General features: G+C 61.0%; 205 protein-coding genes, 2 tRNA genes and 4 pseudogenes (2 of these 211 running past the window's edge). 100 read left to right on the top strand and 111 right to left on the bottom strand.

All coding sequences use genetic code 11. The features are described 5' to 3' along the window. The 11 genes from hemE to CAG02_RS16380 form a co-directional block, all read right to left on the bottom strand. A protein-coding gene (gene hemE, locus CAG02_RS16435) for a uroporphyrinogen decarboxylase (protein WP_085711063.1) crosses the window boundary here: on the bottom strand, positions 1-23 show its beginning. 1,045 nt of this gene lie to the left of the window's left edge; the window shows 23 of its 1,068 coding nt (coding positions 1-23); it begins with the start codon at positions 21-23; the stop codon falls past the left edge of the window. A gap of 190 nt (positions 24-213) precedes the next feature. After that, a complete protein-coding gene (locus CAG02_RS16430; RefSeq protein ID WP_007909438.1) occupies positions 214-1,632 on the bottom strand; it encodes an FAD-dependent oxidoreductase in 1,419 nt (472 codons plus the stop codon). A 33-nt stretch (positions 1,633-1,665) separates the two neighbouring features. Beyond that, entirely contained in the window at positions 1,666-6,111 is a 4,446-nt protein-coding gene (gltB, locus tag CAG02_RS16425) for a glutamate synthase large subunit (protein ID WP_085711062.1), read from the bottom strand. A gap of 350 nt (positions 6,112-6,461) precedes the next feature. After that, positions 6,462-8,060 (bottom strand): AAA family ATPase, encoded by a 1,599-nt coding sequence (locus CAG02_RS16415; protein WP_085711061.1) that lies wholly within the window; start codon positions 8,058-8,060, stop codon positions 6,462-6,464. Positions 8,061-8,070: 10 nt separating this feature from the next. After that, positions 8,071-9,171: a 3-dehydroquinate synthase gene (gene aroB / locus CAG02_RS16410; protein ID WP_085711060.1), complete on the bottom strand. Its 1,101-nt coding sequence runs from the start codon at positions 9,169-9,171 to the stop codon at positions 8,071-8,073. A gap of 142 nt (positions 9,172-9,313) precedes the next feature. Next, a complete protein-coding gene (gene aroK, locus CAG02_RS16405) occupies positions 9,314-9,832 on the bottom strand; it encodes a shikimate kinase AroK (protein WP_011332081.1) in 519 nt (172 codons plus the stop codon). 4 nt (positions 9,833-9,836) lie between these two features. Then, positions 9,837-11,915, bottom strand: coding sequence for a type IV pilus secretin PilQ (gene pilQ / locus CAG02_RS16400; RefSeq protein WP_085711059.1), 2,079 nt, complete (start codon positions 11,913-11,915; stop codon positions 9,837-9,839). Positions 11,916-11,928: 13 nt separating this feature from the next. Continuing rightward, positions 11,929-12,453 (bottom strand): pilus assembly protein PilP, encoded by a 525-nt coding sequence (locus tag CAG02_RS16395; RefSeq protein WP_085711058.1) that lies wholly within the window; start codon positions 12,451-12,453, stop codon positions 11,929-11,931. Beyond that, a complete protein-coding gene (gene pilO, locus CAG02_RS16390; RefSeq protein WP_085711057.1) occupies positions 12,450-13,073 on the bottom strand; it encodes a type 4a pilus biogenesis protein PilO in 624 nt (207 codons plus the stop codon). The genes CAG02_RS16395 and pilO overlap by 4 nt, the downstream gene beginning before the upstream one ends. Beyond that, positions 13,070-13,636 carry a PilN domain-containing protein gene (locus tag CAG02_RS16385; RefSeq protein WP_085711056.1) on the bottom strand — a complete coding sequence of 189 codons (567 nt, stop codon included), beginning with the start codon at positions 13,634-13,636 and terminating at the stop codon, positions 13,070-13,072. The genes pilO and CAG02_RS16385 overlap by 4 nt, the downstream gene beginning before the upstream one ends. Next, positions 13,636-14,700, bottom strand: coding sequence for a pilus assembly protein PilM (locus CAG02_RS16380; protein WP_085711055.1), 1,065 nt, complete (start codon positions 14,698-14,700; stop codon positions 13,636-13,638). Before CAG02_RS16380 ends, CAG02_RS16385 begins: the two co-directional genes overlap by 1 nt. 219 nt (positions 14,701-14,919) lie before the next feature. On the opposite strand from CAG02_RS16380, the gene CAG02_RS16375 reads away from it, so the two are divergent. After that, positions 14,920-17,364, top strand: coding sequence for a penicillin-binding protein 1A (locus CAG02_RS16375; RefSeq protein ID WP_371856502.1), 2,445 nt, complete (start codon positions 14,920-14,922; stop codon positions 17,362-17,364). 167 nt (positions 17,365-17,531) lie between these two features. On the opposite strand, the gene CAG02_RS16370 is transcribed toward CAG02_RS16375, so the two are convergent. The 3 genes from CAG02_RS16370 to rpmE form a co-directional block, all read right to left on the bottom strand. Continuing rightward, complete coding sequence (locus CAG02_RS16370) at positions 17,532-18,800, bottom strand: malic enzyme-like NAD(P)-binding protein (protein ID WP_085711053.1); 1,269 nt, start codon at positions 18,798-18,800, stop codon at positions 17,532-17,534. A gap of 184 nt (positions 18,801-18,984) precedes the next feature. After that, positions 18,985-19,767, bottom strand: coding sequence for a thermonuclease family protein (locus CAG02_RS16365; RefSeq protein ID WP_085711052.1), 783 nt, complete (start codon positions 19,765-19,767; stop codon positions 18,985-18,987). Between the two features lie 41 nt (positions 19,768-19,808). Beyond that, complete coding sequence (rpmE, locus tag CAG02_RS16360; RefSeq protein ID WP_007952398.1) at positions 19,809-20,027, bottom strand: 50S ribosomal protein L31; 219 nt, start codon at positions 20,025-20,027, stop codon at positions 19,809-19,811. 167 nt (positions 20,028-20,194) lie between these two features. Between rpmE and CAG02_RS16355 the strand changes: the two genes are divergently transcribed. From CAG02_RS16355 to CAG02_RS16310, 10 genes are all read left to right on the top strand, one after another. Then, on the top strand, positions 20,195-22,414 hold the full coding sequence (locus CAG02_RS16355) for a primosomal protein N' (protein WP_085711051.1): 2,220 nt from the start codon (positions 20,195-20,197) through the stop codon (positions 22,412-22,414). Positions 22,415-22,626: 212 nt separating this feature from the next. After that, entirely contained in the window at positions 22,627-24,363 is a 1,737-nt protein-coding gene (argS, locus tag CAG02_RS16350) for an arginine--tRNA ligase (RefSeq protein ID WP_085711292.1), read from the top strand. Between the two features lies 1 nt (position 24,364). After that, entirely contained in the window at positions 24,365-25,081 is a 717-nt protein-coding gene (locus tag CAG02_RS16345; protein WP_085711050.1) for an SPOR domain-containing protein, read from the top strand. A gap of 155 nt (positions 25,082-25,236) precedes the next feature. Beyond that, positions 25,237-25,767: an ATP-dependent protease subunit HslV gene (hslV, locus tag CAG02_RS16340; RefSeq protein ID WP_007968352.1), complete on the top strand. Its 531-nt coding sequence runs from the start codon at positions 25,237-25,239 to the stop codon at positions 25,765-25,767. Between the two features lie 54 nt (positions 25,768-25,821). Next, positions 25,822-27,159 carry an ATP-dependent protease ATPase subunit HslU gene (gene hslU, locus CAG02_RS16335; RefSeq protein ID WP_085711049.1) on the top strand — a complete coding sequence of 446 codons (1,338 nt, stop codon included), beginning with the start codon at positions 25,822-25,824 and terminating at the stop codon, positions 27,157-27,159. Positions 27,160-27,235: 76 nt separating this feature from the next. After that, positions 27,236-27,613 (top strand): gamma-butyrobetaine hydroxylase-like domain-containing protein, encoded by a 378-nt coding sequence (locus CAG02_RS16330; protein ID WP_085711048.1) that lies wholly within the window; start codon positions 27,236-27,238, stop codon positions 27,611-27,613. Positions 27,614-27,870: 257 nt separating this feature from the next. Next, entirely contained in the window at positions 27,871-29,550 is a 1,680-nt protein-coding gene (gene phaC / locus CAG02_RS16325; RefSeq protein ID WP_085711047.1) for a class II poly(R)-hydroxyalkanoic acid synthase, read from the top strand. Between the two features lie 154 nt (positions 29,551-29,704). Beyond that, positions 29,705-30,559, top strand: a complete 855-nt coding sequence (gene phaZ / locus CAG02_RS16320) for a poly(3-hydroxyalkanoate) depolymerase (protein ID WP_065259455.1) — start codon at positions 29,705-29,707, stop codon at positions 30,557-30,559. A gap of 150 nt (positions 30,560-30,709) precedes the next feature. Beyond that, on the top strand, positions 30,710-32,392 hold the full coding sequence (phaC, locus tag CAG02_RS16315; protein WP_085711046.1) for a class II poly(R)-hydroxyalkanoic acid synthase: 1,683 nt from the start codon (positions 30,710-30,712) through the stop codon (positions 32,390-32,392). Positions 32,393-32,422: 30 nt separating this feature from the next. Beyond that, on the top strand, positions 32,423-33,043 hold the full coding sequence (locus CAG02_RS16310; protein WP_085711045.1) for a TetR/AcrR family transcriptional regulator: 621 nt from the start codon (positions 32,423-32,425) through the stop codon (positions 33,041-33,043). Between the two features lie 58 nt (positions 33,044-33,101). On the opposite strand, the gene CAG02_RS16305 is transcribed toward CAG02_RS16310, so the two are convergent. From CAG02_RS16305 to CAG02_RS16295, 3 genes are all read right to left on the bottom strand, one after another. Then, positions 33,102-33,956: a phasin family protein gene (locus tag CAG02_RS16305; RefSeq protein ID WP_085711044.1), complete on the bottom strand. Its 855-nt coding sequence runs from the start codon at positions 33,954-33,956 to the stop codon at positions 33,102-33,104. Between the two features lie 10 nt (positions 33,957-33,966). After that, a complete protein-coding gene (locus tag CAG02_RS16300) occupies positions 33,967-34,389 on the bottom strand; it encodes a phasin family protein (RefSeq protein ID WP_085711043.1) in 423 nt (140 codons plus the stop codon). A 257-nt stretch (positions 34,390-34,646) separates the two neighbouring features. Continuing rightward, entirely contained in the window at positions 34,647-34,922 is a 276-nt protein-coding gene (locus CAG02_RS16295; protein WP_085711042.1) for a polyhydroxyalkanoic acid system family protein, read from the bottom strand. A gap of 165 nt (positions 34,923-35,087) precedes the next feature. On the opposite strand from CAG02_RS16295, the gene ubiE reads away from it, so the two are divergent. From ubiE to CAG02_RS30240, 11 genes and pseudogenes are all read left to right on the top strand, one after another. Then, a complete protein-coding gene (gene ubiE / locus CAG02_RS16290) occupies positions 35,088-35,858 on the top strand; it encodes a bifunctional demethylmenaquinone methyltransferase/2-methoxy-6-polyprenyl-1,4-benzoquinol methylase UbiE (protein ID WP_007952418.1) in 771 nt (256 codons plus the stop codon). After that, positions 35,858-36,481: an SCP2 domain-containing protein gene (locus CAG02_RS16285; protein ID WP_007952419.1), complete on the top strand. Its 624-nt coding sequence runs from the start codon at positions 35,858-35,860 to the stop codon at positions 36,479-36,481. Before ubiE ends, CAG02_RS16285 begins: the two co-directional genes overlap by 1 nt. Beyond that, a complete protein-coding gene (gene ubiB, locus CAG02_RS16280) occupies positions 36,478-38,082 on the top strand; it encodes a ubiquinone biosynthesis regulatory protein kinase UbiB (RefSeq protein WP_085683997.1) in 1,605 nt (534 codons plus the stop codon). The genes CAG02_RS16285 and ubiB overlap by 4 nt, the downstream gene beginning before the upstream one ends. 80 nt (positions 38,083-38,162) lie before the next feature. Continuing rightward, a complete protein-coding gene (gene hisI, locus CAG02_RS16275) occupies positions 38,163-38,564 on the top strand; it encodes a phosphoribosyl-AMP cyclohydrolase (protein WP_025110285.1) in 402 nt (133 codons plus the stop codon). Then, the gene (locus tag CAG02_RS16270) at positions 38,557-38,889 is read left to right on the top strand and encodes a phosphoribosyl-ATP diphosphatase (protein ID WP_007952422.1); all 333 of its coding nucleotides are present in this window, start codon (positions 38,557-38,559) and stop codon (positions 38,887-38,889) included. Before hisI ends, CAG02_RS16270 begins: the two co-directional genes overlap by 8 nt. A 25-nt stretch (positions 38,890-38,914) precedes the next feature. Further along, positions 38,915-39,193 carry a twin-arginine translocase TatA/TatE family subunit gene (locus tag CAG02_RS16265; protein WP_007952423.1) on the top strand — a complete coding sequence of 93 codons (279 nt, stop codon included), beginning with the start codon at positions 38,915-38,917 and terminating at the stop codon, positions 39,191-39,193. Between the two features lie 10 nt (positions 39,194-39,203). Then, the gene (gene tatB, locus CAG02_RS16260) at positions 39,204-39,656 is read left to right on the top strand and encodes a Sec-independent protein translocase protein TatB (RefSeq protein WP_085711041.1); all 453 of its coding nucleotides are present in this window, start codon (positions 39,204-39,206) and stop codon (positions 39,654-39,656) included. Further along, positions 39,653-40,441: a twin-arginine translocase subunit TatC gene (tatC, locus tag CAG02_RS16255; RefSeq protein ID WP_065261773.1), complete on the top strand. Its 789-nt coding sequence runs from the start codon at positions 39,653-39,655 to the stop codon at positions 40,439-40,441. Before tatB ends, tatC begins: the two co-directional genes overlap by 4 nt. Continuing rightward, positions 40,438-41,145 (top strand): 16S rRNA (uracil(1498)-N(3))-methyltransferase, encoded by a 708-nt coding sequence (locus CAG02_RS16250; RefSeq protein WP_085711040.1) that lies wholly within the window; start codon positions 40,438-40,440, stop codon positions 41,143-41,145. Before tatC ends, CAG02_RS16250 begins: the two co-directional genes overlap by 4 nt. A 105-nt stretch (positions 41,146-41,250) precedes the next feature. After that, positions 41,251-42,312: pseudogene (locus CAG02_RS30245) on the top strand (methyl-accepting chemotaxis protein); the annotation flags it as partial. Next, entirely contained in the window at positions 42,295-43,167 is an 873-nt protein-coding gene (locus CAG02_RS30240) for a methyl-accepting chemotaxis protein (protein WP_371856501.1), read from the top strand. The pseudogene CAG02_RS30245 and the gene CAG02_RS30240, both read left to right, overlap by 18 nt. 54 nt (positions 43,168-43,221) lie before the next feature. On the opposite strand, the gene CAG02_RS16240 is transcribed toward CAG02_RS30240, so the two are convergent. From CAG02_RS16240 to hutC, 20 genes are all read right to left on the bottom strand, one after another. Further along, positions 43,222-43,956: an amino acid ABC transporter ATP-binding protein gene (locus tag CAG02_RS16240; RefSeq protein ID WP_085711038.1), complete on the bottom strand. Its 735-nt coding sequence runs from the start codon at positions 43,954-43,956 to the stop codon at positions 43,222-43,224. Beyond that, complete coding sequence (locus CAG02_RS16235) at positions 43,949-44,908, bottom strand: amino acid ABC transporter permease (protein WP_007952431.1); 960 nt, start codon at positions 44,906-44,908, stop codon at positions 43,949-43,951. The genes CAG02_RS16240 and CAG02_RS16235 overlap by 8 nt, the downstream gene beginning before the upstream one ends. Positions 44,909-45,053: 145 nt before the next feature. Further along, the gene (locus CAG02_RS16230) at positions 45,054-45,851 is read right to left on the bottom strand and encodes a transporter substrate-binding domain-containing protein (RefSeq protein WP_085711037.1); all 798 of its coding nucleotides are present in this window, start codon (positions 45,849-45,851) and stop codon (positions 45,054-45,056) included. A 246-nt stretch (positions 45,852-46,097) separates the two neighbouring features. Further along, the gene (gene mdoH, locus CAG02_RS16225; protein WP_085711036.1) at positions 46,098-48,668 is read right to left on the bottom strand and encodes a glucans biosynthesis glucosyltransferase MdoH; all 2,571 of its coding nucleotides are present in this window, start codon (positions 48,666-48,668) and stop codon (positions 46,098-46,100) included. Continuing rightward, positions 48,661-50,475: a glucan biosynthesis protein G gene (locus tag CAG02_RS16220; RefSeq protein ID WP_085711291.1), complete on the bottom strand. Its 1,815-nt coding sequence runs from the start codon at positions 50,473-50,475 to the stop codon at positions 48,661-48,663. The genes mdoH and CAG02_RS16220 overlap by 8 nt, the downstream gene beginning before the upstream one ends. Positions 50,476-50,796: 321 nt before the next feature. Then, complete coding sequence (gene dtd, locus CAG02_RS16215) at positions 50,797-51,234, bottom strand: D-aminoacyl-tRNA deacylase (protein ID WP_085711035.1); 438 nt, start codon at positions 51,232-51,234, stop codon at positions 50,797-50,799. Further along, complete coding sequence (pip, locus tag CAG02_RS16210) at positions 51,231-52,202, bottom strand: prolyl aminopeptidase (RefSeq protein ID WP_007952436.1); 972 nt, start codon at positions 52,200-52,202, stop codon at positions 51,231-51,233. Before pip ends, dtd begins: the two co-directional genes overlap by 4 nt. A 104-nt stretch (positions 52,203-52,306) precedes the next feature. Next, complete coding sequence (locus CAG02_RS16205; protein ID WP_085711034.1) at positions 52,307-53,212, bottom strand: alpha/beta hydrolase; 906 nt, start codon at positions 53,210-53,212, stop codon at positions 52,307-52,309. Next, positions 53,212-54,159 (bottom strand): choline ABC transporter substrate-binding protein, encoded by a 948-nt coding sequence (locus CAG02_RS16200; protein WP_085711033.1) that lies wholly within the window; start codon positions 54,157-54,159, stop codon positions 53,212-53,214. The genes CAG02_RS16205 and CAG02_RS16200 overlap by 1 nt, the downstream gene beginning before the upstream one ends. Before the next feature lie 148 nt (positions 54,160-54,307). Further along, positions 54,308-55,108 (bottom strand): N-formylglutamate deformylase, encoded by an 801-nt coding sequence (hutG, locus tag CAG02_RS16195; protein ID WP_085711032.1) that lies wholly within the window; start codon positions 55,106-55,108, stop codon positions 54,308-54,310. A 10-nt stretch (positions 55,109-55,118) separates the two neighbouring features. Continuing rightward, a complete protein-coding gene (hutI, locus tag CAG02_RS16190; RefSeq protein WP_085711031.1) occupies positions 55,119-56,324 on the bottom strand; it encodes an imidazolonepropionase in 1,206 nt (401 codons plus the stop codon). 100 nt (positions 56,325-56,424) lie between these two features. Continuing rightward, on the bottom strand, positions 56,425-57,957 hold the full coding sequence (gene hutH / locus CAG02_RS16185; protein WP_085711030.1) for a histidine ammonia-lyase: 1,533 nt from the start codon (positions 57,955-57,957) through the stop codon (positions 56,425-56,427). Between the two features lie 117 nt (positions 57,958-58,074). Further along, positions 58,075-59,598 (bottom strand): histidine ammonia-lyase, encoded by a 1,524-nt coding sequence (gene hutH / locus CAG02_RS16180; protein ID WP_085711029.1) that lies wholly within the window; start codon positions 59,596-59,598, stop codon positions 58,075-58,077. Positions 59,599-59,732: 134 nt separating this feature from the next. Next, on the bottom strand, positions 59,733-60,563 hold the full coding sequence (locus tag CAG02_RS16175) for a glycine betaine/L-proline ABC transporter ATP-binding protein (protein ID WP_085711028.1): 831 nt from the start codon (positions 60,561-60,563) through the stop codon (positions 59,733-59,735). Then, entirely contained in the window at positions 60,560-61,411 is an 852-nt protein-coding gene (locus CAG02_RS16170; RefSeq protein WP_085711027.1) for a proline/glycine betaine ABC transporter permease, read from the bottom strand. The genes CAG02_RS16175 and CAG02_RS16170 overlap by 4 nt, the downstream gene beginning before the upstream one ends. An 83-nt stretch (positions 61,412-61,494) precedes the next feature. Beyond that, positions 61,495-62,463 (bottom strand): ABC transporter substrate-binding protein, encoded by a 969-nt coding sequence (locus CAG02_RS16165; RefSeq protein WP_085711026.1) that lies wholly within the window; start codon positions 62,461-62,463, stop codon positions 61,495-61,497. A gap of 71 nt (positions 62,464-62,534) precedes the next feature. Next, entirely contained in the window at positions 62,535-64,007 is a 1,473-nt protein-coding gene (locus CAG02_RS16160; protein WP_085711025.1) for a cytosine permease, read from the bottom strand. An 81-nt stretch (positions 64,008-64,088) separates the two neighbouring features. Further along, positions 64,089-65,771: a urocanate hydratase gene (gene hutU / locus CAG02_RS16155; RefSeq protein WP_085741054.1), complete on the bottom strand. Its 1,683-nt coding sequence runs from the start codon at positions 65,769-65,771 to the stop codon at positions 64,089-64,091. Positions 65,772-66,191: 420 nt separating this feature from the next. Next, on the bottom strand, positions 66,192-66,761 hold the full coding sequence (locus tag CAG02_RS16150) for a HutD family protein (RefSeq protein WP_085712793.1): 570 nt from the start codon (positions 66,759-66,761) through the stop codon (positions 66,192-66,194). Then, entirely contained in the window at positions 66,758-67,468 is a 711-nt protein-coding gene (gene hutC, locus CAG02_RS16145; protein ID WP_162803449.1) for a histidine utilization repressor, read from the bottom strand. Before hutC ends, CAG02_RS16150 begins: the two co-directional genes overlap by 4 nt. A 145-nt stretch (positions 67,469-67,613) precedes the next feature. On the opposite strand from hutC, the gene CAG02_RS16140 reads away from it, so the two are divergent. Beyond that, a complete protein-coding gene (locus CAG02_RS16140) occupies positions 67,614-68,978 on the top strand; it encodes a formimidoylglutamate deiminase (RefSeq protein ID WP_085712792.1) in 1,365 nt (454 codons plus the stop codon). 48 nt (positions 68,979-69,026) lie between these two features. Here the strand turns inward: CAG02_RS16140 and CAG02_RS16135 are convergent, their stop codons facing one another. Both CAG02_RS16135 and CAG02_RS16130 read right to left on the bottom strand, forming a co-directional pair. Next, the gene (locus tag CAG02_RS16135; protein WP_085712791.1) at positions 69,027-69,596 is read right to left on the bottom strand and encodes a lipocalin family protein; all 570 of its coding nucleotides are present in this window, start codon (positions 69,594-69,596) and stop codon (positions 69,027-69,029) included. A 31-nt stretch (positions 69,597-69,627) separates the two neighbouring features. Next, positions 69,628-69,882, bottom strand: coding sequence for a hypothetical protein (locus CAG02_RS16130; RefSeq protein WP_007952486.1), 255 nt, complete (start codon positions 69,880-69,882; stop codon positions 69,628-69,630). Positions 69,883-70,164: 282 nt separating this feature from the next. Here CAG02_RS16130 and CAG02_RS30235 point away from each other — a divergent pair. Both CAG02_RS30235 and CAG02_RS30230 read left to right on the top strand, forming a co-directional pair. Next, positions 70,165-71,199: pseudogene (locus CAG02_RS30235) on the top strand (cache domain-containing protein); the annotation flags it as partial. A gap of 93 nt (positions 71,200-71,292) precedes the next feature. Beyond that, positions 71,293-72,057, top strand: a complete 765-nt coding sequence (locus CAG02_RS30230) for a methyl-accepting chemotaxis protein (RefSeq protein WP_371320915.1) — start codon at positions 71,293-71,295, stop codon at positions 72,055-72,057. Positions 72,058-72,119: 62 nt separating this feature from the next. Here CAG02_RS30230 and CAG02_RS16120 read toward each other — a convergent pair whose 3' ends face one another. The 5 genes from CAG02_RS16120 to CAG02_RS16100 form a co-directional block, all read right to left on the bottom strand. Continuing rightward, positions 72,120-72,722, bottom strand: a complete 603-nt coding sequence (locus tag CAG02_RS16120; RefSeq protein ID WP_085712789.1) for a DUF924 family protein — start codon at positions 72,720-72,722, stop codon at positions 72,120-72,122. 3 nt (positions 72,723-72,725) lie between these two features. Beyond that, positions 72,726-73,736, bottom strand: coding sequence for a class 1 fructose-bisphosphatase (locus CAG02_RS16115; RefSeq protein WP_065261556.1), 1,011 nt, complete (start codon positions 73,734-73,736; stop codon positions 72,726-72,728). A gap of 195 nt (positions 73,737-73,931) precedes the next feature. Next, positions 73,932-75,296 carry a DUF3999 domain-containing protein gene (locus tag CAG02_RS16110; RefSeq protein ID WP_085712788.1) on the bottom strand — a complete coding sequence of 455 codons (1,365 nt, stop codon included), beginning with the start codon at positions 75,294-75,296 and terminating at the stop codon, positions 73,932-73,934. Next, on the bottom strand, positions 75,293-78,886 hold the full coding sequence (locus tag CAG02_RS16105; protein WP_085712787.1) for a DUF2339 domain-containing protein: 3,594 nt from the start codon (positions 78,884-78,886) through the stop codon (positions 75,293-75,295). Before CAG02_RS16105 ends, CAG02_RS16110 begins: the two co-directional genes overlap by 4 nt. Before the next feature lie 102 nt (positions 78,887-78,988). Further along, on the bottom strand, positions 78,989-81,439 hold the full coding sequence (locus CAG02_RS16100) for a glycogen/starch/alpha-glucan phosphorylase (protein ID WP_085712786.1): 2,451 nt from the start codon (positions 81,437-81,439) through the stop codon (positions 78,989-78,991). Positions 81,440-81,697: 258 nt separating this feature from the next. Between CAG02_RS16100 and CAG02_RS16095 the strand changes: the two genes are divergently transcribed. Beyond that, positions 81,698-82,135, top strand: a complete 438-nt coding sequence (locus CAG02_RS16095) for a YkgJ family cysteine cluster protein (RefSeq protein WP_085712785.1) — start codon at positions 81,698-81,700, stop codon at positions 82,133-82,135. 114 nt (positions 82,136-82,249) lie between these two features. Here the strand turns inward: CAG02_RS16095 and typA are convergent, their stop codons facing one another. Continuing rightward, positions 82,250-84,070 carry a translational GTPase TypA gene (gene typA, locus CAG02_RS16090; protein WP_085712784.1) on the bottom strand — a complete coding sequence of 607 codons (1,821 nt, stop codon included), beginning with the start codon at positions 84,068-84,070 and terminating at the stop codon, positions 82,250-82,252. Between the two features lie 139 nt (positions 84,071-84,209). Further along, positions 84,210-85,664, bottom strand: coding sequence for a tRNA uracil 4-sulfurtransferase ThiI (thiI, locus tag CAG02_RS16085; protein ID WP_085712783.1), 1,455 nt, complete (start codon positions 85,662-85,664; stop codon positions 84,210-84,212). Positions 85,665-85,992: 328 nt separating this feature from the next. On the opposite strand from thiI, the gene glnA reads away from it, so the two are divergent. From glnA to ntrC, 5 genes are all read left to right on the top strand, one after another. Next, on the top strand, positions 85,993-87,399 hold the full coding sequence (glnA, locus tag CAG02_RS16075; RefSeq protein WP_085712782.1) for a glutamate--ammonia ligase: 1,407 nt from the start codon (positions 85,993-85,995) through the stop codon (positions 87,397-87,399). 144 nt (positions 87,400-87,543) lie between these two features. After that, a complete protein-coding gene (locus CAG02_RS16070; RefSeq protein ID WP_085712781.1) occupies positions 87,544-88,053 on the top strand; it encodes a DUF4124 domain-containing protein in 510 nt (169 codons plus the stop codon). Continuing rightward, positions 88,050-88,673, top strand: coding sequence for a DUF4124 domain-containing protein (locus CAG02_RS16065; RefSeq protein WP_085712780.1), 624 nt, complete (start codon positions 88,050-88,052; stop codon positions 88,671-88,673). The genes CAG02_RS16070 and CAG02_RS16065 overlap by 4 nt, the downstream gene beginning before the upstream one ends. Positions 88,674-88,904: 231 nt before the next feature. After that, positions 88,905-89,990, top strand: a complete 1,086-nt coding sequence (glnL, locus tag CAG02_RS16060) for a nitrogen regulation protein NR(II) (protein WP_085712779.1) — start codon at positions 88,905-88,907, stop codon at positions 89,988-89,990. Beyond that, positions 89,987-91,423, top strand: a complete 1,437-nt coding sequence (ntrC, locus tag CAG02_RS16055; RefSeq protein ID WP_085712778.1) for a nitrogen regulation protein NR(I) — start codon at positions 89,987-89,989, stop codon at positions 91,421-91,423. Before glnL ends, ntrC begins: the two co-directional genes overlap by 4 nt. A 410-nt stretch (positions 91,424-91,833) precedes the next feature. Here the strand turns inward: ntrC and CAG02_RS16050 are convergent, their stop codons facing one another. Next, complete coding sequence (locus CAG02_RS16050; RefSeq protein ID WP_085712777.1) at positions 91,834-92,274, bottom strand: hypothetical protein; 441 nt, start codon at positions 92,272-92,274, stop codon at positions 91,834-91,836. Between CAG02_RS16050 and CAG02_RS16045 the strand changes: the two genes are divergently transcribed. After that, entirely contained in the window at positions 92,273-92,728 is a 456-nt protein-coding gene (locus CAG02_RS16045) for a tRNA (cytidine(34)-2'-O)-methyltransferase (RefSeq protein WP_083367278.1), read from the top strand. The two genes, CAG02_RS16050 and CAG02_RS16045, sit on opposite strands and share 2 nt — an antisense overlap. 61 nt (positions 92,729-92,789) lie before the next feature. On the opposite strand, the gene secB is transcribed toward CAG02_RS16045, so the two are convergent. The 3 genes from secB to CAG02_RS16030 are packed head-to-tail and all read right to left on the bottom strand — an operon-like array spanning position 92,790 to position 93,998. Continuing rightward, entirely contained in the window at positions 92,790-93,275 is a 486-nt protein-coding gene (gene secB, locus CAG02_RS16040; protein ID WP_085712776.1) for a protein-export chaperone SecB, read from the bottom strand. Positions 93,276-93,328: 53 nt separating this feature from the next. Next, positions 93,329-93,583, bottom strand: coding sequence for a glutaredoxin 3 (grxC, locus tag CAG02_RS16035; protein ID WP_085712775.1), 255 nt, complete (start codon positions 93,581-93,583; stop codon positions 93,329-93,331). Between the two features lies 1 nt (position 93,584). Continuing rightward, positions 93,585-93,998 (bottom strand): rhodanese-like domain-containing protein, encoded by a 414-nt coding sequence (locus CAG02_RS16030; protein ID WP_085712774.1) that lies wholly within the window; start codon positions 93,996-93,998, stop codon positions 93,585-93,587. A gap of 153 nt (positions 93,999-94,151) precedes the next feature. On the opposite strand from CAG02_RS16030, the gene gpmI reads away from it, so the two are divergent. From gpmI to CAG02_RS16005, 5 genes are all read left to right on the top strand, one after another. Continuing rightward, the gene (gene gpmI / locus CAG02_RS16025) at positions 94,152-95,678 is read left to right on the top strand and encodes a 2,3-bisphosphoglycerate-independent phosphoglycerate mutase (RefSeq protein WP_085712773.1); all 1,527 of its coding nucleotides are present in this window, start codon (positions 94,152-94,154) and stop codon (positions 95,676-95,678) included. Between the two features lie 265 nt (positions 95,679-95,943). Beyond that, positions 95,944-97,248: a murein hydrolase activator EnvC gene (locus CAG02_RS16020; RefSeq protein WP_085712772.1), complete on the top strand. Its 1,305-nt coding sequence runs from the start codon at positions 95,944-95,946 to the stop codon at positions 97,246-97,248. Between the two features lie 31 nt (positions 97,249-97,279). Next, positions 97,280-98,599, top strand: coding sequence for a S41 family peptidase (locus CAG02_RS16015; RefSeq protein WP_085712771.1), 1,320 nt, complete (start codon positions 97,280-97,282; stop codon positions 98,597-98,599). Between the two features lie 2 nt (positions 98,600-98,601). Further along, on the top strand, positions 98,602-99,378 hold the full coding sequence (locus CAG02_RS16010; protein ID WP_085712770.1) for a divergent polysaccharide deacetylase family protein: 777 nt from the start codon (positions 98,602-98,604) through the stop codon (positions 99,376-99,378). A gap of 104 nt (positions 99,379-99,482) precedes the next feature. Further along, positions 99,483-100,883, top strand: coding sequence for a Vps62-related protein (locus CAG02_RS16005; protein ID WP_085712769.1), 1,401 nt, complete (start codon positions 99,483-99,485; stop codon positions 100,881-100,883). Here CAG02_RS16005 and CAG02_RS16000 read toward each other — a convergent pair. The 7 genes from CAG02_RS16000 to CAG02_RS15970 all read right to left on the bottom strand — a co-directional run bounded on the left by CAG02_RS16000 (position 100,864) and on the right by CAG02_RS15970 (position 106,699). Further along, positions 100,864-101,619, bottom strand: a complete 756-nt coding sequence (locus CAG02_RS16000; RefSeq protein ID WP_085712768.1) for an ABC transporter substrate-binding protein — start codon at positions 101,617-101,619, stop codon at positions 100,864-100,866. The two genes, CAG02_RS16005 and CAG02_RS16000, sit on opposite strands and share 20 nt — an antisense overlap. A 73-nt stretch (positions 101,620-101,692) precedes the next feature. Further along, positions 101,693-102,463 (bottom strand): imidazole glycerol phosphate synthase subunit HisF, encoded by a 771-nt coding sequence (hisF, locus tag CAG02_RS15995; RefSeq protein ID WP_007909211.1) that lies wholly within the window; start codon positions 102,461-102,463, stop codon positions 101,693-101,695. A gap of 9 nt (positions 102,464-102,472) precedes the next feature. Beyond that, positions 102,473-103,210, bottom strand: coding sequence for a 1-(5-phosphoribosyl)-5-[(5-phosphoribosylamino)methylideneamino]imidazole-4-carboxamide isomerase (gene hisA / locus CAG02_RS15990; protein ID WP_085712767.1), 738 nt, complete (start codon positions 103,208-103,210; stop codon positions 102,473-102,475). A gap of 42 nt (positions 103,211-103,252) precedes the next feature. Next, the gene (locus CAG02_RS15985; RefSeq protein ID WP_085712766.1) at positions 103,253-103,510 is read right to left on the bottom strand and encodes a DUF2164 domain-containing protein; all 258 of its coding nucleotides are present in this window, start codon (positions 103,508-103,510) and stop codon (positions 103,253-103,255) included. After that, on the bottom strand, positions 103,511-104,149 hold the full coding sequence (gene hisH / locus CAG02_RS15980; RefSeq protein WP_085712765.1) for an imidazole glycerol phosphate synthase subunit HisH: 639 nt from the start codon (positions 104,147-104,149) through the stop codon (positions 103,511-103,513). Then, positions 104,149-104,742: an imidazoleglycerol-phosphate dehydratase HisB gene (gene hisB / locus CAG02_RS15975; protein WP_085712764.1), complete on the bottom strand. Its 594-nt coding sequence runs from the start codon at positions 104,740-104,742 to the stop codon at positions 104,149-104,151. The genes hisH and hisB overlap by 1 nt, the downstream gene beginning before the upstream one ends. Before the next feature lie 292 nt (positions 104,743-105,034). Then, positions 105,035-106,699: an OFA family MFS transporter gene (locus CAG02_RS15970; RefSeq protein ID WP_085712763.1), complete on the bottom strand. Its 1,665-nt coding sequence runs from the start codon at positions 106,697-106,699 to the stop codon at positions 105,035-105,037. 354 nt (positions 106,700-107,053) lie between these two features. On the opposite strand from CAG02_RS15970, the gene CAG02_RS15965 reads away from it, so the two are divergent. From CAG02_RS15965 to CAG02_RS15950, 4 genes are all read left to right on the top strand, one after another. Next, positions 107,054-109,285 (top strand): AsmA family protein, encoded by a 2,232-nt coding sequence (locus CAG02_RS15965; protein WP_085712762.1) that lies wholly within the window; start codon positions 107,054-107,056, stop codon positions 109,283-109,285. Next, positions 109,282-110,349, top strand: coding sequence for an A/G-specific adenine glycosylase (mutY, locus tag CAG02_RS15960; protein ID WP_007952550.1), 1,068 nt, complete (start codon positions 109,282-109,284; stop codon positions 110,347-110,349). Before CAG02_RS15965 ends, mutY begins: the two co-directional genes overlap by 4 nt. After that, positions 110,346-110,618, top strand: coding sequence for an oxidative damage protection protein (locus tag CAG02_RS15955; protein WP_085712761.1), 273 nt, complete (start codon positions 110,346-110,348; stop codon positions 110,616-110,618). Before mutY ends, CAG02_RS15955 begins: the two co-directional genes overlap by 4 nt. Positions 110,619-110,721: 103 nt before the next feature. Continuing rightward, positions 110,722-110,797, top strand: a tRNA-Phe gene (locus CAG02_RS15950). A 140-nt stretch (positions 110,798-110,937) separates the two neighbouring features. On the opposite strand, the gene CAG02_RS15945 is transcribed toward CAG02_RS15950, so the two are convergent. From CAG02_RS15945 to CAG02_RS15935, 3 genes and pseudogenes are all read right to left on the bottom strand, one after another. Next, complete coding sequence (locus tag CAG02_RS15945) at positions 110,938-113,388, bottom strand: TonB-dependent receptor (protein WP_085712760.1); 2,451 nt, start codon at positions 113,386-113,388, stop codon at positions 110,938-110,940. Positions 113,389-113,510: 122 nt separating this feature from the next. After that, entirely contained in the window at positions 113,511-114,470 is a 960-nt protein-coding gene (locus CAG02_RS15940) for a FecR family protein (protein ID WP_085712759.1), read from the bottom strand. Next, positions 114,471-114,972 (bottom strand): annotated as a pseudogene (locus CAG02_RS15935) (RNA polymerase sigma factor); the annotation flags it as partial. Positions 114,973-115,140: 168 nt separating this feature from the next. Between CAG02_RS15935 and CAG02_RS15930 the strand changes: the two are divergent. After that, positions 115,141-115,452 carry a hypothetical protein gene (locus CAG02_RS15930; RefSeq protein ID WP_085712757.1) on the top strand — a complete coding sequence of 104 codons (312 nt, stop codon included), beginning with the start codon at positions 115,141-115,143 and terminating at the stop codon, positions 115,450-115,452. A 43-nt stretch (positions 115,453-115,495) separates the two neighbouring features. Here the strand turns inward: CAG02_RS15930 and CAG02_RS15925 are convergent, their stop codons facing one another. Next, entirely contained in the window at positions 115,496-115,945 is a 450-nt protein-coding gene (locus CAG02_RS15925) for a hypothetical protein (protein WP_085712756.1), read from the bottom strand. 261 nt (positions 115,946-116,206) lie between these two features. Between CAG02_RS15925 and CAG02_RS15920 the strand changes: the two genes are divergently transcribed. The 4 genes from CAG02_RS15920 to CAG02_RS15905 all read left to right on the top strand — a co-directional run bounded on the left by CAG02_RS15920 (position 116,207) and on the right by CAG02_RS15905 (position 119,213). Continuing rightward, entirely contained in the window at positions 116,207-117,265 is a 1,059-nt protein-coding gene (locus CAG02_RS15920) for a YhcG family protein (RefSeq protein WP_085712755.1), read from the top strand. Positions 117,266-117,334: 69 nt separating this feature from the next. Continuing rightward, positions 117,335-118,309 (top strand): alpha/beta fold hydrolase, encoded by a 975-nt coding sequence (locus CAG02_RS15915; protein WP_085712754.1) that lies wholly within the window; start codon positions 117,335-117,337, stop codon positions 118,307-118,309. A 31-nt stretch (positions 118,310-118,340) separates the two neighbouring features. Beyond that, a complete protein-coding gene (locus tag CAG02_RS15910; RefSeq protein ID WP_085712753.1) occupies positions 118,341-118,754 on the top strand; it encodes a hypothetical protein in 414 nt (137 codons plus the stop codon). 6 nt (positions 118,755-118,760) lie between these two features. Then, a complete protein-coding gene (locus CAG02_RS15905; protein ID WP_085712752.1) occupies positions 118,761-119,213 on the top strand; it encodes a hypothetical protein in 453 nt (150 codons plus the stop codon). 70 nt (positions 119,214-119,283) lie between these two features. On the opposite strand, the gene gabP is transcribed toward CAG02_RS15905, so the two are convergent. Continuing rightward, positions 119,284-120,675 carry a GABA permease gene (gene gabP, locus CAG02_RS15900; RefSeq protein ID WP_085712751.1) on the bottom strand — a complete coding sequence of 464 codons (1,392 nt, stop codon included), beginning with the start codon at positions 120,673-120,675 and terminating at the stop codon, positions 119,284-119,286. A 551-nt stretch (positions 120,676-121,226) separates the two neighbouring features. Between gabP and CAG02_RS15895 the strand changes: the two genes are divergently transcribed. The 7 genes from CAG02_RS15895 (at position 121,227) to CAG02_RS15865 (ending at position 126,751) form a co-directional block, all read left to right on the top strand. Further along, on the top strand, positions 121,227-122,000 hold the full coding sequence (locus tag CAG02_RS15895; protein WP_007897462.1) for an ABC transporter ATP-binding protein: 774 nt from the start codon (positions 121,227-121,229) through the stop codon (positions 121,998-122,000). 13 nt (positions 122,001-122,013) lie between these two features. Then, the gene (locus CAG02_RS15890) at positions 122,014-122,763 is read left to right on the top strand and encodes an ABC transporter substrate-binding protein (protein WP_085712750.1); all 750 of its coding nucleotides are present in this window, start codon (positions 122,014-122,016) and stop codon (positions 122,761-122,763) included. A 78-nt stretch (positions 122,764-122,841) separates the two neighbouring features. Beyond that, positions 122,842-123,537 carry an ABC transporter permease gene (locus CAG02_RS15885; RefSeq protein WP_085712749.1) on the top strand — a complete coding sequence of 232 codons (696 nt, stop codon included), beginning with the start codon at positions 122,842-122,844 and terminating at the stop codon, positions 123,535-123,537. After that, complete coding sequence (locus tag CAG02_RS15880) at positions 123,534-124,223, top strand: ABC transporter permease (RefSeq protein ID WP_085712748.1); 690 nt, start codon at positions 123,534-123,536, stop codon at positions 124,221-124,223. Before CAG02_RS15885 ends, CAG02_RS15880 begins: the two co-directional genes overlap by 4 nt. Beyond that, positions 124,204-125,439 carry a methyltransferase gene (locus CAG02_RS15875; protein ID WP_085712747.1) on the top strand — a complete coding sequence of 412 codons (1,236 nt, stop codon included), beginning with the start codon at positions 124,204-124,206 and terminating at the stop codon, positions 125,437-125,439. Before CAG02_RS15880 ends, CAG02_RS15875 begins: the two co-directional genes overlap by 20 nt. Positions 125,440-125,783: 344 nt before the next feature. Further along, complete coding sequence (locus CAG02_RS15870; protein WP_085712746.1) at positions 125,784-126,599, top strand: FkbM family methyltransferase; 816 nt, start codon at positions 125,784-125,786, stop codon at positions 126,597-126,599. Between the two features lie 76 nt (positions 126,600-126,675). Beyond that, positions 126,676-126,751: transfer RNA gene (locus CAG02_RS15865), tRNA-Thr, on the top strand. 489 nt (positions 126,752-127,240) lie between these two features. Here CAG02_RS15865 and CAG02_RS15855 read toward each other — a convergent pair. The 4 genes from CAG02_RS15855 to CAG02_RS15840 all read right to left on the bottom strand — a co-directional run bounded on the left by CAG02_RS15855 (position 127,241) and on the right by CAG02_RS15840 (position 129,115). Then, a complete protein-coding gene (locus CAG02_RS15855) occupies positions 127,241-127,951 on the bottom strand; it encodes an SDR family NAD(P)-dependent oxidoreductase (protein ID WP_085712744.1) in 711 nt (236 codons plus the stop codon). A gap of 48 nt (positions 127,952-127,999) precedes the next feature. Continuing rightward, positions 128,000-128,218: a 4-oxalocrotonate tautomerase family protein gene (locus CAG02_RS15850; protein ID WP_085712743.1), complete on the bottom strand. Its 219-nt coding sequence runs from the start codon at positions 128,216-128,218 to the stop codon at positions 128,000-128,002. A 326-nt stretch (positions 128,219-128,544) separates the two neighbouring features. Further along, positions 128,545-128,859 (bottom strand): type II toxin-antitoxin system YafQ family toxin, encoded by a 315-nt coding sequence (locus CAG02_RS15845; protein WP_085712742.1) that lies wholly within the window; start codon positions 128,857-128,859, stop codon positions 128,545-128,547. Continuing rightward, on the bottom strand, positions 128,825-129,115 hold the full coding sequence (locus CAG02_RS15840) for a type II toxin-antitoxin system RelB/DinJ family antitoxin (RefSeq protein WP_085712741.1): 291 nt from the start codon (positions 129,113-129,115) through the stop codon (positions 128,825-128,827). Before CAG02_RS15840 ends, CAG02_RS15845 begins: the two co-directional genes overlap by 35 nt. 459 nt (positions 129,116-129,574) lie before the next feature. Here CAG02_RS15840 and CAG02_RS15835 point away from each other — a divergent pair, with 459 nt between their 5' ends. After that, complete coding sequence (locus CAG02_RS15835) at positions 129,575-130,501, top strand: LysR family transcriptional regulator (protein ID WP_085712740.1); 927 nt, start codon at positions 129,575-129,577, stop codon at positions 130,499-130,501. Here the strand turns inward: CAG02_RS15835 and CAG02_RS15830 are convergent. The 6 genes from CAG02_RS15830 to CAG02_RS15805 all read right to left on the bottom strand — a co-directional run bounded on the left by CAG02_RS15830 (position 130,418) and on the right by CAG02_RS15805 (position 135,115). Next, positions 130,418-130,735, bottom strand: coding sequence for an AzlD domain-containing protein (locus tag CAG02_RS15830; protein ID WP_007952614.1), 318 nt, complete (start codon positions 130,733-130,735; stop codon positions 130,418-130,420). The genes CAG02_RS15835 and CAG02_RS15830 overlap by 84 nt on opposite strands. After that, positions 130,714-131,430: an AzlC family ABC transporter permease gene (locus tag CAG02_RS15825; RefSeq protein WP_085608636.1), complete on the bottom strand. Its 717-nt coding sequence runs from the start codon at positions 131,428-131,430 to the stop codon at positions 130,714-130,716. The genes CAG02_RS15830 and CAG02_RS15825 overlap by 22 nt, the downstream gene beginning before the upstream one ends. Further along, positions 131,427-131,804, bottom strand: coding sequence for a GNAT family N-acetyltransferase (locus CAG02_RS15820; protein ID WP_007952618.1), 378 nt, complete (start codon positions 131,802-131,804; stop codon positions 131,427-131,429). The genes CAG02_RS15825 and CAG02_RS15820 overlap by 4 nt, the downstream gene beginning before the upstream one ends. A gap of 79 nt (positions 131,805-131,883) precedes the next feature. Further along, positions 131,884-132,630 (bottom strand): 2OG-Fe dioxygenase family protein, encoded by a 747-nt coding sequence (locus tag CAG02_RS15815; RefSeq protein WP_085712739.1) that lies wholly within the window; start codon positions 132,628-132,630, stop codon positions 131,884-131,886. Positions 132,631-132,862: 232 nt separating this feature from the next. Continuing rightward, positions 132,863-134,149 (bottom strand): OprD family porin, encoded by a 1,287-nt coding sequence (locus CAG02_RS15810; protein WP_085712738.1) that lies wholly within the window; start codon positions 134,147-134,149, stop codon positions 132,863-132,865. Between the two features lie 297 nt (positions 134,150-134,446). Continuing rightward, entirely contained in the window at positions 134,447-135,115 is a 669-nt protein-coding gene (locus CAG02_RS15805; RefSeq protein WP_085712737.1) for a DsbA family protein, read from the bottom strand. 244 nt (positions 135,116-135,359) lie between these two features. On the opposite strand from CAG02_RS15805, the gene CAG02_RS15800 reads away from it, so the two are divergent. Then, positions 135,360-137,447, top strand: coding sequence for a TonB-dependent siderophore receptor (locus CAG02_RS15800; protein ID WP_085712736.1), 2,088 nt, complete (start codon positions 135,360-135,362; stop codon positions 137,445-137,447). A 64-nt stretch (positions 137,448-137,511) separates the two neighbouring features. Here CAG02_RS15800 and CAG02_RS15795 read toward each other — a convergent pair whose 3' ends face one another. The 3 genes from CAG02_RS15795 to CAG02_RS15785 all read right to left on the bottom strand — a co-directional run bounded on the left by CAG02_RS15795 (position 137,512) and on the right by CAG02_RS15785 (position 142,168). Further along, complete coding sequence (locus CAG02_RS15795; RefSeq protein WP_065257771.1) at positions 137,512-137,724, bottom strand: hypothetical protein; 213 nt, start codon at positions 137,722-137,724, stop codon at positions 137,512-137,514. A gap of 245 nt (positions 137,725-137,969) precedes the next feature. Continuing rightward, positions 137,970-139,076 carry an agmatine deiminase gene (aguA, locus tag CAG02_RS15790; RefSeq protein WP_085712735.1) on the bottom strand — a complete coding sequence of 369 codons (1,107 nt, stop codon included), beginning with the start codon at positions 139,074-139,076 and terminating at the stop codon, positions 137,970-137,972. Between the two features lie 179 nt (positions 139,077-139,255). Continuing rightward, a complete protein-coding gene (locus CAG02_RS15785) occupies positions 139,256-142,168 on the bottom strand; it encodes an aminotransferase (RefSeq protein ID WP_085712734.1) in 2,913 nt (970 codons plus the stop codon). A gap of 179 nt (positions 142,169-142,347) precedes the next feature. On the opposite strand from CAG02_RS15785, the gene rfbC reads away from it, so the two are divergent. The 4 genes from rfbC to CAG02_RS15765 all read left to right on the top strand — a co-directional run bounded on the left by rfbC (position 142,348) and on the right by CAG02_RS15765 (position 146,642). Beyond that, positions 142,348-142,893 (top strand): dTDP-4-dehydrorhamnose 3,5-epimerase, encoded by a 546-nt coding sequence (rfbC, locus tag CAG02_RS15780; protein ID WP_085712733.1) that lies wholly within the window; start codon positions 142,348-142,350, stop codon positions 142,891-142,893. Positions 142,894-142,999: 106 nt separating this feature from the next. After that, the gene (locus tag CAG02_RS15775) at positions 143,000-144,808 is read left to right on the top strand and encodes an ATP-binding protein (protein WP_085712798.1); all 1,809 of its coding nucleotides are present in this window, start codon (positions 143,000-143,002) and stop codon (positions 144,806-144,808) included. Beyond that, positions 144,805-146,190 carry a sigma-54 dependent transcriptional regulator gene (locus CAG02_RS15770; protein WP_085712732.1) on the top strand — a complete coding sequence of 462 codons (1,386 nt, stop codon included), beginning with the start codon at positions 144,805-144,807 and terminating at the stop codon, positions 146,188-146,190. The genes CAG02_RS15775 and CAG02_RS15770 overlap by 4 nt, the downstream gene beginning before the upstream one ends. Next, positions 146,187-146,642 carry a YiiD C-terminal domain-containing protein gene (locus tag CAG02_RS15765; protein ID WP_085712731.1) on the top strand — a complete coding sequence of 152 codons (456 nt, stop codon included), beginning with the start codon at positions 146,187-146,189 and terminating at the stop codon, positions 146,640-146,642. The genes CAG02_RS15770 and CAG02_RS15765 overlap by 4 nt, the downstream gene beginning before the upstream one ends. Positions 146,643-146,657: 15 nt before the next feature. On the opposite strand, the gene cysQ is transcribed toward CAG02_RS15765, so the two are convergent. Next, on the bottom strand, positions 146,658-147,491 hold the full coding sequence (gene cysQ / locus CAG02_RS15760) for a 3'(2'),5'-bisphosphate nucleotidase CysQ (RefSeq protein ID WP_085712730.1): 834 nt from the start codon (positions 147,489-147,491) through the stop codon (positions 146,658-146,660). Positions 147,492-147,496: 5 nt separating this feature from the next. Next, a complete protein-coding gene (gene nudE, locus CAG02_RS15755; protein WP_085712729.1) occupies positions 147,497-148,063 on the bottom strand; it encodes an ADP compounds hydrolase NudE in 567 nt (188 codons plus the stop codon). Positions 148,064-148,151: 88 nt separating this feature from the next. On the opposite strand from nudE, the gene yrfG reads away from it, so the two are divergent. After that, positions 148,152-148,814 carry a GMP/IMP nucleotidase gene (yrfG, locus tag CAG02_RS15750; protein ID WP_085712728.1) on the top strand — a complete coding sequence of 221 codons (663 nt, stop codon included), beginning with the start codon at positions 148,152-148,154 and terminating at the stop codon, positions 148,812-148,814. A gap of 41 nt (positions 148,815-148,855) precedes the next feature. Here yrfG and lysM read toward each other — a convergent pair whose 3' ends face one another. Beyond that, positions 148,856-149,296 carry a peptidoglycan-binding protein LysM gene (gene lysM / locus CAG02_RS15745; protein WP_065257779.1) on the bottom strand — a complete coding sequence of 147 codons (441 nt, stop codon included), beginning with the start codon at positions 149,294-149,296 and terminating at the stop codon, positions 148,856-148,858. 137 nt (positions 149,297-149,433) lie between these two features. Here lysM and CAG02_RS15740 point away from each other — a divergent pair, with 137 nt between their 5' ends. From CAG02_RS15740 to CAG02_RS15725, 4 genes are all read left to right on the top strand, one after another. Then, entirely contained in the window at positions 149,434-150,321 is an 888-nt protein-coding gene (locus CAG02_RS15740; protein ID WP_085712727.1) for a LysR family transcriptional regulator, read from the top strand. Positions 150,322-150,413: 92 nt separating this feature from the next. Further along, positions 150,414-151,253, top strand: a complete 840-nt coding sequence (gene fdhD / locus CAG02_RS15735; protein ID WP_085712726.1) for a formate dehydrogenase accessory sulfurtransferase FdhD — start codon at positions 150,414-150,416, stop codon at positions 151,251-151,253. Continuing rightward, entirely contained in the window at positions 151,250-153,598 is a 2,349-nt protein-coding gene (locus tag CAG02_RS15730) for an FdhF/YdeP family oxidoreductase (protein WP_085712725.1), read from the top strand. The genes fdhD and CAG02_RS15730 overlap by 4 nt, the downstream gene beginning before the upstream one ends. 210 nt (positions 153,599-153,808) lie before the next feature. Continuing rightward, positions 153,809-154,288 (top strand): glycine zipper domain-containing protein, encoded by a 480-nt coding sequence (locus CAG02_RS15725; protein WP_085712724.1) that lies wholly within the window; start codon positions 153,809-153,811, stop codon positions 154,286-154,288. 63 nt (positions 154,289-154,351) lie between these two features. Here CAG02_RS15725 and CAG02_RS15720 read toward each other — a convergent pair whose 3' ends face one another. The 4 genes from CAG02_RS15720 to CAG02_RS15705 all read right to left on the bottom strand — a co-directional run bounded on the left by CAG02_RS15720 (position 154,352) and on the right by CAG02_RS15705 (position 158,966). Then, positions 154,352-154,783 (bottom strand): thioesterase family protein, encoded by a 432-nt coding sequence (locus tag CAG02_RS15720; protein ID WP_085712723.1) that lies wholly within the window; start codon positions 154,781-154,783, stop codon positions 154,352-154,354. A gap of 31 nt (positions 154,784-154,814) precedes the next feature. After that, positions 154,815-156,038 (bottom strand): 3-hydroxyacyl-CoA dehydrogenase, encoded by a 1,224-nt coding sequence (locus tag CAG02_RS15715; protein WP_085712722.1) that lies wholly within the window; start codon positions 156,036-156,038, stop codon positions 154,815-154,817. 109 nt (positions 156,039-156,147) lie between these two features. After that, entirely contained in the window at positions 156,148-158,076 is a 1,929-nt protein-coding gene (locus CAG02_RS15710; RefSeq protein WP_085712721.1) for an ATP-dependent DNA helicase RecQ, read from the bottom strand. A 386-nt stretch (positions 158,077-158,462) separates the two neighbouring features. Next, positions 158,463-158,966 (bottom strand): polysaccharide deacetylase, encoded by a 504-nt coding sequence (locus tag CAG02_RS15705; RefSeq protein WP_085712720.1) that lies wholly within the window; start codon positions 158,964-158,966, stop codon positions 158,463-158,465. Between the two features lie 303 nt (positions 158,967-159,269). On the opposite strand from CAG02_RS15705, the gene CAG02_RS15700 reads away from it, so the two are divergent. The 6 genes and pseudogenes from CAG02_RS15700 to CAG02_RS15675 all read left to right on the top strand — a co-directional run bounded on the left by CAG02_RS15700 (position 159,270) and on the right by CAG02_RS15675 (position 162,862). After that, positions 159,270-159,551 carry a hypothetical protein gene (locus tag CAG02_RS15700; RefSeq protein ID WP_085712719.1) on the top strand — a complete coding sequence of 94 codons (282 nt, stop codon included), beginning with the start codon at positions 159,270-159,272 and terminating at the stop codon, positions 159,549-159,551. 102 nt (positions 159,552-159,653) lie between these two features. Then, positions 159,654-160,781: pseudogene (locus tag CAG02_RS15695) on the top strand (hypothetical protein). Between the two features lie 347 nt (positions 160,782-161,128). Then, positions 161,129-161,428, top strand: coding sequence for a hypothetical protein (locus CAG02_RS15690; RefSeq protein WP_085712718.1), 300 nt, complete (start codon positions 161,129-161,131; stop codon positions 161,426-161,428). Positions 161,429-161,585: 157 nt separating this feature from the next. Further along, a complete protein-coding gene (locus CAG02_RS15685; protein ID WP_085712797.1) occupies positions 161,586-162,029 on the top strand; it encodes a hypothetical protein in 444 nt (147 codons plus the stop codon). After that, positions 162,029-162,301, top strand: a complete 273-nt coding sequence (locus CAG02_RS15680; protein ID WP_085712717.1) for a type II toxin-antitoxin system RelE/ParE family toxin — start codon at positions 162,029-162,031, stop codon at positions 162,299-162,301. The genes CAG02_RS15685 and CAG02_RS15680 overlap by 1 nt, the downstream gene beginning before the upstream one ends. Positions 162,302-162,388: 87 nt before the next feature. Next, positions 162,389-162,862 carry a helix-turn-helix domain-containing protein gene (locus CAG02_RS15675; protein ID WP_085712716.1) on the top strand — a complete coding sequence of 158 codons (474 nt, stop codon included), beginning with the start codon at positions 162,389-162,391 and terminating at the stop codon, positions 162,860-162,862. Positions 162,863-162,940: 78 nt separating this feature from the next. Here the strand turns inward: CAG02_RS15675 and CAG02_RS15670 are convergent, their stop codons facing one another. Together CAG02_RS15670 and hslO are read right to left on the bottom strand one after the other, a co-directional pair. Further along, positions 162,941-164,482, bottom strand: a complete 1,542-nt coding sequence (locus CAG02_RS15670) for a phosphoenolpyruvate carboxykinase (RefSeq protein WP_085712715.1) — start codon at positions 164,480-164,482, stop codon at positions 162,941-162,943. Between the two features lie 181 nt (positions 164,483-164,663). Then, a complete protein-coding gene (gene hslO, locus CAG02_RS15665; RefSeq protein WP_085712714.1) occupies positions 164,664-165,566 on the bottom strand; it encodes an Hsp33 family molecular chaperone HslO in 903 nt (300 codons plus the stop codon). Between the two features lie 104 nt (positions 165,567-165,670). Between hslO and CAG02_RS15660 the strand changes: the two genes are divergently transcribed. Further along, positions 165,671-166,471, top strand: coding sequence for a phosphatase PAP2 family protein (locus CAG02_RS15660; protein ID WP_085712713.1), 801 nt, complete (start codon positions 165,671-165,673; stop codon positions 166,469-166,471). Between the two features lie 68 nt (positions 166,472-166,539). On the opposite strand, the gene CAG02_RS15655 is transcribed toward CAG02_RS15660, so the two are convergent. Further along, entirely contained in the window at positions 166,540-166,947 is a 408-nt protein-coding gene (locus CAG02_RS15655) for an RNA-binding S4 domain-containing protein (RefSeq protein ID WP_085712712.1), read from the bottom strand. A 251-nt stretch (positions 166,948-167,198) separates the two neighbouring features. Between CAG02_RS15655 and CAG02_RS15650 the strand changes: the two genes are divergently transcribed. Together CAG02_RS15650 and rimK are read left to right on the top strand one after the other, a co-directional pair. After that, complete coding sequence (locus tag CAG02_RS15650) at positions 167,199-167,645, top strand: ATP-dependent zinc protease (protein ID WP_169432582.1); 447 nt, start codon at positions 167,199-167,201, stop codon at positions 167,643-167,645. Beyond that, positions 167,642-168,547 carry a 30S ribosomal protein S6--L-glutamate ligase gene (gene rimK, locus CAG02_RS15645; protein WP_007949201.1) on the top strand — a complete coding sequence of 302 codons (906 nt, stop codon included), beginning with the start codon at positions 167,642-167,644 and terminating at the stop codon, positions 168,545-168,547. Before CAG02_RS15650 ends, rimK begins: the two co-directional genes overlap by 4 nt. A 130-nt stretch (positions 168,548-168,677) precedes the next feature. Here the strand turns inward: rimK and CAG02_RS15640 are convergent, their stop codons facing one another. Both CAG02_RS15640 and ompR read right to left on the bottom strand, forming a co-directional pair. Beyond that, positions 168,678-169,991: an ATP-binding protein gene (locus CAG02_RS15640; protein ID WP_085712711.1), complete on the bottom strand. Its 1,314-nt coding sequence runs from the start codon at positions 169,989-169,991 to the stop codon at positions 168,678-168,680. Between the two features lie 114 nt (positions 169,992-170,105). Continuing rightward, complete coding sequence (gene ompR / locus CAG02_RS15635) at positions 170,106-170,846, bottom strand: two-component system response regulator OmpR (protein WP_007952694.1); 741 nt, start codon at positions 170,844-170,846, stop codon at positions 170,106-170,108. A 360-nt stretch (positions 170,847-171,206) separates the two neighbouring features. Between ompR and CAG02_RS15630 the strand changes: the two genes are divergently transcribed. From CAG02_RS15630 to CAG02_RS15590, 9 genes are all read left to right on the top strand, one after another. Beyond that, entirely contained in the window at positions 171,207-173,531 is a 2,325-nt protein-coding gene (locus tag CAG02_RS15630) for a Tex family protein (protein WP_085712710.1), read from the top strand. Continuing rightward, the gene (locus CAG02_RS15625; protein WP_085712709.1) at positions 173,531-173,914 is read left to right on the top strand and encodes a PaaI family thioesterase; all 384 of its coding nucleotides are present in this window, start codon (positions 173,531-173,533) and stop codon (positions 173,912-173,914) included. Before CAG02_RS15630 ends, CAG02_RS15625 begins: the two co-directional genes overlap by 1 nt. Positions 173,915-174,231: 317 nt before the next feature. Beyond that, positions 174,232-175,815: a glutamate--cysteine ligase gene (gene gshA / locus CAG02_RS15620; RefSeq protein WP_085712708.1), complete on the top strand. Its 1,584-nt coding sequence runs from the start codon at positions 174,232-174,234 to the stop codon at positions 175,813-175,815. A 182-nt stretch (positions 175,816-175,997) separates the two neighbouring features. Continuing rightward, a complete protein-coding gene (tauA, locus tag CAG02_RS15615) occupies positions 175,998-176,975 on the top strand; it encodes a taurine ABC transporter substrate-binding protein (protein WP_085712707.1) in 978 nt (325 codons plus the stop codon). Between the two features lie 16 nt (positions 176,976-176,991). Beyond that, positions 176,992-177,786, top strand: a complete 795-nt coding sequence (gene tauB / locus CAG02_RS15610; RefSeq protein WP_085712706.1) for a taurine ABC transporter ATP-binding subunit — start codon at positions 176,992-176,994, stop codon at positions 177,784-177,786. Further along, positions 177,783-178,622: a taurine ABC transporter permease TauC gene (gene tauC, locus CAG02_RS15605; protein WP_085712705.1), complete on the top strand. Its 840-nt coding sequence runs from the start codon at positions 177,783-177,785 to the stop codon at positions 178,620-178,622. The genes tauB and tauC overlap by 4 nt, the downstream gene beginning before the upstream one ends. A gap of 57 nt (positions 178,623-178,679) precedes the next feature. Then, positions 178,680-179,522 carry a taurine dioxygenase gene (tauD, locus tag CAG02_RS15600; RefSeq protein ID WP_085712704.1) on the top strand — a complete coding sequence of 281 codons (843 nt, stop codon included), beginning with the start codon at positions 178,680-178,682 and terminating at the stop codon, positions 179,520-179,522. Positions 179,523-179,656: 134 nt separating this feature from the next. Beyond that, positions 179,657-180,334, top strand: a complete 678-nt coding sequence (locus CAG02_RS15595; RefSeq protein WP_085712703.1) for a hypothetical protein — start codon at positions 179,657-179,659, stop codon at positions 180,332-180,334. 3 nt (positions 180,335-180,337) lie between these two features. Further along, positions 180,338-181,540, top strand: a complete 1,203-nt coding sequence (locus CAG02_RS15590) for an ImmA/IrrE family metallo-endopeptidase (protein ID WP_085712702.1) — start codon at positions 180,338-180,340, stop codon at positions 181,538-181,540. Positions 181,541-181,613: 73 nt separating this feature from the next. Here the strand turns inward: CAG02_RS15590 and mgrA are convergent, their stop codons facing one another. Genes mgrA through CAG02_RS15575 form a run of 3 tightly spaced genes read right to left on the bottom strand, consistent with a single transcriptional unit; the run spans position 181,614 to position 186,237 of the window. Beyond that, the gene (gene mgrA, locus CAG02_RS15585) at positions 181,614-182,651 is read right to left on the bottom strand and encodes an L-glyceraldehyde 3-phosphate reductase (RefSeq protein WP_085712701.1); all 1,038 of its coding nucleotides are present in this window, start codon (positions 182,649-182,651) and stop codon (positions 181,614-181,616) included. Positions 182,652-182,690: 39 nt separating this feature from the next. Next, positions 182,691-184,010, bottom strand: coding sequence for an LLM class flavin-dependent oxidoreductase (locus CAG02_RS15580; RefSeq protein WP_085712700.1), 1,320 nt, complete (start codon positions 184,008-184,010; stop codon positions 182,691-182,693). 1 nt (position 184,011) lies between these two features. Further along, entirely contained in the window at positions 184,012-186,237 is a 2,226-nt protein-coding gene (locus CAG02_RS15575) for a TonB-dependent receptor (protein WP_085712699.1), read from the bottom strand. Between the two features lie 207 nt (positions 186,238-186,444). Between CAG02_RS15575 and CAG02_RS15570 the strand changes: the two genes are divergently transcribed. Further along, the gene (locus CAG02_RS15570; protein ID WP_085712698.1) at positions 186,445-187,482 is read left to right on the top strand and encodes a LacI family DNA-binding transcriptional regulator; all 1,038 of its coding nucleotides are present in this window, start codon (positions 186,445-186,447) and stop codon (positions 187,480-187,482) included. 22 nt (positions 187,483-187,504) lie between these two features. Here CAG02_RS15570 and CAG02_RS15565 read toward each other — a convergent pair whose 3' ends face one another. Then, positions 187,505-187,906 carry a type II toxin-antitoxin system HicB family antitoxin gene (locus CAG02_RS15565; protein WP_085712796.1) on the bottom strand — a complete coding sequence of 134 codons (402 nt, stop codon included), beginning with the start codon at positions 187,904-187,906 and terminating at the stop codon, positions 187,505-187,507. Between the two features lie 59 nt (positions 187,907-187,965). Further along, positions 187,966-188,148: a type II toxin-antitoxin system HicA family toxin gene (locus CAG02_RS15560; protein WP_065261145.1), complete on the bottom strand. Its 183-nt coding sequence runs from the start codon at positions 188,146-188,148 to the stop codon at positions 187,966-187,968. A 269-nt stretch (positions 188,149-188,417) separates the two neighbouring features. Between CAG02_RS15560 and CAG02_RS15555 the strand changes: the two genes are divergently transcribed. Beyond that, positions 188,418-188,678, top strand: coding sequence for a hypothetical protein (locus CAG02_RS15555; protein WP_085712697.1), 261 nt, complete (start codon positions 188,418-188,420; stop codon positions 188,676-188,678). A gap of 24 nt (positions 188,679-188,702) precedes the next feature. Here the strand turns inward: CAG02_RS15555 and betT are convergent, their stop codons facing one another. Together betT and epsC are read right to left on the bottom strand one after the other, a co-directional pair. Further along, positions 188,703-190,664: a choline transporter BetT gene (gene betT / locus CAG02_RS15550; protein WP_170931615.1), complete on the bottom strand. Its 1,962-nt coding sequence runs from the start codon at positions 190,662-190,664 to the stop codon at positions 188,703-188,705. 288 nt (positions 190,665-190,952) lie between these two features. Next, complete coding sequence (gene epsC / locus CAG02_RS15545; RefSeq protein WP_085712695.1) at positions 190,953-191,879, bottom strand: serine O-acetyltransferase EpsC; 927 nt, start codon at positions 191,877-191,879, stop codon at positions 190,953-190,955. 190 nt (positions 191,880-192,069) lie between these two features. Between epsC and CAG02_RS15540 the strand changes: the two genes are divergently transcribed. The 12 genes from CAG02_RS15540 (at position 192,070) to CAG02_RS15485 (ending at position 204,135) form a co-directional block, all read left to right on the top strand. Next, positions 192,070-193,062 (top strand): D-cysteine desulfhydrase, encoded by a 993-nt coding sequence (locus CAG02_RS15540; protein ID WP_085712694.1) that lies wholly within the window; start codon positions 192,070-192,072, stop codon positions 193,060-193,062. A 306-nt stretch (positions 193,063-193,368) separates the two neighbouring features. Continuing rightward, the gene (tcyJ, locus tag CAG02_RS15535; RefSeq protein ID WP_085712693.1) at positions 193,369-194,169 is read left to right on the top strand and encodes a cystine ABC transporter substrate-binding protein; all 801 of its coding nucleotides are present in this window, start codon (positions 193,369-193,371) and stop codon (positions 194,167-194,169) included. Further along, the gene (gene tcyL / locus CAG02_RS15530) at positions 194,169-194,834 is read left to right on the top strand and encodes a cystine ABC transporter permease (protein ID WP_085712692.1); all 666 of its coding nucleotides are present in this window, start codon (positions 194,169-194,171) and stop codon (positions 194,832-194,834) included. The genes tcyJ and tcyL overlap by 1 nt, the downstream gene beginning before the upstream one ends. 4 nt (positions 194,835-194,838) lie before the next feature. Beyond that, positions 194,839-195,588, top strand: a complete 750-nt coding sequence (gene tcyN, locus CAG02_RS15525; RefSeq protein ID WP_085712691.1) for an L-cystine ABC transporter ATP-binding protein TcyN — start codon at positions 194,839-194,841, stop codon at positions 195,586-195,588. 473 nt (positions 195,589-196,061) lie between these two features. Then, the gene (locus CAG02_RS15520; RefSeq protein ID WP_085712690.1) at positions 196,062-196,826 is read left to right on the top strand and encodes a hypothetical protein; all 765 of its coding nucleotides are present in this window, start codon (positions 196,062-196,064) and stop codon (positions 196,824-196,826) included. 209 nt (positions 196,827-197,035) lie between these two features. Continuing rightward, positions 197,036-198,277, top strand: a complete 1,242-nt coding sequence (locus tag CAG02_RS15515) for an SfnB family sulfur acquisition oxidoreductase (protein WP_085712689.1) — start codon at positions 197,036-197,038, stop codon at positions 198,275-198,277. Between the two features lie 38 nt (positions 198,278-198,315). Beyond that, the gene (locus CAG02_RS15510) at positions 198,316-199,509 is read left to right on the top strand and encodes an SfnB family sulfur acquisition oxidoreductase (protein ID WP_085712688.1); all 1,194 of its coding nucleotides are present in this window, start codon (positions 198,316-198,318) and stop codon (positions 199,507-199,509) included. Further along, the gene (locus tag CAG02_RS15505) at positions 199,509-200,873 is read left to right on the top strand and encodes an LLM class flavin-dependent oxidoreductase (protein WP_085712687.1); all 1,365 of its coding nucleotides are present in this window, start codon (positions 199,509-199,511) and stop codon (positions 200,871-200,873) included. Before CAG02_RS15510 ends, CAG02_RS15505 begins: the two co-directional genes overlap by 1 nt. A 13-nt stretch (positions 200,874-200,886) precedes the next feature. Beyond that, a complete protein-coding gene (locus tag CAG02_RS15500) occupies positions 200,887-201,696 on the top strand; it encodes a MetQ/NlpA family ABC transporter substrate-binding protein (protein WP_085712686.1) in 810 nt (269 codons plus the stop codon). Between the two features lie 2 nt (positions 201,697-201,698). After that, positions 201,699-202,823, top strand: coding sequence for a methionine ABC transporter ATP-binding protein (locus CAG02_RS15495; protein WP_085712685.1), 1,125 nt, complete (start codon positions 201,699-201,701; stop codon positions 202,821-202,823). Then, complete coding sequence (locus CAG02_RS15490; protein WP_065261159.1) at positions 202,813-203,457, top strand: methionine ABC transporter permease; 645 nt, start codon at positions 202,813-202,815, stop codon at positions 203,455-203,457. Before CAG02_RS15495 ends, CAG02_RS15490 begins: the two co-directional genes overlap by 11 nt. A gap of 48 nt (positions 203,458-203,505) precedes the next feature. Then, positions 203,506-204,135 (top strand): bifunctional 2-polyprenyl-6-hydroxyphenol methylase/3-demethylubiquinol 3-O-methyltransferase UbiG, encoded by a 630-nt coding sequence (locus CAG02_RS15485; RefSeq protein ID WP_085712684.1) that lies wholly within the window; start codon positions 203,506-203,508, stop codon positions 204,133-204,135. A gap of 97 nt (positions 204,136-204,232) precedes the next feature. Here the strand turns inward: CAG02_RS15485 and CAG02_RS15480 are convergent, their stop codons facing one another. Genes CAG02_RS15480 through CAG02_RS15470 form a run of 3 tightly spaced genes read right to left on the bottom strand, consistent with a single transcriptional unit; the run spans position 204,233 to position 209,447 of the window. Continuing rightward, entirely contained in the window at positions 204,233-207,286 is a 3,054-nt protein-coding gene (locus CAG02_RS15480) for an efflux RND transporter permease subunit (protein WP_085712683.1), read from the bottom strand. Beyond that, positions 207,283-208,347 carry an efflux RND transporter periplasmic adaptor subunit gene (locus tag CAG02_RS15475; protein ID WP_085712682.1) on the bottom strand — a complete coding sequence of 355 codons (1,065 nt, stop codon included), beginning with the start codon at positions 208,345-208,347 and terminating at the stop codon, positions 207,283-207,285. Before CAG02_RS15475 ends, CAG02_RS15480 begins: the two co-directional genes overlap by 4 nt. Continuing rightward, positions 208,344-209,447: an efflux RND transporter periplasmic adaptor subunit gene (locus CAG02_RS15470; RefSeq protein ID WP_085712681.1), complete on the bottom strand. Its 1,104-nt coding sequence runs from the start codon at positions 209,445-209,447 to the stop codon at positions 208,344-208,346. Before CAG02_RS15470 ends, CAG02_RS15475 begins: the two co-directional genes overlap by 4 nt. 144 nt (positions 209,448-209,591) lie before the next feature. Here CAG02_RS15470 and CAG02_RS15465 point away from each other — a divergent pair, with 144 nt between their 5' ends. Then, a complete protein-coding gene (locus CAG02_RS15465; protein WP_085712680.1) occupies positions 209,592-210,752 on the top strand; it encodes an AAA family ATPase in 1,161 nt (386 codons plus the stop codon). Here CAG02_RS15465 and CAG02_RS15460 read toward each other — a convergent pair. From CAG02_RS15460 to CAG02_RS15400, 13 genes are all read right to left on the bottom strand, one after another. Then, complete coding sequence (locus CAG02_RS15460) at positions 210,749-211,627, bottom strand: transporter substrate-binding domain-containing protein (RefSeq protein WP_085712679.1); 879 nt, start codon at positions 211,625-211,627, stop codon at positions 210,749-210,751. The genes CAG02_RS15465 and CAG02_RS15460 overlap by 4 nt on opposite strands. Then, positions 211,624-212,421, bottom strand: coding sequence for an amino acid ABC transporter ATP-binding protein (locus CAG02_RS15455; RefSeq protein ID WP_085712678.1), 798 nt, complete (start codon positions 212,419-212,421; stop codon positions 211,624-211,626). Before CAG02_RS15455 ends, CAG02_RS15460 begins: the two co-directional genes overlap by 4 nt. After that, entirely contained in the window at positions 212,418-213,077 is a 660-nt protein-coding gene (locus CAG02_RS15450; RefSeq protein WP_085712677.1) for an amino acid ABC transporter permease, read from the bottom strand. The genes CAG02_RS15455 and CAG02_RS15450 overlap by 4 nt, the downstream gene beginning before the upstream one ends. After that, positions 213,058-213,723: an amino acid ABC transporter permease gene (locus CAG02_RS15445; protein ID WP_085712676.1), complete on the bottom strand. Its 666-nt coding sequence runs from the start codon at positions 213,721-213,723 to the stop codon at positions 213,058-213,060. The genes CAG02_RS15450 and CAG02_RS15445 overlap by 20 nt, the downstream gene beginning before the upstream one ends. 471 nt (positions 213,724-214,194) lie before the next feature. Then, positions 214,195-214,992, bottom strand: a complete 798-nt coding sequence (locus tag CAG02_RS15440; RefSeq protein ID WP_007952772.1) for a MetQ/NlpA family ABC transporter substrate-binding protein — start codon at positions 214,990-214,992, stop codon at positions 214,195-214,197. A gap of 167 nt (positions 214,993-215,159) precedes the next feature. After that, a complete protein-coding gene (locus CAG02_RS15435; protein ID WP_085712675.1) occupies positions 215,160-216,092 on the bottom strand; it encodes a sigma 54-interacting transcriptional regulator in 933 nt (310 codons plus the stop codon). Between the two features lie 56 nt (positions 216,093-216,148). Further along, on the bottom strand, positions 216,149-216,730 hold the full coding sequence (locus CAG02_RS15430) for an alpha/beta hydrolase (protein ID WP_085712674.1): 582 nt from the start codon (positions 216,728-216,730) through the stop codon (positions 216,149-216,151). 169 nt (positions 216,731-216,899) lie between these two features. Then, positions 216,900-217,301 carry a biopolymer transporter ExbD gene (locus CAG02_RS15425; protein WP_003220570.1) on the bottom strand — a complete coding sequence of 134 codons (402 nt, stop codon included), beginning with the start codon at positions 217,299-217,301 and terminating at the stop codon, positions 216,900-216,902. A gap of 1 nt (position 217,302) precedes the next feature. Continuing rightward, entirely contained in the window at positions 217,303-218,028 is a 726-nt protein-coding gene (locus tag CAG02_RS15420; protein ID WP_085712673.1) for a MotA/TolQ/ExbB proton channel family protein, read from the bottom strand. Positions 218,029-218,073: 45 nt separating this feature from the next. Further along, positions 218,074-218,886, bottom strand: coding sequence for an energy transducer TonB (locus tag CAG02_RS15415; protein ID WP_085712672.1), 813 nt, complete (start codon positions 218,884-218,886; stop codon positions 218,074-218,076). Between the two features lie 381 nt (positions 218,887-219,267). Continuing rightward, positions 219,268-219,594, bottom strand: coding sequence for a hypothetical protein (locus tag CAG02_RS15410; RefSeq protein WP_085712671.1), 327 nt, complete (start codon positions 219,592-219,594; stop codon positions 219,268-219,270). Between the two features lie 183 nt (positions 219,595-219,777). Continuing rightward, positions 219,778-221,121 (bottom strand): aryl-sulfate sulfotransferase, encoded by a 1,344-nt coding sequence (locus tag CAG02_RS15405; protein ID WP_085712670.1) that lies wholly within the window; start codon positions 221,119-221,121, stop codon positions 219,778-219,780. Between the two features lie 23 nt (positions 221,122-221,144). Further along, positions 221,145-223,505 (bottom strand): TonB-dependent receptor, encoded by a 2,361-nt coding sequence (locus CAG02_RS15400; protein WP_085712669.1) that lies wholly within the window; start codon positions 223,503-223,505, stop codon positions 221,145-221,147. A gap of 165 nt (positions 223,506-223,670) precedes the next feature. On the opposite strand from CAG02_RS15400, the gene CAG02_RS15395 reads away from it, so the two are divergent. Together CAG02_RS15395 and CAG02_RS15390 are read left to right on the top strand one after the other, a co-directional pair. Continuing rightward, a complete protein-coding gene (locus CAG02_RS15395) occupies positions 223,671-224,615 on the top strand; it encodes a LysR family transcriptional regulator (protein WP_085712668.1) in 945 nt (314 codons plus the stop codon). Positions 224,616-224,830: 215 nt separating this feature from the next. After that, the gene (locus CAG02_RS15390) at positions 224,831-226,441 is read left to right on the top strand and encodes an alkaline phosphatase family protein (protein WP_085712667.1); all 1,611 of its coding nucleotides are present in this window, start codon (positions 224,831-224,833) and stop codon (positions 226,439-226,441) included. An 87-nt stretch (positions 226,442-226,528) separates the two neighbouring features. On the opposite strand, the gene CAG02_RS15385 is transcribed toward CAG02_RS15390, so the two are convergent. Then, positions 226,529-227,449, bottom strand: a complete 921-nt coding sequence (locus CAG02_RS15385; protein WP_085712666.1) for a TauD/TfdA family dioxygenase — start codon at positions 227,447-227,449, stop codon at positions 226,529-226,531. 180 nt (positions 227,450-227,629) lie between these two features. Between CAG02_RS15385 and CAG02_RS15380 the strand changes: the two genes are divergently transcribed. Beyond that, positions 227,630-228,027: the 5' end (the start) of a LysR family transcriptional regulator gene (locus CAG02_RS15380; RefSeq protein ID WP_085712665.1), read on the top strand. It continues 523 nt past the right edge of the window; only the first 398 of its 921 coding nucleotides appear in the window; it begins with the start codon at positions 227,630-227,632; the stop codon falls past the right edge of the window.

Raw genomic sequence — 228,027 nt, 5'->3', positions numbered from 1 at the left:
CGGTCGTTCTTCAGGGCAGTCATGTCGGCATCCGGAAAAAAAGTGCGGGCATTTTCTCAGAGCGCGACGCAAAAGGCACGGATGCAGGTCAGCCTTTTGTCTATCGGGTCAATTTGTCGCAATGATTTCGCGGATTCCAGCAACACCCTGAAAACAATGTGGGAGCTGGCAAGCCAGCTCCCACAGGTATTGCGGTGCAGTTTCGAACCGGGTTTAGACGCCCAGGTAATCCAGGATCCCTTCAGCCGCATTGCGGCCTTCGAAGATCGCCGTCACCACCAGGTCGGAACCGCGCACCATGTCGCCACCGGCGAAGATTTTCGGGTTGCTGGTCTGGTGCTTGTACTGACCTTGCTCAGGCGCAACAACGCGGCCCTGGCTGTCGGTCTGGATCTCGAACTGTTCGAACCACGGCGCCGGGCTCGGGCGGAAACCGAACGCGATGACCACGGCGTCGGCCGGGATGATCTCTTCGGAGCCCGGGATCGGCTCGGGGCTGCGACGGCCACGGGCGTCCGGCTCGCCGAGACGGGTCTCGACCACTTTCACGCCTTCGACCTTGTCCTCACCAACGATCGCAATCGGCTGACGGTTATAGAGGAATTTCACGCCTTCTTCCTTGGCGTTCTTCACCTCTTTGCGCGAGCCGGGCATGTTCGCTTCGTCACGACGATAGGCACAGGTCACCGACTTGGCGCCCTGGCGGATCGAGGTACGGTTGCAGTCCATCGCCGTGTCGCCGCCGCCCAGCACCACAACCTTCTTGCCTTTCATGTCGACGAAATCTTCCGGCGACTTTTCAAAGCCCAGGTTGCGGTTGACGTTGGCGATCAGGAAGTCCAGCGCGTCATAAACGCCCGGCAGATCCTCACCGGCAAAACCGCCCTTCATGTAGGTGTAGGTGCCCATGCCCATGAACACGGCATCGTATTCGGCGAGCAGTTGCTCCATGGTCACGTCCTTGCCGACCTCGGTGTTGAGGCGGAATTCGATGCCCATGCCGGTGAAGACTTCGCGGCGATTGCTCAGCACGGTCTTCTCGAGCTTGAACTCGGGGATGCCGAAGGTCAGCAGACCGCCGATTTCCGGGTTCTTGTCGAACACCACCGGAGTCACGCCGCCGCGCACCAGCACGTCCGCACAACCGAGGCCCGCCGGGCCTGCACCGATGATCGCGACACGCTTGCCGGTCGGTTTGACCTTGGACATGTCCGGACGCCAGCCCATGGCGAACGCGGTGTCGGTGATGTACTTCTCGACCGAACCGATGGTCACCGCACCGAAGCCGTCGTTAAGGGTGCACGCACCCTCGCACAGACGATCCTGCGGGCACACCCGGCCGCAGACTTCCGGCAGGGTGTTGGTCTGGTGCGACAGCTCGGCGGCCTGGAGGATGTTGCCCTCGGCCACCAGTTTCAGCCAGTTCGGAATGAAGTTGTGCACCGGGCACTTCCATTCGCAATACGGGTTGCCGCAACCCAGGCAGCGATGGGCCTGGTCGGCCGACTGCTGGGGTTTGAACGGTTCGTAGATTTCCACGAACTCTTTCTTGCGTTGACGCAACAGTTTCTTCTTCGGATCTTTGCGCCCGACATCGATGAACTGGAAGTCGTTATTCAGACGTTCAGCCATTGTTAAAACCTCATCAAACTCTTCAGGCGCATATCACTGCGGGTTGGCACGAGTGCTGGAAAGCAACGACTTCAGGTTGGCAGCCTTCGGCTTGACCAGCCAGAAACGACGCAGGTAGTCATCGAGGTTCTCGGCGAGTTCACGACCCCACTCGCTGTCGGTTTCCGCGACGTACTCGTTCAGCACGTTCTGCAGGTGGCTGCGATAGGCTTCCATCGCCTCGCCGCTGATCCGCTGGATTTCCACCAGTTCGTGGTTGACCCGGTCAACGAAGGTGTTGTCCTGGTCGAGCACGTAGGCGAAACCGCCGGTCATGCCAGAGCCGAAGTTGTAACCGGTCTTGCCCAGGACGCAGACGAAACCACCGGTCATGTACTCGCAGCAGTGATCGCCGGTGCCTTCCACAACCGTGTGGGCACCGGAGTTACGCACGGCGAAACGCTCGCCTGCGGTGCCGGCGGCGAACAGCTTGCCGCCAGTGGCGCCGTACAGGCAGGTGTTGCCGATGATGGCGCTGTTCTGAGTCTGATAAACACTGCCCTTCGGCGGCACGATGACCAGTTTGCCGCCGGTCATGCCTTTGCCGACGTAGTCGTTGGCATCGCCTTCCAGGTACAGGTTCAGGCCGCCGGCGTTCCACACGCCGAAACTCTGACCCGCAGTGCCCTTGAAGCGGAAAGTGATCGGCGCCTTGGCCATGCCCTGGTTGCCGTGCTTGCGAGCGATTTCGCCGGAGATCCGCGCGCCGATCGAGCGATCGCAGTTGCAGATGTCCAGATCGAACTCGGCACCGCTGAGGTCGTTGATCGCCGACGTCGCCATCTCGACCATTTTCTCGGCCAGCAGGCCCTGGTCGAACGGCGGGTTGCGCTCGACGCCGCAGAATTGCGGTTTGTCCGCCGGGATGTGATCGCTGCCCAGCAGCGGAGTCAGGTCCAGGTGATGTTGCTTGGCGGTCTGACCTTCGAGGACTTCCAGCAGATCGGTGCGGCCGATCAGCTCTTCGAGGGAGCGCACGCCGAGCTTGGCCAGCCACTCACGGGTTTCTTCGGCGACGTAGGTGAAGAAGTTCACCACCATGTCGACGGTGCCGATGTAGTGATCCTTGCGCAGCTTCTCGTTCTGGGTCGCAACGCCGGTGGCGCAGTTGTTCAGGTGACAGATACGCAGGTATTTGCAGCCCAGGGCGATCATCGGCGCGGTACCGAAGCCGAAGCTTTCGGCGCCGAGGATCGCTGCCTTGATTACGTCGAGGCCGGTTTTCAGGCCGCCGTCGGTCTGCACCCGGACCTTGCCGCGCAGGTCGTTGCCGCGCAGGGTCTGGTGAGTTTCGGCCAGGCCAAGTTCCCATGGAGCGCCAGCGTATTTGATCGAGGTCAGCGGCGAAGCACCGGTGCCACCGTCGTAGCCGGAGATGGTGATCAAGTCCGCATAGGCCTTCGCCACACCGGCGGCGATGGTGCCGACGCCCGCTTCAGCCACGAGTTTCACCGAGACCAGCGCCTTCGGGTTGACCTGTTTCAGGTCGAAGATCAGCTGCGACAAGTCTTCGATGGAATAGATGTCGTGGTGCGGCGGCGGCGAAATCAGGGTCACGCCCGGTACTGCGTAACGCAGCTTGGCGATCAGCCCGTTCACCTTGCCGCCCGGCAGTTGCCCGCCCTCGCCCGGCTTGGCGCCTTGAGCGACCTTGATCTGCAGCACTTCGGCATTGACCAGGTATTCCGGGGTCACACCGAAACGGCCAGTCGCAACCTGCTTGATTTTCGAGCTCTTGATGGTGCCGTAGCGCGCCGGGTCTTCGCCGCCTTCGCCGGAGTTGGAACGCGCACCGAGGCGGTTCATGGCTTCGGCCAGGGCTTCGTGAGCTTCCGGCGACAGGGCGCCCAGCGAGATACCGGCGGAGTCGAAGCGCTTGAGCACCGACTCCAGCGGCTCGACTTCGCTGATGTCCAGCGGCTTGTCGAGGGTCTTGACCTTGAACAGGTCGCGGATCATCGACACCGGACGGTTGTCCACCAGCGAGGTGTATTCCTTGAACTTGGCGTAATCACCCTGCTGCACAGCGGCTTGCAGAGTGTTGACCACATCCGGGTTGTAAGCGTGGTATTCGCCACCGTGGACGAACTTCAGCAGACCGCCCTGCTGGATCGGCTTGCGCGGACTCCAGGCTTCGGTGGCCAGGGCTTTCTGTTCGGCTTCGATGTCGACAAAACGCGCGCCCTTGATGCGGCTCGGCACGCCACGGAAGCTCAGGTTGCAGACTTCTTCGGACAGACCGATGGCTTCGAACAGCTGAGCACCACGGTACGACGCGATGGTCGAGATGCCCATCTTCGACAGGATCTTCAGCAGGCCTTTGGTGATGCCTTTGCGGTAGTTCTTGAACACCTCGTAGAGGTCGCCCAGGACTTCACCGGTACGGATCAGGTCGCCCAGCACTTCGTAGGCCAGGAACGGATAGACCGCCGACGCACCGAAGCCGATCAGCACCGCGAAGTGGTGCGGATCGCGGGCGGTGGCGGTTTCCACCAGGATGTTGGAGTCGCAGCGCAGGCCTTTTTCGGTCAAACGGTGGTGCACCGCGCCGGTGGCCATCGAGGCGTGGATCGGCAGTTTGCCCGGCGCGATATGGCGGTCGCTCAGGACGATCTGGGTACGACCGGCACGCACGGCTTCTTCAGCCTGATCGGCGACGTTGCGGATCGCCGCTTCGAGGCCGACGCTTTCGTCGTAGTTGAGGTCGATGATCTGCCGCTCGAAACCCGGGCGGTCGAGGTTCATCAGCGAACGCCACTTGGCCGGCGAGATCACTGGCGAGCTGAGGATCACGCGCGACGCGTGTTCCGGCGATTCCTGGAAGATGTTGCGCTCGGCACCGAGGCAGATTTCCAGCGACATCACGATCGCTTCACGCAGCGGGTCGATCGGCGGGTTGGTCACCTGCGCGAACTGCTGGCGGAAATAGTCGTACGGCGTGCGCACGCGCTGGGACAGCACGGCCATCGGCGTGTCGTCGCCCATCGAGCCAACGGCTTCGTAGCCTTGTTCGCCGAGCGGACGCAGTACCTGATCGCGCTCTTCGAACGTGACCTGATACATCTTCATGTATTGCTTGAGCTGATCAACGTCGTAGAAAGCCGAACCGTGATCGTTGTCTTCCATGGTCGCCTGGATGCGCAGGGCATTCTTGCGCAGCCATTGCTTGTACGGATGACGGGATTTCAGGCGGTTGTCGATCGCGTCGGTGTCGAGGATCTGCCCGGTTTCGGTGTCCACGGCGAGGATCTGACCTGGACCGACACGGCCCTTGGCAATCACGTCTTGCGGCTGGTAGTTCCAGACGCCGATTTCCGAGGCGACGGTGATGAAACCGTTGGTGGTGGTGACCCAGCGCGCCGGACGCAGACCGTTACGGTCGAGCAGGCACACCGCGTAGCGGCCGTCGGTCATTACTACCCCGGCCGGGCCGTCCCACGGCTCCATGTGCATCGAGTTGTACTCGTAGAACGCACGCAGATCCGGGTCCATGGTTTCGACGTTCTGCCACGCTGGCGGAATGATCATCCGCACGCCACGGAACAGGTCGATGCCACCGGTGACCATCAGTTCGAGCATGTTGTCCATGCTCGAAGAGTCGGAACCGACACGGTTAACCAGCGGACCGAGTTCTTCCAGATCCATCAGATCGTTGGTGAACTTGGTGCGACGGGCCTGGGCCCAGTTGCGGTTGCCGGTGATGGTGTTGATCTCGCCGTTGTGGGCGAGGAAGCGGAATGGCTGAGCCAGCGGCCATTTCGGCAGGGTGTTGGTGGAGAAGCGCTGGTGGAACACGCAGATCGCGGTTTGCAGGCGCTGGTCACCCAGGTCCGGATAGAACGCGGCCAGGTCGGCCGGCATCATCAGGCCTTTATAGATGATGGTCTTGTGGGAAAAGCTGCAGATGTAGTGGTCGGTGTCGGCGGCGTTGGCCACCGACGAACGACGACGGGCGCTGAACAGCTTGACCGCCATGTCCTGATCGCTCAGGCCTTCGCCACCGATGTACACCTGCTCGATCTGCGGCAGGCGCTCAAGGGCGAGGCGGCCGAGGACGCTGGTGTCGATGGGCACTTTGCGCCAGCCGATCAGTTGCAGGCCTTCGGCGAGGATCTCGCGGTTCATGTTCTCGCGAGCGGCTTCGGCCTTGGCCGGATCCTGGTTGAAGAAGACCATGCCCACGGCATATTGCTTGGGCAGCTCGACGCTGAAGGTTTCCTGGGCAATGGCGCGCAGGAAGGCGTCGGGTTTTTGAATCAGCAGACCGCAACCGTCACCGGTCTTGCCGTCGGCATTAATCCCACCGCGGTGGGTCATGCAGGTCAGGGCCTCGATGGCCGTTTGCAATAGGGTATGACTGGGTTCGCCCTGCATATGGGCTATCAGGCCGAAACCGCAGTTATCCTTGAATTCATCTGGTTGGTACAGACCTGCTTTCATAGACACTTTCTCACCAGGCTGCCTCTTTTCGAGGCAAATTTCTTTTCAATTCAACCACTTGCATCTCGCGCCGAACGTACGCCGGCTTTGCGGGGGCAAAAGGGTGGTCATTGTACACAGCGACACAGACGCTCACAAATTTGACGACGAAATGTCGCAAATCTATGTCGCATTTGTGAAAGGTTTAAAGCGATATGCTGTGCTAGTCAAAACTTTTTTAATTCTGACCGCAACGACTCAAAGACTACTGTGACGCAGACACCACAAGGCACGCGGCCCGTAGGGGCGGCGCGCACTTGTAGAAATTTTGAGGTGCTTGGAGAGGCGGCCTGGGTAAGGCCGCCGAATCTTCAGCGAGTTGTTGCCAGTTCCTGTTGGACGCTGGCGACAGTGCGAGGCCAAGGTTTACCAGCCTGAACCTTCGCTGGCAAGGCCTTGATGGCAGAAACGGCCGCATCACGATTGGCAAAGCTGCCATAGGTGATCACGTAGAGCGGCTTGCCGTTGAGGACTTTCTTGAAATAGCGGTACTCGCCGCCCTGCTCCTTGACGAAGCTTTGCGCAGCCGCTTCGGAGCTGGTGCCGAGGATCTGCACCACGTAGTTGCCCGGGGCTTGACCTGCGTACCAGCTGCCACCGGCAGCCTTGGCGACGGTGACCGGCTTCTCGGCGGCTTTCTCGGCCGGTTTGGCCGCAGCGACAGGCTTGGCAGGCGCCGGGGCCGGCTTGGCGACTGGCGCAGCCGGAGCAGGCGCTGGCTTGGCCGTGGCAACCTGGGTCGGTGCCGGTGTCGGCCTGGCCGCAGGGACCGGAACCGGCGTCGGCGCAGGACCGGCAGGCACGCCGGCCGGTGGCGCGGTGGTGGTCACGGTCGGCGGTGTATTGCTCGAGCCTTCCAGCGGTACGCCGTCGTCACCTTCGGTGATCCCGCCGGCCGCTTCGGCCAATGGCTTGCGCATGACCGGTTGCGAATTGCCGACCAGCGGCAACGGCATCGGCTGGGTGTTACCGGCGAACTCCACGTTCGGCGCGCCACCCTGGCCCAATGGCAACTGAGCCTGTTCATTGGCCGGCGCGCCGGTGGTCGGCGCCTTGTTGCGACCGGGCATCAGCCAGGCGGCAGCGACCGCCACCACGACAACGGCGGAAATCGCCAATACGTGTTTCTTCGGCATGTTGAACCCCATACTTGGACGCTTCACCGCAGAGCGGCTGGCAATCATGACTTCGATCAGTGCATCGCGAGCGACCTGGTTGATGTTGCCGGGCCAACCCTCGGAGCTTTCGTGAATATCAGAGATCTGATCCGCGGTGAAAAGTTCGACACCACGGCCGGCACCTTCGAGCCGCTGGTCGAGATACTCGCGGGTTTCTTCCTCGGTGTACGGCTGCAATTCGATGACGTGGAAACGCTCCTCTTCGAGGTGCAAGGCCTCGAGCTGAGCGATCAGCGACGACTCACCGAACAGGAACACATGCGGACGGCCTTCCGGCGCGCCAGCGCCCAAAGCCATCAGGGCTTCGAGGGCGGACTCGTCGAGCTGCTCGGCATCATCCACCAGCAGATAGACTTCCTGGCCGGTCAGCGCCAGTTGCACCACCTGATCGAGGATCGCCCCGACTTCGGCCTGGGCCACATTCAGCGCCTGGGCGACCTGACGCAGCACACCGGCTGCATCGCCGGCGCCACGGGCGGAGACGACAACACTCTGAACCGACTGCTTGTTGGTGCTCGCCACCAGCGCCTGGCGCAGCAACGTCTTGCCGCTGCCCTGAGGGCCGGTGACCACCAGCAGCAACTGGCTGTAACGCGCCAGGTGATGCAGTTGACCCAGCACCGGTTTGCGCTGGGCCGGGAAGAATTTGAAGCCCGGGACCCGTGGAGCGAAAGGGTCATGACTTAACTGGAAATGGCCGAGGAACGCCTCGTCGGCATGCAAACTAGTCATCGGAATCTTATTAACCTTTAAGCTGAGCCAGAGCGCGGTAATCCGCTCCCAGCGTGGCCTGTAGAACCTCTTTCGGATAATCGTCGGTCACTACCGCTTCGCCCATCCGGCGCAGCAGCACCAGGCGCAGACGACCGTCGATCACTTTTTTGTCAATTGCCATATGTTCGAGAAAATCGGCTTCGGTCATCTCTTCCGGCGGAACCACCGGCAGGCCGGCACGCTGGAACAGACGAATGCCGCGATCACGCTCCTGCTCGCTGATCCAGCCGAGGCGCGCGGACATTTCCATCGCCATTACCGTGCCAGCAGCGACCGCTTCACCGTGCAACCAGACACCATAGCCCATGTGGGTTTCGATGGCGTGGCCGAAGGTGTGGCCGAGGTTGAGCGTGGCGCGTACACCGGTTTCCTTCTCATCGGCGCCGACCACCGCAGCCTTGGCCGCGCAGGAACGCTCGATGGCATAGGTCAGGGCTTTCTGGTCCAGTGAACGAAGGGCGTCGACGTTATCTTCGAGCCAGGTCAGGAACGGCTCGTCGCAGATCAGGCCGTACTTGATGACTTCCGCCAGGCCCGCGGACAGCTCGCGCGCTGGCAGGGTTTTCAGGGACGCCGTATCGATCAGCACCACGTTCGGCTGATAGAAGGCGCCGACCATGTTCTTGCCCAGCGGATGGTTGATCCCGGTCTTGCCGCCCACCGACGAATCGACCTGGGACAGCAGCGTAGTAGGAATCTGGATGAAATCGACGCCGCGCTGATAGCAGGCGGCTGCAAAACCGGCCATGTCGCCGATCACACCGCCACCGAGGGCAATCACCGTGGTGCGACGGTCATGACGGGCGGTCAGCAGACCGTCGAAGATCAGTTGCAGGGTTTCCCAGTTCTTGAAGGCTTCGCCGTCGGGCAGCACCACGGAAACCACCGAGAACTGCGACAGACTGCGGGTCAGACGCTCGAGATAGAGCGGCGCAACGGTCTCGTTGGAGATGATTGCCACTTGCCGCCCGTGGATGTGCGGAGCCAGCAATTCAGGCTGATCCAACAGTCCTTCGCCAATATGAATCGGGTAGCTGCGCTCGCCTAGATCGACCTTGAGTGTCTGCATGTGTCCCCACAGTGAAGATGGAAGCAGGCGTCCTGCCTTGAATTATCGGATGTCCCCGGTCTTGAGAGGTGTGACGCCGCTTGCGTGCGATCCGCCACAACCCTCGACAGGACGCCGAGGATAGCGCATTTCGGGCGGCGCTTTAACGGGGTGGAAGTTGCGCCAGACGGTCAAGAATGTCGAGTACCACCATGCGTGGAGGCCGCTCGTCGGTTTCCACCACCAGATCGGCGATTTCCCGATAAAGCGGATCGCGGATCGCCAGCAGGTCGCGCAGGGTTTTCTCGGGATTGGCCGTGCGCAGCAGCGGGCGATTGCGGTCGCGGGACGTGCGGCCGACCTGCTGTTCGACAGAGGCGTGCAGATACACCACCCGCCCGCCCTCGTGCAGGGCCTTGCGGTTGGCATCGCGCATCACCGCGCCGCCGCCCGTCGCCAGCACTACGCCGTCGAACGCGCACAGCTCGGCGATCATCGCCTGCTCACGATCACGAAAACCGGGCTCGCCTTCCTTGTCGAAGATCCACGGGATATTGGCGCCCGTACGCAGTTCAATTTCCTTGTCGGAATCCTTGAACGGCAGGCGCAGCTCTTTGGCCAGTAATCGGCCGATGGTGCTTTTTCCAGCCCCCATCGGTCCTACAAGAATCAAATTTCGCACAGAATCAACGACTCACAGCAATCGCCTGGTTATTCATGATACGCGGAGTGAGGAATACCAGCAGCTCGGATTTTTTCTCCGAAACCACATCACGCCGGAAAAGGCGGCCAAGATACGGCACATCGCCAAGAAATGGCACCTTATCTACGACCTTGCTTTGAGTATTTGAGAAAACCCCGCCAATCACGATGGTCTCGCCGTCGTTCACCAGCACCTTGGCGTTGACCTCGTTTTTCTTGATCGGCGGTACATCCTGCACTTTGTTCAGGTAGTCCGGTTCGTCCTTGGTGACCTTGACCTCCATGATGATGCGGTTGTCCGGGGTGATCTGCGGCGTGACCTCCAGCGACAGCGAGGCCTCCTTGAACGACACCGACGTAGCGCCGCTGGAGCTGGCTTCCTGATACGGAATCTCGGTGCCCTTGAGGATCTTCGCGGTCTCCTTGTCGGAGGTGACCACCTTGGGTTGCGAGACGATTTCGCCGTTGCCGGTCTTCTCCATCGCCGTCAGCTCAAGGTCCAGCAAGACGTTGTCGGTAATGAAGGCGATGCCGATCCCGGACGTATTGTTGACCGTGCCCATGTCGACGAACGGCGAGTTGGTGCTGGTGCTGCCCGGCGTACCGATGGTGGTCGACGAGCCATTGCTGACCCCGGAAGTGTTCCAGTTGCCCTTGTTCTGGATCGACCCGCCCCAGCGCACGCCCAGACTCTTGTCGTAATCGACGTTGGCTTCGACGATCCGCGCCTCGATCATCACCTGGCGCACCGGAATATCCAGTTGCGCCACGATGCGCCGCAGTTCGTCGAGGCGATCCTGGGTCTGGTAGGCAATGATGTTGTTGGTGCGCTCATCGACGGTGATCGAGCCACGTTCATCGACCTTCGCCTCGGCACTGGTGACCGACTGGAACAGCTTGGCGATGTCTGCCGCCTTGGCGTAGTTCACCTGCAACAGCTCACGACGCAGCGGCGCCAGCTCGGCGATCTGCTTCTGCGACTCCAGTTCCTGCCGTTCGCGGGCGGCGATTTCATCCGCCGGCGCTACCAGCAACACGTTACCGACCTTGCGCTTGTCCAGGCCTTTGGTCTTGAGCACCAGATCCAGCGCCTGATCCCACGGTACGTTTTGCAGGCGCAAGGTGATCCCGCCCTGCACCGTATCGCTGGCCACCAGGTTGAGGTTGGTGAAGTCCGCGATCAGTTGCAGCACCGAACGCACGTCGATGTCCTGGAAATTCAACGAAAGCTTTTCACCGCTGTAGCTGTTGCGGTCGGCGTTGCGCTTTTGCAGGTCGTCGATGGTCAACGGACGAATGCTCACCGTCAGCTTGTTGTCGGTCTGGTAGGTGGAATAGTCGAACGTGCCGCCGGGCTCGACGGTGATGGTCGCCCGATCTCCGCTGACGCCGGCATTGACGAACTGCACCGGGGTGGCGAAATCCTTGACGTCGAGACGCACCCGCAGCGGTTCGGGCAATTGGGTGCGGGCGAAATTGAGGATGATCTTGCCGTCGTGCTCCTGAATGTCCGGTGCGATGGTCGGGTCGGACAGGTCGATGACCACATTGCCCTCACCCGCCGTGCCGCGCTGGAAATCCACGCCACGAATAGCCCTGGCGACGGGGGCGTAAGTCCGCGCCGGCGCTGCCACCGGCGTGGCACGCGGTGTCTTCGCGACAGGGCGCGGCGCGCTGGCCTTGGTGCCCTGCCCGACCACCACGAAAAGTGTGTTGCCCTCGACCCGGGCGTCATACGGCGCCAGTTGCGTCAAGTTGATGATCAACCGGGTACGGTCATTGGCCTCGACTACCGTGGCAGAGCGCGCATTGCCGCTACCGAGATCGCGGGTCTTGGTCGCGAGCTGGCTGGCCACTCCCGGCAGGTCGAGCGCGATCCGCGCCGGCGAATCGGTGGTGTAACCCTTGGGCTGCGGCGGCGGGCCGTCGAACGACAGCTTCAGCTCGACGCGATCACCCGGCAGCGCGGCAACGTCCAGCGTCTTCAGGTTGGCCGCGTGAACCATCGGTGAAAGCAGCGCTATCCATAGCGAAAAACCGAGGGTGGAGAAAATCCTGTTCATTGTTCGACTTCCACTATGAGTGCTCTTTCAAAGGAATGGTGCGCGGCCGCTCCAGCCAGGCGCCTTCGCCATCGGGAACGATTTCGACCACATCGACCTGGGACGCGCTGATCGCGACGATGCGTCCGTCGTTGCGCCCCAGGTAATCGCCGACTTTCAGCCGGTGCACCCCGCCCGCCCCGCGCAGCAGCGCAAATGAACCGGAGGCATTGGAAATCGTGCCGACCATCTCGAACTGCTCGATGTTGAAACCTTCGAGGTATTGCTTGACCCGGGTCGGGTCCGGCTTGACGTTGCGCGAGCCGTGCTGCTGCCCGGCCAGATCGACGCGCACCTGACGCGAGAACGGACTTCGCAGGTTGGACGCGCTGTAGGTGAACGTCGGGTAGGAACGAAAGGTCGGCGTCGGCTCGATCTTGCCCGGCGGCCGCAGACGCACTTCATTCATGTAGGCGTCGAGATCGCCGAAGTCGTTGCCGCCGCAACCGCTCAGCCCCAGCATCAATGCCGACAACAGAAGAAAGCGGATCGGGCTCATTTTTGCAGCCCCTTGTCGTTGTAGCGGTACGTCTTGGCGAGGATGCTCATGCGCAACTTGGTCCCGCCTTCCGGGTTGGCCGGCGCCAACTCGAAGTCGTGCAGCGTGACGATCCGCGGTAAACCGGCCACGCCGCTGACGAAGGTGGCGAGGTCGTGATAGGCGCCCGTGACGGTGATCTGGATCGGCAATTCGATGTAGAACTGCTGCGTCACCTCCGGCAACAGCTTGATTTCCTCGAATTCAAGACCGCTGCCCAGACCGGTGCGCGTGATGTCCTCCAGCAATCCCGGCACTTCCGTGTCACTGGGCAATTGCCGCAACAGCACGCCGAACGAGTTCTCCATCTCCTTCATCTGCTGGGTGTACAGCTCCAGATTGGCCGCCATGTGCGCCTTGCTGGAGAACTGCTCCTTGAGCGTGGCCTCTTCCGTGCGTTTGGTTTCGAGCTCGCTCTCCATGTCACTGACGAAAAAGTTGTAGCCCAGGGCCAGCACCAGAATCATCAGCAGCGCCCCGGCCAGGCCTTTCACGGCCGGGGGCCAGGAGCCGATGTTGCTGGTATCCAGGTCGTTGAAGTCGATATTGCGCAGGCTGGCCAGCCATTCGGACGGTTTCATTGATCGTCCTCCAGGTTTTTCGGCCGGGTCTGATGGACGGTCAACTGGAACACGTTGGCCTGATCCAGTTGCCCCGCCGTGGTTGCCTTGACCTCGTTCAGGGTCGGCGCATCGAACCAGTCGGACGCCTCAAGATTGCGCATCAGGTCGGAGACCCGGTTGTTCGATTCCGCCGCACCGCTGATCGACAGGGTCTTGCCGACCATCTTCACGCTGGTGAAATAGACGCCGTCGGGCAGCGTGCGTGCGAGTTGATCGAAGATCCGCCCGCTGACCTGCCGGTTGCCCTGCAGGTCCTGGATGATGCGCATGCGCTCCACCAGTTGCTGGCGGCGCGCCTTGAGTTCGCTGATCTGCTTGATCCGCTCATCGACCACAGCGATCTGCTTGCCGATGTAATCGTTGCGAGCCTGCTGATGTTCGATGGCCGTGCTGAATATCTGAGCGGCAATGAACACCGCACCGACCGAACCGACCACCACACCGGTCAGGGTCAGCAGAAAGCGTTTGCGCCGTTCTTCGCGGCGCTCCTCGCGCCAGGGGAGAAGGTTGATCCGCGCCATCAGTCGAAACTCCTGAGCGCGAGCCCGCAGGCAATCATCAGGGCCGGCGCATCACTGGCCAGCGCCCCGGCGTTGACCTTGCTGCTCAAGGCCATGTCGGAAAACGGATTGGCGACCTGGGTCGGGGTGCCGAGGCGCTCTTCGATCAGCCGGTCCAGCCCCGGTACAGAGGCCGTGCCACCGGCCAGCAGAATGTGATCGACCGCGTTGTACTGGCCGGAAGCAAAGAAAAATTGCAGGGAACGCGACACCTGTTGCACCAGCGCTTCGCGAAACGGCTGCAGGACCTCGCCGACATAATCGTCCGGCAGGCCACCCTGCTTCTTGGCCAGCCCGGCCTGTTCGAGGGTCAGGCCATAACGGCGCTGGATTTCCTCGGTCAGCTGGCGCCCGCCGAACAATTGCTCGCGGGTGTAAATGATCCGCCCGTTGTGCAGGACGCTGAGGGTGGTCATGGTCGCGCCGATATCGACCACCGCCACGGTCAGGCGCTCCTGCGAGGCCGCCAGTTGCGTGGCCAGCAGGCCGAACGAGCGTTCCAGCGCATAAGCCTCGACATCCACCACCCGCGCCGTCAGGCCGGCAAGGGCCAGGGCCGCCTCACGGACTTCAACGTTTTCTTTGCGACAGGCGGCCAGCAGCACGTTGACCCGCTCGGGATTGCGCGGCGAAACGCCCTGGACTTCGAAGTCGATGGCGACTTCGTCCAGCGGGTAGGGAATGTATTGGTCGGCTTCGATCTTGAGCTGGTTTTCCAGCTCGTCGTCGGACAGCCCGGCGTCCATTTCGATGACCTTGGTGATCACCGCCGACCCGGCCACCGCCACCGCCACGCTCTTGAGCCCGGTGCGCGCCTTGGCCAGCACCCGGGACAGGGCATGCCCGACGCCTTCGAGTTCGGCGATGTTCTTCTCGACCACGGCATTGGCCGGCAACGGCTCCACCGCGTACGCCTCGACCCGGTAGCGCTCGCCCTGACGGCTCAGCTCCAGCAGCTTCACCGAAGTGGAGCTGATATCGATCCCCAGCAACGTATTGGTCTTTTTATTGAAGAGTCCTAGCACTACCAATTCCCTATGACTTTCCGTGAGTTACGGACTCTGTAATGCGCATTGCGTTCCCTCGCCCCGTCTTGACAGAAGCGCAAATGACGCCCCCAGCGGAAAAGTGCTTATAATGCCCAGCGATTTTTTCCGCTTTTTACTGCCGGCGCGGGCCGTTCTGTGTGTTCCCGGAACCCTGTCGCCCAATTCATTCTTTGCCCTGGATGTCCAAAAGCCTTGATTCGTCTGCTGAAATTCTTCGGTTGGTCCATCGTCGCCGTTTTCTGCGGACTGCTTTTAGTTCTCAGCGGCGCGTTTCTTTACCTTAGTCCGGGTTTGCCATCTGTGGAGGCGCTGAGAAGCATTCAGTTGCAGATTCCGCTCCGGGTGTACAGCAGCGACAACAAGTTGATCGCAGAATTTGGCGAAATGCGCCGTACTCCGATCCGTTTCGCCGACATTCCCCCCAATTTCATCAATGCGTTACTAAGTGCTGAAGACGACAACTTCGCCAACCACTATGGCGTCGATCCGAGCAGCCTGATGCGTGCCGCGACCCAACTGGTCAAGAGCGGGCACATCCAGTCCGGCGGCAGCACCATCACTATGCAGGTGGCGAAGAACTTCTTCCTGACCAGCGAACGCAGCTTCTCGCGCAAGACCACGGAAATCCTCCTGGCCCTGCAGATCGAGCGTCAGCTGACCAAGGACGAGATCCTCGAGCTGTACGTGAACAAGATTTATCTGGGCAACCGCGCCTACGGCATCGAGGCGGCGGCGCAGGTGTATTACGGCAAGTCGATCCGTGAAGTCAGCCTGGCGCAGATGGCAATGATCGCCGGCCTGCCGAAGGCCCCGTCGCGCTTCAACCCGCTGGCCAACCCGGCGCGCAGTAAGGAGCGTCGCGACTGGATCCTCGGGCGCATGTACAAGCTCGGCAAGATCACCGAAGCCGACTACACCGCCGCCATCAACGAGCCGCTGAACGCCAGCTACCACGTGCCGACCCCGGAAGTGAACGCACCGTACATCGCCGAGATGGCCCGTGCCGAAATGGTCGGCCGTTACGGCAGCGACGCCTATACCGAAGGTTTCCGCGTCACTACCACGGTGCCGAGCAACCTGCAGGAAATGGCCAACACCGCGCTGCACGAAGGCCTGATGACCTACGACCAGCGTCACGGCTACCGTGGTCCTGAGTCGCGCCTGCCGGGCAAGACCCGTGAAGCCTGGGCCGTCGAGCTGACCAAGCAACGCACCATCAGCAGCCTCGAACCGGCCATCGTCACCCAGGTCGACAAGAACGGCCTGCAAGTGCTGACCCGTACCGGTGAAGAACATGTGGCGTGGGACACCATGAAATGGGCCCGTCCGTTCCTCAATACCAACAGCATGGGCGCCGCGCCGCGTCAGCCATCGGATGTCGCGCAGGTCGGCGACCTGGTGCGCGTACAGCGCCAGCCGAACAATTCGCTGAAGTTCAGCCAGATTCCGCAGGCCCAGGGCGCGCTGGTGTCGCTGGATCCGCAGAACGGTGCAATCCGCTCGCTGGTCGGCGGTTTCGCCTTCGAGCAGAGCAACTACAACCGTGCCATGCAGGCCAAGCGTCAGCCGGGCTCGAGCTTCAAGCCATTCGTCTACAGTGCCGCGCTGGATAACGGTTACACCGCTGCCACGCTGGTCAACGACGCGCCGATCGTGTTCGTCGACGAATATCTGGACAAGGTCTGGCGTCCGAAGAACGACACCAACACCTTCCTCGGCCCGATCCGCCTGCGCGAAGCGCTGTACAAGTCGCGCAACCTGGTTTCGATCCGCCTGCTGCAGGCGATGGGTGTAGGCAAGACCATCGACTACATCACCCGCTTCGGTTTCAACAAGCAGGATCTGCCGCCAAACCTGTCCCTGGCGCTGGGCACCGCGACCCTGACCCCGATGGAGATCGCCACCGGCTGGAGCACTTTCGCCAACGGCGGTTACAAGATCACCCCGTACATCATCGACAAGATCGAAAGCCGCAATGGCGACACGCTGTTCGTCGCCAACCCGCCGACCGTGCCACAGGGTGGCTCGGCCACCGACGGCATCGCGGCACCGGCGACCCAACCGATCACCGTCGACGCAGCACCGGTTCCGGGGGAAGCACCGGGCAGCGCCGCAATGCCACAGGCTCCGGCAGTCGCCGAGCGCATCGTCGATGGCCGCACCACCTATATCCTCAACAGCATGTTGCAGGACGTGATCAAGCTCGGCACCGGGCGTCGCGCACTGGCCATGGGCCGCAGCGATATCGCGGGCAAAACCGGTACTACCAACGAATCCAAGGATGCGTGGTTCTCCGGTTACAACGCCGATTACGTGACCACGGTCTGGACCGGTTTCGACCAGCCGGAAAGCCTCGGTCGCCGGGAGTTCGGCGGCACCGTGGCGCTGCCGATCTGGATGAACTACATGAGCGCCGCGCTCAAGGACAAGCCGCCGCATGTCCAGCCGGAACCGGAAGGCATCCTCAGCCTGCGGGTAGATCCGGTCAGCGGCCGCGCAGCCTCGCCGAGCACCCCAGGCGCCTACTTCGAGCTGTTCAAGGCCGAAGACACGCCGCCGTCGGTCAACGAGATCGGCAACGGCACGGCACCGGGCAGCCCGCTGCCGGCGGATGAACAGGCGCCGATCGATTTGTTCTGATTCGCAGACATAAAAAAGCCCCGCCTTCGAAAGAATGCGGGGCTTTTTTATGTCTGCCAGATTTGTATTGCATGGACTGGCTCCTTCGCCGACAACACAGAATTCACAGGCACAAAAAAGCCCCGACTCTCACGAGCCGGGGCTTTCGCTTGAAGCGTTACAACGGCTTAGCCGTTGAACACGTCATCCACGCTTTTCAGCGGGTAGTTCTTCGGATACGGCAGGGTCGCTACGCCGGTCTCGATCGCAGCCTTGGCCACGGCGTCGGAGATCACGGTGATCAGGCGCTTGTCCATTGGCTTCGGAATGATGTACTCACGACCGAATTCCAGGGAGATACCGCCGTAGGCGTCGCAGACTTCCTGAGGAACCGGCAGCTTGGCCAGTTCACGCAGGGCGTTAGCGGCAGCGATCTTCATTTCTTCGTTGATGCGCTTGGCGCGAACGTCCAGGGCACCGCGGAAGATGAACGGGAAGCCCAGCACGTTGTTGACCTGGTTCGGGTAGTCCGAACGGCCGGTGGCCATGATCACGTCGTTGCGGGTGGCGTGAGCCAGTTCCGGGGAGATTTCCGGATCCGGGTTGGAGCAGGCGAAGACGATCGGGTTGGCCGCCATGCGCTTGAGTTGCTCGGCGCTCAGCAGGTTCGGGCCCGACAGGCCGACGAATACGTCAGCGCCTTCGATGGCGTCGTCCAGGGTGCGCTTCTCGGTCGCGTGGGCGAACACAGCCTTGTACTGGTTCAGGTCGTCACGGCCAGCATGGATCACGCCGGTACGGTCGATCATGAAGATGTTCTCGACCTTGGCGCCCATGCTCACCAGCAGTTTCATGCAGGAGATGGCGGCAGCGCCGGCGCCCAGGCAGACGATCTTGGCTTCGCCGAGGGTTTTGCCAGCGATTTCCAGGGCGTTGATCATGCCCGCAGCGGTCACGATCGCGGTGCCGTGCTGGTCATCGTGGAATACCGGAATGTCGCACTGCTCGATCAGAGCGCGCTCGATCTCAAAGCACTCAGGTGCCTTGATGTCTTCCAGGTTGATGCCACCGAAGGTGATGGAAATGCGTTTTACGGTGTCGATGAAGGCTTGCGGGCTTTCGGAGTCGACTTCGATGTCGAAGACGTCGATGCCGGCGAAGCGCTTGAACAGCACGCCTTTACCTTCCATCACTGGCTTGGAAGCCAGTGGGCCGAGGTTACCCAGGCCCAGAATCGCGGTGCCATCGGAAATGACTGCAACCAGGTTGCCCTTGCCGGTGTACTTGTAGGCCAGTTCAGGATCGCGGGCGATCTCGCGCACTGGTTCAGCTACGCCGGGGCTGTAGGCCAGCGACAGGTCGCGGGCGGTAGCAGTGGCCTTGGTGAGCTCGACACTCAGCTTTCCTGGACGAGGATTGGCGTGATATTCGAGAGCGGCAGTTTTCAGATCAGACATTTTGGCATTCCGCTTTTTACTGTTGGACAGACTGGTCAGCGAGGATACGCGCCTCGCAAAGTCCCCACAAGACTGCCCGGTCACCCCTGTCAAGCGCCCTGCCCTACGACTTTGGGCCAAGAGCCACGGCGCACAAGGGTTAGACTGTTCACAATCGACAGAAAAAATGTCTACAACTTTTTCTTCAGCGGGACGATTGCAACATCGAAGGGTCGGTCAGCGGCAACAGCCAGCGAGCCTGACCGGGTTTCAATCCGCCCCGTCGTGAACGGTCGACCACCCAGCCCCGGGCCTCGATCTGCCTGCCCTTCAGCGTTTGCAGGGAACTGCCAGCGAAGTGCTCCAGCAGATTGGGTGCAACGCGCAGTACAAGCTTGTCCTGCAACTCGATCCAGATTCCGCCACGATTGCGCTGAACCTTGCTCACACGACCACTGACGATGGCGAAACCCGAGCGTTCGATCTGCTCCGCTTTCAGTACAGGCGAACGCTTCCACAGGCCAAGCCCGGCCTGCCGCGCGCTGCGTTCGGCAGCTTGCTGACAATCGACAAGATCGACATTCGGCGCCACCGCGACCTGGAATCCAAGGCCATCGGCGAGCATTTGCGCTTCGAGACTGGCGCCGCTGACGCTGTAGAGATGGGCGAGCGTACGCCCGTAATGGTCTTTTGCTTGCGCACCGAGGCGCAAACCGACCCGACCGCCACTGTCGGCCACCAAGGCTTCCAGGCGTTTGCGCGCCGCCACGGCAAACGGTTCGTCGCTGCGCCCCTGCTTGCCCAGCTCAGGCGTGTTGAGGCCGATCAGGCGTACGCTGCGGCCGTCACTCAGGCGCACCGTGTCGCCATCGACAACCCGCTGCACCACCACGCTCGACAGCCCCGAGGGCTTCGGGCAGAACGCCTGGGCGCCGGACAGCCAAATCGCGGACACAAAAAAGGCGCCCACAAGGGACGCCTTTTTCATCAGACCGGAAAAGCCGCTGAGGTTTTCCAGAATGAGGGGCCTTAGGCCTTCTTCGCGCCGAAAGCACCGAAACGGTCGGCGAACTTCTGAACGCGACCACCGGTGTCCAGAGTCTTCTGCTTACCGGTGTAGAACGGGTGGCACTCGTTGCAAACGTCGATCGCCAGGGCTTTGCCGAAGGTCGAACGGGTTTCGAACTTGTTGCCGCAGCTGCAAGTTACTGCAACTTCTGGGTAATTCGGGTGGATATCGGCTTTCATGGTGTTTTCCTCAGCTGGCGTGCCGCCATCCAACACGATTGTTGAATACCGCACGTAATTAGGCCGCGGATTCTACCAGACAATGTCAATCGCGCAAGCTGTCCCTTAGACCGACCGTCTGCTAGGCTCCCGCCCTTCTTCACCGCCCCGCCTATGAGAACCCACGCGTGCCCGACGCCATTCTGCGCCTCGCCCTGCCTTCGCCCCTGCGCCGCCTGTTCGACTATCGGGCCCCGGCCGGCGTGCTGCGTGCGCAGTTGCAACCGGGCATGCGCCTGCGGGTGCCGTTCGGGCGGCGGGAGATGATCGGGATTCTGGTGGAAGTCACTGACACCAGCGAAGTACCGGTGGAGAAGCTCAAACCGGCGCTCGCGCTGCTCGACGCCACCCCACCGCTGCCGCCGGCACTGTTCAAGCTGTGCCTGTGGACCGCCCAGTATTACCAGCACAGCCTCGGCGACACCTTGAGCTGGGCGTTGCCGGTGCTGCTGCGTCAGGGTGAACTGGCCGAGGCGCGCCAGGAACGTTTCTGGTCCGCCGCCCCCGGTGCCAGCCTCGATGACCCGCGCATCGCCCGCGCCCCGCGCCAGCGAGAAGCCCTGGCAACGCTGGCCCAGCATCCTCATGGCGTCGCCCATCAGTTACTGAGCAAACTGATGCTGAGCAAGGACAGCCTCGATCTGCTGCTGGCCAAGGATCTGGTGCAGGTCGAAGTGCGCCGCCATGCCCCCGGCGCGCGCCACGAACACTGGCTGGCCCAGCCGGAGTTGCCGCTCAACAGCGAGCAACGCGCCGCGTACGAGGCGATTCGCGCCGGTTTCGACAGTTATCACGCGTTCCTGCTGGCCGGGGTCACCGGCAGCGGCAAGACCGAAGTCTATTTGCAGTTGATCCGCGAAACCCTCGAGGCCGGCAAGCAGGCACTGGTACTGATCCCGGAGATCAACCTCGGCCCGCAGACCCTGGCGCGCTTCGAACAACGCTTCAACGCACGCATCGCCCTGCTGCACTCGGCGGTCAATGACCGCGATCGCCTCGATGCCTGGCTCGCTGCCCGTGATGGCGAGGCCGACATTATTATCGGCACCCGCTCGGCGCTGTTCACCCCGATGAAAAATCCGGGGCTGATCATCATCGACGAAGAACACGACGGCTCCTATAAACAGCAGGAAGGCCTGCGCTACCACGCACGGGATCTGGCGCTGGTGCGGGCACGGCAGGAAAACATCCCGATCGTGCTCGGCTCCGCGACGCCTTCGCTGGAAAGTCTGCACAACGCCTACACCGGCCGGTATGGACTCCTGCGCCTGAACGAACGGGCCGGCGGCGCCAAACAGCCACGTTTCCTGCGTCTGGATGTGAAAAGCCGTCCACTGGACAGCGGCATTTCCGGACCGATGCAGCAAGCCATCGGCCAGACCCTCGCCGCCGGCCAGCAGGTACTGGTGTTCCTCAACCGTCGGGGATTTGCCCCGACCCTGCTGTGCCACGATTGCGGCTGGATGTCCGAGTGCCAGCGCTGCGATGCGCGGATGACCGTGCATCAGCGCTACGGCGAGCTGCGCTGCCACCACTGTGGTTACGTCGAGCGCGTGCCGCGCCAGTGCCCGAAGTGCAACAAGGTCGATCTGCGGCCGGTGGGCGCCGGCACCGAACGGGCCGAGGAACGGCTGGCGATTCTGTTCCCGGATTACCCGGTACTGCGCGTCGATCGCGACAGCACGTCGCGCAAAGATGCGATGAACCAGTTGTTCGCCACCATTCAGAAAGGCCAGCCGTGCATTCTGGTCGGCACCCAGATGCTGGCCAAGGGTCACCACTTTCCCCGGGTCACCCTGGTGTCGATCCTTGATGCCGACGGCGGGCTGTTCTCCGGTGACTTCCGCGCCAGCGAGCGCATGGCGCAACTGATCGTGCAGGTTGCCGGGCGCGCCGGGCGTGCGGAGGAGCCGGGCAAGGTGATCATCCAGACCCACCTGGCCGACCATCCTTTATTGGTGCAACTGACCGAGCAGGGTTACTTCGCCTTCGCCGAACAGGCCCTCAGCGAACGCCGCGCCGCCGGCCTGCCGCCATTCGCCCATCTGGCGCTGCTGCGCGCCGAAGCGCACAAGCCGGGGCAGGCCGAAGGTTTTCTCGATGAAGCCTGCAGCGAGGCCGAACGTTTGCTGGCCGAACAGAACCTGAGCGGCATCGAACTGCTGGGGCCGGTGCCGGCACCGATGGAACGCCGGGCCGGACGCTTCCGCGCGCAACTGCTGTTGCAGGCCACGGCCCGGGCGCCGCTGCACCGGTTGCTGGCGAGCTGGCTGCTGGTGCTGGAGCAGATGCCGAGCGGCCGGGCGGTGCGCTGGTCGCTGGATGTCGACCCTGTCGATTTGTATTGATTGATCGATTGCTATCGCTGGCAAGCCAGCTCCCACAGGGGAATTGCGCCGTTCTTGTGGGAGCAGGCTTGCCAGCGATGGCTGACGAATTGTCACCACACATCCACATCCTGCCTGCTAAGGTTGGCAAGCCCGTCTTCGCAACGGATAATGCCCAGTTTTTCCACCCGCGCATCGATGCGCCGCCGCGCTTGCGGTCGAAAGAGAAGACCATGAAAGACACCATTCGCCAGCTGATCCAACAAGCCCTCACCCAACTCGTCAACGAAGGTGTGTTGCCTGAAGGCCTGACGCCGGCGATCCAGGTGGAAAACGCCCGGGACAAGACCCACGGCGATTTCGCCAGCAACATCGCCATGATGCTGGCCAAGCCTGCGGGCATGAAGCCGCGCGACCTGGCAGAAAAAATCATCGCCGCCCTGCCGGCTGACGAGAACGTCACCAAGGCCGAAATCGCCGGCCCAGGCTTCATCAATTTCTTCCAGAACACCCAGGCGCTGGCCTCGCGCCTCGACGCGGCACTGGCCGACGCTCACGTTGGCGTACGCAAGGCCGGCCCGGCGCAACGCACCGTGGTCGACCTGTCGGCGCCGAACCTGGCCAAAGAGATGCACGTCGGCCACCTGCGCTCGACCATCATCGGCGACGGTGTGGCCCGGGTGCTCGAATTCCTCGGCGATACCGTAATCCGTCAGAACCACGTCGGCGACTGGGGTACCCAGTTCGGCATGCTGATGGCGTACCTGCAGGAAAACCCGATCACCAGCGACGAACTGTCGGACCTGGAAAACTTCTACCGCGCCGCCAAGCAGCGCTTCGACGAATCCCCGGAGTTCGCCGACCGCGCCCGTGGCCTGGTGGTCAAGCTGCAGGCCGGCGATGCCGAATGCCTGGCGCTGTGGACCAAGTTCAAGGACATCTCGCTGTCCCACTGCCAGAAGATCTACGAACTGCTCAACGTCAAACTGACCATGGCCGACGTGATGGGCGAAAGCGCCTACAACGACGACCTGATCAACGTGGTCAACGACCTGAAAGCCGCCGGCATGCTGGTCGAAAGCAACGGCGCCCAGTGCGTGTTCCTCGACGAATTCAAGAACGCCGAAGGCGAGCCGCTGCCGGTGATCATCGTCAAGGCTGACGGCGGCTACCTGTATGCCACCACCGACCTGGCCGCCGTGCGCTACCGCAGCGGCAAACTGAAGGCCGACCGTGCGCTGTATTTCGTCGACCAGCGTCAGGCCCTGCACTTCCAGCAAGTGTTCGCCGTGGCGCGCAAGGCCGGTTTCGTGACCCATCCGATGGAAATGGAGCACATGGGCTTCGGCACCATGAACGGCGCCGACGGCCGTCCGTTCAAGACCCGTGACGGCGGCACCGTGAAGCTGATCGATCTGCTGACCGAAGCGCAGGAACGTGCCTACGCATTGGTAAAAGAGAAAAACCCGACACTGGCCGACGACGAACTGCGCAGCATCGCCAAGGTTGTGGGCATCGGCGCGGTGAAGTACGCCGACCTGTCGAAGCACCGCACCAGCGACTACAGCTTCAACTTCGACCAGATGCTCAACCTCGAAGGCAATACCGCGCCGTACCTGCTGTACGCCTACACCCGGGTGGCCGGCGTGTTCCGCAAGCTTGACAAGGATTACAGCGAAGTCGACGGCCAGATCGTCCTCGAAGCGCCGCAGGAGCACGATCTGGCAGCCAAACTGGCGCAGTTCGGCGAAGTGCTGAACAACGTTGCAGAAAAGGGCACGCCACACACCCTGTGCACCTACCTTTACGACGTGGCCGGCCTGTTCTCCAGTTTCTACGAGCACTGCCCGATCCTCGCCGCCGAGACCCCGGCACAAATGCAAAGCCGTCTGCGCCTTGCCGCGCTGACCGGCCGTACCCTCAAGCAAGGCCTGGAACTGCTCGGCCTGGAAACATTGGAGCGCATGTAAGTTGGCTGCCAAGAAAAAACCTGCACCCAAGCGTGGCGCCAGCCGTTACCAAGCTCCTGCGAAGCAACCGATCCCGGGTTGGCTATGGATGGCCATCGGCCTGACGGTCGGTGCGTTCATCGTGTTCCTGATGAAACTGGAGCCGGGCAAGGGCAGCGACACGGTCAAGCGCGAGAAGGTCGAGCAACAGCAACAACAGAAAGCCACCAAGATCGCCGAGGCCAACAAGACCCCGCCGAGCCCGACGCAACCGGTGAAGCCGAAGTACGACTTCTACACCCTGCTGCCGGAATCGGAAGTGATCGTGCCGCCTGACGCCGTGCCGGAGAAAACCCTGCCGACGCCACAAGTGCCAGCGATCCCGACCACGCCGGTGACCCCGGCGGAAGCGGCGAAGATCGACACCGCGCGCGCCCAGGCTGCACTGGCCGGGATCACCCCGCCGCCAGCGCCGCCGGTGACCAAGGCTGCGCCGGTGACCAAGTTCTTCCTGCAGGCCGGCTCGTTCCGCAAGCAGACAGATGCCGACAAGGTCCGCGCGCAGATCATTCTGCTCGGCCAGGCGGTCGCGGTGGAGTCAGGGACGGTAAAGGATGAAACCTGGTACCGCGTACTGGTCGGCCCGTTCAGCAACCGCGAACAACTGACCACCGCCCAGAAACAACTGGCGGGCGCCGGTTTCAGCAACCTGTTGTTACAACAACGCCAGAGCCGCTGATTCCCCCTGAATGATCCTTCCCGCGCGCTGCGTGGGGAGGATCAGCGCAACACCACCGCTCGTCCCCTCTCCCTCCCCGCAGTTGAAATCCTCTCCACCACCCCCATATGAATGGGCATAAGGCATTTTCGCCCCGCAGTGTGGAGACTCTTCCCTTGACCACCATCGTTTCAGTCCGCCGCCACGGCAAAGTCGTCATGGGCGGCGACGGCCAGGTTTCTCTCGGCAACACCGTGATGAAAGGCAACGCGAAGAAAGTTCGTCGCCTGTACCACGGTCAGGTCATCGCCGGTTTCGCCGGTGCCACCGCCGACGCCTTTACCCTGTTCGAACGTTTCGAAGGCCAGCTCGAGAAACATCAGGGCCACCTGATCCGCGCCGCCGTCGAACTCGCCAAAGAATGGCGCACCGACCGCTCCCTGAGCCGCCTCGAAGCGATGCTCGCGGTCGCCAACAAGGACGCCTCCCTGATCATCACCGGCAACGGTGACGTGGTCGAACCCGAAGACGGCCTGATCGCCATGGGTTCCGGTGGCGCCTATGCGCAAGCCGCCGCCAGCGCCCTGCTGAAGAAGACCGACCTGTCGGCCCGCGAAATCGTCGAGACCGCTCTCGGGATCGCCGGCGACATCTGTGTATTCACCAACCACACCCAGACCATTGAGGAGCAGGATCTCGCTGAATAAGCCTGACGCGGCCCTGTGCCACGGCTTGTTTCTGCTTGAGGACCGTCAATTATTATGTCCATGACTCCCCGCGAAATCGTCCACGAACTCAACCGCCATATCATCGGCCAGGACGATGCCAAGCGCGCCGTCGCGATTGCCCTGCGCAACCGCTGGCGCCGCATGCAGCTGCCTGAAGAGCTGCGCGTTGAAGTGACCCCGAAGAACATCCTGATGATCGGCCCGACCGGTGTCGGTAAAACCGAAATCGCCCGTCGCCTGGCCAAACTGGCCAACGCGCCGTTCATCAAGGTCGAAGCGACCAAGTTCACCGAAGTCGGCTACGTCGGCCGTGACGTCGAATCGATCATCCGTGATCTGGCCGATGCCGCGATCAAGATGCTGCGCGAGCAGGAAATGACCCGCGTGCGCCACCGCGCCGAAGACGCTGCCGAGGATCGTATCCTCGACGCGCTGCTGCCGCCGGCACGCATGGGCTTCGGCAACGAAGACGCGCCGACCCAGGATTCCAACACTCGTCAGCTGTTCCGCAAGCGCCTGCGCGAAGGTCAGCTGGACGACAAGGAAATCGAGATCGAAGTCGCCGAAATGGCCGGCATCGAGATCGCCACGCCTCCGGGCATGGAAGAGATGACCAACCAGCTGCAGTCCCTGTTCGCCAACATGGGCAAGGGCAAGAAGAAGGCCCGCAAGCTCAAGGTCAAGGAAGCGCTGAAGCTGGTGCGCGATGAAGAAGCCGGTCGCCTGGTCAACGAAGAAGAGTTGAAGGCCAAGGCCCTGGAAGCGGTCGAGCAGCACGGCATCGTGTTCATCGACGAAATCGACAAGGTCGCCAAGCGCGGCAATGTCGGCGGCGCCGATGTCTCCCGCGAAGGCGTACAGCGCGACCTGCTGCCGCTGATCGAAGGCTGCACCGTCAACACCAAGCTGGGCATGGTCAAGACCGACCACATCCTGTTCATCGCCTCCGGTGCGTTCCACCTGAGCAAGCCGAGCGATCTGGTGCCGGAGCTGCAAGGCCGTCTGCCGATCCGCGTCGAACTCAAGGCCCTGAGCCCGGAAGACTTCGAGCGCATCCTCAGCGAACCGCACGCCTCGCTCACCGAGCAGTACTGCGCACTGCTGAAGACCGAAGGCCTGAACATCCAGTTCCAGCCTGAAGGCATCAAGCGTCTGGCGGAGATCGCCTGGCAGGTCAACGAGAAGACCGAGAACATTGGTGCCCGTCGCCTGCACACGCTGCTCGAGCGTCTGCTGGAAGAGGTGTCGTTCAGTGCCGGCGATCTGGCCAGCGCCCACGACGACAAGGCGATCCTGATCGACGCCGAGTACGTCAACAGCCACCTGGGTGAATTGGCGCAGAACGAAGATCTGTCCCGTTATATCCTGTAAGCCATACTTACAGTGGTCGTGAAACTGTGGGAGCCATCGGCTCCCACAATTTTTTCCACCTGACGGAACGCCGGCGATGACCCAACTCCCCACCGACATCAAACTGCACAAAGCCTCGAAAACCCTGTCGCTCAAATACGCGTCCGGCGAGGAATACACCCTGCCCGCCGAATTCCTGCGCGTGCATTCCCCTTCCGCCGAGGTCCAGGGCCACGGCAAACCGATCCTGCAATTCGGCAAGCTGCACGTCGGCCTGACCAAGGTAGAACCGGCCGGTCAGTACGCACTGAAACTGACCTTCGACGACGGTCACGACAGCGGCCTGTTCACCTGGGATTACCTCTATGAACTGGGGCGACGTTATGACGCACTCTGGGCGGATTATCTGGCCGAGCTCAAAGCCGCCGGCAAAACCCGCGACCCGGACGAGTCCGTCGTCAAGCTGATGCTCTAGTCCGCACCTCGGACTGTTTAGAGGGCATTTTCTAAATTCATCTGTTTGAATGCTCCGCTAAAGCGGCCCGGGATCGGCTGCTTGCGAAAAAAATTAAACTCGGGTAACCAATGGAGCTGGCAAGTTCCCTGCAGTGCTCTACGACTGTAAAGCAGCTATGCAGAATCAACGGTCACCCGAGCAGTAGTACCTGGCATTGGCTGTGGAACTGCACAGCAGAAACCGGGTACTCGTCTCAGGACAATGGAGCGTCGTAGATGAGTAACAAGAATAACGATGATTTGAAGTACCAAGCCTCGGAAAACACCCTGGGGCTGAATCCTGTCGTTGGGCTTCGCGGAAAGGATCTGCTGGCCTCTGCTCGAATGGTGCTGACCCAGGCCATCAAACAACCGATCCATAGCGTCAAACACGTCACTCATTTCGGCATCGAACTGAAGAACGTGCTGTTCGGCAAATCAGAACTGCAACCGGCAGGCGATGACCGTCGCTTTGTCGACCCGGCGTGGAGTCAGAACCCGCTGTACAAACGTTACCTGCAAACCTATCTGGCGTGGCGCAAGGAACTCCATGCCTGGATCGACGACAGCAGCCTCTCGCCCAAGGACATCGCGCGCGGCCACTTCGTGATCAACCTGATGACCGAAGCCATGGCGCCGACCAACACCGCGGCCAACCCGGCGGCGGTCAAACGCTTCTTCGAAACCGGCGGCAAGAGCCTGCTCGACGGCCTCTCGCATCTGGCCAAGGATCTGGTGCACAACGGCGGCATGCCGAGCCAGGTCAACATGGGCGCCTTCGAGGTCGGCAAGACCCTGGGCGTGAGCGAGGGCGCGGTGGTGTTTCGCAACGACGTGCTGGAGCTGATCCAGTACAAGCCGATCACCGAGCAAGTCCACGAGCGTCCGCTGCTGGTGGTGCCGCCGCAAATCAACAAGTTCTACGTATTCGACTTGAGCCCGGACAAGAGCCTGGCGCGTTTCTGCCTGCGCAACAATGTGCAGACCTTTATCGTCAGCTGGCGCAACCCGACCAAGGAACAGCGCGAGTGGGGCCTCTCGACCTACATCGAAGCCCTGAAGGAAGCGGTCGACGTGGTCACCGCGATCACCGGCAGCAAGGACGTCAACATGCTGGGCGCCTGCTCCGGCGGTATCACCTGCACCGCCCTGCTCGGCCACTACGCCGCCACCGGGGAAAACAAGGTCAATGCCCTGACCCTGCTGGTCAGCGTGCTCGACACCACCCTGGACAGTGACGTCGCCCTGTTCGTCGACGAGCAGACCCTGGAGATGGCCAAGCGTCATTCGTATCAGGCCGGCGTGCTCGAAGGCAAAGACATGGCCAAGGTCTTCGCCTGGATGCGCCCCAACGATCTGATCTGGAACTACTGGGTCAACAACTACCTGCTGGGCAACGAGCCGCCGGTGTTCGACATCCTGTTCTGGAACAACGACACCACCCGGTTGCCGGCTGCGTTCCACGGCGACCTGATCGAGATGTTCAAAAACAACCCACTGACCCGCCCCGATGCACTGGAAGTGTGCGGCACGCCGATCGACCTCAAGAAAGTCACGGCCGACATCTTCTCGCTGGCCGGCACCAACGACCACATCACCCCGTGGAAGTCCTGCTACAAGTCGGCGCAGCTGTTTGGCGGCAAGGTGGAATTCGTGCTGTCCAGCAGCGGGCATATCCAGAGCATTCTGAACCCGCCGGGCAACCCGAAATCGCGCTACATGACCAGCGACGAAATGACCGCCAATGCCGATGACTGGCAGGAAAACTCGACCAAGCACGCCGACTCCTGGTGGCTGCACTGGCAGGCCTGGCAGGCGGCGCGTTCGGGCGAACTGAAAAAGGCGCCGACAAAGCTGGGCAACAAAGCGTTCCCGGCAGGCGAAGCCTCGCCGGGCACATACGTACACGAGCGGTAACTGACGCACCTCACTCCCCTGTGGGAGCGGGCTTGCTCGCGAAAGCGGTTGATCAGCCAACATCAATGGCGACTGACACGACGCCTTCGCGAGCAAGCCCGCTCCCACAAGGGGTACGAGGTGATATTGAGATTGACCCACAGGGCCCTGAAGCATGCCGCAACCGTTCATCTTCCGTACCGTCGAGCTGGATGGCCAGACCCTCCGGACCGCCGTACGCCCCGGCAAGCCTCACTTGACGCCCTTGCTGATTTTCAACGGCATCGGCGCCAACCTGGAGCTGGTGTTTCCTTTTGTCGCGGCGCTGGATCCGGACCTGGAAGTGATCGCTTTCGACGTGCCCGGTGTCGGTGGTTCTTCGACGCCGAGCCGGCCGTATCGCTTTCCGGGGCTGGCGAAGCTGACGGCACGGATGCTCGATTACCTCGACTACGGCCAGGTCAATGTGATCGGCGTGTCCTGGGGTGGCGCGCTGGCGCAGCAGTTTGCCCATGACTATCCCGAGCGCTGCAAGAAGCTGGTACTGGCCGCCACGGCGGCAGGCGCGGTGATGGTGCCGGGCAAGCCGAAGGTGCTGTGGATGATGGCCAGTCCGCGCCGCTACATCCAGCCGTCCCATGTGATCCGCATTGCCCCGATGATCTACGGCGGCTCGTTCCGTCGCGACCCGACGCTCGCTGCCAGCCATGCGGCCAAGGTGCGTTCGGCGGGCAAGCTCGGCTACTACTGGCAACTGTTCGCGGGTCTTGGCTGGACCAGCATTCACTGGCTGCACAAGATCCACCAGCCAACCCTGGTGCTGGCCGGTGACGACGATCCGCTGATCCCGCTGATCAACATGCGTCTGCTCGCCTGGCGCATCCCCAACGCGCAATTGCACATCATCGATGACGGGCATCTGTTCCTCATCACCCGGGCCGAAGCCGTGGCGCCGATCATCATGAAATTTCTCCAGGAGGAACGTCTTCGCGCAGTGATGCACCCCCACCCGACACCGCTGGGCGGATAACCGGCCCGGTCCGGTTTTCTGGACAGCTCCTTGCAGAGCTTTTCCAACACGCGTGGCAGGACGCCGCGCAGGCAACAAGCCGCAACAGCGTCTATGGTGTTCTGGTTCGGTGTGTTTGTTTTTGACCTGAAGACGAAGGAGTGTTGAGTCATGCGCGACAAACCCGCGACGGGCGTAGTGCCCAGTCCCGCCGTTTTCATCAATGCACAAAGTGCAATGACCGGCCTGCGAGGCCGCGACCTGATTTCGACGTTGCGCAGCGTAGCCGCCCATGGTCTGCGCAACCCCATTCACAGCGCGAAGCACGCGTTGAAACTCGGTGGCGCGCTCGGACGCGTGCTGCTCGGTGAAACCCTGCATCCGACCAACCCCAATGACAGCCGGTTCGCCGATCCGGCCTGGAGCCTCAACCCGTTTTACCGTCGGGGCCTGCAGGCCTATCTGAGCTGGCAGAAGCAGGTGAAGAGCTGGATCGACGAAAGCAGCATGAGCGACGACGATCGCGCCCGTGCGCACTTCGCTTTTTCCCTGATCAACGACGCCGTGGCGCCCTCCAACACGTTGCTCAATCCACTGGCGATCAAGGAGCTGTTCAACTCCGGCGGCCACAGTCTGGTGCGCGGGCTGAGCCATCTGTTCGATGACCTGCTGCACAACGACGGCCTGCCGCGTCAGGTGACCAAACAGGCTTTCGAAGTCGGCAAGACTGTCGCCACCACCACCGGTTCGGTGGTGTTTCGCAACGAGCTGCTCGAGCTGATCCAGTACAAGCCGATGAGCGAAAAGCAGTATTCGAAACCGCTGCTGGTGGTGCCGCCGCAAATCAACAAGTACTACATTTTCGACCTGAGCCCGAGCAACAGCTTCGTCCAGTACGCCCTGAAGAACAGCTTGCAGACCTTCATGATCAGTTGGCGCAACCCGGACGTGCGTCATCGCGAATGGGGCCTGTCGACCTACGTCGAGGCCGTGGAAGAAGCGATGAACATCTGCCGGGCGATCACCGGCGCCCGCGAAGTCAACCTGATGGGCGCCTGCGCCGGCGGGCTGACCATCGCTGCGTTGCAGGGGCACTTGCAGGCCAAGCGGCAGTTGCGGCGGGTCTCCAGCGCGACCTATCTGGTGAGCCTGCTCGACAGTCAGATCGACTCCCCGGCGACGCTTTTCGCCGATGAACAGACTCTCGAAGCAGCCAAGCGCCGCTCCTATCAGAAAGGCGTGCTGGACGGTCGCGACATGGCCAGGGTGTTCGCCTGGATGCGCCCCAACGATCTGATCTGGAGCTACTTCGTCAACAACTACCTGTTGGGCAAGGAGCCGCCGGCGTTCGACATCCTCTACTGGAACAACGACAGCACCCGCCTGCCCGCCGCGTTTCATGGCGACCTGCTGGACTTCTTCAAGCACAACCCGTTGATTCATTCGGGCGGCCTGGAAGTCTGCGGCACACCGATCGACCTGCAGAAAGTCACGGTCGACAGTTTCAGCGTGGCCGGCATGAACGACCACATCACGCCCTGGGACGCGGTGTATCGCTCGACCCTGCTGCTGGGGGGCGAGCGGCGCTTCGTGCTGTCCAACAGCGGCCACGTCCAGAGCATTCTCAACCCGCCGAGCAACCCCAAGGCCAACTACGTCGAAAACGGCAAGCTGAGCAGCGACCCGCGCGCTTGGTACTACGACGCGAAAAAAGTCGACGGCAGCTGGTGGCCGCAGTGGCTGGAATGGGTCCAGCAGCGCTCCGGCACCCTGCGCGAAACCCAGATGGCCCTTGGCAACGCGAACTATCCACCGATGGAGGCGGCGCCCGGCACTTACGTGCGCGTGCGCTGACCGGCCCCAACCGCCCTTTAAGAAGACTGGATGAAAACAAGCGAACGGATCCTCGAATGTGCCCTGCAGTTGTTCAACGAAAAGGGCGAGCCGAACGTCTCCACCATGGAGGTTGCCAATGAAATGGGGATCAGCCCCGGCAACCTCTACTACCATTTCCACGGCAAGGAGCCGCTGATCCTCGGGCTGTTCGAGCGCTTTCAGAGCGAGTTGGCGCCCCTGCTCGACCCGCCCGCCGATGTCGAACTGGCACCGGAGGATTACTGGCTGTTCCTGCATTTGATCGTCGAGCGGCTGGCGCAGTACCGGTTCCTGTTCCAGGACCTGTCGAACCTGGCCGGACGTCTGCCGAAACTGGCCAAGGGCATTCGCAACTTTCTCAACGTACTGAAACGCACGCTGGCCTCATTGCTGGCGCGGTTGAAGGCCTCGGGGCAACTGGTCAGCGATACCCAGGCGCTGGGGCAACTGGTGGAACAGATCACCATGACGCTGCTGTTCTCGCTGGACTATCAGCGGATTCTTGATCGCGAGGGGGAAGTGAGGCTGGTGGTTTACCAGATCATGATGCTGGTGGCGCCGCATTTGTTGCCACCGGTGAAGGTGGCGACGGAGCGGATGGCTTTGCAATATCTCGAAGATCACGAGTGACCGCACAAACAAAAACGCCCGACCTTCACAGGCCGGGCGTTTTCTTGTGCCCTGAATATCAGGACTGACTGGTCGGCGTCGACGGAGTCGATGCAACAGTCGAAACAGGCGCCGGGGTTGGAGCCGAGGCGGAGTTCGACGTGCTGGCCAGTGCTTGCGGTGTGGTCACAGGTTTTGGTGCAGCAGCTTTCGGCGCAGCGGCTTTCGGTGCGGCCGGTTTTTTCACTGCAGGTTTTTTCGCTGCAGCCGGTTTGGCGGCAGGCTTGGCAGCGGGTTTGGCGGCAGCGGTTTTCGCTGCTGGCTTGGCCGCTGGTTTTGCAGCAGGTTTGGCGGCGGCCTTGGCGGCAACCGGTTTGGCCGCGGCTTTCGCTGCTGGCTTGGCTGCTGCAGTTTTGGCCGCTGGCTTGGCTGCAGGTTTGGCGGCAGCTTTAGTCAACGGTTTGGCAGCAGGTTTTGCCGCCGGTTTGGCTGCTGCGGTTTTGGCCGCGACAGGTTGGGTTTTCAGGCCAGTGAGTTTCTCGATCTGCTTGGTCAGGGTATCGACCTTCTTGTGCAGATCCTTCACCTCGTTGCGGCTCGGTACGCCCAGGCGCGAAATCGCACTGTTCAGGCGCTTGTCGAAAGCCCCTTCCAGTTGATCCCAGGTGCCCAGCGCGCGATCTTTCACGCCGCTGATGCGCGATTTGGCCGAGCTCGCGGTGTCCTTGGCAGCATCGACTTTCTTGCCGACTGCAGCCTTGGTGAGCTTCTCGGCTTTCTCGCCGTCTTTGACCAATGTATCGAAGAGCTTGCTGCCGTCAGTGTCGATCTTCGAGTACACGCCTAAACCAGCCAGCCAGATCTTGCGGGAATAGTCTTCGACTTTTCCGATCCACGAGCTGCCTTCTTTATCGGTGTTCTTTTTACCAGCCATCCCGTTCTCCTTAAGATTTACGCGCGACGCGTTCGAGCAATGCCGTCAGCTCATCGAGCTTAGCAGAGAGTGCCTCAACGTCATGTTTAGACGGAATGCCGATACGATTCAAGGCACTGGCGACACGCGTGTCGAACGCCTTCTCGACCTTGTCGAGCTGAACTTCGACGCGGCCTTTGAAAGAGCTGACTTCGCTCCTGGCTTCATCGATCTCGGCGTTGGCCGCTTCGAGTTTTTCGGTGACGGCTTTTTTGCCTTTCTTTTCAACAGTTTGACCAGCCTTGATCAACTCCTGAAAGTATTCGCTGCCCTCCTGACCGACCTTGGTGTAGGCACCCAGGCCTGCCAGCCAGATCTTGCGGGCATAGGATTTGACGTCGCTCAGGGCAGAAGTCGAGGCGTCGATTTTTTTCTTCAAAATAGCTTTGGCCATGGTGCACCTCACGCGCAGAAGGTTTGAGGAACTGCCCTGACGAGTGTCGGGCTCAGGCACAAAGTAGGGAGAAAAATTAGAAACGGCACCCTAACAACTGACATAAACAGGTGGGCACACCACAAAACAAATGTGGGAGCGAGCTTGCTCGCGAATGCGGTGTGTCAGTCACGGAAATGTCGGCTGATACAACGCATTCGTCGGATCGCCGCCCGGAGCAAGCTCGCTCCCACAGGGGATCTCATTTCAGGCAGAAATCAGACCAGCGCTTTATCCAGCGCCTTTTCGATCTCGGCTTTGATCATGCCGCTCATGGCCGACATCATCAGGCCCAGTTCCACGTCGACCCGGATCGAATCCTCGGCCACATGCACCGCGCCCTTCACGCCCGAACGCTTGAGGTTCAGGGTGTCACCCGCCCACTGCGGCTCGAGGCCATATTGATCGGACAGTTTCTGCGCCAGTTTGTCGGCTTTCTCGCGGGCAACTTCCTTGCCCAGGCTGTGGGCACGCTCAACACTGATATGGGCCATTGAATGACTCCTGCTTTTTGAATGGGGCTATGAATGCCTGCAACGAATCTTGACCGCCACTGCGGCAAATCGTCCCGAAGGTTGCCCATCTTACCTTTAGCCATTCCAAGACAAAGCATGGCTTGGGGATTAGAATGTCGCGCATTCTCTTTTGGTGACAGCGATATGACTGATCAGCGCAAAGGCAGCGATGCCGAACCCACCACTCACTTCGGCTTCAAAAACGTTCCGGAAAGCCAGAAAGCGGAAAAAGTCGCTGAGGTGTTCCACTCCGTGGCCGCCAAGTACGACCTGATGAACGACCTTCTGTCGGGCGGCATGCACCGTCTGTGGAAGCGCTTCGCGATCGAGCTGTCGGGCGTGCGCGCAGGCAACCGCGTGCTGGACATCGCCGGCGGCACCGGCGATCTGACCAAGAAATTCTCGCACCTGGTCGGCCCGACCGGTCAGGTCGTTCTCGCGGACATCAACGAATCCATGCTCAAGGTCGGCCGTGACCGCCTGCTGGATGTCGGTGTGTCGGGCAACGTCGAGTTCGTCCAGGCCGACGCGGAAAAACTGCCGTTCCCGGACAACCATTTCGACTGCGTGACCATCGCCTTCGGCCTGCGCAACGTGACGCACAAGGAAGACGCCCTGCGCTCCATGCTGCGCGTACTCAAGCCCGGCGGCCGCCTGCTGGTGCTGGAATTCTCCAAGCCGACCAACGCGCTGATGTCCAAGGCCTACGACGCCTACTCGTTCGCCTTCATGCCGCTGATGGGCAAGCTGATCACCAACGACTCGGAAAGCTATCGCTACCTGGCCGAATCGATCCGCATGCACCCGAATCAGGAAACCCTGAAGTCGATGATGGTCGACGCCGGTTTCGACCGCGTGACCTATCACAACATGACCGCAGGCATCGTCGCCCTGCACCGCGGTATCAAGCCCTGATGCTGCTGACCGGGCTGCTGGCCAGCGTCGAACTCGGCCTGAATCGCGTGCTGCGTCTCGACAGCACGGCGCTGCCGCGACTCGCGCATCTGACCGGCAAAGTGATTGCCGTGGATTGCCGCAGCCCGGCGCTGCAACTGTTCATCCTGCCGAGCGACGAAGGTCTGATGCTGGCGTCCCATTGGGAAACCGGCGTCGACTGCACCCTGCGCGCCCCGGCCTCGAGCCTGGTGAAACTGGCCCTGAGCAAGGACAAGACCGCGGTGCTGCACGCACCGGAAGTCGAACTCGACGGCGACAGCGGCGTGCTGCTGGAACTGGCGGGTGTGCTGCAGGATCTGGAGCTGGACTGGGAGTACGAACTCTCGCGCTGGCTCGGCCCGGTCGCCACGCAACTGGTCGGCGGTCATCTGCGCAGCCGCGCCCGCTGGTATCAACAAGGATTTGCCAGCCTCAACCAGAATCTCGCCGAATACCTGGCCGAAGAATCGCGCACCCTCGTCGGGCAGCGCGAAGCCGAAGCCCGCTTCAGCGAACTGGACCGGATCAAACTCGATCTGGAACGTCTCGAGGCGCGCTTCGAGCGCCTTTCCCGATCCCTCGACCCAAGCGATAACGCATGAAGCTGCTCGCCGTCCGCCGTCTGTTGCGCATCCAGCGCGTCGTGATCCGCTACCGCCTCGATGATCTGCTGTTCGATCTGCCCTTGCCGTGGTTCCTGCTGGCGCTGCGCTATGTCCTGCCGTGGCGCTGGTTTCCGCGCAAGCCGCTGGACCTGAGCCGTGGCGCACGCCTGCGCCTGGCCTTGCAGGACCTGGGGCCGATCTTCATCAAGTTCGGGCAGATCCTCTCGACCCGCCGCGACCTGCTGCCGGAAGACATCGCCGATGAGCTGATGCTGTTGCAGGACCGCGTGCCGCCGTTCGATTCGCAGCTGTCGGTCAAACTGATCGAAGAACAGCTGGGCAAGAAGATCAGCGAAGTGTTCAGCCGCTTCGACGTCGAACCGCTGGCCTCGGCCTCGGTGGCGCAAGTGCATGCCGCACAGCTGAAGACCGGCGAAGAAGTGGTGGTCAAGGTGATCCGCCCGGGCCTGAAACCGGTGATTGCCCAGGATCTGGCGTGGCTGTTCATCCTCGCCCGCGCCGCTGAAAAAGTCTCCGCCGACGCCCGCCTGCTGCACCCGGTGGACGTGGTCAGCGATTACGAAAAAACCATCTACGACGAACTCGATTTGCTGCGCGAGGCGGCCAACGCCAGCCAGTTGAAGCGCAACTTCGAAGGCTCGCCGCTGCTCTATGTGCCGCAAGTCTATTGGGACTGGTGCCGGCCGAAAGTGCTGGTGATGGAGCGCATCTACGGGATTCAGGTAACGGATCTGGCGACCCTCGCCGACCAGCGCACCGACATGAAAATGCTTGCCGAGCGCGGTGTGGAGATCTTCTTCACCCAGGTGTTCCGCGACAGTTTCTTCCATGCCGACATGCACCCGGGAAATATCTTCGTCAGCACCGTGAACCCGTGGAGCCCGCAGTACATTGCGATCGACTGCGGTATCGTCGGCAGCCTGACCCCGGAAGACCAGGATTATCTGGCGCGCAACCTGTTCGCCTTCTTCAAGCGCGACTACCGCCGCGTGGCGCAATTGCACATCGATTCGGGCTGGGTGCCGGCGGAAACCAAACTCAACGAATTCGAAGCGGCGATCCGTACCGTGTGCGAACCGATCTTCGAAAAACCGTTAAAAGATATTTCATTTGGCCAGGTGCTGATGCGCCTGTTCCAGACCGCGCGCCGCTTCAACATGGAAGTGCAGCCTCAACTGGTATTGCTGCAAAAGACCCTGCTGAACATCGAAGGCCTGGGCCGTCAGTTGTACCCGGACCTGGATCTGTGGAACACCGCGCAGCCGTTCCTCGAACGCTGGATGCGCGAACGCGTCAGCCCGAAAGCCTTGATCGGCAACGTGCAGAGCCAGTTCGAACAGCTGCCGCACCTGGCAAACATGGCCCGCGACCTGCTCGAGCGCATGTCCCAGCCCCACGCCAACGACCCGCCACCGCCGTGGAAAAAGCGCAAGGACGACTGGTTCCTGCGCCTGCTCGGCAGCGCCCATCTGGCGGGCGGCACGATCCTCGCCGCCGGTGGCCCGCTGAATGAACTGGGGCATTGGCCCGCCGGGATCATGGTGGCAGTCGGCTTGTATCTGGTCGTTCGCCGATAGCCAGTTGCGTGATCGGCTGGCACACTGTTTCAACGCCTGAACCCGACTATTGAAGTGTGGGTTCGCTGTCGGAGTCGAAGATGAAAAACTGGCTGGACGAGATCAAGTGGGACGCCGATGGCCTGGTGCCGGCGATTGCCCAGGATCACAAGACCGGACGCGTGCTGATGATGGCCTGGATGAACCGCGAAGCCCTGGAGCTGACCGCATCCGAAAACCGTGCCATCTACTGGTCACGTTCCCGTGGCAAGCTGTGGCGCAAGGGCGAAGAGTCCGGCCATGTGCAGACCCTGCATGAAATGCGTCTGGACTGCGACGCCGACGTGATCATCCTGATGGTCGAACAGATTGGCGACATCGCTTGCCATACCGGCCGTCAGAGCTGCTTCTACCGCGTCTTCGAAAACGGCGACTGGAAAACGGTCGACCCGGTCCTGAAAGACCCGCACGCCATCTATTCCGCAGGACACAAACATGAGTGACACCCTGACCCGCCTCGCTCAGGTACTTGAAGAGCGCAAGGGCGCTGCTGCCGACAGCTCATATGTAGCTAGTCTGTATCACAAGGGCCTGAACAAGATTCTGGAAAAGGTCGGCGAAGAGTCGGTCGAAACGATCATTGCCGCCAAGGACGCCGCCGTCAGCGGTGACTGCAGCGACGTGATCTACGAGACCGCCGACCTGTGGTTCCACAGCATGGTCATGCTCGCCCAGCTGGGGCAGCATCCGCAGGCTGTACTCGACGAACTGGATCGTCGCTTCGGCCTGTCCGGACACGTCGAGAAAGCCTCGCGTCCGTCCGCCTGAACAACTTTTAGAGAGGAACAGCAACATGGGCATTTTTGACTGGAAACACTGGATCGTCATTCTGGTTGTCGTGGTGCTGGTGTTCGGCACCAAGAAACTGAAAAACCTCGGCACCGACGTCGGCGAATCGATCAAGGGCTTCCGTAAAGCCATGAACGACGACGAAAAACCGGCCGATCCGACCGTCACGCCTGCGCAGCCGGTACCACCGGTCCAGCCGCAAGCCACCGCTCAGGCCAACCCGCCGCACACCATCGACGTGCAGGCGCAGAAAGTCGAAGAGCCGATCCGCAAAGACGTGTGAGCACTGACTAATGTTTGGTATCAGCTTCTCTGAACTGCTGCTTGTCGGCCTCGTTGCCCTGCTGGTGCTGGGCCCCGAGCGTTTGCCGGGTGCCGCGCGCACCGCCGGCCTGTGGGTCGGGCGGCTGAAGCGCAGCTTCAACGCGATCAAACAAGAAGTTGAACGTGAAATCGGTGCCGACGAAATCCGTCGGCAACTGCACAACGAACACATCCTGTCGCTGGAGCAGGAGGCGCGGAAGATCTTCACGCCACCGGTTCAGCAGGAGCCGACGCCCGTGCAGCCGGTGGCAGAGCAGACGCCTGCGACCCCCGTTGCGGAGCAACCGGCGAGCGTCGAACACGTCTCTGCCACAGCTGCTGAAGCGGCACCGATCATGAAGCCTGTCGAACCCGTTGCACCTGTGGCTGCGCCAACCACGCCGGCCCCTCACGACCCTACACTGCCGCCGCGAGCCCCATGAGCGATCTCCCCGAAAACGACCAGCACATGCCGCTGGTATCGCACCTCACCGAGTTGCGCACCCGCCTGCTGCGTTGCGTCGCGGCGATCTTCATCATCTTCGCCGGGCTGTTCGCCTTCACCCAGCAGATCTACACCTTCGTCTCGACGCCGCTACGCCAGTACCTGCCGGCCGGCGCGACGATGATCGCCACCGACGTGTCGTCGCCGTTCCTGACGCCGCTGAAGCTGACGATGATGGTGTCGCTGTTCCTCGCGATCCCGGTGATCCTGCACCAGATCTGGGGCTTCATCGCGCCGGGCCTGTACAAGCACGAGAAACGTGTCGCGGTGCCGCTGCTGATCTCTAGCATCCTGCTGTTCTACACCGGCATGGCGTTCGCCTACTTCTTCGTGTTCCCGCTGATCTTCAAGTTCTTCGCCTCGGCCACCCCGGCCGGCGTGGAAATGATGACCGACATTACCAGCTACCTCGACTTCGTCATGACGCTGTTCTTCGCCTTCGGCGTGGCGTTCGAAATCCCGGTGGCCGTGGTGCTGCTGGTGTGGATCGGCGTGGTCGACGTCAAATACCTGAAGAAGATCCGCCCGTACGTGATCATCGGCTGCTTCGTGGTCGGCATGATCCTGACTCCGCCGGACATCTTCTCCCAGACCCTGCTGGCCGTACCGATGTGGATGCTGTTTGAAGTCGGCATTCTGTTTGGCAGCCTGGTCAGCAAGCGCGAGCGCCCGGACGAAACCGTCGACGACCACAACGACCAGCCGCCAGCGACCCAGCCATGAACCTGCTGTTGCTCGAAGAGGCCGACTTCATTGCGGCCGACCGCGTCGTGCTGCGCGACCGGCGCCTGACCCACATGCAGGAAGTCCATCGCTCGGAAGTCGGTGACAGCCTGCGGGTAGGGCGCATCAACGGCTTGATGGGCTCGGCCGAATTGCTGCGCCTGGAAGCGGGCGAAGCCGAGCTGCGGGTCACCCTCGATCAGCCACCGCCGGCCAAACTGCCGCTGACCCTGGTGCTCGCCCTGCCACGCCCGAAGATGCTGCGTCGGGTGTTCCAGACCGTGGCGACCATGGGTGTGTCGAAGGTGATTCTGGTTAACAGCTATCGCGTCGAGAAGAGCTTCTGGCAGACGCCGTTCCTGGAGCCGGAAGCTATTCGCGAGAATTTGATCCTCGGCCTCGAACAGGCCCGGGATACCGTGCTGCCGGAAATCATCATCGAGAAGCGCTTCAAGCCGTTCGTTGAAGATCGCCTGCCGGCCATCACCGACGGCACCCTCGGTCTGGTCGGCCATCCGGGCAACTTCCCGCCCTGCCCTCGCGCCCTGAGCGAACCGGTGACCCTGGCCATCGGCCCCGAGGGCGGCTGGATTCCCTACGAGATCGACCTGCTGGGCAAATCCGGCCTGCAACCGGTACAGCTCGGCGATCGCATCCTGCGGGTCGAAACCGCCGTCACCGCCCTGCTCGCGCGCCTGTTCTGAACCCGCCGGCGCCATTCGGCGCCGGACAAATCGCGTTACAGATTGCCATCATCCAGCCGATACAGTCTCCATAAGTCCAATTAGTGGTCCGAGGGGAGTCGTCGCATGTACCGTTGGTTAGCCGAGAATCTTGGAAACGTCAGCGTCAAACGCAAGCTGGGCATCGGTTTCGGCCTGGTGCTGCTGCTGACGCTGTTGATCACCTTCACCGGCTGGACCGGCATGAGCGGCATCATCAGCCGCGGTGACAAACTCGGCTTCATCTCGAGCCTCAACGAGCTGACCAAGGACCTGCGTCTGGCGCGTCTGGACTACGAAATGCGCCGTGGCGAACAAGGCCCGGGCGCGGTCAATGAACTGCTGGGCAAACTCGACAGCGGCCTGCAAACCGCTCGCAGCCTGATCGAGCAACCGTCAGACGCAACGAAAGTCGATCAGCAACTGGCGGCCGTCGCCGAGTACAAACGCGCCTTCGCCGACATGGTGCAAGCCGGCGCAAACCGCGAAGATGCCCGCAGCAAGCTCGGCTCCACCGCCGACAACGCCGTGGCCAAGGTCGCCGAAGTCGAAAAATCCATGCTGCAGGGCGACAGCGTTGCCCAGTTCAACGCGGTTATCGACCTGAGCAAGCTGATCCAGCAGGCGCGCTTCCAGGTCCGTGGCTACACCTACAGCGGCAAGACCGAAGCCGAGCAACCGGCCCTCGACGCCATCGACAACGCCCTGAAAAACCTCGAGACCCTGCCGGCCAAGCTGCCTGAGCAACACATCGCCAACCTGCAACAGGCCACCGATTCGCTCAAGGCTTATCGCGCCGCCGTCAGCCAGTTCCGCGACTCCCAGGTGGCCAGCGCCAAGGCCCTGGCCCGTATGTCGGTGCAGGGCGACATCCTGCTTGATGTCAGCAAGCAGCTCACCGAATCCCAGACCGTCGTTCGCGACACCGACGCCGCCAGCGCCAAGAACCAGTTGCTGATCGCTACCCTGCTAGCCGTTGCCTTTGGCCTGCTGGCCGCCTGGGCGATCACCCGGCAGATCATCATTCCGCTGAACCAGACCCTGAAAGTCGCCGAGCGCGTAGCTTCCGGCGACCTGACCCACAACCTGATCTCCCAGCGCCGCGACGAACTCGGCCAGCTGCAGCGTTCGATGCAGAGCATGACCCAGGGTCTGCGCGAACTGATCGGCGGCATCAGCGACGGCGTCACCCAGATCGCCAGCGCCGCTGAAGAACTGTCCGCCGTGACCGAGCAGACCAGCGCCGGCGTGAACAATCAGAAAGTCGAGACCGATCAGGTCGCTACCGCCATGAACGAAATGGCCGCCACCGTGCAGGAAGTCGCGCGCAACGCCGAGGAAGCGTCGGAAGCCGCCGTCGCGGCTGACCAGCAGGCCCGTGAAGGCGACAAGGTGGTTGGCGAAGCCATCGCCCAGATCGAACGTCTGGCCACTGAAGTCGGCCACTCCACCGAGGCCATGGGCGAGCTCAAGCGCGAAAGCGACAAGATCGGCAGCGTCCTCGACGTGATCAAATCCGTGGCCCAGCAAACCAACCTGCTGGCCCTCAATGCCGCCATCGAAGCGGCCCGTGCCGGTGAAGCCGGTCGCGGCTTTGCGGTGGTCGCCGATGAAGTGCGCAGCCTCGCTCAGCGCACCCAGAAGTCCACTGAAGAGATCGAAGAGCTGATCGTCGGCCTGCAGAACGGCACCCAGCAAGTGGCGACGATCATGGACAACAGCCGCACCCTGACCGACAGCAGCGTAGAGCTGACCCGCCGTGCCGGTGGTTCGCTGGAAAGCATCACCCGCACCGTCTCGGCGATTCAGGCGATGAACCAGCAGATCGCCGCGGCGGCCGAACAGCAGAGCGCCGTGGCCGAAGAGATCAACCGCAGCGTGCTGAACGTGCGGGATGTGTCGGATCAGACGTCGGCAGCGAGTGAAGAGACGGCGGCGTCCAGCGTCGAACTGGCGCGCCTGGGCACTCACCTGCAAACGCTGGTGGGCCGGTTCAAGGTTTAAACCGCGCAAACAAAAAAATCGCAGCCATTGGCTGCGATTTTTTTTGCCTTGCGTTTAGAGGACTTGCCGCAGGAACGCCTGGGCTCGCGGATCCTTCGGCGCGTCGAAGAATTCCGTCGGCGAAGCATCTTCCAGCAGTTTGCCGTGATCGAAGAACAGCACCCGGTCCGCCACTTCCCGGGCAAAGCCCATTTCGTGGGTCACGCAGACCATGGTCATGCCTTCCACAGCCAGATTCTTCATCACGTCCAGCACTTCACCGACCATTTCCGGGTCGAGGGCCGAGGTCGGCTCATCGAACAGCATGACCTTCGGATCCATCGCCAGCGCCCGGGCGATTGCCACGCGCTGCTGCTGACCGCCAGACAGACGCGAAGGGTATTCGCGGGCCTTCTGCGCAATGCCGACCTTCTCCAGCAACGCCAAAGCCTTGGCCTCGCTTTCCTTCTGGCCGCGCTTGCGCACGACTTTCTGCGCCAGGCAGAGGTTTTCCAGCACGGTCATGTGCGGGAACAGGTTGAAATGCTGGAACACCATGCCGACTTCACGGCGGTAGGCGTTGACGTCGGTTTTCGGGTCGGCCAGTTGCAGGCCGTCGATGCTCACGGAACCGGAATCGAACTCTTCCAGGCCATTGAGGCAGCGCAGGAAGGTCGACTTGCCGGAACCGGACGGGCCGAGCACCACCAGCACCTCGCCCTTGGCCACGTGGGTGCTGACGTGATCCACGGCGCGAACTACCTGGCCACGGGTGTCGAAGACTTTTACCAGATCGCGGACTTCAATCACTTTGCGCGAGCCTCCGCTCAAGCCGGCTGGCGATTTTCGACAGCGGCAGGTTGATCAACAGGTACAGGCCGGCCACGCAGAACAGGATTTCGAACGGCGAAAACGAGGTAGTGATGACTTCACGACCGCTTTTCAGCAGTTCGGTGATGGCAATCACCGACACCAGCGAGGTGTCTTTCACCAGACTGATGAACTGCCCGGCCAGCGGTGGCAGCACACGTTTGAACGCTTGCGGCAGCACCACATGACGCATCGACTGGCCGGCGCTCAAACCCAGCGAGCGGGCTGCTTCGTTCTGGCCACGGGCAATCGACTGCACGCCGGAACGGATGATTTCCGCCACGTAGGCGCCGGTGAACAGCGACAGCGCGGCGATCCCGGCGAACTCCCGCGACAGGTTCATCACCGTGCCGATGAAGAAGTAGAAAATGAAGATCTGCACCAGCAGCGGCGTGCCGCGTACCAGTTCGACGTAGATCGTCGACAGGTCGCGCAGGGTCGGGTTGCTCGACAAGCGGCACAGCCCGGTCGCCAGACCGATCAGCAGGCCCAGCACGCCGGACACCACCGACAGCCAAAGCGTCGTCCACAGGCCCCACAGCAGCGGCCCCGCCGCCCAATGCCGGGTCACACCCACGACGTCACCTTCGGCCACATCGTCGCCCTGGGCGAATTGCAGGCTGTTTTCGTCGACGGTCAGGTGCTGCTCGTCACCGGCATCGTTGCGCAGGGTGACTTGCGCGCTGCCGCCCTTGCGCACCAGTTCGCTGACGGTGGAGATGTCAGTCGCGCGCTGGGTTTCCTCGGCCTGATAGGCGAAGTACTGCGGCACGCGGTTCCAGCGCCATTCGTAGGACATCAGCGACGTGGCGTAATACAGCGCGCCAGCCAGGCCGACCAGCACCAGCACGGTCAGGACGTGCCAGGGCCATTGGGCTTTTTTCTGTTTCATGGGTTTAGCGAAATCCGAAAGTTGTGTCGCCGGGGAGGCCGCTATCGCGAGCAGGCTCGCTCCCACAATGGACCGGGTCAGACACACCGATCACTGTGGGAGCGAGCTTGCTCGCGAATGGGGCGACTCGGTCTATAGGACCGAGTTATTCCATGTCCTTGAGCCACTCGGTGCTCTTGAACCACTTGTCATGGATGCGATCGTAGGTGCCGTCTTCGTGGATCTGGTGCAGGAAGTTGTTGATGAAGTTGATGCTGTCGTAGTCACCCTTCTTCAGACCGAAGGCCAGCGGCTCGTAGGTGAACGGCTTGTCGAGGAACACCAGCTTGCCGGCGCCGACCTTGTTCACCGCCACCACGTTGTACGGCGCGTCGTAGATGAAGGCGTCAGCCTTGCCGTTGACCACGTCGAGCACGGCTTCCTGCTCGTTGTCGTAGCCGTGGTACTTGGCCTTGGCGATGAGCTTTTTGGCGACCATTTCGCCGGTGGTGCCGAGCTTGGAGGTGATGCGGTAATCCGCGGTGTTCAGGTCTTTATAGGACTTGATGGTGCCCTCCAACTCCTTGCGGATCAGCAGGGTCTGACCGACCACGATGAACGGTTCGCTGAAGTTCAGGCGCAGGTTGCGTTCCTGGGTCAGGGTCATGCCGCTGCCGATCATGTCGAACTTGTCGGTCATCAGCGCCGGGATGATGCCGTCGTAACCGGTCGAAACCAGCTCCAGCTTGACGCCCATGGCCTTGGACATGGCTTTGAGGATGTCGACTTCGAAACCGATGATCTCGCCGCGCTTGTTGGTCATTTCGAACGGCATGTAGGTCGGGTCCATGCCGACTTTCAACGTGCCGCGCTTGACCGCGTCATCGATTGCGCCGGCCTGCGCCGCATTGACTGCAACCAGTGCCGTGACGCCGACCAGCAGCATCGACAGATACTTCTTCATCTTCAAGTCCCCAAAACCATTGCGTTTGCGGCGCGAAAACCGACAGAGATGGACAAAAGCGTCCGGGTGCGCCAATTCGGGGACGGATGCTAACGCACTCGTCCGTTTGCACAAGGTTTTTTGATCAGTTGTTGCCGGATGGGACGCAGAGCATCCCGGTCTGCATTCCCACGCAGAGCGTGGGAACGAGTCACCAGCGCTGGTCATCGGCAGGCAAAAAGAACCCCGCTTTCGCGGGGTTCTTCATCAGGCCGGCTGTGCCTGCAGGCTCACAGGCTTGAGCGGCAACAGCGGCGCATGGGGATCGGCTTTCACCGACGCCCGCCACGCGTCCAGCCACTCGGCGTGACCTTCGGCCCACACTTGTTCGTGCAGACGGGCCAGGGCCACCGGATCGCTCAGCAGTTGCAGGCGATCATGGTTGTTCAGGCCGGCCGGGCCGACCTTGATCGCGTGACGCACGCGTTCCTGACGCAGCCATTCGATCGGCTCGGCCTGGCCGTGACGCGAGGTCGCCAGCGAGCACGCCAGGGCGTTCTGCTGCGGATCGACCACGGCGCGGACGAAGCCGTCGTTCAGCGCGTGCCAGCGGTTTTCGTGGGTGTACTGATCAGTAGCCAGCAGCGCCTGTGGCGGATTGTATTCCTCAGGGATGAGGAACAGGCTCTCGTCACGGGACTTGAGGCCCAGACCGACGCGGCTGGAAATCACCGACACCGGAATCGACAGCATCAGCGAACCGACGATCGGCACCAGCCACCACAGGAAGCTCGGGTTCAGCCAGATCACCAGCAGCGCCCAGAGGAAGCCCAGCAGGGTCTGCGGACCGTGGCGCTTGACCGCCTCGCTCCATGGCGTGGAGTCATCGTCACGCTGCGGCGAGTTCCAGGTCGCGGCCCAGCCGAGGAACGCGGCCAGAACGAAACGGGTGTGGAAAATCATCCGCACCGGCGCCAGCAACATGGAGAACAGCATCTCCAGCAGCATCGACAGGGTCACCTTGAACTTGCCGCCGAACTCTTTCGCGCCCTTGGCCCAGATCAGGATGATGCTCAACAGCTTCGGCAGGAACAACAGCACGATGGTCGTCGAGAACAGCGCAATCGCCTTGTCCGGGTGCCACTGCGGCCACAACGGATAGAGCTGGCGTGGTTCGAGGAAGTACTGCGGCTCCATCAGCGTGTTCACCGCCAGCAGCGCGGTGGACAGCACCAGGAAGAAGAACCACAACGGCGCCGACAGGTAGGACATCACGCCGGTCAGGAACACCGCGCGGTGCACCGGGTGCATGCCTTTTACCAGGAACAGGCGGAAGTTCATCAGGTTGCCGTGGCACCAGCGACGGTCACGCTTGAGCTCGTCGAGCAGGTTCGGCGGCAGTTCTTCGTAGCTGCCCGGCAGGTCGTAGGCAATCCACACGCCCCAGCCGGCGCGGCGCATCAGCGCGGCTTCAACGAAGTCGTGAGAGAGAATCGCACCGGAGAACGCACCTTTGCCCGGCAACGGCGCCAGGGCGCAGTGGTCGATGAACGGCTTCATGCGGATGATCGCGTTGTGACCCCAGTAGTGGGATTCACCCAGCTGCCAGAAGTGCAGGCCGGCAGTGAACAGCGGGCCGTAAACGCGAGTGGCGAACTGCTGCATGCGTGCATACAGCGTGTCCATGCCCGAAGCGCGCGGCGCGGTCTGGATGATACCGGCGTCCGGCGTGGCTTCCATCAAGCGCACCAGACTGGTCAGGCATTCGCCGCTCATCACCGAGTCGGCGTCGAGCACGACCATGTACTTGTAGTCACCGCCCCAGCGACGGCAGAAGTCGTCGAGGTTGCCGCTCTTGCGTTTGACGCGACGACGACGGCGGCGATAGAAGATCTTGCCGAAGCCCTTGGCTTCACGGCAGACATCCAGCCAGGCCTGCTGTTCGGCCACGCAGATATCGGTGTCGTTACTGTCGCTGAGCACGAAGAAGTCGAAGCGGTCCAGGTCACCGGTGGCCGCGACGGACTCGAAGGTCGCGCGCAGACCGGCGAACACCCGAGGCACGTCTTCGTTGCAGATCGGCATCACCAGTGCGGTGCGCGCGTCTTTCGGAATCGGTTCATTACCGGCACTTTTACCGGAGATCCGGTATTTATCGTGACCGGTGAGCAACTCGAGGAAGCCCATCAGCGCGGTCCAGAAACCGGCCGACACCCAGCAGAACAGAATCCCGAACATGATCAGGATGCTGGTCTGCAGCGCATACGGCAGCACTTGCGTGGCGGTTTGCAGCAGCGGTTGATGCAGGACTTCTTCCAGATCGACGAACGACCAGCCCTGGTACGGCATGATGCCTTTCATGTACCAGCCGGCGACGATGGTCTGGCCGAGCATCAGGATCAGCAGGATGTAGCGACGGATCGAACCGACGGTGCGCCAGCGGGCGGCCGGCAGCACGTTCTGGTCTTTCGGCGGCTGCGGCGGGTTGGTCCGGCCGGTCAGGCGACGCCAGCCACGCACCAGGATATTGGTGCGCCACGGCTCCGGCACGACCTTGGTCCGACGGATCGGCGGCGTGGCCTTGAGGCTGACCCGGCCGCTGGCGTCGAGCACCAGCATTTCCGCGTCTTCCAGCTCTTCGGCGGTGCTCAGGGTCAGGCGCTTGCCCACCGAAGCCTGGGCGGCTTCGGTCGGCGCGTCGAACGTCGAGGACGACAGGCGTTGATGCAATTCGCTGAAGGACTGGCAGCCCGCGAGTTCCGCGCGCTGCTCGTCGGTCATCGGCAGATGCGCCAGATACTCGGACAGAGTCTCTGGCTGTACTTGAGAGTTACTCATCGGCAGGCAACTGATAGCTCCAGGTCTCGGTCAGGACTTCTTCAGTCGAGGCCGGTTCCGGTGTGGCTGGGGCCGCGTCCGCAGCCGCTGGCTGCTTGGCGTCTTTGTTGGCCTTGTCCTTGGCATCTGCCGCTGGCTTGGCGTCGGCCTGTTTGGCTTCGGCGGCCTTGGCTTCCTTGTCGGCTTTTTCCTGTTGCTTGGCGGCGATCTTGTCGGCCTTGGCAACCGAGGAGTTGGAAGCCGGCAGCGAGGTCTTGGCCAGATCGGCCGGCACGATGTTCTGCACCAGCGCGGCACGCATCTCGGTCGACTTGCTTGCGTCCTTGATCTTCATCCGCAGGGTCAGGCGCCAGCCCTTGGTTTCCGGGTTGTAGCGCACGCTGTTCTCGACCAGTTCGGCGTTGTCGCCGACGCTGACCTGGCTGCGCACGTCCGCATCCGGGGCCAGGGCCGCCAGGGACGGGCCTTCGAAGTCGACCAGGTAGGCAACGCTGCCATCCGGCTGACGGATCAGGTTCGATTGCTTGACGTCACCGGTGGAACGCAGGGTCTGCTTGACCCAGGCGCTGTCCGGCGCGTGGATTGCCGCTTCGTCCATGGTCCAGTGCATGCGGTAGGCGAAGTCCAGCGGCTGGCCTGGTTCCGGCAGTTTTTCCGGGTTCCAGAACGCAACGATGTTGTCGTTGGTTTCGTCGGCGGTCGGGATCTCGACCAGATCGACGGTGCCCTTGCCCCAGTCACCCTTCGGCTCGATCCAGGCGCTTGGACGCTTGTCGTAGCGGTCGTCGAGGTCTTCGTAGTGGCTGAAGTCACGGCCACGCTGCAGCAGACCGAAACCACGCGGGTTTTCGACGCTGAACTGGCTCACGGCCAGGTGTTTAGGGTTGTTCAGAGGACGCCAGATCCACTCGCCGTTGCCGGCATGGATCGACAGACCGCTGGAATCGTGCAGTTCGCGACGGTAGTTGAGCACTTTCGACGGCTGGTTGGCGCCGAACAGGAACATGCTGGTCAGCGGCGCGATGCCGAGCTTGCCGACCTTGTCACGCAGGAACATCTGGCCTTTGACGTCGACAATGGTATCGCTGCCCGGGCGCAGGATCAGGCGGTAGGCGCCGGTCGCGCGCGGCGAGTCCAGCAGGGCGAAGATCACCAGGTGCTTGTCGCCCGGCTTCGGCTGCTGAATCCAGAACTCGCGAAAACGCGGGAATTCTTCGCCGGACGGCAGAGCGGTATCGATCGCCAGGCCACGGGCCGACAGACCGTAGGTGTGACCCTTGCCGACGACGCGGAAGTAGCTCGCGCCCAGCATGGTCATGATTTCGTCTTGCTTGTCAGCCTTGTTGATCGGGTACAGGACACGGAAACCGGCATAGCCCAGTTGTTCGGTGGCCTTTGGATCGAACTGCAGATCGCCGAAATCGAAACGGCTCGGATCGTATTTGATCTCTTCGACGGTGTTCGCGGTGATTTCGTTGATTTTCACCGGCGTATCGAAGTGCATGCCCTGATGATAGAAGGACAGCTTGAACGGGTTCTTCTGGTCGGCCCATTCGGCTTTTTCGGTGCGGAAACGAATCTTCTGGTAGTCCGCGAACTTCATGTCACGGAATTCGTTCGGCAGGTTGCTGCGCGGGGCTTCGAATTTTTGCCCGGCCAGCTCTTTGGCCTTGGCCGACACATCGTCAAGATTGAATGCCCAAAGCTGGCCGGCGCTGAGCAGGCAGAGCACTGCCGAGCCCGCTACCAGAGCGCTGCGCAAGCGTTTGGCAGACAATTTTGCTGCATTACAGGGACTAACAATCACGAGCAACCCTCGCCGAAAACAGATCAATAAACCAACGGCCAGATGAAGTGCCTGTGAGGTTTTCGGTACAAAAATACCGGCCTTGCAGGGCACCCTTGCCAAGTTGGCGAGCATTGTTCCGACTCCGCTGGGGCAAAATGATTCCCCAATCGGATCCGGACAAGTCTCTACCTAAGTCAAAATGGACCAACGAACGCTGATCCCCGTAGCGCGCGATTATCTAGTAGCCCGCGTGACAACGCATCAGGGGTAACAAAGTATTTATCGCGAAAATTCCCTGTTTTCAGTCGAAAAGCCCTTAAAAACTTGTTTCAAGCGCTTTCATGTCTGTAACAGGAAGGTTACCGGGCCATCGTTGACCAGGTGCACCTGCATATCCGCGCCGAATCTACCTGATGCCACAGTGCCATGCATCTGTTTCGCTTTGCTTAATAGATAGTCGAACAATTCCTCGCCCAGCGCCGGAGGGGCGGCGGTCGAGAAACTCGGACGCAGCCCGCTTTTGGTGTCGGCAGCCAAGGTGAACTGAGAGACCAGCAGCAGCCCGCCGCCCACATCCGCCAAAGACAGATTCATCTTGCCTTCGGCGTCACTGAATACTCGATAGTTAAGCAGCTTATGCAGAAGTTTGTCGGCGCTGGCCTGCGTGTCGTCGGGTTCGACCGCCACCAGCACCAGCAAACCCTGATCGACGCTGCCGACCACCTCCCCCTCCACTTCGACCCGCGCGCCTTTCACGCGCTGCAAAAGCCCCTTCATGCTTCTTCGGGCGGCAGGTCGAGCAGGCGCCGGGCCATTTTGCTGGCAGCGCGCACAAGTGCATCGGTGATACCCGGCTCGGAGGCGGCGTGACCGGCATCGCGGATCACCTGCAGCTCGCTGTTCGGCCAGGCCTGATGCAGCTCCCACGCATTGTCGAGCGGGCAGATCACGTCGTAGCGACCGTGGATGATCACGCCCGGCAAATGAGCGATCTTGCCCATGTCGCGAATCAGCTGGTTCGGTTCGAGGAAGGCGTTATTGGTGAAGTAGTGGCATTCGATCCGCGCAATCGACAAGGCGCGCTGCGGCTCGGAGAAACGGTCGACCACCAGCGGGTTCGGGCGCAGGGTCGCGGTGCGCCCTTCCCAGGTCGACCAGGCTTTGGCGGCGTGCATCTGGGCGATCTGGTCGTTGCCGGTCAGGCGTTTGTGGAAGGCGCTGAGCAGGTCGTCGCGCTCGTCCAGCGGGATCGGCGCGAGGTAGTCCTGCCAGTAATCGGGGAACAGACGGCTGGCACCGGCCTGATAAAACCATTCGATTTCCTGCGGGCGGCAGAGAAAGATCCCACGCAGGATCAGACCATGCACGCGCTCCGGGTGAGTCTGCGCGTAAGCCAGCGCCAGGGTCGAACCCCAGGAGCCGCCGAACAGCACCCATTTATCGATGCCCAGGTGTTTGCGGATGCGCTCGAGGTCTTCGACCAGATCCCAGGTGGTGTTGTTTTCCAGACTGGCGTGGGGGGTGGAGCGACCGCAGCCACGCTGGTCGAAGGTGACGATGCGATACAGGTTCGGATCGAAGTAGCGACGGCTCTGGGCATCGCACCCGGCGCCCGGGCCACCATGGATGAACACCACCGGCAAACCTTCCGGTGAACCGCTTTCGTCGACGTACAGCGTATGGGTGTCGTCGACGGCCAGATCGTGCCGTGCGTGAGGTTTGATCTGCGGAAACAAAGTCTGCATTGCGCGCTCCGTAAGGGGTCGAGGTCATCCCTGGGGGGACTTCTATTATTCTGCCGTCCGGCATCATAAACCCGATTTACGTCAATGAGCATGCCCGTGCGCTGTCACATTTTGTCAGCCATGAACCCCAGCAGGTTTTCGTAGAGGCGATCGACTTCGGCGACCTGATGCCGCGCCCGCAGGCAGCCGTGCACCAGCCCTTCGCCGTAATACAGCGTGGCCTCGCCCCCGGCGGCGGACAGTCGTTCGGCGTAGCACACACCGTCGTCGCGCAACGGATCGAACTGCGCCACGCCGACCCAGGCCGGGGGCAATCCGCTGAAGTCATCGGCGAGCAACGGCATGGCCCAGGCATTCGGTTGTGGTGTGCCACGCAGGTATAGCGCGTGATAACAATCCACGTCGCTGCTGGAGAGTAACGGCGCATCGACGCATTCGCTGCGCGACGGCAGATGCTCGCCGCCACCCAGTCCGGGATAGATCAGCACCTGGGCTTTGGGCGGCGCTTCGCCGGCATCGCGCAGGGCCAGGCACAACGCAGCAGCGAGATTGCCGCCGGCACTGTCGCCGGCCACCAGCATGCGCTCGGGGTCGAAGCCGAACGATCCGCTGCGCAGGGCACGCCAGACACTCAGGCAATCGTCGAAACCGGCAGGAAACGGATGCTCCGGCGCCAGCCGATAATCCACCGCCACCACCATCGCTCCCAGCGCCATGGCCAGTTCGCAGCAGATGAAGTCGTGGGAGTCCAGCCCACCGACCACCCATCCACCACCGTGCAGGTACACCACGCAGGATGGTGACGCCGCAGGTGGGCGATAGGCGCGAACCGGCACCGCGCCCAACCGAAAGTCCTCTACCTCAAGCCCTGCCGGTCGCGGCGGGGTGAACGCCCGGCACATCTCGTCATAGCCCCGGCGCAACCCGACAAAGCTGCTGTCATCACTGGCGAAGCTTTCGGTTCTGGCGACAAACGCCGCCATCGCCGGTGAAAGTGGATAAATGCCCATCAGTTTTTCAGGCTGGCCTGAACCGTGGCCACGCCGTCCTTGCCATCAAAACTGCTGACACCTGCCAGCCAGCGCTGCAGATCTTGCGGATGCTCACGCAGCCAGGTCTTCGCCACTTCCTGAGGTGTCTTGCGCTCCATGATCGGCACCATCAACTGGCTTTCCTGGGCGGCGGTGAAGGTCAGGTTTTCCAGCAGTCGATGGACGTTCGGGCAGCGCTCGGCGTAGTCCGGCGCGGTGACGGTGGAAACGGTGGCGGCGCCTTCGTTCGGGCCGTAGACATCTTCGCTGCCGGTCAGGTAGGTGATTTTCATGTTGATGTTCATCGGATGCGGCGTCCAGCCAACGAACACCACGAACTCCTTGCGATTCACCGCCCGCTGCACGGCGGCGAGCATGCCGGCTTCACCGGACTCGATGATCTTGAAATCCTTCAGGCCGAAATGGTTGGTTTCGATCATGGTCTTGATCGTGGTGTTGGCACCGCTGCCGGGCTCGATGCCGTAGATCTTGCCGCCGAGCTGATCCTTGAATTTTGCGATGTCGCCGAAGGTCTTCAGCCCCGCCGCCGCAACGTAGTCCGGCACTGCCAGGGTTGCCTGGGCATCCGCCAGGCTTGGCTTGTCCATCACTTTGACTTGATTGGCAGCCAGGAACGGCGCGATGTTCTTGTCCATCGCCGGTTTCCAGTAGCCGAGGAAGATATCGAGGCGTTTGTCGCGGATGCCGGCAAAGATGATTTGCTGCACGGCGCTGGTCTGTTTGCTTTCATAACCGAGACCATTGAGCAGCACGTCGGCCATGCCGCTGGTGGCGATCACGTCGGTCCAGTTGACCACGCCCATGCGCACGGTTTTGCAGGAAGCATCGTCGGAAGCCATGGCGCCGGCGCTGAGCAGCGCACTGCCGGTGAGGATTAACGCACAACGAGTGAACAGTTTTTTCATGTGGGATCGTCTCGTGCGGCAGCGGTTTATTGTTCGGATCGGTGTCTTCTTGCACCGTGGCCGAAACATTACGCAGCAGGCGAGACGGAAAAGCGACCTGTGGCGACCGGGATTTGCACGGTGGCGACAGGCGCTCTCCAAAACAGACTCAGTTGTAGTGCTTTGCGCCCCAGGCGAGCAGCCCTTGCAGCAACTCCTTGAGCACCACCCGCGTCGGCTCCGCCAGATCGGCGCGGTAGCGGAACGGTTCGAACTCTTCCATGTAGGTGCACTGGCCCAGCTCCAGTTGCACGGCGTGGATGTTTTCGGCCGGGTTGCCGTAGTGACGGGTGATGTGGCCGCCCTTGAAGCGTCCGTTCAGCACATGGCTGTAATCGCCGTGACGGGCGCAGATCGCTTCCAGTTGCGTGGCCAGTTGAGGATCGCAACTGGCACCGTTGAAGGTGCCGAGGTTGAAGTCCGGCAGCTTGCCGTCGAACAGGTGCGGGATGATCGAACGGATCGAGTGCGCATCGAACAACAGTGCGTAACCGAACTCGGCCTTCAGCCGCGCCAGCTCTTCCTGCAGGGTGCGGTGGTACGGCGTCCAGATCTGCTCCAGGTACGTCGCGCGTTCTTCTTTCGACGGTTCCTTGCCTTCCTTGAACAACGGAATGCCATCGAACAGCGTCGCCGGGTACAGCCCGGTGGTGGCGCCGGCATACAACGGCTTGTCGTCGGATGGCCGGTTCAGGTCGATGACGAACCGCGAATACTCGGCCGCCAGGGTGCTGGCGCCCAGTTCGGCGGCGAAGTCGTAGAGCTGCGGAATATGCCAGTCGGTGTCCGGCAGGTTTTTCGCGTCCGGGATCAATCCGGCCTCGACCGCCGGGGTCAGGCGCACACCCGCGTGGGGCATGCTGATCAGCAGCGGCACGCGACCTTGTTTGAAATTCAGAACCTTATCCACAACCGCTCTCCTACAGACTTGATTCAACGCCGTGACGCACGACGCGTTTGTCCAGTTCACCACCCAGCCAGTAGGCCAGATCCGCCGGCCGGTCGATCTGCCAGGCGACGAAATCCGCGACCTTGCCGACTTCCAGCGAACCGTGGGTCTCGGCCATGCCCAAGGCCTGCGCCGCATGAATCGTGGCGCCGGCCAGGGCTTCTTCCGGGGTCATGCGGAAACAGGTACAGGCCATGTTCAGCATCAGGCGCAACGACAGCGCCGGCGAAGTACCGGGGTTGAGGTCACTGGCGATGGCGATTTTCACCTTGTGCTTGCGCAGGGCTTCCATTGGCGGCAACTGGGTTTCACGCAGGAAGTAGAACGCGCCCGGCAACAGCACTGCGACGGTGTCGGACTTGGCCATGGCAACAGCGTCGTCTTCATCCATGAATTCCAGGTGATCGGCGGACAACGCGTGATACCGCGCCGCGAGGCTGGAGCCGTGCAGCGACGACAACTGCTCGGCGTGCAGCTTCACCGGCAGGCCGAGTTTTTGCGCGGTGATGAACACCCGCTCGACCTGCTCCGGGGAGAACGCCAGGTATTCGCAGAAGGCATCCACTGCGTCCACCAGCCCTTCGGCGGCCAGTGCGGGCAGCATCTCGGCGCAGATGTGATCGATGTAATCGTCGGCGCGATCCTTGTATTCCGGCGGCAACGCGTGAGCAGCGAGACAGGTGCTGCGCACGCTGATCGGCAGTTCGTCGGCGAGGCGACGGATGACCCGCAGAATCTTGCGTTCGCTGGCCAGGTCGAGGCCGTAGCCGGACTTCATTTCGACCGTGGTCACGCCATCGCGCATCAGGCTTTTCAGGCGTTTGGCGGCGCTGGCGAACAGTTCGTCTTCCGAGGCTTCGCGGGTGGCGCGCACGGTGCTGGCGATGCCGCCGCCGGCTGCGGCGATCTCGGCGTAGCTGACGCCTTGCAGGCGTTTCTCGAACTCACCGCTGCGGTTACCGCCGAACACGGTGTGAGTGTGGCAGTCGATCAGGCCGGGGGTGACCCACGCGCCTTGCAGATCGTTGACCGCCGGGTATTCGCCGGACGGCAATTGAGTGCGCGGGCCGATCCACTCGATGTGTGCACCGGACGTCACGATGGCCGCATCCTCGATGATCGAGTAGACGCCTTGCGCCATGGTTGCGACGTGGCAGTGTTGCCAGAGGGTTTTCATCCCAGGTCCTCGTCTTGTTCAAAATCGATTCGCGAGCAAGCTCGCTCTCACAGAGGATTGCGTTTCAACTGTGGGAGCGAGCTTGCTCGCGAAGAGGCCATCACAGGCTCGGCAGCAACTTGGCCGGAACCAGTTCAGTCAAAATGCGCGAAGCCAGCAGCTCGGTCGCGGCATTGATGTCCGGCGCAAAGAAACGATCCTTCTCGTAGAACGGTACTTCGCGACGCAGGATGCCCCGGGCCTTTTCCAGTTTGGCCGAGGTCTTCAGGCCGTTGCGCAGGTCCAGCCCCTGCACCGCCGCCAGCCATTCCACCGCCAGAATGCCGCGGGTGTTTTCGGCCATTTCCCACAGGCGCTTGCCGGCAGCCGGGGCCATGGAGACGTGGTCTTCCTGGTTGGCGGAGGTCGGCAGGCTATCCACCGAGTGCGGATGAGCCAGTGCCTTGTTCTCGCTGGCCAGGGCGGCCGCAGTCACTTGGGCAATCATGAAACCGGAGTTCACACCGCCGTTGGCCACCAGGAACGGCGGCAGTTGCGACATGTGTTTGTCCATCATCAGCGAGATACGACGCTCACTCAGGGAGCCGATTTCAGCGATGGCCAAAGCCATGTTGTCTGCGGCCATGGCCACCGGCTCGGCGTGGAAGTTGCCGCCGGAAATCACGTCGCCTTCAGCGGCGAAAACCAGCGGGTTGTCGGAGACGGCGTTGGCTTCGATGACCAGCACTTCGGCAGCCTGACGGAACTGGGTCAGGCACGCGCCCATGACTTGCGGCTGGCAGCGCAGCGAGTACGGGTCCTGGACCTTTTCGCAGTTCTGGTGCGAGTCGGAGACTTCACTGCGCTCGCCCAGCAGATCTCGGTAGGCAGCGGCGGTGTCGATCTGGCCTTTCTGGCCACGGGCGGCGTGGATGCGCGCGTCGAACGGCGAACGCGAACCGAGCACCGCTTCCACCGTCAGACCACCCAGCGCCAACGCGCCGGCGAACAGGTCTTCACCTTCGAACAGACCGCGCAGCGCGAATGCGGTGGAAACCTGAGTGCCGTTGAGCAGCGCCAGACCTTCTTTCGCCGCCAGCGTCAGCGGCGTCAGACCGGCGACTTTCAGCGCTTCGGTGGCTTCCATCCACTCGCCCTTGTAGCGCGCCTTGCCCTCTCCCAGCAGCACCAGCGACATGTGCGCCAACGGTGCCAGGTCGCCGGACGCACCGACCGAACCTTTCAGCGGAATGTGCGGATAAACCTCGGCATTGATCAGGGCGATCAGCGCGTCGATCACCACGCGGCGGATACCGGAGAAACCACGGCTGAGGCTGTTGACCTTGAGCACCATGATCAGACGCACCAGCTCATCGCTGATCGGCTGGCCGACGCCGGCGGCGTGGGACAGCACCAGCGAACGCTGCAGGTTTTCCAGGTCTTCGCTGGCGATGCGGGTCGAGGCCAGCAGGCCGAAACCGGTGTTGATGCCGTAGGCGGTGCGGTTCTCGGCGAGGATCTGCTCGACGCAGGCGACGCTGGCTTCGATCTGGGCCGAGGCGCTGCTGTCGAGAGTCAGCTTGACCGGTTGCTGATAGACATCACGCAGTTGGGCCAGGCTCAGTTGGCCGGGGATCAGGTTCAGCGCAGTCATTTAAATGCTCCTTTTGAGAGATTGTTATTAACTACCAGTCGCTCCGGAGCATTCCGTTATCCGTCGCCTCTCGTCTTTTGGACGATCCGCGCCTTGGCACGCTGGTATGGGTAATTGTCAGTGCAAATTCGGCAGTACGTTGTGCAGCAGATCCGGGGCTTTCAACACGCTCGCGGCAGCGGCGATATCCGGCGCCAGCCAGCGGTCCTGATCGTAGGCCGGGACTTTCTCGCGCAGCAGTCGCCACGCCACATCGGTACCGGCGCCGAAGCGTTGTTCCTTGAGGAACTCAAAGGCCTGAGCCGCCAGCAGGTACTCGATGGCGAGGATCTGCGTGCAGTTTTCCAGTGCGCGATGCAGCTTCAGCGCGGCGTTGGTGCCCATGCTCAGGTGATCTTCCTGCAGGCCCGAAGTGACGTAGTTGTCGAGCACCGCCGGTTGCGCCAACTGGCGGTTTTCCGCGCACAGCGACGCGGCGACGTATTGCACGATCATCATCCCGGAGTTCACCCCCGGATTGGCCACCAGGAACGCCGGCAGACCGCTGACATGCGGGTTGATCAAACGGTCAAGACGCCGCTCGGCAATCGAGCCGATTTCGGCCATCGCGATCGCCAGCAAGTCCGCTGCCAGCGCCACCGATTGCCCGTGCGGGTTGGCCTGGGACATCACCCGGAAGTCGTCCGGCGTGCCCAGCAGCAACGGGTTGTCGGTGCAGCCGTTGAGTTCGGTTTCGATCTGCTTGATCGCGTGTTGCAGTTGATCGCGGGCAGCGCCGTGTACCTGTGGGATAGAGCGGATGCTCAGCGCATCCTGGGTGCGAATGCCTTTGCTCTTCGCGATCACTTCACTGCCATCGAGCAGCGCCCGCAGATTGACGCCGACCTGTTGCATGCCCGGGTGCGGCTTGAGCGCGATGATCTCGGCGTCGAACGCGGCGATCTGGCCGCGCTGGGCTTCGAAACTCATGGCGCCGACCACGTCGGCCCATTGCACCAGTCGCGTGGCATCGGCGATGGCAAGGCAACCGAGACCGGTCATGCACGGCGTGCCGTTGACCAGGCACAAACCGTCCTTCGCCCCGAGTTGCACCGGTTGCAGGCCTTCTTCGGCCAGCGCCTGTTGCGCAGAGACAACCTGCCCGCGATAGCTGACGTTGCCCACGCCCAACAGCGCAATACCGATGTGGGCCATGTGGGTCAGATAACCCACCGAACCCTGGGACGGCACTTGCGGGGTGATACCGCGATTGAGCAGCGCCAGCAGTGCTTCGACCACTTGCCGATGAATCCCGGATTTGCCGTGGCTGTAGTTGCGGATTGCAGCGCACATGATGGCGCGGGTCTGCTCGTCGGCCAGTACCGGGCCGACGCCGCAGGCGTGGCTGAGCAAGGTGTTGCGCGACAACTGGCTGAGTTGTTCGCCCTGCAGCGAGACGTTGGACAGACCACCCAGACCGGTGTTGACGCCATAGGCGCGCTCGCCGCTGGCGACGATACGCTGGACGATGCCCTGAGCATTTTCGATGCGCGCCCAGGTCTGGGCCGACAGCTCGAGCTGCGCGCCGTGACGGGCTACCGCGACCACATCCTGCCAACGCATCGGGGCGTCGGCGATAACGATTTTTTCAGCCTGGGACATCTAAAACCTCAACCATAATATCGATACAGCTTCACCGACCCCTTCGCGAGCAAGCTCGCTCCCACTTTGAAACGCGATCTCCTGTGGGAGCGAGCTCGCTCGCGATGGCGCCTGCAGCCTCAACACAAATCTTCTTAAACCACCGCCGCCCGCCGCTGCACGAAGCGGTCGACATATTCGTCCGCCGGCGAGTGCAGGATCTCTTTCGGCGTGCCGACCTGAATCAGGCGGCCGTCCTTGAGGATCGCGATGCGGTTGCCGATGCGCACGGCCTCGTCGAGGTCGTGGGTGATGAAGACGATGGTCTTGTGCAAGGTCTTTTGCAGCTCCAGCAACTGATCCTGCATCTCGGCGCGGATCAGCGGGTCGAGAGCGCTGAACGCCTCGTCCATCAGGATGATGTCGGTGTCCGCCGCCAGGGCGCGGGCCAGGCCCACACGCTGGCGCATGCCGCCGGAGAGCTGGTGCGGGTATTTGTTTTCGTAGCCCTTGAGGCCCACGGTGTTGATCCAGTGCAGCGCGCGCTCGGCGCACAGTTGCTTGCTCTCGCCGCGCACTTTCAGGCCGTAGGCGACGTTGTCGAGCACGGTCTTGTGGGGCAGCAGGCCGAAGCTCTGGAACACCATGCTGATCTTGTGCCGGCGAAATTCGCGCAGGGCGTCCATGTCGTATTGCAGGATGTCCACGCCGTCCACCAGGATCGCGCCGCTGGTCGGGTCGATCAGGCGGTTGAAGTGGCGAACCAGCGTGGATTTGCCGGAGCCGGACAGACCCATGATCACGAAGATCTCGCCGGTGCCGATGCTCAGGGACAGGTCGTTGACCCCGACCACGCAACCGGTCTCGTTCAGTACCTGCTCCTTGGTTTTGCCCTGGCCGACCATGGCCAGCGCGTCCCTGGAACGGTTGCCGAAAATCTTGAAGACGTTTTTGACTTCGATCTTGCTCACGGTTGCGTTGCTCATTTGCTCACCTCATGCCGTGGCCGACCGTACGCCTGGGTAATGCGGTCGATGACCACTGCGAGAATCACGATCGCCAGACCGGCTTCAAGACCGCGTCCGACGTTGAGGGTCTGGATGCCTACCAGCACATCTTCTCCCAGGCCACGGGCGCCGATCATCGAGGCGATCACCACCATCGACAGGGCCATCATGGTGGTCTGGTTGATCCCGGCCATGATGCTCGGCAGGGCCAGCGGCAGTTGCACGCCGAACAGTTGCTGCCAGCGGTTGGCGCCGAAAGCGTTGATGGCTTCCATCACTTCACCGTCGACCTGGCGGATGCCCAGATCGGTCAGGCGGATCAGCGGCGGCGCGGCGTAGATCACGGTGGCGAAAATCGCCGGCACCTTGCCCAGGCCGAACAGCATCAGCACCGGGATCAGGTACACGAAGCTGGGCATGGTCTGCATGATGTCGAGCAGCGGCATCAGGAACGAACGCAGGCGATTGCTGCGGGCCGAGAGGATCCCCAGCGGCACACCGATCAGCACCGAGATGACCGTGGCGACCATCATCAGCGCCAGTGTCTGCATGAGTTTGTCCCACAGGCCGACGGCGCCGACCAGGAACAGCAGACCAACGATCACGGCGGTGGTCACGACCTTGCGCGTGGCGTGCCAGGCAACGCCCGCGACGATGGCCAGCATCAACCACCACGGTGCAGCGCGCAGCAGGCCTTCAAGGTTGACGATGGCCCACAGCAGGGTGTCGGAGATATGGCGGAACACGTCACCGTAGTTGGTGACCAGTGCATCGACCCAACCGTTGACCCAGTCGGCGATGGAAAACGTAAAGCGTTCGGGAAACATAAGCGGCTCTCAATCAGAAATCTCAATCAAGCGATGACGGCAATTCTCCCGGCCAGCCTCACGGTTAGCCGGGAGGTATCGACCTACAGCGCCGCGTCGATTTTCTTGGCAGCGTCGTCGCTGACCCACGCATGCCAGACCTCAGGATGTTCCTTGAGGAAGATTTTCGCCAGCTTCGGCGACTCGATCCGCTCCTTGGTCATGCGACCCAGGTTCTGGTTCAGCAGGTCGATCGGCAGGTTGACCTTTTCCAGCACGGCCACCAGCTCCGGGGCTTCCTCGTGGAAGGTCTTGGACAGGCCGACCTTGATGGTCACGCGCTTGTCGACGCCCGGTTTCTCTTCCAGTTTGACCGCGTCGATCTGGCCCATCAGCGGGGTTGGCGACCAGTAGTAGAACAGGATCGGCTCGCCGCGCTTGTAGCTCGACAGCACCGCCGCATCCAGCGCCGGGCCGGTGCCCGGACGGAAGTTGGTGTAGCTGTTTTCCAGGCCGTAGTTTTTCAGCATTTCGCTGTTGTCCAGCTCGCAGGTCCAGCCGGCCGGGCAGTTGTAGAAGCGGCCCTTGGACGGCTCTTCGGCGTCCTTGAAGATCGCCGAGTATTTGCCCAGGTCAGCGATGTTTTTCAGGTCCGGCGCCTTGGCTTCGATCTTGCGCTTGGCATCGCCTTCGATCACGTAGCGCGGCACGTACCAGCCTTCCACTGCACCGACGACAGGCGCGCCGACACCCACGACCTTGCCGGCCTTCTCGGCCTTGTTCCAGACCTCGCTGCGGCCGACCCACTCTTCGGCGAACACTTGAATATCGTTGCTGCTCAGGGCGTTTTCCATGGTGATGGAGTTGCCCGGCAGGCTGTCGGTCTTGCAGTCGTAACCTTTCTCCAGCACGACCTGCAGCACGTCGGTCAGCAACATCGCGCTTTCCCAGTTCAGGCCGGCGAATTTCACCGGTTTACCCGATTCGCACCAGCCGGCAGCCTGGGTGGCGCCGGCACTGGCCAGCAGGCCCATGGACAGCAATGTGGTCAGCAGGGTCTTGTTCGATTTCATTGTTGTGACGCTCCTAATCATGAATTGGCTTACGGCAGTTCAAGAGGCATCCAGCCCTGTCCACGTCCAGATCAGGCCTGCGCCGCAGCGCGGCCGGTCCCGTTTGCTTCAGGTTGTACAACGCTGTTCTGCTCGACCGGCAGAATCAGGTGATCGGGCACGCTGCCGTGCCATTTCTTTGCGCACACGTAGTAAAGCGCGGCGGGCAGCACCAGACCGATAATCCACGAGATATCCACATCACCCAGTGCGGCCACCAGCGGACCGGTATAGAACTTGGTGGAGATGAACGGCAGCTGCACCAGCACACCGAACACATAGACGCTGATCCCGAGGAGGTTCCAGCGGCCGTAGCGACCGTTCGGATCGGCCAGCGCCGGGACGTCGTAGTGCTCACGGGTAATGCAGTAGTAGTCCACGAGGTTGATCGCGCTCCATGGCGTGAAGAACGCCAGCAGGAACAGGATGAAAGACTTGAACGCCCCGAGGAACGAGTGCTGGCCGAGCAAGGCGATCAGAGTCGCGGCACCGACGATCACCAGCACGAACACCAGACGCTGCATCCGGGTGACCGTCAGGTGGCCACGGAAGCCGCTGATGATGGTGGCGATGCACATGAAGCTGCCGTAGGAGTTCAGGGTGGAGATGGTCACCTTGCCGAACGCGATGCTGAAATACAGTAGCGCCGCGGTGGCACCGGTGCCGCCCAGACCGACGATGTAGGCCACTTCATGACCGGCGAACTGACCGTTGGCCGAAGCCGCCGCGAACACACCGAGGATCATCGCCACTTGCGCGCCGATCACCGAACCGGCACCGGCAGCAAAGAAGGTTTTCACCGAGGAAACCTTGCTCGGCAGGTAGCGCGAGTAGTCGGCTACGTAAGGGCCGAAGGCGATCTGCCAGGACGCCGCCAGCGACACCGCCAGCAGGAAACTGCTCCAGCTGAAGTGACGGATTTGCAGGAGTGCGCCGACGTCCACCTGACTCATCAGACGGCTGAACAGGTAAACGAAAGCAATCACGCCGATGACACTGGCGATACGGCCGATCCAGTGAATCACCCGATAACCGAGCACCGTGACCACCACGATGACGCTGGCGAAGAGCAGGATGCCGACGGTGTCGCTGACCCCGAACAACTGGCCCAGCGCCTGACCCGACAGTACGGTGCCGGTCGCGGTGAAGCCGAGGTACATCAGGCACACCAGCACGATCGGAATCGCCGCACCATAAACCCCGAACTGCACACGGCTGGAGATCATCTGCGGCAGGCCCAGCTTCGGCCCTTGCGCCGCGTGCAGCGCCATGACGCCGCCGCCCAACAGTTGACCGATCAACAGACCGATCAGCGACCAGAACACATCACCGCCCAGTACCACGGCCAACGCCCCGGTGACAATCGCGGTGATTTGCAGGTTGGCACCCATCCACAGGGTGAACTGACTGAATAGACGACCGTGTCTTTCCGCTTCCGGGATGTAGTCGATCGAACGCCTTTCGATCAACGGTTTGTTGCTTGCACGATCGGTGTTGCCAGCCATGATTCAACCTCTGTGGATTGTTCTGGGTTTTGTTGTTGTATTGGCTTGAGCGGGAGCGAGCGCGCTCGCCCCCGCAGGTTTTTATTTGCCGGTGATCATCGGCAGGTTCAGCCCTTGCTCCTTGGCGCAGTCGATGGCGATCTGGTAACCGGCATCGGCGTGACGCATCACACCGGTGCCCGGGTCGTTGTGCAGAACGCGAGCGATGCGCTCGGCCGCTTCATCCGTACCGTCGCAGACAATCACCATGCCCGAGTGTTGGGAGAAGCCCATGCCGACGCCGCCGCCGTGGTGCAGCGAGACCCAGGTCGCGCCGCTCGCGGTGTTCAGCAGGGCGTTGAGCAGTGGCCAGTCGGAGACGGCATCCGAACCATCCTGCATCGATTCGGTTTCGCGGTTCGGGCTGGAGACCGAGCCGGAATCGAGGTGGTCGCGGCCGATCACGATCGGTGCCGACAGTTCGCCGCGACGGACCATTTCGTTGAACGCCAGACCGAGCTTGGCGCGCTGACCCAGGCCGACCCAGCAAATGCGTGCTGGCAGACCCTGGAAGCTGATGCGCTCGCGGGCCATGTCCAGCCAGTTGTGCAGGTGGGCGTCGTCCGGGATCAGTTCTTTGACTTTGGCGTCGGTCTTGTAGATGTCCTGCGGATCACCCGACAGCGCCGCCCAGCGGAACGGGCCGATGCCACGGCAGAACAGCGGACGGATGTAGGCCGGCACGAAACCCGGGAAGTCGAAGGCATTCTCGACGCCCTCTTCCTGAGCCATCTGGCGGATGTTGTTGCCATAGTCGAAGGTCGGGATGCCTTGCTTCTGGAAGTCCAGCATGGCTTTGACATGGACGGCCATCGATTGCTTGGCGGCCTTGATCACAGCGGCCGGTTCGGTCTTGGCGCGGGCGCGGTATTCGTCCCAGGTCCAGCCGGCCGGCAGGTAGCCGTTGAGCGGGTCGTGGGCGCTGGTCTGGTCGGTGACCATGTCCGGACGCACGCCGCGACGGACCAGTTCCGGGAGGATTTCGGCGGCGTTGCCCAGCAGGGCGATGGAGATCGCCTTGCCTTCTTTGGTGTACTTCTCGATGCGGGCCAGGGCGTCGTCGAGGTCTTTGGCCTGCTCGTCGACGTAACGGCTTTTCAGGCGGAAATCGATGCTCACCTGCTGGCATTCGATGTTCAGCGAGCAGGCACCGGCCAGGGTTGCGGCCAGCGGCTGGGCGCCGCCCATGCCGCCGAGGCCGGCGGTCAGGACCCAGCGGCCCTTCAGGTTGGAATCGTAATGCTGGCGCCCGGCTTCAACGAAGGTTTCGTAGGTGCCCTGGACGATGCCCTGGCTGCCGATGTAGATCCAGCTGCCGGCGGTCATCTGGCCGTACATGGCCAGACCTTTGGCGTCGAGTTCGTTGAAGTGTTCCCAGGTCGCCCAGTGCGGTACCAGGTTGGAGTTGGCGATCAGCACGCGCGGGGCATTGCTGTGGGTCTTGAACACGCCGACCGGCTTGCCGGATTGCACCAGCAGGGTTTCGTCGTCATTCAGGTTGGTCAGGCTTTCGACGATTTTGTCGTAGCACTCCCAGTTGCGCGCGGCGCGGCCGATGCCACCGTAGACCACCAGCTCTTTCGGGTTCTCGGCCACTTCCGGGTCGAGGTTGTTCATCAGCATGCGCAGCGGCGCTTCGGTCAGCCAGCTCTTGGCGGTCAGCTTGTTGCCGCGCGATGCACGAATTTCAACGTCACGGAATTTAGTAGTTTTTGCGTCAGTCACGAAAAAGACTCCTCAGCGATCAATTCAAACCAACCCTGGCGATGGGCAAGCGGCTTGTGCGCTTCAATGCGCGACAAGCGAATCAGGGACGCTGCGGAGAACCTCTGACGACTCATACGCATACGTCTTTACTTGTACATACAAGCATATGCAATCGAGCGGCCAACTTGTTGGAGGGCTGTTCAACAAAAATGCCGGACACGGCTGGAGGACGCCTGTATCAAGGGCTGTGGCGTGTATGAATTTTTTCGCGAGATGGGTTTGAACAAGCGGAAGGCGAGTTCATGTGCGTGGTTTTGCGCCACGCTGGGGCGTTCGGTAACAAGTTGGTGCGCGTTCGGGAACGTCGGGATGAAAAAAACCGCCGCTCTCAACAGCCCCTACAGGCACTGTTCAAAGCGGCGGTTTTTCAGGGATCGATCAGTGTGCAGTCAGTTCGATCACACAGCAGCCCGCGTTGACGGCGATTTCCACCAGACCGGTGTTGCCGTCCAGTTGCAGGCAATCATGCCGGCCAAGTTGCGCAGCACTGTCACCGACCTGCACTTGCAGCAACTCGCTGACACTGAAAACGAGAACGGTGCTGGCGGAGCTGAAAAACCGTTGCTCGCCATCCAGCCACTGCAAACGAGCGCTGTAACGCTGCGGTGCGTAGATCAGGTTGAAATCGCGGATCGCCCCGCCGAGCAGGGTGCAGAAGACCTGGCTTTCGCCGCTGAAGGCAAACGGGTCTAAGGGTAACAGCGGCCGGGTGTCGTCACCGTCGACGCACAGGGTCATACCGTCGCCCTGCAACACCGTGATCACCCGTTGATAACCGGTGAACGTCGAGAAGCCACCGGATTCGGCGATGTCGGCAATCGACAGGCGCCAGCCGAAACCGTCGAGACCGGCACCGGCGTCACGGGTGATTTCCTCGGTGCTGCCGCCGCCGTTTTTCCACGGCATGCGCGGGTAGCCTTCGGCGCGTAAAACCTTCACTTCACTCATTTATGAAAGCGTCCTTCCAGACGATGACGGGAACCGGGGTGGATCAGGCGCGCGGCGGTCACCGGCTGACGGCCCGACCAAGTACGGCGACGGATCAGCAGGCACGGCTCGCCTTTTTCGATCTGCAGCAATTTGCATTCGGACGGCTCGGCGAGGATCGCTTCGACCACATGCTCGCCTTCGGTCAGCGGCGCAACCTGGTTCAGATAGGCGTACGGCGTTTGCAGGGTGAAGTCCTGCTTGAGGTATTCCGGGGCGACCAGCGCGTTGACGAAGCGGTCTTCGATCTGCACCGGAATGTCGTTCTCGTAATGCACGATCAGCGAGTGGAACACCTTCTGCCCTTCGCGCATATCCAGCGCCAGGGCGCGCTCGGAACCGGCGGCCTCTTCCTCCAGTGTGATCACCTGGCAGGTATGGCGATGGCCACGGGAAGCGATTTCGTCGGCGATGTTGTGCACTTCGAACAGCGCGGACTGGCTCTTCGGCTCGGCGACGAAGGTGCCGACACCTTGCATGCGCACCAGCAGACCATCGGCGGTCATCTCGCGCAGCGCGCGGTTGATGGTCATGCGGCTGAAGCCCAACTGGCTGACCAGCTCGCTTTCCGACGGCACGCGGTAATGCGGCGGCCAGTTACCACTGTCGATCTGCTGGGTGATCATCTGTTTGACGCGGGCGTACAAGGGCGCCGGACTGTCGCCCATGTTCGCGGCCAACGGAGAAACTGGAGGCGGAGTCGGCACGATGGATCCCTGTTCATTGGATAAGGTTGCTAGCTTGCCGGAGTTTACCGGGCAGGCAAACGTCTGTATATGTATATACAAATAACACACGATGGGGTGCTGAACCATGTCCGCCTTCTTTGCCGAACGCGCGCTGCTGCCTAACGGATGGGCCAACAATGTACGTCTCGAGGTCAGCGCCGATGGCGTATTGACCCGAATTCAGGCCGATTCCACCGCAGACGGCGCCGAACGGCTGAGCGGTCCGCTGCTGCCCGGCATGCCGAATCTGCACTCCCACGCGTTCCAGCGAGCGATGGCGGGGCTGGCAGAAGTGGCCGGCAATCCCAACGACAGTTTCTGGACCTGGCGCGATCTGATGTACCGGCTCGTCGGAAAAATCAGCCCGGACCAGCTCGGCGTGATTGCCCGTCAGCTGTACATCGAAATGCTCAAGGCCGGTTACACCTCGGTCGCCGAATTCCATTACGTTCACCACGATCACAACGGTCAGCCGTACGCCGATCCGGCGGAGCTGGCGTTGCGCATCAGCCAGGCCGCCAGCTCCGCCGGCATCGGTCTGACTCTGTTGCCGGTGCTTTACAGCCACAGCGGTTTCGGTGGCCAGACGCCGAACGAAGGTCAGCGCCGCTTCATCAACAGCACCGAAAACTACTTGAAACTGCAATCGCGCCTGCAACCGTTGCTGGCGCAGCAGAAGGCCCAGTCGCTGGGATTGTGTTTCCACTCGTTGCGCGCGGTCACGCCGCAGCAGATCAGCGAAGTGCTGGCGGCCAGCGACAAGCAATGCCCGGTGCACATCCACATCGCCGAACAGCAGAAGGAAGTCGACGACTGCCTGAGCTGGAGCGGTCGCCGTCCGCTGCAATGGCTGTACGAGAACACCGAAGTCGATCAGCGCTGGTGCCTGGTCCACGCGACTCACGCCAATCCGGAAGAAGTCACGCTGATGGCCAAGAGTCGCGCCATTGCCGGTCTGTGCCTGACCACCGAGGCCAACCTCGGCGACGGGATTTTCCCGGCGGTGGATTTCCTCGCTCAGGGCGGACGCATGGGCATCGGTTCCGACAGCCATGTGTCGTTGAGCGTGGTGGAAGAATTGCGTTGGCTGGAATACGGCCAGCGTCTGCGCGATCAGCGGCGCAACCGCTTGTATGGCGCGGATCAACCGATGGTTGGCCGCACGTTGTATGACGCCGCACTGGACGGTGGCGCTCAGGCGCTGGGCCAGCCAATCGGCGCGCTGGAGGTCGGCAAACGCGCCGACTGGATTGTGCTCGATGGCAGCGATCCGTATCTGGCCACGGCCAGCGGCGACGGGATTCTCAACCGCTGGCTGTTTGCCGGTGGTGATCGTCAGGTGCGTGACGTGCTGGTCAACGGTCAGTGGGTCGTTCGCGAAGGGCGACATGCCGGGGAAGAGGACAGCAATCGCGCCTTCACCCAGGTGCTGCGAGAGCTGTTGGGCTGACACAAAAAAACCTGTGGAGGGCAACCTCCACAGGTTTTTTGTTGCGCGTCAGTTGGACGTCTTGGCCATCTGCTGATCCGATGCCCGCCAGATCAACCGTGTGGTGTCGTAACCCTGCTGACGCGCCTTGCTCAGCAGTTCTTCGCGCACCACACCATTCACGGTCGGCGTACGCGACAACAGCCACAGGTAGCGACGGCTCGGGTCGCCAACGATGGCGGTCTTGTAGTCGTCGCTGACGTACAGCACCCAGTATTGGCCCTTCGCCGAGCCCGGAATCAGCCGCGAAAACCAGGTATCGAACTCGACCCACAATTTGTCGGTCTTGCCCGGCACCTGTGGATAAGCCGTGCCCTTGACCTCTTCCCATTGCCAGTCCTTGGTCAGGCAACGGTTGAACACGCCCAGGTTGCCATCCGACTCGAGCGTGTAACGGGCTTCGGATTGTGCACAGTTGCGCTGGAAATACATCGGCAGTCGCGCCAGTTCGTACCAGGTACCCTGATAACGCTTGAGGTTGACGCTGTGGACTGTCTTGGGCGCCAGCGGATCTTCACCGGTGGTGGCGCAGCCGGCCAGTACCAGGCCGGCAAAAAGGACAAGCAATAACCGCTTCATTGTTTTTCTCCCGTGGGCGCGTAGCCCCGGTTTACTTCAGGCCTTGGCCGGAAAACATCAACACTTTGTCACCGGCGTACTGCACGCTGATAAAGCTGTTCTTGTCGCCCCAGGTGCAACTGGACATGCCGAGCGCGCCCGAGCAATCGGTGGGCTTGCCGAGCAGCGTCTCCACTTCGGCCTTGGCCATGCCGGCCGAGAGCTTTGAGTAGTTTTCCTGATTGACCTTGCTGCATGCGGCCAACAGCACGCAAAACGACAGAAGGGCGATAGATCGCAGCGACATGGTGTAACTCCTGGAACGGAAGGGGGATGGCCTGGCGCCAACCAGAAGCTTAGAAGAGAAAACCCCTGTCTGGTTCCCTCGGCGGGTGGCTATTTATTGGCCCGCTCGTCCGGCATTCATCGGTAAATCAGACACTTTGTAGGGCTATTGAGCATTTCGTCGCCTTTAACAAAAGCGTCCTCATCTTTGTCGCGCGGCGGTCGAAATAAGAGCAGCGCAAAGCCCGAGAGTGTGGCAAATTGCCGCCCTTTCTTGACCAGCCCCTTCGCGGTAGCTCACTTAATGACCAGAAACATGAAATTCAGCCACAAGATCTTGTTGGCTGCCGCCCTCGTGGTGGCCGTAGCGTTCGCCTGTTTCATTTTGTTCAACGACTATCGACAACGCGAAGCCCTGCAAAGCAGCACCGAAGCGTCAATGCAGGAACTGGGCAGCCTGACCACTAGCAACATCCAGACCTGGCTGGAAAGCCGCATCCAGCTGCTGCAATCGATGTCGCAGCAGGTTGTCGCCGACGGCAGCGCCCCGGCCAGCCTGAAACGCATCATCGACCTGCCCGCCTACACCGGCAATTTCCAGCTCAGCTATTTCGGCGGCGCCGACGGCGTGATGTTCTCGGTCCCGGCCGGCAACCGCGCACCGGATTACGACCCCCGCGCCCGTGGCTGGTACAAGGCCGCGAACAGCGCCCAGCAGACCATCGTCACCGAACCGTACATCGCCGCGTCGTCGGGCAAACTGGTGATCACCGTCGCCACCCCGGTGCAGCGTCAGGGCCAGATGATCGGTGTGGCCGGCGCCGACATCGACCTCACCAGCGTCAGCGCGATCATCAACTCGCTGAACTTCGGCGGCCACGGCCACGCGTTCATCGTCAGTGCAGACGGCAAGATCCTGATCCACCCGGACAGCAAACTGGTGCTCAAGACCCTGGCCGAGGCCTACCCAAGCGGTGCGCCGAAAGTCAGCCCGGGCCTGAAAGAAGTCGAGTTCGACGGCAAGACCCAGCTGATCTCCTTCACCCGCGTCAACGGCGTGCCGTCGGCCGACTGGTACGTGGGCCTGGTGCTGGACAAGGACACAGCGTTCTCGATGCTCAGCGAGTTCCGCACCTCGGCGCTGATTGCCATGGTCATCGCCGTGGTGATCATCATCGCCCTGCTCGGCATGCTGATCCGCGTGCTGATGCAACCGCTGCTGACCATGGGCCGCGCCATGCATGACATCGCCGAAGGCGAAGGTGACCTGACCAAGCGTCTGGTGATCCATGGCCACGACGAGTTCGGCGCGCTGGGTTTGTCGTTCAACCGTTTCGTCGAGCGTATCCACACCTCGATCCGCGAAGTGTCCTCGGCCACCGGGCAGGTCAACGAAGTCGCCCTGCGCGTGGTCGCGGCGTCCAACTCGTCGATGTTCAATTCCGACCAGCAAGCCTCGCGCACCAACAGCGTGGCCGCCGCGATCAACCAGCTCGGCGCCGCTGCCCAGGAAATCGCCCAGAACGCCGCCCTCGCCTCGCAACACTCCAGCGACGCACGCAGCCTGGCGGTCGACGGCCAACAGGTTGTGGATAAAACCATCCACGCGATGCAGCAACTGTCGGCGAAGATCAGCGACTCCTGCGGCAACATCGAAACCCTGAACAGCAACACCGTGAACATCGGGCAGATTCTGGAAGTGATCACCAGCATTTCCCAGCAGACCAACCTGCTGGCGCTCAACGCCGCCATCGAAGCCGCCCGTGCCGGTGAGGCCGGTCGTGGTTTCGCCGTGGTCGCCGACGAAGTACGTAACCTGGCGCACCGCACCCAGGATTCGGCGCAACAAGTGCAGAGCATGATCGAAGAACTGCAGGTCGGCGCACGCCAGGCCGTCGGCATCATGACCGAGAGCCAGCGCGAGAGCGAAAGCAGCGTCGGCATCGCCAACCAGGCCGGCGAGCGTCTGGAAAGCGTGACCCAGCGCATCGGCGAGATCGACGGCATGAACCAGTCGGTGGCGACCGCGACCGAAGAGCAGACGGCAGTGGTCGAGTCGATCAACGTCGACATCAACGAGATCAACACGCTGAACCAGGAAGGTGTGGAGAACCTGCAGGCGACGTTGCGCGCTTGTGCGGATCTGGAGCAGCAGGCTGCGCGGTTGAAGCAGTTGGTAGGTAGTTTCCGTATCTAAGGCGCTCTCACTGATCTCTTCGCGGGCCTTTCTGCGAAGAGGTCAGTCGTCTGGATGCTGATTCAGAACCGCGACCCCGGCTGCGAAAGAAACTCCAACTCCTCCGCCGTAGACTCCCGCCCCAACACCGCATTGCGATGCGGAAACCGCCCAAACCGAGCAATCACCTTCTGATGCCGCTCTGCATAATCCAGGTTGTCGGCAAACACCCCGCGCTCAGCCTCCGGCTGCTCAGCCACCAGTTCAATGAATCGCGAGACGGCTTCATTCTGCACCGCAAGGTTTTCGCAGTGTTCGAAGACGAGGTAGATGAAGAGTCGCTGAATCGGTTTCAACTGCCGGTCGAAATCCGCCGCAATGCCTTGGGCAACCAGTTTCTGCGCCCGCAGATCGCCGGAAAAAGCCTTGGGTGTATCGCGAAAGATCATGCGCGGAAGCTGATCGAGCAGCAGCACCACCGCCAGCCAACCTTCGGGACGTTGCGTCCACTCGGTCAATTCGCCGGCGAGGGCCTGATCGACAAAGACCCCGAAACGCTCACGCGCTTCGAGGTCCTGACTGTCTTTCTTGCCGAACCACAACTTGCCCTGTTGCGCCGTCACTTCAGTCGCTGACTCGGCATGACCGAACCACCAATCGAGCAACGGCTGCCAGGGCGCGGTCATGGTTTATTCCTTGTGGTAGGCCGTAGCGCGGGCGACTTCTTCTTTCGAGCCGAGGAACACCGCTACGCGCTGGTGCAGGCCTTCAGGCTGGATGTCGAGGATGCGCTGGTGACCGTCGGTGGAAGCGCCGCCCGCCTGTTCCACCAGGAACGACATCGGGTTGGCTTCGTACATCAGGCGCAGTTTGCCTGGCTTGGACGGCTCGCGGCTGTCGCGCGGGTACATGAACAGACCGCCACGGGTCAGGATGCGGTGCACGTCGGCAACCATCGCCGCGACCCAACGCATGTTGTAGTTCTTCTTCAGCGGGCCTTCTTCACCGGCCAGCAGTTCCGAAACGTAGCGCTGTACCGGGGCTTCCCAGTGACGCTGGTTGGACATGTTGATCGCGAATTCCTGGGTGCTTTCAGGAATGGTGATGTCTTCGTGGGTCAGGACGAAGCTGCCCATTTCGCGGTCCAGGGTGAAGCCCTTCACGCCGTTGCCCAGGGTCAGGATCAGCATGGTCTGCGGACCGTAGATCGCGTAACCGGCAGCCACCTGCTGGGTGCCTGGCTGCAGGAAGGCCTTTTCATTCAGGGCTTCGTTCTGGCTCAGGTATTCGTTCGGGCAACGCAGTACCGAGAAGATGGTGCCGACCGGGGCGTTGATGTCGATGTTCGACGAACCGTCCAGCGGGTCGAATACCAGCAGGTAGGCGCCTTTCGGATATTTGCCCGGGATCTGGTAGGCGTTGTCCATTTCTTCGGACGCCATGCCGGCCAGGTGACCGCCCCACTCGTTGGCTTCTAGCAGGATTTCGTTCGACAGCACGTCGAGTTTCTTCTGCACTTCGCCTTGCACGTTTTCCGTGCCCATGCTGCCCAGAACACCGCCCAGGGCGCCTTTGGACACGGCGTGGCTGATCTCTTTGCAGGCACGCGCCACCACTTCGATCAGGAAGCGCAGATCGGCAGGAGTGTTGTTGCTGCGGGTCTGCTCAATCAAATAGCGACTCAGGGTAACGCGGGACATGGACGGCTCCGGTGGAATGGGGGGCTGAAAACCCGCGCAGTTTACAGGGAGTCTGAAACCGTAGCGAGCAATGACGCCCGCTAACGTGCGTCGGGTGCAATTCCTGCTATCAGACGTGATCGAACCGGGAGAGTTCAGGCACGGAATTCAGCGTAGTTGGAAACCCGACGGGTGTGGAGGCCACACCCGTCATATTCAGGACTTCGCCGGTGGCTTGCGCAGCAGACTGAAGGCCATCGCGGCCAGAAACAGCACACTGAGCAGCAACACTGCCCACAACCCGATTTTCTTCCAGTTGGTCTCGGCGACAGCTGCTGTCGTCGCCGTCGTTGTCTGCGTCGCGACTGCATCGCCCTGCACCGTGGCCTTGCCCAGCGTGGCCAGTTTCTCCGGTTTGAAGTCGGGGATCAGCGTGGTCAGCGGCAGGTTCGCCGTTCTCACCGTCGGATTGCCCAGCGCCAGGCTGTAAGGCCCGTCACCGCGTGCAAGAAAGATCACCTGAGTGGCGCGCACCGCGTACTTGATGCTCGGCGCCTGTTCGCCGAGGCCGCCGCCGCGTTCGTCGACCGTCAGCTTCAACTGCTGGACGGTCTGCCCGTAAAGCTGCAATTCGTTCTGCACCACGTCCTGGCCATTCTGGGTCAGGCGATAGAGCAAGCCGCTGCTCAACGGCTGCCACGGCAGGCTGGATTCGCGACGCCCCGAGAGCGTCACCGGTGCCAGGCTGTTGGGTTGTTTCAACTCGACCTGGACTCGCTCGACATTCAGCCCCATCGGCAACTGCCAAGTGTATTCCCCGGCCTTGGTGCTGCTGCCGGCCAGCGCTGGCGACCAGACGAGCGGCAGCGGCAGGTTTTGCGGGTCGCTGCTTTTCAACTGCGCCGACGTCAGGGTCGGGGCCGCATTCGGCGAATCCCACAGCAGGCGCAGGTAACGCGCCGATTGTCCCGGCAGCGCGACTTCATGCTGTTCAATGCGCTCATCGGAAAAAGTCAGGCGCGCGACCTGGCCTTCACCCCAGGGTTGCCAGTGCTGCAGGTCGTCGCTGGCCTCGATGCTGAAACGCTGGAAACCGTCGCGCTCGCAGGTCCAGTCGAGGATCAGTTGCTGCAACGGTGCCTTGATCGCGCTGGCATCGAGCAGCCAGCCACGCAGCACTTCCTCGCCCGCTTCCAGTTGACTGGAGGGCTGCACTTCCACCAGCGTGCCGGTGGTGGTCGACTGCACGCGCACGCTCGGTGCGCGTTCGGTGGCATCCGCCGAGTTGTACAGCGGAAACCACTTCACCGTGTTCATGTGGCCGTCGTCGCGGGTCTGTGCCGACTCCCGGGCCAGCGCGTAGGCCTGCGGTTCACCGGCGGCGTTGAACACCCGCAGGTCACTGAGATCGGTTTGACGCGCCTGCAATTGCACGCTCAGCGGCAGTTCGAGACGATACCACGGGCCTGCGCCGCTGACCGACAACGGCACCTGCGCGGCGAAGTCCGCCGGTTTTTCCTGGGCGCCGGCCGTCATGGCCACGCCCAGCAACAGCCACCCGAGATTAAGCTTGCGACTCAAGACGACACTCCTTCGGTTTCCGGGGCCGGTTTGTCCGCCGCCGGTGCAGCTTCGACGCGTTTGGGCGGCAGTGGCGCGAAGTAACCCACCACCAGCAGCAACACGCCGACGCCGATAAACGAGACGATCCGCGCCAGCCCGCCACGGTTGCTCAATTCGACAAAAATCAGTTTGGCCACCACCAGCGCAATCAGCGCCGCACCGATCAGCCACACTTCGCGGCGATGGCGCAGATGCCCGCCGATCATCAGCCCGAGCGCCATCAGCGTCCAGACGATGGACAACCCGGCCTGCACCAGCATCGATTCAAGCAACAGGTCCAGCTCGAACGGGATCCCCGCCCAATGGTGCGCGGCGCGGGTCACCAACGCGGTGCAGAACGCGAACAGCGAAACACCGGCGATCAGTTGCGAGGCGTGAGCGGCGTAATCCTTGCGGATCGACAACTCGTTTACCGCGCTGCGCGACCAGACATAGACGCTGAACAACGCGATCAACAGACCCAGCTCCAATGGGTTGATCAGCGGCACGTAAGGCAGCGGTTCGGCGTTGCCGTCGCTCACCCCATTCGCCAACCAGAACCAGATCAGCATCAACACCGCCAGCGGCGCCGCCGCGAACAAGCGGTACTCGCGAGGGAACGCCGCCACCGGCCAAGGCCAGGTGCGCGGCGCGGCCATCAGCAACAGATACACGCTCGGCAGAATCGCCCAGCCCAGCCAGCGCCAGGCGTTGTATTGCTCGGACAACAGCAGCAGGCCGTAGCGCAACTCCAGCGCCAACACGCCGATCAGCAGCCAGCAACCGAGCACATGGGCCGTGCTCAAGGCCCGCGCCGGCAGCATCGGCGCCAGACGCCGCAGGCTGAAGAAATGCACTGCAAACACTGTTGCCCACGCCAGCCAGCCGAAGTTGGCCGCCGGGTGATATCGCGAGTGCCACGCAGCGAGCAACACCAGTCCGGCTGCCGGAATCAGCAAGGTGCAGAGCAACCCGAGCGACGGCCATTTCAGGCGCAATGCCAACACTGTCCACAACGCGACACTCAACGCGGCGACCAGCAGCAACAACGTCGCCTGCAGATTCAGCGGCGCAAAACGCAGCACCTCGCTGACCCACGCCAGCGCCCACCAACCGGCACCCCACACCAGCAGCACTTCGGACAACCGCTGCAAACTCAGCACATCGAATGCCGAAGCGTGATTACCCAATTGCAGGCGCCACGCACCGATCATCGCCGCCAGACCCAGCACCAGTGGCGTCCAGAACCCGCCATGGGCCAGTGGCCGCAGACCTTCGCTGGACAGCGGCCCGAGCAACTCGGGACCGGCCAGCAAAAACGCCGCGCCGCCGATCAACTGCAACAACAGACCGAATACAAAACTCACGCGCTGCTTGAGGTACAGGCTGAGCCAGATGATCAGCAAGCCACTGGCCGCCCACACCGCGCTCGCGGTCTGCCACGGCAGCACGAACAACACCGCCAGATTGATCAGCACCAGCCCCGCCAGCAGTACCACCGACAAACCGCGCAGCAGACGCACATCGCTGCGCACCATCTCGTCGCGGGCCGCCAGCAGCATGCCGGCGATCAGCGCCAGACCGATCAGCGAGGCGCTAAGCAAACCGCTCCAGCCAGCGCTGAACACGGCCGCCGAATCCTCGCCCGCCCCTTGCAGACGCAACAGGAACAGCGCACCGCCGAGCAGTTGCACGGCAAATGCGCAGAACAGGAACGTGCGCGATTGCAGGCGCAAGCCGACGAACAAGGTCACCAGTCCGGCCAGGGCCCAACTGATTGCCGTGAACTGGACGAAGAAAAACAGCGGCGCCAGCAGATAGAGAAAAGTCAGACCGAGACTCGCCAATACCGGCAGGCCTTGGCGTTCCCATACCGAGGTGTGTTCCGCCGGGGCTTTGCGCAGTTGATAGAAGCTGAACAGCAGCGCAATGCCGAGCATCAACGCCCCCAGCGGCGCACCGTCGAGCAGGCTGCTTTCGCCGACACGCAACTGGCTGAGAAACGCCAGCGCCGAACCCAGTTGCAGCAGCATCGCAAACGCCCGGGCCAACGGGCGATGTTGACGCAGACCCAGCCAGAAAATCCCCGCTCCCTCCACCGCCCAGGCCGCAGAGGTCCAGCGCGCATCCAGCCCCAGCGGAATCGCCAGGCTGGCGAAAATCACCCCCAGCGCCAGGCAAGTCTCGCCCAGCAACAAGGCGCGACCGCCCATCAGCACCCGGGCGAGGGTCATGTAAATCATGCCCAGCGCCAATGCGGTGAACGCGGCGGCGAATTCCAGATGCTGCACCAGCGCGAATTGCAAACCGAAACCCACCAGCGGCGGTCCGAACAGCATGGTGCCGTCGACGTAATCACCCTTGCGCGCCGACCACTGCAGCAGCGCCTCGCGATCGCTCTCTGCCGGGGCGTCCGGCATGTCCAGCAATTTGCGCCGGGCGAACAGCAGGCCGATGGCCAGGTACATCAGGAAGAACAGAATCAGGAACGGCTCGGTGCTCCACAGCAGTTCCGGCGCATACGAACGCACGCCCCAGGCGAAACCGATGCCGAAGGTGCCGGCGAAACCAATCAGGTTGAGCAGGCGCCACGCCTTGAACCACGCAATGGCCAGGATGCCGGCGTTGAGCAACGCGAAATAGCTGAACAGCGCGACATGGTTGCCGGCGCCAGTGGACGTCAGGATCGGCGCGGCAAACCCGCCAAGCGCAGCGACGCAGGCCAAGGCCAGGGAATCCTGGGTGATGGCCAGAATGGCCGAGAACACCGTCACTGCGACCAGCAAACCCAGCGCGGCGGATGGATCGAGCAGCGGATGCAGGCGCATCGCCGCAAACACCGTCAGGTACAACACTGCGATCCCGGTGCCTTGCAGCATCAAGGCGTAGCTCGTGTTGCGATGGCGCAACCACCAGCCCAGCGCCAGCAATCCCAGCGCCGCTGCCGCGACCCCGGCGTAACGCATTTCGATCGGCACCACCATGCCTTCGGTGGCGTAGCGCAGCAGGAAGGCCAGACCAAAGAACAACAGCACCACGCCGACCCGCAGCACGGTGTTGCCACCGAACAGCCAGTTGCGCGCAGCACTGATGCCGCGCTCGATGAGGTTCGGGCCACGGGGTTCGGCAGGTTGCTGTGGTTCGGGAGTGTCAGGGGTTACGGCGTCGAGACGCCAGGCATCGGCCGGCAGCGGCTGACTGGCTTCGCTGGCGACGGCAGAGAAAGGTTCGAGTTCGGGCGGCAACTCCCAGACCAGTTCGGGGGCCGCAGCTTCTTCTGCAACCTCGGCGGGCTCGACCAAAGGCTCGGGGACCGGTTCTACGCCTGGCGCCGGCACCGCGTGCGAGGGCGAGCCCTCCAGCAGATACAGACGCTGCGCGACACCCTGCAAAGCCACCTTCGTCTGTTCAAGTTGCCGCTGTTGCTCCGCCACCTGCGAGCCGAGCCGCATGATGCGGATCGTCTGCCCGATTGCCAGGCCCAGCAAGGCGCCCAATAGCGCAGAACTGAACGATTCGTCGAGCAGCCAACCGAGCAGCAGCCCGATCAACATGAACATCCATTGCATGGTCGATATCCCTGAGCAGCCCCGGAACAGGGCGAAATCAGGGCTCAGTATATCGGCCCGGCCCAACAAGCGTGGGGCCGGGCGCACATTTGTCGCTAAAAGTTACTCCAGTGCCTTCCAGATATCCGTGGCGTACTCGCGAATTGTCCGGTCCGACGAGAACCAGCCCATCCGCGCGGTGTTCAGCACCGCTGAACGCCACCAATTGTTGGAGTCGTGCCAGAGCGCATCGACGCGCATCTGCGCTTCCCAGTAAGAATCGAAGTCGGCGCAGACCAGGAAGCGGTCGTAGTCCACCAGCGAATCGATCAGCCCGGTGTAGCGCGACGTGTCATCCGGCGAGAACACGCCGCTGCGGATCGCCTGCAACACGTCATTGAGGCGATGGGACGCCGCAATGTCCGGCACCGCGCTGAACTCGTGATTCTGCTTGCGCGCTTCGACCTGCTGGGCGCTCAGGCCGAAGATGAACATGTGCTCGGCGCCGATGCGCTCGCACATTTCCACGTTGGCACCGTCGAGGGTGCCGATGGTCAGCGCGCCGTTGAGGCCGAACTTCATGTTGCTGGTGCCCGAGGCTTCGAAACCGGCGGTGGAGATCTGCTCGGACAAATCCGCCGCCGGGATGATGCTTTCCGCCAGACTGACGTTGTAGTTGGGCAGGAACACCACCTTGAGCAGCCCGCGTACGGTCGGGTCGTTGTTCACCACCCGGGCGATATCGTTGGTCAGTTTGATGATGAGTTTGGCCTGGTGATAACTGGCCGCCGCCTTGCCGGCGAAGATTTTCACCCGTGGCACCCAGTCGGTTTCCGGCTGGGCGCGAATCGCCTGATACAAGGCCACGGTGTGCATCAGGTTGAGCAACTGACGTTTGTACTCGTGGATCCTTTTGACCTGCACGTCGAACATCGCCGCCGGGTTCACCGCAATCCCCAGCCTCTCGTGGATCAGGTAAGCGAGCGCTTTTTTGCTGTGCAGGCGTTGTTCGGCGAAGGCCTTGCGGAAGGCCGCTTTTTCGGCGAACGGTTCAAGGTCCAGCAGGCGCTCTTCAGGGTTGTCCAGCACATCCGGGCCGAGGGCATCCACCAGCATCGAGGTCAGTTCGGAGTTGGCCTGGTACAACCAGCGGCGGAAGGTGATGCCGTTGGTCTTGTTGTTGATCCGCTCCGGATAGAGCTTGTGCAGTTCGGCGAACACGGTCTTGCGCATCAGTTGCGTGTGCAGGCCCGACACGCCGTTGACGCTGTGGGAGCCTAGGAACGCGAGATTGCCCATGCGCACCCGGCGGCCGTTGTCTTCTTCGATCAGCGACACCGCGCGCAGCACGTCGAAATCGTGGATGCCCTTGGCCCGCAGCGAATCGATGTGCTGGGCGTTGATCAGGTAGATGATCTGCATGTGCCGCGGCAGCATGCGTTCCATCAGGCCCACCGGCCAGGTTTCCAGTGCTTCGGGCAACAGCGTGTGGTTGGTGTACGACAGCGTGTCAACGGTGACTTGCCACGCCGCATCCCAGGCCACGTCGTAGACGTCCACCAGGAGGCGCATCAGTTCGGCGACGGCGATCGAGGGGTGCGTGTCGTTGAGCTGGATCGCCGCGTGATCGCCCAGGGTCAGCACCGAGGTGTGCATGTTGCGATGGCGGCGCAGCAAGTCCTGAAGCGACGCGGCGACGAAGAAGTATTCCTGACGCAGGCGCAGTTCCTGCCCGGCCTCGGTGCTGTCCGCCGGATAAAGTACGCGGGAGATACTTTCGGCCCGGGCCACTTCGGCCACAGCGCCCAGGTGGTCACCGGCGTTGAAGCGTTCCAGGTGCAAGTCCTCCATCGCCCGGGCGCGCCACAAGCGCAAGGTATTGACGCTCGCCCCGCGCCAGCCGACCACCGGGGTGTCGTAGGCAATCGCCCTGACGGTTTCCGCCGGGTGCCAGACTTGTTTGCTCTTGCCGCTGACATCGGTGACGGTCTCGACGCTGCCACCGAAGCCGATGCTGTAGACGACCTCCGGCCGCTCGAACTCCCACGGGTTGCCGAAATCCAGCCAATGCTCGGTCTGCTCCTGCTGCCAGCCGTCGACGATGGCCTGGCGGAACAGTCCGTGCTCATAGCGAATGCCATAACCGTGACCGGCGATCCCAAGGGTCGACATGCTTTCCATGAAGCACGCCGCCAGCCGTCCGAGGCCGCCGTTGCCCAGCGCGGCGTCGGGCTCCAGCAGGCGGATGCGCTCCAGATCCACGCCCAGTTCGGTCAATGCCTCACGGGCAACATCGAGCAGGCCGAGGTTGCTCAGGCTGTCGTACAGCAAACGGCCGATGAGAAATTCCAGCGAGAGGTAATACACCCGCTTCTGACCTTTGCGGTAGATCTGCCGGGTGTGGTCCATCCAGTGCTCGACCATGTGGTCCCGGGCCGCCAGGGCAATGGCTTCGAACCAGTCATGGTCGAAGGCGTGATCCGGGTCTTTGCCCACCGCGTAGGTGAGTTTGGTCAGGACGGCGTCGCGGAATGCGGCCACCTCTGCTTCGCGAACTAGTGGTTCTTGAGTCATCGATAGGACCTCGAGCGAGCGGGGAATTGTCAGAGCCTAGACGGTCTGACCGACGGTGGGGGCTCTGGTTCGGCAGTTTTTCCTGAGAGTGCGGGATCGTTCGGCAATACCTTGGCGAATGCCTGAATGAATGCAGGGGCCGTGCCGGATTGTCGGCCCCGGTGATGACAGAAAGAAAAAATCTGGCGAAAGGTTGTTCAAAAATCCACCAGTCCCGGTATGATCGCGCGCCCTGATGCACACGCCTGGTAAACCCCGATGATGAAGCCCAACCTGATCGCCGCAGCCGAGATCGACCGTCTCGATACCTGGGCCAAATATTCGGCCCCAATGTGCGGCTCGTGCGTTTCCAGCTGCTGCACGCTGCCGGTCGAGGTCAAGATCAAGGACCTGGTGCGCATCGGCGTGGTCGACGAGTTCGAACTGGGTGACCCGCCGAAGAACATCGCCAAGCGCCTGCAAAAGGAAGGTCTGGTGGAGCGCTTCAACCAGAAGTCGGGGATCTTCACCCTGCAGCGCATGAGTAACAACGATTGCTACTACCTGGATCGCAAGAGCCGGCTGTGCACCATTTATGACAAACGCCCGGACACCTGCCGCAACCACCCGAAGATCGGCCCGCGCCCGGGATATTGCGCGTACAAGCCGAAGGAAGTGGAGCGGGTGCAGAGTTCGCGGTCGATCGAGAAGTTCTGATCGGCTCTTGATCGTCCCCACGCTTTGCGTGGGAACGAGATATCAAAAAAGCCCAGACAAACAAAAACGCCCCCGGTCTCTCGACCGGGGGCGTTTTTTTAAGCCTGGGCTAAATTACGCCTTGGCTTTCTTGGCAGCGCGGGTACGCTCGCTTTCGTCCAGGATCTTCTTGCGAAGACGGATGGACTTAGGAGTAACTTCGCACAGCTCGTCTTCCTGGATGTATTCCAGAGCCTGTTCCAGGGTGAAGCGAACAGGTGGAACCAGAGCGATGGTTTCGTCTTTACCCGAAGCACGCATGTTGTCGAGCTTCTTGCCCTTGGTAGGGTTTACACCCAGGTCGTTGTCGCGGGAGTTCTGACCAACGATCTGACCGTTGTAGATCTCCTGGCCGTGTTCTACGAACAGCTTGCCACGAGCCTGCAGGGTTTCCAGGGAGTAGGTCAGCGCCTTGCCGGTTTCAACCGAAACCAGAACGCCGTTCTGACGGCCGGACATGTGGCCCGACTTCACTGGAGCGTAACGATCGAAGATCGAGGTCAGGATGCCAGCACCGTTGGTCAGGGTCAGGAACTGGTTACGGAAACCGATCAGACCGCGAGCAGGGATGTTGTATTCCAGACGAACACGGCCCTTGCCATCCGGCACCATGTTGCTCAGGTCGCCTTTACGCAGACCCATTTCTTCCATGACCTTGCCCTGGGATTCTTCAGGGATGTCGATGGTCACGTTTTCGAACGGTTCCTGCTTCACGCCGTCAACTTCACGGATGATCACTTCAGGACGGCCCAGGGCCAGCTCGAAGCCTTCGCGACGCATGGTTTCGATCAGTACCGACAGGTGCAGCTCACCACGGCCGGATACCTTGAACTTGTCAGCCGAGTCGCCTTCTTCAACGCGCAGTGCAACGTTGTACAGCAGCTCTTTGTCCAGACGATCCTTGATGTTACGGGAGGTCACGAACTTGCCTTCTTTACCGCAGAATGGCGAGTCGTTTACCTGGAAGGTCATGGAAACGGTTGGCTCGTCAACGGTCAGAGGCTTCATCGCCTCGACGGTGTTGATGTCGCACAGGGTGTCGGAGATGAACAGCTCGTCGAAACCGCTGATGCAGACGATGTCGCCGGCCGCTGCTTCTTCAACGTCAACGCGGTGCAGACCGTGGTGACCCATCAGCTTCAGGATACGGCCGTTGCGGCGCTTGCCGTTGGCGTCGATAGCGACAACCGGAGTGTTCGGCTTGACGCGACCACGAGCGATACGGCCAACACCGATAACACCCAGGAAGCTGTTGTAGTCCAGAGCTGAGATCTGCATCTGGAACGGACCGTCACGGTCAACAGCCGGAGCTGGAACGTGGTCGACAACCGCCTGGTACAGCGCGGTCATGTCTTCGCCCATGGCGGTGTGGTCCAGACCGGCGATGCCGTTCAGGGCCGAAGCGTAAACAACCTGGAAGTCCAGTTGTTCTTCGGTGGCGCCCAGGTTGTCGAACAGATCGAAGATCTGGTCCAGAACCCAGTCAGGACGCGCGCCCGGACGGTCAACCTTGTTGATGACCACGATCGGACGCAGGCCGGCTTCGAAAGCCTTCTTGGTCACGAAACGGGTTTGCGGCATAGGGCCGTCTTGAGCGTCGACCAGCAGCAGCACGGAGTCAACCATGGACATAACGCGCTCAACTTCGCCGCCGAAGTCGGCGTGGCCCGGGGTGTCCACGATGTTGATGTGGTAGCCGTTCCAGTTGATGGCGGTGTTTTTCGCCAGAATGGTAATGCCGCGCTCTTTTTCCTGGTCGTTGGAGTCCATCACGCGCTCGTCGTTGAGCTCGTTGCGCTCCAGGGTGCCGGATTGACGCAGGAGTTTGTCTACCAGGGTGGTCTTACCATGGTCAACGTGGGCAATGATGGCGATGTTGCGTAGATTTTCGATCACTTGTGTATCTCGATCAGAGGATTCGGTTTGCTGACAAGTCTTGGCAGCGATTAGCAGTAGTGTCCGGCATGGCCGTTACAGCTTGACGGCGGTGTCGGGGGGCCGGTGACGCAGGCCACAGGCAAACAGCCCCGGGCACTTAGCTCGGTCGATAAACGCGCACATTGGCATGCCCCTCACTGAGCAAATGGTGAGCATGCAGGCGACTCATCACGCCTTTGTCGCAATACAGCAGGTACTGGCGAGTAGGGTCCAGTTCCTTGAAACGTGCGTTCACTGCATAGAACGGCATCGTCTGTACTTCTATGCCCTCGAGTTCCAGCGGCTCATCCTCGGCGGCATCCGGGTGACGGATGTCGATGACGATCTGGCCGGCCAGTGCCTCGCTGACTTCTTCGATTTGCAAATCCTGGCCCAATTCGTCGATCACCCGATCGATCGGCACCAGTCTGGCGTTTGCGAGCGCACGCTCAAGCACCGCCATGTCGAATTCCTGCTCTTCGTGCTCGACCCGGCCACGCTTGGCGGCGGTCTTCGGGTTGACCGAAATGACCCCGCAGTACTCCGGCATGTGCCGGGCGAAATCGGCGGTGCCGATCTCGTTGGCCGTGTCGATGATGTCCTGCTTGTGGGCGACGATCAGCGGACGCAGGACCAGTTTGTCGGTCACGCAGTCGATCACCGACAGGTTCGGCAGCGTCTGGCTCGACACCTGGGAGATCGCCTCGCCGGTGACCAGCGCATCAATGTGCAGGCGCTCGGCGATGGCCGAGGACGCGCGCAACATCATACGCTTCAATACGACGCCCATATGACTGTTATCGACCTTGCCGAGAATTTCGCCCAGGACTTCTTCAAATGGAACACTGACAAATAGCACGCGTTGCGAGCTGCCGTACTTCTTCCAGATGAAATGCGCGACTTCCATCACGCCCAGTTCGTGGGCACGACCGCCCAGATTGAAGAAGCAGAAGTGCGCCATCAGGCCGCGACGCATGATCTGGTAGGCCGCAACCGTCGAGTCAAAGCCGCCGGACATCAATACCAGCGTCTGCTCCAGCGCACCGAGCGGGTAGCCGCCGATGCCATTGTGCTGGCTGTGGATGACAAACAACCGTTTGTCGCGAACTTCGATGCGGACTTCGATTTCCGGCGCTTTCAGGTCGATACCGGCAGCACCGCACTCACGGCGCAGCTTGCTGCCGACGTATTTTTCGACGTCCATCGAGCTGAATGCATGCTTGCCCGCACGTTTGCAGCGCACCGAGAAAATTTTCCCGGCCAGTGCATCGCCGTAGTGCTGCTTGCACTTCTCGGTGATGTCGTCGAAGTCGCCCAGCGGGTACTCGTCGATCTGCAGAAAGTGCGCGATGCCCGGCATGCAAGTCAGGCGCTCGCCCATCTCTTTCAGGGCCTTGGGATCGGTCACGCGGGTTTCCAGCTCGAGATTGTCCCACACACCGTTCACCACCACGGCCGGGTCCAGGTCGCGGAGCACGGTGCGGATGTTCTTGGCCAACTGGCGGATGAATTTCGTCCGGACAGGTCGGCTTTTGATGGTGATCTCGGGGAAGACTTTTACGATTAGTTTCATGAAAACAGCGCGCGCTGGGCCAGCCGAAAAAGGGGGGCGCGGATTATAGCGGAAATTGCTCAAGGTTTAACCAGTTAATGTGCAGAAGGTTTTGCATGCACCAAAACGGGTCATTTTCGACTTATAGCGCTACATTAAAGGGCGAGATTTTCAGCCTTTATGCGTTTCGCACCTTAATAAGCGTGAATTTGGGGCAAAAAACCCATGCAGGGGCACTGGCATGCAATTTGCTCCCTTGTGAGGCAGGTTGCCTTGGCAGAGTATTCGCGCCGGCATCACCAACATTTAAGGGCATCCACTACCAGCCCTAAGCCACCCGGAGGACACTATGTCGAAGTCGGTTCAACTCATCAAAGATCATGACGTCAAGTGGATTGATCTGCGCTTCACGGACACCAAAGGCACTCAGCACCACGTGACCATGCCGGCTCGCGATGCGCTGGAAGACGACTTCTTCGAAGTTGGCAAGATGTTCGACGGTTCCTCCATCGCTGGCTGGAAAGGCATCGAAGCCTCCGACATGATCCTGCTGCCGGACGACGAAACCGCCGTTCTGGACCCGTTCACCGAAGAGCCGACCCTGATCCTGGTCTGCGACATTATCGAACCTTCGACCATGCAAGGTTACGATCGCGACCCGCGCGCCATCGCCCACCGCGCCGAGGAATACCTGAAGACCACCGGTATCGGTGACACCGTATTCGCCGGTCCAGAGCCTGAGTTCTTCATCTTCGACGAAGTGAAGTTCAAGTCCGACATCTCCGGTTCGATGTTCAAGATCTACTCCGAGCAAGGCTCGTGGATGTCCGACCAGGACGTGGAAGGCGGCAACAAAGGCCACCGTCCAGGCGTGAAAGGCGGCTACTTCCCGGTTCCGCCGTTCGACCACGACCACGAAATCCGTACCGCCATGTGCAACGCACTGGAAGAAATGGGTCAGACCGTTGAAGTTCACCACCACGAAGTGGCGACTGCCGGTCAAAACGAAATTGGTGTCAAGTTCAACACCCTGGTGAAGAAAGCTGACGAAGTTCAGACTCTGAAATACGTTGTACACAACGTGGCCGATGCCTATGGCCGCACCGCGACCTTCATGCCGAAGCCTCTGTACGGCGATAACGGCTCGGGTATGCACGTTCACATGTCCATCGCCAAAGATGGCAAGAACACCTTCGCTGGCGAAGGCTATGCCGGCCTGTCCGAAACCGCCCTGTACTTCATCGGCGGTATCATCAAACACGGTAAGGCCCTGAACGGCTTCACCAACCCGGCCACCAACTCCTACAAGCGTCTGGTGCCAGGTTTCGAAGCTCCGGTGATGCTGGCCTACTCGGCTCGCAACCGTTCCGCCTCGATCCGTATTCCTTACGTCAACAGCCCACGCGGCCGTCGTATCGAAGCACGTTTCCCGGATCCGGCTGCCAACCCGTACCTGGCTTTCGCAGCACTGCTGATGGCCGGTCTGGACGGTATCCAGAACAAGATCCACCCAGGCGATGCCGCTGACAAAAACCTGTACGACCTGCCACCTGAAGAGGCGAAAGAGATCCCGCAAGTTTGCGGCAGCCTGAAAGAAGCCCTGGAAGAGCTGGACAAGGGCCGTGCGTTCCTGACCAAGGGCGGCGTGTTCTCCGACGACTTCATCGATGCCTACATCGCGCTGAAATCCGAAGAAGAAATCAAGGTCCGCACCTTCGTACACCCACTGGAATATGAGCTGTATTACAGCTGCTGATCCGGTAGCGCTGCGCTACGCGGCGTGACAAAAGAGAGGCCTCCTTCGGGAGGCCTTTTTTATTGGCCGGATGTTTACCGTCCGAGCCATCCCCGCCCGACTGGCCTATGCTGCAACCCATCGTTTTCGTTTCCGGTCGATTTCATGGGTCGCACCTTTCTCTACATCCTGATGCTGATCGCCCTGCCCGCCGCCGCGCAGATCTACAAATACACCGACGCCAACGGCAACACGGTGTACAGCGATCATTCGCCGGACGGCGTGAAGGCGCAGCCGGTGGAACTGCCACCGCTCAACAGCGTCCAGCCTCAGGCACCGAGTGCGCCGTCATCGGATGCGGCCAGTCGGGCGCCTGCACGAAATGCCTATGAAATGCTGGAGCTGACCGGCCTGCCCACCGAAGAAGCCCTGCGCGCCAACAACGGCACGTTCACGGTCAGCGTGCTGATCAAGCCGCGCCTGCAAGCACCTCATCAATTGCGCCTGTTGCTGGACGACGCGCCTTATGGCCAGCCGAGCAACGTGCCGATCCTGCAACTGGTGAACGTCGACCGGGGCGAGCATCGGCTGGCGATTCAGGTGATCGATGGCGAGGCGATCATTCAGCAGAGCCCGGCCGTGGTGTTCACCGTGCAGCGGGTGCACAAGCCATGACTCGCGGACTGATCGCCGTGTGCCTGGCCCTGTTCGCGCTCGGTGCGTCCGCCGAGGTCTTCACTTATGTCGATTCCCAGGGCAATCGGGTCTACACCGACCAGCCGCGCGGCAACGCCAAGCGCGTACCGCTGGCCACCAGCAATCGCATGGCCTCGAACCCGACCGGGGCGGCGCCCATCACCACGGCGAAAAAATCACCGGAGCAACCGCTGTTCCGCTACGACATGCTGCGGGTGCTGGTTCCCGAGCCGGACGCAACCATTCGCAGCAGCGCCGGCGAACTGATCGTCAGCATCACCAGTGAACCCGGCCTGCAAAAAGGTCATCGCTATCGCCTGTTGCTGGACGGCCAACCCACCGGCGAACCCGGACTGAGCCCGGTGTTCCCGCTGAGCAATATCGATCGCGGCAGCCATAACCTGTCGGTGGAGATCCTTGATGCGCAGGACCGCATCGTCGAACGCACGGCCAATCAGCCGTTCCACATGCAGCGCATCTCACTGGCACAGAAACGCCAGGTCAAACCCTGCACCACCGACGACTACGGCGTTCGCCCGGAATGCCCGCTGAAAGACAAACCCGTCGAACCGAAAAACCCCTTCCTGCGTTTCTTCTAACGCCGTTCAGCTTTGCGCACTATATTGGTGCAACAGTCTGCACCGTACCCACAATCCAACCCATTTTGGTTCGAAAGTACCCGCCAGGGCCGGCTGATCGCCACGCAAACGAGCGTCAAACGCCCGTTTCAGGGGATGAACGCTTCTTTTCGGAGCCTTGGTTTGGTTTTTGCATTTTCCTCGCACCGGCGCTTCGTTTCTCGCGCACGCCTTGCTCCAAAAGAGGTCCTGATGACCATAAGCGACGCACTCCACCGATTGCTGCTCGACAACCTGACCACCGCCACCATCCTGCTCGACGCCGAATTGCGCCTCGAGTACATGAACCCGGCGGCGGAGATGCTGCTGGCCATCAGCGGTCAGCGCAGCCATGGCCAGTTCATCAGCGAGCTGTTCACCGAATCCACCGAGGCGCTCAATTCGTTGCGCCAGGCGGTGGAACAGGCGCACCCGTTCACCAAGCGCGAAGCGATGCTCACCGCCCTCACCGGCCAGACCCTGACCGTGGACTACGCGGTGACACCGATCCTGAGCAGCGGCGCGACCCTGCTGTTGCTGGAGGTTCACCCTCGCGATCGCCTGCTGCGGATCACCAAGGAAGAGGCGCAGTTGTCGAAGCAGGAAACCAGCAAGATGCTTGTGCGCGGCCTCGCCCACGAGATCAAGAACCCGTTGGGCGGCATCCGTGGCGCCGCGCAATTGCTGGCCCGGGAACTGCCGGAAGACAGCCTGCGCGACTACACCAACGTGATCATTGAAGAGGCCGACCGCCTGCGCAATCTGGTCGACCGCATGCTCGGCTCGAACAAACTGCCGTCGCTTGCGCTGTGCAACGTCCACGAAGTGCTGGAGCGCGTCTGCCAGTTGGTCGAGGCCGAAAGCCAGGGCTGCATCACGCTGGTGCGCGATTACGACCCGAGCATTCCGGACGTGCTGATCGACCGCGAGCAAATGATTCAGGCGGTGCTGAACATCGTGCGCAACGCGATGCAGGCGATCAGCAGCCAGAACGAGCTGCGTCTGGGCCGCATCAGCCTGCGCACCCGCGCCATGCGCCAGTTCACCATCGGCCATATCCGCCATCGTCTGGTGACCAAGATCGAGATCATCGACAACGGCCCGGGGATCCCGGCGGAACTCCAGGAAACCATTTTCTTTCCCATGGTCAGCGGACGTCCGGACGGTACCGGACTCGGCCTGGCCATCACCCAGAACATCATCAGCCAGCACCAGGGCCTGATCGAGTGTGACAGCCATCCAGGCCACACCACCTTCTCGATCTTTCTGCCACTGGAACAAGGAGCCACATCGACATGAGCCGTAGTGAAACCGTGTGGATCGTCGATGACGACCGTTCTATCCGCTGGGTCCTGGAAAAAGCCCTGCAACAGGAAGGCATGACCACCCAGAGCTTCGACAGTGCCGATGGCGTGATGAGCCGCCTGGCCCGCCAGCAGCCGGACGTGATCATCTCCGACATCCGCATGCCGGGTGCCAGCGGTCTGGATCTTCTGGCGCGGATTCGCGAGCAGCACCCACGACTGCCGGTCATCATCATGACCGCACACTCCGATCTGGACAGCGCTGTCGCCTCCTATCAGGGCGGCGCTTTCGAATACCTGCCCAAGCCGTTCGACGTCGACGAAGCGGTGTCGCTGGTCAAGCGCGCCAACCAGCACGCCCAGGAGCAGCAAGGCCTGGAAGTGGTGCCCGCCCTGACCCGCACCCCGGAAATCATCGGCGAAGCGCCGGCGATGCAGGAAGTGTTTCGCGCCATCGGGCGCCTGAGCCACTCCAACATCACCGTGCTGATCAACGGCGAATCTGGCACCGGTAAAGAACTGGTGGCTCACGCCCTGCACCGCCACAGCCCGCGCGCGGCCTCGCCGTTCATTGCGCTGAACATGGCGGCGATTCCGAAGGACCTGATGGAATCCGAGCTGTTCGGCCACGAGAAAGGCGCGTTCACCGGAGCGGCCAACCTGCGGCGCGGACGTTTCGAACAGGCCGACGGCGGCACGCTGTTCCTCGATGAAATCGGCGACATGCCGGCAGATACCCAGACCCGACTGCTGCGGGTGCTGGCCGACGGCGAGTTCTATCGCGTTGGCGGGCATGTGCCGGTCAAGGTTGATGTACGGATCATCGCGGCGACTCACCAGAATCTGGAAACCCTGGTTCACGCCGGGAAATTCCGTGAGGACTTGTTCCACCGCCTCAACGTGATCCGCATCCATATTCCGCGCCTGTCGGACCGTCGCGAAGACATCCCTACCCTCGCCAAGCACTTCCTCAGCCGTGCCGCGCAGGAACTGGCGGTGGAGCCGAAGCTGCTGAAAAGCGAGACCGAGGAATACCTGAAAAACCTGCCATGGCCGGGCAACGTGCGGCAGCTGGAAAACACCTGCCGCTGGATTACGGTGATGGCGTCCGGGCGTGAAGTGCACATCGGCGACCTGCCGCCGGAGCTGCTGAGCCTGCCGCAGGATTCTGCACCGGTGACCAACTGGGAGCAGGCGCTGCGCCAGTGGGCCGACCAGGCCTTGGCCCGTGGCCAGTCGAGCCTGCTCGACAGCGCGGTGCCGGCGTTCGAGCGGATCATGATCGAGACGGCGTTGAAACACACTGCCGGGCGCCGCCGTGACGCAGCTGTGCTGCTGGGCTGGGGCCGCAATACCCTGACCCGCAAGATCAAGGAGCTCGGCATGAAGGTCGATGGCGGGGATGACGATGAGGGTGATGAAGGCTGAAATTCAGTGCAGGCCTGCACCGCCGCAAGGCACCGTGACCCGTAATCGGGCACGGTCGCGGGCTTGAGCTTATGTCGCAACACGCCGAAAAAACCAGCCGATGAAAAGACGAAGGCCCCGTATTACGGGGCCTTCGTCATTGTGTCGGGCTTTTTTGTTTCAAAACGATAAAAACTGGCACGCCCCCTGCAACAACCCTTTCAGGTGATTCGATTCACCCACCCTTTCGGGGGCCTTGGTACAGGCAGGCCGGGGATTCCCCTCTTTACACCGGGCTCATCAAGCCCACCCTTTTGGGGCCCTTGATACAGGCAGGTCAGGGGTTCCTTCTTTACACCGGCTCAGCACGCCATGCGATGAGCCCGCCCGTTTCGGGAACCTTGGTACAGGCAGGCCGGGGATTCCCTCTTTTATTGCTCCCGGATACGTATCTCCAGCCGCCAGCGGTCATCGACCGCCTGGCCGGCCCACTCCCCTTGCAGCGGCCGCGCCGCCAGCACCGTCAGCAGCAACCCGCCGTCACTCAACCGAGTCCGCCAGTTCACGTCCTTGCCGTTGAGCTTCAACTGACCCTTTTGTGCCTTGCCCTCGGCCTGAAACAACAGGGCGAGCGTGCCATCGACGATTTCGCCATGCAGCTTCGGCTCATTGTTGAACCAGACCGCCAGACCGCCATCGATCACCTCGACCTGCTGCAGGACGCTCGGGTCAGGCGTGGTCAAACGGCCGATCATCATCCCGACCATCAGACCGAAAATCGCCAGCGATCCCATGACTCGCGGGAATAGTTTCGAACGCGGGTCGGCTGGCGGCGTAGAATGCGCGTCATCTTTACCTTCGGAGCCGTGCATGTTTCACGTCATCCTTTTTCAACCGGAAATTCCACCGAACACCGGTAACGTTATCAGGCTGTGCGCCAACAGCGGCTGCCACCTGCATTTGATCGAACCGCTGGGCTTCGAAATGGACGACAAGCGCCTGCGTCGCGCCGGTCTCGACTACCACGAGTACGCCACGCTGCAGCGCCACGCCGACCTCGCCAGCTGCCTGGAAAGTCTCGGCAACCCACGGCTGTTCGCCTTCACCACCAAGGGTTCGCGACCGTTTCACGATGCCGCGTTCGTCCCGGGCGATGCCTTCATCTTCGGCCCGGAAAGCCGTGGCCTGCCGCCGGAAGTGCTGGACGCGCTGCCTGCCGAACAGCGCCTGCGTCTGCCGATGCGTGAAGGTTGCCGCAGCCTGAACCTGTCCAACACCGTGGCAGTGGCCGTGTACGAAGCGTGGCGGCAGAACGGCTTCAAGTAACGATCACCGCCCATGAAAAAAGCGCCTGTAACGGCGCTTTTTTCGTTGTTGCATCGACCGCTTACTGAACGGTCGGAGTCTCGCCGGCTTCCTGCATGCGCTGCAGCTCTTGCGCGTACAGGGCGTCGAAGTTCACCGGGGCCAGCATCAGGGCCGGGAACGAACCACGGGTCACCAGGCTGTCCAGGGTTTCGCGAGCGTACGGGAACAGGATGTTCGGGCAGAACGCACCCAGAGTGTGGCTCATCGAAGCCGCGTCCAGGTTCTTGATCAGGAAGATGCCGGCCTGTTGCACTTCAGCGATGAAGGCGACTTCTTCACCGTTTTTCACGGTCACGGACAGGGTCAGCACGACTTCGTAGAAATCGCCTTCCAGCGCTTTCTGACGGGTGTTCAGATCCAGACCGACGGTCGGGTCCCACTGCTGGCGAAAGATCGCCGGGCTTTTCGGAGCTTCGAAGGACAGGTCGCGTACATAGATGCGCTGCAAGGAGAATTGCGGTGCGGTTTCTTCTTCGCTGGCTGCAGTGTTCTGTTGGTCAGTCATCTCAGATCCTTTCTGATCTTGGGTCTTTTGGGTTCTTGGTGAGGTGCAGCAGTTCAGGCCTTGAGCAGCGCGTCGAGCTTACCGGCGCGCTCCAGGGCGTACAAATCGTCACATCCGCCGACGTGGGTGTCGCCGATCCAGATCTGCGGCACGGACGTGCGTCCGGCTTTCTGGGCCATGGCGGCGCGCACTTGCGGCTTGCCATCGACCTTGATCTCTTCGAAGGCCACGCCTTTGTTCGCGAGCAGGTACTTGGCGCGCGAGCAGTAAGGGCAGTAATCGCTGGAGTAGACGATGACTTCGCTCATATCACTTCACCAGCGGCAGGTTGTCGCCTTTCCAGCTGGAGATCCCGCCGGACAGCTTGGCGGCGGTGAAGCCGGATTTCATCAGCTCGCGGGCGTGGGTGCCGGCAGTCTGGCCCAGGGCGTCGACCAGAATGATGGTCTTGGCCTTGTGCTTTTCCAGCTCGCCGATGCGGGCGGCCAGTTTGTCCTGGGGAATGTTCACCGCGCCAACGATGTGACCGGCGGCGTATTCCTTGCTCGGACGGATGTCCACCACCACGCCGGCTTCCTTGTTGACCAGTGCGGTCAGCTCGCCCGTGCTCAGGCTTTTACCGCCGCCCTGCACCGTATGCGCCAGCAGCAAAGCCAGCAGTACGACGAAGATACCGACAAGAATGTAGTGGTTAGTGGCAAATTCAATCAGGTGAGCAACCATCGAAGGAGGTTCCAGGGCGTTAAAATGTCGGCCAGTATACACAGCCACTATGGTCGGCCAAACCCCGTCCGGCGGTGACGCCGCAGGAACTTCGCTTTAAACTCCAACTCCCTTTTCCATCGCCCTCTTCTTTATTAGCCACGAGTGGATTCCATGACTACCACGCCTAAACCTTTGGTCCTGATGATTCTCGACGGCTTCGGTCACAGCGACAGCCCCGAATCCAACGCCGTCTTCGCGGCCAAAAAGCCTGTGCTGGATCGCCTGTGGGCCACCGTGCCGAACGGCCTGATCTCGGGCAGCGGCATGGACGTCGGCCTGCCGGACGGCCAGATGGGCAACTCCGAAGTCGGCCATATGAACCTGGGCGCCGGCCGCGTGGTGTATCAGGACTTTACTCGGGTAACCAAGGCGATCCGCGACGGCGAGTTCTTTGAGAACCCGACTATCTGCGCCGCTGTGGATAAAGCCGTGACCGCCGGCAAGGCCGTGCATTTCATGGGCCTGCTGTCGGACGGCGGCGTTCATAGCCACCAGGATCACCTGATCGCCATGGCCAAGCTGGCCTTCAAGCGCGGCGCCGAAAAAATCTACCTGCACGCCTTCCTCGATGGCCGCGACACGCCGCCGAAAAGCGCCGCGTCGTCGATCGAACTGCTCGACGCGACCTTCCAGGCCCTCGGCAAGGGTCGCATCGCCAGCCTCATCGGCCGCTACTACGCCATGGACCGCGACAACCGTTGGGATCGCGTGTCTCAGGCCTACAACCTGATCGTTGATGGCAAAGGCGAATTCAACGCCGCCACCGCCCAGGAAGGCCTGGAAGCCGCTTACGCCCGTGGCGAGAGCGACGAGTTCGTCAAAGCCACCAGCATCGGTGAGCCAGTGAAGGTCGAAGACGGCGACGCCGTGGTGTTCATGAACTTCCGCGCCGACCGTGCCCGCGAGCTGAGCCGTGTGTTTGTCGAGGACGGTTTCAAGGAATTCGAGCGCGCACGCCAGCCAAAAGTGCAGTACGTCGGCCTGACCCAGTACGCCGCCAGCATCCCGGCCCCCGCAGCCTTCGCACCGGGCAGCCTGGAAAACGTGCTCGGCGACTACCTGGCGAAAAACGGCAAGACCCAGCTGCGCATCGCCGAAACCGAGAAATACGCCCACGTGACCTTCTTCTTCTCCGGGGGCCGCGAAGAACCGTTCCCGGGCGAAGAGCGCATTCTGATCCCGTCGCCGAAAGTCGCCACCTACGACCTGCAGCCGGAAATGAGCGCGCCGGAAGTCACCGACCGCATCGTCGAGGCCATCGAGAATCAGCGCTACGACGTGATCGTGGTCAACTACGCCAACGGCGACATGGTCGGCCACAGCGGCGTGTTCGAAGCAGCGGTTAAAGCCGTGGAATGCCTGGATACCTGCGTCGGTCGGATCGTCGAAGCTCTGGAAAAGGTTGGCGGCGAAGCCCTGATCACCGCCGACCACGGCAACGTCGAGCAAATGGCCGACGAAGCCACCGGCCAGGCGCATACCGCGCACACCACCGAACCGGTGCCGTTCATCTACGTCGGCAAGCGCGACCTCAAGGTCCGTGAAGGCGGCGTACTGGCAGACGTGGCGCCGACCATGCTCAAACTGCTGGGCCTGGAAAAACCGGCGGAAATGACTGGCACTTCGATTCTGGTGTAATCGCCCGTCGAAACACTGCAAAACCTGTGGGAGCTGGCTTGCCAGCGATAGCAATCTGACAGCCAACAACTATGTTGAATGCTCAGACGCCATCGCGAGCAAGTCGAATCGTCGCACCGTCGCTCCCACAGTGGTTTATAGGGTTTTCGAAATGGAATTCGCTCTGTCGCTTGCCCCAGTTATCACACAGTCCCAATTGGGCGTTTTTTTTGCCGCGTGGGGCGGGCATACTAGGCCGTCCCTTACCCTGGTGCCGCCCGCCCCTATGCTTCGCGTCCTGATCGCCCTCGCTCTGACATGCCTGCTCCAACCGGCCTTCGCTGACGAGCGTGCGCAAACCCAACAGCAGTTGGACGCCACGCGTCAGGACATCGCCGAGCTGAAAAAACTGCTGGGCAAACTCCAGGAAGAAAAGTCCGGGGTGCAAAAGGAGCTCAAGGGCACCGAAACCGAGATGGGCAAGCTCGAAAAGCAGGTCGATGCCCTGCAAAAAGAGCTGAAAAAGAGCGAATCCGAGCTGCAGCGGCTCGATGCGGAGAAAAAAAAACTCCAGAGCGCGCGCACTGAACAGCAGCGACTGATCGCCATCCAGGCCCGCGCGGCCTATCAGAACGGCCGGCAGGAATACCTCAAGCTGCTGCTCAACCAGCAGAATCCCGAGAAATTCGCCCGCACCCTCACCTATTACGACTATCTGAGCCAGGCCCGCCTGGAGCAGCTGAAGAACTTCAACGAAACCCTGCGCCAGCTGGCCAATGTCGAAAAGGACATTTCCTCGCAGCAAGCCCAGTTGCTGGTGCAGAAAAGCGACCTCGACACCCAGCGTGACGCCCTCGACAAGGTTCGCAAGGAGCGCCAGCAAGTGCTGGCCAAGCTCAATGACGACGTGAAAGCCCGCGACCAGAAACTGGCCGCCCGCGAGCAGGATCAGGCAGACCTGTCTAAAGTCCTTAAAACCATTGAAGAAACCCTGGCCCGCCAGGCCCGTGAGGCAGAAGAAGCGCGGCAGAAAGCGCTGATCGCCCAGCAGGAAGCCGAAAAAAAGCGTTTACGTGAGGCCCAGGCCCGCGCCGATGCGGACTCGGACACCAGCGACGCCCCACGCCCAAAAGCCAGACCGACACCTGGCGCGCTGGTTTCCAGCAGCGGCGAGACGTTTGGCGGCCCTTTTGCTGCCACTCGGGGAAAACTTCCATGGCCGGTTGATGGTCGACTGCTGGCACGCTTCGGTGAAACCCGTGGCGACGATGCCCGCACCAAGTGGGACGGCGTGATGATCAGCGCCGCCGCCGGCAGCCAGGTGCACGCCGTACATGGCGGGCGCGTGGTGTTTGCCGACTGGTTGCGCGGTGCCGGGCTGCTGGTGATCCTCGACCACGGCAACGGTTTTCTGAGTCTTTACGGTCATAACCAGACGCTGCTGAAGTCGGCTGGTGACGTGGTAAAAGCCGGTGAGTCCATCTCCACTGTCGGTAACAGTGGCGGGCAGGACACACCAGCGCTGTATTTCGCAATTCGTCAGCAGGGTCACCCGAGTGATCCGGCGCAATGGTGTCACGCGCAAGGATAAGCGCGTCGCCTAATTCAGGAGTTCGTTCGACATGCTGCATTTGTCCCGCCTTACCTCGCTGGCCCTGACGATCGCCCTGGTGATCGGCGCGCCTCTGGCGTTCGCCGCTCAACCGGCTCCGGCTGTCGCCCCGGCAGGCACTGCCGCGACTTCCAAGGCCCCGTTGCCGCTGGAAGAGCTGCGCACCTTTGCCGAGGTCATGGACCGGATCAAGGCCGCCTATGTCGAACCGGTGGACGACAAGACCCTGCTGGAAAACGCCATCAAGGGCATGCTGAGCAACCTCGACCCGCACTCGGCCTACCTCGGCCCGGAAGACTTCACCGAACTGCAGGAAAGCACCAGCGGTGAGTTCGGTGGCCTGGGCATCGAAGTCGGCTCGGAAGACGGTTTCATCAAGGTCGTGTCGCCTATCGACGATACGCCAGCATCGAAGGCCGGCATCCAGGCCGGTGACTTCATCGTCAAGATCAACGGCGCACCGACCCGTGGCCAGACCATGACCGAAGCCGTGGACAAGATGCGCGGCAAAATTGGTCAGAAAATCACCCTGACCCTGGTCCGCGACGGTGGCACGCCGTTCGACGTGACCCTGGCCCGTGCGGTGATCCAGGTGAAGAGCGTCAAGGCGCAACTGCTGGAATCGGGTTACGGCCTGATCCGCATCACCCAGTTCCAGGTCAAGACCGGCGAGGAAGTCTCCAAGGCCTTGGCCAAGCTGCGCAAGGACAACGGCAAGAAGCTCAACGGCATCATCCTCGACCTGCGCAACAACCCGGGCGGTGTGCTGCAGGCAGCGGTGGAAGTGGTCGACCACTTCATCACCAAGGGCCTGATCGTCTACACCAAAGGCCGGATCGCCAACTCCGAGCTGCGCTTCTCCGCCACCGGCAAGGACGAAAGCGAAGCCGTGCCAATGGTTGTGCTGATCAACGGTGGCAGTGCCTCGGCTTCGGAAATCGTCGCCGGCGCCCTGCAAGACCAGAAACGCGCCGTGGTCATGGGCACCACCAGTTTCGGCAAAGGCTCGGTGCAGACCGTGCTGCCGCTGAACAACGACCGTGCGCTGAAGATCACCACCGCGCTGTACTTCACACCGAACGGCCGCTCGATCCAGGCCCAGGGCATCGTCCCGGACATCGAAGTGCGCAAGGCCAAGATCACCAACGAAGCGGACGGCGACTACTTCAAGGAAGCCGACCTGCAGGGTCACCTGGGCAACGGCAACGGCGGCGCGGACAAACCGACCGGCTCCGGCGGCAAGCCGAAAGCCATGCCGCAGGATGACGATTACCAGTTGGCCCAGGCCCTGAGCCTGCTCAAAGGCCTGAGCATTACGTCCGGCCGTTGAGGATGTCTTTGCGTTTCGTCTTTGTCCTGCTGTGCTGTCTGGCGGGTGCTGCTCACGCAGAGCCTGCCAGACCGACACCGCAAAAAGCCTACCTGACACTGATCATCGACGACCTGGGGCAGAACCTGCCTCGGGATCGTCGCGTGCTGGCCCTGCCCGGGCCGGTGACCACGGCAATCATGCCCGACACCCCTCACGCCACCGAATTCGCCCGCGAGGCCCATCGCGCCGGCAAGATCGTGATCCTGCACATGCCGATGGACCCGGCCACCGGCCCGTTCGCCTGGCACCCTGAACTGCCCATCGAAGAACTTGAAAAACGCCTCGACGCCGCGTTCAAAATGGTCCCGTACACCGCCGGTATCAACAACCACATGGGCAGTCGCATGACCGCACAACCGGTGGCGATGGCGTGGCTGATGGGGGAGCTGCAACGCCGCCACAAGTTCTTCGTCGACAGCCGCACCAGCGCCCAGACCGTCGCTGCGCAACAGGCGCAGAAAATCGATCTGGCGAGCGTTTCGCGGGACGTGTTTCTCGATGACGAGCGCACCGAGGCGGCGATCTACACCCAGTTGCAGACCGCGATCAATCTGGCCCGTAAACAGGGTTCGGCGGTGATGATCGGCCATCCTTATCCACAGACGCTGGCGGTGCTGGAGCGGGAGCTGCCGAAGTTGAAGGCTCAAGGCATCGAGTGGATCGACATCAGGCAGATGATCAGCGTGCGCAGCAATCGCGCCACGGCGGCCCATGGCAAAGACGGCATCTACCGGTAACAAGCGGTCACGAAGCAATAGATAGATACCGCAGCCAGCCCCCTCCCTACCCGGATATTGAGACCCGTCGCGGCGACTTCAGGCCGCTTTATTCGGGATCAATCATGAACACCCAAACCTCTCTCAACTCATCTGTTCGGCAGATGGAACCCATTGCGGTTGAAAACCTGCTGATCAATTTCACCACCGAGTTTCACCGGATCTGGGACAACACCGGTTCGAAGTCAAAACCCGGCAGTTTCTGGCGCCCGACACCGGCTCCCGACCTGCTGCCCGGCTATTTTCCGCTGGGCGATCTCGTTGTCTCCGGACGGGACAATATCAACGACAGGCAGGTGATGGCAGTCGTGCGCGAGGGCGATCCGCAAAATGCCGGAACCGGCAAGGGGCCGGCACTGAGCAGGCCTGATGATTACCAATGGGTATGGAGTGATTCAGGTTCGCGCGCCAACGGTGACTGCTCCGTCTGGCGGCCCATCCCGCCCGAAGGTTATGTCGCACTCGGAATGGTCTGCTCCAACGACAGCAGCAAGCCTTCCTTCAATGCCGTTCGCTGCGTACGGGCCGATCTGGTGGTCGCCTCGAGTGCCAACGCCCTGGTCTGGAGCGACAAGGGCAGCGGAGCCGACCGTGACTTCAGCACCTGGAGTATCAAGCCCCCGACCGCACCTGCCGGGGAGATATTCTTTGCCCCTGGCACCTTTATCGGCGTCAGGGGCTACAGTAAACCTGAGGCCCCCATGACGGCCTTCGCCTTGCGGATGCCGATTCCGCTTCAGGTCGACACACCACCGGCCGCCCCGGTACTCACCGGACTTGATGCCTCCGCCGCTCTCCTCCCCTCCAAAGTCACGCAAGTCGTCCGGCTGCCGTGGTTCGCAGTCAGCGATCCGGTGATGACCAGTCTTGTACAACTGCGTCATTCACCGTTCTATCGCATGGAAAGAACCGACCGCTACTTGCTCGTCGGCCAGGGCAAGAACAGCACAGATGTGCACCAGGCATTCAGGTGGAGGGCCGGCCGAGCCCAGTCATTCGAGATGATGCGCGCCTTCACCCGCAACACCGGTATCGATATCGGCAACCAGTGGCCGTCGCCAATGAATACGACTCAACCGGTCATCGCCTGCTCGGCCAGACTGGGCGACAGTTTCTGCAACACGGAATCGGCCCCTTATGAGTGGGCAAACTCCTCGGAGGCAGAGGTGATCGCGCTGGTTGCGCAAAAAAGGTTTGCCGCCGTGTATCTGGTGCAGAGCGACTACCGACTGCTGCGCGAAGATGGCTCACCCGTGGAAGGTCATCTCAGCTACACCGATATGGATAGCCTGCACCTGGTTGACTACCCGTCCGAGCCGGAACCCGCGCAGGGTCCGAAGACCGAGCCAGAACAACGGCTGCCGGTTGAACCGATGAATGAACCTGCAAAGCAGCCGACAGTGGAACCTCAGGTCGATCCGCAACTGCCGGCCGAGTCAGCGGTGGTTACAGATACCGCCCCATGATCTCGTCGACCACACCGTCCTTGCGCATTTGATCCAGCGCAGCCTGCAACCTGGCAACGGTTGCATCCGGCACTTCCTTGTTCAGCGCCAGATACAGTTCGGCGCTGTTGAAGCGCAACACGGTTTTCAGCCCGGTCACGCCATCCTGCCGCGCCAGATAACGCCCGGCAGGATCGCCGGTGGCCCACAGGTCGATCTGGCCGCTCACAAGCTTTTTGGCGTTGTCCTGATCGCGCAATACCACCACCGGCTTCAGGCCCTGCTTGGCCAGGGTCTCGGCAATCGCATCGCCCTTGTAGGCGCCGATCTTGTATTTGCGTGCGTCATTGAGGGTTTCGAGGGTGATCTTGCTATCGGCCTTGGCCAGCATGACCCAGTCATCCGGGCCGATCGGGCCGACCCACTTGAACAGCGTCTCGCGATCCGGCAGACGTGCCATCACGAACGCACCGTAACCGGGATTCTCCAGCGCCAGCTTGTAGACCCGCTCCCAGGGGAAGCGCAGGGTCAGGCTGTAGGTGATGCCGGCACGTTTGAACATCTCGCGCACGATGTCCGTGGCGATGCCGTTGATGTTTTCGTCCTGGGCGAAATTCTTGCCGTTCTTCGCCATGTTGTACGGCGGGAAGTTTTCGGTGAGGAGCACCAGATCGGTGTCGGGATTTTCTGCGGCGTGGCCAGTGTTGATCAACAACACGGAGGCACTGGCGAGGGCGAGAAGCAGGCGTTTGATCATGTCGGGCTACCGAAATCCATGGCGTGCCCAAGAGTGCCTCGGGTACGCCATGCTGTCCACTGGCCTGTATGGTTTAACGCATTACGATTCCGCGTTTAGCCATGTAAGCCTTGGCTTCCTGAACGGTGTATTCGCCGAAGTGGAAAATACTCGCCGCCAGTACGGCGCTGGCGTGGCCTTCAAGAATGCCGTCGGCCAGATGCTGCAGGTTGCCGACGCCACCGGAAGCGATCACCGGAATGCCCAGCGCATCGCTGATCGCGCGGGTCACGCCGAGGTCGAAACCGTTTTTCATGCCGTCCTGATCCATGCTGGTCAGGAGGATTTCACCGGCACCCAGGCCTTCCATTTTCTTCGCCCACTCGACGGCGTCGAGGCCGGTCGGCTTGCGGCCGCCGTGGGTGAAGATTTCCCAGCGCGGGGTTTCGCCCGGGCCGGACACCTTCTTCGCATCGATGGCGACGACGATGCATTGCGAGCCGAAATGCTGCGCCGCTTCGCCGACGAATTCCGGATTGAACACGGCAGCGGTGTTGATCGACACCTTGTCCGCACCGGCATTGAGCAGGTTGCGGATGTCCTGCACGGTGCGCACGCCGCCGCCGACGGTCAGCGGGATGAACACCTGGCTGGCCATGCGCTCGACAGTATGGAGCGTGGTGTCACGGCCATCGACGCTGGCGGTGATATCGAGAAAGGTAATCTCGTCGGCACCCTGCTCGTCGTAGCGACGGGCGATTTCCACCGGGTCGCCGGCGTCACGGATGTTCTCGAACTTCACACCTTTGACGACCCGGCCGTTGTCCACGTCCAGGCAAGGGATGATGCGTTTGGCCAGCGCCATGGTCAGTCCTCAGCCTTGGTACGAGTCGCAGAAAGCTTGCGCTTCGGCGACGTCGAGGGTGCCTTCGTAGATCGCCCGGCCGGTGATGGCGCCGATGATGCCCGGTGCCTTGGCGTCGAGCAGCGACTTGATGTCACCCAGGTTGTGAATGCCACCGGATGCGATCACCGGGATCTTGGTGGCAGCAGCCAGCGCAGCGGTGAACGGTACGTTGCAGCCCTGCATCATGCCGTCTTTGGCGATGTCGGTATAAACGATCGAGGACACGCCGTCGGCTTCAAACTGTTTGGCCAGGTCGATGACCTGCACCTGGCTGATTTCTGCCCAGCCGTCGGTGGCGACAAAACCGTCTTTGGCGTCGAGGCCGACGATGATCTTGCCCGGAAATGCGCGGCAGGCTTCGGCAACGAACGCCGGCTCCTTCACCGCTTTGGTACCGATGATCACGTAGCTCACGCCAGCCTTGACGTAGTGCTCGATGGTTTCCAGCGAACGGATGCCGCCGCCGATCTGGATCGGCAGGGTCGGGTAGCGCTTGGCGATCGCGGTCACCACTTCGCCGTTGACCGGCTGGCCTTCGAAAGCGCCGTTCAGGTCGACCAGATGCAGACGACGGCAACCGCCCTCCACCCACTTGGCAGCCATGCTCACCGGGTCATCGGAGAACACTGTGGAATCTTCCATGCGGCCCTGGCGCAGACGTACGCAGGCACCGTCTTTGAGATCGATAGCGGGAATAATCAGCATCTGGCAAACCTTCAAATTTGAATGTTCAGCTTGGCTCGGAAATCAGTTTTTCTCGAGCGCCCACAGGTCGCTTTCGATGCTTTCAAACCGCTCCTTGAGGTGGGTCTGCACATCGAAAATCGCCCTGTTGTAATAGTGCGGAGCAATTTCGCGGGTAAACAGCTCAAGAATTTCCGCCGCCTCGAACGAACCCAGGTCCAGTTCGAAACGATCCTCCATGAACCGCTGGATCTTGCGATTGGCGTCGCTTTCCTGCTCGGGCGTGAGGGTCAGGATCGGCGGTTTCTTTTTGGCGGCCATTTACCAGCGACCGTCCCACGCCGCGAAGTTCTGCAGCAATTGCAGGCCATGGGTATGGCTCTTCTCCGGGTGGAACTGCACGGCGAAACGCGAACCTTCGGCCAGCGCTGCGGCGAAATCGACACCGTAATGACCGCTGCCGACCACCTGCCGCGGGTTACCGGCGGCGATGTAGTAGCTGTGCACGAAGTAGAAACGCGCCAGGTCCGGAATGTTGTGCCACAGCGGGTGATCCACCGACTGCTTCACTTCGTTCCAGCCCATGTGCGGGACTTTCAGGTGCTCGCCGTCTTCATGCAGGTCTTTGCCGAAGAACTTCACCGCGCCCGGGAACAGGCCGATGCAGTCGACGCCGTCGTTCTCTTCACTGGTGTCGAGCAAGGCTTGCATGCCGACGCAGATGCCGAGGAACGGGCGATCCTGGCTGACTTCACGTACCAGCGAGTCGAAACCGAGGCGACGGATCTCCGCCATGCAATCGCGAATCGCACCGACGCCGGGGAAAACCACCCGATCGGCTTCGCGGATCACGTCCGCATCACTGGTGATCAGCACCTTGCCGGCGCCAACGTGCTCGAGGGCCTTGGCCACCGAGTGCAGGTTGCCCATGCCGTAATCGATGACTGCAACCGTCTGCATTACAGCACGCCCTTGGTCGAAGGCATCTGGCCGGCCATGCGGTCATCCAGTTCGACGGCCATGCGCAGCGCGCGGCCGAAAGCCTTGAACACGGTTTCGATCTGGTGGTGAGTGTTGGTGCCGCGCAGGTTGTCGATGTGCAGGCTGACCAGCGCGTGGTTGACGAAGCCCTGGAAGAATTCCTGGAACAGGTCGACATCGAAACCACCAACGGTGGCGCGGGTGTACGGCACGTGCATCTGCAGGCCCGGACGGCCGGAGAAGTCGATCACTACGCGCGACAGCGCTTCATCGAGCGGCACGTAGGCGTGGCCGTAGCGACGGATGCCTTTCTTGTCGCCGATGGCTTGTGCGAAGGCCTGGCCGAGGGTAATACCGACGTCTTCCACGGTATGGTGGTCGTCGATATGCAGATCGCCCTTGCATTGGATATCCAGGTCGATCAACCCGTGACGGGCGATCTGATCCAGCATGTGCTCAAGAAAAGGAACACCGATATCGAATCGGGCCTTTCCGGTGCCATCAAGGTTGATCGAGGCTTTGATCTGGGTTTCCAGAGTGTCGCGCTCGACAGACGCCTTACGTTCGGCCATCACCAGCTCCGCAAAATCATTGGGCGAAAAAGGCAGCCATTATAGGCACGCGGGGCCGAAACAGAAACACGAGACGTGATATGGCAGACGGATAGAAGCCCCGGCTGTCGCGGGTAGACATGTCCATACAAGCCATTACAAGCCGCCTGAAAACAAATGTGGGAGCGGGCTTGCTCGCGAAAGCGGTGGGTCAGCCAACAGTGATGTCGACTGATCTACCCTCTTCGCGAGCAAGCTCGCTCCCACAGGTTTTAGCGCCAGCCCGAAACATCAGGCCGGCAATTTCAGCTACTTAGTGAAACAGAACCGCCGTCTTCTGCAGGGTCACCCACACACCCCACGCCAACGGAATCCCGACCACCAGCCACGCAGCGATTGCCAGCGGCTTGCTGCCCGGCGCGGCTTTCCACTCAAGCACGGTGCTGCTGTCAGCACCCTTGTCGTGGCCCAGCGCCTGCTCGGCCGCCAGTTCGGCGTCGGTCATGAAGTACTTGTCCGCCACCGGGCGCACCAGCAGGTTGCACAGGAAACCCAGTACCAGCAGGCCAGCGAGAATGTACAGCGTGATGTCGTAAGCCGCGGCGCGTTCAACGCCGATGCTCAACTGATATTCACGCAGATAGTTCACCAGCACCGGACCCAGCACGCCAGCGGCGGCCCAGGCGGTCAGCAGACGACCGTGGATCGCGCCAACCATTTGCGTGCCGAACAGGTCGGCCAGATAGGCCGGAACGGTCGCAAAACCACCGCCGTACATCGACAGGATGATGCAGAACGCCGCCACGAACAGCGCAACGTTGCCCAAGTGACCGAGGTTCGGGATCAGCGCGTACAGCGCGAAACCCAGCGCGAAGAACACGAAGTAAGTGTTCTTGCGGCCCAGGTAATCCGAGAACGACGCCCAGAAGAAACGACCGCCGATGTTGAACAGGCTCAACAGACCGGTGAAACCGGCCGCAATCGCAGCGATAGAAGCCAGTTGACCAGCGTCGAGCTGACCGAACGGCAGATCATTGCCCAGCAGCTTGCCGCCGAACACTTCCTGCAACAGTGGCGAAGCCATGCCGAGGATGCCGATACCGGCGGACACGTTCAGGCACAGCACCAGCCACACCAGACGGAATTGCGGGGTTTTCCACGCCACATTCACGTGAACATGACGGTGGGTGATCATCGCATTCGAGGCTTTCTTCGCCGGCGCGGTCCAGCCTTCAGGCTTCCAGCCGGTTGGCGGCACGCGGTAAGCCAGTGCACCACCAATCATGAACACGAAGTAGATCGCGGCCATGGCCACGAAGCTCTGCCATACGCCCACGCCGGTTGGCGAAGCGAAATGGCTCATCAGTGCGGTTGCCAGTGGAGCACCGACCATCGCGCCGCCACCGAAACCCATGATCGCCATGCCGGTGGCCATGCCGCGCTTGTCCGGGAACCACTTGATCAGGGTCGAGACCGGCGAGATATAGCCCAGGCCCAGACCGATACCGCCGATCACGCCGGAGCCGATCCACATCAGCCAGATCTGGTGGGTATAGATACCCAGCGCGGAAATCAGCAGACCGCCGCACCAGCACAGTGCCGATACAACGCCGGCCTTGCGTGGCCCGGCGTGTTCGAGCCAGCCACCCCAGATCGCTGCCGAGCAGCCGAGGAAGATGAAGAACAGGGTGTAGATCCAGCCGAGCATGGAGATCGGCCAGTCGCATTGCGACGAGAAGACTTGTGCGATGAAGCCCATGTCCGGTGCGCAAGCCACCGGCGCGGTGATGCCCAGTGCCTTGGACAGCGGCAGCCAGAACACGGAAAAACCGTAGGCCATGCCGATGCACAGGTGAATGGCCAGAGCGGCCGGTGGTACCAGCCAGCGGTTGAAACCGGGCTTGGCGATGATGCGTTCCTTGGACAGGAACGCAGGCTGGGCGGCGCTGAGGCCGTCCGCCGTGATGCTCGTGCTCATTGTGTATCCCCCAATTATTAGTATGTGTTCGTCAGCCACTGCTCACCCCCGGCCTTTATGCACGCAGGCATGACCGTGTTAGTGGGTGGAGCTCCTTGAAGCGCGACCAAAAGTCGCAGAGGGACGGACGAACGGGCGAAGGTTACCATCTGCACGTGACAGAAAAACCAAACTGATATCACCTTTTTCGAGTCATCTGATCTCATATCACCGGGGAACCCTCCCGCCGACCGTTGTCGAAGCGCTGCACGCCGCGGTTCAAGAGGCTCCTCAGGACACCGCACCAGCACGGGGTCAGGCAGCGCTATACTCCCCGGCTAAATTACGAATTCGACTAACTACAAGGACTCGCCCATGAAAGCGTTCGGCAAAATCCTGGGTCTGGTACTTCTCGGGCTGTTGCTGATCATTGTGGCGGCGGGCTTCGCCCTGACCCACTTCTTCGATCCCAACGACTACAAAAACGAGATCCGCCAGATAGCCCGCGACAAGGCCCACATCGAGCTGACGCTCAATGGCGATATCGGCTGGAGCCTGTTCCCGTGGCTCGGCCTGGAATTGCACGAGGCCAGCGTCGCCACCCTGATCAAGCCTGACGAGCCGTATGCCGATCTGCAGATGCTCGGTCTGTCGGTGCGCGTGCTGCCGCTGCTGCGCCGCGAAGTGCAGATGAGCGATGTGCGTGTCGAAGGCCTGAACCTGCGCCTGAACCGCGACAAGAACGGCCACGGTAACTGGGAAGACATCGGCAAGCTGCCGACCGCCGCCCCTGCGCCGGGCAGCACCCCGCCAGCGGCCGCCGGCGAACCGGTCGCCGAAACACCTGCCCAGCCGGAAAAGCCACCGCAGCCGATCCGCCTCGACATCGACAGCCTGACCGTCAACAACGCCCGGGTTGAATACAACGACGAGCAGACCGGCAAGCAGTTCAGCGCCGAAAGCATCCAGCTGAGCACCGGTGCGGTGCACGATTCGACCAACATTCCGCTCAAAGCCACGGCGTTCCTCAGCACCAATCAGCCCGTGCTGCGGGTACGCACCGAACTCAACGGCGAGCTGCGCATCGAGCGCGCCCTGCAACGCTACAAGTTCGAAGACCTGAAGCTGTCCGGCGAACTGACCGGCGACCCGCTGCAAGGCAAGGCCATGACGTTCTCCGCCCAAGGGCAGATGTTGCTCGACAAGGCCGCGAACGTCGCCGAATGGACCGGGATCAAGATCTCCGCCAACCAGTTGCGCGCCCTGGGTGAGCTGAAGGCCAACGATCTGGACAAGACCCCGCAAATCACCGGCGCGATCTCCATCGCCCAGTTCGACCTGGCCAAGTTCGTCGACAGCATCGGCCAGACCCTGCCGGCCATGGCCGAAGGCAGCCTGAGCAAGGTCGAGCTGGTCAGCCGTGTCGCTGCCACACCGACCAGCCTGGCGCTGGACAACATCAACCTGAAACTCGACGACAGCAGCTTCAGCGGCCGCATCGCCGTCGAAGACTTCGCCAAGCAATCGCTGCGGGCGATCCTCAAGGCCGACACCTTCAACGTCGACCGCTACCTGCCACCGAAATCGGAAAAAGCCGCCAGCGCCACCCAGGCACGCCAGACCGAAGTCGCCAGCACCGAAGCCGATGCCATGGCCGGCGCCGGCAGCACCCCGCTGCCGGACAAGCCGAGCAAAAGCGCCTGGAGCACCGAACGCCTGCTCCCGGTGGAGCGCCTGAGCAAACTGGATGTGAACGCCGACCTGACCTTCGGCCAGTTGACCCTCGACAAATTGCCGATCCAGAACGCCGCGCTGAAAGCCACCGGCCAGGGCGGCCTGCTGACCCTGGAGAACCTGCGCGGCGAGTTGTACAACGGCGACTTCGAAGCCAAGGGCACACTCGACGTACGCCCGAATGCACCGCTGCTGAACCTGCAAACCCGGATCAACCGCGTGCCGGTGGAAAAAATCCTCGAAAGCCAGGGCAAGAATCCGCCGGTCAAAGGCCTGGTAAATCTCACCAGCACCGTCACCGGTAGCGGCAACAGCCAGCAGGCGCTGATCGACACACTCAACGGCAACGCCAGTTTCGTGATCAACAACGGCGTGTTGCTCAACGCCAACCTTGAACAGCAACTGTGCAAAGGCATCGCCACCCTCAACCGCAAATCCCTGAGCGGCGAACCGCGGGGCAAGGACACGCCGTTCCAGGAACTCAAGGGCAACCTGACCTTCCGCAACGGCGTGGCCAACAACCCGGACCTGAAGGTGCGCATCCCGGGCATGACCGTCAACGGTGACGGCGATATCGACCTGAAAGTGCTGGGCATGGACTATCGCGTCGGCATCATCGTGGAAGGCGACACCAGCGCCATGCCGGACCCGGCCTGCCAGGTCGGCGAGAAATTCGTCGGCATCGAATGGCCGCTGCGCTGCCGTGGCCCGCTGGAGCTGGGCGCCAAGGCCTGCCGCGTGGATAACGAGCGTCTGGGTCAGGTCGCGACCAAAATGGCCGGCGACAAGCTCAGCGAAAAAATCGACGAGAAACTGGGCGACAAAGTCAGCCCGGAACTGAAAAACGCATTGAAGGGGCTGTTCAAGCGATGAGAGCGGAGCAGTTTTCCACGGCGGTGCTGGAATGGTTCGACCGCCACGGCCGCCATGATTTGCCCTGGCAACAGAACATCAACCCGTATCGGGTGTGGGTGTCCGAGATCATGTTGCAGCAGACTCAGGTCAGCACCGTGCTCAATTACTTCGACCGTTTCATGGCTGCGTTGCCAACGGTCGAGGCTTTGGCCGAAGCACCGGAGGACGAAGTGCTGCACCTGTGGACGGGCCTGGGTTACTACACCCGCGCGCGCAATCTGCAGAAAACCGCGAAGATCGTCGTCAGCCAGTACGGCGGCGAGTTTCCCCGGGATGTCGAGAAGCTCACGGACTTGCCGGGCATCGGCCTGTCCACCGCCGGCGCGATTGCCAGCATCAGCATGGGCCTGCGGGCGCCGATCCTCGACGGTAACGTCAAACGGGTGCTGGCGCGCTTTACCGCGCAGGAGGGCTACCCCGGCGAGCCGAAGGTCGCCAAGCAACTGTGGGCCAACGCAGAGCGCTTCACGCCGCAGGATCGGGTCAACGCCTACACCCAGGCGATGATGGATCTGGGCGCCACGCTGTGCACCCGTAGCAAGCCGAGTTGCCTGCTGTGTCCGCTGGAAAAGGGCTGCGAAGCGCACATGCTTGGACTGGAGACCCGTTACCCGATCCCCAAGCCGCGTAAAGCCATTCCGCAGAAACGCACGCTGATGCCGCTGCTGGCCAACGAAGACGGCGCGATTCTGCTTTATCGCCGCCCGTCCAGCGGATTGTGGGGCGGTTTATGGAGCCTGCCGGAACTCGACGACCTCGACGACCTGCAACACCTCGCCGCGCAGCACTCGCTGGAACTGGGCGAGCAGCAGGCGCTGCCAAGCCTCGTCCATACCTTCAGCCATTTCCAGTTGTCCATCGAACCCTGGCTGGTCCAGGTACAGGAAGCCGGCGGTCACGTGGCCGAGGCCGACTGGCTCTGGTATAACCTCGCCACCCCGCCGCGCCTGGGCCTCGCCGCCCCGGTCAAGACCTTGCTCGAACGCGCGGCCGCCGTCTTGAATGCAGGAGAGTCGACATGACCCGCACCGTAATGTGCCGCAAGTACAAAGAACAACTCGAAGGTCTGGAGCGCCCACCGTACCCGGGCGCCAAGGGCCAGGACATCTTCGAACACGTCTCGGCCAAGGCCTGGGCCGACTGGCAGAAACACCAGACCCTGCTGATCAACGAAAAACGCCTGAACATGATGAACGCCGAAGACCGCAAATATCTGCAGGGCGAAATGGACAAGTACTTCTCCGGCGAGGAATACGCCCAGGCCGAAGGCTACGTTCCGCCAGCGGAATAATCAGCGGAAATCGGGGGTCTGATCGTAAGCGACGGAATTAATTTAAGAAATTTTAAAAAAGTCGTTGACGTAAATCCGAAAAACCCTTTTAATGCGCCCCGTTGCCCAGATAGCTCAGTCGGTAGAGCAGGGGATTGAAAATCCCCGTGTCGGCGGTTCGATTCCGTCTCTGGGCACCAAATACCGAAAACCCTGAATCGCAAGATTCAGGGTTTTTTTATGCCTGCGATTTGATGGCAACTAAATCCAGCCCATCTCGCAGCCCGAAAAAAACCCGCGATCCCTTTCCAGAGATCGCGGGTTTTGTCTTTTCAGCCGATCAATAAGCCATCGACCAGCTCAACGTATACGTCCGCCCACGGCCCTGATAGTCATACAGGTACGCCGGGCCGTAGGTCGGCGAGTAGAACAGCGTCGCCCGCTGACCCCAGACCGTGCTGTATTGCTTGTCCAGCAGGTTCTGGATGCCGCCGCTGAAGGTACCGAATTCGGTGTCGCGGCTGCCGAGCAGGTCGAAGGTGGTGTAGCCGTTGATCTTGTGGTCGGCGTCGTCCTTGAGGGTGAAGGCGTGATTGCCTTGCAGGCGGGCGCTGGTACGGTCGCCTTTCCAGCCGATGAAAGCGGTGGATTTCGACAGCGAAGCGTAGCGGGCGTCGCGCTTGATCCAGCCGCCGTTGGCGCCCTCCTCTTCCGAACGCACCAGGTGCAGAGTGCTGCCCGCTTCCCAGCCACTCTGGAAGTGCCGGGTCAGCGCGCCTTCGAAGCCGTAGTCGCGGCTCTTCTGGTCGATCACGTCGATGGTCAGGGTGGCGCTGTCGGTGGTGATGACTTTGTCCGACCAGATGTAATACAGCGCCGCCTGAGCGTCCCAGTCGCTGTCGGAGTAGCGCCAGCCGGTTTCCACCTGACGGCTCTTGATGCCCGCCAACGGGTTGTCAGCGACGCTCAGGCCCGGCTTGCCGTAGAACTTGGCGGGGTCCGGCAGATCGAAACCTTCGCCGTAGTTGACCCACAGCTGATGACCGTTCTTGAAATCGTAGATGGTGCCGAGGTTGTACAGGTTGACCGCGTAATCGTTGCTGCCGCCGGCGATGCCTTTGAAGTTGCCGACATCCACGTCCATCTGCTGACGGCGCATGCCGCCGGAGACGGTCAGGTTGTCCGTGGCGTACCAATCGAGCTGGCCGTAACCGGAGAGACCGTCGACGCGGTAGCTCGGATAGCGCGGTGCCTTGCTCAACGTATCCAGATCCAGCCCGCCGCTTTCCGACGAGACGCGCTGATCGAAGGTGCTCTGCTCGGCATTGAAACGCTCGCGATCCAGGTCCACGCCGTAGGTGAACTTGAAGGATTGCCACTCCTTGGCGAACAGCGCCTTGAGGCTGCTGACCTCGAAGTTCTGCTGCGAAGCGGCGAAGTACACGCCTTTGGAACCCACCGGTTTGCCGGTGTTGTAGTAAGGGAACGGGTAGAAGTTGTTGTCTTCCTTGCGATACGACGCTTGCAGGTAGAAGTCCTGCCCCAGCACATCGCTGTGGTGGTAGTTGGCATTGAGCAACACGCGCTTGGTGCGCGGATCGAGATCGGTCGAGTAACCGCTGCGCAATTCGGCATCTTCCAGGTTCGACGGCTTCTGGTATTTCAGGTTGGGAAAGTAGATGCCGGTGTCGCCGTTGTTGCCCGAGTCGTAATACTGCGCCAGCAGATCGAGGGTTTGCTCGTCGTTGAAGCGCATCGCCAGGCTGCCCATGACGTCGATGGTGCGGTTGTATTGCAGGTCGGTCTGGGTGTTGTCGATGAAGATCTGGTCGCCGGCACCGTCGTAGAACGCCTTGTTCTGCTCGCCGGCAATTCCGAGGCGACCGCTGATATTGTCGTTGCCGCCGCTGACCGATTGCGCGATGCGCGTGGAGAGATCGTCGCTGTTGTTGAAGCCGCTGCTGGCACCGATCTGGGTTTCGAATTGCGCCGGGCCCGGGGTGGCCTTCTTGGTGACAATGTTGATGATGCCGCCGGTGGCGCCGCCGCCATAGATCGCACTGGCGCCGGACAGCACTTCGACGCGCTCGACGTTGAACGGCGAGATGCTGTCGAACTGACGCGACAACCCGCGAGAGCTGTTCTGGCTGACGCCGTCGATCATCACCAGCACGTTGCGCCCGCGCATGTTCTGGCCGTAGTTGGTACGCCCTTCCGGCGCCAGGTCGAGGCCCGGCACCAGTTTGCCGATGGCTTCCTTGAGACTGACACCGGTCTGCAGTTGTTCGCGCAACTGGGTCTGGTCGACGACCCACACCGTGCCGGGAATCTCACTGATGGCGGTGCTGGTGCGCGAAGCCACGCTGACTTCAATCGGCTTGAGGGTCATGGCATCCGCCGGCGCCTTTGCACGGCGCAGGATCACCGTCCGGGCGTCGCTGAATTCCCAGCTCATGCCGCTGCCGGCCAGCAGAGTCTGCAACGCCTGGGCGACGCTCATCGAACCGTTCAGTGCATCGGCCTGCACGCCTTCGACGTCGGCGGTGGTGTAGAGCAGGCGCAAGCCGGCCTGATCGGCAAACGCGGTCAGGGATTGATCGAGGGACTGGGAAGGCAACGAGAGCGTCACCTGGCGCTGCTGCGCACCGGTTTCCTGAGCGGCGTTGCTCCGGGGCTGTGCCTGCACCAGCGTGGAGCCGAACAGGCCGGCGATGATCGCCTGAGCCAACAGGGTCCGGTGCACGATGTTTCTGCCGTGGTTGCTGCGCGTCTGTGCCGACTGCTTGAACATACCTTTCACGTCTTCCTTCCCAGCCAAAATGAATGCGTCAATGAGAATGAGTTTCTTCTCAGTCCCACTACGACGATTCGGCAGGAAGGAACTTGCAGTCGCTTTATGAAAAAAGTTTCAGATCAGTGCAGCACCGCCAACCAGGGCAGGTAGGTGACCTTCAGCGGATAGCGTTGCTCCAGCGTTCGCAGCGAGCCTTGCGGGTCGTTGAGTTCGAACACACCGCTGACCGGCAGCGCCGCCAGTTCGCGGTCGGAGATCAGGATCCTGCCGTGCTGATAACGCTCCAGCTCGCCGATCACTTCGCCCAGAGGACGACCGTTGAAGATCAGCTTGCCGCGCTGCCAGGCCGTCAGGCTTGCAGCGTCGACTTTTTGCCCGGCGAGCAGCGGCTGGCCGGGTTGATGCTCCAGTCGCTGATTGGCTTGCACCAGCATCGGCTGGTGCTGGCCGCTGAGCTGAACCTGACCGGTGCTGACCACCAGTGTCACGGCGTCACCGTCGCGGCGTACGCTGAAGGCTCCGCCACTGGCCTGCACACGCTCATCGCCTATGCGCACGACAAACGGCCGGGGATCGGATGCTGGTTCGAACAGTGCTTCGCCTTCGCGCAGGATCACGGTGCGCTCATCATTGGAATAGGCCAGCGAAAACGCGCTGTCGCTGTTGAGGATGACCTGGCTGCCATCGGGCAGCGTCACGCGCTGCTGCTGGCCGACGCTGGTGTGATAGTCGGAACTGAGCGCCGGCCATTGTTGCCAGCCCGTCACTCCGGCAATCGCCAGCACCACCGAGGCGGCCAGCGCTGGCCACCAGTGCCTGCGCCGGCGTGCAGCCGGGTGCGTTTTTGGGTGCTGTCTGGCGGTCGAAGTCTGGCCGATCATCGACCACAGCATCTGCGCCTCATCGGCCAGGGTTTGATGAACCGGACTTTCGCCACACCACTGCTGATAGGCGAGCCGATCGGCCGCAGTGGCCTTGCCCGAGTTGAGCAGCACCACCCAGTCGAGTGCAGTGTCTTCAAGGCTTTGCGAAGGGTCGGTCATGGCGGCATCGTGGCTGGAGAGGGAAAGGTCACGCATGGTTGGTCTTCAACCAGTCGCGACAGTGACGCAGGGCCTGGCCGATGTACTTGGCCACCATGCTTTCGGAGACGCCCAGTTCAACGGCGATTTGCGCCTGGGTCAAGCCTTCGAGGCGATTGAGCAGCAATGCCTGCCGCGCATTGGGCGACAACTGCTGCAGGGCGTCGTCGAGGATCCCCAGGCGCTCCTTGGCCAGAAACGCCGCCTCCGGTGCGGGTGCAGGATCGACGACCTGGGAATATTCCAGATCGTCGCCGAGACTGCCGCTCAAACGCTGCTCGCGACGCAAGGTATCGATTGCCAGATTACCCGCCACCCGGAAGATGAAACCACGGTCGTTGAGCACCGCCACCGACTCATCGATGTTCAGCAGCTTCAGATAGGTTTCCTGCGCCACGTCGGCCGCCCGCTGCCGGTCGCTCATGCGTCGGGTCAGGTAATTCAGCAAGTCGTCGTAGTGTTCCTGAAAACTCAGCAGCAGGCGGGGAGCTGGCGGCATCGAGGGGCGAGTCCGGGTTCGTTTGACTGAGCCAATGTGATCCTTTCACGGGCGTTAATGAGAAACAGTATCAATCATTGAACGATGAGTTTTCAACGCTGACGGGTTTCGGTCATCGCGGATCCGCGATACTTTGGCCGCCCCTTACGGAAGAGGGTCATCACGTCGATGAACCAGAAACGAACCCGCGTCCCCCTGCCCCATCCGCCACCTTATCGGCAGAGCCGGACTTCATTCTGGCTGACCCTGCTTGTCGGGGTGTTGATCACGTTCGCCATTGGCGCGTCGATCTACCTGATCATCGACAGCCTGATCAGTGGCTCGATTACGACGACGAACCGCGGCCCGCGCACAACTTTCCTTCGTGATCTGCAACCGCGCAGGTACTGGTTCGAAGTCGTATGGCAAAGCCTCATCCCCCTGATGCTGGTGAGCGTTGCGCTGGTCGGATTACGGATCTACCTGAAAGTGCGAAAGTGATCGCGAAGGACGGGATTCAGGGCAAATCCCGTCCTTACCGATGCTATTGATGCCAGTCCCAATGGAACACCAGATTGCTGGCTGCGCCGCTGCCGACACTGGCAACGTCCCGGCGCACCTCGCCATTGCGCGTGGCAACCACGGTGTATTTGCCAGGAGGCAACTGTGCATAAACCAGAGGCCCGATCTGGCTCAGGTTCAGAACAGGCTGTCCTGTCGCTTTCTGCACCACCAGGTCAACGTCCGAGGTGTACAGATTTTGCGCACCGACCGCGAACGTCATATGCAGGTTGTAACCAGCGGACTGTTGAATGGCCCGCGACTCGTCCAGGCCAATCCCGCCGGACAGGTAATTGATCCCGTTCTGCTGTTGCTGCTGGACTTGCACGCCGGCGCTTTCAATAGGCTCGGCACTCGTGGCCTGTGCCATGAGCGGGAACATCAGAATCGCCACAGCGGCGACGGGCAACATGAGTGAAGTGACGCGTTTCATGATGAGTACTCCCGGGTTCTCGCAGAACCCAATCGTTACTCCTGTTTAGATTTTGCGATGCGGGGCTGGTTTTAGATTGATTGGGAGTTGTCTTGGGTGCGAAAAGGACTACGCGTTGTATTCCCCAATCATTGCCGTACTCGGTCAGTTCCCGCAAAACCCGTTCACCCTTCCTTCAGTTGAACCAGACATGGCCGGCATCGCCAAGATACGGGTCATTGGCATGCTCTCGCTTCTGTTTCTCCTGAGCCGGAAGACCTGATGAGCCAACTTGAACCTGCTGAAGCGCAAGATCCGAAACTCGATTCGTTGCTGGGCAACCTCGGTGACTTGATACGTGAAGCGCGAAAGAAAGTATTACGAACGGTCGATACGATTCAGGTCCAGACCTGCTGGCAGATCGGACGGCATATTGTCGAGTTTGAACAACAGGGGGCCAGGCGGGCCGGTTATGGAAAGTTTTTGCTGGCCACATTGGCGAAAGGGCTGACTACAGACTTTGGAAAAGGCTTTGACGTAACCAACCTTCGAAAAATGCGGCAGTTTTATCAGCTCTTTCCAATTCGAGACGCACTGCGTCTCGAATTGAGCTGGACCCATTACCGCAGGATATTGCAGGTCGAAAGCGAATCAGCCCGGCAGTGGTACATGAACGAATCCGCCTCGCAAAACTGGTCAAGCCGCGCTCTGGATCGGCAGATCAACACGCTCTACTACGAACGACTGTTGATGAGCCGAGACAGAACCGACGTCTACGCAGAGGCAGCGACCAACATCGCCGCGATGAAAAGCAATCCCCGGGAGTTCATCCGCGATCCCGTGCTTCTGGAGTTTCTCGGCCTGCCCTCACCGGGCAAGCTTCAGGAGTCGGAACTGGAACAAGCCTTGATCGATCAGCTCCAGGGTTTTCTCCTCGAACTGGGCAAGGGCTTCGCCTTTGTCGGCCGTCAGCAACGCATCAGCGCCGGCGACGATGATTTTTACATCGACCTGGTGTTCTACAACTATCTGCTCAAATGTTTCGTCATCATTGACCTCAAGCGCGGCAAACTCAGTGCTCGGGACGTCGGGCAGATGGACATGTACATCTGCATGTACGACGACCTCAAACGAAGCAAGGGTGACGGGCCCACAGTCGGGATCATTCTCTGTGCGCAACAGAACGAGTCGGTTGCGCACTACTCGATGCTCAAGGGCAATGAACAACTGTTCGCCAGCAGCTACAAACTGGTGCTGCCAAGCGAGGACGAACTGCGAGCGGAATTGAACCGTGAACAGCTTCAACTCGAAGAGCGCCTGCGCAATCAGTCGAGTGAATAAACACTGACGGATTGTTCACGAGAGCTGCCGAGACTATCGTTGGCAGCTACTTCGCGAAGGTCGAGAGCCATGGGTTTTCAAGAGACGCACGCACTGGAAAATGCTCGGGACAGCGTCGCCCTCACAAGCGACGTTCAGGACGAACCCTTCCGCGAGCCCGCCGCCGACGGCTATGTTCTTGGCGGGTTCACCTGGCGCCACGCCTCTCCTGACCCACAGCGTCCGGTGGTCATCATTAACGCCGCCACATCCGTGCGTTGCCGTCACTATTCGCGTTTTGCCGCTTACCTGTTCGCCCACAATTTCGATGTGATCATCTTCGACTACCGGGGTATTGGTGAGTCGCGGCCGAAGTCGATGAAGCACCTGCAGGCTTCATGGACGGACTGGGGCGCGCTGGATTTCGAGGCGATGCTCAATCGTGCTCAGCGGGAGTTTCCCGGCCAGCCGATCGACGTGGTCGGGCACAGCTTCGGCGGTTGTGCGGCGGGGCTTGGCGCTTCCGGATCAGCAATCCGACGATTGGTAACCGTCGGCGCTCAGTTCGCCTACTGGCGTGATTACGCCCCGGAACATCGCTGGCGCATGTTCGGCAAATGGCATTTGTTGATGCCACTGCTGACGCTGTTCTGCGGATACTTCCCCGGCAAGCGTCTCGGCTGGCTGGAGGACACGCCCGCTGGTGTTGTGCGCGACTGGAGTACGCCAAGCGCGCGGTATGAACGGCGTCCGAGCGGTCGCGCGCTGCTGGCAAAAACGGGTCGCCTACCCTTCAGCAACGTCCACGCAGACATTCTGGCGATCAGCATCAGCGACGATCCTTACGGAACCATTCCGGCAACCGAACGCCTGCTCGATTACTTCCACAACGCGCAAAAGACCCACCTGCGAATCGAACCGCAGGACATCGGCGAACAGGAAGTCGGACATTTCGCCTTTTTTCGCAGCGCATACCAAGCCACACTATGGCCCATCGCGCTGACCTGGCTGCAAATCGGCGCCCTGGTCCCCGATACACCGGGGCGGCAAATGCCACGCAGCTGAGTCCCCTCCAACGCATCACGGAACACACACCATGGCTTCCGCCAACAAGCAGCAAAAACGCGCCGCCCGGGCCAAGACCAAGGCCAAGCAGAACCGCACCAAGCGTGCCGAGGCACCGGTCGAGCTGGACCCGAACGACGACCGCATCGATTTCGAGTCGGTGGACCTGACCGAACTGTTCAAGAAAATGATCGACGCCGAGAAGATCAGTCAGCAGGCCATGTGCACCGCGTTCCTCGAGGACCCGCTGCTGGAGCTGGTGTACGAGCAGGAAGGTGAAGAAGGCGCGATGGATTTCATCCTCGCCGCCCTGATCGAGTACCGCCAGTGGTCCACCGAGACCGACGAAGCCGGCGCCCTGGCCTGGATCGAGTCGCCTGACTTCCAGAAAGACTATGTGGCCGCGTCCGACGCGATCGCCGCACAAACCCAACAGAAAGACTGAGTTCCCATGGCATCCCTGAACAAACAGCAGAAACGCGCCAAACGCGCCAAGGCCAAAGCCAAGCAAATCCGCATGGTCGGCCGCAAACCTCTGGCCCTGGACGATGACCACGGTCACCTGGCCGAGCCGATCCCGGAATACACCCTGGCGATGTTCAGCAAAATGCGCGACGCCGAAGCCGTCAGCCGCAACGACATGCTGCTGACCCTGCTGCGGGAACTGGCGTTCATTATCGTCGACCATCCTGAACTGCTGGACATGGAAAACGCCGACGACGAAGGCATGGCTGCCACTCACCTGGCCGCCGACATGCTGATCGACTACCGCATGTGGGCCGATGGCATGGATCGCGAGACGGCCCAGGCCTGGCTGAGCGAGCCGCAGTTCATCACCGACTTCGGGAAGGCACTGGACACCTACGGCCAGTCGCTCGAAGCGCAGGAAGAAAAGAGCGAATAAACCTCGCCCGCAAACAAAAACGGCCGCTTGTCATCGCTGACAGCGGCCGTTTTGCATTACGCGATACGGATCAGTTCAACACCACCGCACCACGGTTTTCTGCCTTGCGACGACGCGCCACGAGCATGCCGGTCGCGACAACCACCAGACTCAGCAGGCCGGTCGCGAGGATTTCCACGCGGTGGGCTTCCTGGAACAGCATGATGGTCAGGGCGGCCACGATGAACACGATCACCGCGTAGGTCAGGCCCGGGAACAGCCACATGCTGAAGACGATTTTCTCGCCGCGAGCCATACGCTGTTTGCGCATGCGCAGTTGCGAAATCGCGATCACCAGGTACACCAGCAGCGCGATGGCGCCGGAGCTGGCCAGCAGGAACTCGAACACCGCAGCCGGGGCCACATAGTTGGCGAAGGTGCACAGGAACGCCGCGCCAGTGGACAGCATCACCGCCCAGTAAGGGGTGCCGCTCTTGTTGGTGCGGGTCGCCATGGCCGGTGCATCGCCACGCTTGCCGAGGGAGAACAGCATGCGCGAAGAGGTGTACAGCGCCGAGTTCAGGCAACTGGTCACAGCTACAAGAACCACGATGTCGACGATCATCTTGGCGTTAGGGATACCCATGCGCTCCAACACAGTCTGGTACGAACCAAGGCTGGCCAGCGCTGGATCGTTCCATGGCACCAGGGCCACGACGATGAAGATCGATACGAGGTAGAACAGACCGATCCGCCAGATCACCGAGTTGGTGGCCTTGGAGATCTGCTTGCCCGGGTTCTTCGATTCCGCGGCCGCGATGGTCACGATTTCGGTACCCATGAAGGAGAACATGGTGGTCAGGATCGCGCCCAAGACAGCGCCCAGGCCGTTTGGCAGGAAGCCCTGGGTGTCGAAAATGTGCGAAACACCGCTGACCTGGCTGTTCGGCAGGAAACCGAAAATCGCCGCCACACCCAGAATGATGAAACCGATGATCGCCACAACTTTGAGCAGGGCGAACCAGAATTCGAACTCACCGTAGTTTTTCACGCTGAACAGGTTGGTCACGGTCAGCAGCATGGTGATGATCAGCGCGAAGGCCCAGATCTCCACGCTCGGGAACCAGGCGTGCAGGATGGTCGCGGCGGCGTTGGCCTCCAGCGGAATCACCAGTACCCAGAACCACCAGTACAGCCAGCCGATGGTGAAACCGGCCCAATGGCCGATGGCGCGATCGGCATAAGTCGAGAAGGAGCCGGTATCCGGCGAGGCAACGGCCATTTCGCCGAGCATGCGCATGACCAGCACAACCAGCATGCCGGCAGCGGCGTAGGCCAGCAGCACGGCCGGGCCGGCGGCAGCGATGGCGTGGCCGGAGCCGACGAACAGACCTGCACCGATCACACCGGCGATCGACAGCATGGTCACATGACGCGGTTTGAGCCCCTGTTCGAGGCCATTGGAGCTTGGGGTACTGCTCATTGAAACTACCTTTGCGAGGAAAGCGATTGCGTCCGGCCCGTCTGGCGTTCCTTCTCGTAAAAAGAATCCAACGGGGCGTTCCAGATTCTGCACGCAATAATTGCGCCAAAATGTTTCAAACTCTTCTGGCCCGCGGTTTTTAGCGCGACCGGACAGTCATCGCAAGTCCTTGAGAATACTGGCCTTTCGCCAAAGCGTTACCCTGCGACTCACTTTTCAAACGAACGAGCGCACCAGAAACACACTGAAAAAGTGCGGGATGCACAATAAAAGGGCGAATGAGGAACGTTCGGCCGGATAGCGCTTCCAACACCCCGCCAAAGGTGGCAACATCGCGCCTTTTTTTACGCGACACCCACGGGAATCAACGTTCAAACGCCCGTTCGGTTGTTGACGGGGCGACAGTCTGCTGCGCTGATGCGACAACCTGCCACACGCCATCCGTTTACCGCTCGTAGCGCTGTTGGCTGCCATTGAAACGCTATGCTAGCTTGGCCGCCTCGCCAGGAAGGCCACCAACAGCTGGAGCGCAACATATATGAGGAACGCACATGGCTGAGGCCACGCCCGCGCTTGAAATCCGCAACCTGCACAAACGCTACGGACAGCTTGAGGTGCTCAAAGGCATCTCGCTGACCGCCCGCGACGGCGATGTGATCTCGATCCTCGGTTCCTCCGGTTCCGGCAAGTCCACGTTCCTGCGTTGCATCAACCTGTTGGAAAACCCGCACCAGGGCCAGATCCTGGTTGCCGGCGAAGAACTCAAGCTCAAGGCCGCCAAGAATGGCGAACTGGTTGCCGCCGATGGCAAGCAGATCAATCGCCTGCGCTCCGAGATTGGTTTTGTGTTTCAAAACTTTAATCTGTGGCCGCACATGAGCGTGCTCGACAACATCATCGAAGCCCCGCGCCGCGTGCTCGGCCAGAGCAAGGCCGAAGCCATCGAAGTCGCCGAAGCCCTGCTGGCCAAGGTCGGCATCGCCGACAAGCGCCACGCCTACCCGGCGCAACTGTCCGGCGGCCAGCAACAGCGCGCGGCGATTGCCCGCACGCTGGCAATGCAGCCCAAGGTGATCCTGTTTGACGAGCCCACCTCCGCCCTTGACCCGGAAATGGTCCAGGAAGTACTTAATGTCATCCGCGCATTGGCCGAAGAAGGCCGCACCATGCTGCTCGTGACCCACGAAATGGGGTTCGCCCGTCAGGTGTCCAGTGAAGTGGTGTTCCTCCACCAGGGCCTGGTCGAAGAGCAAGGATCGCCACAGCAGGTGTTCGAAAACCCGCTTTCGGCGCGCTGCAAACAATTCATGTCCAGCAACCGCTAACGGAGCTACCCGCATGCAGAACTACAAAAAGGTCTTCCTGGCCGCCGCCGTCTCCCTGGCGTTCAGCGCCGGCGCCATGGCCGAGACCCTGAAGATGGGCATCGAAGCCGCTTACCCGCCGTTCAACAATAAAGACGCCAGTGGCCAGGTTGTTGGCTTCGACAAAGACATCGGCGACGCCCTGTGCGCCAAGATGAAAGTCGAGTGCAGCGTCGTGACTTCCGACTGGGACGGCATCATCCCGGCCCTGAACGCCAAGAAGTTCGACTTCCTGATTTCCTCGCTGTCGATCACCGACGAGCGCAAGGGGGCGGTGGACTTCACCGACCCGTACTACTCGAACAAGCTGCAGTTCATCGCGCCGAAAAACGTCGACTTCAAAACCGACAAGGACGCGCTCAAAGGCAAGATCATCGGCACGCAGCGCGCGACCCTGGCCGGCACCTGGCTTGAAGACACTTACGGTAGCGATATCCAGGTCAAACTCTATGACACCCAGGAAAACGCCTACCTCGACCTGACTTCCGGTCGTGTCGATGCGATCCTCGCCGACAAGTACGCCAACTATGACTGGCTGAAAACCGACGCCGGCAAGAACTACGAGTTCAAGGGCGACCCGGTCGTGGAAAGCGACAAGATCGGCATCGCTGTGCGCAAAGGTGACCCGCTGCGTGAGAAGCTGAACGCCGCATTGAAGGAAATCGTCGCCGACGGTACCTACAAGAAGATCAACGACAAGTACTTCCCGTTCAGCATCTACTGATCCTGACGTGCGGGACCTGCGCCGTGATCCGACGGTGCAGGCTCCCGGCCTTGCCTGCCGCGATTTGAAAAGAAATCCATGATTATCGACCTCTACGGATTCGGCCCGGCGCTCGCCGCCGGCGCGCTGATGACCGTCAAACTGGCACTTACGGCCCTGTGCCTCGGGCTGGTGCTCGGTCTGCTCGGCGCCCTGGCCAAGACTTCCCCGTACAAGCCGCTGCAATGGCTTGGCGGCACTTATTCGACCCTGGTGCGCGGCGTCCCGGAATTGCTCTGGGTGCTGCTGATCTACTTCGGTACGGTCAACGCCATGCGCGCGCTCGGAGAGTTCTTCGGCAATCCCGAACTGGAACTCAGCGCCTTCGCCGCCGGCGTCATCGCGCTGGGCCTGTGCTTCGGCGCCTACGCCACGGAAGTGTTCCGCGGCGCGATCCTCGCCATTCCCAAGGGCCACCGTGAGGCCGGCGTGGCCCTGGGCCTGTCGAAATGGCGCATCTTCACCAAGCTGATCATGCCGCAGATGTGGCGCATCGCCCTGCCCGGTCTGGGTAACCTGTTCATGATCCTGATGAAGGACACCGCGCTGGTGTCGGTCATCGGCCTGGAAGAAATCATGCGTCACGCACAGATCGGCGTGACCGTGTCCAAACAGCCGTTCACCTTTTATATGGTCGCTGCCCTCATGTACCTGTGCCTGACGGTGCTGGCGATGACCGGCATGCACTTCCTGGAAAAACGCGCCGCCCGCGGCTTCGCGAGGAGCGCTCAATGAACTGGGAAGTCATCATCAAGTGGCTGCCGAAACTGGCGCAGGGCGCGACCCTGACTCTGGAACTTGTGGCCATCGCCGTCATCGCCGGTCTGCTGCTGGCAATCCCGCTGGGCATCGCCCGCTCTTCGAAGCTGTGGTACGTGCGCTCGCTGCCCTACGCCTACATCTTCTTTTTCCGTGGCACACCGTTGCTGGTTCAACTGTTCCTGGTCTATTACGGCCTGGCGCAGTTCGACGCGGTACGCAGCAGCGCGCTGTGGCCGTACCTGCGCGATCCGTTCTGGTGCGCGACCGCGACCATGACCCTGCACACCGCCGCCTACATCGCCGAGATCCTGCGCGGTGCGATCCAGGCGATTCCGCCGGGTGAAATCGAAGCGGCGCGGGCGCTGGGCATGTCCCGGCCGAAAGCGCTGTTCTACATCATCTTGCCGCGCGCCGCGCGCATCGGCCTGCCGGCCTACAGCAACGAAGTGATCCTGATGCTCAAGGCCAGCGCCCTGGCCAGCACTGTGACGCTGCTGGAACTGACCGGCATGGCCCGCACGATCATTGCCCGCACTTACCTGCCGGTGGAAATCTTCTTCGCTGCCGGTTTGTTCTACCTGGTGATGGCCTACGTGCTGGTTCGTGGTTTCAAACTGCTGGAACGCTGGCTGCGCGTCGATGCGTGCCAGGGACGCTGATTCTTCTGACGTGCTGACGGGCGAGGCCTTACTCGCCCGTTTCACCGCACTGGATACATTTCTCACAGCACATCAGGCGCTGTGGAAGCCTCGCCCGTTTACTCATCTGCAACTCCCCTGGGAAGCGTCCTTCCCGGAGCTGGCCTCGTGGCTACGTGGACGCTCACTGGAATATGCGGAAAGCGCCCACAACAACCCTGCCGAACTCTTGAGTGCGCCGGAGCCGTTTGCTTCATTGGCGGCGTCGTCGCTTGAGCTGAGTAGGTTGGGTGATCTGCCCGCACAGTCACTGGAGGCTGCCGGCCATCGCCTGAATGTCGATGTACCGGGGCGCAAATGGCAGCAGATCGAGGCCTTCGCCAGCCGCTTGTCGTTTGCCTCTCAACCGAAGCACTGGCTGGATTGGTGCTCGGGCAAAGGCCATTTGGGTCGGCGCCTGCTCGGTGCTGGCCAGCAACTCACCTGTCTGGAATATGACCCGGCGCTGGTTGCGAGCGGTCAGGCGTTGAGCGAGCGTCATCACCTGCATGCGCTGCATGTCGAACAGGATGTGCTCGCGGCGGACGCGGCTTTATTGCTGAACACGGAACACACACCTGTCGCCCTGCACGCTTGCGGTGACCTGCATGTGCGGCTGATGCAACTGGCTTCGGCGGCCGGTTGCCGACAATTGGCCATCGCACCGTGTTGCTATAACCGGATCAGTCGCACGGAATATCAGGCGTTATCCTGCGCCGGCTCACGCTCTGCCCTACAGCTCTCACTGGAAGATCTGTCGCTGCCGATGAGCGAAACCGTCACCGCCGGCGCCCGCGTCCGGCGTCAACGCGACACTTCCATGGCCCGCCGACTGGCTTTCGATCTGTTGCAACGGCAAGTACGCAGCGTCGACGAATACCTGCCGACACCTTCCCTGCCGAGCGCATGGCTGGAAAAATCGTTCGCCGATTACTGCCGCGACCTGGCGACGCTGAAAGAGTTATCCACAATCGGCGAGCAGGATTGGCCTGCACTGGAAGCCGCCGGCTGGCAGCGATTGGCCGAAGTTCGCAACCTGGAATTGCTGCGCGGACTGTTCCGACGCCCGCTGGAGCTTTGGCTGAACCTTGATCGGGCACTTTTCCTCACCGAGCAGGGATACGTCGTACGCCTCGGCACCTTCTGCGAAGCGCCGCTCACACCGCGCAATTTCCTGCTACTGGCGGAACGCGCTTAAATCCTCACAGCCTGTGGATAACTCTGTTGATGGAATTCTCGTGGATCCAATATCCACGCCTGTTTCAAGCCATTAACAGCCTTGGTCATTTTTTGTTCACACAAATAAAAAACCGGTAAAACAGGGATTTGCGCTTCAAATGAGAACCCGTCCACAAAATCCACTCTAAGCCCGCCCTCTTCAAAGCCCGTTGTGCATAAGCCCCCAAGCAAAAGGACATAACCGCCGAATTGCGGACGGGGGGAGCGGACAATTGCACCGGCCAACCACCCTTGCTATACAGACCTACGCCGTGCAGGTAGCGCAGGCCCGAACAAGAAAAAACTGCCCGACAGGAAGCCACCGTGACGTTCATTTCTTACGCACAGAATTTCGAGGACGTTCGCCTTTGGCGCGCCTTGCAGCATTTCGGAAACGGTTTTTATATCGACGTCGGCGCCAATGACCCGATCCATGACTCGGTCACCAAAGCCTTTTACGATCACGGCTGGCAGGGCATCAATGTCGAACCGATGCAGAACTATTACGACGCGCTCCGCCACCACCGCCCCCGCGACACCACGCTGCAATGCGTGGCCAGCGACCAACCGGGCGAAATGACCTTCTACGGCATTCCCGGCACCGGCCTGTCCACCGCCGACCCGGTGGTTGCGCAAGAACGTAAAAACCTTGGCATGGACGTGCAAAACCTCACCGTCAACGCACGCACATTGACCTCGATCTGCGAAGAATACGCCGGTGAACAGCCGATCCACTTTCTGAAAATCGACGTCGAAGGTCACGAAGAAACCGTACTGCGCGGTATGGACTTCAGCCGCTTCCGCCCATGGATCATCCTCATCGAAACCCCATGGGAGCGCGACCACACCTGGGAACACCTGGTGATCGACGCCGGCTACACCAACGTCCTGTTCGACGGCCTCAACAGTTTCTTCCTCGCCAACGAACACATCAGCCTCAAACCCGCGTTCGACCCGCCACCGTGCAACCTCGACAACTTCCAGTTGTGCAAAGGCCACAACCTCGCCCACCCGGTAAACCCGGCACTGGAAACCGCCCTGCAACGCGCCGAACAAGCCGAAGCCGAACTGCGCGCCATACAAAACAGCCGCGCCTGGCGCGCTGTGCAAAAACTGCGCAACGTCCTGCGCCGGGCGTGATTCACAGAGGGCGCAAAAATAGTCTGAATTCAGGGGTTTACAGAAGCACCCGAGTCGCTATAATCGTCGCCCACACGCCGGTATAGCTCAGATGGTAGAGCAACTGACTTGTAATCAGTAGGTCCCGGGTTCGATTCCTGGTGCCGGCACCATACAAGACGAAGCCCCTGCAGAAATGCAGGGGCTTTGTTGTTTCTGGAAACGGTATTTAATGCTTGCTCGCGTAGCTACCTCTCACAACTCGGCCGATGTAACTATTTAGCCCTTGCCCCGCTACAGCCAATCGCTGCATCTCCGCCACGACCAAAGCACCTGGCCGATTCGAATCATATACATACGTCCTGTGAGTACCGGTTGCGAACTGAACAGTAATTGAACCCTGTCCCAGCTCATAGGCGACCACATTCGAATCGCCACCTAAATTCCTGTATCGCTCCATTTAAATCCCCAAAAAAATAAGTAGCCAATTGCTACCACCCTTAACGATAGTTCGCCTCCTCAGAACTCCCGAAAGATTCTCTTTCAAAATGTAAAATGTCTATTTGAAGTGGTTTGCATCTCGAATACGCAAGCACTTCCAAAAGCTTACTCGCATATACAAAGCCCTCGCATCTCCGCGAGGGCTTCGTTTACCGCTTCAATCAGTGCCCAGCGCTCTGCCCACCATCCACATGCAGAATCTCGCCAGTCACAAACTTCGCGTTATCGAGATACACCACCGCCTGCGCAATATCGTCAACTTCGCCCATGTGCCCAACCGGGTGCAGCGCCCCCAGTGCCGCGTGGGTTTCTTCGCCATGCATCGGCGTCTTGATGATGCCCGGCGACACCGCGTTCACCCGGATTCCGCGCTTGGCGTATTCGATGGCCAGGGATTTGGTGGCGGCGTTGAGGCCACCCTTGGTCAGGGAAGCTAGGACCGAGGGCACGCCGTCTACCGCGTGGTCGGTCAGGCTGGTGGTGATGTTGACCACGTGGCCCTTGCCCTGTTTTTCCATCTCGGCGATGGCCAGTTGGGTGATGTAGAAGAAGCCGTTGAGGTTGACCGACAGCACCGCCGCGTAGTCTTCCGGGGTGTAGGCGGTGAACGGTTTGGCGACGAAGATGCCGGCGTTGTTGACCAGGGTGTCGATGCGGCCGAAGCGTGCCACGCCTTCGCTGATGACGCGCTGTGCGGTGGCCGAGTCGCCGATGTCGCCGGCGATGGTCAGGATCTGCGGATCGTTCGACGGTTTGATCGAGCGCGAGGTGGCGACGATGTTGTAACCCAGTTCACGGAAGGCTTTGACCATACCTTCGCCCAGACCTTGGGAGGCGCCAGTGATAACGACGGTTTTTTTCGAGTAGCTCATGATGAATTCCTCAACAGATGATGGTGATCGACAAGACAACGGGCGCGGTCAGGACTGATTCCGATCCGCCAGTTGCCGGCGGTATTCGGTGGTGGTGATGCCGGCGTAGCCCCAGTTATCGGTGTCGACTTCTTCGATCACGATGTGGGTCAGATCCGGGCGTTTATTGAGGACGCGTTCCAGGGTTTCGGTGATTTCGGCGATCACCTGAGCTTTCTGCTCTCGGGTAACACCGTCGCGGGTGATGCGTACGCTGACAAATGGCATGACGACGACTCCAGTGACCTGCCCTCGGGATGATGGTCAGGTGTTGGAGCTCAATTTAGGCGTGAGCCGGGAGGGGAAAAAGTAGGGGTGGGGTACTTCATTTGTGAGGTGGTGTAATGAATTGACAAGCCGAAGTTCAGTGACAGAGAATCCCCCCAAGAGCGCGAAACCGGCTGCCATCAGGTGGCGATAGCCGGCGTTAGGAACCCCGTTGATGACCTGAAAATCAGCGTTCGGGTGAGACCTCTTCTCCCCTGCTTGAGGGCGCACAATATCGAGCGACTTCAACAAAAAAGCCGACAGTGATGTCGGCTTTTTTGTGCGCACTATTTAAACAGTTCAGAGTGAGTACCCAAGTCGACGAAGGTGATCAAATCTGGGCGTGTGTTTTCGTAAATCATCAAAAAGTCACCGCCGATGTGACACTCGCGAAATCCAGACCAATCACCGTTCAGAGCATGATCCACATACTCCGCAGGCAACTGTTCGCCCAAAAACAACATGACCATCACCTTACGAACTTCATTCATATCTCGACGCCCGGCACGCTCGTAACGAGCCCAGGACTTCTTGAACTCGGACGTTTGTGAAGCCTGCTTAGGCCGTTCAGCGCGTTTTTGTCTTTTCTCCGGTTTCGCCATCGGCAGCCCTCAGCATCTCGTCTATCGAGTCGAAACGCTGGCGAATATCTCGTGCTTCCATCATCGCGCGGGCGGTCTTCTCTGAAGGGACGCGCACCTCAAAGGGCAAGCCTTGGGTCGCAACGACCTGACGGAGAAACAGACGCATGGCATCACTAATACTGAGCCCGCAAGCGTTCAAAACCTCAGTGGCACGCGCCTTCAAATCCTCATCAATGCGGCAACGCACATCGGTGGTTTTCAGTAGTGCACCCATTTCAATTACCTCATTGTGATTTTGTAGCTACATCGGCGCTACCTCTGCATTGTGGTCAGGGGATTCGTTTTGGGTCAATGTGAAGTTGATATACGGGGCCTCACCGTCGTAACTCACTGCCATTTCATCCGCTTTGACAAAGGTCCGCTATCAGCCCAATCGCCGATTTCCCTGAGATGTATCTGCTCACCGTGCAGGCATAACGTGTGAACCCTGTCAGTCGTTTCTCTTGATGAATCCCCCCAAACGCACCCAAACCGCGCACTTTTTTTGACCCCAATCACCCCCGCGTCACCAAAAACCCCGATCCTGTGTCAGCCTCCAGCCATCGGCAGGGACATCAATTCGCTACTAATTGCGCGACAACTATGCTCAGGTACAGGAATATAGCCGGCAAATGGAGCCGTTCAGGCCGTCACGTACACAACAATACCCAGCCCACTTCAGAGGGCATTACCCATGGATAGCAGAACCTTACGCAACCTCATGCGCATCGTGCAGACCGGCTCGTTGTCGGCCGCAGCCGAGCATTCGTGCCTGACTGTGCAGGCCCTGGCCGCGCAGTTGAACAAGGTCGAAGAACAGTTCGGTTTCCGCTTGTTTAGACGATCCAACAAAGGGCTGACGCTGACGCCGCAAGGCACTGAGCTGACGCCTTATATGGACCGAGTGCTGATTGCCACGCGGCAGATGGAAGAGAAAGTCGAAGCATTGAAGGTACCGGGACAGCGCACGTTGAAGGTGGCGTTGAACACCACGCTGGACCCGGATTTCAACCGGCGATTGATCGGACGCCTGATCGATGTGTTCCCCGACTATCAGATGGAATTCAGCTACGCCGAGTCGATGGAAAATCTCAGCAAGCTGAAGAATGAAGACTTCGACCTCGCGGTACTGATCGGCCCGCAGCGTCCGGGTCTGCCGAGCATTGTCCTGCCGGAAGTACAGGTGCAGGTGGTCGGCGCGCACTGCGGTCAGGAGAACGATCCGCTGACATTGCTCGGCAACAAGTTTCAGGTACGTCCTGCAGAAGATTGCCCGTATTCCCACAGTTTTTTGCGTTTTCTCGACGCCGGGCTGGGCAATCACGAGAACAGTCAGCGGACGATTTATTCCTGCAGCGAAACGCTGACACTGTCGCTCATCACGCAGATGGACGCCGTCGGCATGGTCTCTCGCGAGGCCGCGCAGAAGAACGGCCTGACGATTTTCCCCGGGTTCGAGGATTTCCTCGAAGTGCGCCTGGCGGTGAACAACCCGGATCTGTCCGGCCAGGCGTTGAACGACGTGGTCGATCTACCGCTACATGAACGAGCCGAGCGCAATGTACGCAGCCGTCCCAACCGCCACACTGAGAAAGAGGTTTTTGCTGAAATACGCACATAACAGCGTCGGAATCGCTGCATAGAATTCCGGGCGATCGAGCTGTATGTGCTGATCCTTGATCAACAAGGGTGTCAGGCTGATCGCAGCGACGATCGCCACCGGCAGGTATTCCAGCGCCCGGGCGACGAAGGGCGGCCAGTGCTCGGTGTTGACCTGCAACGGTAGCGCCCGAGGCAGAAAGGTCACGGCCATCATCAGCGCGACCACCAGAATCAGGAACGTTTGGTCAGGCATACACCCACTCCGCAGCCCACAAACGTGGCGATGAAAACGTTGAACGGCGAGCTGCCGACCAGGCTCAGAGCACCCATGCAGACCACAGCGGCCAGGGCGGCGATGAGTTTGTTGCGCGTGTTGCACAGCGAGACCAGCACGTAGAGCATCATCGCGGTCAGCGCATAGTCGAGCTGATATTTGATCAGGTGCGAGGCGTACTGCGCGCACAGGGCCCCGAGCAATCCGCCGATCACCCAGGAGGTGTGGCAGAACAGGTTGAAGCCGATCAGATAACGGATGTTCACCGGGGCACCGGTGCCGAGCTTGACGCTGTGGAAGGCGAACGATTCATCGGTCAGGCCGCCGGCATAGCACCAGCGCTCCATGCGGCTCAGGCCCAGCGCCCGCAGGGCCTTCGCCATGTAGACCGACATCAGCATGTGCCGCGCGTTGATCAGAAACGTGGTCAGCACGATGGTGGTCAGCGACGCACCGCTGCTGATCAGCGCCAGCGCCGCGAACTGCGAGGCCCCGGCATACACGAACAGACACATTGCCACCGGCAGCCACAGCGGCAGTCCGGCGTTGACCGCCATCAGCCCGAACACGAATGACACGGTGAAATAACCGGCCACCACCGGGCTGGCTTCGGCAAACGTGCGCGACGGCTGACGGTCGACCATCAGCGGCGCACTGCCGGATGTTTCATTCATAGATCCCTCTCAAATGTCCGTTCGCCGTGAGGTTCGCAGAAACCCTGGGCAGTCCAGAAACGCTTGCCCGCGAGGTTAGCATCATCGACGAACAGGAACATCCGCAGCACACCGACCCGTTTCATGTCGGCCGACGCCGCTTCCACCAGTCGCTGGCCGACGCCCTGGCTGCGATAGCGCAGGCTGACCGCCAGATGGTTGATGGTGCCGCGGCTGCCGAGCATGCCACCCAGCACCGCCCCGACAATCTCGCCTTCGACGTCGAAGGCCAGATACGCCGTGGTGGTTTTCTGGATCAGCACGCCGCGCAGGCATTTGGCGTCCTGCCATTCACAGAACGACACTTCGTCGAACTGGCGGAAGAAGCGCTCCATGCGCTGCGCGTCCTTGGCCGTCGCGCGCCGCAGCACCACCGGCGTCGAGCATTCGACGCCGTCAATTTGGGTGATCTGATTAGCGAACAATGTCGAAAGCGGTCCCGGGCCGCGAGAAGGAAATCGCCAGGATCTGCCGATACGCCATGGCATGGGAGTGGGTGTTGCGCGCCGGTGTCACGTAGTGGCGCATGTCGCGGTCGAGGAAGTAAGTGGTGTCGAGAATTTCCTGGTAGGTGGTCGACGCCAGTTGCTGCTCGTGAATGTCGTACAGGCGGCTTTCGGCACCCTCGACATTGTTGCGACCCCAGAAGTGCACACCGCTGAACGGATAACCGTCGCAGTGAATGCCTTCCGGCGTGATTTCAAGTTGTTTGCCGGGTTTGATCTCGATGCGGATCTGATGGATCTGGCATTGCCAGATTTCATCATGCAGCTCTTCCGGCAACACGCTTTTGTACACTTCGAAATCGGTGTCGATCAGGCTGCGCATCACAGGCGAGTCGATGACTTCGTCCGAGAAGTCCTGGAAGTGCCGCACCACACCGCCCACGTAGGCGTTGTTCTCCTTGGACTGCACGTACGCGCGATGCTCAAGCTGCTTGAGCTCGCGAGTCTTGGGGTTGTATTCAAAGTCGCTGTAACGACGGTAACGCATGCCGGCTTCGGCCTGACCGTAGTAACTGTCAGGCTCCATGTTTTCCCAACTTTTGGTCAGTCTGACGAAGTCGGCGAAATGACCGTAGAGATTGAAGTCAGCACCCTGCACATTGGCGTACTTGTCGCGCCGTAGCGATTCGCCCACTTCTCTGGTTAAAACGATCATTACCAAATTCTCCGCTGCATTGAGCGGCCTAATCTATTAGGTGGAGAATTTGCGTCCATGAGAAAGAATTTCAGGCATTTAAAGCCCTGTTTGAAACGCGATTTGAAACGGCTTGAAAGTGCATTTCAAATGACAAAAACACGGGTTTTCATGTTTTTTTCAGAAAAACCGTCAAAAAAAAACCCCGAACCAGTCGGGGTTTTTTATCGCGTTTCGCGGGTTCAGCCGATCATCAGAAGACGTTGATCGGGTAATCCACGAACACACGCACTTCGTTGCCACCGACGTTGTAATCGCTGGACTTCTGCGACACGCGCAGGATCGAGCTGCGCACCTTCACGCTCAGGTCTTTGGCCGGGCCGCTTTGCACGACGTACTTGAACTGGTTGAAGATTTCACGCTCGGTGCCACCGGTGCTGGTGTCTGTGGTGATGTTGTCGCCACGCACGTAAGCGAAGTTGTAGCTCAGACCCGGCACACCGAATGCGCCGAAGTCCAGGCCGTAGCCCAACTGCCAGCTGCGCTCGTCTTCAGCGTTGAAGTCCGACCAGTAGGAGTTGGCCAGGTAGATGGTGTTGCCGCCGTCACCCTGACGTGCACCGGCGTTCTGATAGCCGCCGTACGGATAACCCAGGTTGCTGTCGCCGGTGCTGCGCTGGTGAGCCACGGTGAACGAGTGCGGGCCGGTGGCGAAGGTCGCTGCCAGGCTCCAGATCTTGTTGTCCTGGCCGCCGGAGTTCTTGAGCTCGGCGTAAGACTTGTCCAGCTTGGTGCGATAGCCGTTGAAGTCCAGGGTCAGGGACTGATCCTTGTCGATCGGGAACACGTAGTTGGCGTTCACGTACTGCTTCTTCATCACGTCTTCGACGTCGGACGCGTACAGCGCAGCCTTGAACTGTTCGGTGAACTGGTAGCTACCGCCCAATACGTTGATCGACTTCAGACCACCGCTGTCACGACCTTCAGCACTTTTGCGCGATTCGGCGGTGAAACGACCGGCATCCAGTTGCAGGCCCTTGATCTCTTTGGAGGTGATCAAAGTACCGGTGTAGCTTTCCGGCAGCAGACGCGAGTTGTCGTAGTTCAGCACCGGCAGGGCCGGCATCTGGTCGCCGTAGGTCAGGGTGGTGCTGGACAGACGGAATTTCACCGCTGCGCCGCCCTTGGACAGGTCGTCAGCCGCGTTGCCGCTGTCACCCTGCTTGAAGAAGTCAATACCGCCAGCGCCGCTGCGGCCCTTGCCGCCGTCCAGACGCAGTGCGTACAGACCGAATGCATCCACACCCACACCGACAGTGCCCTGGGTGAAACCGGACGAGAACGTACCGATGGCCGCCTGGCCCCACTCGGCTTTGTCCTGGGTGCGGTCTTTGTAGTCACGATTGATGTAGGCATTGCGCAGCAGCACTTTCAGGCTGCTGTCTTCCACAAAACCCTTGGACTCGGCCTGGTCGTTAGCCATGGCCTGAGTGGCGCTCAACATCCCCAATGCGATCAGACTGATCCGCTTGTTCAACATTTTGTTTTCCTTATTACGGGTTGAAACGCGCTGTGTCGAACGGCTGAAACGGCGCTTGATGCACTCTTTTATTCACCCCGAAACAAAAAGGCCCGCTCAAGACATGTCATGGCGGGCCTGCTCCTGATTTTGAGTCATGGCGGTTAGCCACAGGCGTTGGGCCGAATCGTAGCCGCGCCCTGAACAATGTGTCAATTTCAAGAATCGTCTTTAAATAGGCAAAAATCGTCTAATAAAAGTAAATTTTTCGAAAGCTGCGTGCGGGGAAATGCCTGTAATCAGGGATTTGATGCCCGGTCACGCACAACCGTCGAGGCCACAGACCGGCAAGGCTTGCGCGTCGGGTGCCGACGGAATCGACTCGCTCAACCATTGTGCAAACGCCTGCGGTTTGCCGAGCCACGGGCCGATATCGATCAGGGTGAACTGGCCGTCCTGTTCCAGCGCGAAGGTCGGGAAGCCTTGGCCACCAAGTTTCGCCAACAATGCGCGGCTGTTCTTTATGTGTTGATCGGTGTCAGTCGCTTTCAGGGTTTTGAGGAACATGTCCGCCTCGTAGCCCATCTCTACCGCGCACTCCACGAGGACGGACTCATCGGCAATTCGCCGGCCTTCTACATAGTGTGCGGTTTGCAAACGCCCAAGCAGTTCCACGCCACGCCCATCGATGCTTTGAGCTGCCATGACTGCGGCAATCGGCGGAGCGGAATCAAATACCGCCGTGTGATCACGCAACAGGCCTTCGAAATAGGCTTCGCCGAACGGCTGCCCGGTGTACTCGGCAATGCGCCGGTCGTGGGGCATCACGTAATTGCGCAGTTGCGGTGAAACGCTCTGACGGTTGGCACCCGTCATCATGCCGCCTGCGTGAGCGATTACCGGCAGCACTTGTTGTGCGGCTTGTACCAGCGGTTTGGCGCCGTAGCACCAGCCGCACAGAGGGTCGTAAATGTAGTGAAGGGTCATGTGAAAACTCCGGGAAATCGATGGCAGCCACGTTAGTCCCTCGGCGGTTGCAGAAAAACGCCGGAATGGCTTTCAGTCTGTTTCGGCAATCGGTCGAATGCAGTCGTTATCCGCGCAGATACAAACCAGAAACAAATTGACACAATCAAACCACGGAACTTTTCCAGAATAATTAACGGAAGCAAATGCAAAGCATTACCATTCGCGCGCTCGAATTCTTCCACCCTTTCGGATGCGCTTTTCAATGCCTGCCCCGTTCCGTCTCACGCCCGTCACGCTTGGGCTTTCTGCCTTTTTGTGCTCTGGTTTCGCTTACTCTGCGACCGAGCTTCCCGCCACGTCGATCAGTGCCGAAACGCAGATCGACGACCCGCGCGTAAAAGTCAGCAACACCGCGACCCGCACCTCCACCCCGGTGCGCTACGTGCCGCAGGCGATCGACTCGATCAAGACCGCCAACGTCGCGGACTACGGCATCAATGACATCGAAGACGCCCTGAGCGGGATTCCCAACGTCAGCGGTGGCGGCGATACGCGCTTCGACAGCCTGCGCATCCGTGGTTTCGACGCCAGCAACGACTTCTATCTGGACGGCATTCGCGACGACAGCCAGTACAAGCGCGATCTGCACAACATCGAACGCGTCGAAGTGCTCAAGGGCCCCGCCGCCGTGCTGTACGGCCGTGGCAGCCAGGGCGGGATCGTCAATCGCGTCAGCAAGGCCCCCGAGGCCGGCCGCCGCTCGACCATCGAGGCCCAGGGTGGCAGCGAAGATTTGCGCAGCCTGTACGCCGACCTCAGCGCCGACCCGAGCGAGAACATCAGCCTGCGCCTGAACATGGGCAACATGGACGAAAACAGCTTCCGCGACGGCGTCAGCGGCAACCGCAAACTGTTCGCGCCGTCGATGAGCTGGCAGCTCACGCCTGACCTGAACTGGCTGGTGCAATACGAATACAGCCGCTACAACCGCACGCCGGATCGCGGCATTCCCGGGGTTGGTGGACGTCCGGCGGATGTCGGCCGGGACACGACCTACGGCAACGATCACGACTTCATCGACGACAAGACGCAATCCCTGCGCTCGCGACTCAGCTATGAACTCAACGACAACTGGCAACTGCGCCACACCCTCGGTGTGTTCAAGCTCGACAGCGATTTCGACAACACCTACCTCACCGGCTTCGACGCGAAAACCAACAAGGTCAACCGCCAGCACTGGCAACAGGACCTGACCACCCGCAACGTCTACAACAACGTCGAACTGGAAGGCGGATTCGACACCTTCGGCCTCGAGCACCGCCTGCTGACCGGGATCGAAACCGGCAGCCAGCGCCGCGATCCGACGCTGTTCAACGCGGCCACTGGCCGGGGCACTCAGCCGGTGCCGTCGCTGGATCTATACAACCCGGATCGCAGCCAGCGCCACACCGGGCGCATGCAGGTGTCGAGCAGCAGCCACACTGAAGTCGAAAGCCGCGCGATCTACGTTCAGGATCAACTGCGCCTGAACGATCAATGGCAACTGCTGGCCGGCCTGCGCTACGACACCTTCGACATCGAGTCGACCAACAAGCTGCGCAACATTTCCGAAGACCGTGACAGCCACAGCACCAGCCCGCGTTTCGGCGTGGTCTGGACACCGTTGCAGAATCATTCGTTCTACGCGTCGTGGACCAAGACCTTCTCGCCGGTCGGCGGCGGTCTGATCGGGATCACCCCGGGTGCGGCCGGCAACAGCAACGACCTGAGCCCGGAGCTGACCAAGCAGAAGGAAATCGGCGTGAAGAGCGACTGGCTCGACGATCGCCTGAGCACCACCCTGGCGATCTACGAGCTGGAACTCTACAACCGCCGCACCACCGACCCGGTCGATCCGACTCTGACCGTGATGAGCGGTTTGCAGCGTTCACGCGGGATCGAACTGACCGGCACCGGCAAGATCGTCGGCAACTGGTACGTGCGCGGCGGCGTTGGTGTACAGGACGCGACCATCGAGAAGGACAACAACGGCCTGGAAGGCAAACGCGTCAACAACGTGGCCAAGCACAACGGCAGCCTGTTCCTGACCTGGAAACCGGAGATGGGCTGGTACGGCGAAACCGGCCTGACCCTGGTCGGCCAGCGTTACGCCGACAACGCCAACACCACCGTGTTGCCGGGCTACGGGCGCTGGGACGCGCTGGTCGGCTACCGCCACAAGGACTGGGACCTGCGCGCAGCGCTGAACAATATCACCGACCGCGAGTATTACGCTTCGGCCACCAGCGCCTTCCAGATCCAGCCGGGCGCGCCGCGCAGCCTGGTCATGACCGGCACCTACAGTTTCTGATTCGCGCCCATAAAAAAAGCGCTGCCATCCCGGCAGCGCTTTTTACAATCCTTGTTTGTTCTTCTTATCCTTCCATCACATCCCAAAGTGCATCCAGTTCGGCCTCGCTGAACAGGCCAGCGGGGTAACGCTCGATCATCATCCGGCGCGGATCAGGTTCCCTGATCTGACGCGTTCCATTGGACTTCAACCAGTGCGCGACAATCTGGAGCGACTCACTATTTACAGCCATGGGATGCAACGTCCGCTCGCTGATTACGTTCACTTCGGCGTTCATTTCAGCGCTCTCTCCCCGTTCGTGAGCGGCTACGTTATCCAAGGTTTATGACAGAACTGTTGAAGTTCTCCCCCCTCCCTAGTGCGTCATGAGCGATACAAGAGCTATGCCAACGTAATGAAATTGTCGACCGGCGGACATAAAGAAACCCGCAGTCCTGACGGGCTGCGGGTTTCTCTTCAAGCGTGGGCAACAAATGACTGCCCGGTCGATTTTCCAATCAACTCAAGCTGTTACATCCCCACTCACTCTTTGTGCGGCGCGGGTTGCTGTTGGGTAAGGCAGTGAATGTTGCCGCCCCCCAGTAACAGTTCGCGGCCCGGTACCATCACCACTTCGTGCTGCGGGAACAGCTTCTGCAGGATCTCCCGGGCTGGCGCGTCCATCGGATCGTCGAAGCTTGGCGAGATGATGCCGCCGTTGACGATCAGGAAGTTCACGTAGGAACCGGCCAGACGCACGCTCGGATTGCGCTCCTGAGTACCGTCCACCGGATCCACGCCCGCGCATTCCTCTTCGGTCGCAAACAGCGGCCCCGGGATCGGCATCTTGTGCACCGTGAACGGGCGGCCCTTGGCGTCGGTGCTGCTTTCCAGCACCTTCATCGCAGCCTGGCAGCGCGGGTAGTTCGGGTCCTGCGGATCGTCGGTCCACGCCAGCAGCACTTCGCCCGGACGCACGTAGCAGCAGAAGTTATCCACATGACCGTCGGTTTCGTCGTTGAACAGGCCATCCGGCAGCCAGATGATCTTGTCCACCGACAGGTTGTCGCGCAGCACCGCTTCGATTTCTTCGCGGTTCAGGTGCGGGTTGCGATTGCGGTTGAGCAGGCATTCCTCGGTGGTGATCAGCGTGCCTTCACCGTCGACGTGAATCGAACCGCCCTCAAGCACGAAGCCTTCGGTGCGGTAGCGTGGGCTGCGCTCGATTTCGAGGATCTTGCCGCCGACCTGGGAATCGCGGTTCCACGGCGAATACAGACCGCCATCAAAACCGCCCCAGGCGTTGAAGTCCCAGTTCACACCGCGCACTTCGCCGCTGTTGTTGATCACGAAGGTCGGGCCGCTGTCGCGAACCCAGGCGTCATCGCTGGACATCTCGACCACGCGGATATTCGGCACGTCGAGGCGAGCGCGAGCGTTTTCGTACTGGCCGGCGGAGACCGCCACGGTCACCGGTTCGAAACGCGCGATGGCCTTGGCCACGGCAGCGTGGGCAGCCTGCGCCGGCTTGCCGCCCAGACGCCAGTTGTCCGGACGCTCGGGCCAGATCATCCAGGTCTGGGTTTGCGGCGCCCATTCGGCCGGCATGTAGAAGCCATCGGCGCGTGGGGTACTTTTCAAGGTGGTCATGTCGATCAGGACTCCAGGGAACGGTCGAGGATGTTCAACGCGCCGAACAGGTTTGGACGACGGACGATGGCGACTTTATAAACGATAAATATCGACTTTAAAAGCTAAAAACAAATGTCACATTTTGTTTTTAACGATTAATACCGATAGAAATCGGTATTAATCGGACTGCCGCTGGCTCAGAGGCCTTCTTCCAGCACCTTCGACAGCATGTCGACAAAGAAATCCACGCTCTGACGCGAAGTGACCATCGGCGGTTTGATCTTGAGGATGTTCAGGTCATCGCCGGTCGGCTGCATGAAAATCCCCAGCTCCCGCAGGCGATCGCACAGCAGCGTGGTTTCTTCGGTCGCCGGCTCCAGGGTCTGTCGATTACGGATCAGTTCGACCCCCAGATAGAACCCCGAGCCATGCACCGCACCGACCAGCGGATGTTTATCGATCAACGCCTCCAGCCGCTGTTTGAAGTGACCGCCGACGACCCGGGCATTTTCCCAGAGCTTTTCTTCTTCCATGACATCGAGCACCGCCATGCCTATCTGGCAACTCACCGGGCTGCCGCCGGCGGACGAGAAGAAGTAGCCCTCGGCCTCCAGTGCTTCGGCGATTTCCCGACGGGTGATCACCGCGCCCAGCGGCTGGCCGTTGCCCATGCCTTTGGCCATGGTGATGATGTCCGGCACCACACCCTGCTCTTCGAAGCCCCAGAAGAAGTGGCCCATGCGCCCGTAGCCGACCTGCACCTCATCGGCGATGCACACCCCGCCCCGGGCGCGCACCAGTTCATAGACTTTTTTCAGGTAGCCCGGCGGCAGCGAAATCCCGCCCGCATTGCCGTAGACTGGCTCGCAGATGAACCCGGCCAGTTGCCGTTTCTGTTCGTCGATCTTGGCCAGATTGTGTTCAACGCTGCGCACATAGTCCGGTGCCGAATCGAGGCCACGGAATTCGCCGCGATAGATATTCGGCGCAGTCACCGGGTGCACCCAGTCCGGACGGCTGCTCAGGGCTTGCGGGTTATCGGCAATCGACGTCGATACCGCGTCCGCACCGACCGTCCAGCCGTGATAGGCCTCCAGCACACTGAGCATGTCGCGACCGCCGCTGTAGGCCCAGGCCAGACGGATTGCCAGATCATTGGCCTCGCTGCCGCTGTTGACCAGGAACACCCGGTCCATGCCTTCCGGCGCCAGTTTCAGCAACCGCTCGGAAAATTCCGCGACCGCCGCATAGTTGAAGCGCGAATTGGTGTTGAGCAGCGACCACTGTCGGCTCGCGACCGCCGCCATGCGCGGATGGCCGTGCCCGAGCACCGCGACGTTGTTGAGCATGTCGAGGTAGGAGCGGCCCTGCATGTCGATCAGGTGATTGCGCCAACCGCGTTCGATGCGTGGCGGGTCGACGTAATAGTGTTTTTGAGTGCGGGCGAAACTGGCGTCGCGGCGGGCCAGCAGGGTTTTCGCGTCCAGTTCCGGCTCGGCGTCGCAGGCCAGGCCCAGCAGCGCTGCCGGTGATGGAGACAGCGCCTGCCACGCCGACGCGCGGGTCGGCGTGCAGAACAGCGGCGCTTCAAGGTGCACATCGCGAACCAGTTGCACGATCAGCGGACCATCCACCGTCCCCAGCACCTGTCCTTTGACCAGCGCCGCACCGCCATGCAATGACGGCGTCACGCCCCAGAGGCGCAGGCTCAGTTGCGGGCCGTCGAGTCGCAGTGCACCGTCAGCCGACAGGTGCAGAACGCCGGCGAACGGCGCTTCGACCGCTGTCCCTTGAGGCACACGCAGCTCAACGTGCAACGGGAACGTCTCGGGCTCATCGGCGCTGTCAGGCCGGGTGCGGGACAAACGATACTGCCCGTATCGACTGGCAGCCAGGCCATGGATCGCGGCGGCTTCATTCAAAAGGCGTTGATCGATGCCTGGCTGTTCCCAGTTACCGGCCTCGAAATGCGCGCTCAACACACCCAGATCGATCAGCGCGAACTCGCGCCCGACCAGCCCCGGCAACAACGGCACGAAGCCTTCACTGTCGATGGCCGGCAATGCCTGCCCGACCGCCGAGAGAATCGCCCCCCCCATCAACGCCAGCGGTACCGACGTCGCGACCCGGAAGATTTCCCACTCATGGGTGAGGTTGTCTCGGCTGTAGGTATTGCCCGGATCGATGCTGACCTGTTGCTCGCCACTGAGCACCAGCACCGCCGCCCGCGCCACGATCAGCGGCCACAGCGCCTGCAATTCTTCGGGTTGCAGCGGATTGACCGCGTGATAGGCCTGTACCGCCGGCAGGATCACGAACGGATCGCCCCCGGCGTGATGCAGCAACGCTGCACAGGTGACCGACAGATCGGTGATGCGCCAGGTACGCACCAAGTCACCGAAATCGATGACACCCTGCAACTGCCAGTGCCGCCGGGCATCACGCTGCCAGACCACGTTGTCATCGGTGATGTCCATGTGGATCGCCTGTACCGGCAACTTTTCCAGCAACGGTTGCAGACGGCGACGGGCCTGTTCGGCGGCCTCTGCGATCAATGCGCGCTGGTGCTGATCCTTGATCACCGGCAACAGATGCTCGATCAACGCACTGGCGTGGCGTGCGTCCCACTGCAAGGTGCGCTCAAGTCCCGGATGGTCGAACCCGGCCAGGGCCAGGTCCATTTCGCCGCAGAGTCGGCCGAATCCGGCGACGACTTCGTGGCCAAGATGATCGAGTGCTGTCAGTGGCTGACCTTCGATGTAATCGAGCAGCCGCACGTGCACCGCTTCACCGCCGATCTCCAGCGACAACAGGTCCTGGCCGTCATTGGCCGGGATGACCCGGGGAACGTGGACATCGCCATGTTCGGTCAGATACTTCAGGCCGGCGTGCTGGGCCTGCAACTCCACCAGTGAATAGTCGCCCCGGCAGATCTTCAGCACGAACCGCCCACGCTCACTGTCCACGCGAAAGTTGAGGTCCTGCTGACTGCCCAGTGCCTGCAACGTGCCGTCCAGCCCGTAATGCTGCGACAGTACCTGCAAGGCCTGCTCTGCAGTGACCTGTGGGCCTGGAAGACTGGCGCGGTGAATCAACGTGGCGAACGACATGGAACGACCCCTGAAATTTTATTAGGCGCCTATATCGCCACTGCTTCGGGCGATAAGCAACCCCCGACCATCCGTCCCTCGTGCGCTGTGTGGCGGGCATATTTGCAAGTCTGCACTCGCGCCCACCGGCACTTTGCGCAAGAATGTCGGCCATCCACACCCGCCACTGGAAAATTTTCATGAATGTAATCACCACCGACCTGCCCGGTGTTCTGATCATCGAACCCAAGGTATTTGGTGACGAGCGCGGCTTCTTCTACGAAAGCTTTAATGCCAAGGCTTTTCAAGACGCAACCGGCCTGGATACACAATTTGTTCAGGACAACCATTCCCGCTCGCAAAAAGGCGTCCTGCGCGGTTTGCATTACCAACTGGAAAACACCCAGGGCAAACTGGTCCGCGTCACGGCCGGTGAAGTGCTCGACGTGGCCGTCGATATCCGTCGCAGCTCACCGCACTTCGGCAAATGGGTTGCCGTACGTCTGTCCGCCGACAATCACCGTCAGCTATGGGTACCGGAAGGCTTCGCCCATGGTTTCGTGGTGTTGAGCGAGTTCGCCGAATTCCTCTACAAGACCACCAACTATTACACCCCGTCCGCGGAGCGCAGCATTCGCTGGAACGACCCGGATCTGGGTATCGACTGGCAGTTGGACGAAGAGCCGAAACTTTCGGCCAAGGATCAGGCAGCGGCCTTGCTCAAGGACGCCGACGTCTTTTCCTGAATGCCTGTGTGAAACTTCAGCGGGACTGCGCACCCGACAACGGGTGCGCAGACTGCGACTGCAAGCCTAGGCATAATGTGCCTGTATCCACAGGCGCCCGATGCTCATGACTCCGACTCTTCCCCGCCGCCCCCGATGGCGCAGCCTCGCCCTGCTGGCCCTGTGCCTGGCCCCGCTGCTGTGGCCACTGGAGCATCTGGCCGAGCGCTACTACCGCAGCGAACTGATCGGGCAGAACCGCCAGACGCTCGACCTCTACGTTGCCAACCTCCTGGGCACCCTGCATCGCTACGAAGTGCTGCCACAGATTCTCGGGGATCTGCCGGCCCTGCGGGCGATCATCGGAGCGCCGGACGATGGCGTCACCCAGGGCAACGCCAACCGCCTGCTGAAAAACATTGCCGCCCAGACCGGCGCTGAAGTCATGTACCTGATGGACACCTCCGGCCGTACGCTGGCAGCGTCGAACTGGGACAAGCACGACAGTTTCGTCGGGCGCAATTTCTCGTTCCGGCCCTACTTCAGCGAAGCCATGGCCGGGCGCCTTGGCCGCTTCTTCGGCCTTGGCACCACCTCTGCCAAGCGCGGCTACTTCTTCGCCGCGGCCGTGCGCAACGGCGAAAAAATCATCGGCGTGCTGGTGATCAAGGTCGACCTCGATCACACCGAAAGTCTGTGGGGCAAAACCCCGGAGCAACTGTTGGTGACCGATCACAACGGCGTGGTCATCCTTACGTCGCGTCCGGAATGGCGCTTCCGCTCGACCCGCCCCTTGAGTGGCGACGAACGCTCGGCAATTACCGCGATCCAGCCGTATCCGACCCGCGAGCCGCGTCCATTGAACCTCAGCCCGAGCGCCTGGCTGACCCAGACCCGGGACATTGAAGAAACCGGCTGGAGCGTCAGCATTCTTGCGCCGCGCACGCTGATCGACCGTCCGGTGCGCACCGTGGTGGCCGTCGGCGGCGCCACGTTGCTGGTGGTCATGCTGTTGCTCGGGCTGATGATGCAGCGCCGCCGTCATTATCTGGAAAGGATCGCTTTCGAAGCCAAGGCGCGACGGGAACTCGAAGGCCGGGTCGCCGAACGCACCAGCGATCTGGAAGGACTCAACCGGCGTCTGAAACAGGAAGTGCTGGAGCGCGAACAGGCCCAACAGGAACTGGTGCGCGCCCAGGACGATCTGGTGCAGGCCGGCAAGCTGTCGGCGCTGGGCACCATGTCGGCAAGCATCAGCCACGAACTCAATCAACCGCTGGCGGCGATCCGCAGTTACGCGGAAAACGCCGAAGTGCTGCTGGACCATCAGCGCACCGACGACGCTCGCGGCAATCTCAAGTTGATCAGCGAACTGACCGGACGCATGGCGTCGATCATCGCCCACCTGCGCGCTTTCGCCCGCCGCGATCGACACGCCCCGGAGAGCGTCGCCCTGCAACCGGCGCTGGACGACGCATTGGCGTTGCTGGCCAAACGTCGTCGGAGCATGGATGTGGAGCTGATCCGCGACCTGCCCGCTGCAACCTTGTGGGTCGAGGCCGGGGAAACCCGTCTGCGCCAGGTCCTCGGCAACCTGCTGGCCAACGCCCTCGATGCCCTGACCGAGAAAGGCCCGCCGCGCAAATTGTGGCTGAGTGCCGAATCCACCGGCGAGGGCGTCAATCTGTACATTCGCGACAACGGTCCGGGTTTCTGCATGGAAGCGCTGGGCCGAGCCAGCGAGCCGTTTTACACCACCAAGACCCGCACCCAGGGGCTTGGTCTGGGGTTAGCCATTTGCGAAACCCTGATGCGCGCCTTCGGCGGTGAACTGTCGTTCGCCAACCACAAGCAAGGTGGCGCCTTGATCACCCTGCGGCTGCGCGCCGGCGCGCCCGGGGTCAGCCTGCAACCGTCTGAGGATCGAAGTGCATGACCATCGACAACCGCATTCAGGTGGTGCTGATCGACGACGATCCGCACCTGCGTCAGGCCCTCGGCCAGACGCTGGATCTGGCCGGCCTGAAAATCCTTCCCCTGTCCGAAGCCAAGGGGCTGGCCGCCCAACTGGAGCGTGACTGGCCGGGGGTGGTGGTCAGCGACATTCGTATGCCTGGCATGGATGGTCTTGAGTTGCTCCATGAACTTCACGCCCAGGATCCCGAGCTGCCCGTGCTGCTGATCACCGGCCACGGCGACGTGCCGCTGGCCGTGCAGGCCATGCGCGCCGGCGCCTACGACTTCCTGGAAAAACCCTTCGCCAGCGACGCCCTGCTCGACAGCGTGCGCCGCGCACTGGCCCTGCGCCGTCTGGTGCTGGACAACCGCAGCCTGCGCATGGCCCTGAGCGACCGCAACGAACTGAGCGCCCGACTGGTCGGCCACTCGGCCCCGATGTCACGCCTGCGCGAGCAGATCGGCGCACTGGCCGCGACCAAGGCTGACGTCCTGATCCTCGGCGAAACCGGTGCCGGCAAGGAAGTCGTCGCCCGCGCCCTGCACGATCTGTCGAGCCGGCGTAACGGCCCGTTCGTGGCGATCAACGCCGGGGCACTGGCCGAGTCGGTAGTGGAGAGCGAGTTGTTCGGTCATGAGCCCGGCGCCTTCACCGGCGCGCAGAAGCGCCGGATCGGCAAGTTCGAATTCGCCAATGGCGGCACGTTGTTCCTCGATGAAATCGAAAGCATGAGCATGGACGTGCAGGTAAAACTGCTGCGCATGCTGCAGGAGCGAGTCGTCGAACGCCTCGGTGGCAATCAGTTGATCCCGCTGGACATCCGCGTCATCGCCGCGACCAAGGAAGACCTGCGCCAGGCTGCCGATCAAGGACGGTTCCGGGCGGACTTGTATTACCGCCTCAACGTCGCGCCACTGCGCATCCCGCCACTGCGTGAACGCGGTGAGGACGCGCTGGTGCTGTTCCAGCACTATGCCGATGAAGCCAGCGCTCGCCACGGTCTGCCGCCCCACGAGCTGCAACCGGCGCAGCGGGCGCTGCTGCTGCGTCACTCCTGGCCGGGCAATGTGCGGGAATTACAGAACGCGGCGGAGCGTTTCGCCCTCGGCCTGGAACTGGCGCTGGACAACTCTCAACCCGACGGCAGCGGCGCGACCATCGAAGTCACCAGCGGTGGCCTCAGTGAACAAGTGGAACATTTCGAGAAGTCCTTGATCGCCGCCGAGCTGGCCCGCTCGCACAGCTCGGTGCGCAGCCTCGCCGAAGCCCTGGGCATTCCGCGCAAGACCCTGCACGACAAACTGCGCAAGCACGGGCTGAACTTCGCCGACAGCAGCAACCATGGAGACGAATCCGAATGAAGCACGACAGCCAATATCTGGAATCCGTCCTCCATCACGACATCCCGCTGACCCGGGACATGGGTCTCAAGGTGCTCGACTGGCACGAACAGCAACTGCGCCTGCACTTGCCGCTGGAGGCCAACGTCAATCACAAGAGCACCATGTTCGGCGGCAGTCTGTATTGCGGCGCGGTGCTGGCCGGCTGGGGCTGGCTGCATTTGCGTTTGAAGGAAGAAGGCATCGACGACGGACACATCGTCATCCAGGAAGGACAGATCAGTTATCCGCTGCCGGTGACCGGCGATGCCATCGCGATCTGCCCGGCGCCGAGTGCGGCCGTGTGGAAGAAATTCCTGGCGATGTATCAGCGTTACGGGCGGGCTCGATTGACCCTGCAGACGCGGATCGTCAATGCGGGCAGTGATGAGGAGGCGGTGACCTTCAGCGGGCAGTACGTGCTGCACCGCTGAGGTGTGGAAATGTACTCAGGAGCGGGCCAGTTCCAGCAGCTTCGAGCGCCACGCCGCTTTTGCTGGCAGCGCCAGGAAGAACTCGTTCAGCAGTGATTCCCGCGCCGGGTAGCAGAACGCTTCACCGTTCAACCCCAACACCTCGCCGCCCGCGCCTTCCAGCACGCCTTGCGCCGCCGCCGTGTCCCACTGGGATGTCGGCGCCAGTCGCGGATAGCAGTCTGCCGCACCTTCGGCCAGCAGACAGAACTTCAATGAGCTGCCGATATTGGCCAGTTGCAACTCTCCAAGGCTTGCACTCAAACCAGACAGCAAGCGTTCCTGCTCCGGGCTGGAATGACGGCGGCTGGCGACCACAGTAAATGCCTCGCCTGGCCCCGGCACGTCACGCACCTGAATCGCCACCGGCGTGCCACCCGTATCGCCACGCCAGGCTCCAAGCCCGGCACCGCCGACGTAGAAACGTCCGTTGGTCGGCATCGAAACCACCCCGAACACCACGCGGCCATTTTCGATCAGGGCAATGTTGACGGTGAACTCTTCGCTGCCGCTGATGAATTCCTTGGTGCCATCCAGCGGATCCACCAGCCACCAGCGCTGCCAGCCGGCGCGCACACTTTGCGGGATGTTGGCGTCTTCTTCGGACAATACCGGGATGCTCGGATCCAGCGCCGTCAGGCCAGCGACGATCACATGGTGCGCGGCGAGGTCCGCAGCGGTCACCGGCGAATCATCGGACTTGGCGGTGACCGCCACATCGGCGCGCCAGAACGGCAGGATCGCCTCGCCGGCCCGCAGCGCCAGTTCAACCACCGGCGCCATCATCGGATGGGGAAAACTCATCGACATCTCACTCATGACTGGAAAACGCCGCGCTGGGTCAGCAGATCGCGGGCCAGGTACAACGCCGCCAGGGCACGACCTTCGGAAAATTGCGGATTTTGCGCCAATGAAGAGAGATCCCGCAGGTTGACCTTGTCCACCCGCATTGGCTCCGGTTCATCGCCTTCCAGTCGTTCTTCGTACAGATCGCTGGCAAGCACCACCTGGATTTTCTGGCTCATGTAACCGGGGGACAACGACAACTCGGTCAGGTGCTCCAGCTGCCGCGCGCCAAAGCCGGCCTCTTCCTTGAGCTCACGCTCGGCCGCCGCCAGCACATCCTCGCCCGGCTCGATCAAGCCCTTGGGCAGGGACAATTCGTACTCGTCGGTACCGCCGCAGTATTCCTCGACCAGCACCGCATGCTCGGCATCGAGCATGGCCACGATCATCACCGCGCCATAACCGGCGCCCTTGCCCACCAGCCGCTCGTAGGTACGCTCCACGCCATTGGAAAAGCGCAACTTCAGCTCTTCGACACAGAACAGACGGCTGGTGGCGACGATTTCCCGGGCGAGTACGGTTGGTTTCTGGCGCATGCAAAGCTCCTTGGCGTGAACGCGCTACTATAACGCGGCTTTTCCGATTGTTTGTGTCGGATATCTTTCTACCGTTCGAGACGTTGCCATGCCTTCATTACCGTGGTCCGACATCGATACCGTTCTGCTGGACATGGACGGCACGTTGCTGGATCTGCACTTCGACAACCACTTCTGGCTGGAACACCTGCCGCAGCGCTACGCCGAACTGCATGGCGTGAGCCGGGCCATGGCGGAAATGGAATTGCAGCCATTGTTCGAGCGCCATGCCGGTCAATTGCAGTGGTATTGCCTGGATTTCTGGAGCGCGGAGCTGAAGCTGTCGGTGCGTGAGCTGAAACTGGAAACCGCCCACCTGATCGCCCTGCGTCCGGACGCCGACACTTTTCTGGCCGCGATCAAACGGGCCGGCAAACGCGTGGTGATGATCACCAATGCGCACCGCGATTCACTGTCGCTGAAACTGGAACGGGTTGAACTGGCGCCCTACTTCGAGCGGCTGATCAGCTCTCACGATTACGGATTCCCCAAGGAGAACCCGCAGTTCTGGGACGCCTTGCAGGCCGATATCGGATTCGACCCGGCGCGCAGCCTGTTCATCGACGACACCTTGCCGATCCTGCGCAGTGCGCGGGATTTCGGGGTGGCGCATCTGTTGGCGGTAAAGGAACCGGACAGTCGCAAGGGACCGAAGGACACGGCGGAATTTGCGGCGGTCGAGGATTATCGGGATTTGATCAGCGGACTCTGAACGTTGCAGGAGCTGCCGAAGCAGCTCCTGCAGGTGTGTTGTTAATCAGGAATACGCAGCGTCTGCCCCGGATAGATCTTGTTCACATCCTTGAGCATTGGCTTGTTGGCCTCGAAGATCTTGTTGTACTGGTTGGCGTTGCCATACACCGCCAGGGAAATCGCGCTGAGAGTGTCGCCCTTTTTCACCACCACAAAACGTGCGGCGGCCACCACCGGCCCGGTGACCGTGATCTGGTCATCGACACTGCCCACGCCTTCGATATTGCCGACGGCCAGCAGAATCTTCTCTTTCTCTTCCTGACTCGCCACCTCGCCAGTGACTGTCACCTTGTCGCCATCCACGGTGGCCTGGACATTCGGGTTACCCAACCCGACCTTGCTGATGTGTTCCTTCAACTGCTCACTGGCATTGGCGTTGCCGGGGGTCAGCAGGTCGATCAGCTTCTCACCCGCCTCTTTTACAAAGCTCAAAAGACTCATAGCGCACACTCCTTGATTTAAGTTCCAGACGCCCAAGCCTAGACCACCCCGAACCCCGCCGGTTCCGGCCCGACCAATGACCCTGCCCCCGCGCAAGCGGTAGAATCGCCCACCCTTGCCAGCGCCCCGGAGCGAAGATGGACATCAAGCAGCTGAAATTCCTCATCGCCCTCGACGAAACCCGCCACTTCGGCCAGGCCGCCGCCCGCTGCCATATCACCCAGCCGACCCTGTCGATGCGCCTGCGCAGCCTCGAAGAAGAACTCGATCTGCCGCTGGTCAATCGTGGGCAGCGCTTCGAAGGTTTTACCGCGCCAGGCGAACGAGTGCTGGCCTGGGCCCGTACCGTGCTGGCGGCTTATGACGGCTTGCAGGCGGAAGCGGCTGCCTGTCGCGGCAACCTGATCGGCACCCTGCGCCTGGGGGTCGTGCCGCTGTCGAGTTTCGATCCGCTGCCGCTGATGCAACGCCTGCACGCTGCACACCCGGAGCTGCGCTTCGAACTGTCGGCGCTGAGCTCCGAGCAGATCCTCGAACAACTGGCGGACAACCGGATCGACATCGGCGTGTCCTATCTGGATCGTCTCGACAACGAGCGTTTCGAATCCCTGGCCTTCGACGAAACCCGCATGGGCCTGCTTTACGATCAGCGCTCCTTCAGTTTCGGCGAAGCACCGCTGAGCTGGCAGGCGCTGATCGAACTGCCGCTGGGCATGCTCACCAGCGGCATGCACTTTCGCCAGTCCATCGACCACAACTTCCACAGCCGTGGCCTGACACCGCAGCCACTGTTGCAAACCGACGCCGTGCACCAATTGTTACAAGCTGTGCACGGCGGATTCTGCTGCGCGATCATGCCGCTGGACGGAGGTCTCGAAAGCCTCACCGATCACCTGCGGCTTCAGCCAATCGAAAACGCCCAGACCCTCGCCCGGCTGGGCCTGATCATGCGCCGTGGCGCCCCGCGTTCGGCGCTGGCCGAGGCCTGTTTCGCGCTGTATCAGAAATCGCCAGCGGCCGCTTGATCGACGGCATCTATCGATAGATCGACACTAGCGATTAGACGCGACAAGTTGCCGCGCCTAGTCTTAACGTTGATCAATCCGTCGGTGATGCCATGAACGCCAAGCGCCCGGCCTGCGCGGCGCCTGCACTCGAAACGCCCGCGCCCGCCGCCAGTCAGACCTACAGCTACAGCGACCTGCCCCTGGCGGAGTCGGCCAGCACCGCGCTGGCCGAGGAAGTTGCGCTGGCGATTGCCTACAACGGCATCAGCCAGGCCGTGATGCTGGTGACACCGACCGACCTCGAAGACTTCATCGTCGGCTTCAGCCTCGGCAGCGGCATCATCGAAGACGCCACCGACATTTATGACCTGCAACTGACCGGCTCAGGCTCGGCGCAGTACGCCCAAGTGACCATCGCCAATCGCGCCTTCTGGAACCTCAAGCAACAACGTCGGCAACTGGCCGGCACCAGCGGCTGCGGTTTATGCGGCGTGGAAGCGGTGGAACAGGCGTTGCCCGATCTCAAGGTCTTGCCCGGCGCGCCTTTGCCGCCGGTCGAATGGCTCGACGGTCTGCGCCAGCGCATCGGCGCGTTCCAGCCGCTCGGCCAGCATTGCGGCGCAGTACACGCGGCAGTGTTCATGAATGCCAGCGGTGAATTGCTGCTGGGCCGTGAAGACATCGGCCGGCATAACGCCCTCGACAAACTGATCGGCGGCCTGATCCGGCAAAAGATATCCACAACCGGCGGCCTGGCGATTGTCACCAGCCGTTGCAGTCTCGAATTGATCCAGAAAGTCCTGCGCGCCGGGATCCAGACCCTCGTCAGTCTGTCCGCACCCACCGGCCTCGCCGTGCAGTGGGCCCGTCGCCACAACCTCAATCTCATCCACCTGCCGCAGAAGAACGCGCCGCGGGTGTATAGCCCAGAAATGGAGAAGCACCCGTGAGCCAACACCATCAAGCCGACCAGAAACCCGTCCCGCGCTACAAGCCCTACAAGGGTGCCGCCGGCGGCTGGGGCGCACTGATCAGCGTGGCCCAGGCCTGGTTGACCAGCGACAACGCGCTGAAAAACCTGCGCATGATGCTCAAGACCAACCAGAACGGCGGCTTCGACTGCCCGGGCTGCGCCTGGGGCGATTCGCCGGAAAGCGGCATGGTCAAGTTCTGCGAGAACGGCGCCAAAGCGGTGAACTGGGAAGCAACCAAGCGTCGGGTGGACGGCAAATTCTTCGCCAAGCACAGCGTCACCGCTTTGCTGGAACAGAGCGACTACTGGCTCGAGTATCAAGGTCGCCTGACCGAGCCGGTGGTGTATGACGCCGAAACCGATCGCTACAAACCGATCAGCTGGGACGATGCCTACGCCCTGATCGGCAAACACCTGCAAGCGTTGTCGAGCCCGGACCAAGCCGAGTTCTACACCTCGGGGCGCGCCAGCAACGAAGCGGCGTATCTGTATCAGCTGTTCGTCCGCGCTTTCGGCACCAACAACTTCCCCGACTGCTCGAACATGTGCCATGAGGCCAGCGGCGTGGCGCTGGCGCAAAGTGTCGGCGTCGGCAAAGGCACGGTGACCTTCGACGACTTCGAACACGCCGATGCGATTTTCGTCTGGGGCCAGAACCCCGGCACCAACCATCCGCGCATGCTCGAACCACTGCGTGAAGCGGTGAAACGCGGCGCTCAGGTGGTGTGCATCAACCCGCTGAAAGAGCGTGGTCTGGAACGCTTCCAGCACCCGCAGCACCCGATCGAAATGCTCACCAACGGCGACAAACCGACCAACACCGCGTATTTCCGCCCGGCACTGGGCGGCGACATGGCGGTGCTGCGAGGCATGGCCAAGTTCCTGCTGCAATGGGAGCGGGATGCGCAGAAGGCCGGTGCACCAGCAGTGTTCGATCACGACTTCCTCAATGAACACAGCGTCAACGTGCTGGAGTACCTCGGCGTCGTCGATGACACGCCGTGGGAGCAGATTGTTGCCCAGTCCGGCCTGACGCTGGTGGAAATCGAGCAAGCGGCTCGCATGTACGCCAAAGGCAAGAACGTGATCATGTGCTGGGCGATGGGCATCACTCAGCACCGCCACTCGGTGCCGACCATCCAGGAAATCGCCAACCTGATGCTGCTGCGCGGCAACATCGGCAAGCCCGGCGCCGGTCTGTGCCCGGTCCGTGGCCACAGTAACGTGCAGGGCGACCGCACCATGGGCATCAACGAGCGTCCGCCGGTGGCGTTCCTCGATTCCCTGGAACGGCGCTTCCAGTTCAAGGTGCCGCGCCACAACGGGCACAACGTGGTCGAAGCGATTCACGCGATGGCCGAAGGTCGCGCCAAGGTGTTCATCGGTCTGGGCGGCAACTTCGCCCAGGCTACGCCGGACAGCCCGCGCACCTTCCAGGCCCTGCGCAACTGCGACCTGACCGTGCAGATCAGCACCAAGCTCAACCGCAGCCACCTGGCCCACGGCAAGGACGCCCTGATCCTGCCGTGCCTGGGCCGTACCGACATCGACATCCAGACCGAAGGCCCGCAGGCCGTCACTGTGGAAGACTCGTTCAGCATGGTGCACGCCTCCAACGGCCAGTTGCAGCCGCTGTCGAACCAGATGCGCTCCGAGCCGTCGATCATTGCCGGCATCGCCGCCGCGACCCTGGGCAGCAAACCGGTGGACTGGAACTGGCTGGTGGCCGACTACCGGCGCATCCGCGAACTGATCGCCGACACCATCCCGGGCTTCAAGGACTTCAACGAGAAGGTCAAGAACCCGGGCGGCTTCTACCTCGGCAACAGCGCCGGCGCACGCAAGTGGAACACCACGTCGGGTCGGGCCAACTTCAAACCGAACATGCTGCCCAAGGACCTGATTCACGAGCGCACCCGCGCCACCGGCAAACTGCCGGACCTGATCCTGCAATCGATGCGTTCTCACGATCAGTACAACACCACGATTTATGGCCTCGACGACCGTTATCGCGGGGTGAAGGGACAGCGTGACGTGCTGTTCGCCAACGAGGCGGACATCATTCGCCTGGGCTTCAAACCGGGGCAGAAGGCAGACATCGTGTCGCTGTGGGACGATGGCCGCGAGCGTCGGGTGAAGGGGTTCACGCTGCTGGCGTTCGATATTCCGGCGGGTCAGGCAGCTGCCTACTATCCAGAGGTGAATCCGCTGGTGCCGCTGGAAAGCACCGGGGACGGCAGCCATACGCCGACGTCGAAGTTCATCGCGATCCGGTTGGAGGCGGCGAGTGAGTCAGGGTTGATCATGGCCAAGTCGGCCTGATACAAAACTTTTCTGCGCTCACAAAAAAGGCCGCTTTTGCATAAAAGCGGCCTTTGTGAAGTAGCTAAAGACCGGCCAAAATCGGTTAAGTTCCACCCAAAAATCAGTAACTTGCATAATTGTATACAAGTCGTGTTATTCGTCGGATTTCGATTGTCAGCCTTGTTACACAGCCTCAGGATCGCGCCGTCATCCCTTTGAGGCTCCTCTATGAAGTTCTCCCAGATTCTCTTGTTGTCCCTTGGCCTGGTCAGTGGCTTCGCTTCTGCCGGAGGCACCACCGAAGCAGGTGTGGGCGGCGCATTGGGCGGGGTTCTTGGCTCGGTCGTCGGTCAATCTTTGGGCGGCAGCACAGGTTCAACCATTGGCGCGGCCCTGGGCGGCGCGGGTGGTAGCGCGGTTGGCGCCAACAAACACAGCCGTGGCGAAGCCGCCATTGGCGGTGCGCTGGGCGCAGCCGGCGGTAACGTGGTCGGCCGCAGCATGGGCGGCACCACCGGCAGCCTGATCGGCGCCGCAGCAGGTGGCGGTGCCGGTGGCGCGCTGGGTAACTACATGGGTAACGAAAGCAATCGCGAAGACCGTCGTTATGATCGCGGCCGTGATGATCGTCGCTACTACCGTGACTACCACCATGGTCGCGGCCATGCCTACGGCCATCGCAAGCATCACCGCTACTACCGCGACTGAGGCCTGACCTCGTTGCCGGTACAGCCAGATCGCAGCTCCCCCGAGCTGCGATTTTTTTGCCTGTCAGATCGCCAGGCGTTCCAGCGCCCCGCGCAAACCCGCAGGGATCGCCACCGGCTGGTTCGACGCCCGATCAACGAATACATGCACGAAGCGTCCCGCCGCACAGGCTTCATGCTCGCCAGCCTTGAACACCGCCAACTCGTACTGCACTGAACTGTTGCCCAGTTTGCCGACCCGCAAGCCGACTTCGATCAAGTCCGGAAACGCAATCGAGGCGAAGTAATCGCAGGACGAACTCACCACAAACCCCACCACCTCGCCATCGTGGATATCCAGGCCACCGACCTGAATCAGGTAGGTGTTCACGGCCGTATCGAAAAAGCTGTAGTAGGTGACGTTGTTGACGTGACCGTAGGCATCGTTGTCATGCCAGCGCGTGGTGATCGGCTGGAAATGCGGGTAATCGGCGCGTTGCGGCATCGGGTTGGACATCAGTGTCGATTCCTTGAGTGATCGGCCCAGTCTAAAGGTAAAAACCCTTTCCTCGCGCCGCCAGCTCGCCAATCAATTGGGCCGGCCGCCATTGATCGCCCTGTCGGGTCTCCAGCGCCAGCAGCCGCTTGTGAATATCTGCCAGCCCCTGATCGTCCGCCCAGGCCATCGGCCCGCCCCTCTCCGCCGGGAAGCCGTAGCCATTCAGGTAAACCTGATCGATGTCATGGGCCGATTCGGCAATCCCTTCCTGCAGGATTTTCGCGCCCTCGTTGACCAACGCCAGAAGACAACGCTCAAGGATTTCCTCGGAGCCGATGTCACGGCGATGAAACCCCAGACCTTCGCTGACGCTCAGCACCAGCGCATCCACCTCGGGGTCATGCTCGGCCTGACGACTGCCGGGCTCATAGTGGTAGTAGCCGTTACCGGACTTCTGTCCGAACCGCCCCAGCTCGCACAAGCGGTTATCCACCTGAACCTCTGGTGCATCCTGGCCCTTGCCGGCCAGCTCACGGGCACGCCACTCCAGATCGATGCCGACCACGTCGTACATGCGAAACGGCCCCATGGCAAAACCGAAGCCCTGCAACGTCGCGTCGATCTGCTGCGGCCAGGCACCCTCGAGCAGCATCTTTCGTGCTTCAAGCACATAAGGATGAAGCATGCGATTGCCGATAAAACCATGACAGTTGCCCGACACCACGCTGACCTTGCCCATGCGCTTGCCCAGCTCGAGTGCCGCTTCCAGCACGGCTGGCGAGGTTCGCGCGCCACGGACGATTTCAAGCAATTTCATGATGTGCGCCGGACTGAAGAAATGCAGGCCCAACACTTGAGCCGGGCGTCGTGTCGCGGCGGCAATTGCATCGATGTCCAGCGCCGAGGTATTGCTCGCCAGCAGCGCCTCCGGCTTCAGCAAGCCATCGAGCTCACGGAAGATCTTCTGCTTGAGCTCGAGATTCTCGTACACCGCTTCGATCACCAGATCGACATTGCGGATCGCCACATAATCCGCCGCCGCGCTGACCCGGGCGATTCGCGCATCGGCCTCGGCCTGATCGATCCGCCCCTGACGCACGTTATGCGCATAGGTATCGGCCACCGCCTTCAGCGCCTGCTCGAGCATCTGTGGATTGTTGTCGACCCATTGCACTGACACGCCGGCGTTGGCCAGGCACATGACAATGCCGCGGCCCATGGTGCCGGCGCCGATCACGGCGGCCTGGCGGATTTCGAAGGATGTCTGGCTCATGTTGTTCTCTTGTTGGAGATCCAAAGACAGCCTTCACCATAGTCAGCCACCGGGCATTTTTGAAGTTTATTGCCGTGATGATCGACATTCAGCAGATGGATTCGCCGCTTCAGAGTTGCGCCTGAGCCCAAGTCCGCACGTCTGCGTAGGGATACTCCTCAAGCGCCGCATACCCGGCAATCGTCCGCGCCTTGAGCCTGGTGAACAGCGGCACACTGATCCCGCACAGAAACCGCGTCAGCCGCTCCGCCGAAGGCGCACTGCCGGTCTGTTGCTTGTGCCTGTGGATAAAGTCGTCGCACAACGCCGGGAAGCTTTTATCCACAAGCGCCGGCAGTTCTGGAGGCGCCGGCAACCGGGCAATCTGCCCGTGACACACCGAGCAATGCCCGCACTGCTCGGGGGCGTTGTGATCACCGAAGTACTCCGCCAGTCGATAGCCCAGGCATCGCTCAGTGGCGAACAATTCGAGCATCGCGTGAATCCGCGCCACTTCGGTCTGTTCGTGGCGGGAGAAGTAATCATGCAGCTCGCCACTCAAGACCTGGCTGTCGAAGCTGCTGTGCAGCACGTTGTAGACCTCGGTCATCTGTTTGCTTTCCAGCTCGACCCAGCCCTTTTCCTGGAAGTAATCCAGCGCCCTCACCACGTGGTTACGCTCAGCGGAATATTGCGTGTACATCGCCTCGAAATTCACCGTGGCCCAGGTCCGTGCGCGGCTCGAGGTCTGGATGATCGCCGCGACGAAATCCCTGCGCTCACCCTCGAAACGCTCAAGCAACACCTCGGGTTCCAGCAGGTACTTGAAGCGGTATTCGGCGTAGTACGCGTATCGCGGGGCAATCAGCCCTCGCAGCTCCAGTTGCACCAGCAATGTCTTCAATGGCAGCGCACGGATGTTGCTCTGATCCGCCAGCGGCCCGAGCAAAAACTCCCACTGACCTTCAGGCGCAGCGGCCTGCAACTCGTCCAGCACATGGCGAATGCCATCGCGCTCCGGCGTGTCGCCGTAGACGAAGTTTTCCAGCACATTGAGGCTGTCGCGGTTGGCCAGCACCAGGCAGTCGGACGGTTGCCCGTCACGCCCGGCACGGCCGATTTCCTGGCTGTAGTTTTCAATGGATTTGGGCAGGTCGAAATGCACCACGTTGCGGATGTCGCTCTTGTCGATACCCATGCCGAACGCGATGGTGGCGACGATGCAATTGGACTGCCCGCCCATGAAGCGCTTCTGGATCGCTTCCCGTTGTTCGTGAGGCAGCCCGGCGTGGTAAGCCTCGGCCTGAATGCCATTGCGCCCCAGATGCTCGGCGATGTGTTCGGCGGTTTTTTGCAGGGTGACGTAGACGATGCTCGGCTGATCCGCCCGCTCGGCCATCCACTGCACCAGCCGTCGCCGCTTGTCCTCACCGCGCACCGGCTCCACCAGCAGATTGAGGTTGGGCCGGTAGAAACCGGTGGTCACCACATCCTCGGCGGCGATAGCGAATTTCGCCTGCATGTCGGCGATGACTTTCGGCGTTGCCGTGGCGGTCAGCAGCAGGGTCTGCGGGATGCTGAACTGGCGCTGGTAGTCCGGCAGCTTGAGATAATCGGGCCGAAAGTTGTGGCCCCACTCGGAGATGCAGTGCGCCTCATCCACCACCAGCAGCGAGATCGGCACCTGCTGCAAAAAATTGCGAAAACGCTCGTTCTTCAAGCGCTCGACGGAAATCATCAGGATCTTCAGCTCACCCGAACGGGCGCGGGCCATCACATCATTGGCATCTTCGCGGCTTTGTGCCGAGTCGATGCTCCCCGCCGAAATGCCGTGACGCCGCAAGAATTCGAGCTGGTCCTGCATCAGCGCCAGCAACGGCGAGACCACCAGCGTCAGGTGTGGCAGCAGGAGAGCCGGCACCTGGTAGCAAAGGGATTTGCCGGAGCCGGTGGGAAAGATCGCCGCCGCCGAACGCCCGGCCAGCACAGCGCTGATTGCCGCTTCCTGACCGGGTCGAAACTGTGGATAACCGAAAACCTGTTCCAGGGTGTTGTGCATTCGCTGTCACTCCGTTGACCGCTGTGATGCCAACAGCCTAGCGGGCGATCGCAGCGAATCGAGAAAAGGTCGGGGGGCAAATCGATACGGGATGATACAGCGTCGGCGGTCACGCCACGGGATCAATCAAATGAAACACTTTGTTCATCGCCGTGTGAATCGACCTGAAGGTAATGTCCGTCACGCCTCGAGCCAGGACGGCCGATGCCCATGGATTTTTATCAAGGAGTGAACATGTCGAACCGTTTGAAACTGCCCTTGGCCCTGATCTTTGCATCCCTGTTACTGAGTGGATGTACGCCCTCTCCCGACAACTTCCCACCACCCTGGGCGTCCGCCGTGACAACGGGTGAAACCTCTTCGGCCTGACACCCGCAAAAGCAGCTTTATGGCCTCAACACGGCCACCCGCAGTTGCTCATCCAGTACCCGCTCATGCACGTTCAGGCTCTTGCTTGCCCATTGTGCATGGGCCGGGCTGATATCACCGGTGAATGCCGCCGCCAACTGGCGCAGATCGGCGACGCTGCGCACCCGTGGGCAAAACGCTTGTTCATCACAGTTCTGACTGGCATTGCGATAGGTGTTGAGCAGGCGATCCCACAGACCGTCACGCACTTGTCGGATCGACTTGAGCTGCATTTGCTGCACGCCCAGTCGTTGCTTGAGTTCCTGCTCATTCAGCGCTTCGCTGGCCAACAGGGCCTTTCCGAAGATCAGCACTTCAGCGCGGGAGGCCGTATCGATGTTGTCCTGACTGGTGAGCGCGTCCGGCCAGCCACTGCGTTCCAGATTGGCAAGCGCCAGTCCATTGCCCGTATCGGCGGCCACTGCCACGCGACAACCACTGGCCCACAGCAAAATGATCGAGGCCATTCGTAGCCACTGCATACCTAATTCCCTTTAAGCGTGTGTCGGACGTCTGGAAACGCCCTACGGATTCTGGCGCGCACCATACAGAGGTTTAAAGGGAATCGCCCGACAAACACGTGGGAAATTTCGCTGATCAGGGTTTGGCTGTGAAAAAGCCTGGAAAACGCGTAGGGCAAATGCCCGAACCCCGGAAAAACCCCTACGAATTCTGTCCATCGTGGCTGTCTTGTTCCGCTTGAGGACGCCCTTCTATAGTGGCCGGCGCGACTGAAAACACTGTCTCAGCCCGCCAAAGCGACTTCGTAAAGGACACACCCGATCATGAACATGTTCAAACCGCTCAACACCCGATATCGCTCACTCACAACCAGCCATAGCGAAACGCCCGTGCTGGTCATTGATACCGAAGCGAGCCATCGCGATCTCCTCGATGCCGCCGAACAGCGACTGCGTGCAGCCAACAACCTGCTGGAAACTCTTTACTGCCTGTGTTTCAAACAGGCCGATGTGAAAGACATCCCCAACATCGTCAATGCGCTTTATTTATTGACCCAGGACGGCTGTGACTTGCTGGAAGTTGCCAGGCAACGAATAAACAATTGACGCCGCTCGCCAAACTTACAAAGTTCGCAACAACACTTCGCTTCCATTACTGCAAAGTTCGGAACTAGCCTGTTTGCTCTTTCATCAACCAAGAGCAACAACATGACTACGCTGACTATTTTCTTTTGCGGTACAGGTTCCACAAAGTTTGATAATGCCCATGAAAACTATTGGGATGGTGAACTGGTTTCCACACTCGCCTCCCATCACGCCGGTCGCGAGTTTGCCGAATGGATCGTGGTCGATGGGCCCGGCACCAGCAACCTGCAGGCCGATGATCTGTTCACCAAATCCAAGGACTATGGCCTCAGCGGAACCCTGTTCGGCAAGGGCTGGGAGGAAAACGTCCAGCACGCGATGAACATCATCAAAGGTAAGTGCGACTGGCAGCGCGAGCAACTGACCGAAGCGGAATACAACCGCCTCAAGGCTGCCGGCATTCCGATTGAAGATGTAAAGGTCGAGCGTACCTGGCTATGGCGTAAATACAATTACGGCTAGCGCAGCATCAAGCAACAGGAGTTACAGGAACAAATAATTAAAATGTTCCGTAAGGACGGTGTCATTCCAACAAAGGTCAATCTGGTGGGCTGGAGCCGTGGCGGCATTAGTTGCCATATGCTGGCCAATGCCATGTTCAACGACAGTGCGCTGAAAAACATTCCGGTCAATATCTTCGCCATTGATCCCGTGCCCGGTATCGGTAACTTTCAGGAACACCGGGTAAAGCTCAACTACAACGTGAAAGAGTACGTGGGCTTTTATGCACGAGACGAACGCTCCAAGGGTTTCAGCTGCGTCATCCCGCAAACCGCAACCGGCACCAAAACCAGCATCTTCCCCATGCCCGGGCGTCATGCCACCCTGGTCGGCAATGCTTCTGCCGATGGCGTCAGTGGTCCGAAGGTTGTAGCCGAACCTGGCCTGATCGTCCGTCACTTTGCCGAGGTGTGCCTGAAACGCTGGGGCACCGTGCTCGACAAGAACCTCAACCTTACTGACGCCGACCTTCGAAACCACACCGCCACCATCGTCAACGCGGCAGCGAAATACAAGGCCATGGAGAAGTGCTCCTACACCTGGTTCACCGAACTGGACCAAGGCGAACGCTACGTGTCGCTGGGCAGCAAAGGCGTCCCGTTCTCGACGGTGAAAGGCACGATCTACACCCCGGTGACCGGGCTGACGACGAGTGTGCTGGATGTTGAGGCGTATCGGGCGATTCGTTGAAAACCATGATTGATCTGTAGGAACGGCCTGCTCGAATCTGCATCCCGTTCCTACACGCAGCGGCGCCTTGTCTTCTATCGGCGCCGTTAGGTCGAAACCTATAGTTGTGACTGTCGCTGCCAATTCAGCGGCTCGGGCTTGGTCACCCGATTGGATCATGCATTCGCGTCCGCTGTATGCTGCCGGCACTCAATTGCCAGCAGCGTTATGGTGGCTGTGTTTGGGACGCTTTCGAGCGTGCCGGGTATGTGCATGATCCTCACCGGTTGACCAACCCGAACACAGTCGCCTCCAGTCGCTTGGTCACGATTTGGTGGCTTCATTCGAAGCAATTGAGGATCTAAAAAATGAAATCATGGAACGAGCTCCACTCCGATCGCTACCGTCCACTCGACTCCAACCTCACCGACACCAAGCCCCTGGTCATCGACACCGATGCCAACCCGCAAGACATCCTCGAATGCGCCGTCCAGCGCCTGCGTGCCTCCAGTGACCTGCTGCAGACCCTCTACTGCCTCTGCTTCAAACACGCCGACGTCGAAGACATCCCGCACATCACCCACGCCCTCTACCTGCTGACCAAAGACGGCTGTGACCTGCTGCAAGTCGCCCAGCAGAAAATGCTCAGTTGGAAAGCCCCGGCCTGACGAACTTCGGGCAGGCGTGTTCATGGCTAGAACTGCCTGCCTCTATCCAGAACACTGACGCTGGCATTTCCGGCGCAAAACTTTAAGGACATGAATTTTGCAAACTATTATTGATTGCGTACGATGGGAGCCATTGTTCAACCAAGGGCTTGCCTTCATGACCACTGAAACCATTGATCACAGCACTCTCACCCGACTGTTTGAGAACGGTTCGATCAGTAGCGCACATATCGTTGCCAAGCCCGGTGGCTGGTCGATTCAAATTCAGCAAGGAAGCAAAGAGTATGCACTGGCAGCACAACGCAGTGGTCAGGTGCGACTGTTCAAGCGGTTCGAAACGCTGGTGACCTATCTGCAAGGAGTGGGTATCAACCACTTCGATGTGGACGCCTCCAGTTATGATCCTCTTCAAATAAAAACCTATGCTCGCCCTGATCGCGCCGAAGCGATGAAGCAAGCTCATGAAGCCGCTGCATATGAAGAATGGTTCAAACGTCAGGTGCAAATCAGCATTGATGACCCGAGGCCCAGTATTAGCGATGAAGACTCCCGCCGAATATTTGCCGCCAAACGCGATGCCCTGCGCCAAAGAGTGCGTTGATGAAATTAGTCTGGCGTCCGGAGGCGCATGATGACCGAGACCGAATCATGGATCGCATTAGTCAAGACAATCCCGAAGCGGCTGCGGAACTCGACGAAATTTTCGAATCCAAAGGGGAAGTTGCTCGACAGCGCCCGACTTTATACAGAAAAGGTATTGTTGAAGGCACCCGAGAAATAGTCGCAACGCCCAATTACATCATCGTCTACACGCTCAAAAATGAGTGTGTGGAAGTGCTGCGGATAATGCATGCCCGGCAGCAATGGCCGTAATGATTCAGGAGTATCGAACAGCCGGATCAACCATCTAAGTGCAATTATTCTGGCGCTCTAACTGCTTAAAGGAAGGAATACCAGCATATGGCCAGGAAAACTGCAGCTCTTCTTCCAAAAACTGCACGACTTCTAAATGATTTTGGTGAGCGTCTGAAGCTAGCTCGTCTGCGCCGAAGGCTGACGGCTAAACAAGTCGCGCAAAGGGCCGGAATGTCAGTAATGACACTGCGATCTCTGGAATCAGGTGCTACGGGTGTGACGATCGGGGCGTACATATCGGTGATGCAGGTTTTGAGTCTGGAGCAAGACTTGAACCTGTTGGCATCTGTAGATGAGCTCGGACGCTCGCTACAGGATGCTCGATTAACCCGCCCCAGGCACCCGAAGAAAAAGCCTGTGCGAGCTACATCAACCGGAAGCACCACCGATCCTAAAGGCTTAAAAGATGGCGACGTGAGCTACGGAGAACTATCTGACGATTTCCGCCGTAAATACCCACTCAATACTCTTTGTCTCTCAGAACTTTTAGTTTCGCGGCGTGGAGTCAAAAAAGATTGATCAAGCATTAAGGACGGGACATCACCCACAAAAAAGCCGCCCCTAAGAGGCGGCTTTTTCATTCACCAGAACTAAGTCTTACAACTTAGGCCCGGCAGCCTTGATCGCGTCGCTCACGTCGAACTTCTTGAAGTTCTCGATGAACAGACCGGCCAGTGCTTTGGCAGCTTCGTCGTATGCAGCCTTGTCAGCCCAGGTGTTGCGTGGGTTAAGCAGGTTGGTTTCGACGCCCGGTACGGCCAGTGGCACGTCCAGGTTGATGGTGTCCAGGTGTTCGGTTTCGGCACCGACCAGGGCACCGCTCTGGATCGCTGCGATCACGGCGCGGGTGGTCGGGATGTTGAAGCGTTTGCCGACGCCGTAGCCACCACCGGTCCAGCCGGTGTTGACCAGGTAGACCTTGGAGCCGAAGCCCTTGATGCGCTTGATCAGCAGCTCGGCGTATTCACCAGCCGGGCGCGGGAAGAACGGTGCGCCGAAGCAGGTGGAGAAGGTCGACTTGATGCCGCTGCCCGAACCCATTTCAGTCGAGCCCACCAGTGCGGTGTAGCCGGACAGGAAGTGGTAGGCCGCCTGCTCGTTGTTCAGGATCGACACTGGCGGCAGTACGCCGGTCAGGTCGCAGGTCAGGAAGATCACAGCGTTCGGCTCGCCGCCCAGGTTCTTCTCGGAACGCTTGGCAACGTGCTCCAGCGGGTAGGCTGCGCGGCTGTTCTGGGTCAGGCTGACATCGGCGTAGTCGGCGTGCTTGGCATCGTCGATCACGACGTTTTCCAGCACGGCGCCGTGCTTGATGGCTTTCCAGATGACCGGCTCGTTCTTCTCGGACAAGTCGATGCACTTGGCGTAGCAGCCGCCTTCGATGTTGAAGACAACGCCTTCGCCCCAGCCGTGTTCGTCGTCACCGATCAGGTAACGGCTTTCGTCGGCCGACAGGGTGGTCTTGCCGGTGCCGGACAGACCGAAGAACAGGGTCACGTCGCCTGCTTCGCCGATGTTGGCAGCGCAGTGCATTGGCAGCACGTCGGAAGCTGGCAGCAGGAAGTTCTGCACCGAGAACATGGCTTTCTTCATTTCACCGGCGTAACGCATGCCGGCGATCAGCACTTTCTTCTGGGCGAAGTTGAGGATCACGCAACCGTCGGAGTTGGTGCCGTCACGCTCAGGCACGCACTCGAAGTTGGCGACGTTCAGCACTTGCCACTCTTCACGACCGGCCGGGTTGTACTGGGCCGGGTTGATGAACAGGCAACGACCGAACAGGTTCTGCCAGGCAGTCTGGGTGGTCATCTTCACGGCCAGGTAGTGATCTTCGGCCGCGCCTACATGCACGTGGGAAACGAAATGCTCTTGCGCGTTGTTGAACGCCTCGACACGAGCCCACAGCGCGTCGAACTTGTCGGCCGGGAACTTGCGGTTGATCGGGCCCCAGGCAATCGCGTCCTGGGTGGAAGGCTCTTCAACGATGAAACGGTCGACTGGCGAACGGCCGGTGCGGTGACCGGTGCGAACTACCAGAGCGCCGGTATCGGCAAGCTCGCCTTCACCGCGTTTCAGGGCTTCTTTTACCAGATCATCAACACTCAGATCGGTGTACACGGCGTTATTGGCTTGCGTCATGAGGTTCCCCGTCGGCCAGTGGCCGAGTGTGCTCCAAACGTTTTGTAGTAGAAAGTCGTGCACTACTACCGCGAAAAAAGTGGGCCGGATTATGCCAGAAAAGCCCAAAAAGAGTAGGGCCCTCCCGTCGTAACGGCGTTATTCCGTCGTTGAGCAGTGAATTTACCTGCGCTGAACCGTTTTAGTGCCGGGTATCTGACGGCGTCTCGACGCCCGCGCCAGCGAACAATTGAGCGATATCAGCCGCGTCGAACAGGTAGCGCTGGTTGCAGAACTGGCAATCGATCTCGACGCTGCCACCCTGCTCGGCCACCAATTGCTGCGCATCTTCCAGACCCAGGCTCACCAGTGCATTGCCCGAACGCTCGCGGGAGCAACTGCAGTGGAAGCGCAGTTTCTGCACATCGAACAGACGAACCTGCTCTTCATGGTAGAGGCGATGCAGGACGGTTTCGTTGTCCAGGCTCAACAGTTCATCAGCGGTCAGGGTGTTGCCCAGCGCGGTGATGTGCTGCCAGCTGGCGGCGCGTTCTTCTTCATCTTTCAGGCGATCGGCCGGCAGTTGCTGCAGCAGCAGGCCACGGGCGCGACGGCCATCGGCGCACAGCTTGAAGCGGGTGCCGACCTGCTGGGACATGACGAAGTAGTTGGTGAAGCAGTCGGACAGGGTTTCGCCGTCGAGGTCGACGATGCCCTGATAACGCTGGCCTACGGTCGGGTCGATCGTCAGGGCCAGAACGCCGTTGGGCATCAGGTCGGCGAGGGTCGCGTCAGGGGCGATCAGGTCCGCCTCGTAACGGGCCAGGCCACGGATTTCACGCTCGCTGGAGCATTCGATCATCAGCAGCGGAATCGGGCCTTCGGAGCGTGCCTGAAGAATCAGCAAGCCATCGAATTTCAGGGTGCCCACCAGCAACGATGCGGCAGCCATGAACTCGCCCAGCAATTGCGCAACCGGCTCCGGATACGGGTGCTTGGCGAGCACTTCGGCGTAGCTGCGTTCCAGCGACACCAGTTCGCCGCGCGTGTCGCTGTCATCGAAGATGAAGCGTTGGGTGTAATCGGTATCGAGGAAATCGGTCATAGGTCTAGGTATCTGAATTTAATGACAAAAAGGTTACAAAGAATGAAAATCCCGCGCTTCTGGCATCCATTTTGATGCCTATGTTCAGCCACGGGAGGCATTTTATGAACAATCCGGGTTTGTTCCAATCAAGGTGGAACCTCGGCCGGCTGGTTCTGTGCAATGCGGTGCCATTGGCACTACTGGCTTTCTGGTTATGGCCTACAGGCCAGATGCTGTGTGTGGTTTTCGACGAGTGGCTGTTCCGCTCACTCAATACTCCACTGGCCAGCAACCCCATATGGCTCCACATCTGGGCAATTGCAAGTCTGCGCCCGTTCGACGTTGTCGTCGGACTGATTCTGCTGACGCTGCTGATCAAGGGCGACTGGGTGTTCAAGGCGATTGACGTACGTCGCGCCTTCTTCGGATTTTTCTCGATCCTGCTGCTGATGGTGGTGATCCGTGCGCTGTTTTCCAAATTTGCCGACCACATGGGCTGGCAGCACAACAGCCCCTCCATGGTGCTCGAAGGCGCCGTCCATATGAGCGACTACTTCCCGCATCTGGAGAAGACCTTTGAGCTGAAGGATCGCTCAAGCCAGAGCTTTCCCGGTGACCATGCTTCGGTGCTGCTGATCTGGGCGTTGTTCATGGGTGTGTTCAGTCGCTCAGCCGGCCAGTTCCTGACGGTCTGGGGCCTGGCGCTGCTGTTCATGCTGCCGCGGCTGGTGGCCGGCGCGCACTGGGGCCAGGACGACTACATCGGTGGTCTGCTGCTGGCGGTGTGGGCGTTGGGCTGGGGTTACTACACACCGTTTGCCTATCACGCGGCGAACTTCTGGCTGAAGGTCACGGCGCCGATCTTCGGGCTGCTGGGCAAGTTGCCGGTGATTTCGCGGATGACTGTCGTGTCCGCACGATAATCGACGACCACTGAAAAAAATCGCAGCCATTGACGAGTCTTGAGTCTGGACCGGCAGGCTGCGATTTTTCATTCTCCGCCACTGTTCCCACGAAACTTAAACAGATCCCGGCGCTGCTTCTTGCTCGGTTTGCCATCGGTGGTCACGCCCAAGGCGCCAGCCTTGCGCATCGCCGCAGCCGCCTCGCGCTTGGCGATACTGGCCTCGGTCTCGGCATACAGCGTCTGCGCTTCCGGCGCGCCACGGCGCACGATCGACAGGGCTTGCACCACAACGGTCTTTTCATCGAAGCCGGTGCGAATCTCGAATTCGTCGCCGATGCGTGGCTCTTTGCCAGGCTTGCAGCGCTCTCCCCGACAATGCACTTTGCCGCTTTCAATGGCGGCTTTGGCCAAGGCACGGGTTTTGAAAAAACGTGCAGCCCACAACCATTTATCGAGACGGACCTTGTCGTCCTCTTCGCTTTTTTGTGCCATGGAATTTCCTCATTCTGAAATATTGATGAACTGTACTACCGTTTCTGTCGTGCCATGAATTGTGCTGTCCCGGATTACAATGCGCACATTCCGGGGCGTGCTTGAGATGACGCAAAACCGGGCCGTAGATATCTGTCGCCTTTTAACCACTATTCTGCGTGAATACCGCAAATCCGGCCCCCTGCGGGCTGATCGGTTTTCACCGGTTGAGCATTTTTTTGAAGACATTTGACCATTTGACCGTTGTCGGTCTGCGCGAGTGGGTGGCGCTCCCGGATCTGGGAGTCGCGGGCCTTCGGGCGAAAATCGACACCGGCGCCAGCACCTCCAGTCTGCACGCCACTGACATCGAGCCGTTCGAACGGGACGGCGAGAAGTGGGTGCGCTTCACCGCGCACCTGGGCACGGTAGTGCAGTTGCGCCACCGGCGTTGCGAAGCGCCGCTGGTCACCCGCAAGACCATCAAGAGTTCCAACGGCCAGGCCCAGGTGCGCTATGTGATCAGCACCACCCTGGCCCTCGGTGATCGGGTCTGGCCGGTCGAGTTCACCCTCGCCTGCCGCAAGTCCATGCGCTATCGCCTGCTGCTCGGTTCCAAAGCCCTGATCGATGGCCAGCTGGTGGTCAATCCGGGCATCAAATATGTACAAGACAAGCCGGTGTTCCCGGTATCTACCTCCTCCACAGGTGTTGCATGAAGATCGCTGTGCTGTCGCGGAATCCGCGTCTGTATTCCACCCGCCGTCTGGTCGAAGCCGGAACCGAGCGCGGGCATGAAATGGTAGTGATCGATACCTTGCGCGCCTACATGAACATCGCCAGCCACAAGCCGCAGATCCACTATCGCGGCAAGCCGCTGGAAGGTTTCGATGCGGTGATCCCGCGGATCGGCGCGTCGGTGACGTTCTATGGCTGCGCAGTGCTGCGCCAGTTCGAAATGATGGGGGTGTTTCCGCTCAACGAATCAGTGGCCATCGCCCGTTCCCGGGACAAGCTGCGTTCGCTGCAACTGCTGTCACGCCGGGGCATCGGCCTGCCGGTGACCGGTTTCGCCCATTCGCCGGACGACATTCCCGACCTGATCGACATGGTCAATGGCGCGCCGCTGGTGATCAAGGTGCTGGAAGGCACCCAGGGTATCGGCGTGGTGTTGTGTGAAACCGCGACGGCGGCGGAGTCGGTGATCGAGGCGTTCATGGGCCTCAAGCAGAACATCATGGTGCAGGAATACATCAAGGAAGCCGGCGGCGCCGACATTCGCTGCTTCGTGGTCGGTGACAAGGTGATCGCGGCGATGAAACGCCAGGCCAAACCGGGTGAATTCCGCTCCAACCTGCACCGGGGTGGCAGCGCCAGCCTGATCAAGATCACTCCGGAAGAACGCATGACCGCATTGCGCGCCGCCAAGGTCATGGGCCTGGCGGTGGCGGGTGTGGATATCCTGCGTTCGAATCACGGGCCGCTGGTGATGGAAGTGAACTCGTCGCCGGGCCTGGAAGGGATCGAGACCACCACCGGCAAGAATGTGGCGGGGATCATCATCGAACACCTTGAGAAGAATGGCGGGCCGAACATGACCCGCACCAAAGGCAAGGGCTAGAGCTGAAGCGATGTGGTGGCCAAATGGCCGCCATCGCGAGCAAGCTCGCTCCCACTGTTGAAATGCATTCCCCCTGTGGGAGCGAGCTTGCTCGCGAAGAGGCCGTCAGACCCAGCAAGGATATCTGCTGTTAAACGGCATCCCGCGGCAACATCAATCCCAGCGGCAACCGCACCCGCGCCTCCAGCCCGCCACCGGAGCGGTTGCGCAACTCGACATTGCCGCCATGCATCGAAGCAATCCGTTTCACGATCGCCAGCCCCAGCCCGGTGCCCTTCCCGCCCCGCGCCCGATCGCCACGGGTGAACGGGTTGAAGATCGCCTCAAGCTCCGACGGATCGATCCCTGCCCCACGGTCCATCACGCTCAGCACCACGTACGGTGCGCTGGTGTCGCCGGACACATAGGCCGCGACATCCACGCTACCGCCGGCATGGTTCAGTGCGTTGCCGATCAGGTTGTTCAACAGACGTTTCATCGACACTCGACGCAGCGGGAACGGCTGGATCGGTTCCAGACGCAATCGCACTTTCTCTTCACTCTGGTTGTACGGTGCCGCGACTTCTCGCACCAGATCGCTCAGATCCACTTCTTCCACGGATTCGTCCCGACCATCGCGAATGAACGCGAGGAACTGGTCGAGAATCGCGTCCATGTCTTCGATGTCGCGCACCATGTCGTCGGTCAGGTCGGTGCGGTCACCCATCAGTTCCAACGACAGTCGCAGGCGGGTCAACGGCGTACGCAAGTCATGGGAAACCCCGGCGAGCATCAGTTCTCGTTCACGACCGGCCTGCTCGACGTCTTCAGCCATCTGGTTGAAGGCGCGATAAACCTCGGTCATTTCGCTGGGTGTATCGCTGATCGGCAGGCGCACGCTGCGGCCCTGACCGAGTTGCCGCGCGGCATACACCAGACGCTTCAATGGCTGGTTTAGCTGGCTGACAAAAATCCAGGCCGACGCAGTGGAGAGCAGACCGATGGCGAGGAACCAGCCGAGCACGTTCCAGATTTTCTGGCCGCGCAACGGGTGCGGGTACAACGGCACCTTCAACCACCCGTCACCCAGGCTCGGCGCGCGCACCCACAACGCCGGCGGCGAATGCATGCGCAGTCGAACCTCGGTGTCGGCACCCAATTCCGCCTGCATCTGCCGCTGGTAGATTTCGCTGTACGGCCAGTGCTGTTCGCCTTCCGGCACGCCTGCACCGACCACCCGGATCAGGGTCGCGGCATCGGCGATCTTCGCGCGGTTTTCTTCATCGGCGGCCCAATAGGCACGCAGTGTCAGGGCGACGCCGTGGCTGTATTGACGATCCACCAGCACGTCCTCGTTCATCAACAGATAAACCAGAGTCAGTGCCTTGGAGAACAATACGACGATGAGCACCAGCCAGAGGGTGCGGGAGAAGAAACTTTGGGGGAACCAGACAGGGGTTTTCATGGATAACCGCTACGCACTTGCAGGAGCGAGCAATGCTCGCATATTGCGGATAACGAGTCTGCGGAGCCGGCACTTTTGACCGTTCCCCGCAGACCCGCTCCTACAAATCACCCGTCACTTGGTGGAGTTGCCATCCGGCACGAACACATAACCCACGCCCCAGACAGTCTGGATGTAGCGCGGCTTGGACGGATCGGGTTCGATCATCCGGCGCAGACGGGAAATCTGCACGTCGATGGAACGCTCCAGGGCATCCCACTCCCGGCCACGGGCCAGGTTCATCAGCTTGTCGCGGGTCAGCGGCTGACGGGCGTTCATCACCAGGGCCTTGAGTACCGCAAACTCACCGGTGGTGAGCATGTGCACTTCGTCGCCGCGCTTGAGTTCGCGGGTGGCCAGGGAAAGCACGTAGTCGCCGAACGTGACGTTCTCTTCTTCACTGCCCGGCGCGCCCGGCACCGGTGCGGCCTGACGGCGCAGTACGGCTTTGACGCGGGCCATCAGCTCATCCGGGTTGAACGGCTTGGCCAGGTAATCGTCGGCGCCCAGTTCCAGGCCCTTGATCCGGCTCAGCTCGTCGCCCTTGGCGGTAAGCATGATGATCGGGATCTGATTGTTCGCGCCACGCAGACGACGGCAAGCGGTCAGGCCGTCTTCGCCCGGCAGCATCAGGTCGAGAACGACCAGGTTGAACACTTCACGCGACAGCAGACGATCCATCTGCTCGGTGTTCGGTACGGCGCGGGCACGGTAGCCCTTGCTGACGAAGAAGCGTTCCAGCAGGCTGCTCAGCCCCGGATCGTCGTCAACAATAAGAATTTTTTCGCCTTCAGCAGTTTGTGCAGTGCTGCTCATTGGATGCTCCTTTTAGCTCGGCGCGCATTATGGCGTAGCTGCCGTTATACGCACCGTGTGCATTGTTAGCAGATTTTTCCTTCACTGCCAGAAAACCGGGGCTTGAGCCTACAGACCGTGTCGCCCCCGAATGACAGAACGCCGGTTATAATGCGCGGCCTTTTGTGCCAGGCAACGTCTGAATCGTTACCGCAGGTGGCCGTCCTTTATTTTCATGGGCGCCGCAGTAATTGTTCGATTTCACGGGTCAATGGGATGCCTTTTGACCCAGGCAGCGGCAAGCGTCAGGCCGCCCCACCAGACTCCGGGCCCTTATTTATGCGCCTGCGAGCCTGCTTTCACAATTTGTCAGGTGGTTTTATGGACAGCATCAACAGCCGCATCGCCGAGGAACTCGGCGTACGCCCGCAACAGGTCGAAGCGGCCGTCGCGCTACTCGATGAAGGCTCTACCGTTCCCTTCATCGCCCGTTACCGGAAAGAAGTGACCGGCAGCCTCGATGACACCCAGTTGCGTCATCTGGAAGAGCGTCTGCGCTACCTGCGAGAACTCGACGAACGGCGCATCAGCATCCTTTCCAGCATCCAGGAGCAGGGCAAACTCACCCCTGAGCTGGAACGCGAAATCAAACTCGCCGACACCAAGACCCGCCTCGAAGACTTGTACCTGCCGTACAAGCAGAAGCGCCGCACCAAGGGCCAGATCGCCCTGGAAGCCGGCCTCGGCGAGCTGGCCGACGGTCTGTTCAACGATCCGTCGCTGGCCCCGGAAGCCGAAGCCGCGCGCTTCATCAACGCCGAAAAAGGCGTGGCCGACGCCAAGGCAGCGCTGGAAGGCGCCAAATACATCCTCATGGAGCGCTTCGCCGAAGACGCCAACCTGCTGGACAAACTGCGCAATTATTTGAAGCAGGAAGCCACCCTCAGTGCCCGCGTGATCGCCGGCAAGGAAGAGGAAGGCGCCAAGTTCCGCGATTACTTCGAACACGACGAACCACTGAAAAGCATGCCGTCGCACCGCGCGCTGGCGATTTTCCGTGGCCGCAACGAAGGCATTCTCAGCTCCGCGCTGAAAGTCGGCGAAGAACTGCCGGGCACCCTGCACCCGTGCGAAGGCATGATCGGCCAGCACGTCGGCATCCAGAACCAGAACCGTCCGGCCGACAAATGGCTGGGTGAAGTGGTGCGCTGGACCTGGAAGGTCAAGCTCTACACCCACCTGGAAACCGACCTGCTCGGCGAGCTGCGCGACGGCGCCGAAACCGAGGCGATCAACGTGTTCGCCCACAACCTGCACGACCTGCTGCTGGCCGCCCCGGCCGGCCCGCGCGCCACCCTGGGCCTCGACCCGGGCCTGCGTACCGGCTGCAAGGTCGCGGTGGTCGACTCCACCGGCAAGCTGCTGGATCACGCCACGGTTTACCCGCACGTGCCGCACAACAAATGGGATCAGACCATCGCCATTCTGGCCGCCCTGTGCGCCAAGCACTCGGTTGACCTGATCGCCATCGGCAACGGCACCGCCAGCCGTGAGACCGACAAGCTGGCCATCGAGCTGATCAAAAAATATCCAGCGATGAAAATGACCAAGGTCATGGTCTCCGAAGCCGGCGCATCGGTGTATTCGGCCTCGGAACTGGCGGCCAAGGAGTTCCCGGATCTCGACGTGTCGATCCGTGGCGCGGTCTCGATTGCCCGCCGTCTGCAGGATCCACTGGCCGAGCTGGTGAAAATCGATCCGAAATCCATCGGTGTCGGCCAGTACCAGCACGACGTGTCGCAGCTGAAACTGGCACGCGGCCTGGACGCTGTGGTCGAGGACTGCGTGAACGCCGTGGGCGTGGACGTGAACACCGCGTCCGTGGCGCTGCTGGCGCGGATCTCCGGCCTCAACGCGACCCTGGCACAGAACATCGTGACTCACCGTGACGAGCACGGCGCGTTCAAAACCCGTGCTGCGCTGAAGAAAGTCGCGCGTCTGGGCGAGAAAACCTTCGAACAGGCCGCCGGCTTCCTGCGCGTGATGAACGGCGACAACCCGCTGGACTCCTCGGCCGTTCACCCGGAAGCCTATCCGCTGGTGCAACGCATCGCCGCTGAAACCGACCGCGACATCCGCTCGTTGATCGGCGACGCCTCGTTCCTCAAGCGTCTGGATCCGAAGAAATTCACCGACGAGACCTTCGGTCTGCCCACCGTCACCGACATCCTCCAGGAACTGGAGAAACCGGGCCGCGACCCGCGTCCGGAGTTCAAGACTGCCGAGTTCCAGGAAGGCGTCGAAGACCTGAAAGACCTGCAACTGGGGATGATCCTCGAAGGCGTGGTGACCAACGTGACTGCGTTCGGCGCGTTCGTCGACATCGGCGTGCACCAGGACGGTCTGGTACACATCTCGGCGCTGTCGGAGAAGTTCATCAAGGATCCGCGCGAAGCGGTGAAGGCCGGTGATGTGGTGAAAGTGAAGGTCATGGAAGTCGACATCCCGCGCAAACGCGTCGGCCTGTCGATGCGCATGAGCGACACGCCGGGCGAGAAAATCGACGGCGCCCGTGGTTCGCGTCCGGGCTCGGCGCCACGCCAGTCGCAGGGTTCGGCTCCACGCAAGGAAAGCACCCCGGCGGCTCCAGCCAATAACGCGATGGCCTCGCTGTTCGCCAACGCCAAACAGTTGAAGAAACGCTGATGGAAATTCCGGCCGGGCTCGTCGAGAGCGCGTTTTTCAAGCTGTTGGGCTGCCGCCTGCACAGCCTGGAAACCGGGGTGGCGCAAGTCGCCCTGGTGCTGGAACCCGAACTGCGCAACCGCGGCGGCAAGCTGCACGGCGGCGCGCTGTTCAGTCTGGTCGATATCGCCATGGGGCTGGCCTGTTCCAGCACCCACGGCTTTGACCAGCAGAGCGCGACCATCGAGTGCAAGATCAACTACATCCGCGCCGTCTCCGAGGGCGAGGTGATGTGCACGGCGCGGGTGATCCACCCGGGCCGGCGCACGCTGGTGGTCGAAGCTGACGTGATGCAGGGCGACAAACTGGTCGCAAAAGCGCAAGGCACGTTCGCTGTCCTGTAGATGTTGTTCATCATTTTGAGTTAATTTCGGCGCTGTGATCGCAGCGTCGAGCTTTTCTGTGGGAGCGGGCTTGCCCGCGAAGAGGGAGTGTCAGGCAGCATCAGGTCGCCTGACACGACGCCTTCGCGGGCAAGCCCGCTCCCACAGGGACTGCGTAATCTTCGCGTGCATCGGCCAGATTCAGGGAATGAAGTTGGCGTTTCAACGGGGGCTTCAGAGCCCGAAAAACCAGGCGAAAACGCCAGTTTCAACTTCACCCTTGTAGACCGTCCTGCCCACCCCCATATTGGGGCGACTGACGCGTGAAGGAATCCAAATTGAGCGAACTTCTCAACCGCCGCCTGGCTCTGCTCGGTGAGCGCGCCAACCTCTCTCTGCTCGAACAGTGCCTGCACGGCATCGAACGTGAATGCCTGCGCGTGACCGGCGAGGGTCGACTGGCGCAAACGCCGCACCCTGAAAGCCTGGGTTCCGCGCTGACCAACGAACAGATCACCACCGACTATTCCGAGTCGCTGCTGGAATTCATCACGCCTGCCTTGCCAGACCCGGCCGACACGCTGGCGAGTCTGGACAAGATTCATCGCTTCGCCTACAGCAAGCTCGGCAACGAGTACCTGTGGAGTCCATCGATGCCGTGCCCGTTGCCGGCCGAGGAAGACATCCCGATCGCCTATTACGGCACCTCCAACATCGGTCAGCTCAAATACGTCTACCGCAAGGGCCTGGCCCTGCGTTACGGCAAGACCATGCAGTGCATCGCCGGGATTCACTACAACTTCTCCCTGCCGGAAAAGCTCTGGCCGCTGCTGAAAGAAGCCGAAGGCTTCGTCGGCACCGACCGGGATTTCCAGTCGTCATCCTATATCGCGCTGATCCGCAACTTCCGCCGCTACAGCTGGCTGCTGATGTACCTGTTCGGTGCTTCGCCGGCGCTGGACGCGGGGTTCCTGCGCGGCCGCTCGCATCAGCTGGAACAGCTGGACCCGGACACCCTGTACCTGCCCTACGCCACCAGCCTGCGCATGAGCGACCTCGGTTACCAGAGTAACGCCCAGGCCGGCCTGACCCCTTGCTACAACGATCTGGCGAGCTACACCGACAGCCTGCGCAAGGCGGTGGCCACGCCATACGCGCCGTACGTTGAAGTCGGCACGCACCAGGATGGCGAGTGGGTGCAACTGAACACCAACATCCTGCAGATCGAAAACGAGTACTACTCGAACATCCGCCCGAAACGCGTGACCTACACCGGCGAGCGGCCGATCCAGGCCTTGATGGCCCGTGGCATCCAGTACGTCGAAGTGCGCTGCCTGGACATCAACCCGTTCCTGCCGATGGGCATCGATCTGACCGAATCGCGCTTCCTCGACGCGTTCCTGCTGTACTGCGCGCTGAACGACAGCCCGCTGCTGACCAACATCAGCTGCGGCAACGCCACGTCGAACTTCCTCAGCGTGGTCAAGGAAGGTCGCCGCCCGGGCCTGCAATTGCAGCGCGACGGTCAACCGGTCGACATGAAGGAATGGGCAGCGGAGCTGCTGGAAAAAATCGCTCCGCTGGCCGCGCTGCTGGATCAGAGCCACGGCGGCGACGCCCACAGCAAGGCCCTCGACGCGCAACTGGCCAAGGTCAAGGATTCGTCCCTGACGCCATCGGCCCAGGTGCTGGCGGCCATGGCCGAGCACAAGGAAAGCTTCGCGCAATTCTCCCTGCGCCAGAGCCAGGCCCACGCCGAGTTCTTCCGCAGCGAGCCGTTGGCGGCTGACGAACAGGCGAAGTTTGAAGAACTGGCGCGCTCGTCGCTGGCGCAACAGGCTGAGCTGGAGCAGAACGAGGTTGGCGATTTCGATGTGTTTGTCGGGTCGTATCAAGCGAGCATTCTGGCGATCAGCAACTGACACTTCCTTCTCTGATCGTTCCCACGTCGAGGCGTCGAACCGTCCGCGTGGGAACGATCACGCTCTCTCCCTTAGATTTTTCCGCTCATAAGCTAAGTCTAAAAAGTTATTTATTTTTAGTTTCTTAGATCATTTAGTCTCCTTTCACGCCGACGCTCGGTCGCCTGATATGGAGCTCTTCAATGAAACTGAATGTCCCGCTTCGCCTGCTGGCCGTGGCCTCTCTGGCTGCTGCGAGTTTTCTGGCCCAGGCCGCCGATCTCACCGTCGCCTACCAGACCACCGTTGACCCGGCGAAAGTCGCTCAGGCCGACGGCGCCTATGAAAAGGCCACCAAGGCCGACATCAGCTGGCGCAAGTTCGATAACGGCGCGGACGTCATTTCGGCCATCGCTTCCGGCGATGTGCAGATCGGCTATCTCGGGTCCAGCCCGCTGACCGCAGCCGTCACCCGCAAAGTCCCGGTGGAAACCTTCCTCATCGCCACCCAGATCGGCGCCGCCGAAGCGCTGGTCGCCCGCGACGGCGCCGGCATCAAGACGCCGCAGGACCTGGTCGGCAAGAAAATCGCCGTGCCGTTCGTGTCTACCGGTCACTACAGCCTGCTGGCCGCACTGAAACACTGGAACATCGATCCTTCGAAAGTCACCGTCCTCAACCTCGCCCCGCCAGCGATCATTGCCGCGTGGAAACGCGGTGACATCGACGCCACCTACGTTTGGGATCCGGCGCTGGGCGTGGCCAAGGAAAACGGCAAAGTGCTGATCACTTCCGGTGAACTGGCCAAGTTCGGCGCGCCGACTTTCGATGCGTGGATCGTGCGCAAGGACTTCGCCGAGAAGCACCCGGAAATCGTCACCGCGTTCGCCAAGGTCACCCTCGACGCCTACGCCGACTACCGCAAGGACCCGAAAGCCTGGCTGGCCAATCAGAGCAACGTCGACAAACTTGTAAAACTGTCCGGCGCCAAGGCCAGCGACATTCCATTGCTGCTGCAGGGCAACGTCTACCCGCTGGCGGCGGATCAGGTCAGTGACCTCGGCGCGCCGACCACCAAGGCCATCACCGACACCGCTGCGTTCCTCAAGGAGCAAGGCAAGGTCGAAGCGGTTCTGCCGGACTACGCGCCGTACGTCACCCCCAAGTACATCACCAACTGATCGGGAGTTAACTGCGATGGCCTTGCTAAAGCTGGAGCGCATCAGCGCACAGTATCCCGGCAGCCCGGAACCGGTGCTGGCGGATATCTCTCTGACCCTGGGGCCTCAGCAGTTGCTGGTCGCCCTCGGCCCGTCCGGCAGTGGCAAGACTTCGCTGTTGAACCTGATTGCCGGTTTCGTTGAACCGAGCGCCGGGCGCATCACCCTCGACAACGTGCCGGTCAAAGGCCCGAGCGCCGAGCGCGGCGTGGTGTTCCAGGACGACGCCCTGCTGCCCTGGCAGGACGTGCTGGCCAACGTTGCCTTCGGTCTCGAACTGGCCGGTGTGGCCAAGGAGAAACGCGAACAGATCGCCCGGGAAATGCTCGCGCTGGTCGATCTTTCGGGTTTTGAAAAGCGTCGTATCTGGCAGCTCTCCGGCGGCCAGAAGCAACGTGTCGGCCTGGCCCGCGCCCTAGCCGCCGACCCGCGCGTTTTGCTGATGGACGAACCCTTCGGTGCCCTCGACGCCTTTACCCGCGAACAGATGCAGGAGCTGTTGCTGCAAGTCTGGCAACGCACCGCCAAACCGGTGTTCCTGATTACCCACGACATTGAAGAAGCAGTGTTCCTCGCCACTGACCTGATTTTGCTTGCACCGAATCCGGGGCAGATCGTCGAGCGTCTGCACCTGGATTTCGGCAAGCGTTACGCCGCCGGCGAATCGGCGCGGGCGATCAAGTCCGATCCGCGCTTCATTGAAACTCGCGAACACGTGCTCGCCAAAGTGTTCTCGCAACGCAGCGCCGTTCAACGGCAGGAGCGCGCATGAGCAGTTACGACGTTTCCGCCACCGCAGTGAAACCCGCAGCCACCTCGGTGGTGATTCCCGTGCGCCGCAGCCTCAGCACCCGCTGGATCAGCCTGCTGACCCTGTTCGCGTTGCTGGTGATCTGGTGGGCGGTGACCGCCACCGGTCTGATCGAACCGCTGTTCCTCCCGCCACCGTCCGCCGTGCTGCAAAAAGGCTGGTTGCTGGCGACTACGGGCTACATGGATTCTACGTTGTGGCAGCACCTAGGCGCGAGCCTCAGCCGCATCGGCCTGGGCCTCGGCTTCGCCATTTTGACCGCCGTGCCGGTGGGCATTGCCATCGGCGCCAACCGCATCGCCTGTGGCGTGCTGGATCCGCTGATCGAGTTCTACCGGCCGATTCCGCCACTGGCTTATCTGCCGCTGATCGTGATCTGGTGCGGTATCGGCGAGCTGTCGAAAGTGCTGCTGATCTACCTGGCGATTTTTGCCCCGATCGCGATTGCCACCGCCACCGGCGTGCGCACCGTCGACCCGGCCAAATTGCGCGCCGCACAGTCGCTGGGGGCCACTCGCGCACAACTGATCCGCCACGTGATTTTGCCCAGCGCGCTGCCGGACATTCTGACCGGTGTGCGTATCGGTCTGGGTGTCGGCTGGTCGACGCTGGTCGCCGCCGAATTGATCGCGGCCACCAGCGGCCTCGGCTTCATGGTGCAGTCGGCCGCGCAATTCCTGGTCACCGATGTGGTGGTGCTGGGGATTCTGGTCATCGCCCTGATCGCCTTCGCCATGGAAATGGGCCTGCGTGCCCTGCAACGCAAACTGGTGCCGTGGCACGGCCAGGCCCACTGATTTTTCAGCACTGACTACCCCGACAGTTTCGGGGCCCCGGAATTGAAGAGAACCACCATGAGCAGCCTGAACATCACCCCGTTAAGCTCAGCCCTCGGCGCACAGATCAGCGGCGTCGATATCAGCCAGCCGCTGAGCCTGGAACAGCGCGACGCCATCGAGCAGGCACTGCTCAAATATCAGGTGCTGTTCTTCCGCAATCAGCCGATCGAGCCTTCGCAACAGGCGCGCTTCGCCCACTATTTCGGCGACCTGCACATTCACCCGATCTACCCGAATGTGCCTGAACAACCGGAAGTGCTGATCCTCGACACCGCTGTCACCGACGTGCGCGACAACGCGATCTGGCACACCGACGTGACCTTCCTGCCGACCCCGGCCATGGGCGCGGTACTCAGCGCCAAGCTGTTGCCGGAGTTTGGTGGCGACACGTTGTGGGCCAGTGGGATTGCTGCGTATGAAGCGCTGTCGGCGCCGATGAAGGCGATGCTCGAAGGGCTGACCGCGACTCACGATTTCACCCGTTCGTTCCCGCTGGAGCGCTACGGCAACACGCCTGAGGCATTGGCGCAGTGGGAAGAGGCGCGTCGCAAGAATCCACCGCTGTCGCACCCGGTGATCCGCACGCACCCGGTGAGCGGACGGCGTTCGCTGTTCGTCAACGAAGGCTTCACGTCGAAGATCAATGAGCTGTCGGAAACCGAGAGTGAAGCGGTATTGAAGTTCTTGTTCGCGCATGCGACGCGGCCGGAATTCACCATACGCTGGCGCTGGCAGAAGGATGACATTGCGTTCTGGGACAACCGCGTGACGCAGCATTACGCGGTGGATGATTACCGTCCGGCGCGGCGGGTGATGCAGCGGGCGACGGTGTTGGGGGATGTGCCGTTTTTCAGGTGAAAGCCTCGGCAAGAAAACGCACCATCCTGAAATGTTCCGCTTGTCGGTTAACTGTACAAAAATACAGCTCACGCTTTCATAACGAATAAAAATGAAGTAAAAATCCGCTTACCGAATAGTGAGTGGTGAATCGCATGGTCACAAAAGAAGAAATCCAGGGTTTCATTCGTGCGCAGGTCGACAGGGAGTTCTTTGATGAACTTGAGGTCTTGATCCCACAGACATTTCAAAAAGCCGCCAAGGAGGTTGAAGACCTCCTGATTCACACGCCCCCGGAAGACTTGCGAGGTCATCTGCGCCATTCACTTGTTCAGGAAGCCTTGGCTGGGATGAAGCGCTGGAATCCTATCGTCAAGAGCACGGATCCCAAAGGGCATAACTACGTTCTTTTGGAATTGGGAAAGCTGCGCATCACAGCCGTTGTATTGCCTTGGCAGAAAGAAATTCGAGCTGCCAAACACCGCAACGAACTCAAAACGTTGAATGAGTCACTAGCCTCAATTCAAATGGATTGGATTGACGGGCTCGCGCACACGGTTACCGAACAACTGATTCATGCGCTTGTCGTAGTCCATGCACCACCACCTCGTTCAGCAGATCAATCAGAACCCGTTGCAATCATGATGGCGGTGCCCTATTTCAATGGGAAAGGTTTCCACATGGATTGCACATTTGAGGAGCTGCTTCAGAGCTATTCTGATAATCAGGCTACTGATCAGAAACCGATTGAATTGGTGAAATTGCGAGATAAGATGCGCCGCGCCGAAGACGTTGAAGATCAAATTGATGATGAGAAAAATTCCAAGAGGTGAAGCATGAGAACTGGAGTCGCGGGCTTCCAGTCCGAGCGTCTCAAGCAGTTACGGCTCACGTTTGGCATCACCCAAACCGCGTTAGCCGAAATGGTGGGGCGCGCCTCTGGAAACATCTCCAAATGGGAAAACGGGGTGCAGGTTCCTGAGGCCGATGCTTTCCAACGACTATGTGAGGTCTTCGGCGTCAGTGAGAATTGGCTACTTGAAGAACAAATCGTAACGAGTGAGCGTACGCCGTTCTTTTTTCGATCTCAGGTAAGTGCCACGGCAAACGCCAGGGAAATAGCGGAAGTACGCCTGGAATGGCTTCAGGACGTCTCGTATAAGCTTCAGGAAAGCCTGGAATTCGTCGCAGTAAATGTTCCTCATCTGGAAGAAAGTAACTGCTTGCTGATTTCGGACGAAGAAATCGAACGAATGGCCAGCGAATGCCGCCAAGCCTGGGGGCTTGGGACTGCTCCCATCCCCAATGTCATTCAGGTTCTCGAAAACGCAGGCATCGTCTGTACTCGGACCACATTGGGCCATTTGAAAATGGATGGCGTTTCAAATTGGTACGAGTTGGATCAGCGGCCTTATGTCCTCCTTGTAGCAGACAAGGCGAACGGCATACGAAACCGATTCGATGCTGCACATGAATTGGGGCATATCGTTCTACATCGTCATGTATCGAAGGAGCAGTACGAATCGAATTACGATCTGCTTGAGTCTCAGGCTCATCGATTCGCCAGCGCATTCCTGATGCCAGCGGAGAGCTTCCTGAGAGAAATTCGATGGCCTACCTTGGATACTTTGCTAGCGTTGAAACCACGCTGGAAAGTCTCTGTAGCAGCAATGGTTCGTAGATGCCAGGATCTGGAAATAATCAACGAAACCACTACAACAAGACTGTGGAAGGCTAGGTCAGCAAGAGGATGGGTCAAAGGTGAGCCGATGGACGCTGACTTCGACTTTGAAAGGCCTCAGTTGATTGCACGAGGCGTAAAAATGCTCGTGGAAAATAAAGTCCTTTCTCGATCTCAACTCAGACAGTTGCTCGGATTACCGCTACCCACACTGGAAAGCCTATGCAGTTTGGACAAGGGTTACTTCACCCTGCCAGATCAGTCACAGGTGATCGACATGCAACTGAGAAAACGAACCGCAAGAGATTCATTTTTCAGCGAGACCGCAGAAGTACTCGGGTTCCCGAGCAAAAAGTAAAACTACAAAAATTACGGAGAAACCTCGTCCAGTGAGGCTTCTCCGTAATGACGCTTCAAGTCTTCGAAACCACCTACACCGCCGTCGAAGGCTTCTCCCAAAGATTAATCCCGCCCTCCTGAGCAAACCGGTCTATCTCCGCCAACTCTTCCGCACTGAAACTCAAATTCTTCAAAGCCCCGACGTTCTCGATAATCTGCTCCGGCCGGCTCGCGCCGATCAGCGCCGAGGTCACTCGCGGATCGCGCAGCGTCCACGCCAATGCCAGTTGCGCCAGGCTCTGCCCGCGACGCTTGGCGATCTCGTTCAACGCCCGCACATGAGCGATGTTGGCTTCGGACAAGTGCGAAGCCTGCAACGACCCACCGCCCGGACGATTGACCCGCGCATCCGCCGGCACGCCGTTGAGGTATTTGTCGGTCAGCAGACCTTGCGCCAGCGGGGTGAACGCAATCACGCCGGTGCCGAGTTCGTCGGTGGTGTCGAGCAGGTCCTTTTCCACCCAGCGGTTGAGCAGGTTGTAGGCCGGTTGGTGGATCAACAGCGGCACTTTCCACTCTTTGAGCAACGCGGCGATTTCGCGGGTTTTCACCCCGGAGTACGACGAGATGCCAATGTATAGCGCCTTGCCCTGCTGCACCGCCGTGGCGAGGGCACTGGCGGTTTCTTCCAGCGGGGTGTCCGGGTCGAAGCGGTGCGAATAGAAGATATCCACATAGTCGAGACCGAGGCGTTGCAGGCTCTGGTCGAGGCTGGCCAGCACGTATTTGCGCGAGCCGCCGCCCTGGCCGTAAGGGCCGGGCCACATGTCCCAGCCGGCCTTGCTGGAGATGATCAGTTCATCGCGATACTGCTTGAAGTCTTCGCGCAGCAGGCGGCCGAAATTGGTCTCGGCGCTGCCGTAGGGCGGGCCGTAGTTATTGGCCAGGTCGAAGTGATTGATCCCCAGATCGAACGCGGTGCGCAGCAACGCGCGTTGGGTGTCGATCGGCGTGCTGTCGCCGAAGTTGTGCCACAAGCCCAGGGACAGCGCCGGCAGCACCAGACCGCTGCGTCCGACGCGGCGGTAGGGGATGGAGTCATAGCGGTTTTCGGCAGCGGTGTAAGTCATCGAATCCTCTCTTGTCGGTCTTGAAATGGGTGTCGATTGCTACGCAAAGCGATTGCCGGGCCGGGCAAGGCCAAGGTTCTGGCGCAAGGTCCGGCCCTCGTATTCGGTTCTGAACAGCCCGCGCCGTTGCAGTTCCGGGACCACGCCATTGGCGAAGTCTTCGAGCCCGCCGGGCAGGTGCGGCACCAGCACGTTGAAGCCGTCCGCCGCGCCCTGCTCGAACCATTCCTGCAAACGGTCGGCAATCTGCGCCGGCGTACCGACAACGCTGTAATGCCCGCGACCACCAGCGATTCTGCGACCCAGTTCGGCCAGGGTCAGATGCTCGCGGCCGGCCAGTTCGGTCAGCAGCTTCTGCCGGCTCTGCTGGCCGCTTTCAGTCAGCGGCAGTTCCGGCAGCGGCCCGTCCAACGGGTACTTCGACAGGTCGAAGTTGCCCAGCATACGCCCAAGCAGAGCGACGCCAACCTCGGGTTCGACCAATTGCTGAAACGTTTCAGATTTTTCCTGCGCTTCGGCTTCTGTCTGCCCGACCACGACAAACACGCCGGGCATGATTTTCAGTGAATCGGCGCTGCGTCCGTACTTCGGCAAGCGGCCCTTGAGGTCGGCGTAGAACGCCTGGGCGCTGGCCAGCGAGGTCTGCGCGGTGAACACCACTTCGGCCGTCTGCGCCGCCAGTTCCCGCCCGGTTTCCGACGAGCCGGCCTGCACGATCACCGGCTGACCCTGTGGCGAACGCGCGACATTCAGCGGGCCTTTGACCTTGAAGTGCTCGCCGACGTGATTCAGCACGTGCAGTTTTTCCCGGTCGTAATACGCGCCGCTGGTCTTGTCGCGGAGGAAGGCGTCGTCCTGCCAACTGTCCCAAAGCCCGGTGACCACCTGATGAAATTCCCGGGCGCGGCTGTAGCGTTCGGCGTGGCCGATGTGTTCATCGCGGCCGAAATTCTGCGCTTCGGCGGCGTTGTCCGAAGTCACCAGATTCCACCCCGCTCGCCCGCCCGACAGGTGATCGAGCGAAGCGAATTTACGCGCCACGTGGTACGGCTCGTTGTAGCTGGTGGTGGCGGTGGCGATCAGGCCGATGTGCTCGGTCACCGCGCTCAAGGCCGAGAGCAAGGTCAGCGGTTCGAAGTGATCCGAACGGGCCATGCGGCTGGCGATGTCGTGAGTCGGCGCGGCGACGCTGTCAGCGACGAACAAGGTGTCGAACTTCGCCGCCTCGGCAACCTGCGCCAGACGTTTGTAGTGGGCGAAATCCAGTCCGGCGTTGGCCGGCACGTCCGGATGACGCCACGCGGCGACGTGGTGCCCGGTGGCCATGAGGAATGCACCGAGTTTCAGCTGTCTGCTCATCTCAGAAATCCTTGCGCAGTTGCACGCCGAAGTAGCGCTCGTCGTCGCGGGGCACGGCGCGGTAGATGTAGTTGCCACCGCTGGCGAGCAATGGCGAATAGGACTTGTCGGTGAGGTTCTTGCCCAGCAACGCCACGCGCCAGCCGTTGGTGTAATCGGCCAGGGCCACGCTGGCGTTCCAGAGGCCGTAGGCGCCCTGTTTGGTGTCAGCGTTCTGGCTGATGTCGTACTGCACTTTGCTCTGCCAGCTGTAGTCGGTGCCGAGTTCGATATCCAGGCCGCTTTCCAGCGGAATGGTGTAGTCGGCGCGCACGTAGTTTTTCCAGTCCGGGCTGAACGGCAGCGGCTTGCCGTTGACGTTGCACGACGCCGCCGCGCCCGCCGGGCAGGCGAACTGGTCGATGCGGGCGCGGGTGTAGGCCAGTGCGCCGGAGAACTTCAGTTGCTGGGTCGCCTGCAGGGCGTAATCAAGTTCCACGCCTTCGGTGCTGACGCTGCCGGCGTTGATCAGACGCGTCACTACTTGCCCGGCGACGGTGTCGAAAAAGTTTGCCTGATAGTTGTCGTAGTCGCTGTGGAAAACCGCGAGGTTGGTGGTCAGGCGATTGTTCCAGCTTGAGGCCTTGATCCCCGCCTCCCAGGTGTTGGAGGTTTCCGGTTTCAGTGCTTCGGTATCGCGCGGCTGCATGTTGAAGAACACGTTGTAGGCCGGGCCTTTGTAGCCGCGCGAGTAGGTCAGGTAAGTGGTGACGGTATCGCTCAGGTCGTACTGCAAACCGAGCCGGCCGGACCAGCCGTCCTCGTCTACCGAACCAGAGCTGCTGGTAGCCGGTTGAATGCCGCTGACGGTGGTAGCGGAAGTGGAGACGCGACGGTGATCGTATTCGAGATCGTCGTGGGTGTAGCGCAGGCCGGCGATGCCTCGGAAATCCGAGGTGAAATTCAGCGTGCTTTCGCCGAACACCGCGTAGCTGTCGCTGGTGGTGCTGTAGTCGGCGACACCGCGATCAGTGCGCGTGGTGGTGGTCAGCGTGCGCTGATAGGTCTCGTCATCCTTGCCGTGCATGTAGAACAGGCCGCCAACGTATTCGAGGAAGCCGCCTTTCGGCGAGGCCAGACGCAGCTCCTGCGAGTACTGGTCGAAGGCCAGATCGCCCTTGTCCGCCGTGCCGGGGAACGCGGCCGTCACCGTGCCGAGGCGGTCGCCGTCCTGATACTGGGTGTTGTCCCAGCCGCGCCACGCGGTGATCGACGTCAGGGTGTAATCGCCGAGTTGCCAGTCGAGCTGGCCGGACAGGCCCTTGTTGGTGTCTTCGACGTGGGTGCGGGTGTCGGTGTTGATGTCGCGGTTGTGACTGGTGGCGCTGACCGGGCTCAGTGCATTGGTGAAGGCCGGGGTCAACGACTTGGTGACGACGCCGTTGGGGCCGTCATCGTGGGACTGCATGTAGTCGGCGATCAGGGTGAAGGTGACGTCGTCGTTCGGGGTGAATTCCAGTTTTCCGCGCACGCCGCGGTGGTTGTAGCCGTTGACCTCCTGGCCGTTGTGCTTGTTATCCACGTTGCCGTCATAGCTGCCGAACAAGGTGCTGATCGAGCCCTTGAGCGTCTCCGGAATCAGGCTACCGCCGATGCCGAAACGGGTGCGGCTTTCGTTGCCGCTGTAGTACGACTGATCGATGTAGCCGTGGGTCTCGGCGGTCGGCGCCTTGCTGGTGATGTTCAGCACGCCGGCCGAGGCGTTCTTGCCGAACAGCGTGCCTTGCGGCCCGCGCAGAACTTCGACGCGTTCCAGATCCAGCAGATCCAGAGTCGACTGACCGGGACGGGCGTAGACCACGCCATCGATCACCGTGGCCACCGTCGGCTCGACGCCCGGCGAAGTGGAAATCGTCCCCACGCCACGCACGAACAGCGAGGTGTCCTTGTTCGATGCGCCAGTGCGGAAGTTCAGCGACGGCACTTGCTGGACGATGCTTGCCACGCTGTTGCGGTTATCGCGCTCCAGTTGCTCGCCGTCGATCACCGACACCGCCACCGGGACCTTTTGCAGCGACTCTTCGCGGCGGGTGGCGGTGACCGTGACGGGCTTGAGTGTCGGCTCCTGGTCGGTGCTGTCGGCGGCGAACGCGGCGGGCAGCGGCAGCGCGGCCAGCACGGTGAGTAGCCAGCCCGCAGCACGAATCGATTGCGCCAGTTTGTGTGTCGCCCCAGGAATGTTGTGCATGCTGTGCCCGCTCGAAAAGTTGCCCTGAACCGCTGCCGTTCTGCGACGACAGCGCCTGTCTCGGTGTCTTGGGCATTCGCTCGAGCGAGTAGCAGACAATGCGCTTTGTTAGCGCTAACATCGCCAGTATTGGCAAGCCCGGCATAGAGCGTCCAATACTGAAAAATTACTTTTATATGCGTTTTGGTTTTTAAGAAGGATCGAGCCTTGAGCGAAGAAAAGCCCCGCAAACGCCGTGGCGCCGGTCGCGTGACCCTCAATGCGGTGGCGCGCCAGGCCGGCGTTTCGGCGATCACCGTGTCACGCTACTTCAACCAGCCGGAACAGGTCTCACCCGAACGCCGCGAACGGATCGCAGCGGTGGTCGCCGAGCTGGGTTATGTACCGAATCTGGTGGCCGGCGGCCTCGCTTCGGCGCGGGGGAAAATCGTCGGCATGGTGATCCCGAACATCTCCGGGCCGATCTTCGCCAACACCATTCAGGGCTTCAGCGACACCCTCAGCCGTCACGGTTATCAGCTGTTGCTGGCCTCGAGTTACTTCAGCACTGAGCAGGAAGAAAACGCGGTGCGGGCGTTCCTCGGCTGGTCGCCGGCGGCGCTGGTAGTGACCAGTCACTTCCACAGTGCGGGCACGGAAAAGATGCTCGCCGAAGCGGATATTCCGGTGATCGAAACCTGGGATTACCAGCCGGATCGCGAGCCGATGCAAATCGGCTTTTCGCACTTCGAGGTGGGTGTGAGCGCCGCTCGCTATCTGCACGGCAAAGGCTATCGGCGGATTGCGTTTGTGCAGAACAGCGCGCCCGGCGACTTCAGCGCACTGGAACGCCGCGACGGTTACGACGCGACCGTGCGTGAACTCGGCCTGGAGCCGTGGGTATTCGCACCGGACGCCGATCGCGCCCCGTTCGAGGCCGGCAAGCAAGCGATGGAAGCACTGATGAACGCCTCACCGCGCCCGGACGCGATCATCTTCGCCAACGACAACCTCGCCGCCGGCGGCCTGCTCGCCGGGCAACGCGCCGGCCTCAAGATCCCGGAAGACTGCGCCGTCCTCGGCTTCGGCGACTACCCGTTCGCCGAGATGCTGCTGCCGAGCCTGAGCACGATCAAACCGCCGGCGCTGGAGATCGGTGTACTGGCGGCAACGCGGGTGCTGGAAAGCCTGGGCGTGCTGCCAAGCGATGAGGTGCAGCGGTTGAATTTGCTGCAATGCCAAGTCATCGAGCGAGAAAGTACCTGACCCAGAATTCTGTAAATCGGCCTTAAGCTGACAATTCACGCAAGGCAGCAGCAGCCAAAAATCCGGAGCGAGAGCTGTAACGCTGATCACGTCGTACTGTCTGGTCAATACGCTCCAGCAACTGCTCCGGCAGAGTCGCGTTGAAGCGCACCGACTTGCCGAAATAGGGAGTGATATCAAACTCGACCACACCCCAAATACCGCCGGCGTAATCCGGATTCTCGAGATGGGCATCAATGTCCTGAACCCGAGGCAACGGTGCGCCATCAGCGACCAGTCCCTCATAGTGCAAGGCCAGTGCCTCCTGAGTATTGTCAAAAGCTTCGGCTACCGTAGTGCCTGCGGAGAAGCAGCCCGGTACATCCGGGACGATCACTCCGTAGTCTGAGTCGGCATCCTTGTGCAGAACGACCGGGAATTTCATGTAAGTGAATCCTTCCTCTGACATGTCCATTAAGGGACTTTCGTTTCCAATGACGGGCTTCATTTCAAACCCGCCTGTTTCAAGATGCTGTTGATCGTTCCCTTGGGAAGATCCGAATCCGGATGCTTGATCGTCACCCTCCCTGGTTTGCCCGGATGTTTGTATTGGTGGTGACTGCCTTTCACGGCGACCAGATACCATCCATCCTCCTCGATCATCCTGATCATTTCCCGACTACGCATTTCCTTCGCCCTGTTCGACAGCAAGAGCTGCGTACTTTAAGAGCTGTCCTTTTCCATCAATACACACCATACACACTTGGAGAAATATTAGCCTAGTGGACAGGCGCGTGTTTAATCGCCAGATGGGCGGTGGACGCGCCCTGGCACACAGCTCTCATAAACAGATGTATACGTGGCGAAATGTGTCGATCAGCATGAGCCCGACAGCTGACCTATGCTCAACATGAGCAAAGCCAGGCTGACTCCTATCAACAGGCAGATCCCAAACCATGCACACCGCAATCATCATCTTCTTCGGCCTGATCCTCCTGGCGCTGATGCTCTACATCGGCGAGCGCATCGGCTTCAGTCGCCAGACCATGGCCTACGGCTTCGCGGCGTTGTGGCTGGCGTTGACGGTGATCAACGGCGCGGTCGGCGTGGTGCACGCCGGGCAGCCGCTGGGGTCGGAGATTGCGATTGGCAGCGCCGTGTTCGGCGTACCGATCGCGGTGATGGTGTTGTTCATGGTGCTGAGCGCCGAGACCTGAATCCGTCCCGGCGCCCTTCCCCGATCAACGCACCAGATGCAGGAACTGCATGTGCCGTTCGTACTGGTCGAGGATGTCGTTGATGATCTGCTCTTTGGTGTAACCGACCAGATCGTAGTCCTGGCTGCCCTCGCTCAGATGCACTTCGGCGCGGTAGTAGCGGCGATTGTTGAGCTGCTTGGAGCCCATGCCGCCACGAGCGAACGACGGTGTGAAGTAACCGCGCATTTGCACCTGATAGATGAAGGGATGCAGCTCGCCGTGACCGATTTCCAGGCTGACGCTGTCGTGAGCCGGATCGGGTTGCGTAACGACGTTCAGACCCTTCTCGACGAACACCGCCGTCACTTCTTCGATGGCTGGTTTCACCGTGGTGTCCATGAAGCGGTACACCTCGTCCCGCGACGGGAAGTGCACGGCCTGGCTCAGGCGCTGGCGCCAGCCGCCCTTGCCACGCCGCGAGCCGGACACCGGCGCCAGCGAATGCAGCTGCGCGATCTGCTTCTGCGATTCCAGATAGAACGCCTTGTGCAGCCCCCACATCATCAGCAGCAGAATCAGCGAGAACGGCAGCGAGGTCAGCACCACCGCTGACTTCAGCGCATCGATACTGCCGGAGAACAGCAGCGCACTGGTGATCAGCGCAGTCATCGCGCCCCAGAACACCCGCAACCATTTCGGCCCGTCTTCATCCGGGTTACCACCCTTGGCCGACAGGGTCGATAGCACCACGGTGCCCGAGTCGGCGGAGGTGACGAAGAACACGAAGCTGATGAACACCGTCACCGCGATGACGGTTTTGCTCCACGGGTAGGTTTCCAGCAACAGGTAGAGGGTCATCGACGGGTTATCGAGGGCCGACATGCCCAGTGCCGACATCCCGTGGTTGAGCACCTGATCAATGGCGCTGTTGCCGAAGATCGACATCCACGCCAGGGTGAAACCGAGCGGGATCAAAAGCACGCCGAAGACGAATTCGCGGATGGTCCGGCCACGGGAAATCCGTGCGATGAACAGGCCCACGAACGGCGACCATGCAATCCACCAGGCCCAGTAGAACACCGTCCAGCCGCCGAGCCAGTCGCTCGGTTTGTCGTAGGCGTAGAGGTCGAAACTCTTCGTCGGCAATGCGCCGAGGTAGTCGCCGAGGTTCTGGATCAGGGTGTTGAGCAAGTGCTGGGTGGGACCGGCGAACAACACGAACAGCAGCAGCGCACAGGCCAGCAGCATGTTGATGTCGGACATGACCCGCACGCCCTTATCCACACCGGAGACAGCAACGATGATTGCCGCGCCCATCATCAGCGTGATCAGGCCGACCTGAATCCATTGGGTGTGGGCGATGCCGAACAGGTAGTCCAGACCGGAGTTGAGATGGAGTACGCCGAAGCCCATGTCCGCACCGAGGCCAAACACCGTGGCGATGATGCCGAAGCCATCCACCGCGTAGCCGATGGGCCCGTTGATGCGTTTGCCGATCAGCGGGTACAGCGCCGAACGCAGGGCCAACGGCAGGTTGTGCCGATAGGCGAAATACGCCAGCGCCATGCCGACAAAGGCGAACACGCCCCAGCCGTGCAGGCCCCAGTGCAGAAACAGGATCTGCATCGCCTGACGCGCCGCATCCGCCGTGCCGGCCTCGCCTTGCGGCGGCTGGAGCATGTGGGTCAGTGGTTCGGACACACAGAAGAAAAACAGCGTGATGCTGATCCCGGCGGCGAACAGCATGCCGGCCCAGGACAGGTAACTGAATTCGGGTTCGTCGTGGTCGGCACCGAGTTTGATCTTGCCGTAGCCCGATAACGCGGTGACCACCACGAAGACCAGATACAGGGTCATCGCGAGCATGTAGTACCAGCCGACCGTATTGGCCGCCCAGTTTTGCGCTTCCAGGAGCCAGGCACCGGCCTGTTCCGGCATGGCGATAACGGTCAGGCCGAACAGCAGGATCACCGTCGCGGCGAACCAGAACACCGGCGGATTCATGCGTACCAGACCGCTGGCGGGGGTGGACGATGCACTCATGAACGGTGCACCTCAAGGGGTTGGAAAATGGCTGAAATGATCGGACTCAGCAAAGGCAAGCCTCCTGTTGTGAGCGGGCAGCGAGCTACCGGTTTAACTTGAATGAACGTTCAAGTTAAACATGGATAGCACGCTCAGGACTAATCGCAGGGCTCAGCGGTCGCTTTCGTACGCTGGCTCAGGGAGGGGTATGACGCTGTGGCGAGGGTGATCGTTCCCGCCTTGCGCGGAAACGATCGGACAGGAAAATTACTTCTGCGTCCCGTCATCATGCTGCAGATTGGCCTGGGTCAGGTTGCACCCGGCCGGCACGCTGCGAGTCAGCCACACGTTGCCGCCGATGGTCGAACCCTTGCCGATGGTGATCCGCCCGAGAATCGTCGCCCCGGCGTAAATCACCACGTCGTCCTCGACGATCGGATGCCGCGGATGGCCCTTCTGCAACTGACCGTCTTCGTCTGCCGGGAAGCGTTTGGCGCCGAGGGTCACTGCCTGATAAATCCTCACGCGCTCGCCGATGATTGCGGTCTCGCCGATTACCACGCCGGTCCCGTGATCGATGAAGAAACTGCGGCCGATCTGCGCGCCCGGGTGAATATCGATGCCGGTCGCCGAGTGGGCGATTTCCGAACTGATCCGCGCCAGCAGCGGCAGGCCTGCGCGATACAAATGGTGGGCCAGACGATGGTGAATCACCGCCAGGATCCCCGGATAGCACAACAGCACTTCATCGACGCTGCGCGCCGCCGGGTCGCCGTGGTAGGCGGCCAGCACGTCGGTGTCGAGCAGACTGCGCAGGCCTGGCAGCGCCAACGCGAAATCCTGAATGATCCTGATGGCCTGCGCCTCGACTTCGCTGTCATCCCGGGCGCTGTGGCGGGCGACGTAACGCAGTTCGAGTCGTGCCTGGGCCAGCAACGCATTCAACGCAACATCGAGGGTGTGGCCGACGTAAAAATCTTCGCTCTCTTCACGCAGATCCACCGGCCCCAGACGCATCGGGAACAACGCGCCGCACAGGGCTTCGAGAATCTGCGCCATCGCATCACGGGACGGCAGTTCGCGCCCACCCTGCTCGCCGCTGGCGCGGCCATTTTGCGTACGCCACTGATCCCGCGCGGTACGCAGCTGGCTGACGATGGTCTGCAATTGCCAATGGCTGGAACGCTCGCTCACGGTAAAGACTCCTCACGGGCGGCCGGACTGTCTGGCCGCGTCAACGGCCACTACTTTACGGCAACGCCCCGGAGGCGAATTAAGAACCGATAGTGCTGGCCTAAGCACATTTGGCTATAAGCGAATGACGGTTGCCCCGGTAAATCGGCGTGCCTATAGTCCTGTGATCTTCCTCCGCCAGTACGGACTCATGATTAAACAACAGCTGGACCGCTTCAATCGCCTCGACCTGCTCGGCCAACCGACCCCACTGGAAAAACTCGAGCGCCTGTCCACCTGGCTCGGCCGCGATATCTACATCAAGCGCGATGACCTGACGCCGCTGGCCATGGGCGGCAACAAGTTGCGCAAGCTCGAATACCTCGCCGCCGATGCCCTCGCCCAAGGCGCGGACACCCTGATCACCGCCGGCGCACTGCAATCGAACCACGTCCGCCAGACCGCTGCGCTGGCCGCCAAACTGGGCCTGGGCTGCGTGGCCCTGCTGGAAAACCCGCTGGGCACCGACGACGCCAACTACACCGGCAACGGCAACCGCCTGCTGCTGGACCTGTTCGACACCAAGGTCGAGCTGGTCGATAACCTCGACAACGCCGACGAACAACTGGCCGCCCTCGCCGTGCGCCTGCGCAGCAACGGCAAGAAGCCGTATCTGGTGCCGATCGGTGGCTCCAACGCCATCGGCGCACTGGGTTACGTACGTGCCGGCCTGGAACTGGCGCAGCAGATCGAGGACACCGGCCTGCAATTTTCCGCCGTGGTCCTGGCCTCGGGCAGCGCAGGCACGCACAGCGGCCTGGCACTGGCCTTGAGCGAAGTGCTGCCGCAACTGCCGGTGATCGGCGTGACGGTATCGCGCAGCGAAGAAGATCAGCGCCCGAAAGTGCAAGGCTTGGCCGAGCGTACTGCCGATTTGCTGGGCGTGGCATTGCCGGAGAGTTTCAAGGTAGAGCTGTGGGACGAATACTTCGGCCCGCGTTACGGCGAGCCGAATGCCGGAACCCTGGCGGCGGTGAAACTGCTGGCCAGCCAGGACGCCGTGCTGCTCGATCCGGTCTACACCGGCAAGGCCATGGCCGGGTTGCTCGACGGCATCGGTCGCGGGCGTTTCAACGACGGCCCGATCATCTTCCTGCACACCGGCGGCGCCCCGGCGTTGTTTGCCTACAAGGATTTTCTCTGATGCGCTCGCTCCCACGCTCGGCGTGGGAAGGCAGGCCGGGGCGCTCCGCGTCCCTTTCCGTCCGTTGAAGCCCTCCCGCGCAGCGCGTGGGATCAACCGGAATACGGGAAACTTATATTCCACATACGAATAACAAATGGAAAATTCATTATTTTCCATTCTAAAAGAACAGTCTTATAGTCTCGCCGCAGGCGAATATCGCGAGAGACGCATAAGCTGCTTTAAGGCAGGATAGCGCTGTCGTCCAATTCCCGGATTCGCCAACTTTCCTTAAGCGGCTTCCATAAGAAAACACAGGGGCTTGTCATGATTCTTTCCGCACTACGTCGAAATCTGCTGGTTGGTTCGCTGGGCCTGGCACTGAGCGCCGGTCTGATCAGCAGCGCCGTTGCCGGTGAGCAACTGCAACAGATCAAGGACAAAGGCGTTATCAACGTCGGCCTGGAAGGCACTTACCCACCGTTCAGCTTCGTTGATGCCGACGGCAAACTGTCGGGCTTCGAAGTCGAGCTGTCCGAAGCCCTGGCCAAGAAGCTGGGCGTCAAGGCCAAGATCCAGCCAACCAAGTGGGACGGCATCCTCGCCGCGCTGGAATCCAAGCGTCTGGACGTTGTAGTCAACCAGGTGACCATCTCCGACGAGCGCAAGAAGAAGTATGACTTCTCCGAGCCATACACCATCTCCGGGATTCAGGCGCTGGTGCTGAAGGACAAGGAAGCTGCGCTGAACATCAAGACTGCCGCAGACCTGTCCGGCAAGAAAGTCGGCGTAGGCCTGGGCACCAACTACGAGCAGTGGGTCCGCGCCAACGTGCCGGGTGCCGACGTGCGTACCTACGACGATGATCCGACCAAGTTCGCCGACCTGAACAACGGTCGTACCGATGCGATTCTGATCGACCGTCTGGCCGCCCTCGAGTACGCCAAGAAAGCACCGAAAACCGTAGCGGCCGGTCAGGCGTTCTCCCGTCAGGAATCCGGTATCGCCCTGCGCAAAGGCGAACCTGAGCTGCTGGCGGCCGTGAACAAGGCCCTCGACGAGCTGCGTGCCGACGGGACCCTGGCCAAGATCTCGGAAAAGTACTTCCAAGCTGACGTCACTAAATAATGGAAGCAGCTTTCCAACTCGCACTGGACTCCGCGCCCTTTCTGCTCAAGGGCGCGTACTACACGGTAGTCCTCAGCCTCGGCGGCATGTTCTTCGGCCTGCTGCTGGGCTTTGGCCTGGCGCTGATGCGCCTGTCGCGTTTCAAATCGGTCAGCTGGCTGGCCCGCATCTACGTGTCGTTCTTTCGCGGCACGCCGTTGCTGGTGCAGCTGTTCGTGATCTATTACGGCCTGCCGCAACTGGGGCTGGAACTCGACCCGCTGCCGGCAGCCCTGATCGGCTTTTCGCTGAATATGGCTGCCTATGCCTGTGAAATCCTGCGTGCCGCGATCGGTTCGATCGAACGCGGTCAGTGGGAAGCGGCTGCAAGCATCGGCATGACCCGCGCGCAAACCCTGCGCCGGGCCATCCTGCCGCAAGCCATGCGCACGGCGTTGCCGCCGCTGGGCAACAGCTTCATTTCACTGGTCAAGGACACCGCACTGGCCGCCACCATTCAGGTGCCGGAGCTGTTCCGTCAGGCACAACTGATTACCGCCCGGACTTTCGAAGTCTTCACCATGTATGTTGCCGCCGCGCTGATCTACTGGATTCTGGCCACAGTGCTGTCGCACTTCCAGAACAAGCTGGAAGAGCGGGTCAATCGGCACGACCAGGAGTCCTGACCCCATGATTGTCGTGGAAAAACTGACAAAGCAGTTCAAGGGTCAAGTCGTGCTCAACGGCATCGATCTTGAAGTGAAGGAAGGCGAGGTCGTGGCAATCATCGGCCCCAGCGGCTCGGGCAAGACCACGTTCCTGCGCTGCCTGAACTTCCTCGAACAACCCACCAGCGGCCGGATCAAGGTCGGCGATATCGAAATCGATACCGGCCGCCCCTTGAACCAGCAGCAGAATCTGGTGCGCACCTTGCGCCAGCACGTGGGCTTCGTGTTCCAGAACTTCAATCTGTTCCCCCACCGCACCGCTCTGGAGAACGTCATCGAAGGCCCGATCGTGGTCAAGAAGACGCCTCGCGACGAAGCCATCGCCCTAGGCAAGAAGCTGCTGGCCAAGGTCGGCCTGGCGGGCAAGGAAGACGCCTACCCACGGCGCCTGTCCGGCGGCCAGCAACAGCGCGTGGCGATTGCCCGGGCGCTGGCGATGGAGCCGGAAGTGATCCTGTTCGACGAACCGACATCGGCCCTCGACCCGGAACTGGTGGGCGAAGTACTGGCGACCATTCGCGGTCTGGCCGAAGAAAAACGCACCATGGTTATCGTGACCCACGAAATGGCATTTGCCCGTGACGTGGCCAACCGCGTGGTGTTTTTCGATAAAGGCGTGATCGTCGAGCAAGGTGAAGCCAAGGCGTTGTTCGCCAATCCGAAAGAAGAACGCACACGACAGTTTCTCAGCAAGTTTCGCAACAACGGCTGAGAACTTCGCCTGCACCTCACTCACTTCCATGGATGGAAGTAGTGTTTTCCCCGACATAAAAAATTACTCTCAAAACATAAACTACCCGCCCCTTGCAAAGGCAGTACATATATATGTCCTGCAACAACTTCCTGCGCATAAAATTCGCCGCACCTTGATTCCATCCTTCAGCAGAACGTACAGTAAAACACGCTGAAAACCGCGAAAACCTGTAGCCTCTTTCCTTTCCCTGCCTAGTCCGACTGCTACAACAACGTAGGAACTTTCTGATTAATCCGTAATTCACGGATTAACTAATCCACTCCCTTGACACCTCTTCCGGCGAACTCTTATCTAGTCACCAACCGGCGCACGCTAGTTCAACAAGGCACTTTAAAACTTGTGCGCAACTCCGATGTTTTATTTCCGGTTAATTCACGCCATTCGTTCTTTCAGATACGGACTTCGCTGCAAGGCTTCAAGGAGAGAAACCGATGACCTGCATTTCAAACATCCCGCTATTGCCACCACCGACCCTGGAGCAAACCCACGGGGTCGGAATCAACCTAATGGCGGCCGCCAACCTGTCGGTTGAAATCGGACCTTATGACGATATGGACAGCGGCGATCTGATCGAGCTGTTCTGGGATGACTGCTATGTCGCTTCCCGTGTGCTCACTGCCGGCGAGATCGGAAGCACGGTCAGCCTCAGGGTGCCGGAGAGTTTCATCGTCAACGGCTCACCCTGCGTGCACTATCGGGTCATGCAGGTCGGGAGAAACCCGGCGCTGTCGGCCGGCGCCCTGTTCCAGGTGAAGCTCGACTGCCCGGGCGGGCAGTTCGCAACAGGCAGCGCAGAGGAAAACCAGTATCTGCTGCCGGTCAGCCTTCCAGACGTCATCCGCAGGCGTGGGGTCAACCCGAGCCAGATCAAGCGCGGCGTCCCTCTGACCATCGAGCCTTATCTGAACATGGCCGAGGGTGACGAAATCACCCTGCGCTGGGGTGATGCACGAATGGATCTGCCCCCTGTCACGCAAGCCGATGTCGGCCAGGGAATCCAGGTCTGGGTGCCACCGGCAGTCATCGTCGAAGCGGGCGAAGACCTGCGGCTTGACGTGACCTATTGCATCATCGACCGGGTCGGCAACAACTCGCGCTGGGCACCGCCACGCACACTGAAGATTGGCTGCGTGAATCCTTATCTGAAAGCACAGCCGAGGCGGACTCCCATGGCTGCGGAGCGCAAAGCCAGGTGAGCTTTCGAACTTCTATATATATTCCTAAAAGTTAGTTTATTTAAATTTTATACGCGCTTAGGGTATATGAACCGGACCACCGGACATTCTTTCGTTCGCCGCACTTTTGCGGCGTTTTTCATGAGATGTGAGGTAGGTAACATGGTCCGGAACCCAATCACCCCAGTGCAGATCGCCAGGGCATTGCGTGCAGCCAAGGAGTGGCACTGATGTCCAGTCTGGCAGACGCAAACGTCCAGAGTGACCTGGACATCGCCCCGTTGTTGTTGCCCGCGCAAGTGCTGCGCAACGACGCTCAAGCCATCAAGGCTGCACACGAGCTGGCGCAAGTCGCCCGCGTACAGGCTGCCAAACGCGACCGTCAGCGCAAGCTGCCGTGGGCGGAAATCGAGCAGTTCACCCGCAGCGGCCTGGGCAGCATCGCCATCCCGCGCGAGTACGGCGGGCCGCAGGTTTCCTTCGTCACCCTGGCCGAGGTGTTCGCGATCATTTCCGCGGCCGACCCGGCACTGGGACAGATCCCGCAAAACCAGTTCGGCATCATCAACCTGATCCTCGGCAGCGCCACCGAAGCGCAGAAACAGCAACTGCTGCAGAGCGTGCTCGAAGGCTGGCGCATCGGTAACGCCGGGCCTGAGCGTGGCACCAAGGACACCCTGGAACTGAAAGCGCGCATCACCGCCGACGGCGATGACTACGTGATCAACGGCCAGAAGTTCTATTCCACCGGCGCCCTCTTCGCCCACTGGGTGGCGGTCAAGGCACTCAACGATGACGGCAGGCAAGTCCTGGCTTTCGTCCGTCGCGGCACGCCGGGATTGCGCATCGTCGATGACTGGTCGGGTTTTGGCCAGCGCACCACCGCCAGCGGCACGATTCTTTTGCACAACGTGCGGGTCGATGCAGGCCTCGTGGTGGATAACTGGAAGATCAACGAAAAGCCCAACACCCAGGGCGCGGTGTCGCAGCTGATTCAAGCGGCCATCGACGCCGGCATCGCCCGTGGCGCCATCGATGACGCCATCGAATTCGTCAAGACCCGCGCCCGGCCGTGGATCGATGCCAAGGTTGAACGCGCCAGCGACGATCTCTACGTGATCGCCGACATCGGCAAACTGAAAATCGAACTGCACGCCGCCGAAGCGCTGCTGCGCAAGGCCGGGCAAGTGCTGGATCAGGTGCACGCGGCACCTCTGACAGCCGAGTCCGCCGCCCGCGCCTCGATTGCCGTGGCCGAAGCCAAGGTACTGACCACCGAGATCTCGCTGCTGGCCAGCGAAAAGCTCTTCGAACTGGCCGGCAGCCGCGCCACCCTCGCCGAATTCAACCTCGACCGCCACTGGCGCAATGCCCGGGTACACACGCTGCACGACCCGGTGCGCTGGAAGTACCACGCGGTCGGCGCTTACCGCCTGAACGGAAAACTTCCGGCTCGCCATTCCTGGATCTGACGACCAGAACACTTTTGACCAGATCTCTGGAGAAACACATGACTCTTTCCCATCCCGTCGCGGTCATCACCAGCGACGAGCAAGCCCTGATCGTCGCCAGCGACCTGGCCGAAGACTTCCAGCGCGACAGCAACCTGCGCGACCGCGAACGCCGCCTGCCGCTGCCGGAGCTCGACGTGTTTTCCCGCTCCGGCCTGTGGGGCATCAGCGTGCCCAAGGAGTACGGCGGCGCCGGCGTGTCCAACGTGACCCTGGCCAAAGTCATCGCCCTGATCGCCCGGGCCGATGGCTCGCTGGGGCAGATTCCGCAGAACCATTTCTATGCCCTAGAAGTGCTGCGGGTGAACGGCAGCCACGAGCAAAAACAACGTCTGTACGCCGAAGTTCTCGCCGGTCAGCGCTTCGGCAACGCCTTGGCAGAACTGGGCACCAAGACCGCCCATGACCGCGTCACCAGCCTCAGACGTGACGGCAGCGGCTATCGCATCAACGGCCGCAAGTTCTATGCAACCGGTGCGATTTACGCGCAGCGCATCCCGACCTCAGTGGTCGATGAAGATGGTGTGCAGCAACTGGCGTTCGTCCCGCGCGACAGCAAAGGCCTGACCGTGATCGACGACTGGAGCGGCTTCGGCCAGCGCACCACCGGCAGCGGTTCGGTGGTGTTCGAAGATGTTTATGTCGCCGCCGAAGACGTGATCCCGTTTCAGAGCGCTTTCGAGCGTCCGACCACCGTCGGCCCGCTGGCGCAGATTCTTCACGCCGCCATCGACACCGGCATCGCCCGCGCCGCCTATGAAGATGCGCTGCACTTCGTGCGCAGCAAGACCCGGCCGTGGATCGATTCGGGCAACGACAAGGCCACCGAAGATCCGCTGACCCTCAAGAGCTTCGGCCACCTGAGTATCCGCCTGCACGCCACCGAAGCCCTGCTCGAACGCGCCGGCGAATTCCTCGATGCGGCCCAGGCCGAGACCAACGCCGAAACGGTGGCGGCAGCCTCGATTGCCGTCGCCGAAGCCCGGGCGATCAGCACCGAAATCTCCCTGGCCGCCGGCAGTACCCTGTTCGAACTGGCCGGCAGCCAGGCCACCCTGATCGAGCACGGCCTCGACCGCCACTGGCGCAACGCCCGGGTGCACACCCTGCACGACCCGGTGCGCTGGAAGTATCACGCGGTGGGCAATTACTACCTCAACGATGAAAACCCTCCGCTGCGAGGGACCATCTGATGAGCAAGAAAAAGATCCTGCTCAATGCGTTCAACATGAACTGCATCGGCCACATCAACCACGGGTTGTGGACCCATCCCCGCGACACCTCGACCCGATACAAGTCCATCGAATACTGGACCGAACTGGCGCAACTGCTGGAGCGCGGATTGTTCGACGGGCTGTTCATCGCCGACATCGTCGGCGTGTACGACGTCTATCAGAACTCGGTGGACGTCACCCTGAAAGAGTCGATCCAGCTGCCGGTCAACGATCCGCTGCTGCTGGTGTCGGCCATGTCCGCCGTGACCAAAAACCTGGGTTTCGGCCTGACCGCCAACCTCACCTACGAGCCGCCGTATCTGTTTGCCCGACGCATGTCGACCCTCGATCACCTGAGCCGTGGACGGGTGGGCTGGAACATCGTGACCGGTTATCTGGACAGCGCCGCCAAGGCCATGGGCCTGAGCGAACAGGTCGAGCATGACCGGCGTTACGACCAGGCCGACGAGTACCTCGAAGTGCTCTACAAACTCTGGGAAGGCAGCTGGGAAAACGGTGCGGTGCTCAACGATCCGCAACAGCGGATCTACGCGCAGCCGGACAAGGTGCACAAGGTCGAGCACAAGGGCGAGTTCTACCAGGTCGAGGGTTATCACCTGTGCGAGCCGTCGCCGCAGCGCACGCCGGTGCTGTTCCAGGCCGGCAGTTCGGAGCGCGGTCTGCTGTTCGCCGGGCGTCATGCCGAGTGCGTGTTCATCAGCGGCCAGAACAAACCGTCGACCAAGGTTCAGGTAGACAAGGTCCGCGCCAGCGCCGTCGAAGCGGGTCGCAATCCCGAAGACATCAAGGTGTTCATGGGCCTGAACGTGATCGTCGGCGAGACCGAAGAAGCGGCCTGGGCAAAGCACGCCGAGTACCTCAGCTACGCCAGTGCCGAAGCGGGCGTGGCGCATTTTTCGGCGTCCACCGGGATCGATTTTTCCCAATACGAAATCGACGAACCGATCCAGTACGTGAAGAGCAACGCGATCCAGTCCGCCACCAAACACCTGCAGAACAACGACTGGACCCGCCGCAAGTTGCTCGACCAGCACGCCTTGGGCGGGCGCTACATCACCGTGGTTGGCTCGCCGCAGCAAGTGGCGGATGAACTGGAATCGTGGATCGCCGAAACCGGCCTCGACGGCTTCAACCTGACCCGCATCGTCACCCCGGAAAGCTATGTGGATTTCATCGATCTGGTGATTCCGGAACTGCAACGGCGCGGCTCGTACAAGACCGCGTACGACACCGGCAGCCTGCGGAAAAAACTGTTTCACGGCGATGCGCATCTGCCGCAGCAACACACCGGCGCCCACTACCGACACTCCTCCTCGCACTGACTGGAAAACCACCATGACCAAGAAGCTCCTGTCCCACCCAGTCAAAGCACTGGCCCTGGCCTTCGGCCTGTTCAGCTCGGCGGTGTTCGCCGCCGACGCGCCGTTGAAAATCGGCACCACCGCCGCCTTCGCAATCCCGCTGGAAGCGGCCGTCGAAGAGGCAGGCAAGCAAGGCCTGAAAGTCGAGCTGGTGGAGTTCACCGACTGGATCGCGCCGAACGTCAGCCTCGCCGCCGGCGACATCGACGTGAACTACTTCCAGCACATCCCGTTTCTGGAAAACGCCAAGGCGGCCTCCGGTTTCGACCTGGTGCCGTTCGCCCCGGGGATCATCAACAACGTCGGCCTGTACTCGAAGAAATACAAGAGCTTCGACGAGCTGCCGGAAGGCGCCAGCGTCGCCATCGCCAACGACCCGATCAACAGCGGACGCGGCCTGCAACTGCTGGCCAAGGCCGGTCTGATCACCCTGAAACCGGGCGTCGGCTACAAGGCCACCGAAGACGACATCGTCGCCAACCCGAAGAAGATCAAGATCCTCCAGGTCGAAGCCGTGCAACTGGTGCGCGCCTACGATGATGCCGATCTGGTCCAGGGCTACCCGGCCTACATTCGTCTGGCGAAGACCTTCGATGCCGGCTCTGCGCTGCTGTTCGACGGCCTTGACCACAAGGAATACGTGATCCAGTTCGTGATCCAGCCGAAGAGCAAGACCGATCCGCGCCTGATCAAGTTCGTCGACATCTACCAGCATTCGCCGGCCGTTCGCGCCGCACTGGATAAAGCCCACGGCAAGCTGTACCAGGCCGGCTGGGAAAGCTGAGGATGACCGCGGCCATCCAACGGCGACTGGATCTTCCAGAGCCACCCGCGCTTGCGCAACGCACCGAACTGCATCCCGAGCTGAACCGCGCCCATGTGCGTTTCGTCGGGCTCGGCAAAACCTACGACGGCAAACAAGGCCCGGTCGCCGCCCTGCAAGGCATCGACCTGGCGATCCAGCGCGGTGAAGTGTTCGGCATCATCGGTCGCAGCGGCGCCGGCAAATCATCGCTGATCCGCACCATCAACCGCCTTGAGCAACCGACATCGGGCCGGGTACTGATCGATCAGGTAGACATCGGCGAGTACGACGAGGATCGCCTCGTCGCCCTGCGCCGGCGGATTGGCATGATCTTCCAGCACTTCAACCTGATGTCGGCAAAAACGGTGTGGCAGAACGTCGAACTGCCGCTGAAAGTCGCCGGTGTTCCGAAGGAGCAACGGGAAAAAAAGGTTCGCGAACTGCTGGAACTGGTGGGCCTGCAAGCCAAGCACAAAGCCTATCCGGCGCAGCTGTCCGGCGGGCAGAAGCAGCGCGTCGGCATCGCCCGCGCACTGGTGCACGACCCGGACATTCTGCTCTGCGACGAGGCCACTTCGGCGCTGGATCCGGAAACCACCCAGTCGATCCTCGGCCTGCTGCGCGAGATCAACAAACGCCTGGGCCTGACCATCGTGCTGATCACTCACGAGATGGCGGTGATCCGGGAAATCTGCGACCGCGTCGTCGTGCTGGAACATGGCCGCATCGTCGAACAGGGCCCGGTCTGGGAAGTGTTCGGCAATCCGCAGCATGAGGTCAGCCAGACCTTGCTCGCACCGTTGCAACACGCCTTGCCCGAAGAATTGCAAAGCCGTTTGCAGGCACAACCGTCGTCGTCCGATGCGTCCGTAGTGCTGCGTTTACAGTTCACAGGCAGCCAGCAGGACGAACCGGATCTGGCCGCACTGTTCGCCGCCCTCGGTGGCCGGGTGAAATTGCTACAGGGCGGCGTGGAACGGATTCAGGGCCACGCGCTCGGGCAACTGTTGCTGGCGGTGGCGGGATCAAAACTGAACGCCGAGGAGCTGCGTCAGCGTGCCGGCCAGTGGGCACAACGCACGGAGGTGTTGGGTTATGTGGTTTGATCGCTTGCTGCAGGGTTTTATCGACACGTTCCTGATGGTCGGTGTGTCGTCGCTGATCGCGTTGCTCGCCGGGATTCCCATGGCGGTGATTCTGGTCACCAGTGACAAGGGCGGCATCTACGAAGCGCCGGTGCTCAATCGTGCGTTGGGTGCGTTCGTGAACCTGTTTCGCTCGATTCCGTTTCTGATCCTGATGGTTGCGCTGATTCCGTTCACCCGGCTGATCGTTGGCACCACTTACGGTGTGTGGGCGGCAGTCGTCCCCCTGACCATAGCGGCTACGCCGTTCTTCGCGCGGATCGCCGAAGTGAGCCTGCGCGAAGTCGACCACGGCTTGATCGAAGCCGCGCAAGCCATGGGCTGCCGGCGCTGGCATATCGTCTGGCACGTGTTGTTGCCCGAAGCGCTGCCGGGCATCGTTGGCGGTTTCACCATTACGCTGGTGACGATGATCAACTCATCGGCGATGGCCGGAGCGATTGGTGCCGGCGGCTTGGGCGACATCGCCTATCGCTACGGCTATCAACGCTTCGACAGCCAGATCATGCTGACCGTGATCGTGCTGCTGGTGGCGCTGGTGGCAGTGATTCAACTGGGCGGCGACCGTCTGGCACGAGGGTTGAACAAGCGCTGAATTGCATGGCGTATAGTCGGCAACATCCTTTGCCAGCGCAGTCCGACCATGAAACAGACGCCTATCGATCTGGAACAGATCACCTCCACCACCCTCGGCCACTACAACGCGGTGGCCGAGGATTTTCGTGAAGGCACCCGCGACCATGATGTCAGCCAGAACATCGACGCCCTGCTGCGGCATATTCAGGCTGAAGCGCCGTTTTCCATTCTCGATTTCGGCTGTGGACCGGGGCGGGATTTGCAGACCTTCACACGGATGGGTCACATCGCCGTCGGCCTCGACGGAGCGGAAAAATTCGCGCAGATGGCTCGGGAAGACAGTGGCTGCGAAGTGTGGTGCCAGGATTTCCTGAAGCTGGATCTGCCGGCAGAACGCTTCGACGGGATCTTCGCCAATGCGGTGCTGTTTCATGCGCCGTTGCAGGAATTGCCAAGGGTGTTGAAGCAGTTGCACGGGACACTGAAACCGGGTGGTGTGCTGTTCAGCTCCAATCCGCGTGGGGATAACCGTGAAGGCTGGAACGGGCCGCGTTATGGCTCGTATCACGATCTGGAGGCGTGGCGCGGGTTGTTGACCGCTGCCGGGTTCGTCGAGCTGGAGCATTACTACCGGCCGGCGGGGCTGCCGCGTGAACAGCAGCCGTGGCTGGCAAGTGTCTGGCGCAAAACGGTGTAATGCATTCAGACGTCATCGCCAGCAGGCTGGCTCCCACAGGGGAATGCATTCCAAATGTGGGAGCCAGCCTGCTGGCGATGAGCGCAAGGCGCTCGCCTTACTGCGCCTCTTTCTTCGGCTCGCGAATCTTGTACCAGGCCACATACAGCGCCGGCAGGAACAGCAGCGTCAGCAACGTTGCCACCACAATCCCGCCGATCATCGCGTAGGCCATCGGCCCCCAGAACACTTCCCGGGCGATCGGGATCATGCCCATGCTCGCCGCCGCAGCGGTCAGCAGAATCGGCCGGCGCCGGTGCTCGGTCGCTTCCACCACTGCATCCCAGGGCGAGTAGCCCTTGTGCTCGAACTCCTCGATCTGCGTCACGAGGATCACCGAGTTGCGGATGATGATCCCGATCAGCGCCAGAATCCCGAGGATCGCCACGAAGCCCATCGGCGTACCGGTCGGCACCAGCGCCAGCACCACGCCGATCAGCCCCAGCGGCGCGACACTCGCCACCAGGAACAGCTTCTGCACGCTGTGCAGCTGGATCATCAGGAAAGTCGCCATCAGAAACAGCATCAGTGGCAGCACCTTGGCAATCGGTCCCTGGGCCTTGCCGCTTTCCTCGACCGTACCGCCGGTGGCGACCTTGTAGCCCACCGGCAGTTTGGCGGCGAAGTCATCGATGGTCGGCTTGAGGACTTTCACCAGATCGGTCGGCTGGATTTCATCGCGTACCGAAGCCTTGATGGTGATGGTCGGCAAACGGTCGCGACGCCACACCAGCGGCTGCTCCAGTTCATAGCGCACCGTGGCGAAGGCCAGCAGCGGAATCGACGTGCCGTTGGGCGTGACGATCTGCAGGTTCTGCAGGGTTTCCGGTGTACCGCGCTCGGAATCCACCGCCCGCCCGACCACGTTGACCAGGTAGATATCGTCGTCGACCTGGGTCAGCGGCGAGCCACTGACGATGCTGTTCATCAGGTTGGCCACATCCTCCGAGGACAGGCCGAGCTGACGCGCCTTGTCCTGGGCGATGTCGATGCGCAGGACTTTGCCGGGCTCGTTCCAGTCGTAAATGATCTCGCCGATGTGCGGGCTCTTGTCCAGTTCGGTGGCGAGGTCGATGGCGTGCTTGCGCACCTGATCGATGTCCTTGCCGCTGACCCGGTACTGGATCGGACGGCCCACCGGCGGACCCATCTCCAGGGCCTGCACGTAGCTGCCGATGCCGACGAAGTCCTGGCGCAGGCGATCTCGCAGGCGCTGGCTCAAGGCTTCGCGAGCCTTGAAGTCTTTGCTGACGATCACCAGTTGCGCGTAGTACGGATTCTGCAGTTGCTGGTCCAGCGGCAGGTAGAAACGGATCGCACCCTGACCGATGTAAGTGCTCCAGCGCACGATGTCCGGGTCGCCCTTGAGCGTGGCTTCGAGCCTGTCGACGGCCTTGCGGGTTTCATCGATCGAGGCGTTTTGCGGCAGGTTCAGGTCGACCAGGATTTCCGGGCGATCTGAAGACGGGAAAAACTGGTTCTGCACGAAACGCATGCAAAATACCGAGAGCACGAAGCACAGCACGGTGATGCCGATGCACCACCAGCGGTTGCGCATCGACCACAACAAACCGTGATTGAACGCTCGCCCGATACGCCCCGGCTCCGCTTCGTGGGGCTTCACGTTGGTGCTGAGAATGTGCACGCCGATCACCGGCGCGAAGAACACCGCCACAATCCATGACACGATCATCGCCACCGCGATCACCGCAAACAGTGTGTAGGTGTACTCACCGGCGGAGCTGGCGTTGAGTCCGATGGGCACGAAACCGGCCACCGTCACCAGCGTGCCGGTGAGCATCGGGAACGCCGTGGAGGTGTAGGCGAACGTCGCCGCCTGCTCCTTGGTCTCGCCCATTTCCAGGCGCGTGACCATCATTTCCACAGTGATCATCGCGTCGTCCACCAGCAACCCGAGGGCAATGATCAGCGCACCGAGGGAAATCCGCTGCATGGTGATGCCGCTGTACTCCATGTACACGAAGACCATGGCCAGCACCAACGGGATCGAGCACGCCACCACCAGCCCGGCCCGCACGCCGAGGCTGATAAAGCTCACCACCAGCACGATGACCACCGCTTCGAACAACGCGCTGGTGAAGCCGCCGACGGCTTCTTCCACCACCACCGCCTGATCGGAAACGGTGTGCACGCCAACGCCTACCGGCAAGTCCGCAGTGAGTTGATCGATGCGCGCATGCAGCGCTTTACCGAAGGCCTGGACGTTGCCGCCCTTCTGCATGGCGATTGCCAGACCGATGGCCGGCTTGCCGTCGAAGCGGAATTCCGGGGTCGCCGGGTCGACGTAGCCACGGCTGATTTCAGCGATGTCGGCCAGACGATAGAAGCGGTCATTGAGTTTGAGATTGACCTCGGCCAGATCCTTTTCCGAGGCGAACTGCCCGGAGGTTCTCACCGAAATCCGCTCGGGCCCGGCCTCGATCACACCCGCCGGGGTCACGGCGTTCTGCGATTGCAGGCTTTGCACCACTTGTCGTTGATCGATGCCCAGCGCCGCCAGTTTACGGGTGGAGAAGTTCAGATAGATCACTTCATCCTGCTGGCCGACCATCTCGATCTTGCCCAGCCCCGGCACGTTGCGAATCTCGGCGCGCGCCTGTTCCACATAATCGCGCAGTTGCCGCATCGTCAGGCCGTCGGCGGTAAACGCATAGACCGAGCCGAACACGTCACCAAACTCATCGTTGAATCCCGGCCCTTGAATTCCCTGGGGAAACTGGCCGCGAATGTCGTCGATTTTCTTGCGCACCTGGTACCAGATTTCCGGGATGTCCTTGGCGCTGGTGGTGTCGCGCAGGTACACGTAGACCGTTGATTCTCCGGGGCGCGTATAGCTTTTCACGTAGTCGAGAGAGTCGAGCTCTTCGAGTTTTTTCTCGATGCGGTCGGTGACCTGTTTGAGCGTTTCCTCCTGGGTCGCGCCCGGCCACTTGGTCTGGATCACCATGGTCTTGATGGTGAACGACGGGTCTTCCTCGCGCCCCAGATTGAAGTACGAGAACACCCCCATCAGCAGCCCGACGAACATCAGATACCAGACGAACGACTGATGCTTGAGGGCCCATTCGGAGAGATTGAAAGACCCTTTCATTGACTGTCCTCGTCGAGTTTCACGGCTTGTCCGGGTTTGAGGCTGTTGACGCCGGCGCTGACCACACGTTCGCCGGACTTGACCCCGCCGGCCAGCACCACGGTGCTGTCGGTGCGGCTGGTCACGCTGACGTCGCGCGGAGCAACGGTTTTGCTTTGCGGGTCGATCACCCAGATCCGGGTTTTGCCGTCGACCTCCTGCAAGGCTGTCGCGGGCAATTCGATTCGCGGTTTGATCGCCGAACTGAGGGTAACGCTGATTGCAGTGCCAAGGCGGAAGCCCGGCGGCGTGCTGGCCAGGGTCAAGCGTGCGCGGCGGGTACGGGTGGCGCTTTGTGCCTGAGGTTCGATTTCACGGATGACGGCGGTGGTGTTGATACTCGGATCGAGTTGCGCGGCCACCAGAAACACCACGTCGCTGGGAATCTGGTCGACCAGCGTGTCCGGCAGATCGATCACCGCTTCTTTGATATCCGGTTGCGCCAGCGTCACCACTTGCTGGCCGGCCGTCACCACTTGCCCGGCCTCGGCGTTCCACGCGGTGACCACGGCTTTGTGGTCGGAGCGCAGCTCGGTATAGCCGAGCTGATCCTTGCTCTGGTTGACCGCCGCCCGCGCCTGGTCGAGGGACGCCTGAGTGGTCTTCAGATCGGTGGTGGCGATGTCCAGTTGCGCCTGGGCGCCGACCCCGCGATCAAACAGCGCCTGCTGACGCCGGGCATTGGCCTGGGCGTTGATCAGTTGCGCTTCGACTTTCGCCAGATCGCCCTGGGCCGAGCGCAACTGGTTCTGCTGGTCGGACGGATCGAGGGTGGCGAGCAAGGTGCCCTTCTCCACCTCGGCCCCCACGTCGACGTTACGGCTGGCAATCCGGCCGCCGACGCGGAAACCGGTGTTGCTCTCGTAACGCGCCTGAATGCTACCGGCGAAACGGCCGAGGGTTTCCTCGTTCAGTGCTTGGACCTTGATCGACAACACAGGCCGCACCGGTTCGGGCGGTGGCTCGCTCTTGGAACAGGCAGCCAGCAGCAGCCCGACAGACATCACCCACAAAGGCTTCATGGCTGTGCTCCCGGTTGCAGTTCCTTGTAGGTGTTCTCGGCGATCTCGACTTTCATCCCCGGATGCAGCAGCTGCCCACCGGCAACGATGACTTTTTCGCCGCCCTTGAGCCCTTCGCTGATGATCACGTGGCCGGTCAGGTAACGGCCGACGGTGACGTTGTGCAGTTGCGCCTCACCCTTGTCGTCCACCATCCACACCGCCGGTTCGCTGATGTTCTTGGTCAGGGCCGACCACGGCAATTCCACCGCCGATTTGCCGCTGCCCTTGGCGGTGGCACTGACCACCGAACCGAGCTGCATGCCCTGGGGCAGGCTGTCGAGGGTGACCTTGACCTGGACCGTGCCGGACTGCGCCGACACTGCCGGGGTGATTTCGCGCACGGTGCCGGTGGTCTTGATGGCGGGGTTGTCGAGCAGGCTGACGACGATCGAACGCTCGGCCGGCCGCTCCGCCAAAAGTGATTCGTAAACGTTGAACACCGCGTCGCGATCGCCGTCCCGGGCCAGGCTGAAGATCGGTGCCGTGGCCTGCACCACTTGGCCGACTTCGGCCTGACGCTGGGTGATGATGCCCGGTGCATCGGCGATCAGCGCGGTGTAGCTCAGCTGATCCTTGGCGTTGGCCAACTGCGCCTGAGCCGCGCTCAACGCACTCTGACTGCTGCGCAATGCCGCTTGCGCGGAATCGTATTCGCTCTGACTGGTGTAGCCCTTGGGCAAAAGTTTTTGCTGGCGGACGAACGCGGCAGCGCTCTGTTTGACCCGCGCCTGCTCGGCCAGCACCTGGGCCTGGGCGGAGTCAACGTTGGTCTGCAAATCCTTGGGATCGAGTTTGGCCAGCACTTGTTTGGCCGAGACGCGGTCACCGACATCGACCATGCGCTGGATGATCTTGCCGCCGACCCGGAACGACAATTCGGTCTGCACCCTGGCCTGAACGTCACCGGTAAGGGTCACAGATGCCGCGAAATCCGCGGGCTTGACCACTTGCACGAAAACTCGCGGCAGATACTCCTGGGGCGCCTTTTTTTCACCGCAGGCGGCGAGCAAAGCGAGCAGGCCCAACAGGGCGGCTGTTTTCAATCCGGGACTCGCCATGCAGACTCCTTCCTGTGTACGAACGTGCAAGTGACGATACGACTGTGAGCTTAGAACAGGGTTCAACCTTCGTCCGGGCGATATATGCATTTATGTGCAGCAGGTATCCTGACCCGGAATCCGGAGCACCCAGGAAGGATTTTCATGCTCAAGACCCTCGCGGTGGCCAATTACCGCTCGATCAATAAATTGGTGATTCCGCTGGGTCGGCTGAACCTGATCACCGGCCCCAACGGCAGCGGTAAATCCAACCTCTACCGGGCACTGCGCCTGCTGGCGGAAACCGCTCAGGGCGGCGTGGTCAATGCATTGGCTCGCGAAGGCGGGCTGGAATCGACGTTCTGGGCCGGGCCGGAAACCATCAGCCGGCGCATGCGCAATGGTGAAGTGCCAATCCAGTCCACCGTGCGCCAGGGTGTGAAACGTCTGAGGCTGGGTTTTGCCGGTGAAGATTTCAGCTATTCGATTGCGCTGGGCTTGCCCGAACCGAGCCTCTCGTTCTTTTCCCTCGACCCGGAAATCAAAAAGGAATGCATCTGGGCCGGGCCGCTGTATCGCCCGGCCAGTCTGCTGGTGGATCGCGACGGACCGATGATCCGCAGCCGCGACGGCCGCAGTTGGGATGTACTGGCGCAACACACGCCGAACTTCGACAGCCTGTTCGATCAGGTCGGCAGCCTGCGCACTTCGCCGGAAGTGTTCCAGATGCGCGAGTTCATCCGCCGCTGGCGCTTCTACGATCACTTTCGCAGCGATGCCGACGCCCCTGTGCGCCAGCCGCAACTGGGCACGCGCACGCCGGTGCTGCATCACGACGGCCGCGACCTGGCGGCGGCATTGCGCACCATCATCGAAATCGGTGATCCCGAGGCCTTGCAGGCGGCGATCAGCGACGCATTTCCCGGCGCACGATTGAACATCGCGCCGCTGGCGGGCGGACGCTTTGCCATCGAGTTCTTTCAGGAAGGATTGCTGCGGCCGCTGTCGGCAGCGGAATTGTCGGATGGCACGTTGCGTTATCTGCTGCTGGTCGCCGCGCTGCTGACGCCGCGCCCGCCTTCGCTGATGGTGCTGAACGAACCGGAAACCAGTCTGCATCCGGATCTGTTGCCGGCGCTGGCACGGTTGATCATCCGTGCTTCGCAGGAGTGTCAGGTGTGGGTGGTTTCACATGCGCGACGATTGATTTCGGCGTTGCAGGAAGATGAGGAATGCAATTGCATCGTGCTGGAGAAGACCCTCGGCCAGACAGGCGTTGTCGGGCAGAGGGTGTTGGATGAGCCGGCGTGGAATTGGCCTGATTAGCCCTGCCACTTCCCGCCTTCGACAATCACACTCTCAGGCCTGGTGTCATCGCTCAGTTCTTTACGCACATATTGGTCATACAGCTTGAGCAGATATTTCTCTTCCCCAAGCTTGGCCAGTTCGGTATTCACCCAATCGCGCAATTCGATATTGCCCTTCTTCACCGCCGGTGCAATCGGGGCTTCGGCGCCGAGTTTTTCATCCAGCACACGGTAGCCCGGGTTCTGCTTGGCCCAGCTGAACAACACCAGATTGTCCTGGGCGTAGGCATCGCCACGGCCATTGGCCAGGGCTTGCAGGGACTCGGAGTTTTTCTCGAACTTCAGCAGTTTCCAGTCCGGGTGGTTCTTGGTCAGCCAGATATCGGCGGTGGTGCCGGTGGTGACGATGGTGGTGCGAGTCGCCAGGTCATCCAGCTTCTTCACGTCGCTGCTTTGCGGGACCAACGCCTGCACCGCGACCTTGAGGTTCGGATTGGTGAACTCCACCGCTTCCTTGCGCTCCGGGGTCACGGTCATGTTGGCGAGGATCAGATCGACCTTGTCGCTTTGCAGGAACGGAATGCGGCTCGCCGGTTCCACGGCCACGAACTCGACCTTGTTTTCATCGCCCAGCAGATCCTTGGCGAATTGACGGCCGATGTCGGTATCGAAACCGACATAGCGCCCTGCTTCATTAACGAAACCAAACGGCGGCTTGTCGGTGAACACGCCGACGATCAGTTTGTCGCGGGCCTTGATCTTGTCCAGGTAACCGGCCGGCGCGGTGCTTTCGCTGGCGACTTTCGGCTTGGCTGGTTCTTCGGTCTTGTTGCAGCCGGCCAGCAGCGCGAGGCTGATCAGCGGTAAAGCAAACAGGGCTTTGGCAGTTTTCATGGCAGTTCCAGTTCCTTGGTTTGAGACGTTGTGGACGAGGTCGTTGAAGGCAGGGCTTCGACGTAGGAGAACTTCTCCAGGAACTGCTGCGCGCGTGCGGTTTGCGGGTTCGTAAAGAAAAGCTCGGGCGGGTTCTGTTCGAGGATGCGCCCGGCATCCATGAACACGATGCGGTCGGCCACCGCGCGGGCGAAGGCCATTTCGTGGGTGACGATCAACAGGGTCATGCCTTCGCGGGCCAGGCCCTGAATCACTTGCAGCACCTCCTTGACCATCTCCGGGTCGAGGGCGGCGGTGACTTCGTCGAAGAGCATGACCCGCGGGTTCATGCACAACGAGCGGACAATGGCGATGCGCTGCTGCTGACCGCCGGAGAGCTGGCGCGGGAAGGCATCGCGCTTGTCCGACAGGCCCACGCGTTCGAGCAATGCTTCGGCTTGTTGCTGCGCTTCGCGGCGTTCGCGCTTCTGCACCTTGAGCGGGCCGAGCAGCAAATTGTCGAGCACGCTCATGTGCGGGAACAGGTGATAACTCTGGAACACCATGCCGATCTGCTGACGCACCTCACGCCAGTCGGTGGCCTTGTCCAGCAGCTCGCGGCCGGCGAATTTCAGACTGCCGCCGTGGGCAACTTCCAGACCGTTGAGGCAACGCAGCAGGGTGCTTTTTCCGCAGCCGCTGGGGCCGAGGATGACGATGACTTCGCCGGACTTCACTTGCAGGTCGATGCCCTTGAGCACCTGCTGTTCACCGAAGAATTTGTTGAAACCCTGAAACTCGATCAATGCGCTCATGCTTGCGTCCAGCGCCGCTCCAGCACGCGCGAGGCGGCCGACAGCGGGTAGCAGATGAAAAAGAAAAACAGGAACAGCGCGCCGTAGATCATCACCGATTCGTAGGTGCGTTCGATGATCTGCTGGCCGACCTTGATCACGTCCACCACGCCGATCAGCACCGCCAGCGAACTGGTCTTGATGATCCGCGTGTAGACGTTGATGGTCGGTGGCGTCATGCGTTTCAGCGCCTGGGGAATCAGCACGTAACCGTAGAGCTGGGCCGCGTTCAGACCTATGGACAACCCCGCTTCACGCTGCCCGCGCGGCAACGAATGCAACGCACCGCGCGCCACTTCGCCGACTTCGCTGGCGCCCCACAACGACAGCACCAGCACCGCGCACCAGAAGCTCGGCAGGCTCAGGCCGAAGAAAATCGGCAGGCCGAAAAACAGCAGGTACAACCAGACCAGCACCGGGATCGCCCGGAACAGTTCCAGATAGATCCGCAGCACCGCGTTCAGCCACGTCACGTTGAGCGTGCGCAGCACACCGTAGAGCACGCCGCCAACGGTGCTGATGGCAATACTGAGGAACGAGATCGACAGGGTTTGCCCGGCGCCTTTGGCCAATTGCGGCAACGACACCCAGAGCAGTTCAAGACCCGAACTGGCCATGCTGGAGCCTCCTTTCCAGACGGCTCAACAGCAGCGACAGCGGCAGGAACAACAGCACGCAGATCAGCGTCAGCACGGCGAGCATTTCGTAGGTTTTGTAGTAGAGCGCGATGTAGCTTTTGGTGGTGTAGAGAATCTCCGGCACCGCTACGGCCGAGACCACGGTGGTCTCCTTGAGCAGGAAAATGAAATTGGCGAACAGCGACGGCAGGCTGAGGATCCCCGCTTGCGGCAGGATCACGTAACGCAGCAACTGGCCGTGGGACAGACCGATGGAGCGACCCGATTCCAGTTGCGCCTGGGGCACCGCATCGACGCCGGCGCGCAGTATTTCGGTGAGGTAGGCGCCGCCGAGAAACGTCATGGTGATGATCGCAGCGGTGAAACCGGAGACCTTGATGCCCAGGGCCGGCAAGGCGAAGTAGACGAAGAACAGCTGGATCAGCAGCGGCGTGTTGCGCGCCAGCTCCACATACAGCCCGACCAGTTTTTGCAGGTAAGGCGTGCGAAACACCAGAATCGTCGCGTTCAGCAGCGCTACCAGCAACGAGGTGCCAATGGCGATAAAACCGACCTGCAGTGTCACGCCCACGGCTTTGAGAAACGCCGGCAACGTGCTGAGGATAAATGCGTAATCGAAGGTCATGAAACATCCTGACGCCGCTCGGTAAGCGACGGTGGTGCAGTCCATGGACAGCGGATAGCTGTCCTGCAGGAACCGACTTTAAAGGTATAAAAATAAGAATTTAAATACCGTTAAAGAATATTGATATCACGCAAAAAACTAATCGACGGGTTTGCCGGAAAGAAGGAGGAAGGCTATTGTCCCCAGCGCTGTAGGACGGATCTTTTTTTCATAAAAGCCCTCCAAGGACGAACAGCTTTTGGCCAGACTCCCCCGGCCGAACCCATAACAAGGAAGAGAACATGGACGTAAAAGTGCCGCAGCGACTGGATCCGCAGGAAATCGTGAAATTGTTGGTGGCGTTGCGCCGGGCGTTGAAAACCGGGATAGCCTGAGCTTAAAGACACCCTCACCCGCACACACAAAAACGCCGATGACCATCACTGGCCATCGGCGTTTTCATACCTGAAGGGGTTGTGTTGCTGCGTCAGATCAGAACGCCGGCAGTACCGCGCCGTTGTACTTCTTCTCGATGAACGCTTTGACTTCCGGGCTGGTCAGGGCAGCGGCCAGTTTCTTGATGGCGTCGCTGTTCTTGTTGTCTTCACGGGCGACCAGGAAGTTCACGTAAGGCGAATCCGCGCCTTCGATCACCAGAGCGTCCTTGGTCGGGTTCAACTTGGCTTCCAGCGCGTAGTTGGTGTTGATCATGTCCAGGTCGACTTCTTTCAGAACGCGCGGCAGCAGGGCCGACTCCAGTTCCTTGAACTTGAAGTTGTGCGGGTTCTTGGCGATGTCTTTCGGCGTGGCCAGAGCGTTTTTCGGGTCTTTCAGCTCGATCAGGCCAGCCTTCTGCAACAGGATCAGGGCACGACCGCTGTTGCTGCCTTCGTTCGGAATGGCGATGGTGGCGCCGTCCGGCAGTTCAGCCAGGGTCTTGTACTTGCTCGAGTAGCCACCGAACGGTTCAACGTGAACGCCTTGTACGGTCACCAGGTACTTGGCCTTGTCGTCCTTGTATTTACCCTGGTTGAAGCTGTTCAGGTACGGCAGGGTCTGGAAGTAGTTGGCGTCCAGACGCTTCTCGCCCACCTGCACGTTCGGCTGCACGTAGTCGGTGAAGACCTTGATTTCCAGATCCACGCCTTCTTTGGCGAGGGTCGGCTTGATCAGCTCGAGGATCTCGGCGTGTGGAACCGGGGTCGCGGCGACCACCAGTTTTTCGCCGGCCTGGGCCAGGGAAGCAGTCAGAGCAGCCGCCAATGCGGTAAACAACAGAACCTTTTTCATGCAGTGTCCTTAGTCGAAAATCACGGTCGTCATCGACGACGGCATTAATACGTGTGCCAGCGATGTGCTACTGCTGGCGTGAGTCGGACAATACCGGGATTTTTTATTCCCGGACAATAACGTTTATTCAGCTTCATATTCCATTTTGTTCATGTTGAACAAAATGGTTACAACGCCTCGCTCAGGCTCAACAGTAATTCTTTCAATGCCTTACGTTCCCCGGCTGTCCCTTTGGCAGTGATGCTCGCCACCTGACGTTCGATCTGAACCAGCGACCCAGACACCTCGGGCAGGTTCAGGTGCTCCGGCAGGATTTCATCGCCAGTGCTCACCAGCAACGCAAAGTGAATGACGTTTTCCAGCTCCCGGGTGTTGCCCGGCCAGCTGTGCTGCTCCAGCACCTCCTGCGCCGCTTCGCTGATCAGCGGCACCGGCAGATCCAGACGCTGGCTGTAGATGCCGAGGAAGTACTCGGCCAGCGACAGAATGTCACCGACCCGCGCCCGCAACGCCGGCAATTCCAGGTGCCCTTCGCTGAGATAGTGATAAAGCCGCTCGTGAAATTTTCCTGCCGCCACCGCTTGCGCCAGATCGATGCTGGTCGCAGCGACCAGACGCACGTCCACCGGGCTCGGCTGATGCGCACCGACTCGGGTGACTTCGTGGTTTTCCAGCGCGGCGAGCAACTTGATCTGGATCGGCAGCGGCAAGTCGCCGATTTCATCCAGATACAAGGTGCCGCCGTTGGCCGAACCGAACCAGCCGGCGCGACTGCTGGCTGAACCGCTGTAGCTGCCGGCGGCGTAGCCGAACAGTTCGGCATCGGCATACGTCGGGCTGATCGCCCCGCAGTTGACCGAGACGAACAAGCCGCTGCGATCACTGGCGCGGTGGATGTGGCGGGCGAGCAATTCCTTGCCGGTACCGGTCTCGCCGCGAATCAACACCGAGATCGAGCGCGGTGCGAGCTGGGCCATTTCCTCGCGCAACTGGCGCGAGCGCGGATCGACGAACACCAGCGCCTTGGCGCGAATGCTCAGGGGACTTTTTTCCGCATCGGGAAAGGTCAACAACGGCTGACCGAAGGTTTCGAAACTCATGGCAGACTCCCGCCCCAAATCGCCGGGAGACGGGGGCGCTGAAAAAATAAAAGGGGTCAGGCGCGACGCCGGGCGTGGTGTTCCATGCGGTTTTGCAGGCGATACAGATAGGCGAATCCCTGCTCCCAGCGTTGATGCCCGGACTTCACATTGATATGGCCGGCGCCCGCGAGAATCCCCGCCTCGGCGCCCCAGTTGCGTGCCAGTTCCAGCGCGCGCGGCGCGCTGACGGCGGCGTCGTTGTCGGAGCTGACGACCTGGCTCGGGAACGGCAGCAGATCGGTGGGAATCGGTGCAAAGTTGCGCAGTGCCGGCACGCAGGCCGGACGCTCCACATCCGCCGGCGCGACCAGCAGCGCACCGCGTACTTGACGCAAATGCTGCAGCGGCGCGGTAGCCGCCCAGTGCGCCACAGTGATGCAGCCCAGGCTGTGAGCGATGAGAATCACCGGCGTGCTGTCGGCGGCAATCGCTTCGGCCAGCGCCGCAACCCAGTCTTCACGACGCGGCGTCAGCCAGTCGGCCTGCTCCACCCGCGCACTGTTCGGCAGGCTGTTCTGCCAGTGGCTTTGCCAATGATCTTCTGGCGATCCTTGCCAGCCCGGCACAATCAGATAGCGGATTGATTCGTTGCGCATGGGGGAGCTCTCCTGCGTCGTGTCTGTTCCTGATCGAGTATAGGGACGGGATTTATATTCGTTAAGGAATAAGAAGCTATTTATTAAGACCTGAAAAGAATATTAAGTATCAAGCAAAAAAAGGGGCCGCACCCTGCCAAGGAGACGGCCCCGGAAAAACGTGAAACCCTTATCGTGCAGTGATCACCGACAACTTGGTGATACCCGCCCGCTCAATCGAAGCCATGGCTCGCGCCACTTCGCCGTAATTCACCCCGTCGTCCGCCTGCAATTGCACGCGCACTTCCGGGTCCTTGGCCTTGGCCGACTTGAGGTTGAACTCCAGCAGATCCGGCTGGATTTCGTCCTTGTTGATAAACAGTTTTCCTGCACCGTCGATACTCACCACCAACGGGTCTTTCTGCTCGACCGGCGCCACCGCTTCGGTCTTCGGCAGGTTGATCGGTATCGCGTTGGTCAGCAGTGGCGCGGTGACTATGAACACCACCAGCAGCACCAGCATCACGTCCACCAGCGGCGTCACGTTGATCTCGCTCAGCACCTCGTCGCTGTCTTGCGTGGAGAAGGCCATATCAGGACGCCTCCTTCACTTTTGTTGCGTTGCTCTGGGCCGCAGCCTTGTGCGCGGTCGGGTGGATCAGCACGCGGAACGAGCTCTTTTGCGCCAGGCTGTAGAAGTCGTGGGCAAAGTCGTCCAGGTCCGCCGCCGTGAGTTTCAGACGACGCAAAAAGTAGTTGTAAACCAGCACCGCCGGCACCGCGACCGCGATCCCCACCCCGGTGGCGACCAGCGCCGCACCGATCGGACCGGCCACCGTTTCCAGGCTCGCCGAGCCCGCCGCGCTGATGCCTTTCAACGCTTCCATGATTCCCCACACCGTGCCGAACAGACCAATGAACGGCGAGGTGCTGCCAATACTTGCGACCACCGCCAGACCGGTTTCCAGCGAACGGCGCTCGCGGACGATCTGCTGGCGCAAGGCACGTTCGAGGCGGTCCTGATGGTTGATCGCCTGGCTCAGGTCATTGGCCTGCGGCGCCTCGCCCACTTGAATCGCCGCGTAACCGGCCTGTGCCACCCGCGCTGCCGCGCCGGGTTGCGTTTCGCTCAACTCGGCGGCGGAGTCCAGACTCGACGCCGCCCAGAAGCGCTTGTGAAATTTGCGGTCCTGCGCCTTCAACCGGCCGAACTGCAGCGCCTTCAGCAATGCCAGGCCCCAGGTGGCGACAGAGAAGACCACCAGCAGCCAGATCACCGCGCTTTCGATGGATTCCAGTGGAGATGCCAGTAACGTCATGATGTGTTCCCTCGTGTAAACATTTCGCGCGAATTTGGTTTCGGTTTAGTGAATCTTGAAATCGATGGGTACGCTGACCCAGCCGTCCTGGGCGACATCACCCTGCTTGGCCGGCACGAAGCTCCAGCGCTTTACGGCGTCCAGCGCCGCGTCGTCGAGCTGTTGCCGGCCACTGCTTTTCTGAATCTGGATCTCGCCCGGTTTGCCACTGGCCAGCACGTGCACTCGCAACAACACCGTGCCTTCCCAACCGCGACGCTGGGCCAGCGACGGATATTCCGGCGCCGGGTTCTTCAGGTACGCGGCGTTGGCCGAGGCCGGGGTCACCGGAGCAGGCGCCGGTGGTGCAGGTGGCGCTGGCGCGGCGACTGGAGCGGCCGGTTGTGGCGGAGCCGGCGGTTGCTCGATCGCTTTGGGTGCTGGTTTCGGTACCGGTTTGGCGACCGGTTTCGGCTTGGGAATCGGCTTCGGTTTCGGTGGCGGCTTGGTTGCCAGTTCGTCTTCCACCGGCGGTGGTGGCTCGACCACAGGTGCCGGTGGCGGCGGTACAACCTCTGGCGGCGCCGGGGGTGCCGGGGGCGAAAATTCGATGGTCATCGGTGGAATTTCCGGCGGCACGATCGGCAGCGCCGGTGTGGGATGCTGGTTGATCCAGTAGATCACCGCGCCGTGCACCACCAGCGCCAGAACGCCGAGCAGAATCGTTTCGCGGCGGCTCAGAATGCCCTTCGGCGCGCGCTGCAAACGCAGCTGCCCCAACGGCACGCGATGGGGCCGGCCGAGATCGACCAACTCGCCGCTCGGCGCCTGGCGCCACAGCACCTCCTCTGCACTGGCGGCGGTCTGGACATTGCCCATTGATTTACTCCCTGCGGTCTCTTTGCGTTTTTTCGCGTAGCCGATTCGCCGCTTGTTGAATCCCCCACGGCGTGATCGATGGGTCAATCATTGGGGCTAGAGGCTTATCTCCGAAAGTAATCTTTCATGTTATGAATAGACGCTTATGGAATATAAGAAACGGTCATTTCCGCCAAAGCCACGGCCCGCAAGGCTTCCAGCGATTCGCCGAAATCGACATGCTTTTCCGGCATAAAAAGTATTCCTCCAAGGCATCGGGTTATTGATGACCCGGGATTAAGTGACAACTAATTCCAAGGTGATAGTTGACGATTTTTTCGACAAGCAAATAAAAAAGGCCGATGCATGTTTAATGCATCGGCCTTCGATTTACTGAATTTCTTATTGCTTCACAAACTCCCCGGCCAAGAGGACTACCTCACCGTCAAAGTTGGTACGGGAACCGGCGGCACGAACTTTCGAGTAGTTGTGATCAGGTGAAAACAATGACCATGCCTGAAATCCGCTGTTGCCATTCAGACCGACAAACGTAATGGTGGTTGGTTGTCCGGTGCTGTTCTGGAAATGGTAATGCCCGTAGCTGACATCGTAATTCACGCCGCCCTGGCTGAATTGGCCGCTGAAAGTACCATTGGCATCGTTGCCGTCGGTAATAACCAGCTTGGCGCCAGCGTTGGCGTTTACATAAGTGCCATTAATGCTCGACATAATGCGATTTCCTTTATCGTTGGATAAGTGTGTCTTCCGATGAGAGCAAGTTTCCTCCTGGAAACTCACGACACTCAGAATGGTTGGACATTCACTTATTGTCCACGCGACTTTTCAACGATATTGCTATATGCACTATTCATGTCGTTCATAACTTATTTCGATTCGGAAGAGCCCTGATAACTAACGACTGGCATGGGTCTGTTGCACACCAATGGCCGGCGCAATCACGGCCGTCTCCGAACGCGGCGTCCCTGCCGGTACCCAGTCATAACTCACAGGCAGAGCCCGATAGACCCAGTTGCTGATCGCGTCGCTGCCCGGTGCCTTGCCCAGATAGGGGCTGACGTATTCCCAGACGTTTTCGCCGTTGGCCGTCACCTGGAAAAACCGTCCGTTCATGCCCTCGTCGATCAGTGTGTTGCCGTTAGGCAACCGCCGCGCGCTGCTGATAAACGAGCTGTAGAACGCCCATCCTGGCTGCTTCGAATTGGCGGCGCTGTACTGCCAGACGATTTCGTTTTTCACCGGGTCGATTTCCAGCACCCGCGAGCCGGAAATCAGCCCCAGCGTAACGTTCGGATAACCCGCTGAACCTTGGTTGTCGAACACCAGCAGATTACCCGCACCGGGCAATCCGGCCGGGATGATATGCGCGTCATGTTGACCGACGAACTGGTCCACCGGACGCGGAATTTGCTGCGCGGTTTTCGGGTTGGCCAGCGGCAGGTTCGGCCCCAGGCGCCACACCACTTTGCCGCTGTGTTTGTCGATGATCGCGATGAAATTGGCGTTGCGTGAATCGAGCAGCAGGTTGTCCGGGTTGAAGCGTTTGTCGCCGGCATCGAACCACTTGTTCGGCCCGACAAGGCTGAGGTTGTTGATGTGCAGGTAATCCGGATTTTCACTGGCGCGAACAAGCTTCAATTGCTCGGCGGTGAAGCCGAATTCGTTCAAATGATCCGACGCCAGCCACTGCCATTTCACCTCGCCCGTGGGGCTGACTTCGTAGATTGCATCGTCGATCACTTCGGGCACTTTGAAGCCTTTGACCTTGTGCACCTTGTTCGCCAGCACCACGGTGTTGCCGTTGCTCAGACGACGCTGGTCGTGATGCTGTTGCGCCGCGCCACCGGGCGCTTTCTCGCCCCACTGCCAGATGACTTTGCCGTCCCAGTCCAGCTCACCGATGCTCTGATTGCCGAGGCCGTTGCCGGCGGAACCGAGCTTGCCCGGATCCTTTTCGCTCAGTTGCAACAACACATGACCCCGCTCGCCACCGACCAGTTGCGGGTCGATGATTGCCGACGGGAATCCGGCCTGGGGCCAGTTCTTGACCTCGTTGCCGTTCATGTCGATCAGGTGCGTCTGCTTGTCGGCACCGCTGAAGATCACATATTGGTTGAAGGCCTTGGCCGGGTCGTATCGAGTGACGCCGGTGGGGTAGACGCTGGGCGCGGCGAGCGCTCCGGCACTGAGCACTGCGCCGGACAACAACACCGGTAAAGCGGTTTTGATGCGCAACATGATGCAGCTCCTTGAGGGATCGATCAGAAGTCGTAGCGACCAGTGACGCCGAGGGTGCGCGGCGTGCCGAGCAGGCCTTCATAACCGCCGTTGCCGCCGGTCCACAGGGTCGTGTAGTAGGTTTTGTCGAAGGCGTTTTTCAGCCACAGCGAGACGTCCCACTGGCCCTGATTGAAATCGCCGCGCAGGCCGGTGGAGAGATTGACCACCGCGTAACTCGGGATCTGGCCGTAGTCGGAATCCTCGACCGTGCCCACTGCCTTGGAGCGGAATGCATAGCTGCCGGTGACGTAAGGTTGCAGCCCGTTGGCCAGATTCCATTCGTATTTGCCGTTGGCGTTGCCGATCCATTTCGAGGCACCGACGACCTGATGACCGCTGAGGTCGCAAGAAGCCGGAGCGCTTGGCGCCAGGCTGACTTCCGGCGGGCACGGCGCATCCTTGTACGAGAGATAACTGACGTCGTTGAACGAGCCGTTGAAGTTCAACGTCAGGCCGCGCAACGGGATCACGGTGCTTTCGAATTCCACTCCACGCGAGCGCACCGAGCCGGCGTTTGTCAGGTATTGCACGCGATTGACGTCATCGTAGGCGTTGGTCTGATAAGCGTTGACCTGAGTCCAGAACAGGTTGGCGTTGAGCTGCAGTCGGCGGTCCCACAGCGTGCTCTTGAAGCCAAGTTCGGCGTTGTTGGCGCGCTCGGTGCCGATCAGCAGCGAGTCGGCGCCGGCAGTTGGTGCCGAACCCACCACAAGGTTGACCCCGCCGGATTTCTCGCCGTGAGACAGCGTGGCGTAGCCGAGCAGATCATCGGTGATGCGATAGCTGAGGTTGAGCAAGCCGGATGGGCTGGAGCTGTACTGGTTGAGATCGCCAGAGTCGTAAGCGCCAGTACGTCCGCGTCGTGCAGTCGCTGCGGCGCCCGTGACAGCGGCGCCACCGACCGGCGCATCGCGATTGACCCAGGCGTTCTTCTCTTCATAGGTGCCACGTACTCCGGCAGTGAAATCCAGGCGTGGTGTGAGGTGCCAGGTGCCTTGGGCGAACAGTGCAAAACTGTCGGTCTGGATGTGGCCGCGGCCGACGCTGCCGACGTTGGCCAATGCGCCCCGTGGCGTGCCGTTCCAGATGTCGGCCTGGGGGCCGTAATAGGCGAAGGATTTGTTGTCCAGATCCGAACCGAAGTAGTAAGCGCCGAGCACGTAATCGAAGGACTCGCCCTTGGGCGATGCGAGTCGAAATTCCTGCGAGTACTGCTTGTCCTCTACCGACACACCGGCGTTGTAGGTTGCCGCAACGTTGAGGCCATCGTCGTTGGCCGGGGTGAAATTCCAGTAGCGGTAGGAGCTGATCGAGGTCAGGGTGAAGTCGCTTGGCAGCGTCCAGTTGGCCTCCACCGACGTGCCGCCCTGATGCACTGTGACGTGCTGATCGTTGTCCAGATTGACCTTGCGGTGCGAGCCGTTGACCAGCGTCGCGCCGGCGGCATTGGCCCGGGACTGATAGAGGTTGACGCCGTTGATGGTCGGCCCGGTGTTGTACAGCACGCGGGTGCCGGCACTGGAATCCTCTTCGTTGTAATCACCGATCCAGCGCAGATTGAAGTTCTCGTTGGGCTTGAACAACAGCTGCGCACGGAAGCCGTCGCGGGAGCCGCCGTTCAGGTCATGGCCGTTGAATTCGTTTTTGATGTCGCCGTCGCTGCGGGTGCGATAGGCGGAAATTCGCCCGGCCAGTTGATCGTTGAGCGGCCCGGAAAGCGTGCCCTTGGTCTGGAAATAACCGTCCTCGCCGACCGAGGTTTCGATGCTGCGCTCCGGGATGAAACTCGGTGCGCGAGTGCTGATGTTGATCACCCCGGCGGTGGTGTTCTTGCCGAACAACGTCCCCTGCGGCCCGCGCAGGACTTCCAGCTGTTCGATGTCCATCAGGTCGAACACCGCCATCCCCGGGCGACCCAGATAAACGTTGTCGATGTACAGCCCGACGCTGCCTTCCAGACCGTCGCTGGCCGGGTTGTTGCCCAGGCCGCGAATCGAAACGCTGGACTGGCGCGCATGCATGTAGGCGACGTTGACGCTGGGCACCAGTTGCTGCAGATCCTGAATCCGGTAGACCCGCTGCGTCTCCAGAGTCTGGCCGCTGACCACGCTCATCGGCGTCGGTACATCCTGCGAACTTTCTTCACGACGGCGAGTGGTGACGGTCACGGTTTCCAGTTGCGAAGTGGCGGTGGCGGTTTTGCCTGCCGGTGCCGGCACGGGGGGTTCCGCTTCCGCAGCGTAACCGTGGGTCCAGCTGGCACTCCCCGCCAGCAACAGGGCCAGAGGCAAGCGTTTGAGCCGTCGTGGCGGCGGCGGTGAAGCGAGGTTCAACGGACTCATGGGGCTGCTCCTGGTCAAAAAACACGCTGACATCTTCCGTGCCGCATATTCTTTTTGGTTATTTATTTATGTTTTTACAAAGATTTACTGCATAAGAGATTGCCTTTATAAGGAGTCGACCTAATGCATATCCAATGCATTTCCCGGATATTTTTTATGTGAAAAATGCATATCGACTTGCGCCAGCTCAGACACTTCATCGCCCTCGCCGAACAACGCAGCTTCGTCGCGGGCGCGCAGGCGGTGAACCTGTCGCAGTCGGCGTTCAGCCGCAGCATTCAGGCGCTGGAACACAGCGTCGGTTGCCAGTTGGTGGATCGCGGGCGCAAGGAATTGCCGCCGACCAAACAGGGCCAGGTGCTGCTTGAACACGCGCGGCGACTGGTCAGCGGCGCACAGCAGATGGCGAACGAGATCAGCCAGTTCAACGGGTTGGAGGCAGGGGAATTGCGCTTCGGTTGCGGCCCGGCGCCGGCGGCAGGATTGATCCCCCGAGCGATCGGCAGCTTCATCGGCCGCTATCCGAAAGCACGGGTGCATTACCAGGTCGATGACTGGCAGAGCCTGAGCAAGCGACTGCTGAGCGAAGAGTTCGAATTCTTTGTCGCCGACACCCGTCACTTCGAGGCGGATCCGGATTATCTGACCCATCGGTTGCGGCCACGCAAATGGCATTTCTGCTGTCGCGCGGGGCATCCATTGGCCGCATCGGATCGGGTCACGGCCGAGCAATTGATGAGTTATCCACTGGCCGTGAGCATTCGTCCGCCGAACCTGCGCAAAGTCATCGTCGACCTCAGTGGCCGGCCGGATTTCGTTCCAAACGTGGAGTGCGAGAACAGCGCCAGCCTGCTGGGCGTGGTGTTGCGTTCCGATGCGATCGGCATCGTCGGTGCCTATTCGGATGCGCTGCATCAGGCCCGTGGTGAGTTGGTGTGCTTGAAGATCGAAGGGTTGGCGGATGATCTGGAGGAGCTTTACACCCGTTACGGGATTGTCAGCCGCGCCGGGTATCGGCTGTCGCCGTTGGCCGAGGCGATGATCGAACAGATCAAGGCGATTGATGCGGTGGAAGAAGAGGTGTGTTCACTGGCGAACCTCGCCGTCTGACTTGACCTCTTCGCGAGCAAGCTCGCTCCCACAGGATCGATGTCGATCACAAATTCTCTATCCGCCAACAAACCACTGTGGGAGCGAGCTTGCTCGCGAAGAGGCCTGTGCAGACGCCGATGCATTTCCTGCATGAAACGCATTCCCCGAATGCACTTGCCGAACACCCTCGCCGAAAGCGAAAACCTCGCCTGTCTTTCTGACTGGTGAATCCCATGTCCAACCCGCAAAACCCCGTGCGCAACGTGTTGTACATCATGTGCGATCAACTGCGCCGCGATTACCTGTCCTGCTACGGCCACCCGCATCTGCACACCCCGAACATCGATCGCCTGGCCGCCGCCGGCGTGCGCTTCAGTCGTGCCTACACCCAGGGCACGATCTGCGGACCTTCGCGGATGTCGGCCTACACCGGGCGCTATGTCAGCAGCCATCAGGTGGCGTGGAACGCCGTGCCGCTGCCGCTGGAGGAACTGACCATCGGCGATTATCTGCGCCCCCACGGCATTCGTACTGCGCTGGTCGGCAAGACCCACGCCACGGCCAACGTGGATGCCTTGCAGCGGCTGGCGATCAACCCTGAAAGCGCCCAGGCCGAAGTGCTGAACGAAGTCGGCTTCGAGCCGTACTTTCGCCACGACGGCATCTTCCCCGATGACCCGCTGTTCGACGACAAACGCGAATCCGCGCCGTACACCCATTACCTGCGCGAGCAAGGTTTCGAAGGGCGTAACCCCTGGCACGACTGGGCCAACGCCGCTGAAGGCGACAACAGCGAAATCCTCAGCGGCTGGAAAATGCGCCATGCCCATCTGCCGGCGCGAATTCCCGAGCAACATTCAGAGACTGTCTACACTACAAATCGAGCCATCGACTTCATCGGTGAGCAAGGTGAAAAACCGTGGTTTTTACACCTGTCCTATATCAAACCCCACTGGCCCTATATCGTACCGGCTCCGTACCACACTTTGTACAGTACGAAATCGATTCTCAAGCCGGTACGTAATGCCTCTCCAAGCGACCACCCCGTCTATCAGGCCTTTTGCCAGCATGAGGAAAGCCTGAATTTCTCCAAAGATCCGGTACGACAGAACGTGATCCCGACGTACATGGGCCTGGTCAAACAGGTCGATGATCAGTTGGGGCGGCTGTTCGATTTCCTGCAGAGCAACGGACGCTGGGATGACACGCTGATCGTGTTCACCAGCGATCACGGCGACTTTCTGGGCGATCACTGGCTGGGCGAGAAGGAGTTTTTGCTGGAGCAAGCGGTGGGCGTTCCATTGATCGTGCGCGACCCGCGTGCGGTGGCGGATGTCACTCGGGGCACGGTGGACGAACGCCTGGCGGAAACCATCGACGGCGTGCCGACCTTTCTCGAAGCCCTGGGCGTGACGGGCGCCGAACATCGACTTGAAGGTCGCTCGCTGATTCCACTGCTGCACGGCGAGAATCCCGAATGGCGTCGCTATGCGATCAGCGAATACGACTACGCCTTCCAGGCCCCGGCACGGGAGCGACTGGGCCAGCCGATCGACCGTTGCCGCATGACCATGGTGCGCAGCGAGCGCTGGAAATACCTGGCGTACGACGGCTTCCGGCCGCAGCTTTTCGATCTGTTGAATGATCCGCAGGAACTGCAGGATCTGGGCGCGAACCCGGCATATGCGGCGGTGCGCGAGGAGCATGCGGGGTATCTGTTCGAGTGGGTACGCGGGTTGAAGCGGCGCACGACCATCAGTCATAAGGAGATTGATTTGCGCGGGCAGCGGTTTCGTTATGGGGAGCCGGAGACCGAGAAGCTCGTTCAGATTGGCGTTTGGTGATTAAAAGCATCGCTGGCAAGCCAGCTCCCACAGGATTTGTGTACACCGCAAACCTGTGGGAGCGAGCTTGCTCGCGATGAGGCCCGATCAGACACCGACGATTTCGGCGCCTTTGATGGTCTGACTACGCTGCCCATTCGCCCCGACCGGCACCTCACCTTTCAGCGTCACCCGACGAACCACCCGATCCTGAGTGCCGTAATCATCAATCGCATAATGCTGCGTCGAACGGTTATCCCAGATCGCCACATCACCGGCTTTCCAGCGCCAGCGCACGGTGTTTTCCTGGCGGATCACATGACTCTGCAACAAGCCGAACAGATGCGCCGAATCAGCCTGGGAGTAACCCTTGATGCGTTTGACAAAGTGCCCCAGCAGCAAGCTTTTTTCGCCGCTGATCGGGTGTACGCGGACCACCGGGTGTTCGGTCTCGTAGACGGTCGAGGTAAAGATCTTGCGATAGCGCTCGAGCTTCTCCGCCGACACGTCCGGCTTCGCCCCGGCGTAGTCGTATTCGTTGCTGTGCACGGCCACTAGTTTGTCCGCCAGCTCACGCAATTCCGTCGGCAGTTCGTTGTACGCGGTCGCGGTGTTCGCCCAGAGGGTGTCGCCGCCGAATGCCGGGGCTACCACCGAACGCAGGATCGAGGCCTTTGGGTAGGCATCGACGAAGGTCACGTCGGTGTGCCACGAGTTGGCGCGCTGCCCTTCGGCGCCGTCCAGTTCCAGCAGATAACGGGTGCCCTCGCGGGACGGCACGGTCGGGTGCGCCACCGGTTCGCCGAGCAGATGGGCGAAGGCTTCCTGACGTTGATCGTCAAGCTGGGTCTGCTCGCGAAAGAACACGACCTTGTACTGGACCAGCGCCTGTTGAATGGCTTCAACCGTTGCGGCATCCAGCTCACCGGACAGGTGCACGCCACGGATTTCGGCACCGATACGGCCGGCCACCGGATGAATGTCCAGCGCGTGGACAGCGGGTTTTACAGCGAGTGCGGCATTGCTCATGGGTAGACCCTCATCGACTGCTTGCGGTTGGACGGCAGCGAAACAACGCTCTATCTATATTCCTTTTACATCTAATAGATATTCACATGCTTCGTTGACGGAATAAGAGCTTGCATTTAAAACCTCAAGCAACCTCGTCGCAAATGCCTTCGAGCTATTTTTAGGATGCCGGAAAAGCATATGGATCTTCGCCAGTTGCGCTACTTCATCGCCCTCAACGAACACCGCAGTTTTGTCCGCGCGGCCGACGCCATGGGCATCACTCAACCGGCGTTCAGTCGCAGCATTCAAGGGCTGGAGCAGGAGTTCGGCTGTGTGCTGGTGGATCGCGGCAACAAGGAACTGCGCCCGACGCCCGAAGGCCAGGTGGTGTTGCAACACGCCCTGACGCTGGTGCAGGGCGCCGCGTTGCTCAGCGCCGAAGTGACCCAGATGACCAAGCTCGATGCCGGCGAACTGCACTTCGGTTGCGGCCCGGCGCCGGCGGTGAAACTGGTGCCGGATGCGGTGGCGCAATTCATCAACGCGCACCCGAAAGTGCGTACCTGCTTTCAGGTGGATAACTGGGAAAAACTCAG

The sequence above is a fragment of the Pseudomonas sp. R43(2017) genome (assembly GCF_002112345.1).
Taxonomy (GTDB): Bacteria; Pseudomonadota; Gammaproteobacteria; order Pseudomonadales; family Pseudomonadaceae; genus Aquipseudomonas; species Aquipseudomonas kribbensis.
Note: the sequence above shows the minus strand (reverse complement) of the source record. Positions and strands in the feature narration are given on the sequence as shown.

What these genes read in the sequence shown, in the direction of transcription:
- CAG02_RS16430 (WP_007909438.1), bottom strand. Translation starts at nt 1,632, where the DNA reads ATGGCTGAACGTCTGAATAACGACTTCCAGTTCATCGATGTCGGGCGC.
- gltB (WP_085711062.1), bottom strand. Translation starts at nt 6,111, where the DNA reads ATGAAAGCAGGTCTGTACCAACCAGATGAATTCAAGGATAACTGCGGT.
- CAG02_RS16415 (WP_085711061.1), bottom strand. Translation starts at nt 8,060, where the DNA reads ATGACTAGTTTGCATGCCGACGAGGCGTTCCTCGGCCATTTCCAGTTA.
- aroB (WP_085711060.1), bottom strand. Translation starts at nt 9,171, where the DNA reads ATGCAGACACTCAAGGTCGATCTAGGCGAGCGCAGCTACCCGATTCAT.
- pilQ (WP_085711059.1), bottom strand. Translation starts at nt 11,915, where the DNA reads ATGAACAGGATTTTCTCCACCCTCGGTTTTTCGCTATGGATAGCGCTG.
- CAG02_RS16395 (WP_085711058.1), bottom strand. Translation starts at nt 12,453, where the DNA reads ATGAGCCCGATCCGCTTTCTTCTGTTGTCGGCATTGATGCTGGGGCTG.
- pilO (WP_085711057.1), bottom strand. Translation starts at nt 13,073, where the DNA reads ATGAAACCGTCCGAATGGCTGGCCAGCCTGCGCAATATCGACTTCAAC.
- CAG02_RS16385 (WP_085711056.1), bottom strand. Translation starts at nt 13,636, where the DNA reads ATGGCGCGGATCAACCTTCTCCCCTGGCGCGAGGAGCGCCGCGAAGAA.
- CAG02_RS16370 (WP_085711053.1), bottom strand. Translation starts at nt 18,800, where the DNA reads ATGTCTGATCTGAAAACTGCCGCTCTCGAATATCACGCCAATCCTCGT.
- CAG02_RS16365 (WP_085711052.1), bottom strand. Translation starts at nt 19,767, where the DNA reads ATGAAAAAGGCGTCCCTTGTGGGCGCCTTTTTTGTGTCCGCGATTTGG.
- rpmE (WP_007952398.1), bottom strand. Translation starts at nt 20,027, where the DNA reads ATGAAAGCCGATATCCACCCGAATTACCCAGAAGTTGCAGTAACTTGC.
- argS (WP_085711292.1), top strand. Translation starts at nt 22,627, where the DNA reads ATGAAAGACACCATTCGCCAGCTGATCCAACAAGCCCTCACCCAACTC.
- hslU (WP_085711049.1), top strand. Translation starts at nt 25,822, where the DNA reads ATGTCCATGACTCCCCGCGAAATCGTCCACGAACTCAACCGCCATATC.
- CAG02_RS16330 (WP_085711048.1), top strand. Translation starts at nt 27,236, where the DNA reads ATGACCCAACTCCCCACCGACATCAAACTGCACAAAGCCTCGAAAACC.
- phaC (WP_085711047.1), top strand. Translation starts at nt 27,871, where the DNA reads ATGAGTAACAAGAATAACGATGATTTGAAGTACCAAGCCTCGGAAAAC.
- phaZ (WP_065259455.1), top strand. Translation starts at nt 29,705, where the DNA reads ATGCCGCAACCGTTCATCTTCCGTACCGTCGAGCTGGATGGCCAGACC.
- phaC (WP_085711046.1), top strand. Translation starts at nt 30,710, where the DNA reads ATGCGCGACAAACCCGCGACGGGCGTAGTGCCCAGTCCCGCCGTTTTC.
- CAG02_RS16310 (WP_085711045.1), top strand. Translation starts at nt 32,423, where the DNA reads ATGAAAACAAGCGAACGGATCCTCGAATGTGCCCTGCAGTTGTTCAAC.
- CAG02_RS16305 (WP_085711044.1), bottom strand. Translation starts at nt 33,956, where the DNA reads ATGGCTGGTAAAAAGAACACCGATAAAGAAGGCAGCTCGTGGATCGGA.
- CAG02_RS16300 (WP_085711043.1), bottom strand. Translation starts at nt 34,389, where the DNA reads ATGGCCAAAGCTATTTTGAAGAAAAAAATCGACGCCTCGACTTCTGCC.
- CAG02_RS16295 (WP_085711042.1), bottom strand. Translation starts at nt 34,922, where the DNA reads ATGGCCCATATCAGTGTTGAGCGTGCCCACAGCCTGGGCAAGGAAGTT.
- ubiE (WP_007952418.1), top strand. Translation starts at nt 35,088, where the DNA reads ATGACTGATCAGCGCAAAGGCAGCGATGCCGAACCCACCACTCACTTC.
- CAG02_RS16285 (WP_007952419.1), top strand. Translation starts at nt 35,858, where the DNA reads ATGCTGCTGACCGGGCTGCTGGCCAGCGTCGAACTCGGCCTGAATCGC.
- ubiB (WP_085683997.1), top strand. Translation starts at nt 36,478, where the DNA reads ATGAAGCTGCTCGCCGTCCGCCGTCTGTTGCGCATCCAGCGCGTCGTG.
- hisI (WP_025110285.1), top strand. Translation starts at nt 38,163, where the DNA reads ATGAAAAACTGGCTGGACGAGATCAAGTGGGACGCCGATGGCCTGGTG.
- CAG02_RS16270 (WP_007952422.1), top strand. Translation starts at nt 38,557, where the DNA reads ATGAGTGACACCCTGACCCGCCTCGCTCAGGTACTTGAAGAGCGCAAG.
- CAG02_RS16265 (WP_007952423.1), top strand. Translation starts at nt 38,915, where the DNA reads ATGGGCATTTTTGACTGGAAACACTGGATCGTCATTCTGGTTGTCGTG.
- tatB (WP_085711041.1), top strand. Translation starts at nt 39,204, where the DNA reads ATGTTTGGTATCAGCTTCTCTGAACTGCTGCTTGTCGGCCTCGTTGCC.
- tatC (WP_065261773.1), top strand. Translation starts at nt 39,653, where the DNA reads ATGAGCGATCTCCCCGAAAACGACCAGCACATGCCGCTGGTATCGCAC.
- CAG02_RS16250 (WP_085711040.1), top strand. Translation starts at nt 40,438, where the DNA reads ATGAACCTGCTGTTGCTCGAAGAGGCCGACTTCATTGCGGCCGACCGC.
- CAG02_RS30240 (WP_371856501.1), top strand. Translation starts at nt 42,295, where the DNA reads ATGCAGAGCATGACCCAGGGTCTGCGCGAACTGATCGGCGGCATCAGC.
- CAG02_RS16235 (WP_007952431.1), bottom strand. Translation starts at nt 44,908, where the DNA reads ATGAAACAGAAAAAAGCCCAATGGCCCTGGCACGTCCTGACCGTGCTG.
- CAG02_RS16230 (WP_085711037.1), bottom strand. Translation starts at nt 45,851, where the DNA reads ATGAAGAAGTATCTGTCGATGCTGCTGGTCGGCGTCACGGCACTGGTT.
- mdoH (WP_085711036.1), bottom strand. Translation starts at nt 48,668, where the DNA reads ATGAGTAACTCTCAAGTACAGCCAGAGACTCTGTCCGAGTATCTGGCG.
- dtd (WP_085711035.1), bottom strand. Translation starts at nt 51,234, where the DNA reads ATGAAGGGGCTTTTGCAGCGCGTGAAAGGCGCGCGGGTCGAAGTGGAG.
- pip (WP_007952436.1), bottom strand. Translation starts at nt 52,202, where the DNA reads ATGCAGACTTTGTTTCCGCAGATCAAACCTCACGCACGGCACGATCTG.
- CAG02_RS16205 (WP_085711034.1), bottom strand. Translation starts at nt 53,212, where the DNA reads ATGGGCATTTATCCACTTTCACCGGCGATGGCGGCGTTTGTCGCCAGA.
- CAG02_RS16200 (WP_085711033.1), bottom strand. Translation starts at nt 54,159, where the DNA reads ATGAAAAAACTGTTCACTCGTTGTGCGTTAATCCTCACCGGCAGTGCG.
- hutI (WP_085711031.1), bottom strand. Translation starts at nt 56,324, where the DNA reads ATGAAAACCCTCTGGCAACACTGCCACGTCGCAACCATGGCGCAAGGC.
- hutH (WP_085711030.1), bottom strand. Translation starts at nt 57,957, where the DNA reads ATGACTGCGCTGAACCTGATCCCCGGCCAACTGAGCCTGGCCCAACTG.
- hutH (WP_085711029.1), bottom strand. Translation starts at nt 59,598, where the DNA reads ATGTCCCAGGCTGAAAAAATCGTTATCGCCGACGCCCCGATGCGTTGG.
- CAG02_RS16175 (WP_085711028.1), bottom strand. Translation starts at nt 60,563, where the DNA reads ATGAGCAACGCAACCGTGAGCAAGATCGAAGTCAAAAACGTCTTCAAG.
- CAG02_RS16170 (WP_085711027.1), bottom strand. Translation starts at nt 61,411, where the DNA reads ATGTTTCCCGAACGCTTTACGTTTTCCATCGCCGACTGGGTCAACGGT.
- CAG02_RS16165 (WP_085711026.1), bottom strand. Translation starts at nt 62,463, where the DNA reads ATGAAATCGAACAAGACCCTGCTGACCACATTGCTGTCCATGGGCCTG.
- CAG02_RS16160 (WP_085711025.1), bottom strand. Translation starts at nt 64,007, where the DNA reads ATGGCTGGCAACACCGATCGTGCAAGCAACAAACCGTTGATCGAAAGG.
- CAG02_RS16150 (WP_085712793.1), bottom strand. Translation starts at nt 66,761, where the DNA reads ATGAGTGAAGTGAAGGTTTTACGCGCCGAAGGCTACCCGCGCATGCCG.
- hutC (WP_162803449.1), bottom strand. Translation starts at nt 67,468, where the DNA reads ATGGGCGACAGTCCGGCGCCCTTGTACGCCCGCGTCAAACAGATGATC.
- CAG02_RS16140 (WP_085712792.1), top strand. Translation starts at nt 67,614, where the DNA reads ATGTCCGCCTTCTTTGCCGAACGCGCGCTGCTGCCTAACGGATGGGCC.
- CAG02_RS16135 (WP_085712791.1), bottom strand. Translation starts at nt 69,596, where the DNA reads ATGAAGCGGTTATTGCTTGTCCTTTTTGCCGGCCTGGTACTGGCCGGC.
- CAG02_RS16130 (WP_007952486.1), bottom strand. Translation starts at nt 69,882, where the DNA reads ATGTCGCTGCGATCTATCGCCCTTCTGTCGTTTTGCGTGCTGTTGGCC.
- CAG02_RS30230 (WP_371320915.1), top strand. Translation starts at nt 71,293, where the DNA reads ATGTTCAATTCCGACCAGCAAGCCTCGCGCACCAACAGCGTGGCCGCC.
- CAG02_RS16120 (WP_085712789.1), bottom strand. Translation starts at nt 72,722, where the DNA reads ATGACCGCGCCCTGGCAGCCGTTGCTCGATTGGTGGTTCGGTCATGCC.
- CAG02_RS16115 (WP_065261556.1), bottom strand. Translation starts at nt 73,736, where the DNA reads ATGTCCCGCGTTACCCTGAGTCGCTATTTGATTGAGCAGACCCGCAGC.
- CAG02_RS16105 (WP_085712787.1), bottom strand. Translation starts at nt 78,886, where the DNA reads ATGCAATGGATGTTCATGTTGATCGGGCTGCTGCTCGGTTGGCTGCTC.
- CAG02_RS16100 (WP_085712786.1), bottom strand. Translation starts at nt 81,439, where the DNA reads ATGACTCAAGAACCACTAGTTCGCGAAGCAGAGGTGGCCGCATTCCGC.
- CAG02_RS16095 (WP_085712785.1), top strand. Translation starts at nt 81,698, where the DNA reads ATGATGAAGCCCAACCTGATCGCCGCAGCCGAGATCGACCGTCTCGAT.
- thiI (WP_085712783.1), bottom strand. Translation starts at nt 85,664, where the DNA reads ATGAAACTAATCGTAAAAGTCTTCCCCGAGATCACCATCAAAAGCCGA.
- glnA (WP_085712782.1), top strand. Translation starts at nt 85,993, where the DNA reads ATGTCGAAGTCGGTTCAACTCATCAAAGATCATGACGTCAAGTGGATT.
- CAG02_RS16070 (WP_085712781.1), top strand. Translation starts at nt 87,544, where the DNA reads ATGGGTCGCACCTTTCTCTACATCCTGATGCTGATCGCCCTGCCCGCC.
- CAG02_RS16065 (WP_085712780.1), top strand. Translation starts at nt 88,050, where the DNA reads ATGACTCGCGGACTGATCGCCGTGTGCCTGGCCCTGTTCGCGCTCGGT.
- glnL (WP_085712779.1), top strand. Translation starts at nt 88,905, where the DNA reads ATGACCATAAGCGACGCACTCCACCGATTGCTGCTCGACAACCTGACC.
- ntrC (WP_085712778.1), top strand. Translation starts at nt 89,987, where the DNA reads ATGAGCCGTAGTGAAACCGTGTGGATCGTCGATGACGACCGTTCTATC.
- CAG02_RS16045 (WP_083367278.1), top strand. Translation starts at nt 92,273, where the DNA reads ATGTTTCACGTCATCCTTTTTCAACCGGAAATTCCACCGAACACCGGT.
- CAG02_RS16050 (WP_085712777.1), bottom strand. Translation starts at nt 92,274, where the DNA reads ATGCACGGCTCCGAAGGTAAAGATGACGCGCATTCTACGCCGCCAGCC.
- secB (WP_085712776.1), bottom strand. Translation starts at nt 93,275, where the DNA reads ATGACTGACCAACAGAACACTGCAGCCAGCGAAGAAGAAACCGCACCG.
- grxC (WP_085712775.1), bottom strand. Translation starts at nt 93,583, where the DNA reads ATGAGCGAAGTCATCGTCTACTCCAGCGATTACTGCCCTTACTGCTCG.
- CAG02_RS16030 (WP_085712774.1), bottom strand. Translation starts at nt 93,998, where the DNA reads ATGGTTGCTCACCTGATTGAATTTGCCACTAACCACTACATTCTTGTC.
- gpmI (WP_085712773.1), top strand. Translation starts at nt 94,152, where the DNA reads ATGACTACCACGCCTAAACCTTTGGTCCTGATGATTCTCGACGGCTTC.
- CAG02_RS16020 (WP_085712772.1), top strand. Translation starts at nt 95,944, where the DNA reads ATGCTTCGCGTCCTGATCGCCCTCGCTCTGACATGCCTGCTCCAACCG.
- CAG02_RS16015 (WP_085712771.1), top strand. Translation starts at nt 97,280, where the DNA reads ATGCTGCATTTGTCCCGCCTTACCTCGCTGGCCCTGACGATCGCCCTG.
- CAG02_RS16010 (WP_085712770.1), top strand. Translation starts at nt 98,602, where the DNA reads ATGTCTTTGCGTTTCGTCTTTGTCCTGCTGTGCTGTCTGGCGGGTGCT.
- CAG02_RS16005 (WP_085712769.1), top strand. Translation starts at nt 99,483, where the DNA reads ATGAACACCCAAACCTCTCTCAACTCATCTGTTCGGCAGATGGAACCC.
- CAG02_RS16000 (WP_085712768.1), bottom strand. Translation starts at nt 101,619, where the DNA reads ATGATCAAACGCCTGCTTCTCGCCCTCGCCAGTGCCTCCGTGTTGTTG.
- hisF (WP_007909211.1), bottom strand. Translation starts at nt 102,463, where the DNA reads ATGGCGCTGGCCAAACGCATCATCCCTTGCCTGGACGTGGACAACGGC.
- hisA (WP_085712767.1), bottom strand. Translation starts at nt 103,210, where the DNA reads ATGCTGATTATTCCCGCTATCGATCTCAAAGACGGTGCCTGCGTACGT.
- CAG02_RS15985 (WP_085712766.1), bottom strand. Translation starts at nt 103,510, where the DNA reads ATGGCCGCCAAAAAGAAACCGCCGATCCTGACCCTCACGCCCGAGCAG.
- hisH (WP_085712765.1), bottom strand. Translation starts at nt 104,149, where the DNA reads ATGCAGACGGTTGCAGTCATCGATTACGGCATGGGCAACCTGCACTCG.
- hisB (WP_085712764.1), bottom strand. Translation starts at nt 104,742, where the DNA reads ATGGCCGAACGTAAGGCGTCTGTCGAGCGCGACACTCTGGAAACCCAG.
- CAG02_RS15970 (WP_085712763.1), bottom strand. Translation starts at nt 106,699, where the DNA reads ATGAGCACGAGCATCACGGCGGACGGCCTCAGCGCCGCCCAGCCTGCG.
- CAG02_RS15965 (WP_085712762.1), top strand. Translation starts at nt 107,054, where the DNA reads ATGAAAGCGTTCGGCAAAATCCTGGGTCTGGTACTTCTCGGGCTGTTG.
- mutY (WP_007952550.1), top strand. Translation starts at nt 109,282, where the DNA reads ATGAGAGCGGAGCAGTTTTCCACGGCGGTGCTGGAATGGTTCGACCGC.
- CAG02_RS15955 (WP_085712761.1), top strand. Translation starts at nt 110,346, where the DNA reads ATGACCCGCACCGTAATGTGCCGCAAGTACAAAGAACAACTCGAAGGT.
- CAG02_RS15945 (WP_085712760.1), bottom strand. Translation starts at nt 113,388, where the DNA reads ATGTTCAAGCAGTCGGCACAGACGCGCAGCAACCACGGCAGAAACATC.
- CAG02_RS15940 (WP_085712759.1), bottom strand. Translation starts at nt 114,470, where the DNA reads ATGCGTGACCTTTCCCTCTCCAGCCACGATGCCGCCATGACCGACCCT.
- CAG02_RS15930 (WP_085712757.1), top strand. Translation starts at nt 115,141, where the DNA reads ATGAACCAGAAACGAACCCGCGTCCCCCTGCCCCATCCGCCACCTTAT.
- CAG02_RS15925 (WP_085712756.1), bottom strand. Translation starts at nt 115,945, where the DNA reads ATGAAACGCGTCACTTCACTCATGTTGCCCGTCGCCGCTGTGGCGATT.
- CAG02_RS15920 (WP_085712755.1), top strand. Translation starts at nt 116,207, where the DNA reads ATGAGCCAACTTGAACCTGCTGAAGCGCAAGATCCGAAACTCGATTCG.
- CAG02_RS15915 (WP_085712754.1), top strand. Translation starts at nt 117,335, where the DNA reads ATGGGTTTTCAAGAGACGCACGCACTGGAAAATGCTCGGGACAGCGTC.
- CAG02_RS15910 (WP_085712753.1), top strand. Translation starts at nt 118,341, where the DNA reads ATGGCTTCCGCCAACAAGCAGCAAAAACGCGCCGCCCGGGCCAAGACC.
- CAG02_RS15905 (WP_085712752.1), top strand. Translation starts at nt 118,761, where the DNA reads ATGGCATCCCTGAACAAACAGCAGAAACGCGCCAAACGCGCCAAGGCC.
- gabP (WP_085712751.1), bottom strand. Translation starts at nt 120,675, where the DNA reads ATGAGCAGTACCCCAAGCTCCAATGGCCTCGAACAGGGGCTCAAACCG.
- CAG02_RS15895 (WP_007897462.1), top strand. Translation starts at nt 121,227, where the DNA reads ATGGCTGAGGCCACGCCCGCGCTTGAAATCCGCAACCTGCACAAACGC.
- CAG02_RS15890 (WP_085712750.1), top strand. Translation starts at nt 122,014, where the DNA reads ATGCAGAACTACAAAAAGGTCTTCCTGGCCGCCGCCGTCTCCCTGGCG.
- CAG02_RS15885 (WP_085712749.1), top strand. Translation starts at nt 122,842, where the DNA reads ATGATTATCGACCTCTACGGATTCGGCCCGGCGCTCGCCGCCGGCGCG.
- CAG02_RS15880 (WP_085712748.1), top strand. Translation starts at nt 123,534, where the DNA reads ATGAACTGGGAAGTCATCATCAAGTGGCTGCCGAAACTGGCGCAGGGC.
- CAG02_RS15875 (WP_085712747.1), top strand. Translation starts at nt 124,204, where the DNA reads ATGCGTGCCAGGGACGCTGATTCTTCTGACGTGCTGACGGGCGAGGCC.
- CAG02_RS15855 (WP_085712744.1), bottom strand. Translation starts at nt 127,951, where the DNA reads ATGAGCTACTCGAAAAAAACCGTCGTTATCACTGGCGCCTCCCAAGGT.
- CAG02_RS15850 (WP_085712743.1), bottom strand. Translation starts at nt 128,218, where the DNA reads ATGCCATTTGTCAGCGTACGCATCACCCGCGACGGTGTTACCCGAGAG.
- CAG02_RS15845 (WP_085712742.1), bottom strand. Translation starts at nt 128,859, where the DNA reads ATGGCGAAACCGGAGAAAAGACAAAAACGCGCTGAACGGCCTAAGCAG.
- CAG02_RS15840 (WP_085712741.1), bottom strand. Translation starts at nt 129,115, where the DNA reads ATGGGTGCACTACTGAAAACCACCGATGTGCGTTGCCGCATTGATGAG.
- CAG02_RS15835 (WP_085712740.1), top strand. Translation starts at nt 129,575, where the DNA reads ATGGATAGCAGAACCTTACGCAACCTCATGCGCATCGTGCAGACCGGC.
- CAG02_RS15830 (WP_007952614.1), bottom strand. Translation starts at nt 130,735, where the DNA reads ATGCCTGACCAAACGTTCCTGATTCTGGTGGTCGCGCTGATGATGGCC.
- CAG02_RS15825 (WP_085608636.1), bottom strand. Translation starts at nt 131,430, where the DNA reads ATGAATGAAACATCCGGCAGTGCGCCGCTGATGGTCGACCGTCAGCCG.
- CAG02_RS15820 (WP_007952618.1), bottom strand. Translation starts at nt 131,804, where the DNA reads ATGGAGCGCTTCTTCCGCCAGTTCGACGAAGTGTCGTTCTGTGAATGG.
- CAG02_RS15815 (WP_085712739.1), bottom strand. Translation starts at nt 132,630, where the DNA reads ATGATCGTTTTAACCAGAGAAGTGGGCGAATCGCTACGGCGCGACAAG.
- CAG02_RS15810 (WP_085712738.1), bottom strand. Translation starts at nt 134,149, where the DNA reads ATGTTGAACAAGCGGATCAGTCTGATCGCATTGGGGATGTTGAGCGCC.
- CAG02_RS15805 (WP_085712737.1), bottom strand. Translation starts at nt 135,115, where the DNA reads ATGACCCTTCACTACATTTACGACCCTCTGTGCGGCTGGTGCTACGGC.
- CAG02_RS15800 (WP_085712736.1), top strand. Translation starts at nt 135,360, where the DNA reads ATGCCTGCCCCGTTCCGTCTCACGCCCGTCACGCTTGGGCTTTCTGCC.
- CAG02_RS15795 (WP_065257771.1), bottom strand. Translation starts at nt 137,724, where the DNA reads ATGAACGCCGAAGTGAACGTAATCAGCGAGCGGACGTTGCATCCCATG.
- aguA (WP_085712735.1), bottom strand. Translation starts at nt 139,076, where the DNA reads ATGACCACCTTGAAAAGTACCCCACGCGCCGATGGCTTCTACATGCCG.
- CAG02_RS15785 (WP_085712734.1), bottom strand. Translation starts at nt 142,168, where the DNA reads ATGTCGTTCGCCACGTTGATTCACCGCGCCAGTCTTCCAGGCCCACAG.
- rfbC (WP_085712733.1), top strand. Translation starts at nt 142,348, where the DNA reads ATGAATGTAATCACCACCGACCTGCCCGGTGTTCTGATCATCGAACCC.
- CAG02_RS15775 (WP_085712798.1), top strand. Translation starts at nt 143,000, where the DNA reads ATGACTCCGACTCTTCCCCGCCGCCCCCGATGGCGCAGCCTCGCCCTG.
- CAG02_RS15770 (WP_085712732.1), top strand. Translation starts at nt 144,805, where the DNA reads ATGACCATCGACAACCGCATTCAGGTGGTGCTGATCGACGACGATCCG.
- CAG02_RS15765 (WP_085712731.1), top strand. Translation starts at nt 146,187, where the DNA reads ATGAAGCACGACAGCCAATATCTGGAATCCGTCCTCCATCACGACATC.
- cysQ (WP_085712730.1), bottom strand. Translation starts at nt 147,491, where the DNA reads ATGTCGATGAGTTTTCCCCATCCGATGATGGCGCCGGTGGTTGAACTG.
- nudE (WP_085712729.1), bottom strand. Translation starts at nt 148,063, where the DNA reads ATGCGCCAGAAACCAACCGTACTCGCCCGGGAAATCGTCGCCACCAGC.
- yrfG (WP_085712728.1), top strand. Translation starts at nt 148,152, where the DNA reads ATGCCTTCATTACCGTGGTCCGACATCGATACCGTTCTGCTGGACATG.
- lysM (WP_065257779.1), bottom strand. Translation starts at nt 149,296, where the DNA reads ATGAGTCTTTTGAGCTTTGTAAAAGAGGCGGGTGAGAAGCTGATCGAC.
- CAG02_RS15740 (WP_085712727.1), top strand. Translation starts at nt 149,434, where the DNA reads ATGGACATCAAGCAGCTGAAATTCCTCATCGCCCTCGACGAAACCCGC.
- fdhD (WP_085712726.1), top strand. Translation starts at nt 150,414, where the DNA reads ATGAACGCCAAGCGCCCGGCCTGCGCGGCGCCTGCACTCGAAACGCCC.
- CAG02_RS15725 (WP_085712724.1), top strand. Translation starts at nt 153,809, where the DNA reads ATGAAGTTCTCCCAGATTCTCTTGTTGTCCCTTGGCCTGGTCAGTGGC.
- CAG02_RS15720 (WP_085712723.1), bottom strand. Translation starts at nt 154,783, where the DNA reads ATGTCCAACCCGATGCCGCAACGCGCCGATTACCCGCATTTCCAGCCG.
- CAG02_RS15715 (WP_085712722.1), bottom strand. Translation starts at nt 156,038, where the DNA reads ATGAGCCAGACATCCTTCGAAATCCGCCAGGCCGCCGTGATCGGCGCC.
- CAG02_RS15710 (WP_085712721.1), bottom strand. Translation starts at nt 158,076, where the DNA reads ATGCACAACACCCTGGAACAGGTTTTCGGTTATCCACAGTTTCGACCC.
- CAG02_RS15705 (WP_085712720.1), bottom strand. Translation starts at nt 158,966, where the DNA reads ATGCAGTGGCTACGAATGGCCTCGATCATTTTGCTGTGGGCCAGTGGT.
- CAG02_RS15700 (WP_085712719.1), top strand. Translation starts at nt 159,270, where the DNA reads ATGAACATGTTCAAACCGCTCAACACCCGATATCGCTCACTCACAACC.
- CAG02_RS15690 (WP_085712718.1), top strand. Translation starts at nt 161,129, where the DNA reads ATGAAATCATGGAACGAGCTCCACTCCGATCGCTACCGTCCACTCGAC.
- CAG02_RS15685 (WP_085712797.1), top strand. Translation starts at nt 161,586, where the DNA reads ATGACCACTGAAACCATTGATCACAGCACTCTCACCCGACTGTTTGAG.
- CAG02_RS15680 (WP_085712717.1), top strand. Translation starts at nt 162,029, where the DNA reads ATGAAATTAGTCTGGCGTCCGGAGGCGCATGATGACCGAGACCGAATC.
- CAG02_RS15675 (WP_085712716.1), top strand. Translation starts at nt 162,389, where the DNA reads ATGGCCAGGAAAACTGCAGCTCTTCTTCCAAAAACTGCACGACTTCTA.
- CAG02_RS15670 (WP_085712715.1), bottom strand. Translation starts at nt 164,482, where the DNA reads ATGACGCAAGCCAATAACGCCGTGTACACCGATCTGAGTGTTGATGAT.
- hslO (WP_085712714.1), bottom strand. Translation starts at nt 165,566, where the DNA reads ATGACCGATTTCCTCGATACCGATTACACCCAACGCTTCATCTTCGAT.
- CAG02_RS15660 (WP_085712713.1), top strand. Translation starts at nt 165,671, where the DNA reads ATGAACAATCCGGGTTTGTTCCAATCAAGGTGGAACCTCGGCCGGCTG.
- CAG02_RS15655 (WP_085712712.1), bottom strand. Translation starts at nt 166,947, where the DNA reads ATGGCACAAAAAAGCGAAGAGGACGACAAGGTCCGTCTCGATAAATGG.
- rimK (WP_007949201.1), top strand. Translation starts at nt 167,642, where the DNA reads ATGAAGATCGCTGTGCTGTCGCGGAATCCGCGTCTGTATTCCACCCGC.
- CAG02_RS15640 (WP_085712711.1), bottom strand. Translation starts at nt 169,991, where the DNA reads ATGAAAACCCCTGTCTGGTTCCCCCAAAGTTTCTTCTCCCGCACCCTC.
- ompR (WP_007952694.1), bottom strand. Translation starts at nt 170,846, where the DNA reads ATGAGCAGCACTGCACAAACTGCTGAAGGCGAAAAAATTCTTATTGTT.
- CAG02_RS15630 (WP_085712710.1), top strand. Translation starts at nt 171,207, where the DNA reads ATGGACAGCATCAACAGCCGCATCGCCGAGGAACTCGGCGTACGCCCG.
- CAG02_RS15625 (WP_085712709.1), top strand. Translation starts at nt 173,531, where the DNA reads ATGGAAATTCCGGCCGGGCTCGTCGAGAGCGCGTTTTTCAAGCTGTTG.
- tauA (WP_085712707.1), top strand. Translation starts at nt 175,998, where the DNA reads ATGAAACTGAATGTCCCGCTTCGCCTGCTGGCCGTGGCCTCTCTGGCT.
- tauB (WP_085712706.1), top strand. Translation starts at nt 176,992, where the DNA reads ATGGCCTTGCTAAAGCTGGAGCGCATCAGCGCACAGTATCCCGGCAGC.
- tauC (WP_085712705.1), top strand. Translation starts at nt 177,783, where the DNA reads ATGAGCAGTTACGACGTTTCCGCCACCGCAGTGAAACCCGCAGCCACC.
- tauD (WP_085712704.1), top strand. Translation starts at nt 178,680, where the DNA reads ATGAGCAGCCTGAACATCACCCCGTTAAGCTCAGCCCTCGGCGCACAG.
- CAG02_RS15595 (WP_085712703.1), top strand. Translation starts at nt 179,657, where the DNA reads ATGGTCACAAAAGAAGAAATCCAGGGTTTCATTCGTGCGCAGGTCGAC.
- CAG02_RS15590 (WP_085712702.1), top strand. Translation starts at nt 180,338, where the DNA reads ATGAGAACTGGAGTCGCGGGCTTCCAGTCCGAGCGTCTCAAGCAGTTA.
- mgrA (WP_085712701.1), bottom strand. Translation starts at nt 182,651, where the DNA reads ATGACTTACACCGCTGCCGAAAACCGCTATGACTCCATCCCCTACCGC.
- CAG02_RS15580 (WP_085712700.1), bottom strand. Translation starts at nt 184,010, where the DNA reads ATGAGCAGACAGCTGAAACTCGGTGCATTCCTCATGGCCACCGGGCAC.
- CAG02_RS15575 (WP_085712699.1), bottom strand. Translation starts at nt 186,237, where the DNA reads ATGCACAACATTCCTGGGGCGACACACAAACTGGCGCAATCGATTCGT.
- CAG02_RS15565 (WP_085712796.1), bottom strand. Translation starts at nt 187,906, where the DNA reads ATGAAATTCCCGGTCGTTCTGCACAAGGATGCCGACTCAGACTACGGA.
- CAG02_RS15560 (WP_065261145.1), bottom strand. Translation starts at nt 188,148, where the DNA reads ATGCGTAGTCGGGAAATGATCAGGATGATCGAGGAGGATGGATGGTAT.
- CAG02_RS15555 (WP_085712697.1), top strand. Translation starts at nt 188,418, where the DNA reads ATGCACACCGCAATCATCATCTTCTTCGGCCTGATCCTCCTGGCGCTG.
- betT (WP_170931615.1), bottom strand. Translation starts at nt 190,664, where the DNA reads ATGAATCCGCCGGTGTTCTGGTTCGCCGCGACGGTGATCCTGCTGTTC.
- CAG02_RS15540 (WP_085712694.1), top strand. Translation starts at nt 192,070, where the DNA reads ATGATTAAACAACAGCTGGACCGCTTCAATCGCCTCGACCTGCTCGGC.
- tcyJ (WP_085712693.1), top strand. Translation starts at nt 193,369, where the DNA reads ATGATTCTTTCCGCACTACGTCGAAATCTGCTGGTTGGTTCGCTGGGC.
- tcyL (WP_085712692.1), top strand. Translation starts at nt 194,169, where the DNA reads ATGGAAGCAGCTTTCCAACTCGCACTGGACTCCGCGCCCTTTCTGCTC.
- tcyN (WP_085712691.1), top strand. Translation starts at nt 194,839, where the DNA reads ATGATTGTCGTGGAAAAACTGACAAAGCAGTTCAAGGGTCAAGTCGTG.
- CAG02_RS15520 (WP_085712690.1), top strand. Translation starts at nt 196,062, where the DNA reads ATGACCTGCATTTCAAACATCCCGCTATTGCCACCACCGACCCTGGAG.
- CAG02_RS15515 (WP_085712689.1), top strand. Translation starts at nt 197,036, where the DNA reads ATGTCCAGTCTGGCAGACGCAAACGTCCAGAGTGACCTGGACATCGCC.
- CAG02_RS15510 (WP_085712688.1), top strand. Translation starts at nt 198,316, where the DNA reads ATGACTCTTTCCCATCCCGTCGCGGTCATCACCAGCGACGAGCAAGCC.
- CAG02_RS15505 (WP_085712687.1), top strand. Translation starts at nt 199,509, where the DNA reads ATGAGCAAGAAAAAGATCCTGCTCAATGCGTTCAACATGAACTGCATC.
- CAG02_RS15500 (WP_085712686.1), top strand. Translation starts at nt 200,887, where the DNA reads ATGACCAAGAAGCTCCTGTCCCACCCAGTCAAAGCACTGGCCCTGGCC.
- CAG02_RS15495 (WP_085712685.1), top strand. Translation starts at nt 201,699, where the DNA reads ATGACCGCGGCCATCCAACGGCGACTGGATCTTCCAGAGCCACCCGCG.
- CAG02_RS15490 (WP_065261159.1), top strand. Translation starts at nt 202,813, where the DNA reads ATGTGGTTTGATCGCTTGCTGCAGGGTTTTATCGACACGTTCCTGATG.
- CAG02_RS15485 (WP_085712684.1), top strand. Translation starts at nt 203,506, where the DNA reads ATGAAACAGACGCCTATCGATCTGGAACAGATCACCTCCACCACCCTC.
- CAG02_RS15480 (WP_085712683.1), bottom strand. Translation starts at nt 207,286, where the DNA reads ATGAAAGGGTCTTTCAATCTCTCCGAATGGGCCCTCAAGCATCAGTCG.
- CAG02_RS15475 (WP_085712682.1), bottom strand. Translation starts at nt 208,347, where the DNA reads ATGAAGCCTTTGTGGGTGATGTCTGTCGGGCTGCTGCTGGCTGCCTGT.
- CAG02_RS15470 (WP_085712681.1), bottom strand. Translation starts at nt 209,447, where the DNA reads ATGGCGAGTCCCGGATTGAAAACAGCCGCCCTGTTGGGCCTGCTCGCT.
- CAG02_RS15465 (WP_085712680.1), top strand. Translation starts at nt 209,592, where the DNA reads ATGCTCAAGACCCTCGCGGTGGCCAATTACCGCTCGATCAATAAATTG.
- CAG02_RS15460 (WP_085712679.1), bottom strand. Translation starts at nt 211,627, where the DNA reads ATGAAAACTGCCAAAGCCCTGTTTGCTTTACCGCTGATCAGCCTCGCG.
- CAG02_RS15455 (WP_085712678.1), bottom strand. Translation starts at nt 212,421, where the DNA reads ATGAGCGCATTGATCGAGTTTCAGGGTTTCAACAAATTCTTCGGTGAA.
- CAG02_RS15450 (WP_085712677.1), bottom strand. Translation starts at nt 213,077, where the DNA reads ATGGCCAGTTCGGGTCTTGAACTGCTCTGGGTGTCGTTGCCGCAATTG.
- CAG02_RS15445 (WP_085712676.1), bottom strand. Translation starts at nt 213,723, where the DNA reads ATGACCTTCGATTACGCATTTATCCTCAGCACGTTGCCGGCGTTTCTC.
- CAG02_RS15440 (WP_007952772.1), bottom strand. Translation starts at nt 214,992, where the DNA reads ATGAAAAAGGTTCTGTTGTTTACCGCATTGGCGGCTGCTCTGACTGCT.
- CAG02_RS15435 (WP_085712675.1), bottom strand. Translation starts at nt 216,092, where the DNA reads ATGAGTTTCGAAACCTTCGGTCAGCCGTTGTTGACCTTTCCCGATGCG.
- CAG02_RS15430 (WP_085712674.1), bottom strand. Translation starts at nt 216,730, where the DNA reads ATGCGCAACGAATCAATCCGCTATCTGATTGTGCCGGGCTGGCAAGGA.
- CAG02_RS15425 (WP_003220570.1), bottom strand. Translation starts at nt 217,301, where the DNA reads ATGGCCTTCTCCACGCAAGACAGCGACGAGGTGCTGAGCGAGATCAAC.
- CAG02_RS15420 (WP_085712673.1), bottom strand. Translation starts at nt 218,028, where the DNA reads ATGACGTTACTGGCATCTCCACTGGAATCCATCGAAAGCGCGGTGATC.
- CAG02_RS15415 (WP_085712672.1), bottom strand. Translation starts at nt 218,886, where the DNA reads ATGGGCAATGTCCAGACCGCCGCCAGTGCAGAGGAGGTGCTGTGGCGC.
- CAG02_RS15410 (WP_085712671.1), bottom strand. Translation starts at nt 219,594, where the DNA reads ATGTCGAGCATTAATGGCACTTATGTAAACGCCAACGCTGGCGCCAAG.
- CAG02_RS15405 (WP_085712670.1), bottom strand. Translation starts at nt 221,121, where the DNA reads ATGTTGCGCATCAAAACCGCTTTACCGGTGTTGTTGTCCGGCGCAGTG.
- CAG02_RS15400 (WP_085712669.1), bottom strand. Translation starts at nt 223,505, where the DNA reads ATGAGTCCGTTGAACCTCGCTTCACCGCCGCCGCCACGACGGCTCAAA.
- CAG02_RS15395 (WP_085712668.1), top strand. Translation starts at nt 223,671, where the DNA reads ATGCATATCGACTTGCGCCAGCTCAGACACTTCATCGCCCTCGCCGAA.
- CAG02_RS15390 (WP_085712667.1), top strand. Translation starts at nt 224,831, where the DNA reads ATGTCCAACCCGCAAAACCCCGTGCGCAACGTGTTGTACATCATGTGC.
- CAG02_RS15385 (WP_085712666.1), bottom strand. Translation starts at nt 227,449, where the DNA reads ATGAGCAATGCCGCACTCGCTGTAAAACCCGCTGTCCACGCGCTGGAC.